Source organism: Pseudothioclava arenosa, from assembly GCF_002358085.1.
Classification (GTDB): domain Bacteria; phylum Pseudomonadota; class Alphaproteobacteria; order Rhodobacterales; family Rhodobacteraceae; genus Pseudothioclava; species Pseudothioclava arenosa.
Genome location: NZ_NTJD01000004.1, coordinates 1 through 223,555 on the forward strand (window position 1 = coordinate 1; position 223,555 = coordinate 223,555).

Annotated in this window: 221 protein-coding genes, 2 tRNA genes, 1 pseudogene and 1 riboswitch (1 of these 225 cut by a window edge); of the genes and pseudogenes, 125 read left to right on the plus strand and 99 right to left on the minus strand. The window is 65.5% G+C overall.

Translation table 11 applies throughout. From position 1 onward, the window contains the following. A partial coding sequence (locus tag CLN94_RS06160; RefSeq protein ID WP_281253527.1) for a peptidoglycan L,D-endopeptidase MepK occupies positions 1-507 on the plus strand: 507 nt, incomplete at its 5' end. Continuing rightward, entirely contained in the window at positions 504-761 is a 258-nt protein-coding gene (locus tag CLN94_RS06165) for a hypothetical protein (RefSeq protein ID WP_096432269.1), read from the plus strand. The genes CLN94_RS06160 and CLN94_RS06165, both read left to right, overlap by 4 nt. 178 nt (positions 762-939) lie before the next feature. Here the strand turns inward: CLN94_RS06165 and CLN94_RS06175 are convergent, their stop codons facing one another. After that, the gene (locus CLN94_RS06175) at positions 940-2,298 is read right to left on the minus strand and encodes an ATP-binding protein (RefSeq protein WP_096432273.1); all 1,359 of its coding nucleotides are present in this window, start codon (positions 2,296-2,298) and stop codon (positions 940-942) included. Continuing rightward, positions 2,295-2,954 carry a response regulator transcription factor gene (locus CLN94_RS06180; RefSeq protein WP_096432275.1) on the minus strand — a complete coding sequence of 220 codons (660 nt, stop codon included), beginning with the start codon at positions 2,952-2,954 and terminating at the stop codon, positions 2,295-2,297. The genes CLN94_RS06175 and CLN94_RS06180 overlap by 4 nt, the downstream gene beginning before the upstream one ends. A gap of 144 nt (positions 2,955-3,098) precedes the next feature. On the opposite strand from CLN94_RS06180, the gene CLN94_RS06185 reads away from it, so the two are divergent. From CLN94_RS06185 to CLN94_RS06240, 12 genes and pseudogenes are all read left to right on the plus strand, one after another. Beyond that, on the plus strand, positions 3,099-3,422 hold the full coding sequence (locus CLN94_RS06185; protein WP_096432277.1) for a PepSY domain-containing protein: 324 nt from the start codon (positions 3,099-3,101) through the stop codon (positions 3,420-3,422). Continuing rightward, positions 3,415-4,086, plus strand: coding sequence for a cytochrome b/b6 domain-containing protein (locus tag CLN94_RS06190; RefSeq protein ID WP_245845128.1), 672 nt, complete (start codon positions 3,415-3,417; stop codon positions 4,084-4,086). Before CLN94_RS06185 ends, CLN94_RS06190 begins: the two co-directional genes overlap by 8 nt. Before the next feature lie 185 nt (positions 4,087-4,271). After that, on the plus strand, positions 4,272-4,652 hold the full coding sequence (locus CLN94_RS06195) for a hypothetical protein (protein ID WP_096432281.1): 381 nt from the start codon (positions 4,272-4,274) through the stop codon (positions 4,650-4,652). Positions 4,653-4,690: 38 nt separating this feature from the next. Beyond that, positions 4,691-5,161 (plus strand): DUF2271 domain-containing protein, encoded by a 471-nt coding sequence (locus CLN94_RS06200; RefSeq protein ID WP_096432283.1) that lies wholly within the window; start codon positions 4,691-4,693, stop codon positions 5,159-5,161. Positions 5,162-5,172: 11 nt separating this feature from the next. After that, positions 5,173-7,380 (plus strand): PepSY domain-containing protein, encoded by a 2,208-nt coding sequence (locus CLN94_RS06205; RefSeq protein WP_096432286.1) that lies wholly within the window; start codon positions 5,173-5,175, stop codon positions 7,378-7,380. Next, positions 7,361-8,341 (plus strand): FAD:protein FMN transferase, encoded by a 981-nt coding sequence (locus CLN94_RS06210; protein ID WP_096432287.1) that lies wholly within the window; start codon positions 7,361-7,363, stop codon positions 8,339-8,341. Before CLN94_RS06205 ends, CLN94_RS06210 begins: the two co-directional genes overlap by 20 nt. A gap of 5 nt (positions 8,342-8,346) precedes the next feature. Further along, positions 8,347-10,254, plus strand: a complete 1,908-nt coding sequence (locus CLN94_RS06215; protein WP_096432289.1) for a heavy metal translocating P-type ATPase — start codon at positions 8,347-8,349, stop codon at positions 10,252-10,254. Beyond that, positions 10,251-10,952 (plus strand): VIT1/CCC1 transporter family protein, encoded by a 702-nt coding sequence (locus CLN94_RS06220; RefSeq protein ID WP_096432291.1) that lies wholly within the window; start codon positions 10,251-10,253, stop codon positions 10,950-10,952. The genes CLN94_RS06215 and CLN94_RS06220 overlap by 4 nt, the downstream gene beginning before the upstream one ends. Positions 10,953-11,229: 277 nt before the next feature. Next, positions 11,230-11,382, plus strand: a pseudogene (locus CLN94_RS06225) (integrase core domain-containing protein); the annotation flags it as partial. 117 nt (positions 11,383-11,499) lie between these two features. Beyond that, entirely contained in the window at positions 11,500-12,081 is a 582-nt protein-coding gene (locus CLN94_RS06230; protein ID WP_096432787.1) for a VOC family protein, read from the plus strand. Between the two features lie 489 nt (positions 12,082-12,570). After that, the gene (gene folE, locus CLN94_RS06235; protein WP_096432293.1) at positions 12,571-13,314 is read left to right on the plus strand and encodes a GTP cyclohydrolase I; all 744 of its coding nucleotides are present in this window, start codon (positions 12,571-12,573) and stop codon (positions 13,312-13,314) included. A gap of 26 nt (positions 13,315-13,340) precedes the next feature. After that, positions 13,341-13,745: a DUF2177 family protein gene (locus CLN94_RS06240; protein WP_096432295.1), complete on the plus strand. Its 405-nt coding sequence runs from the start codon at positions 13,341-13,343 to the stop codon at positions 13,743-13,745. An 8-nt stretch (positions 13,746-13,753) separates the two neighbouring features. On the opposite strand, the gene CLN94_RS06245 is transcribed toward CLN94_RS06240, so the two are convergent. The 3 genes from CLN94_RS06245 to CLN94_RS06255 are packed head-to-tail and all read right to left on the minus strand — an operon-like array spanning position 13,754 to position 15,680. Beyond that, positions 13,754-14,488, minus strand: a complete 735-nt coding sequence (locus tag CLN94_RS06245) for an SDR family NAD(P)-dependent oxidoreductase (RefSeq protein ID WP_245845130.1) — start codon at positions 14,486-14,488, stop codon at positions 13,754-13,756. Then, complete coding sequence (locus CLN94_RS06250; RefSeq protein ID WP_096432299.1) at positions 14,488-15,132, minus strand: ChrR family anti-sigma-E factor; 645 nt, start codon at positions 15,130-15,132, stop codon at positions 14,488-14,490. Before CLN94_RS06250 ends, CLN94_RS06245 begins: the two co-directional genes overlap by 1 nt. Beyond that, positions 15,129-15,680 carry a sigma-70 family RNA polymerase sigma factor gene (locus CLN94_RS06255; RefSeq protein ID WP_245845131.1) on the minus strand — a complete coding sequence of 184 codons (552 nt, stop codon included), beginning with the start codon at positions 15,678-15,680 and terminating at the stop codon, positions 15,129-15,131. The genes CLN94_RS06250 and CLN94_RS06255 overlap by 4 nt, the downstream gene beginning before the upstream one ends. Positions 15,681-15,906: 226 nt before the next feature. Between CLN94_RS06255 and CLN94_RS06260 the strand changes: the two genes are divergently transcribed. From CLN94_RS06260 to CLN94_RS06280, 5 genes are all read left to right on the plus strand, one after another. Beyond that, a complete protein-coding gene (locus CLN94_RS06260; RefSeq protein ID WP_096432303.1) occupies positions 15,907-17,190 on the plus strand; it encodes an NAD(P)/FAD-dependent oxidoreductase in 1,284 nt (427 codons plus the stop codon). Next, positions 17,187-17,966 carry a DUF1365 domain-containing protein gene (locus CLN94_RS06265; protein ID WP_096432305.1) on the plus strand — a complete coding sequence of 260 codons (780 nt, stop codon included), beginning with the start codon at positions 17,187-17,189 and terminating at the stop codon, positions 17,964-17,966. Before CLN94_RS06260 ends, CLN94_RS06265 begins: the two co-directional genes overlap by 4 nt. Beyond that, entirely contained in the window at positions 17,963-19,123 is a 1,161-nt protein-coding gene (locus CLN94_RS06270; protein WP_096432307.1) for an SAM-dependent methyltransferase, read from the plus strand. Before CLN94_RS06265 ends, CLN94_RS06270 begins: the two co-directional genes overlap by 4 nt. A gap of 59 nt (positions 19,124-19,182) precedes the next feature. Then, complete coding sequence (locus CLN94_RS06275; RefSeq protein ID WP_096432309.1) at positions 19,183-19,896, plus strand: hypothetical protein; 714 nt, start codon at positions 19,183-19,185, stop codon at positions 19,894-19,896. A gap of 228 nt (positions 19,897-20,124) precedes the next feature. Then, positions 20,125-20,787, plus strand: a complete 663-nt coding sequence (locus tag CLN94_RS06280; protein ID WP_096432789.1) for an SDR family NAD(P)-dependent oxidoreductase — start codon at positions 20,125-20,127, stop codon at positions 20,785-20,787. Positions 20,788-20,913: 126 nt separating this feature from the next. Here the strand turns inward: CLN94_RS06280 and CLN94_RS06285 are convergent, their stop codons facing one another. The 8 genes from CLN94_RS06285 to CLN94_RS06320 all read right to left on the minus strand — a co-directional run bounded on the left by CLN94_RS06285 (position 20,914) and on the right by CLN94_RS06320 (position 28,731). Then, on the minus strand, positions 20,914-23,064 hold the full coding sequence (locus tag CLN94_RS06285; protein WP_179300249.1) for a cyclic nucleotide-binding domain-containing protein: 2,151 nt from the start codon (positions 23,062-23,064) through the stop codon (positions 20,914-20,916). Positions 23,065-23,415: 351 nt separating this feature from the next. After that, positions 23,416-23,850, minus strand: coding sequence for a c-type cytochrome (locus tag CLN94_RS06290; RefSeq protein WP_096432313.1), 435 nt, complete (start codon positions 23,848-23,850; stop codon positions 23,416-23,418). 89 nt (positions 23,851-23,939) lie between these two features. Continuing rightward, on the minus strand, positions 23,940-24,269 hold the full coding sequence (locus tag CLN94_RS06295) for a hypothetical protein (protein ID WP_096432316.1): 330 nt from the start codon (positions 24,267-24,269) through the stop codon (positions 23,940-23,942). Positions 24,270-24,376: 107 nt separating this feature from the next. After that, positions 24,377-24,970 carry a PqiC family protein gene (locus CLN94_RS06300; RefSeq protein WP_179300250.1) on the minus strand — a complete coding sequence of 198 codons (594 nt, stop codon included), beginning with the start codon at positions 24,968-24,970 and terminating at the stop codon, positions 24,377-24,379. A gap of 12 nt (positions 24,971-24,982) precedes the next feature. Beyond that, on the minus strand, positions 24,983-27,004 hold the full coding sequence (locus CLN94_RS06305; RefSeq protein WP_096432320.1) for a PqiB family protein: 2,022 nt from the start codon (positions 27,002-27,004) through the stop codon (positions 24,983-24,985). Next, positions 27,001-27,648 carry a paraquat-inducible protein A gene (locus CLN94_RS06310; protein WP_096432322.1) on the minus strand — a complete coding sequence of 216 codons (648 nt, stop codon included), beginning with the start codon at positions 27,646-27,648 and terminating at the stop codon, positions 27,001-27,003. The genes CLN94_RS06305 and CLN94_RS06310 overlap by 4 nt, the downstream gene beginning before the upstream one ends. Next, positions 27,615-28,232, minus strand: a complete 618-nt coding sequence (locus tag CLN94_RS06315; RefSeq protein WP_096432324.1) for a paraquat-inducible protein A — start codon at positions 28,230-28,232, stop codon at positions 27,615-27,617. Before CLN94_RS06315 ends, CLN94_RS06310 begins: the two co-directional genes overlap by 34 nt. Before the next feature lie 58 nt (positions 28,233-28,290). Then, complete coding sequence (locus CLN94_RS06320) at positions 28,291-28,731, minus strand: MarR family winged helix-turn-helix transcriptional regulator (protein ID WP_096432326.1); 441 nt, start codon at positions 28,729-28,731, stop codon at positions 28,291-28,293. A gap of 147 nt (positions 28,732-28,878) precedes the next feature. Between CLN94_RS06320 and CLN94_RS06325 the strand changes: the two genes are divergently transcribed. The 8 genes from CLN94_RS06325 to CLN94_RS06360 all read left to right on the plus strand — a co-directional run bounded on the left by CLN94_RS06325 (position 28,879) and on the right by CLN94_RS06360 (position 35,949). Beyond that, on the plus strand, positions 28,879-29,952 hold the full coding sequence (locus CLN94_RS06325; RefSeq protein WP_218837240.1) for a cupin domain-containing protein: 1,074 nt from the start codon (positions 28,879-28,881) through the stop codon (positions 29,950-29,952). Positions 29,953-29,956: 4 nt separating this feature from the next. After that, positions 29,957-30,520: a maleylpyruvate isomerase N-terminal domain-containing protein gene (locus CLN94_RS06330; RefSeq protein WP_096432328.1), complete on the plus strand. Its 564-nt coding sequence runs from the start codon at positions 29,957-29,959 to the stop codon at positions 30,518-30,520. Between the two features lie 12 nt (positions 30,521-30,532). Further along, positions 30,533-31,228, plus strand: coding sequence for a fumarylacetoacetate hydrolase family protein (locus CLN94_RS06335; protein ID WP_096432330.1), 696 nt, complete (start codon positions 30,533-30,535; stop codon positions 31,226-31,228). Then, complete coding sequence (gene maiA, locus CLN94_RS06340) at positions 31,225-31,872, plus strand: maleylacetoacetate isomerase (protein ID WP_218837241.1); 648 nt, start codon at positions 31,225-31,227, stop codon at positions 31,870-31,872. The genes CLN94_RS06335 and maiA overlap by 4 nt, the downstream gene beginning before the upstream one ends. Before the next feature lie 54 nt (positions 31,873-31,926). After that, positions 31,927-32,913, plus strand: a complete 987-nt coding sequence (locus tag CLN94_RS06345) for a TRAP transporter substrate-binding protein (protein WP_218837242.1) — start codon at positions 31,927-31,929, stop codon at positions 32,911-32,913. Beyond that, entirely contained in the window at positions 32,910-33,404 is a 495-nt protein-coding gene (locus CLN94_RS06350; RefSeq protein ID WP_096432332.1) for a TRAP transporter small permease, read from the plus strand. The genes CLN94_RS06345 and CLN94_RS06350 overlap by 4 nt, the downstream gene beginning before the upstream one ends. Continuing rightward, positions 33,401-34,663 carry a TRAP transporter large permease gene (locus CLN94_RS06355; protein WP_096432334.1) on the plus strand — a complete coding sequence of 421 codons (1,263 nt, stop codon included), beginning with the start codon at positions 33,401-33,403 and terminating at the stop codon, positions 34,661-34,663. The genes CLN94_RS06350 and CLN94_RS06355 overlap by 4 nt, the downstream gene beginning before the upstream one ends. Before the next feature lie 74 nt (positions 34,664-34,737). After that, a complete protein-coding gene (locus CLN94_RS06360; protein ID WP_096432336.1) occupies positions 34,738-35,949 on the plus strand; it encodes a 3-hydroxybenzoate 6-monooxygenase in 1,212 nt (403 codons plus the stop codon). Positions 35,950-35,991: 42 nt separating this feature from the next. Here CLN94_RS06360 and glsA read toward each other — a convergent pair whose 3' ends face one another. Beyond that, complete coding sequence (gene glsA, locus CLN94_RS06365) at positions 35,992-37,851, minus strand: glutaminase A (protein WP_096432338.1); 1,860 nt, start codon at positions 37,849-37,851, stop codon at positions 35,992-35,994. Positions 37,852-38,436: 585 nt separating this feature from the next. Between glsA and CLN94_RS06370 the strand changes: the two genes are divergently transcribed. After that, a complete protein-coding gene (locus CLN94_RS06370; protein ID WP_179300251.1) occupies positions 38,437-38,820 on the plus strand; it encodes a DUF3307 domain-containing protein in 384 nt (127 codons plus the stop codon). A 9-nt stretch (positions 38,821-38,829) separates the two neighbouring features. On the opposite strand, the gene CLN94_RS06375 is transcribed toward CLN94_RS06370, so the two are convergent. Together CLN94_RS06375 and CLN94_RS06380 are read right to left on the minus strand one after the other, a co-directional pair. Continuing rightward, positions 38,830-40,995: a CHASE2 domain-containing protein gene (locus tag CLN94_RS06375; protein WP_096432342.1), complete on the minus strand. Its 2,166-nt coding sequence runs from the start codon at positions 40,993-40,995 to the stop codon at positions 38,830-38,832. Between the two features lie 81 nt (positions 40,996-41,076). Then, a complete protein-coding gene (locus CLN94_RS06380; protein ID WP_143598882.1) occupies positions 41,077-41,886 on the minus strand; it encodes a FecR family protein in 810 nt (269 codons plus the stop codon). A gap of 387 nt (positions 41,887-42,273) precedes the next feature. On the opposite strand from CLN94_RS06380, the gene CLN94_RS06385 reads away from it, so the two are divergent. The 8 genes from CLN94_RS06385 (at position 42,274) to phoB (ending at position 53,168) form a co-directional block, all read left to right on the plus strand. Then, positions 42,274-43,623 (plus strand): efflux RND transporter periplasmic adaptor subunit, encoded by a 1,350-nt coding sequence (locus CLN94_RS06385; protein ID WP_096432346.1) that lies wholly within the window; start codon positions 42,274-42,276, stop codon positions 43,621-43,623. Continuing rightward, positions 43,620-46,754 carry an efflux RND transporter permease subunit gene (locus CLN94_RS06390; protein ID WP_096432348.1) on the plus strand — a complete coding sequence of 1,045 codons (3,135 nt, stop codon included), beginning with the start codon at positions 43,620-43,622 and terminating at the stop codon, positions 46,752-46,754. Before CLN94_RS06385 ends, CLN94_RS06390 begins: the two co-directional genes overlap by 4 nt. Positions 46,755-47,029: 275 nt before the next feature. Continuing rightward, positions 47,030-48,064: a substrate-binding domain-containing protein gene (locus CLN94_RS06395; RefSeq protein ID WP_096432350.1), complete on the plus strand. Its 1,035-nt coding sequence runs from the start codon at positions 47,030-47,032 to the stop codon at positions 48,062-48,064. Positions 48,065-48,124: 60 nt separating this feature from the next. After that, the gene (gene pstC, locus CLN94_RS06400; RefSeq protein ID WP_096432352.1) at positions 48,125-49,585 is read left to right on the plus strand and encodes a phosphate ABC transporter permease subunit PstC; all 1,461 of its coding nucleotides are present in this window, start codon (positions 48,125-48,127) and stop codon (positions 49,583-49,585) included. Next, positions 49,582-50,916, plus strand: coding sequence for a phosphate ABC transporter permease PstA (gene pstA / locus CLN94_RS06405; RefSeq protein WP_096432354.1), 1,335 nt, complete (start codon positions 49,582-49,584; stop codon positions 50,914-50,916). The genes pstC and pstA overlap by 4 nt, the downstream gene beginning before the upstream one ends. Before the next feature lie 11 nt (positions 50,917-50,927). After that, the gene (pstB, locus tag CLN94_RS06410) at positions 50,928-51,725 is read left to right on the plus strand and encodes a phosphate ABC transporter ATP-binding protein PstB (protein WP_096432356.1); all 798 of its coding nucleotides are present in this window, start codon (positions 50,928-50,930) and stop codon (positions 51,723-51,725) included. Positions 51,726-51,735: 10 nt separating this feature from the next. After that, the gene (phoU, locus tag CLN94_RS06415) at positions 51,736-52,449 is read left to right on the plus strand and encodes a phosphate signaling complex protein PhoU (protein WP_096432358.1); all 714 of its coding nucleotides are present in this window, start codon (positions 51,736-51,738) and stop codon (positions 52,447-52,449) included. Between the two features lie 26 nt (positions 52,450-52,475). Then, positions 52,476-53,168 carry a phosphate regulon transcriptional regulator PhoB gene (gene phoB / locus CLN94_RS06420; RefSeq protein WP_096432796.1) on the plus strand — a complete coding sequence of 231 codons (693 nt, stop codon included), beginning with the start codon at positions 52,476-52,478 and terminating at the stop codon, positions 53,166-53,168. Here the strand turns inward: phoB and CLN94_RS06425 are convergent. Together CLN94_RS06425 and CLN94_RS06430 are read right to left on the minus strand one after the other, a co-directional pair. Beyond that, the gene (locus CLN94_RS06425; protein WP_096432360.1) at positions 53,165-54,865 is read right to left on the minus strand and encodes a SulP family inorganic anion transporter; all 1,701 of its coding nucleotides are present in this window, start codon (positions 54,863-54,865) and stop codon (positions 53,165-53,167) included. The genes phoB and CLN94_RS06425 overlap by 4 nt on opposite strands. Beyond that, on the minus strand, positions 54,862-55,146 hold the full coding sequence (locus CLN94_RS06430) for a helix-turn-helix domain-containing protein (protein WP_096432798.1): 285 nt from the start codon (positions 55,144-55,146) through the stop codon (positions 54,862-54,864). The genes CLN94_RS06425 and CLN94_RS06430 overlap by 4 nt, the downstream gene beginning before the upstream one ends. A gap of 187 nt (positions 55,147-55,333) precedes the next feature. Here CLN94_RS06430 and CLN94_RS06435 point away from each other — a divergent pair, with 187 nt between their 5' ends. Genes CLN94_RS06435 through CLN94_RS06450 form a run of 4 tightly spaced genes read left to right on the plus strand, consistent with a single transcriptional unit; the run spans position 55,334 to position 58,580 of the window. Then, on the plus strand, positions 55,334-56,137 hold the full coding sequence (locus CLN94_RS06435; RefSeq protein ID WP_096432362.1) for a UDP-2,3-diacylglucosamine diphosphatase: 804 nt from the start codon (positions 55,334-55,336) through the stop codon (positions 56,135-56,137). Further along, entirely contained in the window at positions 56,134-57,321 is a 1,188-nt protein-coding gene (locus CLN94_RS06440; protein ID WP_096432364.1) for a ceramide glucosyltransferase, read from the plus strand. Before CLN94_RS06435 ends, CLN94_RS06440 begins: the two co-directional genes overlap by 4 nt. 6 nt (positions 57,322-57,327) lie before the next feature. Continuing rightward, positions 57,328-57,903 carry a DedA family protein gene (locus tag CLN94_RS06445; RefSeq protein ID WP_096432366.1) on the plus strand — a complete coding sequence of 192 codons (576 nt, stop codon included), beginning with the start codon at positions 57,328-57,330 and terminating at the stop codon, positions 57,901-57,903. Beyond that, on the plus strand, positions 57,900-58,580 hold the full coding sequence (locus tag CLN94_RS06450; protein WP_096432368.1) for a glycosyltransferase family 2 protein: 681 nt from the start codon (positions 57,900-57,902) through the stop codon (positions 58,578-58,580). Before CLN94_RS06445 ends, CLN94_RS06450 begins: the two co-directional genes overlap by 4 nt. Here CLN94_RS06450 and CLN94_RS06455 read toward each other — a convergent pair. Beyond that, on the minus strand, positions 58,577-59,038 hold the full coding sequence (locus CLN94_RS06455) for an Lrp/AsnC family transcriptional regulator (protein ID WP_096432800.1): 462 nt from the start codon (positions 59,036-59,038) through the stop codon (positions 58,577-58,579). The two genes, CLN94_RS06450 and CLN94_RS06455, sit on opposite strands and share 4 nt — an antisense overlap. 118 nt (positions 59,039-59,156) lie before the next feature. Between CLN94_RS06455 and putA the strand changes: the two genes are divergently transcribed. The 3 genes from putA to CLN94_RS06470 all read left to right on the plus strand — a co-directional run bounded on the left by putA (position 59,157) and on the right by CLN94_RS06470 (position 64,887). Further along, positions 59,157-62,582 carry a bifunctional proline dehydrogenase/L-glutamate gamma-semialdehyde dehydrogenase PutA gene (gene putA / locus CLN94_RS06460; RefSeq protein ID WP_096432370.1) on the plus strand — a complete coding sequence of 1,142 codons (3,426 nt, stop codon included), beginning with the start codon at positions 59,157-59,159 and terminating at the stop codon, positions 62,580-62,582. A gap of 65 nt (positions 62,583-62,647) precedes the next feature. Next, positions 62,648-63,622, plus strand: coding sequence for an agmatinase (speB, locus tag CLN94_RS06465; protein WP_096432372.1), 975 nt, complete (start codon positions 62,648-62,650; stop codon positions 63,620-63,622). Continuing rightward, complete coding sequence (locus tag CLN94_RS06470; RefSeq protein ID WP_096432374.1) at positions 63,619-64,887, plus strand: glycerate kinase type-2 family protein; 1,269 nt, start codon at positions 63,619-63,621, stop codon at positions 64,885-64,887. The genes speB and CLN94_RS06470 overlap by 4 nt, the downstream gene beginning before the upstream one ends. 100 nt (positions 64,888-64,987) lie before the next feature. On the opposite strand, the gene CLN94_RS06475 is transcribed toward CLN94_RS06470, so the two are convergent. Further along, a complete protein-coding gene (locus CLN94_RS06475) occupies positions 64,988-65,500 on the minus strand; it encodes a DUF4405 domain-containing protein (protein WP_096432376.1) in 513 nt (170 codons plus the stop codon). A gap of 135 nt (positions 65,501-65,635) precedes the next feature. Here CLN94_RS06475 and CLN94_RS06480 point away from each other — a divergent pair, with 135 nt between their 5' ends. Further along, complete coding sequence (locus CLN94_RS06480) at positions 65,636-66,016, plus strand: hypothetical protein (RefSeq protein WP_096432379.1); 381 nt, start codon at positions 65,636-65,638, stop codon at positions 66,014-66,016. 72 nt (positions 66,017-66,088) lie between these two features. Here CLN94_RS06480 and CLN94_RS06485 read toward each other — a convergent pair whose 3' ends face one another. Further along, complete coding sequence (locus CLN94_RS06485) at positions 66,089-66,583, minus strand: DUF2059 domain-containing protein (RefSeq protein WP_179300252.1); 495 nt, start codon at positions 66,581-66,583, stop codon at positions 66,089-66,091. Positions 66,584-66,664: 81 nt separating this feature from the next. Then, positions 66,665-67,798: a tRNA 2-thiouridine(34) synthase MnmA gene (gene mnmA, locus CLN94_RS06490; RefSeq protein WP_281253529.1), complete on the minus strand. Its 1,134-nt coding sequence runs from the start codon at positions 67,796-67,798 to the stop codon at positions 66,665-66,667. Between the two features lie 133 nt (positions 67,799-67,931). On the opposite strand from mnmA, the gene sciP reads away from it, so the two are divergent. From sciP to CLN94_RS14205, 5 genes are all read left to right on the plus strand, one after another. Continuing rightward, the gene (gene sciP, locus CLN94_RS06495) at positions 67,932-68,216 is read left to right on the plus strand and encodes a CtrA inhibitor SciP (protein WP_096432383.1); all 285 of its coding nucleotides are present in this window, start codon (positions 67,932-67,934) and stop codon (positions 68,214-68,216) included. 90 nt (positions 68,217-68,306) lie between these two features. Then, positions 68,307-69,023: a response regulator transcription factor CtrA gene (ctrA, locus tag CLN94_RS06500; protein ID WP_096432385.1), complete on the plus strand. Its 717-nt coding sequence runs from the start codon at positions 68,307-68,309 to the stop codon at positions 69,021-69,023. A 56-nt stretch (positions 69,024-69,079) separates the two neighbouring features. Continuing rightward, on the plus strand, positions 69,080-71,197 hold the full coding sequence (ligA, locus tag CLN94_RS06505) for an NAD-dependent DNA ligase LigA (RefSeq protein ID WP_096432387.1): 2,118 nt from the start codon (positions 69,080-69,082) through the stop codon (positions 71,195-71,197). Further along, a complete protein-coding gene (recG, locus tag CLN94_RS06510) occupies positions 71,194-73,284 on the plus strand; it encodes an ATP-dependent DNA helicase RecG (RefSeq protein WP_096432389.1) in 2,091 nt (696 codons plus the stop codon). Before ligA ends, recG begins: the two co-directional genes overlap by 4 nt. A gap of 82 nt (positions 73,285-73,366) precedes the next feature. After that, entirely contained in the window at positions 73,367-73,489 is a 123-nt protein-coding gene (locus CLN94_RS14205) for a hypothetical protein (protein WP_281253530.1), read from the plus strand. A gap of 119 nt (positions 73,490-73,608) precedes the next feature. Here the strand turns inward: CLN94_RS14205 and CLN94_RS06515 are convergent, their stop codons facing one another. Together CLN94_RS06515 and CLN94_RS06520 are read right to left on the minus strand one after the other, a co-directional pair. Beyond that, positions 73,609-75,015 (minus strand): methyl-accepting chemotaxis protein, encoded by a 1,407-nt coding sequence (locus CLN94_RS06515; RefSeq protein WP_096432391.1) that lies wholly within the window; start codon positions 75,013-75,015, stop codon positions 73,609-73,611. A gap of 55 nt (positions 75,016-75,070) precedes the next feature. Then, positions 75,071-75,502, minus strand: a complete 432-nt coding sequence (locus CLN94_RS06520) for an iron-sulfur cluster assembly scaffold protein (RefSeq protein ID WP_096432393.1) — start codon at positions 75,500-75,502, stop codon at positions 75,071-75,073. A 60-nt stretch (positions 75,503-75,562) separates the two neighbouring features. Between CLN94_RS06520 and hisI the strand changes: the two genes are divergently transcribed. Next, entirely contained in the window at positions 75,563-75,925 is a 363-nt protein-coding gene (gene hisI, locus CLN94_RS06525; protein WP_096432395.1) for a phosphoribosyl-AMP cyclohydrolase, read from the plus strand. 45 nt (positions 75,926-75,970) lie between these two features. Here hisI and gluQRS read toward each other — a convergent pair whose 3' ends face one another. The 6 genes from gluQRS to CLN94_RS06555 all read right to left on the minus strand — a co-directional run bounded on the left by gluQRS (position 75,971) and on the right by CLN94_RS06555 (position 83,245). Further along, the gene (gene gluQRS / locus CLN94_RS06530) at positions 75,971-76,813 is read right to left on the minus strand and encodes a tRNA glutamyl-Q(34) synthetase GluQRS (protein ID WP_096432397.1); all 843 of its coding nucleotides are present in this window, start codon (positions 76,811-76,813) and stop codon (positions 75,971-75,973) included. Then, entirely contained in the window at positions 76,792-78,135 is a 1,344-nt protein-coding gene (gene trmFO / locus CLN94_RS06535) for a methylenetetrahydrofolate--tRNA-(uracil(54)-C(5))-methyltransferase (FADH(2)-oxidizing) TrmFO (protein ID WP_096432399.1), read from the minus strand. Before trmFO ends, gluQRS begins: the two co-directional genes overlap by 22 nt. 90 nt (positions 78,136-78,225) lie before the next feature. Then, entirely contained in the window at positions 78,226-79,113 is an 888-nt protein-coding gene (locus CLN94_RS06540) for a hypothetical protein (protein ID WP_096432401.1), read from the minus strand. Between the two features lie 164 nt (positions 79,114-79,277). Next, positions 79,278-82,064, minus strand: coding sequence for a DNA gyrase subunit A (gene gyrA / locus CLN94_RS06545; protein ID WP_425439447.1), 2,787 nt, complete (start codon positions 82,062-82,064; stop codon positions 79,278-79,280). An 87-nt stretch (positions 82,065-82,151) separates the two neighbouring features. Next, positions 82,152-82,667 (minus strand): disulfide bond formation protein B, encoded by a 516-nt coding sequence (locus tag CLN94_RS06550; RefSeq protein WP_096432403.1) that lies wholly within the window; start codon positions 82,665-82,667, stop codon positions 82,152-82,154. Continuing rightward, entirely contained in the window at positions 82,667-83,245 is a 579-nt protein-coding gene (locus CLN94_RS06555; protein ID WP_096432405.1) for a YqaA family protein, read from the minus strand. Before CLN94_RS06555 ends, CLN94_RS06550 begins: the two co-directional genes overlap by 1 nt. A 157-nt stretch (positions 83,246-83,402) precedes the next feature. Between CLN94_RS06555 and ypfJ the strand changes: the two genes are divergently transcribed. From ypfJ to CLN94_RS14210, 11 genes are all read left to right on the plus strand, one after another. After that, positions 83,403-84,248: a KPN_02809 family neutral zinc metallopeptidase gene (gene ypfJ / locus CLN94_RS06560; RefSeq protein ID WP_096432407.1), complete on the plus strand. Its 846-nt coding sequence runs from the start codon at positions 83,403-83,405 to the stop codon at positions 84,246-84,248. 338 nt (positions 84,249-84,586) lie between these two features. Then, complete coding sequence (locus tag CLN94_RS06565; RefSeq protein WP_179300253.1) at positions 84,587-85,483, plus strand: hypothetical protein; 897 nt, start codon at positions 84,587-84,589, stop codon at positions 85,481-85,483. Between the two features lie 3 nt (positions 85,484-85,486). Next, on the plus strand, positions 85,487-85,990 hold the full coding sequence (locus CLN94_RS06570) for a hypothetical protein (protein WP_143598883.1): 504 nt from the start codon (positions 85,487-85,489) through the stop codon (positions 85,988-85,990). 80 nt (positions 85,991-86,070) lie between these two features. Continuing rightward, entirely contained in the window at positions 86,071-86,256 is a 186-nt protein-coding gene (locus CLN94_RS06575) for a hypothetical protein (protein WP_096432413.1), read from the plus strand. An 82-nt stretch (positions 86,257-86,338) separates the two neighbouring features. Further along, positions 86,339-86,797, plus strand: coding sequence for a hypothetical protein (locus CLN94_RS06580; protein WP_096432415.1), 459 nt, complete (start codon positions 86,339-86,341; stop codon positions 86,795-86,797). 4 nt (positions 86,798-86,801) lie between these two features. Next, the gene (locus tag CLN94_RS06585; protein WP_096432417.1) at positions 86,802-87,284 is read left to right on the plus strand and encodes a hypothetical protein; all 483 of its coding nucleotides are present in this window, start codon (positions 86,802-86,804) and stop codon (positions 87,282-87,284) included. Positions 87,285-87,696: 412 nt separating this feature from the next. Next, entirely contained in the window at positions 87,697-88,032 is a 336-nt protein-coding gene (locus CLN94_RS06590) for a MarR family winged helix-turn-helix transcriptional regulator (protein WP_143598884.1), read from the plus strand. Between the two features lie 77 nt (positions 88,033-88,109). Further along, complete coding sequence (locus tag CLN94_RS06595; protein ID WP_179300254.1) at positions 88,110-88,499, plus strand: tyrosine-type recombinase/integrase; 390 nt, start codon at positions 88,110-88,112, stop codon at positions 88,497-88,499. Between the two features lie 183 nt (positions 88,500-88,682). Beyond that, positions 88,683-88,766: transfer RNA gene (locus CLN94_RS06600), tRNA-Leu, on the plus strand. Between the two features lie 1,098 nt (positions 88,767-89,864). Then, positions 89,865-91,346, plus strand: coding sequence for a Hint domain-containing protein (locus CLN94_RS06605; RefSeq protein WP_096432423.1), 1,482 nt, complete (start codon positions 89,865-89,867; stop codon positions 91,344-91,346). 307 nt (positions 91,347-91,653) lie between these two features. Then, on the plus strand, positions 91,654-93,807 hold the full coding sequence (locus CLN94_RS14210) for a Hint domain-containing protein (RefSeq protein WP_096432425.1): 2,154 nt from the start codon (positions 91,654-91,656) through the stop codon (positions 93,805-93,807). Between the two features lie 140 nt (positions 93,808-93,947). Here CLN94_RS14210 and CLN94_RS14215 read toward each other — a convergent pair whose 3' ends face one another. Then, entirely contained in the window at positions 93,948-94,151 is a 204-nt protein-coding gene (locus CLN94_RS14215) for a DUF1127 domain-containing protein (protein WP_179300255.1), read from the minus strand. A gap of 90 nt (positions 94,152-94,241) precedes the next feature. Between CLN94_RS14215 and CLN94_RS06620 the strand changes: the two genes are divergently transcribed. The 4 genes from CLN94_RS06620 (at position 94,242) to CLN94_RS06635 (ending at position 98,629) form a co-directional block, all read left to right on the plus strand. Beyond that, complete coding sequence (locus tag CLN94_RS06620; protein ID WP_096432427.1) at positions 94,242-95,657, plus strand: aminotransferase-like domain-containing protein; 1,416 nt, start codon at positions 94,242-94,244, stop codon at positions 95,655-95,657. Between the two features lie 127 nt (positions 95,658-95,784). Next, positions 95,785-96,684 carry an ABC transporter permease gene (locus CLN94_RS06625; protein ID WP_096432808.1) on the plus strand — a complete coding sequence of 300 codons (900 nt, stop codon included), beginning with the start codon at positions 95,785-95,787 and terminating at the stop codon, positions 96,682-96,684. Next, on the plus strand, positions 96,681-97,487 hold the full coding sequence (locus CLN94_RS06630; RefSeq protein ID WP_096432429.1) for an ABC transporter permease: 807 nt from the start codon (positions 96,681-96,683) through the stop codon (positions 97,485-97,487). The genes CLN94_RS06625 and CLN94_RS06630 overlap by 4 nt, the downstream gene beginning before the upstream one ends. A gap of 65 nt (positions 97,488-97,552) precedes the next feature. After that, positions 97,553-98,629, plus strand: a complete 1,077-nt coding sequence (locus CLN94_RS06635; RefSeq protein WP_096432810.1) for an ABC transporter ATP-binding protein — start codon at positions 97,553-97,555, stop codon at positions 98,627-98,629. A gap of 77 nt (positions 98,630-98,706) precedes the next feature. Here CLN94_RS06635 and typA read toward each other — a convergent pair whose 3' ends face one another. From typA to CLN94_RS06680, 9 genes are all read right to left on the minus strand, one after another. After that, positions 98,707-100,527: a translational GTPase TypA gene (gene typA / locus CLN94_RS06640; RefSeq protein WP_096432812.1), complete on the minus strand. Its 1,821-nt coding sequence runs from the start codon at positions 100,525-100,527 to the stop codon at positions 98,707-98,709. A 59-nt stretch (positions 100,528-100,586) separates the two neighbouring features. Beyond that, positions 100,587-100,919 carry a DMT family transporter gene (locus CLN94_RS06645; protein ID WP_096432431.1) on the minus strand — a complete coding sequence of 111 codons (333 nt, stop codon included), beginning with the start codon at positions 100,917-100,919 and terminating at the stop codon, positions 100,587-100,589. A 13-nt stretch (positions 100,920-100,932) separates the two neighbouring features. Continuing rightward, positions 100,933-101,568 (minus strand): YitT family protein, encoded by a 636-nt coding sequence (locus CLN94_RS06650; RefSeq protein ID WP_096432433.1) that lies wholly within the window; start codon positions 101,566-101,568, stop codon positions 100,933-100,935. Between the two features lie 54 nt (positions 101,569-101,622). Continuing rightward, a complete protein-coding gene (locus CLN94_RS06655; protein WP_096432435.1) occupies positions 101,623-102,240 on the minus strand; it encodes a YitT family protein in 618 nt (205 codons plus the stop codon). A gap of 42 nt (positions 102,241-102,282) precedes the next feature. Further along, a complete protein-coding gene (locus tag CLN94_RS06660) occupies positions 102,283-102,987 on the minus strand; it encodes a hypothetical protein (protein WP_096432437.1) in 705 nt (234 codons plus the stop codon). Positions 102,988-103,104: 117 nt separating this feature from the next. Then, positions 103,105-104,313 carry an NADP-dependent isocitrate dehydrogenase gene (locus tag CLN94_RS06665; RefSeq protein ID WP_096432814.1) on the minus strand — a complete coding sequence of 403 codons (1,209 nt, stop codon included), beginning with the start codon at positions 104,311-104,313 and terminating at the stop codon, positions 103,105-103,107. Positions 104,314-104,411: 98 nt separating this feature from the next. Further along, the gene (locus CLN94_RS06670) at positions 104,412-105,011 is read right to left on the minus strand and encodes an HD domain-containing protein (RefSeq protein ID WP_096432439.1); all 600 of its coding nucleotides are present in this window, start codon (positions 105,009-105,011) and stop codon (positions 104,412-104,414) included. Continuing rightward, positions 105,008-105,241 carry a hypothetical protein gene (locus tag CLN94_RS06675; protein ID WP_096432441.1) on the minus strand — a complete coding sequence of 78 codons (234 nt, stop codon included), beginning with the start codon at positions 105,239-105,241 and terminating at the stop codon, positions 105,008-105,010. The genes CLN94_RS06670 and CLN94_RS06675 overlap by 4 nt, the downstream gene beginning before the upstream one ends. Positions 105,242-105,252: 11 nt before the next feature. Continuing rightward, complete coding sequence (locus tag CLN94_RS06680) at positions 105,253-105,930, minus strand: alpha/beta hydrolase (protein WP_096432443.1); 678 nt, start codon at positions 105,928-105,930, stop codon at positions 105,253-105,255. Positions 105,931-106,139: 209 nt separating this feature from the next. On the opposite strand from CLN94_RS06680, the gene iscR reads away from it, so the two are divergent. The 13 genes from iscR (at position 106,140) to CLN94_RS06745 (ending at position 118,083) form a co-directional block, all read left to right on the plus strand. Continuing rightward, positions 106,140-106,598 carry a Fe-S cluster assembly transcriptional regulator IscR gene (gene iscR, locus CLN94_RS06685; protein WP_096432445.1) on the plus strand — a complete coding sequence of 153 codons (459 nt, stop codon included), beginning with the start codon at positions 106,140-106,142 and terminating at the stop codon, positions 106,596-106,598. A 142-nt stretch (positions 106,599-106,740) separates the two neighbouring features. Beyond that, positions 106,741-107,823, plus strand: coding sequence for a cysteine desulfurase family protein (locus tag CLN94_RS06690; RefSeq protein WP_096432816.1), 1,083 nt, complete (start codon positions 106,741-106,743; stop codon positions 107,821-107,823). Positions 107,824-107,862: 39 nt separating this feature from the next. After that, positions 107,863-109,377, plus strand: coding sequence for a Fe-S cluster assembly protein SufB (sufB, locus tag CLN94_RS06695; RefSeq protein ID WP_096432447.1), 1,515 nt, complete (start codon positions 107,863-107,865; stop codon positions 109,375-109,377). 86 nt (positions 109,378-109,463) lie between these two features. After that, positions 109,464-110,234, plus strand: coding sequence for a Fe-S cluster assembly ATPase SufC (gene sufC / locus CLN94_RS06700; protein WP_096432449.1), 771 nt, complete (start codon positions 109,464-109,466; stop codon positions 110,232-110,234). After that, positions 110,234-111,514, plus strand: a complete 1,281-nt coding sequence (locus tag CLN94_RS06705; protein WP_096432451.1) for a SufB/SufD family protein — start codon at positions 110,234-110,236, stop codon at positions 111,512-111,514. Before sufC ends, CLN94_RS06705 begins: the two co-directional genes overlap by 1 nt. A 7-nt stretch (positions 111,515-111,521) precedes the next feature. Beyond that, entirely contained in the window at positions 111,522-112,013 is a 492-nt protein-coding gene (locus CLN94_RS06710) for a YIP1 family protein (RefSeq protein WP_096432453.1), read from the plus strand. Next, complete coding sequence (locus tag CLN94_RS06715) at positions 112,013-112,618, plus strand: YIP1 family protein (protein WP_096432455.1); 606 nt, start codon at positions 112,013-112,015, stop codon at positions 112,616-112,618. The genes CLN94_RS06710 and CLN94_RS06715 overlap by 1 nt, the downstream gene beginning before the upstream one ends. A 9-nt stretch (positions 112,619-112,627) precedes the next feature. Further along, complete coding sequence (locus tag CLN94_RS06720) at positions 112,628-113,848, plus strand: cysteine desulfurase (RefSeq protein WP_096432457.1); 1,221 nt, start codon at positions 112,628-112,630, stop codon at positions 113,846-113,848. 47 nt (positions 113,849-113,895) lie between these two features. Then, positions 113,896-113,972: transfer RNA gene (locus tag CLN94_RS06725), tRNA-Arg, on the plus strand. Positions 113,973-114,199: 227 nt separating this feature from the next. Then, entirely contained in the window at positions 114,200-114,769 is a 570-nt protein-coding gene (locus CLN94_RS06730) for a TetR/AcrR family transcriptional regulator (protein WP_096432459.1), read from the plus strand. Positions 114,770-114,888: 119 nt separating this feature from the next. Next, entirely contained in the window at positions 114,889-115,500 is a 612-nt protein-coding gene (locus tag CLN94_RS06735; protein WP_096432461.1) for a DNA-3-methyladenine glycosylase I, read from the plus strand. Between the two features lie 332 nt (positions 115,501-115,832). Then, the gene (locus tag CLN94_RS06740) at positions 115,833-117,431 is read left to right on the plus strand and encodes a tetrathionate reductase family octaheme c-type cytochrome (protein ID WP_096432463.1); all 1,599 of its coding nucleotides are present in this window, start codon (positions 115,833-115,835) and stop codon (positions 117,429-117,431) included. Continuing rightward, the gene (locus CLN94_RS06745) at positions 117,424-118,083 is read left to right on the plus strand and encodes a cytochrome b/b6 domain-containing protein (RefSeq protein ID WP_096432465.1); all 660 of its coding nucleotides are present in this window, start codon (positions 117,424-117,426) and stop codon (positions 118,081-118,083) included. Before CLN94_RS06740 ends, CLN94_RS06745 begins: the two co-directional genes overlap by 8 nt. A gap of 162 nt (positions 118,084-118,245) precedes the next feature. Here CLN94_RS06745 and mepK read toward each other — a convergent pair whose 3' ends face one another. After that, a complete protein-coding gene (mepK, locus tag CLN94_RS06750) occupies positions 118,246-118,806 on the minus strand; it encodes a peptidoglycan L,D-endopeptidase MepK (protein WP_096432467.1) in 561 nt (186 codons plus the stop codon). 300 nt (positions 118,807-119,106) lie between these two features. Here mepK and CLN94_RS06755 point away from each other — a divergent pair, with 300 nt between their 5' ends. The 4 genes from CLN94_RS06755 to CLN94_RS06770 are packed head-to-tail and all read left to right on the plus strand — an operon-like array spanning position 119,107 to position 123,372. Next, a complete protein-coding gene (locus CLN94_RS06755) occupies positions 119,107-120,723 on the plus strand; it encodes a L,D-transpeptidase family protein (protein ID WP_096432469.1) in 1,617 nt (538 codons plus the stop codon). Between the two features lie 47 nt (positions 120,724-120,770). Further along, positions 120,771-121,868 carry a UDP-3-O-(3-hydroxymyristoyl)glucosamine N-acyltransferase gene (locus CLN94_RS06760; RefSeq protein WP_096432471.1) on the plus strand — a complete coding sequence of 366 codons (1,098 nt, stop codon included), beginning with the start codon at positions 120,771-120,773 and terminating at the stop codon, positions 121,866-121,868. Between the two features lie 10 nt (positions 121,869-121,878). Continuing rightward, entirely contained in the window at positions 121,879-122,157 is a 279-nt protein-coding gene (locus CLN94_RS06765; RefSeq protein WP_096432473.1) for an acyl carrier protein, read from the plus strand. 3 nt (positions 122,158-122,160) lie between these two features. Beyond that, on the plus strand, positions 122,161-123,372 hold the full coding sequence (locus tag CLN94_RS06770) for a beta-ketoacyl-[acyl-carrier-protein] synthase family protein (RefSeq protein WP_096432475.1): 1,212 nt from the start codon (positions 122,161-122,163) through the stop codon (positions 123,370-123,372). 49 nt (positions 123,373-123,421) lie between these two features. Here the strand turns inward: CLN94_RS06770 and CLN94_RS06775 are convergent, their stop codons facing one another. Beyond that, positions 123,422-124,069 carry an invasion associated locus B family protein gene (locus CLN94_RS06775; RefSeq protein WP_096432477.1) on the minus strand — a complete coding sequence of 216 codons (648 nt, stop codon included), beginning with the start codon at positions 124,067-124,069 and terminating at the stop codon, positions 123,422-123,424. A gap of 415 nt (positions 124,070-124,484) precedes the next feature. Here CLN94_RS06775 and CLN94_RS06780 point away from each other — a divergent pair, with 415 nt between their 5' ends. Continuing rightward, positions 124,485-126,059 carry a helicase HerA-like domain-containing protein gene (locus tag CLN94_RS06780; RefSeq protein WP_096432479.1) on the plus strand — a complete coding sequence of 525 codons (1,575 nt, stop codon included), beginning with the start codon at positions 124,485-124,487 and terminating at the stop codon, positions 126,057-126,059. On the opposite strand, the gene CLN94_RS06785 is transcribed toward CLN94_RS06780, so the two are convergent. After that, on the minus strand, positions 126,060-126,353 hold the full coding sequence (locus tag CLN94_RS06785; RefSeq protein ID WP_096432481.1) for a DUF6477 family protein: 294 nt from the start codon (positions 126,351-126,353) through the stop codon (positions 126,060-126,062). A 217-nt stretch (positions 126,354-126,570) separates the two neighbouring features. Between CLN94_RS06785 and CLN94_RS06790 the strand changes: the two genes are divergently transcribed. Continuing rightward, entirely contained in the window at positions 126,571-127,695 is a 1,125-nt protein-coding gene (locus CLN94_RS06790) for a DUF6456 domain-containing protein (protein ID WP_096432483.1), read from the plus strand. A gap of 187 nt (positions 127,696-127,882) precedes the next feature. On the opposite strand, the gene CLN94_RS06795 is transcribed toward CLN94_RS06790, so the two are convergent. Further along, positions 127,883-128,431: a peroxiredoxin gene (locus CLN94_RS06795; protein WP_096432485.1), complete on the minus strand. Its 549-nt coding sequence runs from the start codon at positions 128,429-128,431 to the stop codon at positions 127,883-127,885. Between the two features lie 173 nt (positions 128,432-128,604). Beyond that, positions 128,605-129,294: an aquaporin gene (locus CLN94_RS06800; protein WP_096432487.1), complete on the minus strand. Its 690-nt coding sequence runs from the start codon at positions 129,292-129,294 to the stop codon at positions 128,605-128,607. Between the two features lie 106 nt (positions 129,295-129,400). On the opposite strand from CLN94_RS06800, the gene lipA reads away from it, so the two are divergent. From lipA to CLN94_RS06815, 3 genes are read left to right on the plus strand one after another with little or no spacing between them, the layout of a single operon-like run. Then, a complete protein-coding gene (lipA, locus tag CLN94_RS06805) occupies positions 129,401-130,351 on the plus strand; it encodes a lipoyl synthase (protein WP_096432489.1) in 951 nt (316 codons plus the stop codon). Positions 130,352-130,355: 4 nt separating this feature from the next. Next, positions 130,356-131,351 (plus strand): tRNA dihydrouridine(20/20a) synthase DusA, encoded by a 996-nt coding sequence (gene dusA, locus CLN94_RS06810; protein ID WP_096432491.1) that lies wholly within the window; start codon positions 130,356-130,358, stop codon positions 131,349-131,351. A gap of 3 nt (positions 131,352-131,354) precedes the next feature. Continuing rightward, positions 131,355-132,170, plus strand: coding sequence for a sulfite exporter TauE/SafE family protein (locus CLN94_RS06815; protein WP_096432493.1), 816 nt, complete (start codon positions 131,355-131,357; stop codon positions 132,168-132,170). A gap of 66 nt (positions 132,171-132,236) precedes the next feature. Here CLN94_RS06815 and mazG read toward each other — a convergent pair whose 3' ends face one another. After that, the gene (mazG, locus tag CLN94_RS06820; RefSeq protein ID WP_096432495.1) at positions 132,237-133,079 is read right to left on the minus strand and encodes a nucleoside triphosphate pyrophosphohydrolase; all 843 of its coding nucleotides are present in this window, start codon (positions 133,077-133,079) and stop codon (positions 132,237-132,239) included. Between the two features lie 65 nt (positions 133,080-133,144). On the opposite strand from mazG, the gene CLN94_RS06825 reads away from it, so the two are divergent. The 10 genes from CLN94_RS06825 to CLN94_RS06870 all read left to right on the plus strand — a co-directional run bounded on the left by CLN94_RS06825 (position 133,145) and on the right by CLN94_RS06870 (position 140,738). Next, positions 133,145-134,308 (plus strand): M20 aminoacylase family protein, encoded by a 1,164-nt coding sequence (locus tag CLN94_RS06825; RefSeq protein ID WP_096432497.1) that lies wholly within the window; start codon positions 133,145-133,147, stop codon positions 134,306-134,308. A 136-nt stretch (positions 134,309-134,444) separates the two neighbouring features. Beyond that, positions 134,445-134,783, plus strand: a complete 339-nt coding sequence (gene yajC / locus CLN94_RS06830) for a preprotein translocase subunit YajC (protein ID WP_096432499.1) — start codon at positions 134,445-134,447, stop codon at positions 134,781-134,783. An 18-nt stretch (positions 134,784-134,801) separates the two neighbouring features. Then, on the plus strand, positions 134,802-136,466 hold the full coding sequence (secD, locus tag CLN94_RS06835) for a protein translocase subunit SecD (RefSeq protein ID WP_096432501.1): 1,665 nt from the start codon (positions 134,802-134,804) through the stop codon (positions 136,464-136,466). Between the two features lie 11 nt (positions 136,467-136,477). Further along, positions 136,478-137,461: a protein translocase subunit SecF gene (secF, locus tag CLN94_RS06840; RefSeq protein ID WP_096432503.1), complete on the plus strand. Its 984-nt coding sequence runs from the start codon at positions 136,478-136,480 to the stop codon at positions 137,459-137,461. Next, positions 137,448-137,819: an Mth938-like domain-containing protein gene (locus CLN94_RS06845; protein WP_096432505.1), complete on the plus strand. Its 372-nt coding sequence runs from the start codon at positions 137,448-137,450 to the stop codon at positions 137,817-137,819. Before secF ends, CLN94_RS06845 begins: the two co-directional genes overlap by 14 nt. Positions 137,820-137,823: 4 nt before the next feature. After that, positions 137,824-138,456, plus strand: a complete 633-nt coding sequence (gene ccmA, locus CLN94_RS06850; RefSeq protein ID WP_096432507.1) for a heme ABC exporter ATP-binding protein CcmA — start codon at positions 137,824-137,826, stop codon at positions 138,454-138,456. Between the two features lie 124 nt (positions 138,457-138,580). Beyond that, a complete protein-coding gene (gene ccmB, locus CLN94_RS06855; RefSeq protein ID WP_096432509.1) occupies positions 138,581-139,237 on the plus strand; it encodes a heme exporter protein CcmB in 657 nt (218 codons plus the stop codon). Positions 139,238-139,325: 88 nt separating this feature from the next. Continuing rightward, positions 139,326-140,057 (plus strand): heme ABC transporter permease, encoded by a 732-nt coding sequence (locus CLN94_RS06860; RefSeq protein WP_096432511.1) that lies wholly within the window; start codon positions 139,326-139,328, stop codon positions 140,055-140,057. Continuing rightward, a complete protein-coding gene (ccmD, locus tag CLN94_RS06865) occupies positions 140,054-140,212 on the plus strand; it encodes a heme exporter protein CcmD (protein WP_179300256.1) in 159 nt (52 codons plus the stop codon). The genes CLN94_RS06860 and ccmD overlap by 4 nt, the downstream gene beginning before the upstream one ends. Continuing rightward, positions 140,205-140,738 carry a DsbE family thiol:disulfide interchange protein gene (locus CLN94_RS06870; protein ID WP_096432513.1) on the plus strand — a complete coding sequence of 178 codons (534 nt, stop codon included), beginning with the start codon at positions 140,205-140,207 and terminating at the stop codon, positions 140,736-140,738. The genes ccmD and CLN94_RS06870 overlap by 8 nt, the downstream gene beginning before the upstream one ends. Positions 140,739-140,751: 13 nt before the next feature. On the opposite strand, the gene CLN94_RS06875 is transcribed toward CLN94_RS06870, so the two are convergent. Both CLN94_RS06875 and hpt read right to left on the minus strand, forming a co-directional pair. Then, positions 140,752-140,940, minus strand: a complete 189-nt coding sequence (locus CLN94_RS06875; protein WP_096432515.1) for a hypothetical protein — start codon at positions 140,938-140,940, stop codon at positions 140,752-140,754. Beyond that, positions 140,937-141,488: a hypoxanthine phosphoribosyltransferase gene (hpt, locus tag CLN94_RS06880; protein ID WP_096432517.1), complete on the minus strand. Its 552-nt coding sequence runs from the start codon at positions 141,486-141,488 to the stop codon at positions 140,937-140,939. Before hpt ends, CLN94_RS06875 begins: the two co-directional genes overlap by 4 nt. Positions 141,489-141,560: 72 nt before the next feature. Here hpt and CLN94_RS06885 point away from each other — a divergent pair, with 72 nt between their 5' ends. Further along, positions 141,561-142,019, plus strand: coding sequence for a type II toxin-antitoxin system RatA family toxin (locus CLN94_RS06885; RefSeq protein WP_096432519.1), 459 nt, complete (start codon positions 141,561-141,563; stop codon positions 142,017-142,019). A 65-nt stretch (positions 142,020-142,084) separates the two neighbouring features. Here the strand turns inward: CLN94_RS06885 and CLN94_RS06890 are convergent, their stop codons facing one another. The 4 genes from CLN94_RS06890 to CLN94_RS06905 form a co-directional block, all read right to left on the minus strand. Beyond that, positions 142,085-143,263, minus strand: coding sequence for an ammonium transporter (locus CLN94_RS06890; protein ID WP_096432521.1), 1,179 nt, complete (start codon positions 143,261-143,263; stop codon positions 142,085-142,087). Between the two features lie 167 nt (positions 143,264-143,430). Next, entirely contained in the window at positions 143,431-143,901 is a 471-nt protein-coding gene (locus CLN94_RS06895) for a CinA family protein (protein ID WP_281253532.1), read from the minus strand. Continuing rightward, positions 143,898-144,395, minus strand: coding sequence for a phosphatidylglycerophosphatase A family protein (locus CLN94_RS06900; protein WP_179300257.1), 498 nt, complete (start codon positions 144,393-144,395; stop codon positions 143,898-143,900). The genes CLN94_RS06895 and CLN94_RS06900 overlap by 4 nt, the downstream gene beginning before the upstream one ends. 4 nt (positions 144,396-144,399) lie before the next feature. After that, on the minus strand, positions 144,400-145,527 hold the full coding sequence (locus CLN94_RS06905; protein WP_096432523.1) for a bifunctional 2-C-methyl-D-erythritol 4-phosphate cytidylyltransferase/2-C-methyl-D-erythritol 2,4-cyclodiphosphate synthase: 1,128 nt from the start codon (positions 145,525-145,527) through the stop codon (positions 144,400-144,402). Between the two features lie 275 nt (positions 145,528-145,802). Between CLN94_RS06905 and dusB the strand changes: the two genes are divergently transcribed. The 9 genes from dusB (at position 145,803) to hflX (ending at position 157,523) form a co-directional block, all read left to right on the plus strand. Further along, entirely contained in the window at positions 145,803-146,723 is a 921-nt protein-coding gene (gene dusB / locus CLN94_RS06910; RefSeq protein ID WP_425439449.1) for a tRNA dihydrouridine synthase DusB, read from the plus strand. Further along, positions 146,720-147,790 carry a two-component system sensor histidine kinase NtrB gene (locus CLN94_RS06915; protein ID WP_096432527.1) on the plus strand — a complete coding sequence of 357 codons (1,071 nt, stop codon included), beginning with the start codon at positions 146,720-146,722 and terminating at the stop codon, positions 147,788-147,790. Before dusB ends, CLN94_RS06915 begins: the two co-directional genes overlap by 4 nt. Further along, positions 147,790-149,166 carry a response regulator gene (locus CLN94_RS06920; protein WP_096432529.1) on the plus strand — a complete coding sequence of 459 codons (1,377 nt, stop codon included), beginning with the start codon at positions 147,790-147,792 and terminating at the stop codon, positions 149,164-149,166. Before CLN94_RS06915 ends, CLN94_RS06920 begins: the two co-directional genes overlap by 1 nt. 76 nt (positions 149,167-149,242) lie before the next feature. Further along, on the plus strand, positions 149,243-151,519 hold the full coding sequence (locus tag CLN94_RS06925) for a sensor histidine kinase NtrY-like (protein ID WP_096432824.1): 2,277 nt from the start codon (positions 149,243-149,245) through the stop codon (positions 151,517-151,519). After that, on the plus strand, positions 151,516-152,928 hold the full coding sequence (gene ntrX / locus CLN94_RS06930; protein ID WP_096432531.1) for a nitrogen assimilation response regulator NtrX: 1,413 nt from the start codon (positions 151,516-151,518) through the stop codon (positions 152,926-152,928). Before CLN94_RS06925 ends, ntrX begins: the two co-directional genes overlap by 4 nt. A 55-nt stretch (positions 152,929-152,983) precedes the next feature. Next, entirely contained in the window at positions 152,984-154,360 is a 1,377-nt protein-coding gene (trkA, locus tag CLN94_RS06935; RefSeq protein ID WP_096432533.1) for a Trk system potassium transporter TrkA, read from the plus strand. Between the two features lie 7 nt (positions 154,361-154,367). Continuing rightward, complete coding sequence (locus CLN94_RS06940) at positions 154,368-155,885, plus strand: potassium transporter TrkG (RefSeq protein WP_096432535.1); 1,518 nt, start codon at positions 154,368-154,370, stop codon at positions 155,883-155,885. Positions 155,886-156,009: 124 nt separating this feature from the next. Then, on the plus strand, positions 156,010-156,243 hold the full coding sequence (hfq, locus tag CLN94_RS06945) for an RNA chaperone Hfq (RefSeq protein WP_096432537.1): 234 nt from the start codon (positions 156,010-156,012) through the stop codon (positions 156,241-156,243). Then, positions 156,240-157,523 (plus strand): GTPase HflX, encoded by a 1,284-nt coding sequence (hflX, locus tag CLN94_RS06950; RefSeq protein WP_483880053.1) that lies wholly within the window; start codon positions 156,240-156,242, stop codon positions 157,521-157,523. The genes hfq and hflX overlap by 4 nt, the downstream gene beginning before the upstream one ends. 57 nt (positions 157,524-157,580) lie before the next feature. Here hflX and CLN94_RS06955 read toward each other — a convergent pair whose 3' ends face one another. Next, positions 157,581-160,052, minus strand: coding sequence for a penicillin acylase family protein (locus CLN94_RS06955; RefSeq protein WP_096432541.1), 2,472 nt, complete (start codon positions 160,050-160,052; stop codon positions 157,581-157,583). Positions 160,053-160,170: 118 nt separating this feature from the next. Between CLN94_RS06955 and CLN94_RS06960 the strand changes: the two genes are divergently transcribed. After that, positions 160,171-161,043 carry an NAD(P)-dependent oxidoreductase gene (locus tag CLN94_RS06960; protein WP_096432543.1) on the plus strand — a complete coding sequence of 291 codons (873 nt, stop codon included), beginning with the start codon at positions 160,171-160,173 and terminating at the stop codon, positions 161,041-161,043. Positions 161,044-161,143: 100 nt separating this feature from the next. Here the strand turns inward: CLN94_RS06960 and ssb are convergent, their stop codons facing one another. After that, positions 161,144-161,653, minus strand: coding sequence for a single-stranded DNA-binding protein (gene ssb, locus CLN94_RS06965; RefSeq protein ID WP_096432545.1), 510 nt, complete (start codon positions 161,651-161,653; stop codon positions 161,144-161,146). A 230-nt stretch (positions 161,654-161,883) separates the two neighbouring features. On the opposite strand from ssb, the gene CLN94_RS13970 reads away from it, so the two are divergent. From CLN94_RS13970 to CLN94_RS06985, 4 genes are all read left to right on the plus strand, one after another. Next, positions 161,884-162,135, plus strand: coding sequence for a PepSY domain-containing protein (locus CLN94_RS13970; RefSeq protein ID WP_179300258.1), 252 nt, complete (start codon positions 161,884-161,886; stop codon positions 162,133-162,135). Between the two features lie 65 nt (positions 162,136-162,200). Then, the gene (locus CLN94_RS06975) at positions 162,201-162,776 is read left to right on the plus strand and encodes a cytochrome b/b6 domain-containing protein (RefSeq protein WP_096432549.1); all 576 of its coding nucleotides are present in this window, start codon (positions 162,201-162,203) and stop codon (positions 162,774-162,776) included. Between the two features lie 15 nt (positions 162,777-162,791). Further along, positions 162,792-163,298, plus strand: a complete 507-nt coding sequence (locus tag CLN94_RS06980) for a helix-turn-helix transcriptional regulator (protein ID WP_096432551.1) — start codon at positions 162,792-162,794, stop codon at positions 163,296-163,298. A 113-nt stretch (positions 163,299-163,411) separates the two neighbouring features. Further along, on the plus strand, positions 163,412-164,032 hold the full coding sequence (locus tag CLN94_RS06985) for a lytic transglycosylase domain-containing protein (protein ID WP_096432553.1): 621 nt from the start codon (positions 163,412-163,414) through the stop codon (positions 164,030-164,032). 98 nt (positions 164,033-164,130) lie between these two features. On the opposite strand, the gene CLN94_RS06990 is transcribed toward CLN94_RS06985, so the two are convergent. Next, positions 164,131-164,688, minus strand: coding sequence for a lipid-binding SYLF domain-containing protein (locus tag CLN94_RS06990; protein ID WP_096432555.1), 558 nt, complete (start codon positions 164,686-164,688; stop codon positions 164,131-164,133). A 129-nt stretch (positions 164,689-164,817) separates the two neighbouring features. Next, complete coding sequence (gene hemB / locus CLN94_RS06995) at positions 164,818-165,816, minus strand: porphobilinogen synthase (protein WP_096432557.1); 999 nt, start codon at positions 165,814-165,816, stop codon at positions 164,818-164,820. Between the two features lie 152 nt (positions 165,817-165,968). On the opposite strand from hemB, the gene CLN94_RS07000 reads away from it, so the two are divergent. Together CLN94_RS07000 and mfd are read left to right on the plus strand one after the other, a co-directional pair. Further along, positions 165,969-166,499 carry a component of SufBCD complex gene (locus CLN94_RS07000; RefSeq protein WP_096432826.1) on the plus strand — a complete coding sequence of 177 codons (531 nt, stop codon included), beginning with the start codon at positions 165,969-165,971 and terminating at the stop codon, positions 166,497-166,499. A 37-nt stretch (positions 166,500-166,536) separates the two neighbouring features. After that, positions 166,537-169,974: a transcription-repair coupling factor gene (mfd, locus tag CLN94_RS07005; protein WP_096432559.1), complete on the plus strand. Its 3,438-nt coding sequence runs from the start codon at positions 166,537-166,539 to the stop codon at positions 169,972-169,974. An 18-nt stretch (positions 169,975-169,992) separates the two neighbouring features. Here mfd and CLN94_RS07010 read toward each other — a convergent pair whose 3' ends face one another. The 6 genes from CLN94_RS07010 to CLN94_RS07035 all read right to left on the minus strand — a co-directional run bounded on the left by CLN94_RS07010 (position 169,993) and on the right by CLN94_RS07035 (position 175,907). Then, positions 169,993-171,147, minus strand: coding sequence for a multidrug effflux MFS transporter (locus CLN94_RS07010; protein WP_425439450.1), 1,155 nt, complete (start codon positions 171,145-171,147; stop codon positions 169,993-169,995). Positions 171,148-171,312: 165 nt separating this feature from the next. Next, a complete protein-coding gene (locus CLN94_RS07015; RefSeq protein ID WP_096432561.1) occupies positions 171,313-171,960 on the minus strand; it encodes a DsbA family oxidoreductase in 648 nt (215 codons plus the stop codon). A 3-nt stretch (positions 171,961-171,963) separates the two neighbouring features. Then, positions 171,964-173,478 carry a class I adenylate-forming enzyme family protein gene (locus tag CLN94_RS07020; protein WP_096432563.1) on the minus strand — a complete coding sequence of 505 codons (1,515 nt, stop codon included), beginning with the start codon at positions 173,476-173,478 and terminating at the stop codon, positions 171,964-171,966. Between the two features lie 71 nt (positions 173,479-173,549). Continuing rightward, a complete protein-coding gene (locus CLN94_RS07025) occupies positions 173,550-173,867 on the minus strand; it encodes a hypothetical protein (RefSeq protein WP_096432565.1) in 318 nt (105 codons plus the stop codon). 104 nt (positions 173,868-173,971) lie between these two features. Continuing rightward, positions 173,972-174,088, minus strand: coding sequence for an entericidin EcnA/B family protein (locus CLN94_RS07030; protein WP_096432567.1), 117 nt, complete (start codon positions 174,086-174,088; stop codon positions 173,972-173,974). Position 174,089: 1 nt separating this feature from the next. After that, positions 174,090-175,907 (minus strand): extracellular solute-binding protein, encoded by a 1,818-nt coding sequence (locus CLN94_RS07035; RefSeq protein ID WP_096432830.1) that lies wholly within the window; start codon positions 175,905-175,907, stop codon positions 174,090-174,092. Between the two features lie 280 nt (positions 175,908-176,187). Between CLN94_RS07035 and CLN94_RS07040 the strand changes: the two genes are divergently transcribed. After that, positions 176,188-176,961 (plus strand): 3-hydroxybutyrate dehydrogenase, encoded by a 774-nt coding sequence (locus CLN94_RS07040; protein ID WP_096432832.1) that lies wholly within the window; start codon positions 176,188-176,190, stop codon positions 176,959-176,961. 52 nt (positions 176,962-177,013) lie between these two features. Here CLN94_RS07040 and CLN94_RS07045 read toward each other — a convergent pair whose 3' ends face one another. The 4 genes from CLN94_RS07045 to CLN94_RS07060 form a co-directional block, all read right to left on the minus strand. Then, the gene (locus tag CLN94_RS07045) at positions 177,014-177,889 is read right to left on the minus strand and encodes a hydrogen peroxide-inducible genes activator (RefSeq protein WP_096432569.1); all 876 of its coding nucleotides are present in this window, start codon (positions 177,887-177,889) and stop codon (positions 177,014-177,016) included. Between the two features lie 54 nt (positions 177,890-177,943). Beyond that, positions 177,944-178,636 (minus strand): DUF502 domain-containing protein, encoded by a 693-nt coding sequence (locus tag CLN94_RS07050; protein ID WP_096432571.1) that lies wholly within the window; start codon positions 178,634-178,636, stop codon positions 177,944-177,946. Positions 178,637-178,698: 62 nt separating this feature from the next. Beyond that, positions 178,699-179,625 (minus strand): pseudouridine-5'-phosphate glycosidase, encoded by a 927-nt coding sequence (locus tag CLN94_RS07055; RefSeq protein ID WP_096432573.1) that lies wholly within the window; start codon positions 179,623-179,625, stop codon positions 178,699-178,701. Further along, entirely contained in the window at positions 179,622-180,518 is an 897-nt protein-coding gene (locus tag CLN94_RS07060) for a PfkB family carbohydrate kinase (RefSeq protein ID WP_096432575.1), read from the minus strand. Before CLN94_RS07060 ends, CLN94_RS07055 begins: the two co-directional genes overlap by 4 nt. 331 nt (positions 180,519-180,849) lie before the next feature. On the opposite strand from CLN94_RS07060, the gene rpsB reads away from it, so the two are divergent. Next, entirely contained in the window at positions 180,850-181,611 is a 762-nt protein-coding gene (rpsB, locus tag CLN94_RS07065) for a 30S ribosomal protein S2 (protein ID WP_179300259.1), read from the plus strand. A gap of 87 nt (positions 181,612-181,698) precedes the next feature. Further along, a complete protein-coding gene (tsf, locus tag CLN94_RS07070; RefSeq protein ID WP_096432579.1) occupies positions 181,699-182,580 on the plus strand; it encodes a translation elongation factor Ts in 882 nt (293 codons plus the stop codon). A 46-nt stretch (positions 182,581-182,626) separates the two neighbouring features. Here tsf and CLN94_RS07075 read toward each other — a convergent pair whose 3' ends face one another. From CLN94_RS07075 to CLN94_RS07140, 14 genes are all read right to left on the minus strand, one after another. Continuing rightward, positions 182,627-183,388 (minus strand): helix-turn-helix transcriptional regulator, encoded by a 762-nt coding sequence (locus CLN94_RS07075; protein ID WP_096432581.1) that lies wholly within the window; start codon positions 183,386-183,388, stop codon positions 182,627-182,629. 101 nt (positions 183,389-183,489) lie between these two features. After that, complete coding sequence (locus CLN94_RS07080) at positions 183,490-185,253, minus strand: SulP family inorganic anion transporter (RefSeq protein ID WP_096432583.1); 1,764 nt, start codon at positions 185,251-185,253, stop codon at positions 183,490-183,492. A 7-nt stretch (positions 185,254-185,260) separates the two neighbouring features. After that, the gene (locus CLN94_RS07085; RefSeq protein WP_096432585.1) at positions 185,261-185,686 is read right to left on the minus strand and encodes a TIGR01244 family sulfur transferase; all 426 of its coding nucleotides are present in this window, start codon (positions 185,684-185,686) and stop codon (positions 185,261-185,263) included. Positions 185,687-185,758: 72 nt separating this feature from the next. Further along, entirely contained in the window at positions 185,759-186,622 is an 864-nt protein-coding gene (locus CLN94_RS07090; RefSeq protein ID WP_218837244.1) for an MBL fold metallo-hydrolase, read from the minus strand. Positions 186,623-186,663: 41 nt separating this feature from the next. After that, on the minus strand, positions 186,664-187,338 hold the full coding sequence (locus tag CLN94_RS07095) for an HAD family hydrolase (RefSeq protein WP_096432589.1): 675 nt from the start codon (positions 187,336-187,338) through the stop codon (positions 186,664-186,666). Next, positions 187,338-187,997 (minus strand): phosphoglycolate phosphatase, encoded by a 660-nt coding sequence (gene gph, locus CLN94_RS07100; protein ID WP_342744533.1) that lies wholly within the window; start codon positions 187,995-187,997, stop codon positions 187,338-187,340. Before gph ends, CLN94_RS07095 begins: the two co-directional genes overlap by 1 nt. Further along, positions 187,997-188,551, minus strand: a complete 555-nt coding sequence (locus CLN94_RS07105; RefSeq protein ID WP_096432591.1) for a thioredoxin family protein — start codon at positions 188,549-188,551, stop codon at positions 187,997-187,999. Before CLN94_RS07105 ends, gph begins: the two co-directional genes overlap by 1 nt. An 11-nt stretch (positions 188,552-188,562) precedes the next feature. Further along, positions 188,563-189,525 carry an MBL fold metallo-hydrolase gene (locus tag CLN94_RS07110; protein ID WP_096432593.1) on the minus strand — a complete coding sequence of 321 codons (963 nt, stop codon included), beginning with the start codon at positions 189,523-189,525 and terminating at the stop codon, positions 188,563-188,565. A gap of 4 nt (positions 189,526-189,529) precedes the next feature. Continuing rightward, on the minus strand, positions 189,530-190,450 hold the full coding sequence (locus tag CLN94_RS07115; protein WP_096432595.1) for an MBL fold metallo-hydrolase: 921 nt from the start codon (positions 190,448-190,450) through the stop codon (positions 189,530-189,532). Positions 190,451-190,563: 113 nt separating this feature from the next. Continuing rightward, positions 190,564-191,259, minus strand: coding sequence for a ribulose-phosphate 3-epimerase (rpe, locus tag CLN94_RS07120; protein WP_096432597.1), 696 nt, complete (start codon positions 191,257-191,259; stop codon positions 190,564-190,566). 68 nt (positions 191,260-191,327) lie between these two features. Continuing rightward, complete coding sequence (locus CLN94_RS07125) at positions 191,328-192,713, minus strand: ribulose-bisphosphate carboxylase (protein WP_096432599.1); 1,386 nt, start codon at positions 192,711-192,713, stop codon at positions 191,328-191,330. Positions 192,714-192,730: 17 nt separating this feature from the next. Continuing rightward, positions 192,731-193,795, minus strand: a complete 1,065-nt coding sequence (fba, locus tag CLN94_RS07130; protein ID WP_096432601.1) for a class II fructose-bisphosphate aldolase — start codon at positions 193,793-193,795, stop codon at positions 192,731-192,733. Positions 193,796-193,895: 100 nt separating this feature from the next. Further along, positions 193,896-194,777, minus strand: coding sequence for a phosphoribulokinase (locus CLN94_RS07135; RefSeq protein WP_096432603.1), 882 nt, complete (start codon positions 194,775-194,777; stop codon positions 193,896-193,898). Between the two features lie 3 nt (positions 194,778-194,780). Next, positions 194,781-195,776, minus strand: a complete 996-nt coding sequence (locus CLN94_RS07140; RefSeq protein ID WP_096432605.1) for a class 1 fructose-bisphosphatase — start codon at positions 195,774-195,776, stop codon at positions 194,781-194,783. 102 nt (positions 195,777-195,878) lie between these two features. Between CLN94_RS07140 and cbbR the strand changes: the two genes are divergently transcribed. From cbbR to CLN94_RS07160, 4 genes are all read left to right on the plus strand, one after another. Then, complete coding sequence (cbbR, locus tag CLN94_RS07145) at positions 195,879-196,823, plus strand: LysR family regulator CbbR (RefSeq protein ID WP_096432607.1); 945 nt, start codon at positions 195,879-195,881, stop codon at positions 196,821-196,823. Positions 196,824-196,849: 26 nt separating this feature from the next. Continuing rightward, positions 196,850-197,257: a carboxymuconolactone decarboxylase family protein gene (locus CLN94_RS07150; RefSeq protein ID WP_096432609.1), complete on the plus strand. Its 408-nt coding sequence runs from the start codon at positions 196,850-196,852 to the stop codon at positions 197,255-197,257. A 3-nt stretch (positions 197,258-197,260) separates the two neighbouring features. After that, entirely contained in the window at positions 197,261-198,232 is a 972-nt protein-coding gene (locus CLN94_RS07155) for a quinone oxidoreductase family protein (RefSeq protein WP_096432611.1), read from the plus strand. Positions 198,233-198,746: 514 nt separating this feature from the next. Beyond that, on the plus strand, positions 198,747-201,308 hold the full coding sequence (locus tag CLN94_RS07160) for a GcvT family protein (RefSeq protein ID WP_096432613.1): 2,562 nt from the start codon (positions 198,747-198,749) through the stop codon (positions 201,306-201,308). Positions 201,309-201,423: 115 nt separating this feature from the next. Here the strand turns inward: CLN94_RS07160 and CLN94_RS07165 are convergent, their stop codons facing one another. The 16 genes from CLN94_RS07165 to cobU all read right to left on the minus strand — a co-directional run bounded on the left by CLN94_RS07165 (position 201,424) and on the right by cobU (position 217,389). Further along, a complete protein-coding gene (locus CLN94_RS07165) occupies positions 201,424-203,517 on the minus strand; it encodes a hypothetical protein (RefSeq protein WP_096432615.1) in 2,094 nt (697 codons plus the stop codon). 149 nt (positions 203,518-203,666) lie between these two features. Beyond that, the gene (locus tag CLN94_RS07170) at positions 203,667-204,842 is read right to left on the minus strand and encodes a hypothetical protein (RefSeq protein WP_096432617.1); all 1,176 of its coding nucleotides are present in this window, start codon (positions 204,840-204,842) and stop codon (positions 203,667-203,669) included. Between the two features lie 13 nt (positions 204,843-204,855). Beyond that, the gene (locus CLN94_RS07175) at positions 204,856-205,248 is read right to left on the minus strand and encodes a hypothetical protein (RefSeq protein ID WP_096432619.1); all 393 of its coding nucleotides are present in this window, start codon (positions 205,246-205,248) and stop codon (positions 204,856-204,858) included. 17 nt (positions 205,249-205,265) lie between these two features. Then, positions 205,266-205,850, minus strand: a complete 585-nt coding sequence (locus tag CLN94_RS07180) for a hypothetical protein (protein WP_143598885.1) — start codon at positions 205,848-205,850, stop codon at positions 205,266-205,268. A 41-nt stretch (positions 205,851-205,891) separates the two neighbouring features. Further along, the gene (locus CLN94_RS07185) at positions 205,892-206,398 is read right to left on the minus strand and encodes a hypothetical protein (RefSeq protein WP_143598886.1); all 507 of its coding nucleotides are present in this window, start codon (positions 206,396-206,398) and stop codon (positions 205,892-205,894) included. A 365-nt stretch (positions 206,399-206,763) separates the two neighbouring features. Beyond that, positions 206,764-207,768: a response regulator gene (locus CLN94_RS07190; RefSeq protein ID WP_096432625.1), complete on the minus strand. Its 1,005-nt coding sequence runs from the start codon at positions 207,766-207,768 to the stop codon at positions 206,764-206,766. Beyond that, on the minus strand, positions 207,765-209,105 hold the full coding sequence (locus CLN94_RS07195) for a sensor histidine kinase (RefSeq protein WP_096432627.1): 1,341 nt from the start codon (positions 209,103-209,105) through the stop codon (positions 207,765-207,767). The genes CLN94_RS07190 and CLN94_RS07195 overlap by 4 nt, the downstream gene beginning before the upstream one ends. After that, positions 209,102-209,578, minus strand: coding sequence for a putative pterin-binding protein (locus CLN94_RS07200; protein ID WP_245845137.1), 477 nt, complete (start codon positions 209,576-209,578; stop codon positions 209,102-209,104). The genes CLN94_RS07195 and CLN94_RS07200 overlap by 4 nt, the downstream gene beginning before the upstream one ends. A 98-nt stretch (positions 209,579-209,676) precedes the next feature. Further along, a complete protein-coding gene (locus CLN94_RS07205; RefSeq protein ID WP_096432629.1) occupies positions 209,677-210,333 on the minus strand; it encodes an adenosylcobinamide amidohydrolase in 657 nt (218 codons plus the stop codon). Continuing rightward, complete coding sequence (locus CLN94_RS07210) at positions 210,330-211,085, minus strand: ABC transporter ATP-binding protein (RefSeq protein WP_096432631.1); 756 nt, start codon at positions 211,083-211,085, stop codon at positions 210,330-210,332. Before CLN94_RS07210 ends, CLN94_RS07205 begins: the two co-directional genes overlap by 4 nt. Continuing rightward, a complete protein-coding gene (locus CLN94_RS07215) occupies positions 211,082-212,077 on the minus strand; it encodes a FecCD family ABC transporter permease (protein WP_096432633.1) in 996 nt (331 codons plus the stop codon). The genes CLN94_RS07210 and CLN94_RS07215 overlap by 4 nt, the downstream gene beginning before the upstream one ends. Continuing rightward, positions 212,074-212,919, minus strand: coding sequence for an ABC transporter substrate-binding protein (locus CLN94_RS07220; protein WP_342744534.1), 846 nt, complete (start codon positions 212,917-212,919; stop codon positions 212,074-212,076). The genes CLN94_RS07215 and CLN94_RS07220 overlap by 4 nt, the downstream gene beginning before the upstream one ends. Then, entirely contained in the window at positions 212,906-214,771 is a 1,866-nt protein-coding gene (locus CLN94_RS07225; RefSeq protein ID WP_179300260.1) for a TonB-dependent receptor plug domain-containing protein, read from the minus strand. Before CLN94_RS07225 ends, CLN94_RS07220 begins: the two co-directional genes overlap by 14 nt. Positions 214,772-214,898: 127 nt before the next feature. Next, a riboswitch (cobalamin riboswitch) is annotated at positions 214,899-215,094 on the minus strand. A gap of 36 nt (positions 215,095-215,130) precedes the next feature. Further along, on the minus strand, positions 215,131-215,868 hold the full coding sequence (gene cobS / locus CLN94_RS07230; RefSeq protein WP_096432637.1) for an adenosylcobinamide-GDP ribazoletransferase: 738 nt from the start codon (positions 215,866-215,868) through the stop codon (positions 215,131-215,133). After that, the gene (gene cobT / locus CLN94_RS07235) at positions 215,865-216,881 is read right to left on the minus strand and encodes a nicotinate-nucleotide--dimethylbenzimidazole phosphoribosyltransferase (RefSeq protein ID WP_096432639.1); all 1,017 of its coding nucleotides are present in this window, start codon (positions 216,879-216,881) and stop codon (positions 215,865-215,867) included. Before cobT ends, cobS begins: the two co-directional genes overlap by 4 nt. Next, positions 216,865-217,389 (minus strand): bifunctional adenosylcobinamide kinase/adenosylcobinamide-phosphate guanylyltransferase, encoded by a 525-nt coding sequence (gene cobU, locus CLN94_RS07240; RefSeq protein WP_096432641.1) that lies wholly within the window; start codon positions 217,387-217,389, stop codon positions 216,865-216,867. The genes cobT and cobU overlap by 17 nt, the downstream gene beginning before the upstream one ends. A 45-nt stretch (positions 217,390-217,434) precedes the next feature. Here cobU and CLN94_RS07245 point away from each other — a divergent pair, with 45 nt between their 5' ends. From CLN94_RS07245 to cobD, 4 genes are read left to right on the plus strand one after another with little or no spacing between them, the layout of a single operon-like run. Continuing rightward, complete coding sequence (locus CLN94_RS07245; protein WP_096432643.1) at positions 217,435-218,043, plus strand: histidine phosphatase family protein; 609 nt, start codon at positions 217,435-217,437, stop codon at positions 218,041-218,043. After that, entirely contained in the window at positions 218,040-218,846 is an 807-nt protein-coding gene (locus CLN94_RS07250) for a GHMP family kinase ATP-binding protein (protein ID WP_096432645.1), read from the plus strand. Before CLN94_RS07245 ends, CLN94_RS07250 begins: the two co-directional genes overlap by 4 nt. Continuing rightward, complete coding sequence (cbiB, locus tag CLN94_RS07255) at positions 218,843-219,781, plus strand: adenosylcobinamide-phosphate synthase CbiB (protein WP_096432647.1); 939 nt, start codon at positions 218,843-218,845, stop codon at positions 219,779-219,781. The genes CLN94_RS07250 and cbiB overlap by 4 nt, the downstream gene beginning before the upstream one ends. 6 nt (positions 219,782-219,787) lie before the next feature. Then, positions 219,788-220,783 (plus strand): threonine-phosphate decarboxylase CobD, encoded by a 996-nt coding sequence (cobD, locus tag CLN94_RS07260; RefSeq protein WP_096432649.1) that lies wholly within the window; start codon positions 219,788-219,790, stop codon positions 220,781-220,783. Here cobD and CLN94_RS07265 read toward each other — a convergent pair. The 3 genes in view from CLN94_RS07265 to CLN94_RS07275 are tightly spaced (at most 60 nt apart) and all read right to left on the minus strand, a layout consistent with a single transcriptional unit that may run on beyond the window. Continuing rightward, positions 220,763-222,208, minus strand: coding sequence for a cobyric acid synthase (locus CLN94_RS07265; RefSeq protein ID WP_096432651.1), 1,446 nt, complete (start codon positions 222,206-222,208; stop codon positions 220,763-220,765). The two genes, cobD and CLN94_RS07265, sit on opposite strands and share 21 nt — an antisense overlap. Beyond that, the gene (gene cobO / locus CLN94_RS07270; RefSeq protein ID WP_096432653.1) at positions 222,208-222,825 is read right to left on the minus strand and encodes a cob(I)yrinic acid a,c-diamide adenosyltransferase; all 618 of its coding nucleotides are present in this window, start codon (positions 222,823-222,825) and stop codon (positions 222,208-222,210) included. Before cobO ends, CLN94_RS07265 begins: the two co-directional genes overlap by 1 nt. Before the next feature lie 60 nt (positions 222,826-222,885). Beyond that, positions 222,886-223,555, minus strand: partial view of a PAS-domain containing protein gene (locus tag CLN94_RS07275; protein ID WP_096432655.1) — the 3' end only. The gene runs 1,562 nt beyond the window's last position; the window shows 670 of its 2,232 coding nt (coding positions 1,563-2,232); its start codon lies off the right edge, out of view; the stop codon is at positions 222,886-222,888.

Genomic DNA, 223,555 nt, shown 5'->3' on the forward strand with positions numbered 1-223,555 from the left:
GCGCAGCGTTGTAGTCGGACCAGTTCGTCGTGCGATAGCGGGCGGGCTTGGGCTTGCTCATACCACGCGTCTAACTGCATGGATTCGCGATGTGAATCCTTCGCAGCCAGAGTTCTGCAACAATGCCCCGCGGCACTGGAAGTCGGGTTCCTCGGCTTCGGCTTCTATCCGCGTTCGGGGTTCATCCATGTCGATCTTGGCCCCGCGCGTAAGTGGGGCGAGCGGTTCCCGGGCCGGGCGACGGCATTTGCAGCGGAGACGCCACCCGCGCGCGAGGTGCTGGCTGACAGCCGCACCATGAAGGGTGGAGGCGCGGCCGGAGTGGCGACACTGGGTGCTGCGGGCGTTGAGGTCGCGCAGAGCGTGTTGGCCGAGACCCAGACCGCTATCCTGCCACTCGTGCCGTATCTCGACACTCTGCGCTGGGTGTTCATCGCCGTCGCGCTCGGGGGCATCGCGGTCACGATCTACGCCCGACTCGACGACTGGCGCCGGGGGCGGCGGTGATCGGTGGGCTCCTCGCCGCGCTCGCCGGATCGGCATGGATGCGCACGGGGCTCCGCTACGGCGTCATCGCACTCGCGATCCTGCTGTTCCTGCTTTCCCTGCGTCGCTCCGGCGAGCGCGCCGGCCGACTGACCGAGCAGCTCGAAACCATGGAGAAAACCTATGACGCCCAAAAGCGAATGCTCGAGGCAGCGGCGCGCCGTCCTCGTTCTCGCGACGATCTGGCTGAGCGGCTGCGCGACGGTCGGTTCTGACGGTAGCGGGCCAGGGGCGTGTCCGCCGGTCGTCGAGTACAGTAGGAAGTTCCAGGCGCGAGCGGCAGGGGAGCTGGACCTCCTGCCGGAGGGCTCGGCGATCGCGGAGATGATGAGCGACTACGCGGTGTTGCGGGAACAGGCGCGGGTGTGCTGATCCTCCGGCACTTGTCGCGGATTACGCGTCGCGCCCGGCGCCGAACCCGGGGCTATCGGTCGGCAAAATGAGTGATGCCTCGAAACCGGAAGATGCACCAGGCCGCGGCGATCTCAGAACGAGAGAGCTTCCGATCCGGTTCGCGATGGCCGCGACGATGGCTAGGCCAAGCCCGCTGCCATCGGTGCTTGCGTTCGCCCGTTCAAAGCGTGCCGTCAGGCGGTCGAGCATCTCGCGCGCCACGACGGGACCATCGTTCGCGACAACAAGGCGGCCGTTCGCAGTCAGCGTCACCTCGACAGCCAAATCTCCGGCTCCGTGACGGAGAGCGTTTTCCACGAGGTTCCGGCACAGGATGGCGAAGGCATCGGGGTCAATGTCCGACATGACAGCTGCGTCGGGTAGGTTCAGCGCGATGCGCCCCGGCGCGTCCGCGCGTGCGATGTCGTCCACCACGATTCGCGCGACAGTGCGCAGATCCGCGCTGCGGTCGATCCGCAGGCGCCCGCCTTCCGCCCGCGCCAGCTGTAGGAGGCGTTCCGACAGCCGGGTGAGGCGCTTGAGCGTCGCTTCGATCTCCGCCGCGCGCGCCCCAGTGGCGGGATCGCGGGTCTCGGACCGGAGCCGCTGCGCCTGCGCGATGGCGCCCGCGAGCGGTGTCCTGAGCTCGTGCGCGGCGTTGGCGGCGAAACTGCGCTCGGCCTCGAAGGCCTCTCGCAAGCGGGCCAGAAGGCCGTTGAGCGTCTCGGCCAGCGGACCGATCTCGCTCGGCAGCCCCTCGGCGGGAACCTCCGACAGGTCGCGGGTGCCGCGCGCCTCGAGGCGTGCGCGGAACCGGCGCAGCGGGTCGAGGCTGAAACGGACGGCGAGAATGACCGCCGTCAGCGCGACCGGCAGGACGATCAGCAGCGGCAGGCCGAGGCCCATCTGGATCTCACGCGCGACCGACGCGCGATGGGCCAGCGGCTCGGCCACGGTGATCCGGATCGTGTCCTGAAGCGCTGCGTCGCTGTAGAACCGGTGGGTGGCGGTCTGCCGGAACCCGGGTCCGTCCCAGGGCGGGAATACCGCCGCATCGGCCGCGTGGGATTGCAGCAGGATACGCCCCTCGGCATCCCGCACGAGGTAGGTGAAGAACTCGTCGTGCTCCCGGATGGGCGCGAGCCGCTGCGTCACGCCCTGATCTTCCCGCCCGACGATATCGGTTACCGCAAGCGGCAGGATCCGTTCCGCAGTCTCTCGCAGGGCGCTGTCGAAGACCTCGTCCAGCTCGCCCCTGACGATGACGGCCGTCACCGTCGCCGCGACCAGCCACAACACCGTCAGCGCCAGGCCGAGCGACAGGCCGAGTCGGCCCTGAAGGCTGGCCGGCCATCTCATGGACGGCCCAGCCTGTAGCCCATGCCGCGCTCGGTCTCGATGACCGAAGCCCCGAGCTTCTTGCGCAGGCGGCTCACATGGACCTCGATGGTGTTGCTCTCCACCTCCGCGTCGAAGGCGTAGAGCTTCTCCTCCAGCTGCGCCTTGGACAGAAGCTGACCGGGGCGCGCGAGAAAGGCTTCGAACAGCGCCCATTCCCTTGCGGTCAGTTGCACCGGCTTGCCGTCGCGGTGAACGCTGCGGGTGGCGAGATCGATTTCCAGCGGCCCGTGGGTGACGATGGGGTTCGGGTTGCCGCTGTAGCGTCGAGCGACAGACCCGATCCGCGCGGACAACTCAGCGAGATCGAAGGGCTTCACGAGATAGTCGTCGGCGCCCGCGTTCAGCCCCTCGATCCGATCCGACACCTGGTCGAGCGCGGTCAGGATGATGACCGGGGTCACGTCTCCGCGCGCGCGCAGACCCTTCAGGAAGCCGATCCCGCGACCGTCCGGCAGCATCAGGTCGAGCAGGATCAGGTCGTAGGATGCGGATTTCACAGCGTCGCCGGCCGCATCGAGGCGCATCACCCAATCGACCGATTGCCCATCGGCCGCGATCTGGTCGCGCACCGCCGCCCCTAGCACCGTGTCGTCCTCGATCAGCAGGATGCGCATGCTTGTCCCCGTCCTCTTCCGATGACCCTCCATGATCCGTCTGGCTGACACGAAGCTGAAGCGGGTGGTCGCGTCCCTTCAGGCTGCCGTCAGCTTCGCCGCGCATGAATTTCGTCAAGATGGCCGCAGCGAGGAGTTTGGCCCATGAAGAAGACATTGACAATTCTCGGCTTTCTCGCGGTCTTTCCCGCCGGTGTCGCGCTGGCGGATGACGACTGCTTCGTGCCGATGGCCGACTGGCAGCCGCGCGACGCCGTCGCCCGGCTGGCCGAGGAGAACGGCTGGACGGTGCGCCGGATCAAGATCGACGACGGCTGCTACGAGATCGACGGTCGGGACGCCGAGGGGCGCCGGATCGAGGTGACCGTTCATCCGGCGACGCTGCAGGTGATCGAGTTCGAATACGAGGACGACGACGAGGACGACGATCGCCCCCGCCGTGAGCGCGAAGGAGGCGACGATGACTGATGCAATCTCACACCAGGCGCCAGAGATGAACACGGCGCCGAGCAGTAAGGTCCGCGTCTGGGATCCTCTGGTCCGGGTTTTCCATTGGGGTCTGGTCGCAGCCTTCGCGACCGCATGGCTGACAGCGGACGAGCTGCAACCTGTCCACGAGGTTGCCGGCTACACCGTCGCCGGACTTGTGGCCTTCCGGCTGGTCTGGGGACTCGTCGGCAGTCGCTACGCGCGCTTCGCCCAGTTCCTGAAAGGCCCCGGCGAGACGCTGGCCTATCTCGGGGACATGACCCGCGGACGCGAGCGGCGCTACCTCGGCCACAACCCGGCGGGCGCCGCGATGATCGTGGCGCTGCTGGTCACGCTGTCCGGGACGGCTTTCACCGGCTGGCTCATGGAGGATGAGGCCCGTCTGGCGATGCTTCCGTCCATGCCCGCAATCGTGGCACCCGCATGGGCCGACGACGACGGCGACGAGCGGGAATACGGCGCGCGCGGCGAGATCGAAGGACCGCTGAAGGAGGTCCACGAGACGCTTGCCAACCTGATGCTGCTGCTCGCCGCGCTGCATGTGGGCGGTGTCGTGCTGGCCTCCTTCCGGCACCACGAGAACCTGGCGCGCGCCATGGTGACGGGCGACAAGCGCGGCCCCGGTCCCGCCGACATCGCCTGACAGAACCCATACCCAAGGCCGACCGTCCCTTCGGCCCCGCCTGGCCTCGCCCTCACGGGCGGGGCATTTTTCGTTCGTCGCCGCTCTTTTCCTGACGCCAAGCTGAAGCGGGAATCGCCGACGCGTCAGGAAGCCCTCAGGTCGGATCTCCAGATTGTCTCCAGCAGACAAAAGGAGACCCTGCCATGAAGAAGACCCTGACACTTCTGGTCGCGTCCACGGCGCTGACCGCCGCGATCGGCGTCCCCGCCTCGAGCGCGATGCAAGCCCCGTCCGACTCCCTTCGGCCTGTCGCTGCGCTCTTCGACGACGCCCCGGAAACCATGCCGCTCGTTCTCGCAAGCGACGATGACGACGACGACGATGACGATCGCTGGCGGGGCGGTTCGCGTCGCGGCAACGACGACGATGACGATGACGATGACGACGATGATGACTGCGACGACGATGATGACGACGACGATTGCCGCGGTGGCGCTCGCAATCCCGCGCCCGCCGGCACGGTCGCCCCTCCCCAGAACGGCCTCTTCGGCAACGGTGCGCCGCCGCAGGTTCAGGTGAACTGAACCGCTCCGAAGCCCCTCTCCGAACAAGGATCATCCCGATGAAATCGCTTCTCGCCACGCTCGCGCTCACCACCGCGCTGACGCTTCCCGGCTTGGCCGCGGCACGGCCGGTGACGCTCACGACGACCCTCAACAATTACGGCGGCGACGGGGCCTATCTCGCGCTCTACGTCACCGACTCCTCGGGCGCCTATGTCGGCAGTCTCTGGATGGCTGGCGGCAAGTCCAAGTACTACGAGCATCTCAGCGACTGGTACCGCGCCACCGGCGGCGACACCGCGCAGGTGAACGGCATCACCGGCGCCAGCGTCGGCGCGGGCCGCACGCTCGAGATCACGCTCGACCTGGCCGACGCGCTCTTCGACGCGGGCTACACGCTCCACATCGACGCGGCCGTCGAGGACATGCGCGACAGCCCGAACGAGGTGGCCGTCCCGCTCACGACCGATGGCGCCGGCACGCCGGTGCAGGGCCGCCGCTACATCGCCAGCTTCGCCTACGACATGTGAGGAGCGGGGCCATGATCCGTGCACTCCATCGCTGGCCGGGTCTTCTGGCCCTTGCGCTCGTCACCATCCTGAGTCTGAGCGGCGCGGCGCTGTCGGTCTTCCCAGCGGCCGAACGGCTTGCCGCACCGCAGGCGGAAGCCGGACTGACCGTCGCCGCTCTCGCGGACCGCATCCAGGCCGTCTATCCGGGCGTCGAGCAGATCCGCCGATCACCCTCGGGCCGGATCACCGCCTACTGGTTCGACCAGGGCGCGCCGGGCGCTGCCGTGATTGACCCGGTGACCGGTGAGGGCGTGGCCTCGGCCGACCCGAACCAGGCCGAACGCTGGCTCACCAACCTGCACCGGTCGCTGTTCCTCGGGGACGGCGGGCGCATCGCCATGGCTGCAGGGGCTGCCGCGATGCTGATCCTCTCGCTCTCCGGTGCGGCGCTGGTCGCGCGGCGGGCGGGCGGCTGGCGGCACTGGTTCGCGCGCTTGCGTGGTCCGCTCGCGGGCAGACTGCACGTCGAGATCGCCCGGATCGCCGTCGTCGGCCTCGTTCTGTCCTCCACGACCGCCCTCTGGATGACGGCGTCTACCTTCGATCTCCTGCCGGATGGGGGCGCCATATCGGCCGCCCCGACCGAAGTCAGTGGAGAGACGGGGTCCGCGCTGGACCAGATACCCACGCTGCAGCAGACGCCCGTCGCCGAGTTGCGCGAGCTGAGCTTTCCCTATTCCGGCGACGCGACGGACGTCTTCACGCTCAAGACCGACCGGGGCACTGGATATCTCGATCAGGGCAACGGGGCGCTCCTCGCCTGGGCAGACCTGACGGGATGGGAGCGCGTCTCGGAGACCATCTACATGCTGCACACCGGACAGGGTGCGGCGACGCTCGGCCTCGTGCTCGGGCTCATGGCGCTCGGCGTACCCGCAATGGGCGCGACCGGCGTGCTGGTCTGGCTTGTTGGGCGACGCGGTCGGCCGCGCATCCGGGGCAACCAGTCCGCGGGGCACGCCGAGACGGTCCTGCTTGTCGGGAGCGAGGGCGGCAGCACCTGGGGCTTTGCCGCGACGCTTCACGCCGCGCTGACGCAAGCCGGGCAGAGTGTCCATGTCGGCCCCATGTCGGGCTTCGCTCCGGAGCGCTACGCTGCGGCCCAGCGGATCATCCTGCTCGCCGCGACCTATGGCGACGGCGCGGCGCCCGCCTCGGCGAAGGGCTTTCTCGACCGGCTGAACGCTTCCGACCGGGCGCCGGACATTTCTCTGGCGGTGCTCGGCTTCGGCGACCGCAGCTTTCCGGCCTATTGCGCCTTCGCCAGGGACGTCGCGGCAGCGGCGCACGCGAAGGGTTGGCCCGAGCTTCTGCCGCTCGACACAATCGACCGGCAATCGCCGCAGGATTTCGCGCGCTGGGGCCGGGCGCTCGGAGACGCTCTCGGGATCGAACTCGAACTGTCGCACCGGCCTGTCCAGCCGCAAACGACCACGCTGACCCTCGTCTCGCGCCGCGACTACGGCGCCGAGGTGCAGGCCCCGACAGCGATCCTCCACTTCGCGCTTCCCCGAGTTGCGCTCCGGCAACGGCTACTGGGGAGCGGGTTCGCCCGGTTCCAGGCCGGCGACCTGATCGGTATTGTGCCCGAGGGCGGGACCGTCCCGCGGCTCTACTCGCTTGCCTCCGGACGCCGCGACGGCTTCATCGAGATCGTAGTCAAGAAGCACCCCGGCGGCCTCTGCTCGGGTCAGCTCACGGCGCTGGAGCCGGGGGACACGGTGAGCGCTTTCCTGCGCCCCAACCCCGGTTTCCGTCCGGGGCGGAGCCGTGCGCCGCTGATCCTGATCGGCGCTGGGACCGGCATCGGGCCGCTCGCGGGCTTTGTACGCGGCAACACGCGCGGCAGGCCCGTCCACCTGTTCTTCGGCATGCGCCATCCCGAAAGTGACTTCTTCTACGGCGAGGAGTTCCCCGGATGGCAGGACGAGGGGCGTCTGACACGGCTGGTCACGGCCGTCTCGCGCGGGGCGCGTCCCCATTACGTCCAGGACGCGCTGCGCGGCGAGGCCACTCAGGTCGCGGAGCTCATCCGAAATGGGGCGCGCGTGATGGTTTGCGGCGGGCGGGACATGGCCGCCTGCGTGGCCGAGGCGCTGGCCGAGATCCTCGCACCAGCCGGGCTGACGCCGGCGGTCCTGAAGGTGGAGGGGCGGTATGTCGAAGATGTCTACTGAGCGCGCGCGGATCGCCCTGAACGGACCGACCATGGGCACGCGCTGGTCGGCGCTGTTCTTCGCGGAGCCGGACTTCGACCCGGCCCCGATCCGCGCGGCGCTGCAGGCGGCCGTGGAAGAGGTGGACGGACAGATGTCGACCTGGAACGCGGGCAGCGACCTGATGCGGCTCAACGCGGCGCCGGTGGGAGAATGGGTGGCGGTGCCCGCGCACCTCGCTGCGGTCCTGCGCCGCGGCCTCGAGATCGGGCGCGCCTCGGGCGGTGCGTTCGACATCGGCATGGGCGATGCGGTGACGGCCTGGGGCTTCGGGCCCGGGGACGCCGCGCCGGATGGCATCCGCGCCGCGATGACCGCCTCACGCCGCCCGGCACATGAGGCGCTGGAGATGGACGACGCCCGCGTGCGCAAGGCCGCGCCAATCGCGCTCGACCTCAACGGCATCGCCAAAGGCTATGGCGTCGACCGGCTCGCCGAGACCCTGCGCGATCATGGGATTTCAGATGGACTCGTCGGGATCGATGGCGAGATGCGTGCCATGGGTTTCCGGCCGGATGGCGAGACCTGGACCATCGCGGTCGAGGCGCCGGACGCCGAGCGCCGGACGCCGCATTCGATCCTCGCGCTGCAGGATGCCGCCGTCGCCACCTCGGGCGACTACCGTCACTGGGTCGAGGTACAGGGGCGCCGCCTGTCGCACACGATGGACCCGAGGCGGGGCGCGCCGCTGATCGCGTCGCCGGCCTCCGTCACCGTCGTGGCTCGAACCTGTGCCGAAGCTGATGCGTGGGCGACGGCCCTCATGGTGCTTGGGCCGGACAAAGGCGCGACGCTCGCAAGACGAAGCGGGCTCGACGCCCTGTTCCTCTTGCGCGATGATACTGCCAGCGCACGGGGCGTGGGAGTCGGACGACTATTTTCCGAAGAGCCAGCGGCAATCGCCTCAGCCGAGGGGAGATAGGCCGCATGGAGACGACACGGACTGATCGCTTCAAGACCGCTATCCTGCTCATTGCCGCGACCGGCCTGATTGCGGGACTTGTCTTCTACTTTTCCGGACGCCCCGAAGCAGCGAACCTGATCTGGATCGCCGGCGTCGTTCCAGCGCTCGCCGCGCTTGTGGTCGAAATCCTGCGCAGCCTGCGCTCCGGCGAGGTGGGCCTCGATATCGTCGCAGCGCTGTCGATGTCGGCGGCGCTCGTCTTCGGTGAGACCCTCGCCGCGGCGGTGGTCGCGGTGATGTATTCCGGCGGCACATTCCTCGAAGCCTTCGCCGAAGGCCGCGCCCGGCGCGAGATGCACGACCTCCTCTCCCGCGTGCCGCGGACCGCGACCCGGCACCGCAACGGCGGGCTGGAGGAGATCCCGCTCGACCACATCGCGCCCGGCGACCGCCTCCTGATCCGTCAGGGCGACGTGGTGCCGGTGGACGGCACGGTGGCCTCGGAGACGGCCTTCGTCGACACCTCCGCGCTGACGGGCGAGTCCCTGCCAGTGCGCCTCGCCCACGGCGCCGAAGCCATGAGCGGCTCCACAAACGCAGGCGAGGCGTTCGATCTGACGGCGACGAAAGAAGCCAAGGACAGCACTTATGCCGGGATCGTCCGGCTGGTCGAGGAGGCGCAGGCCTCGAAGGCGCCGATGTCGCGGCTGGCCGACCGTTGGTCGCTGGGGTTTCTGGCGGTCACGGTCAGCATTGCCTTCGCTGCATGGTGGTTCACCGGCGACCCGATCCGGGCCGTCGCCGTGCTCGTCGTCGCCACGCCCTGTCCGCTGATCCTGGCCGTGCCTGTGGCGCTGGTGGCCGGGCTGTCGCGTGCCGCGCATTTCGGGGTGCTGATCAAGGGCGCGGGACCGCTCGAGACGATGGCGCGCATCCGAACGCTGATCCTCGACAAGACCGGCACGCTGACGGACGGCCGGCCGCAGATCGTCTCGATCGATAGCCACGACGGGATGGCGGAGGACGACATACTGCGCCTCGCTGCAGCGCTCGACCAGGCGTCCAAGCACCCCGTGGCGCAGGCCATCGTTGCGGCCGCGAAGGCGCGCGGCTTCACGCTGCCGGTTCCGTCGGACGTGGCTGAGATCCCGGGTGAAGGCGTCGTGGGCCATGTCGAGGGCCGGAAGGTCATCGTCGGCGGCGATGCCTTCGTCGCCTCCCGCGTCGGACGGAGGCCCGGCGATCATTCGGCCATTGCCGCCGGGTCGGTCCTCGTCGCGGTCGCGGTCGACGGGCGCATGGCGGGGCATCTCGTGATGTCCGATCCCCTGCGCGACGGCGCGGGCGCCATGCTCGACGGGCTGCGCCGCGAGGGGATCGCGCGAATCCTGCTCGCCACCGGCGACCGCGCTGACGTGGCCGAGCGCGTGACCGAGGGGCTTGGCCTCGACGGGCTGCGCGCCGGGCTCACGCCCGACCAGAAGGTTCTGCTGGTTCTCTCCGAGCGCAAGCGCGGGCCCGTGATGATGGTTGGCGATGGCGTCAACGACGCGCCGGCGCTCGCGGCGGCCGATGTGGGTGTCGCGATGGGCGCACGCGGGGCCGCTGCATCGGCGGAGGCGGCAGACGTCGTGCTGTTGGTCGACCGTATCGACCGGCTCGGGCCGGGGATCGAGATCGCGCGCGGCGCGCGCCGCATCGCTGTCGAAAGCGTTGTCGCCGGGATCGGGCTGTCGGTCATGGGCATGATCGCGGCGGCTTTCGGCTATCTCACTCCGGTGCAGGGTGCGCTCCTGCAGGAGGTCATCGACGTTGCAGTTATCCTGAACGCCCTCCGTGCGTTGCGCATCGCGCCCCATGAACCCACCACTCCGAAACCAAAGGCTGTCTCCTCCGGGCAGGACGACATCGCGCAAGGAGCCACGCCATGAGCCGCCTCTCGCATTCCGAAATCCACATGGTGCATCGCATCGGCTGGCTGCGGGCCGCCGTTCTCGGCGCCAACGACGGGCTCGTCTCGACCGCGAGCCTCGTGGTCGGCGTCGCCGCGGCAGGATCGGGAAAGCCGGAGGTCCTGATCGCGGGGCTGGCTGGCCTCGTGGCCGGTGCGATGTCCATGGCGGCAGGAGAATACGTCTCGGTCAGTTCCCAGACTGATGCGGAACAAGCCGATCTTGCCCGCGAGACCCGCGAGTTGGCGGAAACGCCTGAGGCGGAGCTCGAGGAGCTCACCCGGATCTACGTAGACCGGGGGCTGGATCGCGACCTAGCGGAAAAGGTGGCCCACCAGCTGACCGAACGCGACGCGCTCGGATCGCATGCCCGCGACGAACTCGGCATCTCCGAGACCGTGACCGCGCATCCGATCCAGGCTGCCCTAGTGTCGGCGGCGACCTTCGCCGTCGGGGCGGTCATCCCTCTTATCATTGCGGGGCTCGTACCTGCGGCTCAGATCACTCTCATCGTCGCGGTCACTACTCTGGTGGCGCTGTCGGTGCTGGGCGGGCTCGGCGCCTCAGCCGGAGGTGCCCGCATCGTCAAGGGAGCCATTCGTGTCACCTTCTGGGGCGCGCTTGCCATGGCCGCGACCGCAGCGGTGGGTATGATCTTTGGTGTTACTGTCGGCTAGGCGAGGTTGTGCGGAGTCTGTAGTGCAGTCGCCCGAAGGAGTGAATAAACTCAATAACTTAAAGTGGAGAAGGTTGGACGTCAGGCCCATCCCCTCCGCCACAATCCGCAAATTTCAAACCGATTAACGTGATGTTTGATCAGCAATTTTATGTTGCTGTCGAGGTGGCTGGTCTGAACCGTCCTCGTTTGCTGTGCATTTCGCTGAAGGCCTCGCGATTCCATCGGCTTAAACGAGTGCCATGACGTTAAGCTGGCGCTCAGGGACTGACGACACAAACCCACGCTGGTTCATGAGCCTTGCGGATGCACGCGAAAAGCTGGAGGATCGGCGCAGACACTACAACGAGGACAGACCCCACAGCGCAATCGGACACACCGTCCCGTTTGCCGTGCATTCTCCCGATGGCGTCACCAGTCCGTCATCCTGAGGCAGTCGGAAAACGGCTTCCGGAGGCCCATGATTGGGGAGCGGTGCAGGACAAGCTGCTCAGCGCAAGGTGGGCACATAGAGCCGGGGGGGCTGTAGAATGTCACAATCAAACGACATCAAGAAAATTCAAACGCAAGGCGTTCATCACATCACCATCATCGGGGCAGACCGTCAGACCTCTATTGATTTCTGGGAGGGCGTTCTGGGAATGCCGCTGATCTTCGATCAGCCGAACCTCGACAATCCGAATGAGGGGCATCTGTATTTCGACCCCGGTGATGGCCGACTGATCACCATCTTCACCAACGAAGAACGCAAGCCTGACAGCGCGCCGGTGCCAGAGGCGACCGGCTCTTTGCACCACCTCGCACTCAATGTCAGTCAGGCCACCTTCTGGCAGGTGGCCGAGCGTCTCGACGCCCGCGGTGTGAAACATTCCGGACCGGTGGACCGCGGTTTCATGGATTCAATCTATTTCCGCGATCCGCTGGGCCTGCGGCTTGAGCTTGCAAGTTACAGGTTCGTCCCGCCCGAAGGCTGCCGCCATGCTGATGTGATGATCGAGGCCCACAAGATCCGCCTGGCGCGTGGCGATCATCATATCGATCGCGAGCATTTGGCAGATGCAATCGAGTTGCTGGTCGCGTGTCGGCAAAACTCTCTGTCGGAAGACCGATCCCCGCGCAGGTCCTATTGAATGCCTGGATGACGTTGTGCCGCATGGTGTCCTTTTAAGGGGCTGAAAATAGGGGGATCTTCTTGTTAGGCTCCCTTTGCCGCCACGGAACGCTGACGGTTTTTCGCGCGAAAGCGTCCGATCTCTTGCATAGGTCGTTTCGGTCTATGGGGCATCGGTGCGGACCGGGCTGCGCCTCCGGTCATTCGCGCATTCCACCCATTTCCATCGCGCGCGCAGCCGCTCTTGCCGGGTGGCCAGAGCATTCTGCGGCGCGAAGCCCGTGCCGACGGGGCAGCGACTGCGTCGAATTCGGCTGCCGGCAGCCCGACGAGTGATCCGATCCGGTGCGCCGTGCGTAACTAACCCAATGGCGCGCGAAAAGGCGCCTTCGACGCAGCCGATGCCGCTTGGGCCATGTTCGAGCGGCGCGCAGACAGACAGGGGCTGCGGCCCGGACAATGCGAGACACTGGCGCGGCCAGACCCGCCCAACGGATGGAGAGACACGATGCTGGACCGTTCCCTGACCGACCCCGCCCCCCGCGACGCCGCCCCCCGCGACGCCGCCGAAGTGGCCTCGGTGTCCGAGCGCATCCGCGCGCGTCTGATCGAAAGCGGGCAGCGCTTTCACGCCAATGACAATATCTCGGCGGTCCTGCGCGAGGGCGAACTGGAGGCGCTGCGCGGCGAGGTGGCGGAGCGGATGCAAGCGGTGCTGAGCGCGCTGGTGATCGATACGGCCGCCGACCACAACACCGCCGAGACCGCCAAGCGTGTCGCGCGGATGTTCGTGGATGAGGTCTTTGGCGGGCGCTATCGGCCTGCGCCCGAACTCACCACTTTTCCCAATGTCTCGCGGCTGAACGAGCTGATGATCATTGGTCCGATTGCCGTGCGCAGCGCCTGTTCGCACCATCTGTGCCCGATCATGGGCCGGGTCTGGATCGGCGTGCTGCCCAATGCCGGTTCCGAGCTGATCGGGCTGTCGAAATATGCCCGCCTGACCGATTGGATCATGTCGCGCCCGCAAATTCAGGAAGAGGCGGTGGTGATGCTGGCCGACGAACTCGAGGCGCGCATCCGCCCCGACGGCCTTGCGGTGGTGATGGAAGCCGAGCATTTCTGCATGCACTGGCGCGGGGTCAAGGACGACCAGTCCGTGATGACCAATTCGGTGATGCGCGGCGCATTTCAGACCAATGCGGATCTGCGGCGTGAATTCCTGAGCCTGCGCCGTACCGCGCGCGACTGATCCGACCTTCGCAACGGAGAGACCCGATGCTGCACTACGCCCCGCTTTACCTGATCACGGCTGCCGCCTTTCTTCTGACCGATATCGTCGGCATCCGCCTGCTGATCCGCCCGGTGTTTGAGCGTCATGTCGGACATCTGCTGGCCGATCCGATGCGGCTGGCACCGGCGGCGGTGTTCTATCTGGCCTATGTCGCGGGGGTTCTCTGGTTCGTCTCTATCCCGGCACTCAAGGCAGGCGCGCCGATGCAGGCGCTTGTGGGCGGCATGGTGCTCGGGCTGTTGTGCTACGGCACCTACGAGATGACGAATTACGCAACCCTTCGCGACTGGTCGGTGCAGCAGGTGGTGATCGACGGTCTGTGGGGCATTGCGCTGACGGGCTTTGCGGCCTGGGCAGGCGTTGCCGCGCTCAGCGGCAAGCTTGCCTGATCCGCGCGTCAGCCCAGCCGTCGTAACAAGGGCAACGACAGGGCGTAGGGCAGAAGCCGCAGCAGCTTGATGGCCAGCGTGAAGCGGCGGGGGAAGTGAATCTCGAAGCCGCGCCGCGCCATCCCCCTTAACACTGCTTCTGCCGCCTCCTCGGCGGTCACGATCGCAGGCATGGCAAAGCGGTTCTTCGCGGTCAGGCGCGTGGCGACAAAGCCCGGGCAGACCAGGCGCACATCGACCCGGGGGGCCAGTTCGACGGCAAGGGTTTCGGCGAGGTTGTTGATCGCGGCTTTGGTCGCGGAATAGGGCTGGCCGCCCGGCAGACCGATATATCCCGCGACCGAGCCAAAGAGCACAAGCTGACCCCCATCGCGGATCAGCGGCGGGCAGAGGCGTGCGACGTCGAGCGTCCCCAAAAGATTGACCCGCACCATCGCCTCGACGCGGGCCGGGTCCAGATCGCCGACCCTGCCGGGATCATAGAGCGCCGCGGTGCAGATGATCGCGTCGAAGGGCGCCGAGGCCCTCAGCCGATCGCAAAGCGCGGCCAGGTCGCCTGTCTGCGCCAGATCGAGCGGGGCGACCTCGGCCCCGCCGCACTCGGCCGCAAGCGCGTTCAGGGCCGCGTCGTCGCGTGCCGAGAGCACGAGCTTCGCCCCGCGCGCCGCAAGCGCACGCGACAAGGCCGCGCCGATCCCTGCGCTCGCCCCGATGATCCAGACCCGCTGTGCCGACCCGGCCATCATATCCGGAAGATCGGCTGCAACAGGCTGGGCAGCATCGCATGGAAACGCAATGGCGCGTCAGTCGCGGCCAGACAGATACAGGGTTCGCCGGGGCCAGCGACCGGCTGGTGGTCGATGTCGTCATGCGCCGTCTCGACATCGCCGCGCCGGAACGCGCCTTCGCTGTCGGCGAAGCTGCCCTGAAGCACCAGCGTCAGTTCGAGCCCGCGATGCCCGTGTTCGGGCACCGCCTTGCCCGGCGGAATGTAGAGAAGCCGCAGGGATCCCTCGCGATCGGCCGACAGGATCTGCTGGCGGATGCCGCCGCCCAGCATGCGCCAGCGTGGCGGGCGCCCACCGAGCTCGGCCATGACCGGGGCGGGAAACACGCCCGAGCCGCGCGGCGCGGGCGGTGGGGGCGGGGCCTCAAGCGCGGCCATGATCCGGTCCCGCGCGCCGCTGCTGATCGCGGCCGTGCCAGCACCGGCCAGCAGCGCCCCCCCGATCATGTCGCGCGCCTCGTGCCGGGCGCGGCACTCGTCGCAGAGCGAAATATGCGCTGCCACCACCACCGAGAAGGCATGTGGCAGCGTCCCGGTGCGATACGCGTCGAGAAGGTCGTCGGAGATGTGATGCTGGATGTCTGTCTGTCTGTTTGTCATGGGGCGATGCTCCTCAGCTCGTGTCTGAGGCGGTCGAGGCCGAGGCGGATGCGGGATTTGATGGTGCCGAGCGGCAGGCCGGTCATCTCGCTGATGCGGCTGTGAGGGATTTCGTCGAAATAGGCCGCGCGCAGGGCCTCGGCCTGTTCGGGGGTAAGACGCGCGAGGGCGGCCGCAAGGTGCTCGGCCTCCTGTTGCAAGGCCAGAACCTGTCCGGCATCGGGTTCGACACTGGGCAGTTCGGGCATCTCTTCGGGCTGCGAAAGCGGCTTGCGGCGCGCGAGGTCGATCCGGCGGTTGCGGGCGATGCCATAGATCCAGCCCGCGGCATCCGCACGGTGCGGATCGAACTGGGCGGCCTTGTGCCAGACGGCGAGCATGACGTCCTGCACCACGTCCTCGGCGCTGCCATCGCGCAAGCCGCTGCGCAGCAGCTGGGCTTTCAGGCGCGGCGCGAAATAGTCGAAAAGCCGCCCGAAGGCCTCGCGATCGCGCAGGTCGCGCACCGCGATCAGGTCACGGCTAAGATCCGAAAGCTCTTTCGTCACCGACGGCTCCACACTGACAGCTGCGCGCTGCGCACACCCGGGCCGGGGCGGGGGCACGGGCTCCGCCACGGTATGAGGCTTGGATCTGACAGGCGCTAAGTCGGTTTGCATAAGAAGACTACGCGCCGCCAGCCTCTGCGGATCATTTCACGACAAATATTTTTTGGCAAAGTGATCTGCGGCCGCATGTCCTGCGTAATGAAGGGAAAGCACTGAGGAAAACTCCATGCCCTTCGACCTGACAAAAGGCGCCCCCCAACGCATCGCCGTCATTGGCGGCGGTATTTCGGGCCTCGCATCGGCCTGGCTACTCGCCCGCGACCATCATGTGACAGTGTTTGAGGCCGAGCCCCGCCTTGGAGGGCACGCCCGCACCGTCGTGGCCGGGCGCCATGGGGATCAGCCTGTCGATACCGGCTTCATCGTCTTCAACTATGCCAATTATCCGCATCTGACCGGGCTCTTCCGCGATCTCGACGTGCCGGTGATCCGCAGCGACATGAGTTTTGGCGTTTCGCTGAACGGCGGGCGGATGGAATACGCGCTGCGATCGGCCAACTCGCTGTTCGGGCAGCGCCGCAACATTGTCGATCCGCGCTTTTACGGAATGATCCGCGATATCCTGCGGTTCAATGCCGGGGCCGAGGCGGCGGTCGCGGCCGCGCCGGACCTGACGATCGGAGAGCTGGTGGCGCAGATGCGCCTTGGGGGGCGGTTCCGCGACGCCTATCTCTTTCCGTTCTGCGGCGCGATCTGGTCGACCCCGGATCGGGGCATATCGGACTTCCCGGCGCTCGCGCTCGTGCGGTTCATGCGCAATCACGGCCTCATGTCGAAGGGCCAGCATCATCAGTGGTGGACCGTCGAGGGCGGCTCGATTTCCTATGTCTCACGGCTGCGTACGGCGCTCAGTCAGGCCGGGGTCACGCTGCGCACCGGCGCGCCGGTGCGGGCCGTCAGTCGCAACGATGCGGGCGTGCTGATCCGTGCAGAGGGTGGCACGCCCGAGCCGTTCGATCATGTGATCCTCGCCACCCATCCCGATCAGGCGCTGCGGATGTTGGGCGATGCCGATACCACCGAACGCTCGGCGCTCTCGGCCATCCGGTTTCAACCCAACCGCACCGTGCTCCATGCCGATCCGCGCGTGATGCCGCGCCGCCGCCAGTGCTGGAGCTCCTGGGTCAGCCGCGGCGATACCGGGTCCGGCGCGGTGGATGTCAGCTACTGGATGAACCGGCTGCAAAGCATCCCCGAGGATGACCCGCTTTTCGTCAGCCTGAACTCGACACAGCCGATCGACGAGCGGCTGATCTATGACGAGGTCGAGTTCCATCATCCGGTCTTCGATAGCGCGGCCCTTGCGGCGCAACAGCGGATAGCGGCGATGCAGGGCACGCGCAACACCTGGTTCGCCGGGGCATGGTTGCGCAACGGGTTCCATGAGGACGGCTTTGCCAGCGCCTGGCGGGTGGCGCGGCGCCTGCGGTTCGACCGGGTGCGGGCATGACGCTGGCGGAGCGACTGGCCAAGGGCGAGGTTCTGGCGCTGAGCGCCGAGATCACCCATGCCCGCCGGGGCACGCTGCGCCACAGCTTTCGCAGCCGGGCCGATCATGTGCTCTTGGCGCCGGAAACCGCGCGCCCGCCGCGGGGCCTGTCGCTCGACCGGTTCAATCTGCTGGCTCTGCACCGGCGCGATCATGGCGGCGCGCGCGGGGCGGGGCAGGGCGCCGACTGGGCCTGGGAGAAATTCGCGCAGGCGGGCCTGCCGCGCGGCCCCGGCCGGGTTCTGGCCTTGCTGACGCAACCGCGCTTTCTGGGCTATTGGTTCAACCCGGTCAGCTTCTGGATGCTGATCGAAGGCGACGCGCTGCGCGCGGTCATCGCCGAGGTCAACAATACCTTCGGCCAGCGCCACAGCTATCTGCTGGTGCGGCCCGACCTGGCCCCGATCACCCCCGACACCCGGCTGAGCGCGCGCAAGGTGTTCCATGTCTCGCCGTTTCAGGACATCTCCGGCGACTATCGTTTCCGATTCGCGCTGCGGCCCGACGGCCTTTCGATCCGGATTTCACAGATCGACGGCGAGGCCGGTGTCGATACCGCGATGACCGGCGCGCTCGCCCCCCTGACCACCCGAGCCATCCTTGGCGGCGCCTTGCGCCGGCCGGGCGGGGCGCTGCGGGTCATTTCCCAGATCTACTGGCATGCGCTGCGCCTGAAACTGAAGGGCGCCGCCTATCGTCCCTGTCCGCCCGCCCCACATGAGGAGATCAGCCGATGACCATCGCGACCCGTGCGCTTCAGACGCGCTTTTTCTCAGCCCTCGAAGGCATCGGAGAGGGGCGGCTGATCGTCACCACACCGGACGGTGCGCGCCTGAACTTCGGCTCGCAGGGGCCCGAAGCCGAGGTGCGCATCCGCGACTGGCGGTTGTTGCGGCGCCTGATGCTGCGCGGCGATGTCGGGCTGGCCGAGGGCTGGATCTCGGGCGACTGGCACAGCGATACGCTGGAGGGCGCGCTGTCGATCGCGATGCGCAATCAGGCGGGCCTCGCGCAGTGGTCCGAGCCCTCGCGGCTGCAAAGCTGGCGGATGCGGCTGATCGACCGGCTCTTGCGCGCCAACAGCCTGCGCGGCGCGTCGCGCAACATCCGCGCGCATTACGATGTGGGCAACGAATTCTACCAGCTCTGGCTCGATCGCGGCATGACCTATTCTTCGGCGATCTTCGCGGGCGATGACGATCTGGAACAGGCGCAGGCGCGCAAGAACGACCGTATCCTGTCGCAGCTTGCCCCCGGCGAAAGCCTGCTGGAGATCGGTTGCGGCTGGGGCGGGTTCGCCGAGGCCGCCTCCGAGCATGGCCACCGCGTCACCGGCATCACGCTTTCGCCCTCGCAGAAGGGTTATGCCGATGCCCGCCTGGACGGGCGCGCCGAGATCCGGCTTCAGGATTATCGCGCGGTGACGGGCCGCTTCGACAACCTCGTGTCGATCGAGATGGTCGAGGCGGTGGGCGAGCGCTACTGGCCGACCTATTTCGCGACCCTCAAGGCGCGGCTGGCCGAGGGCGGCCGCGCCGTGCTTCAGGCGATTACCGTGCCGGATGCCGAATTCTCGGTCTATCGGCAGCGCTCGGATTTCATCCGCCAGCACGTGTTCCCCGGTGGCATGCTGCCCTGTTCGGCCAGCATCTCGCATGCGGCGGCAGAGGCGGGGTTGCGGGTGCAGGACAGCTACGCCTTCGGTCAGGACTATGGCCGTACCTGCCGCATCTGGGCGCAGCGCATGATGGATGAGCGGACGCGGATTCACCGTCTGGGCTATGGCGAGGCGTTCCTGCGCAGCTGGCAATTCTATCTTGAAGGCTGTGCGGCGGCCTTTGCCACGGGACGCTGCGACGTCGTGCAGGTCACGCTTCGTCACGAGGGGGCGTGAGCCGCAGGATTGGGCGCCGGGAACCCAGCGGTTTCGGGCTGGAACAAGGGAAACTGAAGATGAATGACCGCATCGTGCGGCTCGCGATCCTGATCCTGGCGATAGGTTTTGCGGTTTCGCCGATCTTCTCGAACGGGTTTGGCGGCTTCTACCGGGAGAGCTTTCCCGTACAGGTGGCGCGCTGGCCAGCGCAGCCGGTGGGCTGGGCGTTTTCGATCTGGGGTCTGATATATCTGGCTCTGATCGCGACCGCCGCGCAGGCGGTGCTGCGGCCCGCGAGTACGTCCGGCTGGAGCCGCGCCGCGCTTCCGTTGGGGCTGAGCCTGTTCATCGGCCTGTTCTGGATCGAGGCGGCCATGCGCGCGCCGGTGTTGGCAACGGGGATGATCCTGCCGATGGCTGCGGGCGCGGTTGCGGCGATGTGGCGGGTGGGGCCGACGTGGCGTGAACATGCGGCGGTCGGGCTTTACGCGGGCTGGCTGACGGCGGCCTCCGGGGTGGCGGTGTCGGTGGTGCTTACGGGCTATGGCCTGCTTGCGCCCCGGATCGCGGCGATTGCGCTGATCGGCGTGGTTCTGGTTGTTGCGGTGGCGGTCGCGGCCCGGCGTCCGGCGATCTGGAGCTATCGCGCCGGGGTGATCTGGGCGCTGGTTGGGGTGATCGTCGCCAACCTTTCGGTGGGAGACTGGCTGATGGCGGGGATTTGCGCGCTGGGGGTCGTGATGATGAGTGTCGCACATCGCCTTGCCCCCGCCAGTTCGATGCGGGGCTAGGATGAGCGCCGTCGGCCATGTTCCGTCAAAGGGCCCAGACAGGGCCTCGGGCCTCTCGTCCGGATCATTTGACGGGCGAAGCAATGACGGTGGCATTCGTATGGTCTCCGTCATGCGAGGCCTCTGTCTTGGCCGAGGTGATCTCTGCGCCGATGATCCTGACGGCTCTTGCGGGCACCGCGCCGGGGCGCGCGCCGCGGCCTTTTCCCCGAGCATGGAGCGATGGCGATGAAGGCGCTGGTTCTGGGAGCGAGCGGCGGGATCGGCGGCGCATTGACACGAGAGCTGCGCGCGCGCGGGGCGGATGTGATCGGCCTTTCGCGGCGCCACGACGGGCTCGACCTGACCGACGAGGCCAGCGTCGCGCGGGCCGCTGCGGGTCTTCAGGGAGATTTCGATCTGATCGTGAACGCAACCGGAGCCTTGCAGATCGGCGCGGATCGCCCGGAAAAGACGCTCAACGCCGTGACCGCGCAGGCCATGGCGGCGCAATTCGCGCTGAACGCCACCGGGGTCGCGCTGGCACTGCGCTATTTCTCACCGGTGCTGCAGCGGTCTGGGCGGGCGGTGTTTGCCTCGCTCTCGGCGCGGGTCGGCTCGATCGGAGACAACCGGCTGGGCGGCTGGATCAGCTATCGTGCCGCCAAGGCCGCGCAGAACCAGATCATCCGCACCGCCGCGATCGAGATTGCCCGCAAGCGTCCCGAGGCCGTTGTTGTGGCACTGCACCCCGGCACAGTCGCGACGAGCCTGAGCGCCCCCTATGCCGCCAATCACCCGATGATCTCGGCGCAACACGCGGCGCGGGCGCTGCTTTCGGTGATTGATGGCCTGACCCCCGCTGACACCGGCACCTTCTGGGACTGGAAAGGCACGCGGGTGGAGTGGTGACGGCGCGGCGCAAATCGCGCTGGCCGCCAAGATCCGGGCAGGGGCCTGCCAGCGGGCTTTGTCTTGGCGGGGCCGCAAGGTCTCGCGGCTGCCCCGGACGCCGAAACGATCGCCCGTCCGCCCGCGTCACTGGCTGTAAAGCTGGGCGGTGGTTCGACTGAGCCTTGCGGCCATTCGCTTTCCGAGGATCGACAGAAGCTCGGCGGCCATGTCGGGGCGTTCGCGGCGCAGGGTGTCAAGCGCCGCCTGGGGCACGCGCCGCACGACCGCATCCGTCCGGGCGCGCACCGTGGCGCTGCGGCCAGCGCCGGTAAACACCGCCATCTCGCCGACAATCGCGCCCGGCAGGTAGCTGGCGATCTGCACGTCCCGGCCCGCGCGCCCCGCAGTCAGCGCCACGAGGCGACCGGTTTCCACACAGACAAAACCGTCGGGCGCATCGCCCGCCCGGAACACGTCGGTGCCCGCCGCGAGATCCGTGGTCGGAAAGCTCACCCCCGGCACGTCCCGCTCGATCCGGTCGAGCAGCGTCCCGATGGTTTCGTCCGGGCGGTCGCCGGGCTGGACCTCGCCCAGCATCAGATCCTCGACCCAGGTGAGGGCTTCGTTGAGCGTGGCGAAGCTGTGATCCGCGATGTCTTCGCCGCCCAACTCCTGTTCGCGCGTCAAGGCCTCTGGCAGAGCCGTGACGATCAGTTTGGCGCCATTTTCGCGGATCGAGCGGGCGAGGCGCACCACCATCAGCGTGGCGGATACCTCGGTGCCGAGGACGCGCCGGAAATCGAGGATCACATGGCGAATCCCGACCTCGCTTTGCTCAAGGTCCTGGCGCACCTCCTTGTACATCCGCGTGACGGTGCCGAAGAACAGGTAGCCTTGCAGCTCGTAGATCAGCGTCGCCTTGCCGGTCTGGTCGAGGATCTTTTCGGCCTCGGCGGAGCGTTCCGTGGTCGAGCGCTTGATCTCGCCGGTGCTGCGGCTGCGGAAGATCGGCAGGCGCGAATAGCTGATGGTGAAATTCAGCGCCGCCAGAGCGACCCCGACAATCACCGCCAGCAGAAGGCTGTGTAGCAGGGTAATCGCGACAATCACCACGATGGTGATGATATCGCCAGAGGTCAGGCGTGGCAGCTCCGAGACGAACCAGCGCTGGAGCAGGCCGAAGCCGAGGTAGGAAAGCAGGAAAACGATAAGCGCAGCAGGCACATAGGCCAGATAGGGCACGCCGAAGGCGCCGATTGCCACGGCTGTGAGCCCCGCCGTGATCGGCAGGAGGCGCCCGGCATTGGGCGCCAGCTCGCGCGACAGAAACGACAGCGTTGCCGATTGATAGGCGACGATCCCGCCAGTCATCCCGGCCAGAAGGTTCGACAGGCCGGCGCGGCGCACCTCTGCATCGAGGTCGACGGTGCGCCGGCTCGACAGCTCGGCCGCCGACAGGTTCAGCAGCATGCCCAACAGCGACAGCACGGCGACGACGAGAAGGTTGGGAACCTCGCGCAGGAAGACGGCGAGGGGAAAGGCCTCGAACAAATCAAGGCTCGGCAGGCTGATCCGGGTGCCCAGCGGCACCTGGCTTTGCAGGAACATCCCGCTGTGCAGCGCCGCAGGGAGCCCGCCGTCCGAGAAGGCGCCGACCAGATAGGTGACCCCTGCCACCGCCGCCGCCGCCAGCGGCACCGAAATCTCGATGCCGCGATAGGCGCGCAAGACGACGATCGCCCCGGCCAGGAGCGTCGGCAGGCTCCAGCGCGCGAGCGTCTCGGGGGCGAGAAGTTCGGCCCAGCCCGGATGGCGCGGCAGCACGAGCCCGGCCGCATTGATCAGCAGCAAGACGCCCGTCGCGGTCAGAAACCCGCTGACCACCGGAAACGGCACGTTTTTCACGAAGCGCGCGCTTTGCGTCCAGCCGACAATCAGCATTACAAGCCCGGTCGCGGCCGTGGCCAGCATCACCGCCGCCAGGATCAGCGCGGTGATCTGTGCCTCGGAGAGCGCGGGCTCGCTTGCGGCATAGCGCGCGGCGATCCCGGCCAGCGTTACCACGACGATACTCTGTGCCTGCCAGATCATGTTGCTCTTGTGCCAGGCGACGACCGCGATCACCGCCGCAACTGTCTGCCCGGAGAAATTGATCCAGAAGCCGATCGGAATCGCGCCCGGCGCGGCATGCGCGAAAATCAGGAACGAAAACGAGATTGCATAGAATGACACCAGCACCCCGGCAATCAGCCCGGCCAGAATGGTCTTCGGAATATGGGTGGCTCCGTCGCGCAATGGGGTCATCTACTTGGATAGCTTGGTGCAAAAGCGGGGATCGGGTGGGTCCCCCGTTGATTTAGGACAGCAGACCGTTTCTAGGTCAATATGCTGGTAAGGGATCGGGGTCTGGAAGGTGACCTCTGCCGCATGGCGCCCAAGGGCGTGTGGGGCGATCCGGTCTCGTGTGTCTGGCGCACATGCGGCGTCTCCGTTCGTGTCGCTCCATCGCATGGGCCCGTTTTCTGTCGTCTCTCATGCAATGCGAATGTGACCGGTCGGTGACAATCCGGGTCTGCGATGCGGGTTCTGCAAGGCTGCCCCGCCGCGCCAGCGCGGCAGGGGGCGGGGCAGTCGAGGGGCACGCCGTCAGTTGATCCCGTTGGCGCGCTGTAGTTCGCGCACATAGGTCACGAGATTGGCGACATCGCTGCGGGTCAGCCCGTCTTGCGGCGGCATGTCGCCGAAGCGCCAGTGATGGGCGCGTACGCCGTTCTGGACGGCTGCGAAAAAGGCCATGTCGCCGTGGTGCGAGGGCTCATAGATCTTGTGCACGAGCGGCGGGCCAAAGCCTGCGCGCCCGGTGGCGTTTTCGCCGTGACACTCCAAACAGGCCGCATCGAAGGCGCGCTTGCCCATGTCGGCTTGCGCCGAGAGCGTTGCGGGCAGGGTGATCGCCACCAGCGCCGCGCCCTCCGCGGGCGCTGCGGCCTGTGCCTGGGCTTTCGGATCTGGGCGCAGCGACAGCCAGGTGCCGCCGGCGAGGGCCACCGCCACGGCGGCCGAGAGAAGATAGGGTTTCATCAGATATCCAACTTGATCGGGCGCCCGGTTCGGGCGCGAAGAACGGGGTTCATGCCGGGGTGGCAGAACGCAGAACGGGTCGCGATCAGTCAGAGACGGGGAGGCGGCAGGTCGAGCTGTGGCTCATGCGCCAGGGGCTGCGGGCTTTCCAGCGGGCGCAGGTTCATCGCCATATCGGTCTGCGCGGGGGCAACTCCAGGCAGAACGGGCAGCGCGGCCGAGAGCATCTGCGCATGTGGGCAGGACATATCCTGCGCGGGCTGGCCTTTGTGATGGCTCTCGGGGCAGGCTATACAGTCGGCCATGTCATGGGCCTCCATCGCGCGGGCATGGACCATGGCCGCAGCCGGAGCCCCCAGCTGCGACAGGGCGGTCAGCAGGACCAGCCCGATCACGATGATCTGCAGAACGCGGCGCATTCGGCCTCCGGTTGCGGATGGCTGAGTTCTGCGCCTCGCCGCGGCCCCTGTCAAGAAAAGCGCCCCCGCAAGGGGCCCCGTTCACGCGATCGCGAAGGGGTGGTGCCTCAGTCCAGCGTCGCGATGCGGCGGGCAAGCTCGGCCACGGCCTGCGATTGCGCGCGCGCGATCTGTGCAGGCGTCGCCTGTGCGCCCTCGGTCCCCGCGATCGGCACGCGCACGTCAAAGCGGCGCACGATATCGCGCCCGCCCGCCAGCGCGTCGGGCCGGATGTAATAGGTGCCGCTCAACTGCATCTGGCCATCGGCGCGGGCAAGGAACTGCTCGATCCGCACCTCGATACGCCGTTGCGGCGCCTCACCGAGCGGCCAGGGCTCGGCGATCACGATTGCGCCGGACAGTTCCGAGATCTGCCGCGCCAAGGCCAGCGTCACCGCGCGCGGCGGGTCGTCGGCCCAGATATTCTCGGGCGACGAGCGCAGCGCGCCATCGGCGCTTTCATAGGCGATTTCCTGACCGGCGGCATATTGCGGCAAGGAGATTTCGCGCATCTCGGCGCTGCCCAGCCGGTTCGGCAGGCTTTGCGTCGCGGGCAGGGGTTCGATCCGGTAGCGCGCGGTCGCCTCGGGCGCCGAACAGGCCGCCAGCGCGAAGCCACCGATCAGGAGCGGCAGGGCAAGGCTCGGGAAGGGGCGTTTCATCGGCATCTCCTGTCAGCGGCCCAGAATGAAGGCGCGGGGGTTGCGTTCGATCATCCGCGCGAGCGACCCGAAGGCAGAGGTCGCCCGGCGCAATTCGCGCATCGTGTCGAGCACCTCGGCATTGAAGGCCGAACGCTCGCCATACGAGGCCACCAGCCGCTCGGCGGTGGTGACCAGGGTTTCGAGCTTTGCGGTCAGCTCGGGCAGGCGCGCGGTGGCGCCTTCGAGCGCGCTGGCCGCGCCCTCGGCGGCGACCAGCGTGCCGTTCAGCTTTTCGGCCGCGCCGCCTTCGCGCAGCTCGGCCAGCAGGGCGGCCGATTGTTCCAGCGTGTCCGACAGGGCGCGCGGCAGCTGCTCGGCATCTTCCGAGCCGAGCATCGTGCGCAGGTCGGCCAAGAGCCCGTCGATCTGGGCGCCGATCTGTTCCAGCGGCATCGCCGCCACCGCCTGCGCTGCCGCATCGGTCGAGGCCAGCGCCGCGCCCAGCCCTTCGATCTCGGTCTGCACGCTCGTGGCGGCGCTGCTCAGCCCGTCGAGCGCGGTGATGGTTTTCGCCGCCGCCTCGCCCTCGTTGAGCCCGTCGGCCAGCTCGCGCAGTTCCGCCATCAGCCCGGTCAGCTCGCCGGGCAGGGCGCGGGTCTGTTCGCTCTCGGCCAGCGCCGAGACGCTGTCGAGCGTGCGGATCGCAGAGGCCAGAAGCTCTTCGATCGGCAGCGCGCTGATGCGGTTGAAGACGCCCTCGGCGGTGGCGGCCAGATCGTTGGTGGCGGCGGCTGCGGTCGGGATCGTGGGGTAGGGCACGGCCGACAGGTTCATCTCGGCCTCGGGCAGGTCGGGCACATCGGTCAGCTCGATCACCAGCGTCGAGCCCAGAAGCCCCACGCCCGCGATCCGGGCGCGCATCCCGTGCAGCACCTCACCGGCGAGGAATTCGTTCACATATTCCTGCTCGGTTCCGGGCGCGAGGCCGAGCCGTTCGGGCGCGAGCGCGATGGTGATCTGCTGCTTGGCGAAAGGCGTGCCGGTGGTGTCGGTGAACATGCGGATCGAGAGGTCCGTGACCTCGCCCGCCTCGATGCCGCGAAACTGCACCTTGGTGCCGCGCTCGATCCCCTCGACGGCCTCGTCGAAGAGCAGGATATAGCGGGCAGGCTCGGAAATCCCGGCGCCGAAGATCGAATTGCGCGCAGCCTCGGCGCCCGGATAAAGCCGGAAGCCCTGTCCGTTCTCGACCTGGGTTCCGCCGCTCGCGAAGGTGGCGAATTCGACGCCGCCCTGCACCAGTGAGGCGAGCGAGCGGATATCGAGGCTGACGCCGGTCGCATCCAGAGACACCGAGACGCCCGAGGTATCCCAGAACCGCGTGTTGGTGGTCAGCCGGCGGTCATGCGGCGCCTCGATGAAAGCGTCGAGCGTGACGCCGCTGTCGGCCTCGTTCAGGCGCAGGTTCTGCAGCCGCCCGACGGTGACACCGCGAAACAGCACCGGCGCGCCCTCGGCCAGCCCGCCCGCGTCGTCGGCGCGCAGCTCGATCCAGGTGCCCTTGCTTGGATCTAGAGTCACCGGCGGGCGGTCGAGCCCGGTGAATCGGCGGGTGGATGCCCCCGGGGTGGCATCCCAATAGCCCTCGATGAACGTGCCCGACAGCACCGTGTCGAGCCGCGAGATCCCCTGTGCCGAGACCTGCGGGCGTACCAGCCAGAACCGCGCCTCGGCGTCGATGAAGGGGGCGACATCCTTGTTCACGCGCACGCCGATGCGCACCGAAGCCAGATCGGGGGTGAAGCCGATGGTCTCGATGCGGCCGACCTCGACCTCGCGAAAGCGCAGCACGGTTTCGCCCGGGCGCAGGCCGGTGGCATCGGCAAAGTCGATCTCGATCAGCTCGCCGCGGTCGGAATAGCTCTTCCACGCCACGCCCAGCGTTACCGCCAGCGCGAAAAGCGGCACCAGCCAGATCACCGAGAGCCGCGTCCAGATCGGATCGGGCGCGGGCTCGGTCACCAGTTCGGCGGGGGGGCGTTGGTCGGTCATGGTCCCTCGGTCCTGGCAGGGCCGCGCCAGATCAGGCGGGGGTCGAAACTTTGCGCCGACAACATCGTCAGCGCGACGGAAAGCGCGAATGAAACGGCGGCCGGTCCGGGGTGAATGGCCGCGACCGCCCCCAGTTGCACCAGCGCCGACAGGATCGCAACGACGAAGACGTCGATCATCGACCAGCGGCCGATGAATTCCACGATTTCATAGAGCAGCAGGTGGCGATGCCCGCCCGCGCGTTGCTCATTGCCCACGGCAAGCGCGAGATAGGCGATGGCAATGAATTTCGAGACCGGAATCAGCACCGAGGCGATGAAGACGATCGCCGCCACGAGGTAATTGTGATGGGCGAAAAGCTCGATCACCCCGCCGAGGATGGTGTTGGTCTGTTCATGGCCCAGCGTGGCGGTGCGCAGCATCGGATAGAGGTTAGCGGGGATGTAACAGATCAGCCCCGCGGCCCACCACGCCCAGACCGCCTGCAGCGCACTCCGGTCGACCGGGCGCAGCCGCGCGCCGCAGCGCCCGCAATGCTCCGTGCCCATCGGCCAGACCCGCCCGCAACTGGTGCAGCCGGTCAGCCCGGCATCGCGCGCGGTCGGCACGCTCAGCTCTGTCCGATTGCGTCCCATATCGTCCATTGGCTCAGAAAGGCGTTTTTCAATGCGGTCACGATAATCAGCGCGCCAAAGGCCCAGAACGCAGGCCCGAGTGACACGGTGGCGAGGCCTGCGAGCTTGACCAGCGCGACGCCGGTGCCGATCACGAAGATCTCGGCCATCGACCAGGGCTCAAGCTGATCGGCCAGGCGAAAAATGCGCCGCGCATGGGGCCAGGCCGGGCGGCCGTTGGCCAGCGGCCAGAGCGTGTAGATCAGTGCCGAAAACCGCAGCACCGGCAGCCCCACGATCAGCGCCATGACCGCGAATGACAGCGGCGCCAGCCAGCCCTCGGAAAAGGCCATCGCCACCTCGAAGACCGAGCTGGCATGCGACATCCCCTGCGTCGAGATCTTGAGGAACGGAAAGAACACCGCCCCCACCATCAGGATCATCGCGGTGAACGAGAGCGCGACCACATGCAGGAAGGACCGAACGCGCGGCGCGATCAGCAAGGCGCCGCAGCGCGCGCAGGTGGCGCGCTCTTGCGGGGCCAGATGCCGCGCGCGGTGCAGCGCGTCGCATTTCGGGCAGGCCATCAGCTCGTGGATCGGGGTGTCGTTCATGCCCGGCAGAATATAAGGGTGGGGGCGGATCGCAAGCGCGCTGCGCGGACGCTCCCGCTTAGCCTGCGTCCGCCGCGCCGTTGCCGATCGCCTTGCCCAAAAGCGCCAGAAGCGTGTCGCGCTCGGTCGGATCGAGGTTGCTCAGCATCGTGTCCTGCGCGCGGCGCACCGCCGGCCAGACCGTGCGCAACAGCGCCGTGCCCCGCTCGGTGATATGCAGGCTGCGCGCGCGACGATCGGATTTGGAGACACAGCGCTCAAGGAAGCCGCGCGCCTCGAGCCGCGTGATCACACCGCCGATCGTCACCCGGTCATAGGCGATCAGCGCCGCCAGCGTCGCCTGTTCGATGCCCGGGTTCTTTTCCAGCGTCACCAGCGCCGCGAACTGCACCGGCGTCAGATCGAATCCCGCCGCATGCGTCTCGGCGGCGAAGGTCGCCACCGCGAGTTGCTGCATCCTGCGGATCAGATGGCCGGGGAGTGTCTCGATCGTGTCCATGATTTCCCTTTATGCCACAGGGCCTGCGCGCTCAAGCGCGGAAAGGCGCGCAGAAAAGATGATATGCGCACTCATCATTATTGACACGTATACTAATGATACGCATGCTACCTAAATAGCGAATCGTTGCGGTTAGGGAGGCCCACGATGGACAACGTCATGCAGCCGGAGGACACTCCGGAGCTGCGGCAGCTTTATGCCGATTTCAAAACTCAGCACCTCAACCCGCTCTGGACGCAGCTTGGCGACCTGATGCCGCGGCATCCGAAGCCGAAGGCCGTCGCCCATGTCTGGAAATGGGCCGATCTTTACCCGCTGGCGAAAACCTCGGGCGAGCTGGTGCCGGTGGGCCGGGGCGGCGAGCGCCGCGCGATCGGCCTGGCCAATCCGGGGCTGGGCGGTGAGGCCTATATCTCGCCCACGCTCTGGTGCGCGATCCAGTATCTCGGCCCGAAGGAAACCGCGCCCGAACATCGCCACTCGCAAAACGCCTTCCGCTTCGTCGTCGAGGGCGAGGGCGTCTGGACGGTGGTGAACGGCGATCCGGTGCGGATGTCGCGCGGCGATTTCCTGCTGACGCCGGGCTGGAATTTCCACGGACACCACAACGAGACCGACCAGCCGATGGCCTGGATCGACGGGCTCGACATCCCGTTCTCGTTCCAGAACGACGTGGGTTTCTTCGAATTCGGCTCGGACCGGGTGACCGATTACGCGACGCCGAACTATTCGCGCGGCGAGCGGCTTTGGTGCCATCCGGGCCTGCGCCCGCTGTCGCAGCTGGAAAACACTGTCTCCTCGCCGATCGGCGCCTATCGCTGGGAATATACCGACGCGGCACTGACCCAGCAGCTCTTGCTGGAAGAAGAAGGCTACCCGGCCACGGTCGAGCAGGGCCACGCGGCGATCCGCTACGTGAACCCGACCACCGGCGGCGACGTGATGCCGACGATCCGGGCCGAGTTCCACCGCCTGCGCGCGGGCTGCGAGACGCCCACGCGGCGCGAGGTCGGCTCGACCGTGTTCCAGGTCTTTGAGGGGCGCGGCGCGGTGGTGATGAACGGCGTGACCCAGAAGGTCGAGAAGGGCGATATCTTCGTGATCCCGTCCTGGGTGGCCTGGTCGCTGCAAGCGGAAACGCAGTTCGACCTGTTCCGCTTCTCGGATGCGCCGATCATCGAGCGGCTGCAGTTCCAGCGCACCCTGATCGAGACCGCCTGAGACCATGGGCGATCTGGATCTGGCACGGGCGGCGCTGCGGGCGCGGCAAGGGGCGGGTGCGCGCTATGAGGCGGCCACGGCCCCGGCGCAAGAGCTTGCGCTTGCGCGCCTTGGCGCGGCCTATTTCGCGCGCAAACTCAACGAGTTGAGCGATGCCGAACTGGCCATGCCCTCGGCCCGGCCGGGCTGGACACGGGCGCGCGTTGCGGCTTCGGTCGCGCTGCAGGCGCGCGAAATCGCGCAGGCGATCGAAGACGCGCTGGGGCTGGAAAGCGACGAGCGGGCCGAGACCGACAGGGCCGCGCTTGATCTGGCCGAGACCCTGCCGCCGCGCGCGCTGCGCCACCTTTGCGCCCATGCCGATGTGCATCTGGCGGTGGTCTGGCGCGACGTGCCCGAGGCGGGCTGGGCGGGGCAGGTGGCTCTGGCGCGGGGCACGACCGATATTTGCGCCACGCCGCGCCAACGCGCGATTGCGCTTTGGGCCGGGGCGCTGGCTCTTGGAAACGGCGGACGGCTGCGCGACGTGCCGCAAGATTTGCGCGACGAGCTCGCGAAACAGGACTGAAAGGACAGGACAATGACCAATCTCTTCCCCTCGCCGCAATGGCCGACCGTTCCCGTCAAGGGCGAGGCCGCGGCCTATCCGGTGCATCGCATCTTCTGCGTCGGGCGCAACTATGCCGCGCACGCCGCCGAAATGGGTGTCGAGGTCGACCGCGAGGCGCCCTTCTACTTCACCAAATCGGCGCTGATGACCGAGCAGTCGGGCGCGACCGTGCCCTATCCGCCGGGCACCGAGAATTTCCACTATGAAATGGAGCTGGTGATCGCGATCGGCGCGCCGGTGTTCAAGGCCGATACCGAGACCGCCGCCAAGGCGATCTACGGCTATGCCTGCGGCCTCGACATGACGCGCCGCGATCTGCAGTTGAAGGCGCGTGCGACGCAGCGGCCCTGGGATCTGGGCAAGGATGTCGAGCAATCCGCCGTCTTCGCGCCGATCACCAAGGCGGCCGATTATGCCGCCATCGGCCCGCAGCGCATCCACCTCGAGGTCAATGGCGAAATCCGTCAGGATTCGAAGCTCGAAGACCTGATCTGGAAGGTCGAAGAGATCGTCTCGCACCTGTCGCATTACTACCACCTGCAGCCGGGTGACCTGATCATGACCGGCACGCCGGCGGGCGTGGGCGCGGTGGTCGCGGGCGACAAGATCACCGGCGGCATCGACGGGCTCGACCCGATCGCGCTGACCATCGGGGCGGCGGAATGATCCGCTTTCACGGATATTTCCGGTCCTCGAGCGCCTATCGCTGCCGGATCGCCTTCAATCTCAAGGGCATCGAGACGGAGTTCGTCTCGATCCACCTGAGGAAGGACGGTGGCCAGCAGAAGACGCCCGGATACCGCGCGCTGAACCCGCAGGCGCTGGTGCCCGCGCTGGAAGAGGGCGATTTTCGCCTGACCCAGTCGCTCGCGATCATCGAATGGCTCGACGAGGTGAAGCCGGGGCCGAAACTTCTGCCCGAGGAGGCCGGTCTGCGTGCGCAGGTCCGCGCCTTCGCGCAGGTCATCGCCTGCGACGTGCACCCGCTGCAGAACCTGCGCGTGCTCGATTACCTCAAGGCCGAGTTCGGCGCCGATCAGGCCGCGCTCGATGCCTGGTGCGGGCGCTGGATCACCGATGGTCTGGCCTCTTGCGAGGCGCTTCTGTCGGCGCGCGCGCCCTCAGAGTTCTGCTTCGGGGACACGCCCTCGCTCGCCGATATCTGCCTTGTGCCGCAGGTGTTTTCGGCCGCGCGTTTCGGCGTGGATCTGGGCGCCATGCCGGGCGTGCGGGCCATCGCCGCGCGCTGCGAGGCGCTGCCGGCCTTTGCCGTGGCGCATCCAAAGAACCAACCGGACTGGGAGGCCTGAGGAGAGGCCTTTCGGACTTATTTCAGGGAGATCGTCATGCAGGGAGGACACGCTATGACATTCACCAAACTCACCCGCACCGCGCTTGCCGCGATGCTTCTGACTTCGGCCGCGATCAGCGTGGAGGCGCGCGAACTGCGCCTCGGGCTGATCACGCCGCCGAGCCACGTCTGGACCAAGGTCGCCAACCGCATCGCGGAAAAGCTGCCCGAGGCGACCGGCGGCGAGTTGACCGTGGCAGTGTTCCCGGCCGGGCAGCTGGGCTCGGAACAGGAAATGTTCCAGCAGATGTCGGCGGGGCTTCTGGATGCGGGTCTGATGACCGCTGCCATCACCTCGCTGCGCGCGCCCTCGATGCAGGGCTGGTTCACGCCCTATCTCTTTGCCGATGTGAGCGAAGCGCAAAGCGCCGCGGCGCTGCCCTCGGCGGCGAAGATGCTTGATGAGCTTTCGGCCGCGAACCTGCATGGCATGGGCTACACCTTTGCCGGCATGCGCCAGATTCTGATGAAGGACGCGCCCGCCACCGCGATCGACGACCTCAAAGGCAAGAAGATCCGCATCGTGCCGTTCCCGGCGATGAAGGTCTGGTGGGGCGCGATCGACGCGGTGCCGACGCCGGTCAACCTGACCGAGGTCTATCAGGCGCTGCAGACCGGGCTTCTGGACGGCATCGACATCGACCTCGACGCGCTGGTCGGGCTGAAGTTCGGCGAGGTCGCCAAGGGGCTGACCGTGACCAACCACATGGCCTTCCCCTCGGTGATGATGGTCTCGAACCCGACCTGGCAGAGCCTCTCGGAAACCGAGCAGGCGGCGTTCCAGGCGGTGGTCGACGAGGCGCTGGCCTGGGGCTCGGCGCAGCAGATCGAGGCCGAGGCGAACAACCTCGCTTCGCTGCAGGGCACGCTTGATATCGTCACGCTCGAAAACGGTGCCGAGGTGTTCGGGGCGGCCAACGCGGCCGTGGCCGAAAGCTTTGCGCAGTATCCGCTGATCGCGGAATTCCAGCAAGAAGTGCTGGCGGAGCAGGGCAAGTGAAGCTCCTTCCCGCTCTTTCGGGCGGGCTGGTCCGGCTGGAACGCTGGGCCAGCCGGGCCCTTGTCGCGCTGTTCGTGGGGCTGATCGTGGTGAATGTCGCGATGCGCTACCTCGCGGGCAGCCCGCTGGTCTTCGCCGAGGAACTGGCGGCGATCCTGCTGGTCTGGCTGACGCTGGTGGCGGTGTCGATCTCGGTCCGTGACAAGGCGCAGATCGGCGTGACCCTGATGGTCGAGCAACTGCCCCGCCAGGTCCGGCAATGGATCGAGGCGCTGGTCTGGGCGCTGATCGCGGGGATGCTGGCGCTGTTGCTCAAGGCCGGGATCGGCTGGGTGACCTCGCCCTCGGTCGGCTTTGAGCAGGTGATCACCACCGGATGGCAGAAATGGCCGTTCTTCGTGATCTTCCCGATCTTCTGCGCCACGGCGCTTGTGCATGTGCTGGCCCATCTGCGCGAGGCGATCGTCAAACTCTCGGGGAGGCTCGAATGACGGGCGGAGTATTCCTTGCGCTGATGCTGATCGGCATGCCGATCGCCTTCGTGCTGATCGGCGCGACCCTCGCCTTTGTCGCGATCACCGGCAATACCGCGATCCTGAACGCGATCCCGCAGATCGCCTTCGGCTCGGTCGAGAATTTCGACCTGCTCGCGATCCCGCTGTTCGTTCTGCTGGGCGAGATCATGAACGAGAGCGGTCTGACGCGGCGGATCATCCTGGCGGTGCGGGTCTGGCTGACGCGGCTGCCGCATAACCTGGTGATCGTGAACCTGATCTCGAACCTCGCGCTGGCGGCGATCATGGGATCGGCCACGGCGCAGATGGCGGTGATGAGCCGCGTCGTCGTCCCCGAGATGGAGCGCGACGGCTACAAGCGCGGCTATGCCGCCTCGATCACCGCCTCGGCGGGGCTGTTGGGGCCGATCATTCCGCCCTCGATGGTGTTCATCATCTATGGCGTGATCGCGCAGGTCTCGATTGCCGACATGTTCACGGCGGGGATCATGCCGGGGCTGATGCTCTTCGTGCTGATGGTCGCGATCGCGATGTGGCAGGCGGGGCGCAACCACGACCCCAAGGCCGAAGGGGCGGGGCTGCCCGACATTCCGCGCTGGAAGGCGACGCTGCCGGGGCTCGCGACGATGCTCATTCCGCTGACCATCGTGGGCGGGATCTCGGCGGGCGTGTTCACGCCGACCGAGAGCGCCGCCGCCGCGATCGTCGTCGCGCTGGTCTTCGGCGGGCTGGTGTTTCGCGAGCTGCCGTTTGCCTCGATCCTGCGGATCATCGACCGCACGGTCTCGAACTCGGCGATCGTGCTGTTCCTGATCATGGCGGCGAAGGTCTTTGGCTGGGTGCTGACCTATAATCAGGTGCCGCAGGCGGTTGCGGCCTTCATCACCTCGCTTTCCGACGATCCGACGGTGTTCATGCTGCTGATCATGCTGGCGCTGACCGGCGTGGGGATGTTCCTCGACGGGATCGCCGCGCTGATCATCCTGACGCCGATCCTGCTGCCGGTGGCGGTGGGCCAATATGGCATCGACCCGATCCAGTTCGGCGTGATGATGAGCCTGACGCTGGTGCTGGGGCTTCTGACGCCGCCGGTGGGCACTGGGCTTTATATCGCGGCCGCGCTGTCCAACGTGCCGATCCTGCAATTGTCGCGCCTCGTGATGCCTTATGTGGTGGCGACGGTTCTGGTGATCCTGGCCACGATCTTCATTCCCTGGATGGTCCACCCGTTCTGAGGCGGTCCAGCCACCCAACCCTGACTGAAACGAACACGGCCCGGCGCTTTGCGGGCCAACGGAGGAGAATTGCCATGACCCAAGACCTTCCCATCCTCATCGCCGGTGGCGGCATCGGCGGACTCGCGACCGCGATCGGCCTTGCGCAAAAGGGGATCCGCTCGCTGGTGCTGGAAAAGGCGCCGGTGCTGGGTGAGATCGGCGCGGGCATCCAGCTCGGTCCCAACGCCTTCCATGCCTTCGATTATCTCGGCGTGGGCGACGCGGCGCGCGCGCTGGCCGTCTATATCGACAACCTGCGCCTGATGGATGCCATCGACGGCACCGAGATCACCCGCATCCCGCTGGATGACGCCTTCCGCGCGCGCTTCAAGAACCCCTACGCGGTGATCCACCGGGGCGATCTGCACAAGGTCTTCCTCGATGCCTGCCTCGCCCATCCGCTGGTCGAGCTGCGCACCAGCGCCGAGGTCACCGATTACACCGAAGAGGGCAGCGCCATCATCGCGACGCTCGCGGGCGGCGAGATCGTGCGTGGCCGGCTCCTGATCGGGGCGGACGGGCTTTGGTCGAACGTGCGCAAGAAGGTCGTGGGCGACGGCATGCCGCGCGTCTCGGGCCACACCACCTATCGCTCGGTGATCCCGACCGAGGACATGCCCGAGGATCTGCGCTGGAACGCGGCGACGCTTTGGGCCGGGCCGAAATGCCATATCGTGCATTACCCGCTCAAGGGCTGGAAGCTGTTCAACCTTGTCGTCACCTATCACAATGACGCGCCGAGCCCCGAGGCGGGCGTGAGCGTCACCCGTGACGAGGTGAAGAAGGGCTTCGAGCATGTCGCCCCCGTCGCGCGCCAGATCATCGACCGCGGTCAGGACTGGAAACGCTGGGTGCTGTGTGACCGCGATCCGGTGACGAACTGGGTCGACGGGCGCGTGGCGCTCTTGGGCGATGCTGCCCATCCGATGCTGCAATATTTCGCGCAGGGCGCCTGCATGGCGATGGAGGACGCGGTGGCGCTGACGCATTGCCTCGATGTCCATGCCGATCACGCGGCGGCTTTCGCGCAATATCAGGAGCTGCGCCGCCTGCGCACCGCCCGCGTGCAGCTGCAATCGCGCGAGATCGGCCAGCATGTCTATCACCCCGGCGGCGCCCATGCCGAGCTGCGCAACGCCGTGATGCGCGCGAAATCGCCCGAGAACTGGTATGACATCGTCGACTGGCTCTATGGCTCGACGGGGCTCGAGGGCGCGGTTTCGGCCGAGACCCACAAGGCCTGAGCGAACACGCCCTGCGGCCCGACGGTCGCAGGGCGCTCCGCGTTACTGAAGCGCGGCGATCTGGTCGTTCGCGGCGCGCAACCGGCTGGAGAGCGAACGCACCATGTTCGACAGCATCGCCTCCATGATCTGCGGGCGCGTCGCGGCCAGTTCGCGCACCTGCTCGACCGAGAACCCGTAGACCAGCACCGGCGTATCGGCGCGCGCATTGGCAGACCGCGTGCCGCCATCCAGCAGCGCCATCTCGCCAAAGGCCTGCCCTGGCCCGACCGAGGCGATCCGGCGCGCAAGATCGTCCGCCTCGCCGAGGTGAATGCTGACCGAGCCGCGCGCGACGATAAAGATCAGCCGCCCCTCGTCGCCGACCTTCAGGATCGTCTCGCCCGCCTTGAAATCGAACGGATGGATCAGCGGCTCAAGCGCCAGAATGTCTTCGCGGTTGAGCCCCGCGAACAGCTCCAGATCGGCGAGCTTCAGCTTTTCGACCTGATGCGGCAGGCCATGAACCTCAAGCAGGCGGTTCTCGGCCGCCTCCAGCGCATGATCGAGATCGGGCACGAAGCTGAGCTGCCCCGCCTCGACCAGATCCGAGAAAGCCTCGGGCAGGCCGCGCAGGTTTTCATTGGCGCAGGCCTCTGTGATGACCACCGCGCAGCCCTGCGTCGCCAGCTCCGCCACCAGCTGTTTCAGCAACATCCGCGCCGCCCGGTCGACATAGGCCACGCGGCGGAAATCGAGGATCAGCGTCTCGCTGCCCTGCGCATAGCTGCTGGCCTGCCGGATCAGCCGCTCGGCCGTGCCGAAATGCAGCGGGCCCTGTGCCTCGATCACCGAAATCGCCTTGCCCGCCTTCAGCAGGATTTCGATCTCGGGCTGGGTGCGGACCCGGTTCGAGGTCACCTCGTCGGCGTGATAGCTGCGATGCACCACCGCACGGGTATCGGTGCGGTCGACATAGGCATGCAGGCTGAAATCGCGGGTGAAGCGCTTGCAGATCTCGATCCCGCGCACCGAATTGCCGACGCTGTCGAGGCGCGGCGAATAGACCGCGATGCCGAGCTGCCCCGGCAAGACCGCGATGATCCCGCCCGAGACCCCGCTTTTCGCGGGCAGGCCCACGTCGAACATCCACTGGCCCGCGTAGTCATACATCCCGCAGGTCGCCATCACCGAGAGCACGTCGCGCACATTCCCCGGCGAGATCACCCGCTCGCCGGTCAGCACGTTGCGCCCATGCGCCGCCAGCGTCGCCGCCATCACCGCCAGGTCGCGCGCGCTCACCAGGATCGAGCATTGCCGGAAATAGAGGTCGAGCACCTCTTCAGTCGGGCCGTTGATCATGCCCGAGTTCAGCATCATGTAGGCGATCGCGCGGTTGCGATGCCCGGTCTCGCTTTCCGAGCGATAGACGGTTTCGTCCATCGTCAGCTCGCGCCCGGCCAAGCTGCTGAAGAACGTCATCTGCGCCGCCTCGCGCTCGGCGGCATCGGCGCCGCGCAGCAGTTCCGACATCGCGATCGCGCCGGCATTGACCATCGGGTTGAAGGGGCGGTTGTTCACATCGTCCAGCACGATCGAGTTGAAAGGGTCGCCCGTCGGCTCGACCCCAACCTTGCGCAGCACCGCCTCCAGCCCGTATTCCTGCAGCGCATAGCCGAACATGAAGGGCTTCGAGACCGACTGGATGGTAAAGGGCACATCCGCGTCGCCCGCCGCATAGACCTTGCCGTCCACCGTCACCACCACCACGGCAAGATGGTCGGGATTGGCCTTGGCCAGCTCGGGGATGTAATCCGCGATCTTGCCCTCGTCGATCTGCGAAATCTCGGCGATCAGAGTGTTGAGATAGCGTTCGACCGGAGACTGGCTCTGCATCAGCGTGGCACGCGTGGTAATCGTCATTCCCGGAAATCTCCCCTGGGGATAAGCTTCGGCGCGCGCCGGGGGCGGACACTCCGGGCGCTGCCCGGGTCGTGTGGTGAATTCCCTTTCCGGCACACACAGAAAGCGCCCCGGCGCGGCAGGCCGGAATTCATCGGAACTGAACAGCGCAGGCAAGGCCCGCTCGATTAGCGGAATATGAGAAACAAGGCCTGTCAACGCCCGCGCAGGCCACACCAGCGGTTCGGTTCCGTCGGGGAAGTTTTGGCGTGTTTTTTAGGCGAACCGTCCGGTGCTTTCGGGGCATTTGCCCGATGTTGCAGCAGGAGCAGCATGTGAATGCCCGGGATTGTCGCGCAGGGGGCTTTCGGGCGGGCAGGGCGGCGCGAAAGGTCACGAAGTGGCGTCGAAGAGTGCAGTCGTGCAACAATTCGGCGGGAAATAGCCCGAGATTTACGCATCTGTCGTCTCGCCGGGCAGTCTCGGGGTAACATGTTGAAATCGGGGGCGCCTTGCCGGTAGCCTCTGAGTCAATCGGGTCGGAGGGCGCGGAGACGGATTCTGCGCGCGCCGGTCGTGCTGCCGGTTTTCGAGGAGGGCCGCCTGGTGACGGACGCTTTGGATGTTCTTGCGCTCGTGCTCCTGTTGCAGGCCAAGCATCTGGTCGCCGATTTCTATCTGCAGAACGAGTTCATGCTGTCGGGGCGCAACCGCTATTTCCATGCGGGCCGCGCGCTGCATGTGTTGATCCATCTGGCCGGAACGCTGATCGCACTGCTTTTCGTGGGAAGCGGCATCGCGGTGATCGCGCTGGTTCTGGCGCTTGAATTCGTGCTCCATTTCAACATCGACTGGGCAAAAAGCGCGCTGACCGAAAGCCAGAAACTGACGCCGAGCATGCCCGAATATTGGCATGCGCTGGGGCTGGATCAGGCCGCGCATCAGGCAACCTACATCGGCATTGCGGCGCTTTGCTATTTCCTGAACTAACTTGTTCGTTTAGCAAAAATCGCTGCGGCGCCCCGGGATCGCACTGTAGAAATCCTGCAGGCCGGGTTCGATATGTTCTGCTTTTTCAAGGCATTCGCTGATTCGAGCGGAGATGTCGGTGTCGGTGCCCGCACGCAATTCGGTAACGAGCCTTTCATGCGATTTCACCAGATCGGCAAAGGCCTCGGACCCCGCCATCGTCGCATCCCCGACCACGATCCGGAGCTTTTCGCGCTCGGAAATCCCCTTGAGCGAGAGCGCACCGGCCTCCAGCGTCGCCGCCCCGCCAGCGATCATCGCGACGGCATGCTCCGTAGTGACGATGTCATACGCGATGCGGCGGCAACTGGTCTCGATCCGGGCTGCCGCGTTCACCGCCTCGCCGATCGCAGTATAATTGAACCGGTCGCGCGAGCCGATATTGCCGACGCAGACCACGCCCGTGGCAAAGCCGATGGCAAGGGCGATCGGAGGCCGGCCGCGCGCGGCGGCCTGCCGGTTGAAGCCCGCTAGTGCAGCACGCATCCGCAGCGCGGCGCGGGCAGCATGAAGCGCGTGATCTTCGACATCGAGCGGCGCATTCCAGAAGGCCATGATCGCGTCGCCGATGAACTTGTCGAGCGTGCCGCGCTCGCTGAGAATCTCGCGCCCGAGATCGGTGAACAGCGCGTTCAGCATCTCGACCAGCTCGGTCGCGGAAAGGGTCTCGCTCAGCGGGGTGAAACCGCGAATGTCGCTGAACAGCACCGTGACCTCCTTGGTCACGCCGCCGAGTTCCAGCTGATGCCCGCCCGCCTCGATGTCCGACAGAACCTCGGGCGCCACGTATTGCGCGAAAGAGCGGCGGATCATGCGCTTGTCGCGATCGACGGCGATGAACTGATAGGCGAGCAGGAGGAAGAAGTTCAGCGCGCCCCCCAAAAGCGGAAAGGTCGCGTCGAACAGGATGCCCTGGCGCGCGAAGGCCAGATAGCTCAGCCCGAGGATGAACCCGCCCGTCGCCAGCCCCGAGACCACCGTCACCACCGCGCCGCTGGAGGCCATCAACAGCGTCATCACCAGCCCCAGCGCGATATAGGCGATCAACTCCATCCCGGCGGTGAAGTCGGATCGCTGCAGGGTCACGTTGGAGAGGATCTGTTCAAGGATCTGCGCGTGGATCGACACGCCCGGCACGGATTCCCCCAGCGCCGTGGTGCGGATATCGAGAAGCCCCGCCGATGAGGTCCCCACAAGGATGATTGCGCCCTCAATCTCGGGGCGCAGGGCCGCGGCGGTCTGGTTGTCGAGCACATCCGCCGCCGAGATGTAAAGCCGCGGGTCGTCGTGGCGATAGCGCACCCAGAGCTGTCCGTTCGGGCCTGTGGGAATGGTGAAGGGGCCAAGGCTCACGCTGTCGATCGCGCCCGGAATCCCCGGCACGCCGTCGATGAAATAGGTGCTCTCGCCCAAGGCCAGCCGCAGCGCCTCGAGGCCGAGGCCGGGCAGGATGCCGCCGGGGGTGCGCCAGAACAGCGGCACCTCGCGCACGATGCCGGTGCTGGTGCCGGGCACCACATTGACGCCGCCGATCCCGGCCGCCGCCTCGCCCAACGGGGGGGCAAGCCCCGTCGTCGCACGCAGCTCGTAAAGCCCCGCATCCGGCGCTTCGCCCACCAGCACGAGCCCCGATTTCGGCGCGACGGGCTCTGCGGTCGCGGACTCGTGCCCCGAGGCCAGTCCCAGCACCACTGGGCCCGTCGCGATGGTCTGCGCCAGCCGCAGGTCGTTGTCGTGGCCTTCAAGCGCGTCCGGGCTGCGCAGCGCGCCAGCAATCAGCGGGTCTTCGGCCAGCCGGGCGGGGGAATAGCGGTCGGGCTCGGCGAACATCACATCGAAGGCGATCGAAGCCGCGCCCATCCCGATCAGCCGGTCGGTCATCTCGGCCACCAGCGAGCGCGGCCAGGGCCATTGTCCGAACCGCTCCAGCGCGCGATCGTCGATATCGACGACCCGGATCGGCAGCTCGGGGAACTCGCGCGGCATGGCGCGCTGCAAAGTGTCGAAATAGGCAAGCCGCAGGGATTGCACCGGGCCCGGGTCCTCGATCCGGATCGCCAGTCCGATCACGACAAGGCTGAAGCCGAGCACCAGAAAGGGCCAGCGGATGCGGGCGCCTGCGGGTTTCACTGCCATGGCGGGCCCCTTCGTGCGCGGTTCAGGCGGTGGGGCGGGGCGCTGTCGCGCAGCCCGCCCCGTCGTGGAGATCCGCGAGGATCAGTCTTTGCCGCCCTTGCCACTGCCGGTCCCGCTGCCGTCCTGGCCATCGGAGACGTCATTGCCCTTGCCGCCGCTGGGGCCGGTGTCGCCGCTGCTGCCGGGGAAGCCGCCCGAGGTATCATCCGGGGTGGTCGGGTCCTCGGGTTCCGGTTCAGGCTCGGGTTCCGGTTCCGGCTCCACAACCGGCGTCAGCGCGGGGGCCAGACGCGTTTCGCGGCGCGGCAGGGTATGTTTGTCGCAGCCCGCGAGGTCCGCGCGGAACTGATGCTGCAGGGCTTTTTGCGAGGCAAGGAACGGAAAACCGTCTCGCAGCGTGTTGCTCGCCTCAAGCTGTGAGGCGGGCGCGTCGATGGCACCACCCGGCCGGCTCTTGGCGATGGCGCAGCTGCCCGAAACCTCGGCGCAGCGCTGCGAGGTGCCGCACATCCGCACCTTGCCGCTCAGCAGCACCAGCGAGGTCTGCTTGTCGCTGTCCACAGACACGTCGAAAACGGTGCCCCGGATGCCCATGGTCGCGGTCGGGGTGCGGATCTCGTAGGCCGTCTTGTCGCTGTTGCCGGTGATGAAGCGGAAACTGCCCGAAACCGCGCGCACCGCAAAGCGGCTGGCGCTGGACTGGTTGCGCATCACCATCTTGTCGACCTTGAAGCGCGAGTTCGGCCCGACCGCGATGCGGGTCTTGTCGGCGAAGACAAGCTGCACCTGCCCCTTGGCGTCGGTGATGATCTCGTCTCCCTCGGCGATTTCCATCCCGGTCTTGAGTGGCGAAACCTCCCAGCCCGATTTGACGGATGCCCCCGGCTGCACGGCCACGGCCGAGGCAATGCCGCCAAGAGCGGGAAGGGCGCTTGAAATGGAAAGTATGAAGAGCGCCGCGAGGGCGCGTATGAATGAAATAGTCACGTCCAGTTACCCCCCAAGGTAAACCAGTATCTAATGCGTGAAGAAGCGGGCCGGCCAAAGGCAGCTCGGCCGGGATGCCACGCTCCCAAGTTAACGTTCGGTCAAGTGGCGCCTCGAAGCAATGATTATGTCCAAAATGGGGCGCAAAAGCGGCAGAAAACGGGTGCTTGCTGCATATTTTTGCGGGGGCCGCCGAAAAAATCGCCGGGCTGCGCGTAAAATCGGGAGTCGCTTCTTGCCGCGAGTTGTCGCATTCTCGTTTGCGAATATGACTGCGAACAGGAAATTTTCATGACGACGGGCAAGGTGGTGACGCGGGTGCTGGCGGTGGCGGCGCCTGCGGCTTTGGGGGTGATGGCGGTTCTTTTCTCGGGCTCGCTGCGGCAGTTGCCCGCGCCCAATGAGACCACGCGCCAGCCGACGCCGGTGCGGGTGGTGACGCTGGCGCCGATGCCGCTGGTGCCGCGCGTGAGCGGCTATGGCACGGTGGCGCCGGTGCGCGAATGGCGTGCCGTCGCGCGGATCGAGGGCGAGGTGCTCGAGATTGCGCCGGGGCTTGCAGCGGGCGACCTCGTGCCCGAAGGCACGGTGCTGTTCCGCCTCGATGACAGTGATTTGCGGCTCGATCTCGCCGCGATCGACGCGCAGCTTTCGGCCTCGCAGCTCAAGGATCAGACGGTGCAGGCGAGCCTCGATCTCGCGCGTTCGGACCTTGAGCTGGTGCAGCAGGACCTTGCGCGTCAGGAAAAGCTCAACCAGCAGGGCGTGGTGACGCAGGCGGCGCTGGAAACCACGCGCCGCCAGGAGCTGACCGCGCGCACCAAGGTGACCGAGCTGACCAGCCAGATCACCCTGAACGCGGCCGAGCGCGAGGTGCTTTCAACCCAGCGCGCGGCGCTGATGCGCTCGATCGGTTTTGCCGAGATCCGCGCGCCCTATGACCTGCGCGTGACCGATCTGTCCTCGGATCTGGGCCAATATGTCTCGCGCGGGCAGGTGATGATGGCGGGCGAAGGGGTCGATGCCGTTGATATCTCGGCGCAATTCCCCATCGGTCGGATCGGCCCGCTGTTGCGTCAGGCGGGCGAGGGGGCGACGGTTCTGGACCTCATCGCCAAGGTGAAGCTGCCCGCCGCCGATCATTCGGTGGTCTGGCCAGCGCAGGTCATGCGCATCGGCGAGGCGATTGATGAGCGCACGCAGAGCACCTCGATTGTCGTGCGCGTGACCGATCCGCAGGGCCAAAGCGTCGCGGGTCAGCGCCCGCCGCTACGCCGCAACATGTTCGTCGAGGTCGAGCTGTCGGCCCCGAAACAGCAGGCGCTTGTCGTCCCCGCCGAGGCCGTGCGCGATGGCGCTGCGCTGGTCGTAAGCGCCGAGGGCACGCTGGAAAAACGCAAGGTCGAGACCGGCTTCACCGCCGGTGAAATCGCCGTTCTGACCAAGGGAGCGGCCCCGGGCGAGCAGCTTGTCGTCACCGATCCGACGATTGCGGTGCCCGGGATGGCGGTGAAACCTGTCGAGGACGAGGCGCGTCTGCAAGAGGTCGCGGCCGCGGCGCTGGGGCAGGCGCCCGGCGCGCCGGTTCCCGGCTCGGGCGCGGGCGGCGGCCAGGGCAAGAAGAAAGAGGCGGCGCAATGATCCGTCTGTTTTCCGGCCACCCGACGGCGGCCAATATCCTGATGCTGGCGTTTCTGGGGCTCGGGCTGATGGCGCTGCCGCTGCTGCAGCGCGACACGTTTCCGCTGACGCCCCCCTCCGAGGTCTCGGTGCGCATCGCCTATCCGGGCGCCACGCCCGCCGAGGTCGAGCGCGGCATCTGCACCGTCGCCGAAGTGCCTCTGATGAAGGTCGAGAACCTCGCCGAGCTGACCTGTCTTGCGCGTGAAAATGCCGCCCAGATCACCGCCGAGATCGTCGAAGGCGCTGATATGACGCGCTTTTACAATGACATCAAGGATACGGTCGATGGCGTGACGACCTTCCCCGACAAGGCCGAAGACCCGGTTTCGACGATTGTCGAGCGGGTCGCCTCGGTCGCTTCGGTGGCGGTGACGGGGCCGGACGATCCGGCGGTGCTGTTCGCCTATGCCCAGCAGCTCGCCGACCGGCTCCGCGCCGATCCGGGGATCTCTCAGGTCGAGGTTAACGGGTTTTCCGACCGTGAAATCGCGATCGAGTTCGACCAGCGCGCGTTGGAACGCTTTGATCTCAGCATGACCGCGATCGGCACCGCACTGGCGCGCTACAGCCTCGATATTCCGGCCGGCACGCTCGAAGGCCGCGCGGGCGATGCGGCGCTGAGGTTTCTGGGCGAGAGACGCACCCCCGCCGAGCTTGCGCAGATCCCGCTGATCAGCGGCGAGGGCGGCTCGGAGCTGCGCCTTGGCGATGTCGCGACGATCCGCGCGGGGTTTGACGATCCGGCGCAGGCGACGCTGTTCAACGGCCAGCGCGCGGCGATTGTCGCGGTGTCGAAAACCGCCACGCAGGACGCGCTGCGCGTCAAAGCCGCGCTCGATCGCCAGATCGAGGCCGCGCAGGCCGAGGCGCCGGGCAATATCGTGCTGACGATCTCGCAGGATTCGACCTCGAACATCCGCGACCGGCTGCGCATCATCGCGGTGAACGGCGTGCAGGGGTTGATCCTCGTGCTGGTGACGATGTGGCTGTTCTTCGGGCTAAGGCTGTCGTTCTGGGTGGCAATGGGGCTGCCGGTGTCGTTCCTTGGCGCGATCTTCGCGATGCAGCTCATGGGCTACACGATCAACATGATGACGATGGTCGCGCTCTTGGTGGCGACGGGGCTGTTGATGGACGACGCCATCGTGATCTCGGAGAATATCGTGCGCCGGCGACAGGCGGGCGAAACCGCGCGTCAGGCGGCGGTCAATGGCGTGATGCAGGTGGGGCCGGGGGTTCTGGCCTCGTTCCTGACCACGGCGATGATCATCGGCCCGCTCGGGTTTCTGACCGGCTCGATCGGCGAGATCCTGAAATACATCCCGATCGTGCTGTTGATCACCCTCACCGTCAGCCTGGTCGAGGCCTTCCTGATCCTGCCCTCGCACATGCGCCACTCGCTGGTCGGTGACCTCAGCCCCGGCCCAGTCAGTCGCCGCGTGAACGGCGCGTTCGACCGGCTGCGCGACGGGGCGATCGTGCCTTTGGCGGGGCTGGCGCTGCGTCATCGTTACCTGACGATCGGGGTCGCGGCCCTGCTGATCTGCCTCTCGATCGCGCCCTTCACCGGCGGGTTCATCAAGTATCAAAGCTTCCCGACGCTCGAAAGCGATACGGTCGAGGCGCGGCTTTTGCTGGCCGAGGGGGCGCCCCTTGCCCGGACCGAGCAGCGCGTCGCCAAGGTGGTCAAGGCGCTCGAGCAGATGAATGCCGAATGGACGCCCGATCAGCCCGAGGGGCAGGCGCTGGTGCAAAGCTACACGGTCACCTACGGCTTTAACGCCGATGCGGCGAGCGCGGGGCCGAACATGGCGACGATCTCGGCGGCGCTGTTGCCGGCGGGGGTGCGCACGACCGAGGTCACCGACATCGTGGATCGCTGGAAAAAGCTGACCGGGCCGCTGCCCGACATGGCCGCGATCCGCTTCACCGACAAGGAGCGCGGGGCGGGCGGCAAGCCGATCGACCTGCGCCTCGTGGGCGAAGATCTGGACGAGCTGGCGCTGACCGCACGCGAATTGCGCAAGTTCTTCCGTGGCTTCGACGGGGTGCGTGACGTCACCTTCGACCTGCAGCCCGGCAAGCCCGAGATCGTACTGCGGATGCGTCCGGGCTCGGCCAACCTGCTTGGTGTCACGCCGCAGGCGCTTGGCGCCGAGCTGCGCGCGGCCTTCCGGGGCGATACGGCGGTTTCGTTCTCGGATGCCTACGGGCAGGTCGATATCGTCGCGCGGCTCGCCCCCGAGGCCCGGCGCACATTGTCCGACATCCTGTCGCTGCGCGTGCCCGGCGCGAATGGCACGCTGGTGCCGCTCTCGGCGGTGGCCGAGGTGACCGAGACGCGCGGTTTCAACACGATTACCCATGTGAACGGGCAGCGCGCGGTCTCGGTGCAGGGCTCGATCAACCCGGCGGTCGCCAATTCGCGCGAGCTGATGGAGGCGATGCGCGCCGATTACCTGCCGAATCTGGCCGAGACCCGCCCGGGTGTGCGTGTGATCGTGCTGGGCGAGGCCGAGGATACCGCAACCACGGGCGCCTCGCTCTTGCGCTTCATGGTGGCGGGGATCGCGGGCGTTTACCTTCTTCTGGCCTTCTACATGGGCAGTTTCATCCGCCCGGTCGCGGTGCTGGCGGTGGTGCCGCTGAGCCTTGTCGGCGTGATCTGGGGGCATATGGCGCTGGGGCTGCAGATCTCGCTGCCGAGCCTGATGGGGCTGGCGACGCTGGCGGGGGTGGTGGTGAACAACTCGATCCTGCTCGACGCCTTCATCGGCGCGCGCCGGGGCGAGGGGGCCGATATCGTCACCGCCGGGCAAGAGGCCGTGCGCGACCGCTTCCGCGCGATCTTCCTCACGTCGCTGACCACGGTGGCGGGGCTTGGGCCGCTCTTGTTCGAGCAAAGCACGCAGGCGCAATTCTTGCGCCCGATCGTGGCGAGCCTCGCCTTTGGTCTGAGTGCCGCGACCTTGTTGGCGCTGTTCGTGACGCCCGCGATGCTGGCGGTGCTGGATGATCTGGGTCTGCGCCTCGCCGAGCCAGAAGAGCCCCCGGCCGAGCCGGCTCCCACCGCGCCGTCGCAGGCATGAGGGCAGGGGCGTCCAGCCCTTTCCCATGGTTCCGATGAGTCGGCCCGGCAGCCACAGGCGCCGGGCCGTTCGGGTTTTTCCGGGCTTGCGCAGGGCCTCGGTAAAAAAGATTAACGCGCCGAAATCGCCGCATTTACCTGTATTAACGAGGCTTACGCCGCGTCGCAGCGGGCTGTCATGATACCTTCACAAAACTTCAATATCTCTGTCACGCAAGCTGCCTAGGAAGCCCGTGGGTCGCATCAAGCCGGCCAAACGAATATCTGGAGATTGACATGAAATCCGCCAAACTCATGACCTCGGCCCTCGCGCTGGTCACCTTCACCGCCGGTGCCGCTGCGGCCCGCGATCAGATCCAGTCGGCGGGCTCGTCGACGGTTCTGCCCTACGCCACCATCGTTGCCGAAGCCTTCGGCGAAAACTTCGATTTCCCGACCCCGGTCGTGGAAGGCGGCGGCTCGGGCGCTGGCCGCAAGAAGCTGTGCGAAGGCGTGGGCGAGAACACCATCGACATCGCCAACTCGTCGTCGCGCATCAAGCAGTCGGACATCGACACCTGCAAGGCCAATGGCGTCGAAGAGATCATGGAAGTCCGCATCGGCTATGACGGCATCGTCTTTGCCTCGGACGTCGCGGGCCCCGAATTCGCCTTCACCCCGGCCGACTGGTACAACGCTCTGGCCGCCAAGGTCATGAAAGACGGCGCGCTGGTCGACAACCCGAACAAGACCTGGGCCGACGTGAACCCCGCCTTCCCGGCGCAGGACATCCTGGCCTTCATCCCGGGCACCAAGCACGGCACCCGCGAAGTCTTTGACATCAAGGTTCTGGAAGCTGGCTGCAAGGCTACCGGCGCCGAAGAAAAATTCGTTGCTGAACTCGGCGAGAAAGACGGCGAGAAAGCCTGCCTCGGCCTGCGCACCGACGGCGTGTCGGTCGACATCGACGGCGACTACACCGAGACCCTCTCGCGCCTCGACGCCAACAAGAACGCGATCGGCGTGTTCGGCCTGTCGTTCTACGAGAACAACACCGACAAGCTGCGCGTCGCCACCATGGATGGCGTGGTCCCCTCGACCGAAACCGTCGCCAAGGGTGAATACCCGGTGTCGCGCCCGCTGTTCTTCTACGTGAAGAAAGCCCACCTCGGTGTGATCCCCGGCCTGAAAGAGTACATCGAGTTCTTCGTGTCGGACGAAATGGCCGGCCCGGCGGGCCCGCTGGCCGCCTACGGCCTCGTGTCGGACCCGGAACTGGCCGCGACCCAGGAAATGGTCGCCAACGAAGTCCCGATGGGCGAGCTGAAGTAAGCGACAAGATCTGCGGTGGCGCCACAAGGCGCCACCGTTTCCCTGAATTTGGAACGATCCATGAGCATTGGCCTTCTTTCCCTCGTCGTGATCGCCCTTGCCGCCGCTGGCTTTCTGGTCGGGCGGCGTCTTGCATTGTCGAAGACCGGCGGCGATCTGCGCCTGCTGCACTCGCTGCCCGGCTATTACGGGCAGACGGTGTTTCTGTTCACCGCCGTGCCCGCGCTGCTGGTCATGGCGATCTGGCTTTTGGCGCAGCCGCTGCTGATCGAGACGCGCGTGGGGGCGATGATCGGCCCCGACGACATCCCGCAGGGTAGCTCGGCCAGCCTGGTGATGAGCGATGTGCGCCGGATTGCGGGGGGGATCGACCTGATCCTCGCGCAAGCCGGGCTGAATGAGGGCGACCTTGCCGCGATGGGCGCCGATGTCTCTGGCGTGCGGGCGCGTCTGGGCGAGGTCGGCGTGGCTCTGGGTTCGGATGTGCGCCCGACGGTTTTCGAGGCCGCGCGCAGCTACCGCGACCTGATGGCGACGGGCCGCCTCGCGATGAGCGCGGTGGTGCTGGCGCTGGCGCTGGCTGGGTTTGTGTTCGCGCTGTCGCGGATCACGCCTGAGTTTCGCGCGCGCAATGTCTCGGAGACCTTCGTGCGGGTGCTGCTGATCGCGGCCTCGCTGGTCGCGATCCTGACCACGGTCGGCATCGTGCTTTCGCTTGTCTTCGAGACGGTCCATTTCTTCCGCCTCTATCCGGCGAAGGACTTCTTCTTCAGCATGACCTGGAACCCGCAGTTCCGCGGGGGCTCGGATCTCGGGATCTGGCCGCTGATCTGGGGCACGCTCTATATCTCGCTGATCGCGCTTCTGGTCGCGGTGCCGGTGGGGATCTTTGCCGCGATCTATCTTGCGGAATATGCAACGCGGAAGGTGCGCGCGGTGGCAAAGCCGCTGCTGGAGGTGCTCGCTGGCATCCCGACCATCGTCTACGGTCTGTTTGCGCTGATCACCGTGGGGCCGTTCCTGCGTGACTATTTTGCCCAGCCGCTCGGCATCGGCTCGTCTTCGAGCTCGGTGATGACGGCGGGTCTGGTGATGGGGATCATGCTGATCCCGTTCGTCTCCTCGCTCTCGGATGATATCATCAACGCGGTGCCGCAATCGCTGCGCGATGGTTCTTACGGGCTGGGCGCGACGCAATCGGAAACCGTGAAACAGGTGATCTTGCCGGCGGCACTGCCGGGGATCGTGGGCGCGATCCTGCTCGCCGCCTCGCGTGCGATCGGGGAAACCATGATCGTGGTGCTGGGGGCAGGGGCTGCGGCCAAGATGTCGATGAACCCGTTCGAGGCGATGACCACCGTCACCGTGAAGATCGTCAGCCAGCTCACCGGCGATACCGAGTTTGCCTCGCCCGAGACGCTGGTCGCCTTCGCGCTTGGCCTGACGCTGTTTGTCTTCACCCTCGGCCTGAACGTCCTCGCGCTCTACATCGTGCGCAAATACCGGGAGCAATACGAATGACCGCCGAGGCCACGAATATCCGCCCCTCGCTGTTCCAGACCGACGCGCGCACCAAGCGCCGCAACGCGGCCGAAAAGCGCTTTCGCCTCTATGGCGTGGCGGCGGTCAGCTTTGGCGTGCTGGCGCTGGTCGTGCTGCTCAGCTCGATCCTGGGCTCGGGGCTTGGCGCCTTCCGCCAGACCTTCCTGACCATGGACATCACGCTGTCGGCCGAGGCGCTCGACCCCAAGGGCAATCGCGATCCGGCCGAGATGGCCAAGCAGACGACGATCACCTACGGCAAGGTGCTGGGTGCCGCGCTCGAGGCCGACCTGGCGGCCAAGGGGCTCGCGACCGAGGGGCTCTCTGCTAAGGAAATCAACGGGATGATCTCGAAAGAGGCGCCCGCGCAGCTGCGCAACATGGTGCTGGCGGACCCCGATCTGATCGGCCAGACGATCACCTTCAAGGCGCTGGCCAACGGTCGCATCGACGGCTTCTTCAAGGGCCGCGTGACGATGGAAAGCGCGGCGCTCGATAGCAACGTCTCGCCCGCGCAGCTGGAACTGGCGCTGGCGATGCGTGACGCGGGGCTGATGGGGCTGGCCTTCAACCCCGGTTTCATCACCGCGCCCGATGCCTCGGAGCTGCGCCCCGAAGCGGCGGGTCTTGGCGTCGCGATCCTTGGTTCGGCCTATATGATGCTGATCGTGCTGGTGCTGTCGCTGCCGATCGGGGTCGCGGCCTCGATCTATCTTGAGGAATTCGCGCCCAAGAACTGGTTCACCGACCTGATCGAGGTGAATATCTCGAACCTCGCGGCGGTGCCCTCTATCGTCTTCGGTATCCTCGGCCTCGCGGTGTTCATCAACTTTGCGGGCATGCCGCAATCCTCGCCGCTGGTCGGGGGGCTGGTGCTGACGCTGATGACGCTGCCCACGATCATCATCGCCACGCGTGCCGCGCTGAAGGCGGTGCCACCCTCGATCAAGGATGCCGCGCTTGGGATCGGGGCGTCCAAAACGCAGACGATCTTTCACCACGTGCTGCCGCTGGCGATGCCCGGCATCCTGACCGGCACCATCATCGGCCTGGCGCAGGCGCTTGGCGAAACCGCGCCGCTCCTCTTGATCGGCATGGTCGCCTTTGTGCGCGACTATCCGGGCGTTCCTCCCGAGGGGCTGCTGGACCCGGCCGCCGCGCTGCCGGTGCAGGTCTATAACTTCACGCAACGGGCCGACCCGGCCTTTATCGAACGCGCGTCCGGAGCCATCATCGTGCTGCTCGTCTTCCTGCTGATGATGAACATCCTCGCGATCATTCTGCGTCGCCGTTTCGAGCGGCGCTGGTAAGGACGAACCCAATGAACGACATGCGACTGACGGAGAGAAGCGTGGACGCCAACGAGATCAAGATCGCCGCGCGCAAGGTGCAGGTTTTTTACGGCACGACCCATGCCATCAAGGATGTCGACGTCGATATCCTCGACAAGACGGTGACAGCGTTCATCGGCCCCTCGGGCTGCGGGAAATCGACCTTCCTGCGCTGCCTGAACCGGATGAACGACACGATCGACATCTGCCGCGTCGAGGGCGATATCCTGCTTGATGGCGAGGATATCTATGACCGCAAGGTCGATCCGGTGCAGCTGCGCGCCCGCGTCGGCATGGTGTTCCAGAAGCCGAACCCCTTCCCGAAGTCGATCTATGACAACGTGGCTTACGGCCCGAAAATCCACGGGCTTGTCCGCAACAAGGCCGAGCTGGACGAGATCGTCGAAAGCTCGCTGCGCAAGGCGGCGCTGTGGAACGAGGTCAAGGATCGTCTGGACGCGCCGGGCACCGGGCTGTCGGGCGGCCAGCAACAGCGTCTGTGCATCGCGCGCGCGGTGGCGACCTCGCCCGAGGTGCTGCTGATGGACGAACCCTGCTCGGCGCTCGACCCGATCGCGACGGCGCAGGTCGAGGAGCTGATCGACGAGCTGCGCACGCAGTTCTCGGTGGTGATCGTGACCCACTCGATGCAGCAGGCCGCACGTGTCAGCCAGCGCACCGCCTTTTTCCACCTCGGGAACCTCGTCGAATTCGGTGAGACCGCGGAAATCTTCACCACGCCTCGCGATCCGCGCACCGAGGCCTATATTACCGGCCGGATCGGCTGAGGAGGACCTGATGGAGCACGAACATATCCGTTCCGCCTTCGACCGCGATCTGGAAGCGATCCAGGCACATCTGATGCGTCTGGGCGAGCTGTCGGCAACCGCGCTGCATGATGCCACACTTGCGCTGATCAACCGCGACATGGCGCTGGCCGAACGCGTGCGCAAGGGCGATAAGGCGCTCGACGAGATCGACGAGCTGATCAATGACGAGACCGCCAAGCTGATCGCGCTGCGCGCGCCGGCGGCCAGCGACATGCGGCTGGCGCTTGGCGCGATGAAGATCTCGAACAGCCTTGAGCGGATCGGCGATTACGCCAAGAATATCGCCAAGCGCAGCGAGGTCGTCTCGCAGGCCGGGCGCATCGGTGACACCTCGGGCACGCTGCGCCGGATGTCGGACCTGGTGCAGCGCATGCTCCATGACGTGCTCGAGGCCTATATCAAGCGCGACGCCGCGGTGGCCCATGAGTTGCGCGCGCGCGATGAGGATGTGGACCAGATCTACAACGTTCTGTTCCGCACGCTGCTGACCCATATGATGGAAGATCCGAAAACCATCACCTCGGTCATGCACCTGCATTTCATCGCCAAGAACCTCGAACGGATCGGCGACCACATCACCTCGATCGCCGAGCAGATCATCTATCAGGTCGAAGGCCGCAGGCCCGATGAAGAGCGTCCGCGCTCGGATACGACCTCGAGCATCTCGGGGGCCGAGGGATGAAGCATTCGGAAGACGCCGCCTTCAACATGTCGGTGCAGCGCCAGCCGACGATCCTCACGGTTGAGGACGAATCCGCGCTGAGCGAGGTTCTGCGCTATAACCTCGAGGCCGAGGGGTTCCGCGTCGTACAGGCCGCCGATGGCGAAGAGGGGATGCTGATGGCGCTCGAGGAAGAGCCCGATCTGATCCTGCTCGACTGGATGCTGCCCAAGCTCTCGGGGATCGAGGTCTGCCGCCGCCTGCGCGCGCAGGCGCAGACCCGGCTGATCCCGATCGTGATGCTCTCGGCGCGCTCCGAGGATGTCGACAAGGTGCGCGGGCTGGAAACCGGGGCCGATGATTACGTCGTCAAACCCTATTCCATCGTCGAGCTGATGGCGCGCCTGCGCACGCAGCTGCGCCGCACCCGCCCGGCCACCGTGAACGAGCGTCTGGTCTGGGAAGACCTCGTGCTCGACACCGAGGAGCACCGCGTCTATCGCGGCGGCAAGCCGGTCGCGCTTGGCCCGACCGAGTTCCGCCTGCTGACGACCTTCATGGAAAAGCCGAAACGCGTCTGGACGCGTGAACAGCTGCTGGACCGGGTCTGGGGCCGCGATGTCTATGTCGAGACCCGCACCATCGACGTCCATGTCGGGCGCCTGCGCAAGGCGCTGATGAAACATGGCGACGCGGACCCGATCCGCACCGTGCGCGGCACCGGCTACAGCCTCGGTTAACCTTCGCGCGGTGCCGAAAGAGCCCGGATCGCGTCATCGACGGTGCTCGCATAATGCACCGCCGGTTTGCGCAGCCCATGCGTGAGCAGCGCGCGCAGGATGTCCCGGCTCGCGCCGGTCAGCCACAGTTCGACCCCGCGTTTGCGCGCCTTCTGCGCCAGCCCCTCGATCATGTGCGCTCCCGTCGAATCGAGGAAGGGCACGGCCGAGAAATCGACCACCAGCGCCTTGTAATTGTCCTGGATGCGGTCGAGCACCGAGCCGATCGAAGCGGTCGCGCCAAAGAACAGCACCCCCGTGATGCGATAGACCACGACGTCCGGATTGGCGGCGCTGTGCTCGTCATAGACCTGCTCGGGGTTGTCGGCGCGGTCGCGTGGTACCAAGGGCGATTGCGCGTCGATGGCGGTGGCGCGGCTCATGCGCTGGATGAAGAGCACCGAGCCAAGCGCGAGCCCGACCACGATCGCCTCGGTCAGATCGCGGAAGATCGTGAGGAAGAATGTGGCGCCAAGCACCGTCGCCTCGCCCCAGCCCGAACGCAGCAGGATCCCGATCGCGTGGCGCTCGATCATGTTCCAGGCGACGACGGCCAGAACGCCCGCCAGCGCCGCCAGCGGGATATAGACCGCGAGAGGCGCGGCAAGCAGCATGAACAACAGCAGGAACAGCGCATGCAGCATCCCCGCGACCGGCCCATGCGCGCCCGCGCGCACATTGGTCGCGGTGCGCGCAATCGTGCCGGTCACGCAAAACCCACCGAACAGCGATGAGCCGATATTGGCCACGCCCTGCGCCACCAGCTCGCAATTCGAGCGATGCCGCCGCCCGGTCATCCCGTCCGCCACCACCGCCGACAAAAGCGACTCAATCGCGCCCAGAAGCGTGAAAGACACCGCCGCCGGCAGCACCGCGCGGATCTGCGCCCAGCTCAGATCGGGCAGGGAAGGCGGGGGCAAGGCGTTCGGAATGCCGCCGAACTTGGTGCCGATCGTCGCGACCGGAAGCGCCAGAAGGGCGCTTGCCGCCGAGACCGAGGCGACCGCGATCAGCATTCCGGGCCAGTTCGGACGCAGCCAGCGCAGGATCAGGATCAGCGCGACCGTGCCGCCCGAAACCGTCATCGCCGCCACCGAGATACCATCGCGCACCTGCCAGAGGGCGGCGAGCTTTTCAATCAGCTCTCCCGGCTCCTGCGCCACTGGCAGGCCGAACAACTCCTTGATCTGGCTTGCAAAGATGATGACGGCGATGCCCGCGGTAAACCCCACCGTGACCGGGAAGGGGATGAACTTGATGAAGGTGCCGAGCCGCAGGAGCCCCAGCGCCGCCAGCATCAGCCCCGAGAGGAAAGTCGCCAGGATCAGCCCCTCCATCCCGTGCTGCGCCACCGTCGTCGCCACCAGCACGATGAAGGCCCCCGCCGGCCCGCCGATCTGAAAGCGTGAGCCGCCCAGCGCCGAGACTAGGAACCCGCCCACGATCGCCGTATAAAGCCCCTGCGCGGGCGTCGCCCCCGAGGCAATGGCAATCGCCATCGACAGCGGCAGCGCGATGATCGCCACCGTCAGCCCCGCAATCGCATCCGCGCGCAACTGCGCCGCGCCATAGCCTTCGCGCAGCACCGTCACGATCTTGGGCATGAACAATTCGGTGAAATCGGGCTTGGCCGAGGCGGGGAGTGCGCGCTTGCTCATGGCTGGTTTCCCCCTTGGCCTGAAGGCGCAACCTGCGCCGCCTTGAGCCGCACGCCGCGCCCGCTGCCGTAGCTTGGAACGCCCTCGGCGATCAGCTCGACGCCCGCGCGGTCCAGTGCCTCGACCACGCGGATCAGGCTCGCGGCCGAGCCGCGCAGATTGTCCGGGCTCGATTCCATCCGCTGGATCGTCGGCAGTGACAGCTCGGCCATCTCGGCGAGGGTTTTCTGGTCGATCCCCAGAAGCGCGCGCGCGGCACGCAGTTGCGAGGCAGTGAGCATGGCAAGACTCAGTCTGTAAAAGAGATGATTGATGCGGCGATAGTGATGCATAAAACATGACTTGTGAAGGATTATCTTTGTCCCTCAGGCAGTCTGCCAGGTTGTCGCGAAGCTGCAGCAAAAGGGTCATCTGGCTGTTTCAAACATTCGGGATGGTGCGCGCAGCTTCAAGAACGGAGGCCCGCCCGTGACCACGCCATCGCCCGCCCTTCGCGTGACCGCTCCGATCCGCACGCTGTTCCTCTCGGACCTGCATCTGGGGGCGCTTGGCTGCCGGGCCGACCTGATCCTCGGGTTCCTGCTGGCGCATCCGGCCGAGCGCTACGTACTGGTCGGCGACATTCTCGATCTCTGGCATCCGCTCTTGCCGCATTGGAGCGCGCGCGATCAGGCCGTGGTCGAGCATCTGAATGCGCGTCAGGCGGCGGGGGCCGAGCTGGTCTATCTGCGCGGCAATCACGACCCGCATCCCGAGCGCGCGCCCGAAGCCCGCCGCATCGCCGCCGAGCCGATCGCCGAGACGATCCACCATGCCCCCGACGGGCGGCGCTATTTCGTCGTGCATGGCGATCTGATCGACGGGCGGATGTTTCGCTCGCATGTGATGACGCGCCTTGGCAGTCGGATCGACCACCTGCTGCGCCGCCTCGACGGGGTGATCGACCGCTTGCGCCGTTCCGAGGCGGGGCATCGTCCGGGGCTGATCGGATCGGCGATCTGCGGGCTGAACGCGCTGCTTTACGCGCGCCGCAGCCACGAACGCCGTCTGGTCGCGCTGGCGCGGGCGCGCGGCTGCGACGGGGTGATCTGTGGCCATTTCCACATCGCCGATCTGCACGAGGATCACGGGCTGATCTACGCCAATTGCGGCGACTGGATCGACAATTTCACCGCGTTGGCCGAGGCCCATGACGGCTCGCTGCGCCTTTTGGGTGCGGGCGCCGAGGCCGGTGCCGCGCAAAGCTTTGAACTGGGACTGCTGAACCAATGATTTTCTGGATTTTCCTTGCGGGCGCGCTGGCGCTTTTGGGTCTTCACCTCGCCTCGGTGGCGATCACGCTGCGCCGCCTTGCCGGTCCCGCCCGCGCCGAAGGCTCGCTGATCGGGGTGCCGCCGATCACGCTGATCCGGCCGCTTTGTGGGCTGAACGCTTTTGAGGAGGAAACCCTCGAAAGCTCGTTTCACCTCAGCTACCCGGCCTATGATCTGATCTTTTGCGTCGAGGATGCGGCCGATCCGGTGCTGCCGCTGATCCGCGCGCTGATCGCGCGTCACCCGCAGGTGCCTGCACAGGTTCTGGTGGGGTTCGACCGGGTGACCGACAACCCCAAGCTCAACAATCTCTGGAAGGGCTGGCAGGCGGCGCAATCCGATTGGGTCTGTCTGGCCGACAGCAACCTGATGCTGCCCAAGGATTACCTTGAGCAGGTCGCGGCCTGCTGGGGGCCGGACACGGGGGCTGTGTCCTCGCCCCCCGTCGCGATCCGCCCCGAGGGCTGGGGCGGCGCGCTGGAGGCGGCGTTTCTCAATTCCAACCAGGCGCGGCTGCAATTGGTGATCGACAGCCTCGGCAACGGCTTTGCGCAGGGCAAGACACTGTTTTTCAACAAGCCGCTGCTCAATCGCGCGGGCGGGCTGAAGGCGCTGGGGCGCTGGCTGGCCGAGGATGTGGCGACGACCCATGTCGTGCGTGCGCTTGGCGCGCAGGTGCGGCTGACGCCCCATCCCTTCGCGCAGCCGATCGGGGCGCGCCACTTTGACGAGGTCTGGGGTCGGCAGCTGCGCTGGAGCCGCGTGCGCCGCGATGGCTTCCCGGTTCTGTTCCTCGCGGAGCCGCTGAACGGTGCACTGATCCCGGTGACGCTGGCGGGGCTGGCGGCGGCGGGGTTGGGCCTCGGCGCGCTGCCCGTTCTGACCTATCTGGCGTTCTGGTATCTGGCCGAGGTTGTGCTTTTGTGGCGGGCCGATTGGCCGCGCGGGCTGCGCACGCTGGCCTGCCTGCCGCTGCGCGACCTGCTTTTGCCCGCGCTTTGGGGTGCGACCTTCCTGCGGCGCGGGTTCGAGTGGCGCGGCAAGGCGCTGGAGAAGCCTCATGCCGCGCCCGATGCCGCGCAGCATTCTGCGCCGCAGCATGGTCCTTCCGGTGCGCCGCGCGCTGCCGTCGCCGCTGAGTAGACGCAGATGGAGGATGGCTCCGCCCTGATCGCCCTGATCGAGACCTACTCGTTAGCAATCTTGCTGCCGCTTGCGGTGGTCGAGGGGCCGGTGGTTTCGGTGCTGGCAGGATATCTTGCCGCGCAGGGGCTGGTGGGGGCGGGGGCTGCCGGAACGCTTCTGGTGCTGGCCGACCTTGTGGGCGATGCGCTGCTCTATCTTGTCGGGCGGCGCAGTCGCTCGATTGCGCCCGACGGCATCCTGTCGCGGCTTGGTGTGACGCGGCGCAGGCTGGCGCGGGTTGTGCGCCGGTTCCGACGCGACGGGCTGCGCTATCTGCTGGTCGGCAAGCTGACCCATTCGGCGGGGTTTGCGGTACTGATCGCGGCGGGCGCCGCGCGCGTGCCGCCGCTGTCCTTCTTTGCGGTGAACCTTGCCGCGACCATCCCGAAAACCGGCGCTTTGCTGGCGCTTGGCTGGTTTCTCGGTGCGGCCTGGCAAAGCGCCGACAGCCTCCTGCCGAAGCTCAGCATGGCGGGCCTCGCCCTGTTCGCCCTGTTTATCCTGATCCTGTTCTGGAAACGCCACAAGGAGCCCGCATGACCCTCCGCATCGCCTGTCTGATCCCTGCCCACAATGAGGCGCCGCGCATCGCGGGCGTGCTGGGCGCGGTGCTGGGCCATCCGCAGATCGCGCGGGTTCTGGTGGTCGATGATGGCTCGGGCGATGGCACCGCCGAGGCGGCGCGCGCACTTGGCGCTGAGGTGCTCGAACTGCGCCCGAACCGGGGCAAGACCGCAGCGCTGGCGGCGGGGCTGGCCTGCCTTGATGAAGAGCATGTGCTTTTGCTCGACGCCGATCTGGAAGGGCTGAACGCGGGCGCGATCAGTCGCCTTATTGCGCCGGTCGCGGCGGGGCAGGCGGATCTGGCGATTTCGCTGCGGGGGAATGCACCCTTCGCCTGGCGTGCGATCGGGATCGACTACATCTCGGGCGAGCGGGTGCTGCCGCGCGCGCTGGTCACGCCGCATCTGGGGCATCTGAACCGCCTGCCGGGCTTTGGCTTCGAGGTGTTCCTGAATCGGCTGATCCTGCGCCGCGGGTTGCGCCCCGCGATCGTGCGCTGGCCCGAGGTCGCCAGCCCCGCGAAATCGCGCAAACGCGGGGTCTGGCGCGGGATTGCAGCCGATGTCGGGATGCTGGGCGACATGTTCAGGACCATCCCGCTGCCCGAGGCGCTGGCGCAGATCGCGCGGCTGCGCTGGCGCGCGCGGGTCTAGACCGACACGGCGGCCTGCTCGACCACCGCCTCCATCGCGACATAGCTTGAGGTCGCGTGGATGTAGGGCAGGGCCGAGATTTTCTCGCCCATGATCCGCCGGTAATCAGCCATGTCGCGCGAACGCACCTTGAGCAAGTAATCGAAGCCCCCCGCGATCATGTAGCATTCCTCGACCTCGGCGATCTGGCGCACGCCCGCGTTGAACTGCTTGAGCGCGCTTTCGCGGGTGTCGGACAGCCGGATCTCTACATAGGTGACATGGCTCAGCCCCAGCTTGATCGGGCTGAGAATGGCGCGGTAGCCGGTGATCAGTCCGGCCTCTTCCATCGCCTTGATCCGTGCCGCCACGGGCGTTTTCGATAGCCCGACCTTGCGCGCCAGTTCCGTCACCGGCAGGCGCGCGTTCTGTTGCAGCGCGTCGAGGATCTTGCGGTCGGTGGCGTCGAGTTCAATCATTTCCTGCAGAACCTTCAAATTTAGGTCGGATCACCTGTCAGAGTGCCAATCATTGGGCGCTCTGGCTAGAGACTTTGCGCTAGCATCAAGCTCTAGCCCCATTGTTCGCAGGTTTGCCATGTCTGACTTCGCCCCGTTCACCCTTGCCGCGAAATACGCCCCCGAGGCGCCTCTTGTTGCCACGCTGGCGGCGCAGGCCGCGTTGTCGCCCGAGGCGCGGGTGCGGATTTCCGACCGTGCCGCAGGGCTGGTGCGCCAGATCCGCACCGGCGCGCGCCCCGGGTTGATGGAGCAGTTTCTGGCCGAATACGGGCTTTCGACGCGTGAGGGCGTGGCGTTGATGTGTCTGGCCGAGGCGATGCTGCGCGTGCCCGACTCTGACACCATCGACGCACTGATCGAGGACAAGATCGCGCCCTCGGACTGGGGGCGCCACCTCGGCGCGGCCTCTTCCTCGCTGGTCAATGCCTCGACCTGGGCACTGATGCTGACGGGCCGCGTTCTGGAAGACGAGCGCCCGGGCCTTGCGGGCGTCTTGCGCGGCGCGATCCGGCGGCTGGGCGAGCCGGTGATCCGCGCAGCCGTTTCCCGCGCGATGAAGGAAATGGGGCGGCAATTCGTGCTGGGGCAGACCATCGAGGCGGCGCTCGATCGTGCCTCGGGGATGGAGGCGCGCGGCTATAGCTACAGCTACGACATGCTGGGCGAGGCCGCGATGACCGCGCGTGACGCGACGCGCTACGAGACCGCCTATACGCAGGCGATTGCCGCCATTGCCGGGCGCTGCACGCAGGGCTCGGTCGCGGCCAATCCGGGGATCTCGATCAAGCTTTCGGCGCTGCATCCGCGCTACGAGGTCGCGCAAGAGGCCCGCGTTCTGAAAGAACTGGTACCCGTGGTCACGCGTCTCGCCCGTGCCGCGCGCGCGGCCAATATGGGGCTCAATATCGACGCCGAAGAGCAAGACCGGCTGGTCCTGTCGCTCAAGGTGATCAAGGCGGTGCTGTCCGACCCCGAACTGGCTGGCTGGGACGGGTTCGGTGTGGTCGTGCAGGCCTATGGCAAGCGCGCGGGCTTGGTGATCGACTGGCTGCATGCTCTGGCCACGCGGCTTGATCGGCGGATCATGGTGCGGCTGGTCAAGGGCGCCTATTGGGACAGCGAGATGAAGCGCGCGCAGGTCGAAGGCGCGCCCGATTTCCCGCTGTTCACCTCGAAAATCGCGACCGATGTCGCCTATCTGGCGCAGGCGCGCAAGCTCTTGGGCTATGCCGACCGGATCTATCCGCAATTCGCCACGCATAACGCGCATTCGGTGGCGGCGGTGCTTGAGATGGCCGAGGCCGCTGGCAACCCGCCCTATGAGTTTCAGCGCCTCCACGGCATGGGCGAGGCGCTCCATGACATCGTGCTGTCGCAGACGCGCGGGCGTTGCCGGATCTATGCGCCGGTCGGCGCGCATCGCGACCTCCTGGCCTATCTGGTGCGCAGGCTTCTGGAAAACGGCGCGAATTCGTCTTTTGTGAACCAGATCGTCGATGAAGATGTCAGCCCCGAAGAGATCGCGCGCGATCCGATTGCGGCACTCGACGAGGCCGCACCGCCCGCCGGGCTGGTGAAGCCCGCGGCGCTCTTTGGCGAGGGGCGCGAGAATTCCGTGGGGTTTGACCTCAGCGATGAAACCAGCCTCGCGCGGATTGGCGATGCGCGGGCGGTCGATCTGCCCGAGGCGCGGCCCCTGATCGCGGGCGCGACCTCGGGGGAGACGCACCCGGTTCTGAATCCCGCGACGGGCGCGCAGATCGGCGCCGTGACCGAGGCCGATGCCGCCACGATCGAGGCCGCCCTTGCCGCAGCCGCGCCTTGGGCCGCGCCGGTGTCGGAGCGCGCAGCCACCTTGCGCCGCGCCGCCGAGCTCTACGAGGAAAACTTCGGCGTGATCTTTGCCGCGCTTGCCCGCGAGGCGGGCAAATGCCTGCCCGATGCCGTGGGCGAGCTGCGCGAGGCGGTCGATTTCCTGCGCTATTACGCCGCCGAGGCCGAACGGATCGCGCCCGCGCCCTTGGGCGTGGTCAGCGCGATCAGCCCGTGGAACTTCCCGCTCGCGATCTTCACCGGCCAGATCGCGGCGGCGCTGGCGGCGGGCAATGGCGTGCTCGCGAAACCGGCCGAGCAGACCCCGATCATCGCGACCCTCGCCGTCGAACTTCTGCACCGCGCGGGCGTGCCGCGGGCGGTGCTGCAGCTCTTGCCCGGGCAGGGGGCGACGGTGGGCGCGGCACTCACTTCGGACCCACGCGTCGCGGGCGTCGTGTTCACCGGCTCGACCGAGACCGCCCGGCTGATCCGCAGCGCCATGGCCACGCATCTTGCGCCCGGCGCGCCGCTGATCGCGGAAACCGGCGGGCTCAATGCGATGATCGTCGATTCCACCGCGCTGCCCGAGCAGGCCGTGCGCGATATCGTGGCCTCGGCCTTCCGCTCGGCCGGGCAGCGCTGTTCGGCGCTGCGCTGCCTCTATCTGCAGGAGGATATCGCGCCCCATGTGATCGAGATGATCCGCGGCGCGATGGACGAGCTGCGCCTTGGCGACCCCTGGGATCTGGAAACCGATGTGGGCCCGGTGATCGACGAAGAGGCGCGCGGCCCCATTCTGGCTCATATTGAGGCCGCCCGTGCCGAGGGGCGTATCCTGCACGAGCTTGCCGCGCCTGCGTCGGGCACCTTTGTCGCCCCCACGCTGATCCGCGTGCCGGGCATCGCGGCGCTCGGGCGCGAGATTTTCGGCCCGGTGCTGCATCTTGCGACCTTCCGCGCCGAAGAGCTGTACGATGTCATCGGCGCGATCAACGCCACCGGCTACGGGCTGACCTTCGGGCTGCACAGCCGCATCGACACCCGTGTGCAAGAGGTGGCCGATCTGGTCCATGCCGGCAATCTTTACATCAACCGCAACCAGATCGGCGCGGTGGTGGGCAGCCAGCCCTTCGGTGGCGAGGGGCTTTCGGGCACGGGTCCGAAGGCGGGCGGGCCGCTTTACCTGCCGCGCCTGTCCGCGCCGCATCCTGCGGGCGCCGCAACGCAGTGGACGGCCCCGGCTGACACCACGGCACTGGCCGAGCGCCTGCGCGCGGCCGCAGCCCAACCCCGCGCGGTTCTGGAAACCCGCGAGATGCCCGGCCCGACCGGCGAGGCGAACCGGCTGTCGCTCAGCCCGCGCGGCCCGATCCTGTGTCTCGGTCCGGGCCCCGAGGCCGAAGCCGCGCAGATCGGCGCTGTCGAGGCGCAGGGCGGCATTGCCATCGGGGCGGGCGGCGCGCTTGCGCCCGAAGTGCTGGAAACCCTGCCGGGCTTTGAGGGCGTGATCTTCTGGGGGGCGGGGGCGCAGCCCTTCGTGCAGGCTCTGGCGCGGCGTGCGGGGCCGATCGTCTCGCTGATCACCGCCATGCCCGACCGCGCCCATATCTGCCATGAGCGCCATCTGTGCATCGACACCACCGCAGCGGGCGGAAATGCGGCACTTCTGGCCGGGCAGGGCGGCTGAGCCGCCCCCGCTTGCCAAAGCCCGCGCGCCATGCCTTGATCGGGCAAAACCGACAGGGGGACATCATGGCGGGACATGGCTATCAAACCGGGCGGCTCAATCTGCCCTTCGTGGGGATCTGCACCTTCGGCAAATACCCCTATGTCGAGGATTGGGACGCGATCGAGGCCGATGTCGCGGTGCTGGGCGCGCCTTTTGACTTCGGCGCGCAATGGCGCTCGGGGGCGCGGATGGGGCCGCGCGCGATCCGCGAGGCCTCGACGCTTTTCGCCTTTGGCCATGCGGGCGCCTATGACCACGAAGACGACGTGACCTATCTTGAGCCCGACAAGGTTCGCATCATCGACATGGGCGACGCCGACATCGTCCATACCGACACGGTGAAATCGCATGCCAATATCGAGACCGGCGTGCGCGCGGCGCTGGCGGCGGGGGCTTTGCCGGTGGTGCTGGGGGGCGATCACTCGGTGAATATCCCCTGCATCAACGCCTTTTCCGACCAGCAACCCATTCACATCGTGCAGATCGACGCGCATCTGGATTTCGTCGATGAGCGCCACGGCGTGCGCTATGGCCACGGCAACCCGATGCGCCGCGCCGCCGAGAAACCCTGGGTCACCGGGCTCAGCCAGATCGGCATCCGCAATGTGTCCTCGACCGCGCGCGACGGCTACGAGGCCGCGCGCGAGATGGGCTCGGATATCGTCTCGGTCCGCCAGGCCCGCAAGATGGGCACCGAGGCGCTTTTGGCGCGTATCCCCGAGGGTGCGCGCTATTACCTGACCATCGACATCGACGGGTTCGACCCTTCGATCGCGCCCGGCACCGGCACGCCGAGCCATGGCGGGTTCCTCTATTACGAGATCCTCGAGCTGATCGACGGGCTGACGAAACGCGGTGAGGTCGTGGGCATTGATCTGGTCGAGGTCGCCCCCGATTACGATCACACCGGCACCACCGCAATCCTGGCCGCGCAGCTTTTGCTGAACACGATCGGGCGGGTGATGCATCAGCGTGAACTGCGCAAGGGCGCGGCGTGAGCGTGCCCGACCCAACCGATCCGCGCGCCTTCCTGCGCGCGCTTTTCGACCGCGCCGTTGCGGTTGCCGACCCGATGCGGGCGCTGGCCGCGCATCTGCCGCCAAGGCCCGCGGGCCGCGTCGTGGTGGTGGGCGCGGGCAAGGCCTCGGCGCGGATGGCCGAGGCGGTCGAGGCCGTCTGGGGCCCCTGCGAGGGTCTGGTGATTACCCGCTACGGTTACGCGCGGCCATGTCAGGGCATCGAGATCGTCGAGGCGGCGCATCCGGTGCCCGATCAGGCGGGCGCCGAGGCGACGCAGCGGATGCTGCGCCTGCTGGCGGGGCTGGACGAGGGCGATTTCGTGCTGGCGCTGATTTCGGGCGGGGCCTCGGCGCTGCTGGTCGCGCCCACCGAGGGCGTGAGCCTCGCCGAGAAACAGGCGGTCAATGCGGCGCTTCTGGCCTCGGGGGCGCCGATCGGGCAGATGAACATCCTGCGCAAGCACCTGAGCGCGGTGAAAGGCGGCCAGCTTGCCGCCGCGGCCTTCCCGGCGCGGATGCTCGCGCTGATGATTTCCGACGTGCCGGGCGATGACCCGGCCTTCATCGGCTCGGGGCCGACGGTGGGGGATGGCTCAACCCCCGCCGACGCGTGCGCGGTGCTGGAGCGCTGGAACATCGCTGCGCCGGACAGCGTGCGCATGGCGCTCGCGCGTCCGAGCGGGGTGATCGCGCCCGGCGATGCACGGCTGGCGCGCGTTGAAAACCGGGTGATCGCGGCGCCCGCGCAATCGCTGGCGGCGGCGGCCGAGCTGGCGGAGGCGGCGGGCTGCGACGTGCGGATCCTCGGCGATGCGCTCGAAGGCGAGGCCCGGGAAGAGGCCGCGCGGCAGGCGGCGCTGGCGCTGGCGGAACAGGCCGCGCGCGGGGCAGGGGCGCGGCCTTTGCTGCTCTTGTCCGGGGGCGAATTGACGGTGACGCGGCAGGGCGACGGTATCGGCGGGCCCAATGCCGAGTTCTGCCTGGCGCTTGCGCTGGCCTTGCAGGGCGCGCCGGGCCTTTATGCGATCGCTTGCGATACCGATGGCGTCGATGGCGCGGCAGAGGTGGCGGGTGCGATCGTCACGCCCGACTCGCTGGCGAGGGCGCAGGCCAGGGGCGTCGATCCGCAGGCGGCTCTGGCGCGCAATGATGCGCACGGGTTCTTTGGTGCTCTTGGCGATCAGGTCGTGCCCGGTCCGACGCTGACCAATGTCAACGATTTCCGCGCGATCCTGATGGGCTGAAACGGAAACGGGGGACCGATCCGGCCCCCCGTCCTCCTCCTTGCTGCGCCTCCCGTGCCGACCAGCCATGACACGAACCCGGGACGCGCCTCTCCGGGGATTATTGCAGCGACACCAGAACCCCCGCCACATCCATCGCCGAGCGGCCCGAGGCCCCCGCGATTTCGTCAAGCGACTGATCGGGCGAGGTGACCGCATAGCCCTGCGCTTCAAGCGCGCCGCTCAGCGTTTCGGGGCTGACATCAAGGATCGCCGCCATCTCGGCCACCGAGCCCTTCATCACCGAATTCGCCAGCGCGAAAGCTGCCGGACGTCCGCCCGGACCCGCGCCTTCGCCGGTGCCCATCGACGGGTAGACGAAGGCCACCGCCGCCACCGTCGAGACCGCCAGCGCGATCCACATCGGCGCGCGCTTGAGGTAAACGGTGATCGGGCGCCAGTTCTTCCAGATATGCAGGCCGAAGGGCACGATCAGCACCATCGAGAGCCATTCATGCATGCCGTGGAAATAGGCGCTGCCCCAGTGGAAGAACAACGCCACCCCCGAGATCAGTGACACGAGAAACAGCCCGGTGATGAACGGGGTTGCGAAGCGGTCGAAGACGGCACGCATGAGAGGCTCCTTGATCGGAAATTCAGCAGATTCACTGGAAAAACGCGCAGGCCGCGCGCTTCCGTCGCTAACAGTCTGCGCATGCGCAGAAGATGTGCTATGATACCAGTGCATAACGAAGAGAGAGGGTCTGTTATGGTGAAAAAGACGGAGACGAAGACCGGGATGGCAGGCGTTTTCGCCGTTCCCGATGATATCGGTCTGGGTATGGTCAACAAGATGCTGCGCCCGCAGATGGCGATGGCGCAGGCGATCATCGACCAGCATATCGAGACGCTCGAATTCCTGAAAACGCGCTTTGAGCGTGACCGCGAGATGCTGGGCGTGCTGTCGCAGACCGTCGACCCGGTGCAGGCCGCGACGCTCTGGTCGGAGTTCTGGCAGCGCAGCGCCTCGGATTACGCGATGGAAAGCGCCAAGCTCAGCACCTCGCTGCAGCATGTGACCGAGCAGGCGATCAAGTCCGCGACCGAGGAAAGCGAAGCCATCGCTCAGGCGATGACCGGCAAATCCTGATCCGGCCCTGATCTCAAGGCCCTGAACACGAGGGGCGCAGGGTATTAGCCTGCGCCCTTTTCTTTTGGTGGCTTATTGCGCGTTGGCCGGCGGCTGGATCACCGCCATCACCTTCGGCAAGAGCACCGGCATCGTCGACTGGATCAGCTGCATGATCTGCGGCTGTTGCGCCTCCATCACCTTCGGCAGCTTGCTCATCACCGAGCGCCCGGCGTCGGTCGAGTAGAAATCGCGCAGCGCGACCAGCTCTTCCATCGTCATCAGCTCGGCCATCAGCGCGTCCTGCCCCAGCATCAGATCGGTCATCGGGCCGCGGAAGGTTTCGAGATACAGTGCGTTTATCTCGGACTTTTGCGCTTCGCTCAGCGGTGTGCCGCGCGCCGCCGCCTGATTGGTAATCGGCTTCCACATCGTCGCGATCAGCGCATCGAGGTCGATCGCTGCCAGGGACACCTCGGCGACCTCCTTGGCGACGGCCACACGATCGGCATAGTCATCCGCGCGCAGCGGCGTCGACAGGATCAGGGCCGGCAGGATCGCGGCGGCGAGGGTCGGGAAAAGGCGCATGGAAATCTCCGTTCTGGATTTGTGGCGCCAGACCATCGGAAACCTGCCGGGAGGTCAAGGTAAGGAAACCCGTCAAACGCCTCAGCCGCGCCCGCGCCAGATCCAGCCGCCGCCCAGAATGCGGCTGCCTTCCGGCGCGTAGAACACGCAGGCCTGCCCGGGGCTGACGCCCTCTTCGGGATCGAGCAGTTCGACCTCGGCCTCGGTCGCGGAAATCGGCCGGATCACTGCCTCGCGTGGCGGCCGGGTGGAGCGCACCTTGACCCGCACCGGCCATTCGGTGCGCGCGGTAAAGGGCTCATCGCCCAGCCAGTTGATCTCGCGCACCGGGATGATCCGCGTCGACAGCGCCTCTTTCGGGCCGACAATCACGCGCCGCGCATCGGGGTCGAGTTTCACCACGTAAAGCGGATCGCCAAGCCCGCCGATACCAAGCCCGCGCCGCTGGCCGATCGTGTAATGGATCACGCCGCGATGTTGACCCAGCACATTGCCCTCCATGTCGACGATCTCGCCCGGATCGGCCGCGCCGGGGCGCAGCTTTTCGATCACCGAGGCATAATTGCCGTTCGGCACGAAGCAGATGTCCTGACTGTCGGGCTTGTCGGCCACCACCAGCCCGTATTTCGCGGCGAGCTTGCGGGTCTCGTCCTTTGACGGCAGGTGGCCCAGCGGGAAGCGCAGGTAATCGAGCTGCTCGGGCGTGGTCGAGAAGAGGAAATAGCTCTGGTCGCGATTGGCATCGGTCGCGCAATGCAGCTCGGGTCCGGCATCGCCCATCATGCGCTGGATGTAATGGCCCGTCGCCATGCAATCGGCCTCAAGGTCCTTCGCGGTTTCCAGCAGGTCCTTGAACTTCACCCGCTCGTTGCAGCGGATGCAGGGCACCGGCGTCGCGCCCGCCAGATAGGCATCGGCGAACTCGTCGATCACCGCCTCCTGAAAGACGTTCTCGTAATCCAGCACGTAATGCGGGAACCCCATCGCCTCGGCCACGCGGCGCGCGTCGTGAATATCCTGTCCCGCACAGCAGGCGCCCTTTTTCGCCAGCGCCGCGCCGTGATCGTAAAGTTGCAGCGTGACGCCGATCACGTCATAGCCTTCCTCCTTCAGCTGCGCCGCCACCACCGAGCTGTCGACACCGCCCGACATCGCCACGACGACGCGGGTTTCTCTGGGAGGCTTGGCAAAGCCGAGGGAATTGAGCTGGGTCACGGGGGGACTCCGGGCGCTACGTTAAGAAGAACCGAAGAAATAGGGAAAATGCGATCTACTCTCAAGGCCCGGTTTCACCCGTCGTTAAGGCAGTGCCGTCATCGTGACCCCGTTCCGACCAAGGGGAATGCCGATGTATCTGAAGAAAGTTGATGGGCCGCGCGCGGTTACCTTGCCTGACGGCACGATTCTGACCCGCGCCGACCTGCCGCCCAAGGAAACCTACCGCTGGGTCGCCTCGCGCAAGGCGGTGGTGGTGCAGGCGGTGGCCTATGGGCTGGTGCCGCGCTCCGAGGTGCTCGAACGCTACGATCTCTCGGAGGAGGAGCTGGATCTGTGGACGGAGGCGGTGCGCAGACACGGCATTTCCGGCCTTAAAGTGACGGCAATTCAAAAAAACAGAACAACCGAAGGTTGATTCATTTACAATTTATGCGAGAGTAACCGGGTATTAACCAGTCCATGCAAGTCTCGTTTCTGATCGAGGGATTAACGCGGAGAACCCGGTATGAGGATTTTGTTAGTCGAGGATGACCCGACCACGTCGCGCAGCATCGAATTGATGCTGACGCACGCCAATCTCAATGTCTATTGCACGGACCTTGGCGAAGAGGGGATCGACCTCGCGAAATTGTATGATTACGATCTGATCCTGCTCGATCTGAACCTGCCTGACATGAATGGCCATGAGGTTCTGCGCCAGCTCCGGCTCGCGCGCGTCGATACGCCGATCCTGATCCTGACCGGGGCCGACGATACCGAGAACAAGATCAAGGGCTTCGGCTTCGGCGCCGATGATTACATGACCAAACCTTTCCACCGCGAGGAACTGGTCGCGCGCATTCACGCGATCATCCGCCGCTCCAAGGGTCATGCGCAGTCGATCATCCGCACCGGCAAGATTTCGGTCAATCTCGACGCAAAGACCGTCGAGGTCGAGGGCAAGCCTGTGCATCTGACGGGCAAGGAATATCAGATGCTCGAACTGTTGAGCCTGCGCAAGGGCACGACGCTGACCAAGGAAATGTTCCTTAACCACCTCTACGGCGGCATGGACGAGCCCGAGCTCAAGATCATCGACGTGTTCATTTGCAAACTGCGCAAGAAGCTCGCGGATGCCACAGGCGGCGACAATTACATCGAGACGGTCTGGGGCCGCGGCTACGTGCTGCGCGATCCGATGCCCGCCACGCTCGAACAACGTCGCGCCGCCGTTGGTGCCTGATCCACTGGACGCCCTCGCGCGCTGACCCTATTCCTTGGGTCAGCCAGGGGGAGTCCATGAGCGAAACGCCGATCGAAAACCTGACCCGCGCTGAGGCGGCGACCGAGCTGCCCGATCTGATCCGCCAGATCGAGGCGGCGAATACCGCCTATCACACGCTCGATGCGCCCGATATTTCGGATGCGGAATATGACGCGCTCAAACGCCGCCTTGCCGCGATCGAGGCGCGATTCCCCGATCTGAAATCTTCGGACAGTCCGACGGAAAAGGTTGGCGCCGGGCTGGCCGAAGGATTCGGCAAGATCCGCCATGAACAGCGGATGATGAGCCTCGGCAATGCGTTCGACCCCGAGGAAGTTTCCGATTTCGACCAATCGATCCGGAAATTCCTGAAACTTTCCGACGACGCGCCGCTCGCCTATACCGCCGAACCCAAGATCGACGGGCTGTCTATGTCGCTGCGCTACGAAGGCGGCGTGCTGATCTACGCGGCGACGCGCGGCGATGGCGAAGAGGGGGAAAACGTCACCGAAAACGCCCGCACCATCACCGACATTCCGCAGCGCCTTGAAGGCGCGCCCGAGATACTTGAGGTGCGCGGCGAAGTTTACATGAGCCACGCGGATTTCGCCGCGCTCAATGCCGCGCAAGAGGCCGCGGGCGACAAACGCTTTGCGAACCCCCGCAACGCCGCCGCGGGTTCGCTGCGCCAACTCGATCCGCGTGTGACCGCCGCGCGCCCGTTGCGTTTCTTTGCCTATAGCTGGGGCGTGTTGTCCGAACCGCTCGCGGCCACGCAGTTCGATGCGGTCGCGCGGCTCCGGGCGCTCGGCTTTCAGACCAACGACCTGATGGCGCGCTGCGATGGTCCCGAGGACCTCCTGCGCCATTACCGCCAGATCGAGGCGCAACGCGCCACGCTTGGCTATGACATCGACGGTGTCGTCTACAAGGTCGACGATCTGGCGCTGCAAGCGCGGCTCGGGTTTCGCTCGACCACGCCGCGATGGGCGATTGCGCATAAATTCCCAGCCGAGCTGGCCTGGACGCGGCTCGAAAAGATCGAAATTCAAGTCGGGCGCACCGGTGCGCTGTCGCCGGTCGCGCGGCTGACGCCGGTGACGGTTGGCGGCGTCGTGGTCTCGAACGCGACCCTGCATAACGAGGATTACATCGCCGGGCGCGATTCCCGCGGCGCCGAGATTCGTGGCGGCAAGGACATCCGCGAGGGCGACTGGGTGCAGGTCTATCGCGCGGGCGACGTGATCCCGAAAGTTGCCGATGTCGATCTGGGCCGCCGCCCGGATGGCGCGCAACCCTTTGAATTTCCGCATATCTGCCCGGAATGCGGCTCCGAGGCGATCCGCGAAGAGGGCGACTCGGTGCGCCGCTGCACGGGCGGGCTGATTTGCCCCGCGCAGGCCGTCGAGAAGCTCAAGCATTTCGTCTCGCGCGCGGCTTTCGACATCGAGGGGCTGGGCGCCAAGCAGATCGAACAATTCTACAAGGACGGCTGGGTCCGCGAGCCCGCCGACATCTTCACGCTGGAAGCCCGCTTTGGTCCCGGCAACCTGCAACAGCTGAAAAACCGCGAAGGCTGGGGCGAGAAATCCGCCGAGAATCTCTTTGCTGCGATCCGCGAACGCCGCCGTATCCCCTTGGCGCGGCTGATCTTTTCGCTAGGTATCCGTCATGTTGGCGAGGCAGGCGCGGCGCTTCTGGCCAATCATTACCTCAACTGGCCTGCCTTCGAGGCTGCGGTGACCGCCGCGCAAATCGGTGAAGGGCCCGAGTGGGAGGATCTGCTGTCGATCGACGGCGTGGGCACGACCTTTGCCACATCGCTCATTTCCGCCTTCCATCAACCGGCCGAGCGTGCGTCGATCGACCGGCTCGTCGCGTATCTGGACGTCCAAGAAGCCGAGCCGCGCGCGACCGACAGCCCGGTCGCGGGGCTGACGCTCGTTTTCACCGGCACGCTGGAAAAGATGACACGGGCTGAGGCGAAGGCGCGGGCCGAGGCGCTTGGCGCCAAGGTCGCGGGCTCGGTCTCGGCCAAGACCGACCTGCTGATCGCGGGGTCGGGGGCGGGCTCCAAGGCGAAAAAAGCTGCTGACCTGGGCATCAAGGTGATCGACGAAGACGACTGGATCGCACTTCTGGAGGGGGTATGAGCACGCGCCCACCGATCCTGTTTCCGCTGTTCGCGGGGCTGGAAACCCTGCCGGGGATCGGGGCCAAGACGGCGCCCTTGTTCGCGCAGATCGGGGTTGAGCGCCCGCGCGACCTCTTGTTCACCTTGCCGCACGCGGTGATCGACCGCCGCCCGGTCCCGACGGTGCAGGGCGTGGCGCCGGGCACGGTGGTTTCGGTCACGGCGACGGTGCGCGCGCATTACCCCGCGCCGCGCCGGGGTGCGCCCGCGCGCGTGCTGGTGGAGGATGCGCGGGTCGAGATCCAGCTGGTGTTCTTTCACGCCAAGGGCGATTGGCTCGAACGGCAGTTGCCGATCGGCCAGCGCCGGGTGATTTCGGGCAAGCTCGAATATTTCGACGGGCAGGCGCAGATCGTGCATCCCGATCACATCCTGCGCGAGGATAAGGCTGACGAGTTGCCGCGTTACGAGCCGGTCTATCCGCTGACGGCGGGGCTCTCGCAAAAGCTGGTCGGCAAGGCCGCGGCTGCGGCGCTTGATCGCCTGCCGGACCTGCCCGACTGGATCGACCCGAGCCTGAAGGCGCGCGAGGGCTGGCCGGATTGGGCCGATGCCGTGCGCGCGGCCCATGCGCCCGAAGGGCTTGATGACCTTGCCTTGCAGGCCCCGGCGCGCGCGCGCCTCGCCTATGACGAGCTATTCGCCCATCAGCTGACGCTTGCGCTGGCACGGCGCCGGACGCGGCGGGCCAAGGGCCGGGTGAGCCGCAGCGACGGGCGCGCGGCCGCGCGCGTTCTGGCCGCGCTGCCCTATCGCCCGACCGAGGCGCAGACCCGCGCGGTTGAAGAAATCCTTTCCGACATGGGCTCCGAGCGGCGTATGCACCGGCTGCTGCAGGGCGATGTCGGCTCTGGGAAAACGCTGGTTGCGTTCCTGTCGCTGCTGGCGGCGGTCGAGGCGGGCGGGCAGGGGGTGATGATGGCCCCGACCGAGATCCTCGCGCGCCAGCACCTTGAAGGCCTAGCGCCGCTTGCGGCCCTCGCGGGGATCCGGCTTGAGATTTTGACCGGGCGCGACAAGGCGGCGGAGCGGCGCGCGAAACTTGCCGATTTGGCCGAGGGGCGGATCGGTATTCTGGTCGGCACCCATGCGGTGTTCCAGAAAGACGTGGAATTTCAGGATCTTCGCCTTGTCGTGATCGACGAACAACACCGTTTTGGCGTGGCGCAGCGGATGGAGCTGGGCGCCAAGGGGGCGGCGGTGGACATGCTGGTGATGACCGCGACGCCGATCCCGCGCTCGCTCGCGCTGGCGCAATATGGCGACATGGATGTCAGCGTGCTCGACGAAAAACCGCCCGGGCGCAAACCGGTCAAGACCGCGCTGGTCAGCGCCGAGCGGCATGACGAGGTGGTCGAGCATCTGCGCCGCGCCGTGGCCGAGGGGCGGCAGGCCTATTGGGTCTGTCCGCTGGTCGAGGAAAGCGAGCTGGTCGACCTGATCTCGGCCGAGGACCGGTTCCGGTCCTTGCGCGCGGCTTTGGGCGAGGGGGTCGTGGGGCTGGTGCATGGCCAGCTGCCGCCCGCCGACAAGGATGCGGCGATGGCCGATTTCGTCGCCGGGCGCACCCGCGTTCTGGTCGCGACGACGGTGATCGAGGTCGGGGTGAACGTGCCCAATGCCTCTATCATGGTGATCGAGCGTGCCGAGACCTTCGGGCTGGCGCAGCTCCATCAGCTGCGCGGGCGCGTGGGGCGTGGCGCAGCGCAATCGACCTGCCTGATGATCTACAAGCCGCCGCTGTCCGAGGGCGGCGAGCGGCGATTGCAGGTGCTGCGCGATTCCGAGGACGGATTTCGCATCGCGGAAGAAGACCTCGCCATGCGCGGCGCGGGGGACATGATCGGCACCGCGCAATCAGGGCTGCCGCGGTTTCGCGTGGCGGATCTGGAACGTCAGGCCGGGATGATGGCCGTGGCCCAGACCGATGCGCGCAACCTCTTGGAATCCGACCCGGAACTGGCCGGTCCACGCGGGCTGGCAGCGCGGGTGATGCTCTGGCTGATGGAGCAGGATCGGGCGATCCGGCTCATGGATGTGGGCTGAATGTTCTAAAGTGTTCTCAAAAAGTTCTTTACATGGTTAACGCGATGTGAGAACAAAAGAGCAACAGAGAAAGGAGAGCCCCATGCGTAACGATCTCAAGGCCATCATCGCCGCGAAACCCGAGCAAATGCTGCGCGACGCTTTCGGGGCGCTCGCGATCTGCGTCACCTTCCTCGCGGCTCTGCACCTGCCGAGCCTGTTCTGAATTCTGTCACTGCCTCGCGCTTCCGGTTGCCGCCTGTCCCCAATTGCGGCCCTGTCCTGGCCAATCCGGCCCCCCGAGAACGCGCTCCTTGGCCGCCATCGCAAGATGGCGGCCTTTTTTCAAAACCGATAGCCGATCCGGAACCCGCCCCAGTGGCGCCCGTTGACCTCGATCGGGGCGGAGATGTCCTTCATCAGGGCGAATTGCCCGCCGCCCATGTCACGGCGATAGATCTGCAGCACGAAGGGCGCGGTTGAGCGCCCCGCGCGCAGCCCGACGCGGTCGTCAAAGATCCGGCGGTTCCGGCAATTCGCTGCGTTCCAGGCCGGGTCGCGCCCCTGCGGCTGCGAAAACTTGCGGTTATGCGTGGGCAGGTAGCCGTTGCGATCGACCGCCGCGCAAAACACGATCCGCGCGTCGGAGGCGAGGATCGGCTCCTGAATCTCGGGCAGGAGCCGATCCGTTAACTGGGTGAACGGCGCCAGCACCTGCGGCGGGTCGCTCATCGGGATCGGATTATAAATCCGGGTGAAGAGTTCGGCCTCGGTAATGCGCCTTTGCGTGATCGCGCGGGCAAAGGCCGCCCCGATCTCATCGGCGCCGCGCTTGGCCAGCGCGATCATCCGTGCATCCTCGATCGCGCCGCCCAACTGGACCGAATCCTGTACGATGGTTTCGCCCGCCGTGATCAGCGCGGTCGCACGTTGCTGCGCGCTGCGGATCTGCGTGACCGTGTCATCGGTGGCCGAGGCCATGCGCGCAACGGCCGGGGCAAAGCGCGTATTGGCGGCGGCAACCTTTGCCGATTGCGCGGTGATCGCCTCGATCACGCCACGGGTCTGGCTGACGGCGCCGGTCATCCGGCCCATCGCGCGGTCGGTTTCGCCAGCCGTGTCCAGCACCGCATCGGCACGGGTCGAGATGCTCTCCGCCTCGCTGCGCAACTGTTGAATACCTTCGCTCAGCCCCGACACGGCGGTGCCGATCCCCCCGGCGGCGCCGGCGGTCTTGCGGGACAGCTCGTTGATCGCTTCGGCGACCACGGCAAAGCCCCGCCCGGTATCGCCCGCCCGCACCGCCTCGATTTTTGCGTTGATTGCCAATATGTTGATCTGCGTCGCGATCGAGCGGATCGCGGCATTCTCGCTGCGCACAGCCTCAAGCGTGCGCGTAACTTCGGTCATGTGCCCGACCACAGATTGCACCCAGACCGCGATCCGGCGTGCATCTTCGCCGGTTTCGCGCATCCGCGTGACGCTGTCCTGCACCGCCTCCTGCGTGTCATCAAGCGCGCCTCGCACCGCGTCCGCATGGCCCTGCACGGTGGCATTGGCAGCCTCGATCGTCGCGGCGGCGGTGCGCACCTCGGCCAGATGCGCAAGCTGCCCTTCGGAGGCCTGCACCAGCGTATCGAGCACCGCCGCCACCTCGACGATATCGCGGCCAAGGCAAACGGCCTCGCGCGTGACGCGGTTCAGGAGCGTTTCTGACGCGGGCGCCTCGGGCGGGCGCGAAAGGTCGTTCATGGGGCCTCCGGGCGGGTGATCGGAGGCAGCATGGCAGAGCCGGGTTTCGCGCGGGTTAATGCACCTCGGCCAAGGCCTTCAGCGTGGCCGTCGGCGCCAGCAGGATCGAGGCATGGCGGTTCGGGTAGTCGCGCGCCGGGATCAGCACCTCGTAGTCTGCGAACGGGGCCGACGGCACGGGGCCGCCCTTGAGCATGGCCTCCAGTTCGGTGCGCAGCTGCGCCACCTGCGCCTCGGTGCAGCCGATCACATGACGCCCGAAGATCGAGGCCGAGGCCTGCCCAAGCGCACAGGCGCGCACCTGCTGGGAAAATCCGCTGATCGTGTCGCCGTCAAGCGTCAGCGCGACCTTGATCGTCGAGCCGCAAAGCGGCGCGCGCGCCTCGGCCTGCGCATCGGGGGCGGGCAGCGGATCGGCGCCGGGGATGTCGGCCGCGAGCGCAAGGATGCGCTGCGAATAGAGCTTCATCAGATCGGCGTCGCTCATGTCTTTCCTCCGGCGGTCTGAGCCCGTAGATAGGGGCAGACCCCCGGAAAGGAAAGAGCGATGTCCTTCGATCCCGCGAGCCTGAAATACGATGCGAACGGTCTGATCCCGGCGATTGCGCAGGATGCGGCCTCGGGCGAGGTGCTGATGATGGCCTGGATGAATGCCGAGAGCCTCGCGCGCACGCTGGAAACCGGCCATGTCACCTATTGGTCGCGCTCGCGTCAGAGTTTCTGGGCGAAGGGCGAAAGCTCGGGCCATGTGCAGAAGCTGATCGAGCTGCGCGTGGATTGCGACCGCGATTGCCTGTTGCTTCTGGTCGAGCAAGCCGGGCCCGCGTGCCACACCAACCGGCGGAGTTGCTTTTACACGGCGGTTCGGAGCGGCGAAGAGGTCGAGATCCTGAAGCCGATGGAAGGCTAATCCTGCGCCGCCTCCGGTAGGAGTATTTATAGCTCAGTGAAGGACTTAGAGGCCGATCTTTGCGCGAATTTCGGCGGGGGTGGCGCCTTGCGCGCGGTAGGTCGCGATCGCGCGTGCGTCGTCGCGCTTGGCCAGGCGCTTGCCGGCCGCGTCGCGGATCAGGCGGTGATGGTGATAGGCGGGCGTGGGCAGGCCAAGGAGCGCCTGCAGGATCACGTGGATATAGGTAGCCTCGAACAGGTCTTCGCCGCGCGTGACCTCGGTGATGCCCTGGGCTGCATCATCGACCACGACCGCAAGATGATAGGCGGCGCCCATATCTCGACGCGCCAAAACAACGTCCCCACAATGGGTTAAAAGCCAATCTTGATTTGCTTGGTAGTGGCCGGGCTGGGTGCCGCTTTCGTCAAATCCGGGCAGGTTCGGACCGAGCAGGTCAAGCGCGCGCGCCATGTCGAGGCGGATGGTGTCGCCGTCTTGCTTGCCGCGACAGGTGCCGGGGTAAACCAGCCCGTCGGGGCCGAGGATCGGAGCACCTTCCTGTGGGGCGTCAAGCGCCGCGCGGATGTCGGCACGCGAGCAGGAGCAGCGATAGGTGACGCCAAGATCGTATAATTTATCAAGAGCTTGCTGATATAAGCTCATGCGTTCCGACTGACGCAGAACGGGCGTGGGCCAGTCCAGCCCGAGCCAGTGCAGGTCGTCGAAAATCTGCGCCTCCCACTGCGGACGGGCGCGGGATTGGTCGAGGTCTTCGATCCGAAGCAGGAACTCACCCGGATCGGCGCGCTCGGCGGCGATAATCGCGGCCAGCGCATGGCCTAGATGGAGCGGCCCCGTGGGCGATGGTGCGAAGCGCGTGCGTCTTAGCTTTGAGCCGCAAGCCATTGGGCGAAATCCTCTTTCGCGCGGTCGGTATAGCCTTTGTAGCGATCCTTGCGGCCCTTGCGGCCGCCACGTGCCTCCTCCAGCGGCGGAAACAGGCCGAAGTTCACGTTCATCGGCTGGAAGGTTTTCGCCTCCGCGCCGCCGGTGATGTGGTTGATCAGCGCGCCCATCGCGGTGGTGAAGGGCGGCGGCGGCAGGTCGCTGCCCTTGATCTCGGCCGCGGCCATCCGCCCGGCCAAAAGCCCCATCGACGCGCTTTCGACATAGCCTTCGACGCCGGTGATCTGTCCGGCGAAGCGGATATTCGGGCGCGCGCGCATCCGCATCTGCACATCCAGCAGTGTCGGCGAGTTGATGAACGTGTTGCGATGGATCCCACCGAGGCGCGCGAAGCTTGCATTCTCAAGCCCAGGAATCATACGGAAAACAGAGGCTTGCGCGCCGTACTTCATCTTTGTCTGGAAGCCGACGATATTATAGAGCGTCCCCAGCGCGTTGTCGCGGCGCAGCTGCACCACCGCATAGGCCTTTTCCTCGGGCTTATGCGCGTTGGTCAGGCCGACGGGCTTCATCGGCCCGTGGCGCAGCGTCTCGCGACCGCGCTCGGCCATCACCTCGATCGGCAGGCAGCCGTCGAAATATTTCGCGGTCTCGCCGTCGTGGAACTCGGTCTTGTCGGCGGCCAGCAGCGCGTCGATGAAAGCCTCGTATTGCGGCTTGGTCATCGGGCAGTTCAGATAGGCCTTCTGCTCCTCCTCGGTCTCGCCCTTGTCATAGCGCGACTGGCGCCAGGCGACCGACATGTCGATGCTTTCGGTGTAGACGATGGGCGCGATCGCGTCGAAGAAGGCGAGGCTCTCAGCGCCGGTCTCGGCGCGGATCGAATCGGCCAGCGCGCCCGAGGTCAGCGGCCCGGTGGCGACGATCCAATGCCCGTCGCGGGGCAGCTCGGTCACTTCGCCTTCGGCCACGGAAATCAGCGGATGGGCGCGGAGCCGGTCGGTCACGGCCTGCGAGAACGCCTCGCGGTCGACGGCCAGCGCGCCGCCCGCGGGCAGGCGGTGCTGCCGCGCCATCTCCATGATCAGCCCGCCGGCGGCCGCCATCTCCCAATGCAGCAGCCCCACGGCATTGCGCTCGTCATCGTCCGAGCGGAACGAGTTCGAACAGACCATCTCGGCGAAATTGCCGGTCTGATGCGCGAAGGTGCCGACCTGCGGGCGCATTTCATGGAGCACGACCGGCACGCCGGCCTCGGCGGCTTGCCAGGCGGCTTCGGAGCCCGCAAGCCCGCCGCCGATGATATGGAGTTCTTGTGTCATGGCGCTGATCTAGTCGAGGAGGGGCCGGTTGAAAAGGGCGCAAAAGAAAAGGCGCCCGAAGGCGCCCTTTCGCATCCCTTTGGGACGACCTTAGTTGATCAGCAGACCCGTGGGCGAGATCGCGGTATAGGCGTCTTCCATCACGGTGCGGGTCTTCAGCTTGCGATCGCCGGTCTCGAAGGTCAGCTCCAGCGAGAAGCCGTCGACGAACTTGTCACCCTCGACGCGGATCTGCGAATAGCCGATGTCGGCCCAGACGTTCTCGGCCAGCTTGTAGCCGCCGCCGATGCCCAGCTCGACAACGTCGGTGTTCTCGAACTGACCGATCAGCAGGCGGCCGTTCGCGCGGTAGGGCGCGTCGAAGTAGTAGGTCGCGTCAACCGAGGCGACGGTGTAGTCGTAGTCGTTCGAATAGCCGAAGCCCACATCCGCCTCGTAGCGGTCGTTCTCGTGGCTGGCGACCAGCGCGAGTTCCTTGCCGTCGTCATCCAGCGAGAGCAGAAGCGAGGCCGAGTAGGGGCCTTTTTCGACATGGGCGAACGCCAGCGGGATGGTGTGGTCATAGCCATCGTAGCTGTTTTGCGCGCCGGCCAGGCCGAGGGTGTAATCGGCGAATTTGTATTCGACGCCGAGCAGGCGGTCCGAGAAGTCGCCCGGGCCTTCGACCTGGTAGTTGTCGAGGGCGGCGACGACGCTGAGCGAGTCGGTCACGTCATAGCCGAAGGTCACGCCGACCATCGAGACATCGCCCTTTTCGCCCGGAACCCAGATGCGGGTGCCGTCGATCGCGAGACCGAAGGTGAAACGGCCAAAGCTCTCTTCGACTTCGCCGCCGATGTTGAGCATGTCGATGTCGACGTTCTCGATCGAGTAGGTCCCGGCGATGCCATAGACGGTCTGGTAGTTGGCTTCGGCCTGGGCGACGCCGGCGGTCAGCGCGAGCGCGGTGGTGACGGTAAGAAGGCTGCGGATCTGCATCTGTGGTTTCCTGCCAAATAGATGATTTTCACCAGATTATAGCGATTGCTGCGCTGCGGAAAGATTGCCCCGAGAATTTCCGGGTCACTGTGGCTTTCCGGCATGCCTCGGTATGCAAAAGGGCGCCCGGTCGGGCGCCCTTGAGCGATGTGATCTGGGGTTGCTCAGGCTTCGGTGCCGTCCGTAACCGGGGCGGCGATCTCGGCGCCGTCCTCTTCCTCGGTGTCAGCGATGCGCGCGACCGAGACAACCTCTTCGCCCTTGGCGGTGTCGAAGACCTTGACGCCGCCTGCCGACCGCGAGCGGAACGAGATGCCCGCGATGGGGCAGCGGATCGACTGGCCGGTCGAGGTGGCCAGCATCACCTGATCGCCGGTTTCGACCGGGAAGGAGGCCACAAGCGCGCCGCCGCGCATCGATTTCTCGAAGGCGGTGACGCCCTGGCCGCCGCGCCCGCGCACCGGGTAGTCGTGGCTCGACGAGATCTTGCCCAGACCCTTGGCGGTGATCGTCAGGATCAGGTCCTGCGCCTCGCGCATCTCGCGGAAACGATCATCCAGAAGAACGCCGTCGCCAGCTTCGGTCGCGGCCTCGTCATCGGCTTCGATCGCCTCGTCCTCGATGCCTTCGCCTTCGATCTCGGCGCCAAGCTCGGCGCGGAAGCGACGGATGAAGGCAGCGCGTTCCCAGGGCTCGGCCTCGAAATGGCGGATCACCGACATCGAGACGACCTTGTCGCCCGCGCCAAGGCGCACACCGCGCACGCCGGTGGAATCGCGGCCCTTGAAGATGCGCACCTCGGTCACCGGGAAGCGGATCGCGCGGCCCGCCGCCGTCACCAGCATGATGTCATCGGCCTCGGTGCACATGCGCGTGTCGACCAGCGTCACGCCCTCGGGCAGGCGCATCGCGATCTTGCCGTTCTTCATCACGCGGGCGAAGTCGGACAGCGCGTTGCGGCGCACGTCGCCCTCGGAGGTCGAGAAGAAGACCTGATAATTGTCCCATTCTTCCTCGGGGGCATCGACCGGCATCAGCGAGGCGATCGAGACGCCCTGCGGGATCGGCAGGATGTTGACGATCGCCTTGCCCTTGGCAGTGCGCCCGCCGGACGGCAGCCGCCAGCATTTCAGGCTGTAGACCATGCCATCGGTGGTGAAGAACAGAAGCTGCGTATGGGTATTGGCGACGAAGAGCGTGGTGACCACGTCATCCTCTTTCGTGGCCATCGACGAGAGCCCCTTGCCGCCGCGACGCTGCGCGCGGAACTCGTTGAGGGGCGTGCGCTTGATGTAGCCGCCCGAGGTGATGGTGACGACCATGTCCTCGCGCTCGATCAGGTCCTCGTCCTCAAGGTCGCCCGCCCAGTCGATGATCTCGGTGCGGCGCGGCACGGCGAAGGCCTCTTTCACCTCGCGCAGCTCGCCCGAGATGATCGCCATGATCCGTTCGCGCGAGCCGAGGATTTCCAGGTAGTCCTTGATCTTCGCGGCCAGATCTTCGAGCTCGTCGGTGACTTCCTTGACGCCGAGCTGGGTCAGGCGCTGCAGGCGCAGATCGAGGATCGCGCGGGCCTGAGCCTCCGAAAGGTTGTAGGTGCCGTCCTCGTTGATCGGGTGCAGCGGATCGTCGATCAACCGGATGTAGGGGGCGATGTCATGCGCGGGCCAGCGCCGCGTCATCAGCCGCTCGCGCGCCTCGGACGCATCGGCCGACGAGCGGATCGTCGCCACGACCTCGTCCACGTTCGAGACCGCCACCGCGAGCCCGCACAGGATATGCGAGCGCTCGCGCGCCTTGCGCAGCTCAAAGGCGGTGCGGCGCGCGACGACTTCTTCGCGGAAGGTGATGAAGTTGGTCAGGAAGGCGCGCAGCGTCAGGGTCTCGGGGCGGCCGCCGTTCAGCGCCAGCATGTTGCAGCCGAACGAGGTTTGCAGCGGCGTGAAGCGGTAGAGCTGGTTCAGCACCACATCGGGCGTCGCGTCGCGCTTGAGCTCGATCACCACGCGCACGCCGACACGGTCGGATTCGTCGGCGATATGGGCGATGCCCTCGAGCTTCTTTTCGCGCACGAGGTCGGCGATCTTCTCGATCATCGCCGCCTTGTTCACCTGATAGGGGATCTCGTCGATGACGATGGCAAAGCGGTCTTTGCGGATTTCCTCGACGCGGGTTTTCGAGCGGATAATCACCGAGCCGCGGCCTTCGAGATAGGCCTTGCGGATGCCGCCGCGGCCCATGATCTGCGCGCCGGTCGGGAAGTCGGGGCCGGGGACGATCTCCATGATCGCCTCGTCCGACATGTCGGGGGTCTCGATCAGCGCCAGCGTCGCGTCGCAGACCTCGCCGAGGTTATGCGGCGGGATATTGGTCGCCATGCCGACCGCGATGCCGCCCGCGCCATTGACCAGCATGTTCGGGAATCGCGCCGGCAGGACGGTGGGCTCGCGGTCCTTGCCGTCGTAGTTGTCCTGGAAATCGACCGTGTCTTTTTCGATATCGGCCAGCAGCGAGGCCGCGGCCTTCTGCATGCGCACCTCGGTGTAGCGCATCGCCGCCGCCGAGTCGCCGTCCATCGAGCCGAAGTTGCCCTGACCGTCCAGGAGCGGCAGCGACATCGAGAAGGGCTGGGCCATCCGCACGAGGGCGTCATAGATCGCCGCGTCGCCATGCGGGTGGTATTTACCCATAACGTCGCCGACCGGGCGCGCCGACTTGCGATAGGGCTTGTCATGCGTGTTGCCGGTCTCGTGCATGGCGTAAAGGATGCGCCGGTGCACGGGCTTCAGACCGTCGCGCAGATCTGGGATCGCGCGGCTCACGATCACGCTCATCGCATAATCGAGATAGGCCGTTTTCATTTCGGAAGAGATGTCGACCGTGGGCCCGTCGTAATGCGGGCGCTGCGGCGCGTCTTCAGTCATTTCCGGCGGTTCGGGCGTATCGGTCACGCGGGCTCTCGCAAGCTAGATCTAGGTGTTGCCCGGTTATAGTGATCCTAGGCTTGGGGTGCAATCGCCAAGGCCCTTTCCGGGCGATCAGTCTTCGCGATAGGCCGCCGCGGCGCCCTTGTGGGCGTGCAGGAAGGCCAGAATCCAGACCAGCGCGAGGCCGAAGGACAAAAGCACGTTCATATTGGCCATGGTGAGGCCAAAGATCTGCCAGGTGATCTCGTCGCAGCGTACCAGCGGCGCGCCGTTGATCTGCGCCATCAGCTCGTCGACCGACAGATTCGCCACCCCGTTCGAGGTGCAGCTGTCAGGGCCTTCGAAGATGTGCAGCTCGACGCCCGAGTGATAGATTCCGATCGCCCCCGAGGTGGCCGCCGCCGCCGCGCCAAAAAGCGCGAAGATGCGGGGCAGGGGCAGGCTCAGCATCGCGCCGCCGATCAGCACCGCCGCCACATGCGGCCAGCGCTGCAACAGGCACAGATCGCAGGGCGCATAGCCAAGCGCCTGGAACATGAACGCCCCCGCCAGAAGCCCGGCCGAGCCGAGCGTCGCCAGCGAAACCAGCCGAACCGTGTTGAAGCGTTCCCAAAGCGTCTTGGTCATCAGAGATATTTCACTGCCATAAATCCGCCGAGCAGGATCACCACAAACAGGGTAAACATCAAGCCCAGGCGTTTCTCGATGAAATCACGGATTGGTGCACCGAACCGCCACAACAGCGCGGCAACGATGAAGAACCGCAGCGCCCGCGCCAGCACCGAGATCCCCATGAACAGGGTGAAGTCGAGCTGGGTGACCCCCGAGAAGATCGTGATCACCTTGTAGGGGAAGGGCGTCACCCCCGCGATCAGCACCGCCCAGCCGCCCATCTCGTTGAACCGCGCGGCGAGCTGGTCGAAGCTCTCGGTCTTGCCGTAGAACTCAAGGATCGGCGTGCCCACGGCATCCATGAAGAAGAACCCGATCGCATAGCCAAGGCAGCCGCCCGCGACCGAGGCCAGCGTCGCCACCGTCGCGATCCAGAAGGCGCGTTCGCGCGCGGCCAGCACCATCGGGATCATCAGCACATCGGGCGGGATCGGAAAGACCGAGCTTTCGATGAACGATACGGCGACCAGCGCCCACATTGCGTGGCGATGCGAGGCAAGCCCCATCGTCCAGTCATAGAGACCCCGGATCATCTCCGCTCCTTGCCGTTTCACGCGTCCCCGCGGGTTTGCGGCTTTGCTTCCGCGCCGTCAAGGGCGTGAAGGGCGCGGGCCGCGCCCGAGGGGGATTGCCGCAGGCCCGCCGCCGGCGCTAGTTTGCATGCGGAGTGATCGGTGGAGGGCGTTCGGCGTGAAATGGCAGGGACGGCGCGGCAGCGCCAATATCGAGGATCGGCGCAGTCAGCGCGGTGGCGGCAAGGCGCTTGGGGTTTCGGGGTTCGGTGCGATCGCGCTGTTGCTGGCGGGCTGGTATTTCGGCATCGACGTGACGCCGCTCCTGCAGGGCGGCGGGCAGAGCGTGCAGACCACCGGAGAGCTGTCGGAACGCGAGCAGGCCTTGGGTGACTTTGTGTCCGTAACCCTTGCTGATACCGAAGAAATCTGGACCACGATCTTTGCCGACGAGCTGGGCCGGCGCTACAATCCGGTGACGCTGGTGCTGTTCAGCCAGGTCACTGCCTCGCCCTGCGGCAATGCCTCGGGGGCGACGGGGCCGTTCTATTGCCCGGGCGACAAGAAGGTCTATCTCGACACCGCGTTTTTCGACACGCTGTCGCGTCAGCTCGGGGCGGGGGGCGATTTTGCCTATGCCTATGTCGTGGCCCATGAGGTCGCCCATCACGTGCAGGACGAGCTGGGCATCCTTAGCAAGGTCAACGCGATCCGCGCGCGCGCCAGCGCCGCCGAGAGCAACGCGCTCTCGGTGCGGATCGAGCTGCAGGCCGATTGCCTGTCGGGGGTCTGGGCCAGCCATGCCGCCGAGATGTTCGACTCGCTCGAACCGGGCGACGTGGCCGAGGCGATGAATGCCGCCGAGAAGATCGGCGACGATACGCTGCAGCGCAATGCCGGACGCCGCCCGATGCCCGACAGCTTCACCCATGGCACCTCCGAGCAGCGCCAACGCTGGTTCGCGCAGGGTTTTGAGAGCGGCGATATCGGGACCTGCGATACCTTCTCGGCGCGCAGCCTGTAACCGGCGCCGAAGCGGGTGAGGGGGGCGGCGAAACCCTCTTGCCCCCCGCGCGCGGGCCGGATAGATCGAAGCGGCTGGCCCGCATGGCGGAATTGGTAGACGCAGCGGATTCAAAAGCACCTGCAGCATGCATGCCTACCACACTTTGCATCGAATGAACCAATAAAACCTAGCCTTTCGGGGCTGGGTTTTTCTTTTGCCCGAACCGATGCCATCTGGCATCAGATACTTTCCCGCCGCAACAAATGTTGCAGGCGTGTTGCGGGAGAGGGTCGGAGTTAGGTGCCACCATTACTCGCGCCGCAACAAGCGCCGCAACAAACCAAGAGGAAATGCACATGGAACTGAGCCTTCGTCGTGACCGTGAAGAACTGGTCGAAGCCTACGGTGAGGAGCTGCTGAACGCAGAGCTGGAGCTGGAAGCCCGCATGGTCAGCCTCGGTCGTGATCAGATCAGGAAGCAGATCGCCCGCAGCCGTGAGCTGGGCAACGAGAGCGGCACCGCATACGGCAAGACCCTCATCGCCAAGTCGGTGGACACCATCAGCGCTGCCATCGGTCGCTTCATCCAGAAGGCCGAGGGCGCACCCGGTCGCCAGCACATTGCTGTCCGCTACCTCAAGCAGGTTGACAGCGACGTGGCTTCCTACATCGCCCTGCGCATGGTGATCGACGGCCTGACCGGGAAGAAGCAACTGCTCCAGCGTGTGGCTGTCGTGATCGGCAAGCGAATCGAGGACGAGGTCCGCTTCTCCCAGTTCAAGGACACCTACAACCGCGCCTATGTCCGCGCTCTGGAGAAGGCCAAGAAAGGCACCACCTACCACCGCAAGAAGGCAACCATGTCGGGCTACGAGCGCCGCTTCTCGGACGACGAGTGGAATAACTGGCCTGAGCAGGACTGCCTGCACCTCGGCATGAAGCTGATCGAGATGATCACGCAGACCGGGCTGATCGAGATCGGTGACGAGATCAACACCCGCCGCGACACCGTCAAGGTGATCCAGCCGACCGCCAAGCTGATCGAGTGGATCGAGCGGGAGATGGCCAAGTCCGAGCTGCTGCACCCCATGAACATGCCGATGGTGGTCAAGCCTCTGGACTGGACCGATCCCTACAACGGGGGCTACGTCACTCAGGATGCGCAAGGGAAGCCCGATCTGACGCTTGCCAAGCTGGCCAGCATCACTGGCTGGACCGTGAAAGAGCTGAAAACCCTGCTGATGGAGTGCTGAGACATGCCCGCATTTGACGTGACCTATACCACCATGACCGGGCGTGAGCGCAAGCTGACCGTGATCGCTGCCACTGATGCCGACGCCCGCGAGGAAGCTGTGGCGCAGCTGCAGATCGACTTTGGCAGCATCAAGAGCGTTGAGCCTAAGCCGACCGTAGGTCAGTTCCCGCACTGGATGGACAAGACCGAAGCCCGCATCGCTAACAAGCTGCTGACCGCGATCCTCTCGGACAAAGAGCTGTTTGTGAGGGTCTATGACGGCGAGGACTGGGTGACCGAGTGGACCCGAGACCGTGCCGCGATCCAGCGAGAGACCGCCCAGACCGAAGTGACCCGCTACTACATCGCCCGACAGCCTGAGGGCGGTGGAGCGCAGCGTGTGGGGTCTTTCCTGCTGATCCACGGCAACGGCGAGGACGTGCTGAGCGATGGCAGTTGGAACCCGCGCTGTGATGGTGCAGAGGCATTCATCGACGGTATGTGGAAGCGTCTCGGGCTGATCTGACGTGACGCATTGGTGACCGCCTCAGCTGTGGGGCGGCATCCCATGCGCCAACGCATGAGCTTAAAGCGAAAGGAGAGACCATGAACAAACACGACGATAGCGACCTGATCCCGCCGCGCCTGCCACCTAAGACGCCGCTGCAGAAGCTGCTCGACGAGGTCTTTGGCATCATCATTGCTGCTGCAGTTCTGGTCGTCATTGCGCTGATCGCAGCGCTCTTTTCCCTTGGTGGGATGGATGGCGTGATGCCGCACCAGCTGCGCTAAAGCCTGACCCTACAGCCTGACCCTGCAACCAAGCCCCTGCCGACACTGGCGGGGGCTTTTGCTTTTCACTGGAGAGACGATCATGGACTTCAACTGCCTGCCGCATGGCACCACGCTTGCTGACTTCGCCAAGGCCGAGGGCTTCACTTGGCTGGACGTTAGCCCCTGCCGACACGACGAGAGCGAGGGCTGCACTGTCCGCACCACGCCGGGATGGGTCGAGTTCTGGACCATCTACGGGCGCACTGATGCTGGCGAAGCAATGGCTATCCACGACGCATGGGACGAGGAAGCACTCGCCCAGGCACTGGCTGAGGCTGTCAAGATCACCGGGCTGGAGGTCGGATACTCGGACGAGGACCGCGCCTTGCCTGCCGTCGAGCTGCTGGCTCTGGCTGAGGACATGACGTTCCGCATCCACGAAGAGCTGGACGAAGAGATCGAGGACGAGGACCGCCGCGACGACGATTTCGACCACCATGAACTGACCCCGCTGCGTGAAGCGCTCTGCGAGGTCTCTGGCTACTACGGGAGGGAGTGATCCCATGACCATCCAAACCTTCGACCTGACCCCGAGCTGGAAAGCAACGGCTGACCTTCTGTTCACCCTCGCCAAGGATGGGACGCCTGAGGGCCAGCGTCAGGCACGGCAAGAGCTGATCCGCATGGGCGAGCTGCTGGACACCCTGATCGCAGAGCGCCAGAGCGAGCCAGAGAGCAGCTATGACGATTGGCAGGTGTGTGACACCGTGGACGAGGCGTTCCGCCGCTCCTGCCTCAGCACAGGCGTTCCTGAGGGCTACGAGACGGTGATCGGCTACTACGCACGGCACAATCCTTGGGCGCTGGCGATGCAGCTGGACGACCCTGAGGCCACCCTGCGCGATGGCTTCTGGTGCAAGCATCGAGCGAATGAACGTGGCATTGCTGTGGTCAAAGTTCCTGCCCCTGAGATTTTCCGCTCACAGGGTATTGAACAGGTCAATGCCTATCCCCTATCTCTCCTGCGTGAGCGGATGGAGGGCTAAGCCAATGCAAAGCCTGCGTTATTCAGCCGACCCATCCCTCCTTCACCAGTTGGCCAAGCGCATCCGCAGGGAGCGCCTAATGAGGGAGCGAGGTCATGGACGCTGCAAGCTAAGGTCTGTTCGCCGGATGGCGAGGGTAGTGGACTCTCTCGTCTCGGACCTGTGACCACAAGCCAGAACACCGAGGCCGAGAGCCGAGCAAGAAAAAACGACGTTGTTGGACACCAAGAAACCATGAAAACGTATCAACTGGACATTCCCTACATCGGCTCTATCACTGCCGAGTGGCATAACAGAAACTTTGCTACTATGATGCCTGTCGTGGAGTGCTTGAACTGCGAGCTGATGATCGACTGCGGCAGGTTCAAGCTCTACCTGACCCCGTGGTCTACCAAACGGAAGGAGAGAGACCATGAATGTGACGACGAAGACTATGATCCGGGTGACTGCCTACTTGCTCAACGCTGACCCTGACATGACGGTGTCCCGCCTGAACGTCTTCCTGCACATCGCTTCGAGCAAGGACGGTGACGTTCTGGTTCGTGACCTGTGCAAGAAGACAGGGCTTGGGCAGTCCACCGTCGCCCGCACCTTGGCTATCCTCAGCGACAAGCCGATGCGTGGCAAGAAGGACGGGCTTGGGTGGGTTCGCACTGACCCTGACCCCGAAGACCCGCGCCGGGTGTTGGTCAACCTGACCAGCGTAGGCGTCAAAGTTGTGGCTGACCTCGAAGCTCTGGGCGATTGAGGTCACCCACCAACACCAGACCATGGAGAAAGGAGAGAGACATGGCCAAGAAGCAATCGCTACCCCGAGGCATCCGCTTGAGGAGCGGGAAGTATTTCGTGGACGTGACCGTGGACGGCAAGCGCAAGACTGCCACCTGCGACACGCTCGACGAGGCGATCATCCTGCGCAGCCGGGTGCTGAACCAAGACGGGCGCAACCTGTTCCCCTACAGCTACAACGAGCTGCGCCACAAGTGGGACAACGTGCGTGGTCTCATGGGCTTGAGCGAAGACCAGTCGTTCACGATCCACTGCTGCCGTCACACCTGCTGTTCGCGGCTGGTCCGCAAGGGTGTGCCTCTGCCGACCGTCCAGAAGTGGATGGGCCACAAGCGGATCGAGACGACCATGCGTTACGCCCACCTGATGCCGAGTGACCTGTTCTCTGCGGTCGCTGCGCTGGAGGGTTTCACCGATGCAGCGTGACGCCCTTGCTAAGCTCGACAAGCGGATGCCTTGGCTCATCCTTCTGGGGTTTGGGCTTGCAGCGTATGGTCTCTATGGCTTCGGAGCTGCAGCCTTTTTCTTCGGACTGGGCTGGTCGATCCGGGCCAGAGCCTGACGCTTGCTCTTGCCTGCCACGGCGACTCGCCTTAGTGACAGGCTCAGCCCCCTGTGGCGGAATGGTAGACGCGAGCGACTCAAACTCGCTTGTCGCAAGACGTGTCGGTTCGAGTCCGACCGGGGGGACCAAGCCCACGCAGAACACCCGTATCTACCTGCGGGAAATGTTGCGGGAGTTGTTGCAGATGTTGCAGCAACACGTTGCGGATCGAAGCAGCAGCAACAGTTAAAGCCAATGAAATCAAAGGCTTAACCTACTGCTCAATGGATTCAAAATCCGCCACCGCAAGGTATCTCGGTTCGAGTCCGAGTGCGGGCACCAGCCTTTCCCATCCTGTTTTCACGCTTCGCGGGGCAACGATTCGGAGCTGGAGCGTCGCCCAGAGGGAAAATCAGGGTTTCAGCCCGGCATTGTTGCCTTTTCGGCGGCAATCCAGGTCCGTCGGATTATTCCCGAACTGGATACAGTGCGTCTTAAGCGCGCAGATGGCTCGGTTGAAATCGCTCTTCGGGGTGGGCCTGCGCGCGTGCTCTGCATATTCCCGGAATTGCCTTGAAACATTGGGGATGCGTCGTTTCGGCATGACGCTTTCGTAAGCGGAAGAACAACTTTAGCGCGAAATTTAACTATTTAACGTTTTGGCGTCCCGGAAACGCTCACGGAAGAATTAACGATCCCATGGGAAAATAAGGGAAAACTTCCCCGCGAATGTACGGCTGGGACTGATATTTTTCTTGTGCCGCAGTGCAGAATTGTGCTTTTACGTAAGCGTCATGTTCCACATCGAATGTCATCCGGGCCTCGTCCCTCGATGACGGTCGGAGGCGGCGGCGAAAGCCCTGCCAGCCTGCGTCGCGGGGCACGGTTGATTGTGCCGCAAGATCGGGCGGAGCCTCGGCGGGTGCCGGGCCGATGTTGAGGGCTGACGTGGATGGCTGGAGCGCGTGGTGGGGCGCTGAAGGCTGCGTAAAAGGTTGAAGATCAGGCTAACCGCCTGAAAAGTCGTGGAGTTGTAAGCGTGTACGGTCACCTGTTTCCAATCTCGACCCAAGATGATGCTCAGGGGCGCAAGCCGGTCGTGCGGCATGTCGCCCCCGATATTCTCCTGCAGTTGCCCGGTGCGGGTAAGGCCTCGGGTGGATGTGCGCGGGGGCTGATGGCTTCGCATGTCGCGCCCGCCAATTTCGCGCAATCTCCGTTGACCGCCCGTTGCGAAGGAGGCGTCGATGAGTAACGACACGATCATCGGGACCTCTGGCGACGACACGATCACCACGGGCGAAGGCAACGATTCCGTTCGCGGTGAGGCCGGCAACGATTTCATCGACACGTCAAACTACGTCGATCCCGGATACGATGCGCAGTATTGGCCTTATTACCTGGCCGACCCCGACCCGAACGACGACAAGGACACGGTCTTTGGCGGCGATGGCGACGACACGATCTATACCGGCGACGACGCTGACTACATCTCGGGTGGCGAAGGCGCGGATTACATCGACGCGGGCATCGACAACGACAGCGTGTTCGGCGATGGCGGCAATGACTTCATCATCGGCTGGGCGGGGAACGACACCATCGACGGTGGCACCGGCGATGACACGATCTATGGCGACGGCACGCCCGACAACCCGATCCCCTACGAAGGGACGAACAGCCCGGGCCCCGACAGCGAAGCCAACAACAACAAAGACCTGATCCATGGTGGCGACGGCAACGATGTCATCTTCGGCGGGGACGATTCCGACACGATCTATGGCGACGCGGGCAACGACTATCTCGATGGCGGGCTCGACGGCGATTACATCTATGGCGGCGCGGGCGACGACACGATCGTCGGCGACGGCAACAACGACTATCTTTACGGCGAAGACGGGTCGGACCGGTTCATTCTCGACTACTCGGGCTATGTCGCGAACCTGACGGTCGACGGCGGCACGGGCGGCACCGACTTCGACACGCTCGATTATTCGGACTTCCTGAAGAACGGCTGGGTCGTCAGTTCCATGACCCAGAACCCGTCCGGCGACGGGACGGGTTGGTCCGGCCAGATCGTGCTCTACAACGCGAGCACGGGTCAGTATTTCAACTTCAATTACAACGACATCGAGAACTTCGCGCCCTGCTTCACGCCGGGTACGATGATCGCGACGCCGAAGGGCGAGCGCCCGGTTGAGGAACTACGTGCGGGCGACAAGGTGATCACGCGCGACAACGGCATTCAGGAAATCCGCTGGGCCGGGCGTCGCGACCTGAGCAGCGCCGAACTGGCTCGCAAACCCGCGCTGAAGCCGGTTCTGATCCGCGCGGGCAGCCTTGGTGGCGGCCTGCCCGAGACCGACCTGCTGGTCTCGCCCAACCATCGCATGCTCGTCGCGAATGCCCGCACTGCGCTCTATTGCGAAGAGCATGAGGTGCTGGTCGCAGCGAAACACCTGATCAACGGGCGTGACATTGTCGCGACTGATCCCGACGGCGTGAGCTATGTGCATTTCATGTTCGATCAGCACGAGGTTGTCCTTGCCAACGGCGCCTGGAGCGAAAGCTTCCAGCCGGGCGACCAAGCGCTGATGGGTCTTGGCAAAGAGCAGCAGGCCGAGATCTTCCAGCTCTTCCCCGAGCTGCGTGAGGCACGGGGCCGCGTGGCCTACCCGGCCGCGCGCCAGACGCTCAAACGTCACGAGGCGCAGTTGCTGTTGGCGGGGTAAGGCCGGAAGGCCCAGTTTCCTTCGACCGGATTTTTAAGCCGGGCGGCGGATGAGACGATCGGGTTGAGGGTTGCACCAAGGGGAGGTCGCAACGCTAACCCAGCAAGGCGGGCAGCGGGCCGATCGGCCCCTGCCGGGGCAAGCTCGGCGCAGAACGCGTCAGCCCGGCCCAGTATTTTTCAACAAACCTCTTGTTTGGAACTCTTTGCTGTGCGCCCGTCACATGGCGTTGCATCAGGGGGTGAATGCCGTGCCGTAAAGCCGGACCAACGAGGGGAGGAGCAGTTTCCGGGGGGAGACAGGCAATATGGCGATCTACTCGGGAACGAGCGGTGACAATATCTACACCGGCACCACCGGAGCGGATTCGATCAATGGGGGCGCGGGGAACGACTCTCTCCTCGGCGGCGACGGCGACGATACGATCAACGGCGGCGGCACGATCGACACGGTCACGCAGTTCCTGAGCTGGTCGCAGCAGGCGCAGATCAACAGCAACCTCGCCGGCGGGTTCGTCCAGAACACCGGCGGGATCAATGTTGCGGTCAGCTATACCGATCTTGGGCTTGGGACCGGGTTTACGGCAAGCAACACCAATGTTGGCTATGTCGCCCCCGGCGAGAGCTTCTCGTCGAGCTCGGCCTCGACGCTGACCGCGACCGCGGGCACCGGGCTCAGTTCGCGCGTGACGATGAACTTCTCGGCGGCCTCCGGCTCGGGCCTTGAGAACTACGTCTCCGATGTGTCCTTCCGGCTCTGGGATGTCGACAACAGCACCTGGACCGACATCATCACGATCCGCGCCTACGACGAGAACGGGCAAGAGATTCCGGTCACGCTGATCGCGACGCAAGACAGCGTCTCGGGCCAGACCGTGACCGGCGTTGGCGGCAATAACGTCTCGGCCGATCTGGATGGCTCGGTGCTGGTGACCATCGCGGGGACGGTCTCGCGGGTCGAAATCACCTATGCCAACCAGGGCACGGGTGGGCAGGTCGTGCAGATCTCGGACGTGTATTTCACCGCGATCCAGTCCGATGACGACACGCTCGATGGCGGGGCGGGCAATGACCTGCTGGTTGATGACGCGGGCAATGACCTGCTTTTGGGCGGCACCGGGAACGATACGCTGATCAGCGGCGTGGGCAACGACACGCTCGATGGCGGGGCGGATAATGACTCGCTCGACGGCGGGGCGGGCAATGACACGCTCTATGGCAACACCGGCAATGATACGCTGCATGGCGGGGAGGGCGGCGACCTTCTCAGCGGCGCGCAGGGCATGGATTATGCCGATTATTCGGATTCGGATGCCGGGGTCAGCATCAACCTCTCGACCGGCGCGGCCTCGGGCGGCGATGCCACGGGCGACACGCTTTCCGGGATCGACGGGCTCTATGGTTCGAGCTTCGACGACACGCTGATCGGGTTTGATGGCTCCTCCACCTCGCCCACAGATGCCTATACGAACATCTTCTACGGCAATGACGGCGAGGATTACCTCGATGGGCGCGGCGGCGGGGATTCGCTCTATGGCGGCACCGGCGACGACACGATCCTTGGCGGCGCGGGCAATGACTATCTCGAGGGTGGCGAGGGGCTGGACTCGGTCGTTGGCGGCACCGGGTCTGACACGATCTCGGTCACCGAAGGGTTGGATATCGGCGAGCATATCGACGGTTCCGAGGATCTCGATAACAGCGATATCGACACGCTGATCATCAACGGGCGCGCCAAGATCATCTACGATCCGAACGATCCCGAGGCGGGCACGATCCGCTGGGCGGATGGCAGCACGACCACCTTCGATAATATCGAAAATATCGTTCATGTTCCGTGCTTTACGCCCGGAACGCTGATTGAGACGGCAACCGGATCGCGGCCTGTGGAGAAGATCGTGGCGGGCGATCGGGTGCTGACGCGGGACAATGGCTATCGCACCGTCCGCTGGGTCGGTGTGAAGCGCGTTGATGGCGCCTGGCTCGCGTCGATGCCAAAGCTTGCGCCGGTGTTGATCCGTGCGGGTGCGCTGGGGCCCGCGCGGCCTGAGCGCGACATGATGGTCTCGCCGCAGCATCGGATGCTGCTGACGGGCGCGCGCGCCGAGATGCTGTTCGGCGAAAGGGAAGTGCTGGTTCCGGCGATCCATCTGGTCGGCCAGCCCGGGGTTTCACGCGCTGCGCCGCAAGAGGTGACCTACATTCACCTGCTTTTTGACCACCATGAGATTGTTCTGTCGGATGGCTGTTGGAGCGAGAGCTTTCAGCCCGGAGCACGCGCGCTGGCCGGGCTTGGAAGCGCGCAGCAACAGGAATTGTATGCCTTGTTCCCCGAGCTTGAGGCACAAATCTGCGCCGGGCGCTGGCCGGGCGCGCGGCGATCATTGCGGGGGCACGAGGCGCGGGTGCTTCTGGCCGGGAATTCCCCGCGGGTAGAGGGGCACAATTCGGCGCGCTTGTAACATTGTGCGTGTCATGGCGCGGTACAAAATAGTGTGCGCCGCGTCACCGCCACAAGCGCCCGAGGCACGCGCAAAGCATGAAAAAAGGACCGGGCAGAGCCCGGCCCAGGAAGAGGGCCGACAGGGGACTGCGGCGCCCGTTACTGCCAGAAGGGGCGCGCGGATTCGCGCTTGGCCTCGCCTTCGGTCATTCCGATATCTTCAAGCAGGTGTGCGTCCAGCGCCCGCAGCGCGACGCGGGTTCGGCGTGCCATGATCCAGCGCGCAAGAACACCTTTCTGCGCCGGATTCCGGCGTGAGGCGCGGGCAAAGGGGCTTTGGGTGGACAGCGTCGAACCGAACATAGGTCACCTGCATTTTGTTATTGATACAATCACCATTCATCTGGTATTGAATTAATACAAAGCTGCAACAAAACTCGCCAGAGAAACATTGTGTCTGATACAAGCTGGAAGCCTGACCTCTCCGCCCGTTCCGGGCCGAAATATCTTTCGCTGGTGCGTGCGGTGCGCGAGGGCGTTCGCAGCGGGGCGCTTCCGGCGGGATCGCGGCTTCCGACGGTGCGCGATCTGGCCTGGCGGCTGAGCGTGACGCCGGGCACCGTGTCGCGCGCCTATCAGATCGCGACGCAAGAGGGGCTGCTGGAAGCCGTGGTGGGGCGCGGCACCTTTGTCGCCTCGCGCACACAACGGTTTGGCCCGACCGAGCCCCTCTATTCGCAACCCTCATCGCTTTACGGCGAGATGCCCGGCGTGGTCGATCTGCGCTCGCCGCAGCTCCCTGATGTCGGCCAGACCAAGGCGCTGGCCCATGCCATGGCAGAGGCGGCGGCGGATCTGGATGCGCATTACCTCGAATATCCGGGGTTGCGGCGCGATTATTACTGCCGCGAGGCGGTATTGAACTGGTTTCCCGAGGCTTGTTCCCTCGATGGTGTCATCACGCCCGAGGATATTGTGCTGACACATGGCGGTCAGAACGGGATCAATGTGGTGATGCAATGCTGCCTGCGCGGTGATCGCCCGGTGGTTTTCGTCGAAGAGCTGGCCTATCCGGGGTTCCGCCACGCGGCGCGGCTCAACCGGGCCGAGGTCGTGGCGGTGGCGCTCGACGATCAGGGGATGATCCCCGAGGCGCTCGATGCGGCCTGCCGGCGCCATCGCGGCCAGATTGTCTGCATCACGCCCGACGCGCAGAACCCGACCGCGGTGCGCATGAGCACCGAGCGACGCGAGGCGATTGCCGAGGTCGCCCGCCGCCATGACCTGCAGATCATCGAGGACGATTGCTATACCGCGCCGGTCACCGGGCTTCCGAGCCTGCGCGCGATCGCGCCGGAACGCGCCTGGCATGTCACCTCGATCTCCAAGACGATCTCGGCGGGGCTGCGCTTTGGCTTTGTCGTCGCGCCCGAGGGCATGGGCGAAGCGGGGCGGCTGGCGGCGCAGCATGGTTTCTTTGGCCTGTCGCGGCCGGTGACCGATATCGTCACGCGACTGATGAATTCGGGCGAGGCGATGCGGCTGCGTTATTCGGCGCAGGAGGAGATGGGGCGGCGGTTGCAGATGACGCTGCAGGCGCTTGGCGATCAGGACCTGAGCTGGCTGCCGGGCCTGTCCTTCGTCTGGCTCAAGCTGCCGCTGGGCTGGCGCGGCTCGGTTTTCGCGCGCATGGCCGAGGCCGAAGGGGTGCTGGTGCGCTCGGCCGATGAATATGTGCTCCATGACGGGCATGCGCCGAACGCGGTGCGCATCGCGATGGCGGGCGGCGTGCCCGAAGAGCAGTTCAATCAGGCGATCCAGCGCCTCAAACGCCTGCTGGAACGTCAACCCACCGATCTGCCCGTCTGAACAGCGCCTTATTTTCGGGCGGTTGCGTGAAATTCACGCGCCGCCCCTTACGGCCCCTCTTTTCACTTCCCGAACCATGTGCTTTCGTCGGCTCCGCGATCTCGTTTGGGCGCAGAAGGGGGCGGACATGGCGCAATCGGCTTGGAGCCGGATCAAGCATTCCGAAGCGGCGAACGGCCTTGCGCTGGTCAGCCCGACGGCGATCTATGCGATCTTGCTGTTGGCGGCGCCGCTGCTGACGATTTTCGCCTTTTCCTTCTTCAAGGATGGCTATCTGACGGTCATTCGCGAAGTCACGCTGGAAAACTACATCGCGGTCTGGAGCGACCCGATCTTTCGCTCGATCCTGCTGCGTTCGCTGATCGTGGCGGGTCTGGTGACGCTGGCCACCGTGGCGCTGGCCTTTCCGGTTGCTTATTTCCTGTCGTTCAAGCTGCGCCCCGAGCGCAAGTCGCTCTGGCTCTTCCTGATCACCATCCCGTTCTGGACGAGCTACCTGATCCGCGTGTTCCTGTGGAAGGTGATCCTGGGCTACAACGGTGTGATCAATTCGGGGCTGAAATCGCTGGGGCTGATCGGTGACGGGCGGCTGATTGAAGACCCGATCCAGATGCTCAATACCGTGGGCGCGATCACGGTGACGCTGGCCCATGCCTATGCGCCCTTCGCGATCCTGCCGATTTTCGTGGCGCTGGAAAAGATCGACCGCTCGCTGCTGGAAGCCGGGCAGGACCTTGGCGAATCGAAGGCGATGACCTTCCTGCGCGTGACCTTGCCTTTGGCGATGCCGGGCGTGGTGGCGGCGGTGCTGATCGTCTTCATCCCGACGATCGGGGATTATGTGACGCCCGAACTGATCGGCGGCGGCAAGCTTCCGATGGTCGCGAACATGATCCAGGCGCAGCTTTTGCCCCTTGATAACAAGCCGATGGGCTCGGCGATCGCGATCTCGGCGATGGCGGTGGTCGCGCTGATCTCGCTTGGCTTCGTCGCGATGAACCGGCGCTATCTGCGAGGTGCGAAATGAAGCTGCCCTCGCTGCGCATCTACGCGCTCGCCTATCTGCTGTTCCTCTACGCGCCGATCCTCTTGCTGCCGATCTTTGCCTTCAACGATGGCACGATCATCGCCTTCCCGCTGAAGGGCTTCACGCTGGAATGGTTCGGCCAGATGTTCGCCAATGACACCTTGCGCCGCGCGGTGGGCAATTCGCTCATCATCGCGGGCTCGACGGCGGTCTTTGCCACGGTGCTGGGGATTTTCGCGGCGCGCGCGGGCTCACGCTTTCGCTTTCCGGGCAAGGGGCCGATCATGGGGCTGATCATGCTGCCCCTGGTGCTGCCTGAAATCATGGTCGGCGGCTCGCTTTTGCTGGTGCTTCTGTCGGTTGGCATCGAGCTGTCGGTCTTCACCGTGATCCTTGGCCATGTGCTGATCGCCACGCCCTACACGATCGCGATCCTGAACACGGCCTTTAGCTCGCTCGATGTCTCGCTCGAAGAGGCTGCCTATGATCTGGGCGAGGGCAAATGGTCGACCTTCCGGCTGATCACGCTGCCGCTGGTGCTGCCCGGCATCATCTCCTCGATGCTGATCGCCTTCACCATCTCACTCGATGAATTCATCATCGCCTTCTTCCTTGCCGGGAATGAGCCCACGCTGCCGACCTATATCTTCTCGCAGCTGCGCTTCCCGAAACAGATCCCGATGATCATGGCGCTTGGCACCTGCCTCGTGGCGCTGTCGATCATTCTCCTGACCATCGCTGAATATTTCCGCCGCCGCGGCATCGCGAAGACCGGCGGCAAGGATACCGGAGGCTTCCTGTGATCGACGTCAAACCCGCCCCGCGCAACGTGATTGCGGCCAAGGTGCCGCTCGATCAACGCAAGACGATGATCGAGTTTCAGGACGTGCATAAATATTACGGAGATTACCACGCGCTGCGCGGTATCACCGCCACCATCCGCGAGGGCGAGTTTTTCTCGCTCCTCGGTCCCTCGGGCTGCGGCAAGACCACGCTTCTGCGCACCATCGCGGGGTTCGAGGGGATTTCCTCGGGCGCGGTGCTGATCGACGGCAACAGCATGGAAAACGTGCCCGCGAACAAGCGCCCGACCAATATGGTGTTCCAGAGCTACGCGATCTTTCCGCATCTGACGGTCGCCCAGAACGTGGGTTTTGGCCTGCGCCGCGATCCGCGCTCCAAGGCCGAGAAAGACAAGCTCGTCGAGGAATCGCTCGAGATGGTTGGGCTGAAGGGCTATGGCGCGCGCGCCGCGCACGCGCTTTCGGGCGGCCAGCGCCAGCGCGTGGCCCTGGCCCGCGCGCTGATCCTCAAACCCAAGGTGCTGCTGCTCGACGAGCCGCTTTCCGCGCTCGACAAAAAGATCCGCGAACAGATGCAGGTCGAGCTGATCAAGCTGCAGCGCGAGGTCGGCATCACCTTCGTTCTGGTGACGCATGACCAGGAAGAGGCGCTGGTCATGTCCGACCGGATCGCGGTGATGTTCGAAGGCGAGATCGCCCAGCTCGCCGATCCCGAAACCCTCTATCGCCGCCCCAATTCGCGCCGCGTCGCGGATTTCATCGGGGTAATGAATTTCCTGCCTGCGCGCGTCCTGGGCGAGGGCAATGGCCATATCCAGCTGGATGTGCCGGGCTTGGGGCCGCTCGACGTGACCGAAGAACAGGCCTCGGCCGCCCCGAATGGCGGCGAGGCGGCGGTGGGCTTCCGCCCCGAGACGCTGACGCTCCTCTACGATGGCCAGACGCCCCTGGACCGCGAAGCGCCCGGCACGATCGACGAGGTCGTCTATTACGGCGACATGACCTATTACGACGTGAAGCTCGACGGGGTCGAGAAACCGGTGCGGATCTCGATGCGCAACGTCTTTGGCCGTCCGGTTCTCGATGTCGGCACCCGCACCCGCGTCGCCTGGTCGCCGGGCGCACTGGTGCTCTTCCGCTAAACCCCTTCATTTTGCCGGAAATATCCCGGGGGGGTCTTTACGAAGTAAAGAGGGGAGCAGAGCCCCCCTTTTTTGTCTCAGCTTTCCGCGCGCGCCTGACGCTTGCGCTCATGCGGGTCAAGGTAGCGCTTGCGCAGACGCACGATCTTCGGCGTCACCTCGACCAGCTCGTCGTCGTTGATATAGGCGATCGCTTCTTCGAGGCTCATCCGCACCGGCGGCGTGAGGCGCACGGCCTCGTCGGTGCCCGACGCGCGCACGTTGGTCAGTTTCTTGCCCTTGAGCGGGTTCACCTCGAGGTCGTTATCGCGGGAATGCTCGCCGATGATCATGCCCTCATAGACCTGCTCCTGCGCGCCGATGAACAGCTTGCCGCGTTCTTCGAGGTTCCACAGCGCATAGGCGACCGAGACGCCGTTCTCCATCGAGATCAGCACGCCCTGACGGCGACCCTCGATCGCACCCTTGTAGGGTGCCCAGCTGTTAAAGATGCGGTTCAGCACGCCGTTGCCGCGCGTGTCGGTCATGAACTCGCCCTGATAGCCGATCAGCCCGCGCGAGGGCACCAGCGCGACAATGCGCGTCTTGCCGCCTTCGGCCGGGCGCATTTCGGTCAGCTCGCCCTTGCGCACGCCGGTCAGTTTCTCGATCACGGCGCCCGAATATTCGTCATCGACATCGATGATGACCTCTTCGATCGGCTCCATGCGCTGGCCGTCTTCCTCGCGGAAGATCACCTTCGGGCGCGAGATCGACAGCTCGAACCCTTCGCGGCGCATGTTCTCGATCAGCACGCCCATCTGCAATTCGCCGCGCCCCGAGACGACAAAGGCCTCGCCGCCGGGGGTGTCCTCGACGCGGATCGCAACGTTGGTTTCGGCCTCTTTCAGGAGACGCTCGCGGATCACGCGCGATTGCACCTTGGTGCCGTCGCGGCCGGCCAGCGGGCTGTCGTTGATGCCAAAAGTGACCGAGATCGTCGGCGGGTCGATCGGCTGCGCGTCAAGCGCGGTGTCGACCTCGAGCGCGCAGAGCGTATCGGCCACAGTGGCCTTCGACATACCCGCGATCGAGACGATGTCGCCGGCGACGGCTTCGTCGATCGGCTGCTGCGAGAGGCCGCGGAAGGCGAGGATCTTGGTGCAGCGGAACTGCTCGATCTTGTCGCCCTTGCGCGACAGCGCCTTCAGCGGGTCGCCGACCTTGAGCGTGCCCGATTCCACGCGACCCGTCAGGATGCGCCCGATGAACGGGTCGGCGCCCAGCGTGGTCGCCAGCATGCGGAAGGGTTGATCGGCCTGAAACTCCTGCTTCGGCGGCTCGACATGCTCGAGGATCAGGTCGAACAGCGCCGACAGGTCCTTGCGCGGGCCGTCGAGGTCGCGATCCGCCCAACCGCCGATGCCCGAGGCATAGACATGCGGGAAATCGAGCTGCTCGTCATTGGCGCCGAGGTTGGCAAACAGGTCGAACACTTCATCCAGCGCGCGATCGGGCTCGGCGGCGGGCTTGTCGACCTTGTTCAGCACGACGATGGGCTTGAGCCCCAGCGCCAGCGCCTTTTGCGTGACGAACTTGGTCTGCGGCATCGGGCCTTCGGCCGCGTCGACCAGAAGGCAGACGCCGTCGACCATCGACAGGATGCGCTCCACCTCGCCGCCGAAATCGGCGTGGCCGGGGGTGTCGACGATGTTGATCCGCGTGCCTTTCCATTCGACCGAAGTCGCCTTGGCCAGAATGGTGATGCCGCGCTCGCGCTCGATGTCGTTGCTGTCCATGGCCCGCTCGGCCACGGCCTGATTTTCCCGGAACGCGCCCGACTGGCTGAGCAGTTTGTCGACCAGCGTGGTCTTGCCGTGGTCAACGTGCGCAATGATCGCGATATTGCGAAGGTCCATGATATCCGCCTGTTCGTGGTTTGGGGCGGCCATACAGGCAAAAGCGCGCCTTGGCCAGCCTAATGCGTGCCCGATTTCGAGAACAGGTTGATGACAAGGATGCCCGTGATGATCAGGCCAAGCCCCAGAAAGGCCGCCGGATCAAGTTTTTGCCCAAACAGCACCCGCCCCGAGACGGTGATCAGGATGATCCCGATCCCCGACCAGAGCGCATAGGTGATGCCAAGCGGCAGCTCTTTCAGCACCAGCGTAAAGAACCAGAACGCGCCCGCAAACCCCACCACCACGCCGAGCGAGGGCCAGAGCCGGGTGAATTGCTGGCTCGCTTGCAGGCAGGACGAGCCGAAGGTCTCGAACAGCACCGCGATCAGCAGGAACAGATAGGTTTTCATGGCGAGGCTCGCTTTAGCTCACGACATACCAGTCGCGACGGTGGTTGAACGCGATCACCGCATTCAGGATCACCGCCCCGAGAAGAGACCACGCCACGCGGTCGGGGGGCAAGAGCCAGAACGCCACGGCAAAGAGGCAAAGATCGTGGATCAGCTGCGTGTAGCCCGCCTTGAAGCCAAAGCGGTCCTGCAACACCAGCGCCACGATCGAGACGCCGCCAAGGCTGCCCGAATGCCGGAACAGCCCCAGCAGCCCGACGCCCGCGCTGATCCCGAAGAGCGCGGCCGCGATGCCGGGATGGATGTTTTGCAGCACCAGAACCGGCTTCAGCCCCTCGGCCATCAGCGACACTAGCGTGACCGTGGCTAGGCTTTTCAGGCAAAACGCCAGCCCCCGCGCCATATAGGCAAAGGCATTGAAGGGGATGTTGATCGCAAAGAACACCACCGAGAAATTCCAGCCCAGCGCATAGGCGAGGATCAGCGAAAGGCCCGCCGTGCCGCCCGTCACCAGCCCCGCGGCGCGCAGCAGGTGAATGCCCAGCGCCGCTTGGGCGGCAGCGATGATCAGCCCCTGGATATCCTCGAGCAGCGAGTAATGCGGCTCGGGCGGAGGGGATGGGGCAAGGGTATTCGGGTCAGCGGTCATGACCTAAATTTCGCGCGAAATGACGCGCCGGTCAAGACCGATTGCGGGGCCGGATCAGGTCGCGATATAGCGGTCGCGGCGGTGGTTCATGGTGATGACGAGGTTCAGCACGACGGCGCCAAGGAACGACCAGGCCACCGTCTGCCCGTCGCGCAACAGAAGCGCGACGCCAAAGACGCAGGCATCGAACAGGAGCTGCGTCAGCCCCGCGCGAAACCCGGTCTTGTCCTGGAGATACAGCGCCACGATGCCGACGCCGCCAAGGCTCGCCCCGTGGCGAAACAGCGCCAGCAGCGCCGAGCCCGAAATCACCCCGATCAGCACCGCGCCCAGCGCCGGGTGCAGCGTCTCGAAGCTCACATAGCGCGGCAGCACCATCGTCAGCCCCGACAACAGGCTAACCGCAGCGAGCGTCTTGATCACGAAGGCCAGCCCCAGCCGTTTATAGCCGAGCCAGTAGAAGGGCAGGTTGATCACGAAGAACACCGGACCAAACGCCCAGCCCGTCGCATAGGAGATCAGAATCGCAAGCCCCGCCGTCTGCCCCGTCACCAGCCCCAGATGGGTCAGCATCACCACGCCGAAGGCCGCCATCAGCGCGCCATAGGCAATGCCTTGGGCGTCATCGAGGGCGGAGTGGCGGGCAGGGGTCTCGGCAATGATCTCGGTCATGGCGCGAGATCATCCGAAAACACCCGCCGACGCAAGAGGGGGCTATTGCAGTGTGTAGGTGAAGGATTTCACCACCGGGCCCTCGCGCCCGATCTGGATACATTGGTGAATGTCGATCCCGTCCTTCTGCGTCAGGAAATGGATCTGGTCGATCAGCGCGTCGCGCTCGTCGAACCAAAGCCGGACATCACTTTCCCAGTCGCATTCGGGTTTCTCGGAGCGCAGGAGTTGCAGGATCGCCAGATCCGCGATCGGCGGGAACTTGTAGAAAATCTCGTCGGGGGTCAGATCGTCGAACTTGGGCTGGCGGGCATAGCCGATCTCGGTTTCGGTGCGCACGCGTGGGGTGAAATAGATCAGCAGGCGATTGGGTTTTGGACCGCCTATCGTGATGTTGTTCTCTTCAAGGCAGATCATCGCGCCCTTGCAGCGTTCGGCGCGGGCGGCGGCCTTGGCGCGTTCTTCGGCCTGCGTCTTCACCCAGTCCGGGTGGTCATTCACGCTGTTGCGCACCCAGCCTTCTTCGTTGAGCCGCAGCATCAGCCGGTAGGTCGCGTTCAGGTTCGGCAGGGCTGAATTGAGCTTGGGCGTGTCGCCGGTTTCGCTCCAGCGCCGCGCGATGCGAAAGCGCAAGACCTGCCCGACCTGCCCCTTGATCAGCGCTTCGACATCGGTCTGTGCCGAAAAGACCGGGGCGGTGGTGGCGATCAGCGCCAGCAGGGCGGCGGCAAGGAGCTTTCTGACCAAGGTGAACCCTCCAACGAATACAAGTGCAGTCTGCCGGGCAGCCCGCACGGGGGCAAGCGTTAAGGCATAAAAAATGGCCGGGCGCAGGGCCCGGCCAGTCAGGGGAAAACAAGTCGATCACATCGCCTTGTTGAGGTATTCGTCGACCTTCTCGAGGAAGCCCATCGTGGTCAGCCAGCGCTGGTCGGGCCCGACCAGCAGCGCGAGATCCTTGGTCATGAACCCGTCCTCGACGCATTGCACGGTGACGCGCTCGAGCGTCTCGGCAAATTTCATCAGCTCGGCGTTGCCATCGAGCTTGGCGCGGTGCTTGAGGCCACCGGTCCAAGCGTAGATCGAGGCCACCGAGTTGGTCGAGGTCGCCTCGCCCTTCTGGTGCTGGCGATAGTGGCGGGTGACGGTGCCATGCGCGGCCTCGGCCTCAACGATCTTGCCGTCGGGCGTCATCAGCTGCGAGGCCATCAGCCCGAGCGAGCCGAAGCCCTGCGCCACCGTGTCCGACTGCACATCGCCGTCATAGTTCTTGCAGGCCCAGACAAAACCGCCGTTCCATTTCAGCGCGCAGGCCACCATGTCGTCGATCAGGCGGTGCTCGTACCAGATCCCAGCCTTCTTGAACTGCTCCTCGAATTCCTCTTCGTAGACCTTCTGGAACAGGTCCTTGAAGCGGCCGTCATAGGCCTTGAGGATGGTGTTCTTGGTCGACAGATAGACCGGCCATTTCAGCGCGAGGCCGTAGTTCAGCGAGGCGCGGGCAAAGTCGATGATCGAGTCGTCGAGGTTGTACATGCCCTGGAACACGCCCGCCGAGGGTGCGTCGTAAACCAGCTTCTCGATCACGGTGCCGTCCGCGCCCTCGTATTTCATCGTGAGCTTGCCAGCACCCGGGAAGGTGAAGTCGGTCGCCTTGTACTGGTCGCCAAACGCGTGACGGCCAACGACGATCGGCTTGGTCCAGCCCGGCACGAGGCGCGGCACGTTGCGGCAGATGATCGGCTGGCGGAAGACCACGCCGCCAAGGATGTTGCGGATCGTGCCATTCGGCGATTTCCACATCTTCTTCAGGCCGAATTCCTCGACCCGTGCCTCGTCGGGGGTGATCGTCGCGCATTTCACGCCGACGCCGTATTCCTTGATCGCAAGGGCGGCGTCGATGGTGATCTGGTCTTCGGTGCGGTCACGCTCCTCGATGCCGAGGTCGTAATATTTCAAGTCGAGATCGAGATAGGGAAGGATCAGTTTCTGCTTGATGAAATCCCAGATGATCCGGGTCATTTCATCGCCGTCGAGTTCGACGACCGGGTTTGCAACTTTGATCTTGGACATGGGTGCCCCTCCATGGCGCAGATGATTCATCTGAGCTTGCTTTTAGCGGATCGGAAGGCGGAAATCCAGTTCGGTATGCGACTGTATACCAAAAATATTCAGAGCCGCTCCCGCGCCGCGAACCAGGGCAGGATGCGGGCGCGCACGGCCTGCCAGACCTCGGGCAATCCGCGCGCGATTTTCGCGCCCACGCGGGCTTCGAGCTGGGGCAGGGTGACGTTGAATTCCTCCCACGAGCCTCCGCCCGCGCGCAGGTTCAACAGCACCGGCTGCGTGCGATCGAGCGATTTGGCGAAAACGGCGGTCGGGGTCTCATTGGCTTCGAATTCCTGCCAGAGCGCCAGAAGCTCGGCGCCCTGATCCTCGGGCAAGAGGCCAAAGATCCGCTCGGCCGCCGCCGCCTCGGCCGCCAGCAATGCTGGCGCATCATGCGCCGCGCCGCCCTGCGCGTGGATCGGCACATCGCCCACGTCGATCTCCACGAGGTCATGCAGCAACAGCATCCGGATCGCGCGGGAAATATCGACGCCGTGCCCCGCCTGATCGGCCAGCACCAGCGCGTAAAGCGCCAGCGACCAGCTGTGCTCACCCGAATTCTCGGGGCGCGATCCGTCATGGATCGGGGTCGCGCGGGTCACCGATTTCAGCTTCTCGGCTTCGAGCAGGAAGGCGAATTGCTGCTCGAGCCGCGTCGTCATGCCTGACCCTTCGCGGCCCTGGACTTGGCGATCTGTTCCTCAAGGAACTTGCGCCCGCGCCGCTCGGCCAGATGGGTGCGGCAGGCCGTGTTATAGGCCTCCTGCAGCGAAGGCGAGGAGGTGCCGATGTAATTGCCCACATCGACCCAGAGCCGGTCATTGCCGGTCTCGTCCATCGCCTTCATCGTGTCATAGGCGAGCTTTTCAGCCAGTTCTTCGAGCAGCGCCATGCCAGCCTCCGTTAGCGCGTGCCCTCGGTCAGGCGGCGTTTCACGTAATCCTGCACCGTCGAGATCAGCGGCTTCATATGCGCCTCTTCATCCTTGAAGAAGTGATCCGCGCCTTCGATCTCGGTGTGGGTGATGGTGATGCCCTTCTGCTCGTGCAGTTTCGAGACCAGTGACGCGGTCTCGGCCGGCGGCGCGATGCGGTCTGCGGTGCCGTTGATGATCAGCCCCGAAGACGGGCAGGGCGCAAGGAAGCTGTAATCGTAATTGCCCGGCCCCGGCGACGAGGCCCCGGGCGGTGCGACCGACACGAAGCCGGTGATCTCGGGGCGGCGCATCAAAAGCTGCATGCCGATCCAGGCGCCAAAGCTGTGGCCCGCGACCCAGCAATGCTTGGAGTTCGGGTTCATCGCCTGCAGGTAATCCAGCGCCGAAGCGGCGTCCGACAATTCACCCACGCCCGCGTCATACTCGCCCTGGCTGCGGCCCACGCCCCGGAAGTTGAAGCGCAGAACGGTGAAGCCGATCTGGTGGAAGGCGTAATGCAGGTTATAGACGACGCGGTTGTTCATCGTGCCGCCGAATTGCGGATCGGGGTGCAGGATGATCGCGATCGGCGCGTCGGGATTGGCTTGCGGATGATAGCGGCCCTCGAGGCGACCTTCGGGACCGGGGAAAATGACTTCGGGCATCGTTTCTCGCTTGTATCGCTCTCGCGTGGCCTTTGCGGACCTGCGACCTCTTGAAAACTTGACGGTTTCACTCAGGGGTCGTAGGACGAGGCCAGGCCCGGCACCACGCCGGAAAACTGCTGGTTCCGAGTTAAGCGGCCAAGGGCGCGGCGTCAATGCCCGCCCCCCTGTAAATGCGGCCCGGGACGCGCTTTCTCGGGGGAGGGGCGATGAAACTTTCGACCAAAGGGCGCTATGCGATCGTGGCGTTGGTGGATATGGCGACGGTGCGCCCGGGCGAGCGGACCTCGCTGGCGGCGATTTCCGAGCGTCAGAGCATCTCGCTGCCCTATCTCGAACAGCTTTTCGTGCGGTTGCGCCGCGCGGGCCTTGTGAATTCGGTGCGCGGCCCCGGCGGCGGCTATCGGCTGGCGCGCGCGCCGCACGAGATCCGCATCTCCGAGGTTTTCGAGGCGGTCGACGAAACCGTTTCGGCGATGGAAATGGGCGCGGGCGCCTCGGGCGGTGTTTCGGGAACGCGGGCGCAGTCGTTGTCGAACCGGCTCTGGGAAAGCCTGAGCGCGCAGGTCTTCGTGTTCCTGCACCAGACCTCGCTGGAGGATGTGGTGAAGAACGGGCTGAAACCCTGCCCGGCGGTGCCTTCGCTGTTTTCGGTGGTGGACGAATGATGCCAAGGCGCGCCCGTGGTGAGGACTGGACGCCTCCGGCGGGGGCGTATTTGCGCCAAGAAGAAACGGGCGGCCTTGCCTTCTTCTTGGCCGAAATACGCATGACCCGCTCGGGGGCCGCGTGCGCGGGGCGGAGGGCGTGATGGTCGAGCGGCTTTATCTCGACTGGAATGCCACGGCGCCGATGCGCGCCGAGGCGCGCGCGGCGATGGTCGCGGCGATGGATCTGGTCGGCAACCCGTCCTCGGTGCATGCCGAGGGGCGCGCAGCGAAATCGGCGCTGGAGCGCGCGCGGGCGCAGGTGGCCGAGGCGCTCGGGGCCGAGGGGCAGGATGTCGTGTTTACCTCGGGCGCGACCGAGGCGGCGGCGCTCGCGCTCGAAGGGCGGGGCGCGCACTGTGCCGAAATCGAGCATGAGGCCGTCAGCGCCTGGTGTGCGCCCGATCTGCCGGTCGATGGCTTTGGCCGTGTGACGGTGGCCGATCCGGCGCAAAGCGCGCTGCAACTGGCCAATTCCGAGACCGGCGTGGTGCAGGATTTGCCGCCGGGTCTTTGGCTGAGCGATCTGACCCAGGCCTTCGGCAAGATACCCTTTGCCTTCAACTGGCTTGAGGCGACCTGCGGGATCGTGTCCGCGCATAAGCTCGGCGGGCCCAAGGGCGTTGGCGCGCTGGTCCTGCGACGGGGCACGGATATTGCCGCGCGGCTCAAGGGCGGCGGGCAGGAGATGGGGCGCCGCGCGGGCACGGAAAACCTGCTTGGCGCGGTCGGGTTCGGGGCGGCGGCCGAGGCGGCGGCGCGCGATCTGGACGCCGGTGTCTGGGATGAAGTCGCAGAAATTAGAAATATTCTAAAATTGGCTCTGGAAGAGGCCGACCAAACGCTCTATTTTCCGGGTTGGGAAACAACGCGCGACAAGGACGGGGCGGGGGCCGACAGGCCCGCGCTCCTGCCTAACACGCTTTCGGTGATCGCGCCCGGATGGAAGGGCGAGACGCAGGTGATGCGCATGGATCTGGCGGGTTTCGCCATTTCCGCGGGCTCGGCCTGTTCCTCGGGCAAGGTGCGCGCAAGCCGCGTGCTGCGCGCGATGGGCTGGCCGGAGGAACAGGCGGGCAGCGCGATGCGCGTCTCTCTGGGCCCGGGCATTTCCCGCGAGCAGGTCTTGCGGTTTGCCGCCGAGTGGGGCAAGGCCCGAAAGAAGGCGCTGGAGCGCAACGGATGACGAGGGGCGCGCGCGCCCCAAAGACTGAGGAACGAGAACGTGACATCTGATCTGGAAATCCGCGAGGGCGTCGACCGCGAGACGGTCGAGACCGTGCAGAATATGGGCTCCTACAAATACGGCTGGGAGACCGAGATCGAGATGGAGTTCGCCCCGAAAGGGCTGAGCGAAGAGATCGTGCGGTTGATCTCGGCCAAGAATGACGAGCCGGAATGGATGCTGGAATGGCGTCTGGCGGCCTTCCGTCGCTGGCAGGAGATGCCCGAACCCGATTGGGCGATGCTGAACATCCCGGCGATCGACTATCAGGACATCTATTACTACGCGCGCCCGAAAAGCATGGAGACCAAGCCGAAGTCGCTGGACGAGGTCGACCCCAAGCTGCTGGCGACCTATGAAAAGCTGGGCATCCCGTTGAAGGAACAGCTGATCCTCGCCGGCGTCGAAGGCGCCGAGGATTTGGTCGAGGGCGAGCGTCAGGTGGCCGTCGATGCGGTGTTCGACAGCGTCTCGGTCGGCACCACCTTCAAGGACAAGCTGGCCGAGGCGGGCGTGATCTTCTGCTCGATCTCGGAGGCGATCAAGGAACACCCCGAGCTGGTCAAGAAATACCTCGGCACGGTGGTGCCGCAGTCGGACAATTTCTTTGCCACGCTGAACTGCGCGGTGTTCTCGGATGGCTCCTTTGTCTACGTGCCGCCGGGCGTGAAATGCCCGATGGAGCTGTCGACCTATTTCCGCATCAACGCCGAAAACACCGGCCAGTTCGAGCGCACGCTGATCGTCGCCGACAAGGGCGCCTATGTCAGCTATCTCGAAGGCTGCACCGCGCCCAAGCGTGACACCGCGCAGCTGCATGCGGCGGTGGTGGAAATCGTCATCGAGGAAGATGCCGAGGTCAAATATTCGACCGTGCAGAACTGGTTCCCCGGCGACGAGAACGGCAAGGGCGGGATCTATAACTTCGTCACCAAGCGCGCCGATTGCCGCGGCGACCGCGCCAAGGTGATGTGGACCCAGGTTGAGACCGGCTCGGCGATCACCTGGAAATACCCGTCCTGCATCCTGCGCGGCGCGGATACCCAGGGCGAGTTCTACTCGATCGCGATCACCAACAACTGGCAGCAGGCCGATACCGGCACCAAGATGATCCATCTGGGCAAGAATTCGAAGTCGCGGATCGTCTCCAAGGGGATCTCGGCAGGCCATGCGCAAAACACCTATCGCGGTCTGGTCAGCATGCACCCGAAGGCCAAGAACTCGCGCAATTACACGCAATGCGACAGCCTTCTGATCGGCGATAAATGCGGCGCCCACACGGTGCCCTACATCGAGGTCAAGAACAACTCGAGCCGCGTCGAGCACGAGGCCACCACCTCGAAGGTCGATGACGATCAGCTGTTCTACTGCCGCGCCCGTGGCGTCGGCGAGGAAGAGGCTGTGGCGCTGGTGGTGAACGGCTTCTGCCGCGAAGTGCTGCAGGCGCTGCCGATGGAATTCGCAATGGAAGCGCAATCGCTGGTGGCGATCAGCCTCGAAGGCAGCGTTGGTTAATCTGCCCGCAGGGGCATGAACGGAATTGGATTTGGGCCGGAGGGCGCGCAGACGGCGCCGGGGTCCCGCAAGAGACGGTGAAATAAATGCTGGAAATCAAGAACCTGCACGTCAAACTTGAAGAAGAGGACAAGGTCATCCTGAAAGGGGTGAACCTGACGGTCGAGACCGGCAAGGTGCATGCGATCATGGGCCCGAACGGCTCGGGCAAGTCGACGCTGTCCTATGTGCTTTCGGGGCGCGACGGCTATGAGGTGACCGACGGTTCGGCGCTGCTCGAGGGCGAGGAACTGCTGGAGATGGAGCCCGAAGAGCGCGCCGCCGCGGGCCTGTTCCTCGCGTTCCAATATCCGGTCGAGATCCCGGGCGTCGGCAACATGACCTTCCTGCGCACCGCTCTGAACGCGCAGCGCAAGGCGCGCGGGCAAGACGAGCTTTCGGCGGGTGAATTCCTGAAGGTCGTGCGCGAAAAGGCGAAAACCCTGAAAATCGACGCCGACATGCTGAAACGCCCGGTCAACGTCGGCTTCTCTGGCGGCGAGAAAAAGCGCAACGAGATTCTGCAGATGGCGATGCTCGAACCCAAGATGTGCATCCTCGACGAGACCGACTCGGGGCTTGACGTGGACGCGATGCGGCTTGTGGCCGATGGCGTGAACGCGCTGCGTGACGCGGGCCGCAGCTTCCTCGTGATCACCCACTATCAGCGCCTGCTCGATCACATCAAACCGGACGTGGTGCATATCATGGCCGATGGCCGCATCATCCAGACCGGCGGGCCGGAGCTTGCGCTTGAGGTCGAACAGAACGGCTATGCCGATATCCTCAAGGCGCATGGTCTGACGGAGGCGGTGTGATGGGCGCGGCCGTTCAGAAATCCACGCTCGAGGCGCGGCTGGAAGGGCTGAGCACGACGGGCTTTGCCCCGGCGGCGCGCAAGGATGCGCTGGCGCGGCTGGTCGCGATGGGCCTGCCCGGGCGGCGCGACGAGTATTGGCGCTGGACCAACCCCGCCGATTTCATCGCTGCGACGCCGGTGCCTGCGCAGGCCTTCGACGACAGCGACGAAGCGCCCGTTTTCGAGGCGACCGACCGCGTGAAGCTGGTCTTTGTCGATGGCGTTTTCGATGCCGATGCCTCCGATGATCTGGCGCTGGCCGGGGTGGAAATCACCCGCCTCGCCGAAGCGCCCGATCTGAACTGGGCGAGCGGGCTTTACGGCACGCTGGAAGTGGCGGGCCAGACCCCGGTCGCGCGCCCGCTGGCGGCGCTGAACACGGCGGCGGCGACCGACGGGCTCTTGATCCGGGCGACCGCCAAGGCCGAAAAGCCGATCAACCTGATCTATATTCACCGCTCCGAGGTTTCGGACCCGATCCTGCATCACGTGATCCGCCTCGAAGAGGGCGCGGAGCTGACGATCCTGGAAAACGGGCCGGCGGGCGCGCGCTTCAACAAGGTGATGGAAGTTGACGTGGCCAAAGGCGCGCGTTTCCATCATGTCCGCGTGCAGGGCCGCGATCACGAACGCCGCGCCGCCACCGCGATTTTCGCGCGCGTGGCCGAAGAGGCGCTGTTCAAGAGCTTTACGCTCACGGTGAACGGGGTGCTGACGCGCAATGAATGCGTGATCGACATGGTGGGCGACGATGCCGTGGCCCATGTCGCGGGCGCGGCCCTTGGCGATGGCGCCTCGGACGCGTTCCTGCATGACGACACGGTGTTCGTCACCCATGGCGCCGAGCGCGGCGAGAGCCGGCAGGTGTTCAAGAAGGTGCTCAAGCACGGTGCGGTCGGCACTTTCCAGGGCAAGATCCTGGTGAAACCCGGCGCGCAGAAGACCGATGGCTATCAGATCAGCCAGTCGCTGCTCTTGGATGACGACAGTCAGTTCCTCGCCAAGCCCGAGCTCGAGATCTACGCCGATGACGTGAAATGCTCGCATGGCTCGACCACCGGCGCGATCGACGAGACGGCGCTGTTCTATCTGCGCTCGCGTGGGGTGCCGATGGAAGAGGCGCGCGGCCTGCTGGTCCTGTCCTTCCTGGCCGATGCGATCGACGAGATCGAGGACGAGGGCCTGCGCGACGATATCGTCGGGCGGCTTGAGGCCTGGCTGAACCGTCACCGCGACTGAGGGCAAGATGGCTGCGACCGAAGACATCCTGCGCAGCTACCGCGCGCCGCGCGCGGTGGTGCGTTCGCATCTGGCGCGCAAACGCTCGGAAATGCGGGTGTTTTCCTTCCTGATCGCGGGGCTGATCGTGATCTTCATCGCGCAATGGCCGCGGCTGTCGCGCTTTGCCTTTGAACATCCCGACCAGCCGCTGACCGGGCTGATGGTGGGAACGGGGTTGGGGCTCTTGGCCGCGATCCCGCTGTTCTACCTGATGGCGGCGGGGGCGGTGCTGCTCTCGCGCGGCTTTGGCGGCGCGGGCAACTGGTATGGTGGGCGGCTGTCGCTGTTCTGGGCGATGCTGGCGATCTCGCCCCTGATGCTGCTGCAGGGGCTGGTGGCCGGTTTCATCGGCGCAGGGCCGCAGCTTGGCATCGTCTCGCTTCTGGTCTTCGCGGTGTTTTTCGCGATCTGGATCGCGGGGCTGCGGGTCACCCAATTCGAGACGGAGGCGGTGTGATGCTTCCGTTCGACCTGCGCGAGATGGTCCTGCGCACGCTCCTTGCCCCGCGCGAGGTGGCACGCGAGCTGATCGCCTGGAACCCGCCCAATGACGCGCGATGGATCGGTCTGGTGCTGGTCGGCGTGGTCTCGGTGATCCTCGGCACGATCGGCGAGGGCATGATGACGATGCTCTCGCGCGGCAAGATCCCGTTCGAGAACATGGCCTTCCTGCTTGGCCCGCTGCAGATCGCGATTCCGCTGGTGATCGCCTTTCAGATGGCCTTCATGGGCCGGCGCTTCGGCGGGCAGGGGAGCTTTCGCGACGCGCTCTTGCTGACGGTCTGGATGCAGGGCGTCTTGACGATCCTGCAGGCGGTGCAGGTCGTGGTGATGGTGTTCTTCCCGATGACGGCGATGTTCGCGCTGACCGCGATCACCATCGGTCTGCTGATCTATCTGCTGGTCAATTTCACCGCCGCGCTGCACGGGTTCGAGAACCTTGCCGCCACCGCTATGGGCGTGTTGCTGACGGGGTTTTTCACCGTGCTGCTCACCGCGCTGATCGTGACCAATATTCTCGTTTCGCTGGGGCTTGTGCCCCCCGAGATGATGCAGCCCTGAGGACATCCGATGTACGATCTTGCCAAGGTGCGCGCCGATTTCCCGATCCTGAGCCGCGAGGTCAACGGCAAGCCGCTGGTGTACCTCGATAACGGGGCCTCGGCGCAAAAGCCGCGCGTGGTGATCGACGCGATGACGCGGATGTACGAGGAGGAATATTCCAACGTCCATCGCGGGCTGCATTTCCTCTCGAACCTCGCGACCGACAAATATGAAAACGTGCGCGCGATCGTGCGCCGGTTTCTGAATGCACCGAATGACACCGATATCGTTTTTACCACCGGCTCGACCGAGGGGATCAACCTGATCTCCTACGGCTGGGCCGCGCCGCGCTTGCAAGCGGGTGATGAGATCGTGCTGAGCGTGCTGGAGCATCACGCCAATATCGTGCCCTGGCATTTCCTGCGCGAGCGGCAGGGCGTGGTGCTGAAATGGGTCGAGCCCGAGGCCGACGGCAGCCTTGCGGCCGAGAAGGTGGTCGAGGCGATCGGGCCGCGCACCAAGCTGGTCGCGATCACCCAGATGTCGAACGTGACCGGCACGCGGGTCGATGTGAAGGCGATCTGCGCGGCGGCGCGGGCGAAGGGCGTGGTGGTGCTGGTCGATGGCTCGCAGGGCGCGGTGCACGGGCCGGTCGATGTGGCCGATCTCGGCTGCGATTTTTACGCGATCACCGGGCACAAGCTTTACGGGCCTTCGGGCTCGGGGGCGATCTACATCCGCCCCGAACGTCAGGCCGAGATGCGCCCCTTCCTGGGCGGTGGCGACATGATCGACACCGTGACCCGCGAAGGCGTCACCTACAATAGCCCGCCGATGAAGTTCGAAGCGGGCACTCCGGGCATCGTGCAGCAGGTCGGGATGGGCGTTGCGCTCGATTACCTGATGGCGCTGGGGATGGAGAATGTCGCCGCCCACGAGGCCGATATCGCCGCCTATGCGCAGGCGCGTTTTGCCGGGCTGAACTGGTTGCACCAGCAGGGCACGGCCCCGGGCAAGGGGGCGATCTTCTCGCTCACCATCGAGGGGGGCGCCCATGCTCATGACATCTCGACGATCCTCGACAAGCGCGGGATCGCCGTGCGCGCGGGCACGCATTGCGCCATGCCGCTGATGGAGTTCTTCGGGGTTTCGGCCACGGCGCGCGCGTCCTTTGGCCTTTACAACACCCGCGAAGAGGTCGACGCGCTGGTCTCGGCGCTGGAACTTTGCCACGAGTTCTTTGCCTGATTTCGCCCGTTGCCCCGGCGCGACGAGTCGGGTAAGAGCAACGCAACGCACCCATAGCTCAGCTGGATAGAGCGCTGCCCTCCGAAGGCAGAGGTCAGAGGTTCGAATCCTCTTGGGTGCGCCATTTCCAAAGATAGACATCAAAGCAACGCCCTGGGGTGGTGATCGTCCCGCTTTCGCATGGCGTTTGGCCTGCGGTCTGGCGATGACATCGCGGCCGTGTGCGGCATTTGACCAAACCTCCCGCGCGACCCCAAAGACAAAATGCTTGCCGGATTAGGTCATGTGTCCTAATTTTGATTGGATTGCACCTGTGAGCGGTCGCTTGAGCCAGCGAGAAAGAGGGCTGCAATGGCCAGAAATTCGACCCGTGAAAACATCATCACCGCGGCCGACCGGCTGTTTTACGAGCGGGGTTTCGAGAACAGCTCTTTCGCCGATGTTGCGCAGCTCGTCGGTATCTCGCGCGGAAATTTCTATTACCATTTCAAGACCAAGGACGAGATCCTTGATGCGGTCATCCGGCGGCGGATCGAGGAGCGCGCGAGGATGCTCGACGCTTGGGTCGATACCAGCCAATCCCCCAAGGAGAGCATCGCGCAGTTCATTCGTATTCTGCTGATGAACGAAGAGAAGATCCGCCGTTATGGCTGCCCCGTCGGCAGCCTGTTTGCGGAGCTCGCCAAACTGAACCATCCCGCCGAAGGGGGCGCGCGCGAGGTCTTCAACCTGTTTCGGATCTGGTTGCGGCGCCGGTTCGAAGAGATGGGAAAAGGGCAGGCGTCGGACCGTCTGGCGCTGCATCTTCTGGCCCGCAGTCAGGGCGTGGCGATGCTTGCGCGCGCCTATCCGACAGAGCCATTTCTGGAGCGAGAGGCCGAAGAGCTGCTGGCGTGGCTCGAAACCGTTGCCGAGGGCTGACATGGCAAGATGAAAGGGGATTGCATGTTCATTATCTATTTGAGGTTTGGGGCCAGCAGATCGAAGGCCCCCGCGCGCACCGATGCGCGCCTTTCGTTCCTGCTCGACACGGAGGCGACATGACCAATGACGCATATATCGGCCCCGACGGGCGGCCTCGCTGCCGCTGGAGCGGGGCGGCGCCCGAGTTTCTCGACTATCACGATGAGGAGTGGGGCTATCCCGTTGCACAGGATGTTCGCCTGTTCGAAAAGATCTGCCTTGAAAGCTTTCAGTCCGGGCTGAGCTGGCGCACGATCCTCGCAAAGCGCGAGAACTTCCGGGCGGCTTTTTGCGGTTTTGATTTTCATAAGATGGCCGGTTTCGACGAGGGCGATGTGACGCGCCTTTTGGGAGATGCGGGCATCGTGCGCCATCGCGGCAAGATCGAAGCCGTCATCAACAATGCCGCGCGGGCGGTTGAAATGCAGGATCGGGAAGGCTCGCTCGCCGCCTATTTCTGGCGGTTCGAGCCCACGCCCGAGGAACTCGGGACGCCGCAGTCCAACACGACCTGTCCAAACGCGATCGCGCTCTCCAAGGACCTGAAGAAACGTGGCTGGAAATTCGTGGGGCCGACCACGGTTTTCGCCTTCATGCAGGCGATGGGTCTGGTCAACGATCACAGCGAGGCCTGCGTTTTCCGCGAGGTCGCCGAGGCGTCGCGCAGGTCATTCCAACGCCCGGGATAAGCTTGCGGCTCCCGAGATCGGCGGGCAGCACAAGCTGATCCCAATGCCGCGCCCCTGCGCGCGAAGCCCTTTGTTCTTTGGAATTCGTCCAATTGTATACCATGGGGTGCGACGGCCTGTCTCAGGGGGTGGTCGGAATGTCGCAGGGGCCGCAGATCATATTCATGTTACCAAATGTGATCCGATCCAGCCATATCGCCAGATTTTTGGGAGACCTGATGAAACTCAGAACGCTACGGGTGACTGCATTCGTCTCGGCAGTCGTCTTGGGGGCAGGGGGTGCTTTCGCGCAAAGCACGCCTGCCGGGGAGGAGACGCCCGCAGCCGGAGCCATGTCCATCGCGTCCGATCTGGCCGCCAAGGCTGCGCATATGAGCGATCCGGTGGTTGAGTCCACCGCCGATCACAGCAAATTCGACGTGCTGAAAGGCCCGTTCAAATCCGGCCCCGAGGTCACTGCGGCCTGTCTTTCGTGCCACACGGAAGCCTCGAACCAGGTGATGCACTCGGTGCACTGGAAATGGGAATATCAGAACGAATCCACCGGCCAGACGCTGGGCAAGGCGCATGAGCTGAACGCGTTCTGCGGCAACGTCGCCTCGAACGAAGTGCGGTGTACCTCGTGCCACACCGGCTACGACTGGGAGGATGTGCGCGCGCCGATGCCGGACGATCCGACCAAGGTCGACTGCCTCGTCTGCCACGATACCTCGGGTCAATATGCCAAGCAGGACAACCTTGCCGGCAACCCGCCGCTCGAACCCGTCGCCGAAAAGGCCAAGACGATCACCGGCAAGGCCGCCTGGGCGGTTGACCTGATCAAGGCCGCGCAATCGGTCGGCCCCGAGCCGTCGCGCGAAAACTGCGGCAACTGTCACTTCTATGGCGGCGGCGGCGATAACGTGAAGCACGGCGACCTGTCGTCGGCGCTGTTCGATCCCACGCCCCATGTCGATGTGCACATGTCGAAAGACGGCGCGAACATGCAATGCGCCGATTGCCACGTCTCGGACAAACACGTCTTTGCCGGTTCGCGCTATGAAACCGATGTGGTCGATCCGCATGCGGGCGATATGAAGCCGGGCCAGCCGCGCGAAGTCGCGAGCTGCACCTCGTGCCACACTGACGCGCCGCACAAGGGCCCGAACCCGATCCTCGGCATGAAGCTGAATGATCACACCGATCGTGTTGCCTGTCAGACCTGCCACATCCCTGAATTCGCCAAGGGTGGCGTTGCCACCAAGACGGTCTGGGACTGGTCGACGGCCGGCAAGCTGAAAGACGGCAAGCCCTATTCCGAAGAGGAATTCGTGCAGTCGGACGGCAAGCATCTGCACACCTATCTCTCGACCAAGGGCGATTTCGAATGGGGCGAGAATGTCACCCCCTACTATGCCTGGTCGAACGGCGTGATGACCTACACGCTGCCCGAAACCGAGATCGACCCGACGCAGACGCTCGAGATCAACTCGATCGGCGGCGGCGCCGAGGACCCGAACTCGCGGATCTTCCCGTTCAAACGGATGATCGGCAAGCAGGCCTATGACGCCGAACGCAAGGTGCTCGCCTATAACAACGTCTACGGGCCGGGCAACGGCACGGCGCTGTGGTCCTATTTCGATTGGGAGAAATCCCTGAAGGCGGGCATGGACTACGCGGGCGTCGAGTATTCCGGCAAGTTCGACTTCGTCTCGACCTATATGTACTGGCCGATCACCCACATGGTGGGGCCGGAAGACGAAGCGCTGAAATGCGATAGCTGCCACGCGAAGGACGGCCGTCTGGCCAATATCGCCGGCGTCTACATGCCCGGCTCGGGCATCGGCATCGGCGGCAAGCTGGGTCTTGTGATCTTCCTGCTCGCGGCCCTCGGCGTTGCCGGTCACGGCGTGCTGCGTCTCTTTGGCAAGAAAGGAGCCCACCATGGCTGAGCGTTACGTCAAGGTCTACACCCGCTTCAACCGGGTCTGGCACTGGTCGCAGATGGTCTCGATCATGCTCCTGTTCTTCACCGGCGCGCGGCTTCTGGGGCTGCATCAGATCGGCCCGTTCGGGCTGGCGGTGACGGTGCATACGGTGGTGGCGCTCGCGCTTCTGCTGCTCTGGGCCTTCGCCACCTTCTGGCTGTTCACCACCGAGGGCTGGAAACAGTTCATCCCGCGGATCGCCGGGTTCGCGAAGGTCGCGCGCTTCTACGCTTACGGCGTGTTCAAGGGCGAAGAGCACCCCTATCACAAGACCTATGAGCGTCGGCACAACCCGCTGCAGGCGGCCGCCTATTTCGCGCTCAAGATGGCGCTGTTCCCGGCGATCTGGATCTCGGGGCTGCTGTATCTGACCTACGGGGTCTGGGGCGCGAATGATCTCGGCTCGGCGATGCTGACGCTGATCGCGAATATCCACGTGCTGGCGGCCTTCGCGATCGCGAGCTTCGTGGTGGTCCACATCTACCTGCTGACGATCGGCCATGGCTTCCGTGAGCATGTGCGCCCGATGATCACCGGTTACGACAAGATCGACCTCTGCCCCGAGGGCGAGGCCTATTTCGCCAAGCAGGGCAAGTTGAAGCCGCTGGAAGACTAAGCGTCAGGCTCCGGCCCGACCTTGAAAGGCCCCCGGTGTTCCGGGGGCCTTTTGCATTGCCGGGGCAGGGTGCCGCGCCCCGCAGCTTCGGCGCGCAACGGCTCGGGGCAAAAGAAAACGCCGCCCGAAAGGACGGCGCAAAGACAGGAAAGAAAGAAGGGCTCAGGCGCCCCAGGTGCGGATCGGGCCGCAATCCATATGCACGAAGTTCGAGCGCGAGTATTTGCCGACGCCACCCGCATTGCAGGCCGAGGCCGCGCGATAGATCTGGCTGACCGAGCGCGACTTGAGGCGTAGGTCGGCGGCTTGACCGACCATGTGCAGCGAATTCTTGGCAACACCGCGCGATTTCGAGCGCAGCATGGAATTGGTCTGGGGGGAACGATAGCCCGACAGCATCATGTAGGGCTCGTTGACATCCATCAGGTGATGGGCGGCGGTCGCGATGTCGATGGTGCGCGGGTCGATCGTTTTGACCTGGTTCGTGCGCCAGTCGCGCATGAAGTAGCTGATCTCTTTCAGGGCTTCCTTGATATACTCGCCTTCGATCCAATACACGGTGTCGATGCTTTCGCCAGTGCGGCCCGAGTACATGCGAATGCGGCGGATATCACCTGCGCCCCGAAGGATACCGAATGCGTTCGAGGCGGTCGGTGCTGCGGTTACGACGCTCGCAGCAAGAATACCCAGCAAACCACGGCGGGTAAAATCGGAGGTGCTCATTCTTCGTTCGCCTGTCCTGAAGTTCCTGCCATTCTTAGAGTGGCTTAACGGATCTCTTACTTTGGTTGTGCCCAAGTTATGCCACATGGCGAATCTCGTTCCAACCGAAGATTTCCCTCGCCGCACTGGCAAAAGGGGAAATCGGCAGGTTTTTGCTCAGATTTGTCGGATGTGTCGGCTCTGCATCGCTTTGCTGCTCGATCGGGGGATGCGGCAGGCCGTGGGCGGCAGGCTCTGGACATGGGGCGCGAATTGCTAGACCCTCGGAACCTGTTGATTTTTACGGTTTCAGGGGGGCTCATGTCGGCTTCGATCCGGATGCGCGCTGGTCTGTCCTTGGTTTCTGCCGCGGTTCTCGCCGCGTCTCTGGCAGCGGCGCCGCAGGCGCGCGCCGAGGCGCCGGTGCTTGCCGGCTACACGCAGGCGATTGCGTCGGCCGCCTCGGACGATGCGGCGCTTGCACGGTTCTACGCCGAGCGTGACTATGCGCCGATCTGGACCTCGGCTGCAGATGCCGACCGCCGCGCGGCGCTGTTTCGCGCGCTCGACGGGGCGGCGGCCCATGGCCTGCCCGCCCGCGCCTATGATGCCGCGGGGCTGCGCGCCGCCTTTGCCGCAGTAAAATCCGAACGCCAGCGCGGCGAACTAGAGGTCGCCGTTTCCAAGGCGTTCCTCGCCTATGCCCATGACATGTCCTCGGGCGTGGTCGATCCGCAAAGCGTCGACTCCGGTATCGTGCGCGAGGTCGTCCGCAAGGACCCGCTGAGCTTCCTGCAAGGCGTCGCCTCCGAGCCGCCGGGGCTTTATTTCCGCAGCCTCGCACCGCAGGCCCCGCAATATGCGCAGCTTCTCAAGGCCAAGCTCGACCTTGAGGCGCGCATCGCGCAAGGCGGTTGGGGCGCGACTGTGCCGGGCGGCAAGCTGGAGCCGGGCGATATCGGCCCGCGCGTGATCGCGCTGCGCGAACGGCTGCGTGCGATGGGCTATCTCGGGCGCTCGGCCAGCGCGCGCTATGATGGCGCGATCCAGAAAGCCGTGCAGCAATTCCAGTTCGACCTCGGCCTGGCGGCTGACGGCGTCGCGGGTGAGGCGACGCTGACCGAGATCAACCGCGCCCCCGAGGATCGGCTCGAAAGCCTGATCGTCGGGCTTGAACGGCTGCGCTGGATGAACGGGATCGACCTTGGCCAGCGTCATGTCTGGGTCAATATCCCCGATTTCACCGTCCGCATCGTCGAGCATGGCAAGGCGATTTTCGAAAGCGTCACCGTCGTCGGGCAGAACCAGAGCGACCGTCGCACGCCGGAATTCTCGGACGAGATGGACCGCATGGTCATCAACCCGACCTGGCATGTTCCGCGCTCGATCGTCGTCAAGGAATACCTGCCGATGATGCAAAAGAACGCGGGCGCGGCGGGGCATATCAAGCTGATCGACGCACGCGGGCGCACGGTGTCGCGCGACGCGGTGGACTTCAGCCAGTTCAACGCCCGCAATTTCCCCTTCGATATGAAACAGGCCCCGTCCTCGAGCAACGCGCTGGGGCTGGTGAAGTTCCTGTTCCCGAACAAGTACAATATCTACCTGCATGACACGCCGTCGAAATCGCTGTTCCAGCGGGATGTGCGCGCCTTCAGCCATGGCTGCGTGCGGGTGGGGCGGCCGTTCGATCTGGCCTACACACTCTTGGGCATGCAAAGTGCCACGCCCAAGGATGACTTCCACAAGGTTCTGAACACCGGACGCGAAACCACGGTGATGCTTGAGCATCCGCTACCGGTGCATCTGGTCTATTACACCGCCTGGCCGACCGCGCGCGGGCATATCGAGTATCGGCGCGACATTTACGGCCGCGACCGCGCGCTCTTTGCGGCTTTGCAAAAAGCCGGGGTGGATTTGCCGCGTCTGACCCATTAAATCGGAAGGGAGGCGCTATTCCCGCGCCCCCTCCGAGGATAAAGATCATGTCGCAAACCATTGAAGCCATTGCGAAAGCCCTCTCGGCAGAGGCCGAGGGCGATCTTGGCATCAAGGTCACGTCCGCCTCCGAGCCGCCTTCGGCGCGCGCCGATCAGCTCGCGCTGGCGATGGATGCGAAATATCTCGATGGCATCGCGAAGGGCGCCGCGCGCGCGGCGATCGTGCCTGCGGGCACGGATTGGCGCGCGCTTGGGCTTGAGGCCGCGATTTTTGTCACGCGCCCGCGCCTTGCGATGGCGGGGCTGTCGCGCGCCTTCGATCCGGGTCCGGAAATCGCGCCCGGATTTCATCCGACGGCAGTGATCGACCCCTCGGCGACGATCGGCATCGACGCTGCGATCGGGCCTTTCGTGGTGATCGGGCGGGGCGTGGTGATCGGTGCCGGGGCGCGGATCGCCTCGCATGTCTCGATCGCCGAGGGCACGCATATCGGTGCGGATGCGATGATCCTGCAAGGCGCGCGGATCGGCGCACGGGTGCGGATCGGGGATCGCTTCATCTGCCAACCCGGCGCGGTGATCGGCGCGGACGGGTTTTCCTTTGTCACGCCCGAAAAATCCGGAGTTGAAGAAATCCGTGCAACCCTCGGAGTTCGCGGAGAAATTCATGAGCAGAACTGGACGCGCATCCACTCGCTCGGCACTGTCGAGATCGGCGATGATGTCGAGATCGGCGCGAATTCCACGATTGACCGCGGCACGGTGCGCGCAACCTCGATCGGCAGCGGCACCAAGCTCGATAACCTCGTTCATATCGGCCATAACGTGCAAGTCGGGCGCGATTGCCTGCTGTGCGGGCAGGTCGGCATCGCGGGCTCGTCGAAGATCGGCGACCGGGTCGTGCTGGCCGGGCAATGCGGTGTCTCGGACAATATCTTTGTCGGAGACGATGTGATCGCGGGCGGCTCGACCAAGATCTTTTCCAATGCGCCCAACGGCCGCGTGCTTTTGGGCAGCCCCGCGACCAAGATGGAAACCCAGGTCGAGATTCAGAAAAACCTGCGCCGGCTCGGGCGACTTTTCACGCAAGTGGCCGAGCTTCGGGAAACTGTTACACGACTCACGCAAAAGGGTGACGTCTAACAGCAACCAGATGAGGCCCGCCGTGCAAGACCGTATCCTCGATATCATCGCCCGCGAAGCCCTGCGCGATCCGTCCGAACTCACCCCCGAGATGACCTTGGAAGAGCTGGGGCTGGATAGCCTCGGTCTGGTCGAGGTGATTTTCGCGATCGAAGAAAGCTTTGGCATCTCGGTGCCGTTCAACGCCAATGCGCCCGATGCCTCGGGGTTCGACCTCAGCTCGATCGGTGCGGTCGCGCGGGCGGTCGAGCGGCTCGTGATGGGTCAGCCGACGGCACAGGTCGCCTGATCCATGCGAAGAGTTGTCATCACCGGAGCCGGCACGATCAACGCGTTGGCTCTGGATGTGGCGGGAACCTATGCCGCGATGCGCGACGGGCGCTCGGGGATCGGCCCGCTGGAATTTCCCGACGCCGACCGCCTGCTGATCGGCATTGGCGGGCAGGTGCGGGGCTTTGACCCGGCGGCGCATTTCGAAGGTTCGAAACGCGCGCTCTATGATCCATTCACCCAATTCGCTCTGGTCGCCGCGCGCGAGGCGATGGCCTCGGCCGGGCTTGAGGCCTTGCCCGGTGCGGCCGAGCGCTGGGGCTGCATCATGGGCACGGCGGGCGGCGGCAATGCCACCGTCAACGAGGCCTTCCGCGCGGTTTTCGCCGAGGGGCGCAACCGCGTCCACCCGTTCACCGTGCCGCGCCTGATGCCCAATGCCGCCTGCTCGCATATCGCGATGGACTGGGGGATTTTCGGGCCGAGCTTTACCGTCTCGACCGCCTGCGCCAGTTCGAACCATGCGATCGGCCTTGCGTTCCAGATGGTGCGCTCAGGGATGGTCGACGGGATGCTGGCTGGCGGCTCGGAATCGATGCTGAATTTCGGCGGGCTGAAGGCCTGGGAAGGGCTGCGCGTGATGTCGCCCGACGGTTGCCGCCCGTTTTCCAGGACCCGCAACGGCATGGTGCAGGGCGAGGGCGCGGGTGTCTTCGTTCTGGAGACGCTTGAGGCAGCGCAGGCGCGCGGCGCGCCGATCCTGGCCGAGATCCGCGGCTTTGCCATGAGCTCGGACGCGGGCGATATCGTGATGCCCTCGGTCGACGGCGCGGCGCGCGCGATCCGGGGCGCGCTGGACGATGCGGGGCTCGCGCCCGACCAGATCGGCTATATCAACGCCCATGGCACCGGCACGGCGGCCAATGACCGGATTGAATCGCTGGCGATCCGGCAGGTTCTGGGCTCGGCGGCGGATCGGGTGATGGTGTCCGCGACCAAGGCGATGCATGGCCACCTGATTGGCGGCACCGGCGCGGTCGAACTGCTGGCCTGCCTGCTGGCGCTGAACGAAAGCATCATCGCGCCGACGATCAATTTCGATGAACCCGACCCGGATTGCGACCTGGATATCGTGCCGAATGTCGCGCGCCGGGCCGAGGTCGAAGCGGTCCTGTCCAACGCCTTCGCCTTTGGCGGGCTGAATGCGGTTCTGGCGCTAAGCTCCGTGAAATAAAAAACCGCCCCCGTGGGGGCGGTTTCAAACCGTGAAGGCCGGGCGCGGATTACTGCGCGTTCGCCTTGCTCGCCGCGTCATAGGCGGCGGTGAAGCCCTTGAGCGCGATCGTCAGCAGCACCTTCTGATCGGGGGCGACCGCGGGCACCACGACCATTTTCGCTTCGTTGCCGCGCTTGAACGCGTTGATCTCGTTGTCGGTGATCGCGAGGCGTGCGGCACAGCCCGAGGCGGTGCAGAACGTGTAGGGGTAGACCATCGGATCGGCGCCATCGACCGAGATCGCGAGGTTCTGGCTGAGCAGCGTGCCGAGCGGCGTCATCACCGTCGCGGCGGCCTTGACCTTTTCCTGGCCATTCAGCGGCAGCATCGAGATTTGCGCCACGCGGGTGCCGTTGTCATCGGTCAGCAGTTGCAGGATCTGGCAAGGGTCCTTGCCGTCTTCGGTACGGATGCAGACCAGTTCCCAGGACTCGAATCTGTTGGCGATATATTCGGCGCCGATGACGGGCTCGGTGGGCTCGGCCGGGGCGGCTTCAGGCGCAGCTTCGGGGGCGGCCGCCTCGGGCGCTGCTGCTTCGGGTGCTGCGGCTTCCGGGGCCGGTTCGGTGCTCGGGGTCGCCGTGTCCTGCGCCTGCGCCATGCCGGCCATCACCAGCAGGGCCGCGATCAGGAGGGGGGACTTGAACTGTGCCATTCGATACTTCCTTCGAGTTGGGTCGGCGCAGCGATACCACGCCGCCGACGCCCTGTCAGGCCCGTTTTTGGAAGCCGGCAGTCACGCTTTGGTGGCTGGCAACTCCTTGCCGACACGCCAAAATGACGAAAGCGGCCCCGAGTGGAACCGCCTTCGATTATTCTCCCTGTCGGACTGGCCGACTTCGTTATGGCGCGAACGCTAATCCGAAGATTTCGGGTGGTCAACAGGGTTTTTGCGCGCACCCCACGGGTCGCCGAGCGCCCCATGAAAAGAGCCGCACCCGAAAGTGCGGCCAGTTTGCAGGGAGGAAACATCCGAAGGCCCGAAACCCGGGCGTGGACAGATAAACTCTGGCATGGATTGGTTAATTTAGTATTGTCTCGCCAAAGATGTGATCTGCGTGGAGCGTGAAATGACCGGGGTTCTGACCGAAGCGGGCGTGTTCGTGGGCGGGGGCGGCGAAGGTTATGCCGAGCCGCAGGAACTGCTGATGAAATTCGGCAACCGGCACGGGCTGATCGCGGGGGCGACGGGCACGGGCAAGACGGTGACGCTGCAGATCCTCGCAGAGGCGTTTTCCGCCGCCGGTGTTCCGGTGTTCATGTCCGATATCAAGGGCGATCTTTCGGGGCTGGCGAAATCGGGCTCCGAGACCCACAAGCTGCACGAGCCCTTCATGAAGCGATCAGCAACGATCGGGTTTGAGTTGTCCTATACCGCGTTTCCGGTCACCTTCTGGGACATGTTCGGCGAGCAGGGCCACCCGGTGCGCACGACGATTTCCGAGATGGGGCCGCTGTTGCTCGCGCGTCTGATGGGGCTGAGCGAGGCGCAGGAGGGCGTGCTGAACATCGCCTTCCACCTGGCCGATTCCGAGGGGCTGGCGCTTCTGGATCTGGCCGATCTGCGCACCATGCTGACCTATGTCGCCGAGCAGGCAGATGAGCTGACCAAACGCTACGGCAATGTCGATGCACGTTCGGTGGGGGCGATCCAGCGGCAATTGCTGGTGCTCGAAAATCAAGGCGCGACGAGCTTCTTCGGCGAGCCGGCGCTCGATCTGGCCGATATGATGAGCCATGACAGCGACGGGCGCGGGCGGATCAACATCCTTGCCGCCGACAAGCTGATGGGCAGCCCGCGGCTTTACGCGACCTTCCTGCTCTGGCTGCTGTCCGAGCTGTTCGAGGAGCTGCCCGAGGTCGGCAACCCCGACAAGCCGAAATTCGTGTTCTTCTTCGATGAGGCGCACCTGCTGTTCGACGACGCGCCCAAGGCCCTGCTCGACAAGGTCGAGCAGGTCGCGCGGCTTATTCGCTCGAAAGGGGTGGGCGTTTATTTCATCACGCAGAACCCGGCCGATGTGCCCGATGATATCCTTGGACAGCTCGGCAACCGGGTGCAGCATGCGCTGCGCGCCTTCACCGGCAAGGACCAGCGTGAATTGCAGCGCGCCGCCGAGAATTACCGCCCGAACCCGCGCTTCGATACCGCCGATGCGATCAAGGAGGTTGGCACTGGCGAGGCGGTGACCTCGTTCCTCGAGGCCAAGGGCGTGCCGGGCGTGGCCGAGCGCACGCTGATCCGTCCGCCCTGTTCGCAGCTTGGCCCGATCACCCCCGAGGAACGCCGCGCGGTGCTGCAATCCTCGGCGCTCGGGATGAAATACGACACCGCGATCGACCGCGACTCGGCCCATGAAATCCTGACCCGCCGCGCCGAGGCCGCCGCACAGGAGGCCGCCGAGGCCGAGGCCCGCGCGGCCGCCGAGAAGGCCGATGAAAAGCGGCTGCGCGAATTCAACAAGGCGCGCCGCTACGATCAGGGCAAGACCGTGACCAAGACCAGCACGCGCAAGACCAACTCGTCGCGGCGTTCCGACAGTCTGGTCGAGACCTTTGCGAAAAGCGTGGTGCGCCAGCTTGGCACGAAATCCGGGCAGGCGATCGTACGTGGCGTGCTGGGGTCGTTGTTCAAGTCGCGCTGATCAGGCGCGCATCTCGCCGCGCGGCAAAAGCCGGCTTTCGCCCATCAGGGCGATCAGCACCTCGATATGGCGCAGGAAGGAATACTCCGCCGCGCCCGCCTGTCGCGATTCTTCCAGCAGGCGCTCTTCGGCCATCAGCCGGGGCAGCGCGGCCTCGGGAGCAGGCAGATCGTTTGTGCGCATCAGCCGCGTCAGGTCGCGCTTGCGGTTGTAATCGGCCTGCCCGAAACGGGCGGCGCGGATCAGCAGGCGCGGGCGGCGAATGGCGGCAATCAGGTCGGTCAGGTCGCTCATGACAATCCCCTTAAAGTGAGTCTGTCAATCACGATAATGCAACCGAAGCGAGTGTTGCGTCCGGCCCCGTTCTACCGAACGGAGGGGTTGGAAATATTTATCTTTTGTTAGGAAACCTCATTCTCGCCCAATTCATTAACGAACGGGTAATCAAAACAACCCACGGTTGTGTGTATCTGAATTGCCCGGCCTGACCGCCGGAGCTCTGGGGGAGCAAATGAGACCGAGTGCAACGGCTTCGATGGGGCTTCCGTCGTGGCTGCCCGATTACGCCCTTCTTTACCTGCGCCATGTCGAAGAGGGCATTCCGATCCGGCAACTCGCGCGGGCCGAAGGCTGCCATGCCTCGACGATTTTGCGCCGTGTCCGTCGCGTCGAGGCGCGGCGCGACGACCCGCTTGTCGACGAGGCGCTCTCGACCCTTGGCCGCCTCGCCGCGCCTGCGCCCAGACAGACCGCACCAGCCGTCACATCCAAAAAGGATATGTCGATGAGTGCTGCGATCCGCAATGTAAGCCTTGGCCCGGATGACGAGACCATCGAGACCGAGGCGCGCCGCGTCCTGCGCCGCCTGGCCGAACCAGGCGCCGTCCTGATCGTCGCGAGCGAGATGGACAAGGCTGTGGTGCTGCGCGGCACCGTGCGCACTGCCGTGCTGGAGCGTGCGGTGGCGCAGGCCTTCGCCCTCAAGGAATGGATCCAGGTCACCCATTCGAACCGTGTCACCAGCTATGAAATCGCGCCGGGTGGCCGCGCTGCGGTGAAGCGCTTCATTGAGGAGGAGGCCCGCGCACGGGGCGATTACGAAGCCGAGGAGGATGCCGGCCCGGTCCATGCCAGCCAGCACCGCGACTGGGGCCGGCGCGAAACGGTCGAAGACGGCCAGCGCCGCCGCCTGCGCGCGAACCTTGCCGAAAGCCCGCTCGGCGTGCTCGCGCGGCGCCGGGATCGCGACGGAAAGCCGTTTCTCAGTGCCGAACTGGTGGCCGCGGGGGAGCGGCTGCGCGAAGATTTCGAACTGGCGCAGATGGGGCCGCGCGTCGCGCAGAACTGGGAGCGTTTCATGACCGGCGGCGCGCGCGGGCAATATAACGCGCAGGGCACGCTGAACGGCGGCTCGGAAAGCGCGCGCGAACGTGTCGCCGCTGCACTGCGCGACCTTGGTCCGGGGCTGGGCGATATGGTGCTGCGCTGCTGCTGTTTCCTCGAAGGGCTGGAAGCGGCCGAGAAGCGCATGGGCTGGTCGGCGCGCTCGGGCAAGATCGTGCTGCGCATCGCGCTTGAGCGGCTCAAGCGCCATTACGACGAGGTCTATGGCGGGCGCGCGCCGCTGATCGGATAGGCGGGCAGGGGGCGCTGCCCCCTCTGGCCTGCGGCCATTCACCCCCGGGATATTTTTGGCAAAATGAAAGCCCCTTCACCGAGCTGAAAATACTCCGGGGGAGTCCGAAGGACGGGGGCGGAGCCCCCAATGAAAACGGGCCGGAGGTTTCCCTCCGGCCCGGCCGCGCGTTTCCTGGGGGCGTGCCTCAGGCGGCCTGTTCCTTGTTGGCTTCGATCAGCCAGTTCAGCACGGTTTCGGGCGAGGAGACGCCGTAGGGGTCGGCGCCGTGGTTGTCCGCAAGGCCGGGCTCTTCGAACCAGGCTTCAATCACGCCGTTGTTCACGACCGCCGCATAGCGCCACGAGCGCAGGCCGAAGCCGAGGTTATCCTTGCGCACCAGCATGCCGACGCGGCGGGTGAACTCGCCCGAGCCATCGGGGATCACCTGGACGTTTTCGAGGCCCTGCGCCTTGGCCCATTGGTTCATCACGAAGCTGTCGTTGACCGAGAGGCAATAGATCGCGTCGATGCCCTGGGCTGCGAAATCGCCAAAGCCCTTCTCGAAGCCGGGCAGCTGGTAGGTCGAGCAGGTCGGCGTGAAGGCGCCGGGCAGGGCGAAGAGCACCACGCGCTTGCCCGCGAAGTAATCCGAGGTGGTCTTGTCTTCCCAGCGGAAGGGGTTCGGGCCGCCGACGCTTTCGTCGCGCACGCGGGTGTGGAAGGTGACTTCGGGAAGTTTCGAGCCGGGCTGCATGGGGCCTCCTGAGCGGGGATGGAAAGACAATCTGGAATCTTTCTAACCTTTTTTGAGGCGCGTCACAATGACTGACCTAGCAATTGCAGCAAGAAATTGCCGCGCCGCCGCATGCGAAAAAGCAAAGGGCCGCGCGCGTGGCACGGCCCCTCGGGAAGTCGATAAGGGTCGGCTCAGGCCGCGGCATTCGCTCGCGTGAGGCCCGCGCGATGGAGGGCGCCCGCCAGCGCGCCGCCCGCCAGCGGCGCCAGCACAAAGACCCAGAGCTGCGACAGCGCGGGGCCGCCGACCAGAAGCGCCGGGCCGAAGCTGCGTGCGGGGTTCACCGAGACGCCGGTGACATTGATCCCGACGAGGTGGATCGCCGCCAGCGTCATCCCGATCGCGAGCCCGGCAAAGCCCGCAGCCGCGCCGGGGCCGGTCGCGCCAAGGATCACGGTGACGAAGACAAAGGTCGCCACGGCCTCGAAGATCAGCGCCGCGGTGACCGAATATTCGCCCAGATACCCCGGCCCGAAGCCGTTCTGCCCGAGCCCGTTCTCGGCCAGCGAATAGCCCGCGCGGCCCGAAGCGATCAGATAGACCACCACCGCGCCCAGCAGCGCGCCCGCCAGTTGCGCCAGCACGTAGCGCGCGAATTCCGCCCCCGACATCCGCCCGGCCACAAGGCAACCGAGGCTCACCGCCGGGTTCAGATGCGCCCCCGAGATCGCGCCCAGCCCATAGGCCGCGGCCACGATCGACAGCCCGAAGGCCCAGGCGATGCCATGCAACCCGATCGCCTCTCCCATCAGCACGGCCGCGCCGCAGCCGAAGAAGACGAGGATGAAGGTTCCGAGCGTCTCGGCCATCATCTTTTTCATAGTGTTCACTCCTGTACTCTTGTCCTGAACAGATTTCACGCGGGGATTGCCCCGCCGTCGCATTGGGCGTATTGCAGGGCGGATCGAAAGTTAGGGGGAAATTCCCGTGCGCGACCTCAAGATTCCCGGCCAGCGGCATCCCGAAAAGGCGCATCGCGCCGATCAGGCCCAGCCCAAGAAGCCCGACTGGATCCGCGTCAAGGCGCCGGTCTCGCAGGGCTACAAGGACACGCGCGACATCCTCAAGACCAACAAGCTGACCACGGTCTGCGAAGAGGCGGGCTGCCCGAATGTCGGCGAATGCTGGTCGCATGGTCACGCGACGATGATGATCATGGGCGAGATCTGCACGCGCGGCTGTTCGTTTTGCAACGTCGCGACGGGTCGGCCTGATGCGCTCGATACGTTCGAACCCGGCCGCGTCGCGCATGCGGTGCAGACGCTCGGGCTGAAGCATGTGGTGATCACCAGCGTCGACCGCGACGATCTGGACGATGGCGGCGCCGAGCATTTCGCCCAGACCATCCGCGCCGTGCGCCATCGCAGCCCCGAGACCACGATCGAGGTGCTCACCCCCGACTTCCTGAAATGCAGCCCGCGCGCGCTTGAAGTCGTGGTCGAGGCCAAGCCCGACGTGTTCAACCACAACCTCGAAACTGTGCCGGGGCTTTACCCGACGGTGCGCCCGGGCGCGCGCTATTTCCACAGTCTGCGCCTGTTGCAGCGCGTGAAGGAACTCGACCCGACGATGTTCACCAAATCGGGCATCATGGTCGGCCTTGGCGAAGACGCGCAGGGCGTGCGCCAGACGATGGACGACATGCGCTCGGCCGATATCGATTTCCTGACCATCGGCCAGTATCTGCAGCCGACGCCGAAGCATCACCGCGTCGATCGCTTCGTTACCCCCGAAGAGTTCAAGGAGTATGAGAAGGCCGCCTACGGCAAGGGCTTCCTGATGGTTTCGGCCACGCCGCTGACGCGCTCCTCCTATCACGCGGGCGACGATTTCGCGAAGCTGCGCGCCGCGCGTCTGGAAAAGCTCGGACGGCTCTGAGCCGATGACGTCCTGGTCCGACAGCCCCGTGCGCCATGCCACGCGCCTCTCGGTCGCGCCGATGATGGACTGGACGGACCGCCACTGCCGGGTGTTCCACCGCCAGATCTCGCGCAACGCCCTGCTTTACACCGAGATGGTCACCGCGCCCGCCGTGATCCATGGCAAGCGCGCGCTCCTGCTCGATTACAGCCCGGCCGAGCACCCCGTCGCGCTGCAACTGGGCGGATCGGACCCGGCCGAACTGGCCGAGGCCACGCGCATCGCCGCCGATTGGGGCTATGACGAGATCAACCTGAATTGCGGATGCCCGTCCGACCGGGTGCAATCGGGGGCCTTCGGCGCGGTTCTGATGAAATCGCCCGATCTGGTCGCGCGCTGCGTCGAGGCGATGCAGGCGGCCAGCCCCGTCGAGGTCACGGTGAAATGCCGCATCGGCGTTGATGACGACATCCCCGAGCAACGTCTGCCAGGGTTTATCGACACGGTCGCCGCCGCTGGTGTCAGGCGTTTTACCATTCACGCGCGCAAGGCCTGGCTGCAGGGCCTCAGCCCCAAGGACAACCGCGAGATCCCGCCGCTCGACTACGAACTGGTGCATGCGATGAAGGCCGCGCGCCCCGATCTGCATCTGTCGCTGAACGGCGGCGTCACCTCGCTCGACGAGGCCGAGGCGCATCTGGCGCGGGGCCTTGACGGGGTGATGATCGGCCGCGCCGCCTATCACGAGCCGATGAACGCGCTGGGTGCCGCGGATGCGCGGATCTGGGGGCAGGGCGCCGAGGCCGACCCGTTCACCGTCGCCGAGGCGATGAAACCCTATATCGCGGCGCATCTGGCTGCGGGTGGGCGCCTGCATCAGATCACGCGTCACATGCTGGGCCTGTTCCACGGCCGCCCCGGCGCGCGCGGCTGGCGGCGTGTTCTGTCCGAAGGCGCCACCCGAGACGGAGCGGGCCTTGCCCTTTACGACCAAGCCCTTGCCCAAGTGAAAGCCTGACCGATGCCCGACCTCTCGACCCTTCTGCCCCTCGTCGCGATCCTGATGGCGGTGGGCGCCTTCGCAGGCGTTCTGGCCGGGCTTCTGGGCGTGGGCGGCGGGATCGTTCTGGTGCCGGCCTTCTTCTACCTGTTTTCCGGTCTTGGATATGGCTCGGACGACCTGATGCAGATCTGCGTCGCTACCTCGCTGGCGACGATCATCGTTACCTCCGCGCGCTCGGTGATGGCGCATCACCGCAAGGGCGCGGTCGAATGGGGGATCTTGCGCCAATGGGCGCCGCTGATCGCGATCGGCGCGATCTCAGGGGTGCTGGTCGTGGCGCAACTGCGCACTGTCACGCTACAGATCTTCTTCGCGGTGATGGTCTTCGCCATCGCGCTTTACATGATGCTCGGCAAATCCAGCTGGCGGCTGTCCGACCACCTCCCCGGAGGCCTGTTTCGCGCGTGGTTCGGCCCGCTGATGGGGCTCGTGTCGGTGCTGCTCGGGATCGGCGGCGGCTCGATCGGCACCCCGATGCTCACGCTCCATGGCGTGCCGATCCACCGCGCGGTCGCCACCTCGGCGGGGGTTGGCATCACCATCGCGCTGCCCTCGGCCATTGCCTTCCTGCTCACCCCGGTCGAGACCGCACCGCCCTATAGCATCGGCGCCGTCAACATCCCCGCCTTCCTGATCGTGATCGCGATGACCACCTTCACAGCCCCCTTGGGCGCCACGCTCGCGCATCGCCTCGACGCCAAGAAACTCAAGCGCGTCTTTGCCGGCTTCCTGATGCTGGTCGCGCTGAACATGCTGCGCAAGGCGCTGTTCTAACCTTTCATTTTGCCCCAAATATCCCGGGGGGAGGCCGCAAGGCCGCGGGGGCAGGGCCCCCGTCCGTCATTTCACACCCGCAGCCTTCGCCGCGTTCCAAAGCGCGTCCATCTCTTCCAGATCGCTGTCACTGGGCCCCTTGCCGTGCGCCTCAAGCTCGGCCTCGATGAATTCGAAGCGATTGGTGAATTTCCGGTTGGCCGCGCGCAGGGCCGCCTCGGCATCCAGCCCAAGGTGGCGCCCGAGGTTCACCATCACAAACAAGAGGTCGCCATATTCCTCGGCCAGTTCGTCGGGCCCCAGCCGGTCGCGCGCCTCTTCGAGCTCCTGCGCTTCTTCGACGATCTTGTCGATCACCTCCGCCGTCGAGGGCCAGTCAAAGCCCACCCGCGCCGCGCGCGCCTGCAATTTCAGCGCGCGGCTCAGCGCGGGCAGCCCGAGCGCCACCCCGTCCAGCACACCCACGCGCGCCGTGATGCCCGCCGCGGCCCGCTCGGCCGCCTTGATCCGCTCCCAATCCAAAGTCTGCTGCTCGGCCGATTTGTCGCGGCTTTCCGTGCCAAAGACATGGGGGTGCCGCGCGACCATCTTGGCGTTGATCGCCGCCAGCACCGCGCAAGCATCGAACAGCCCGGCCTCCTCGGCCATCTGCGCGTGATAGACCACCTGCAACGCCAGATCGCCCAACTCGCCGCGCAGCTCGTCCCAGGCCTCGCGCGCGATCGCATCCGCGACCTCATGGGCTTCCTCGATCGTGTAGGGCGCGATCGATGCGAAATCCTGCTCGATATCCCAGGGACACCCGGTTTCGGGGTCGCGCAGGCAGGCCATGATCGCGCAAAGACGGCGAAATTGCTGCGCAGCATCGCCGGTTTCGTCAAAGATCAGCGGATCGGTCGGTTTCACCATTGCGCAAGGGCCCTTGTTGCTGTGATGGTGACCGAGTATCGCCACCGGCGCCTCGGAGTAAACCCATGCCTGTGAATAACCGCATTGCCGCCTTCGCTCCCGAGATGAAGGACTGGCGGCGCTGGTTGCACCGGCATCCCGAGCTGGAATTCGACCTGCACGAAACCTCGGCCTTCGTTGCCGAACGCCTGCGCGAGATTGGCGTCGACGAGATCCACGAGGGAATCGCCCGCACCGGTATCGTCGCGCTGATCAACGGTCAGGCGCCCGGGCCGACGATTGCGCTGCGCGCCGATATGGATGCGTTGCCGATCACCGAAGAAACCGGCGCGGATCATGCCTCGGAGGCGGCGGGTAAGATGCATGCCTGCGGCCATGACGGGCACACCACGATGCTGCTGGGCGCGGCGAAATACCTGACCGAGACGCGCAAGTTCTGCGGCCGGGTGCTGTTGATGTTCCAGCCCGCCGAAGAAGAGGGCGGCGGCGGTCAGGTGATGGTGCGCGAAGGCGTTCTGGATCGGTTCGAGGTCGAGGAAGTCTACGGCATCCACAATGCGCCGGGCGTCGGCTTTGGTGTGTTTCGCACCACGCCCGGGCCGCTGATGGCGGCGGTCGATACGGCCTATGTCACGCTGCGCGGTCGCGGTGGCCATGGTGCCACGCCGCAAGATACGATCGATCCGATCCCGGCGATTGCCGCAATGGTGCAGGGCCTGCAGACGATCGTGTCGCGCAATGTCGCCGCGCAAGATGAACTTGTTGTCTCGGTCACCCAGATCCATGCGGGTTCCGCCAATAATATCATCCCGGAAACCGGCTGGTTCTGCGCCACGATCCGTTCGTTCTCGCCCGAGATCCGCGATCTTGCCGAAGAACGCTTTCGCGCGGTGGTCGAGGGCATGGCTGCAAGCTTCGGCGTCGAGGCCGAGATCGACTATGAGCGCGGCTACCCGCCCACCGTCAACGACCCCGATTGCGCGGCCTTCGCCGCCTCGGTCGCCGCCGATATTTCCGGCAAGGACGCGGTCGATGCGCATTGCGCGCGCGAAATGGGCGGCGAGGATTTCTCCTATTTCCTGCAGGCGCGTCCCGGCGCCTTCCTGTTCATGGGCACGGGGCCGGGGGCAGGGCTGCACCATCCGGCCTATGACTTCAACGACGAGGCCGCGCCCGTCGGCGCCTCGTTCTTTGCCCGGCTGATCGAGCGCCGCCTGCCGCTGCGCTGACAGCTTTCGGGCGTCTTGCATGCACAAGCACGTGTGTCTCGGCCTGCGATGCCTTGCCTTCGCGGGGGGGCGCCGCTAGGGTGCGCGCCGATGAGGGGCCATGCCCCAAGAAGGCCCGCAAGAAAGGACCCAAGACATGTTCGTGACCCCCGCATTCGCCCAAGCCGCAGACGGTGCCGCCGGCCCGGGCCAGCTCGGCCAGTTCCTGCCGCTGATCCTGATCTTCGTGATCATGTATTTCCTGCTCATCCGCCCGCAGCAAAAGCGCGCGAAAGAGCATAAAGCCATGGTCGAGGCGGTGCGCCGCGGGGACCAGGTCGTGACCCAGGGCGGCATCGTCGCCAAGGTCACCAAGGTGCGTGAAGACGGCGAAGTCGAGGTCGAGATCGCCCCCGGCGTCAACGTCCGCGTCATCAAGCAGACCATCGTTCAGGTTCTGTCGAAAACCGAACCCGCTGCTCCTGCCGGGAAATAACAAGGACCGTCGCCTGCCATGTTGCAGATTCCGCTCTGGAAGCGCGTGCTGATCATTGCCCTCTGCCTTGCGGGGCTGGCCATGGCGGCGCCGAACCTGTTTTATCCGCGCGTCGAGGCGCATAACGATGCCCTCGCCGCTTTCGAAAAATCCGGGGCGCTGACCGCCGATCAGGCCGCCGCGCGCGACGCCTGGCCGTCGTGGCTGCCCTCGGGTCTGGTGAACCTTGGCCTCGATCTGCGCGGTGGTGCGCATCTTCTGGCCGAGGTCCATGTCGACGAGGTCTATGCCGCGCGTCTCAAGTCGCTCTGGCCCGAGGCGCGCCGCGTGCTCGCCGAGGAGCGCGCGACTTTGGGCGCGGTGCGCCGCGTCGAAAGCCCCGCCGACGAGCTGCGCATCCAGATCGGCGAAGCCGCTGAGATCGCGCGCGCCGTGGAGCTGGTGCGCACGCTGGCCTCGCCGGTTGTCTCGCTGACCGGGGTCGGGCAGAACGATCTCGAAGTCACGGGCGAGGGCGATATCGTCACGATCCGTCTCTCCGAGGCCGAGCGCACCGCCACCGACGACCGCACCATGCAGCAATCGCTGGAAATCGTGCGCCGCCGCGTCGATGCGGCCGGTACGCGCGAGCCGACGATCATGCGTCAGGGCACCGACCGGATCCTGATCCAGGTGCCGGGCATCGGCTCGGCGGCTGAACTTAAGGCGCTGATCGGCACCACCGCGAAGCTGACCTTCCATCAGGTCATCGGACGCGCGGGCGACGCGAATTCGCCGGCCGGTGCCGGCAATATCATCGTGCAGGGCCAGGACGAGCGCGACGGATTTTACATTCTGGACGAGGTCGCCGTGGTCTCGGGCGATGAGCTGACCGATGCGCGCCCCGATACCGACCAGAACGGCTATCCGGCCGTGGCCTTCCGCTTCAACCCGACGGGCGCGCGCGCCTTTGGCGATTTCACCGCGAACCATATCGGCGAGCCCTTCGCCATCGTGCTCGACAACAAGGTGATCTCGGCTCCTGTCATCCAGACCCATATCAGCGGCGGCTCGGGGATCATCACCGGGCGCTTCTCGGTGCAGGAGGCGACCGATCTGGCCGTGCTGCTGCGCGCAGGCGCCTTGCCCGCGGGCATGACCTTCCTCGAAGAGCGCACGATCGGCCCGGAGCTCGGGCAGGACAGCATCGAGGCCGGGCGCATCGCCGCCATTGTCGGCCTGATTGCGGTCGTGGCCTTCATGATGCTCAGCTACGGGCTGTTCGGCGTTTTCGCCTCGGTCGCGCTGCTGGTGAACATCGCGCTGATCTTCGGCATCATGTCCTCGATCCACGCCACGCTGACTCTACCCGGCATCGCCGGGATCGTGCTGACGATCGGTATGGCGGTCGATGCCAACGTGCTGGTGTTCGAGCGTATCCGCGAAGAGCTGCGCAAGGTGAAGGGCCCCGCCCGCGCCATCGAGCTGGGCTATGAAAAGGCGATGTCGGCGATTGTCGACGCGAACGTCACCACCTTCATCACCGCGCTGATCCTCTTCGTTCTGGGTGCGGGCCCGGTGCGCGGCTTTGCCGTGACGCTGATCATCGGCATCGCGACCTCGGTCTTCACCGCAATCTTCGTCACGCGCCTGTTGGTTGCGGTCTGGTACGACCGCCGCCGTCCGAAGCAGCTCGAGCTTTAAGGGGAAAGACCATGGCATTCCGTCTCAAACTCGTCCCCGATCACACGACCTTCGACTTTTTCCGTCACCAGGTCCTGACCTTCGGGTTCTCGGTCTTTCTGGTGCTGGCCTCGATCGGGCTGGTGCTGACGATGGGGCTGAACTTCGGGATCGACTTCAAGGGCGGCACCACGATCCGCACCGAGTCGACCCAGCCGCTGGACGTGGGCGCCTATCGCACCGCACTGGCGCCGCTGAACCTTGGCGATGTCTCGATCACGCAGGTGTTCGATCCGAATTTCGACGCCGATCAGCATGTCTCGATGATCCGCATCGAGGCACAGGCCGGGGATGAGGCGATCACGCCCGAGCAGATGGTCTCGATCGAAGAGGCGCTGAAGGCCGCGGATGGCGCGGTCAAGATCGTCTCGACCGAATCCGTGGGCCCGAAAGTGTCCGGCGAGCTGATCTGGACCGCGATCTGGTCGGTGCTGGCCGCCACCGCCGCGATCCTCGTCTATATCTGGCTGCGGTTTGAATGGCAGTTCTCGGTCGGCGCGGTCGCGGCGCTGGTGCATGACATCACCGTCACCGTGGGTATCTTCTCGCTGTTCCAGATCAAGTTCGACCTGACGATCATCGCGGCGCTGCTGACCATCCTCGGCTATTCGATCAACGATACCGTGGTCGTCTTTGACCGCCTGCGCGAGAACCTCGTCAAATACAAGACGATGCCCCTGCGCGACGTGATGAACATCTCGGTCAACGAGACGCTCTCGCGCACGGTGATGACCTCGGGCACGACGCTGATCGCGCTGATCGCGCTTCTGGTGCTGGGCGGCGATGTGATCCGTGGCTTCGTCTTCGCGATGACCTGGGGCGTGGTCGTGGGGACCTATTCCTCGGTCTTCGTGGCCAAGAATATCGTGCTCTTCCTCGGCGTCGATCGCGACAAGGACAAGAAGGACCCCGCCGACAAGTTCTTTACCGAGAAGGTGGCCGATGCCGATAACTGAGGCGGAATTCGGCGCATCGCTTCCGGTCGATGGCTACGGACCGGGCTTCTTCCGCGTCGGCGGGCAGGTCTATCGCGGCGCCGTGGTGGTCGAAGCGGGCTCGGTGCGCGAATGGGCGGGGCTGGACGATCCCGCACCGCTCCTTGCGCTCGAAGGCAAGATCGACGTGCTGTTTCTGGGTATGGGCGGCGATATCGCGTTCCCGCCCAAGGCGCTGGTGCAGGCGCTTGAGGCCAAGGGGATCATGACCGAACCGATGAGCTCGCCCTCGGCCGCGCGCACCTATAACGTGCTCCTTTCCGAGGGCCGCCGGGTTGCGGCAGCGCTCCTGCCGGTGCCGGAAAAGGCGGAAGGGTAAGCCGATGGAAATGCTCCGCGTGGACAATCTGGCGGTGACGCGCGGTGGTTTGCCCGTGCTCGAAGGCCTGAGCTTCACGCTGGAGGCGGGCCATGCGCTGGTCTTGCGCGGGCCGAACGGTATCGGCAAGACGACGCTTTTGCGCACGCTCGCCGGGTTGCAGCCGCCCTTGGCCGGCACGATCTCGATGCCGCCCGAGACCATGGCCTATGCCGCCCATTCCGACGGGCTGAAATCGACGCTGTCCGTCGCCGAGAACCTGCAATTCTGGGCCAGCGTCTATGGCACCGGCTCGATCGAACCGGCGCTTGAGCGGATGAACCTGCGCCAGCTGTCCGAGCGCGCGGCGATGAGCCTTTCGGCCGGGCAGAAACGCCGCCTCGGCCTCGCGCGGCTTCTGGTTACGGGGCGCCCGGTCTGGGTGCTGGACGAACCGACGGTTTCGCTTGATGCGGCCTCGGTCGTGCTGTTCGGCGAGGCCGTGCGTGCCCATCTCGCCGCAGGCGGCGCCGCGCTGATGGCGACCCATATCGATCTTGGCCTTCACGAGGCCCGCGTGCTCGATCTCGCGCCCTTCAAGGCGCGCCCGCCCGAGGAGGGCGGCATCAAGGGCTCTTTCGACGAGGCCTTCGCATGAGCGCGCGTTGCATCAGCTTTGCCTTCGGGACGCCTCCGGCGGGCGTATTTGCGCCAAGAAGAAACGGCTCTTCTTCTTGGATGAAATACGCAGGCGCGGCCTGTCAGATCGCGGAGGGCCGGGCATGATTGCGCTGTTGTTGCGGGATTTGCGGCTGGCGGTGCGCGCGGGTGGGGGCTTTGGGCTCGGGCTGGCGTTCTTCCTGATCGTGGTCACGCTGGTGCCCTTTGGCGTTGGCCCCGAGGGGCAGATCCTGGGCCGCATCGCGCCCGGCATCCTGTGGCTGGGTGCGCTGCTGGCCTGCCTTCTGTCGCTCGACCGGATCTTTGCGCTCGATTTCGAGGATGGATCTCTCGACCTTCTGGCCACGGCGCCGGTGCCGCTTGAGGGCGTGGTGACGATCAAGGCGCTTGCGCATTGGATCACCACCGGCCTGCCGCTGGTGGTCGCCGCGCCGGTCTTCGGCCTGTTGATGCATCTCGAGAGCACCGCCTATTTCTGGATGATCCTCGCGCTCGCGCTCGGAACGCCGGCGCTGTCGGTTCTGGGCACGTTCGGGGCCGCGTTGACGGTTGGCCTCAAGCGCGGCGGGCTTTTGCTGTCGCTTCTGGTGCTGCCGCTTTACGTGCCGACGCTGATCTTCGGCGCGGAACTCGTGCGTCGCGGCGCGCAGAACATGGATACGAATGTGCCGCTTTTGATGCTTGCGGGCATCACCGCGGCGGTGATCGCAGTCGTGCCTTTTGCCTCGGCCGCCGCGATCCGGGTCAATTTGCGGTGAGCGTTTGACACGCGTCAAGTCGCGCTAGGGACTTTGCTGGCAAACGTGCTAGCAAGAACCGCGCAAGAACAGGAGTGAGCCCCCGCCCATGTCGATCTGGGAATATGCCAACCCCGTCAAATTCATGAAGACCTCGTCCTGGGCGCTGCCCTGGGTGAGCGTCGCCACCGTGATCAGCCTCGCTGTCGGGCTGATCTGGGGCTTTTTCTTCACCACCGAGGCGATGAATTTCGGCTCGACCGTCAAGGTGCTGTTCGTCCACGTGCCCTCGGCGATGATGGCGATCAACATCTGGGTGATGATGCTGGTGACCTCGCTGATCTGGCTCATTCGCCGCCACCACGTGAGTGCCCTGGCCGCCAAGGCCGCGGCGCCGATCGGGGCGGTGATGACGATCATCGCGCTGGTGACGGGCGCGGTCTGGGGCCAGCCGATGTGGGGCACCTGGTGGGAATGGGACCCGCGGCTGACCTCGTTCCTGATCCTGTTCCTGTTCTACCTCGGCTACATGGCGCTTTGGGGCGCGATCGAGAATCCTGATACCGCCGCCGATCTGACCGGCGTTCTGTGCCTCGTGGGGTCGGTGTTCGCGCTTTTGTCGCGCTATGCGGTGAAGTTCTGGAATCAGGGCCTGCACCAGGATTCGACGATCCTGAAGGTTGGCGAGAAAGACCCGCTCGACCCGTCCTATTACATTCCGCTGGTGATCTGCATCGTGGGCTTCGTGCTGCTGTTCGTGACGCTGCTGCTGCTGCGCACCCGCACCGAGATCCGCCTGCGTCGCCTGAAGGCGCTTGAACAGAGGGAGCGCATGGCATGATGCCCGAACTTGGTAAATACGCCCTCACCGTGGTGCTGTCCTATATCGGTACGCTGGGGCCGCTGGCGGTGCTGACGATCTGGACGCTCTGGCGCGGCGCGAAGGTGAAAGCCGCGCTGGCCGCACAAGAAGAACGGATGAAGAAAAATGGCTAAGCCCTTGATGTTTCTGCCGCCGGTGATCTTTGCGGCGCTTGCGGGCATGTTCGTCTGGGGCATGGCGCGGGAAAACCCCAAGCAGTTGCCCACCGCCTTCGCGGGCAAGGAGGCGCCGCCGGTTCAGCTTGAACAGCTGGCCGATTTCACGCCTTTTACCGATGCCGATCTGCGCGCGGGTGAGATCAAGCTGGTGAACTTCTGGGCCTCGTGGTGCGCGCCTTGCCGGGTCGAGCACCCGAACCTTGAGGCGCTGGCGCAGGAGGGCATCCAGATCCTCGGCGTGAATTACAAGGACAAGCCCGATCAGGCGCTTGGGTTCCTGTCCGAGCTTGGCAACCCCTATGCGCGTCTTGGGGCCGACAATGCCGGGCGGATGGCGCTGGATTGGGGCGTCTACGGCGTGCCGGAAACCTTCGTGGTCTCGGGGGACGGCAAGGTGCTGTTCCGCTTTGCCGGCCCGGTGACGCAGCGCGTGATCGAGGAAAGACTACGCCCGCTGCTGGAGGGTGCGCCCGCCGAATAAGCGGGCAGGGTGCCTAGTTCACCGTCTTGATCCGGATCGGATTGCGCTCGGCCTCTGCCCAATCGGGCCAGAGGCCGAGTTTTTCAATGCCGACAATCGCCAGCGCGATCGCGATCACCGCCAGCACCAGCTTGACGCGCCCCGCCGAGGGCGGGTTGCGCGCCCAGCGGGCCATCCGCAGGAACCAATGCGGTGAAATCACGATTGGGCCTCGTCGAGAAACCGCACCTTGCCGATATAGGGCAGGTTGCGGTTGCGCTGCGCAAAGTCGATGCCGTAGCCCACGACGAACTCGTCGGGAATGGTGAAGCCGATCCAGTCCGCCGTCATCTCGACTTCGCGCCGCGAGGGTTTGTCGAGCAGCGCGCAGCTTGCGAGCCGGCGCGGTTTGCGCGCGCCCAAAAGCCCCATCACATGCTGCAGCGTAAAGCCCGTGTCGACGATATCCTCGACCACCAGCACGTCGCGCCCCTCGATGCCTGCGCGCAGATCCTTCAGAATGCGCACCTCGCGCGAGCTTTCGGTGCCGTCGCCGTAGGACGAGGCCTCGAGGAAATCGACCTCGACGGGCAGGTCGATTTCACGCACCAGATCGGCGATGAAGACGAAGCTGCCGCGGAGCAGTCCCACCACCACAAGTTTCTCGGTGTCGGCGAAATGATCGGTGATTTCATGGGCCAGCGCCTCGACACGGGCGGCGATGCGTTTGGCCGAGATCATCTGGTCGATGGCATGGGGGCGGTGCGGCATTTCGGCGGGTCTCCGGGGTTGCACTTTCCCCCAGCTTTAGCGCATCTAGAGCGCGGAGAAAACGGAAGAGCCATGCCTACCCATTCGGAAAGCCGGAACATGCCCTACACGGCGGCGCAGATGTATGCGCTGGTCTCGGACGTGGCGCGCTACCCCGAGTTTCTGCCGTGGAATTCCGCCGCCCGCATCCGCAAGCGCACCGAGCGGCCCGACGGCTCGATCCTGCTTGAGGCGGATCTGGTGATTTCCTTCAAGGTGTTTCGCGAGAAATTCGGATCGCGCGCGACGCTTTGGCCTGCCGAGAACCGGCTTGATGTCGAATATCTGGACGGGCCGTTCAAATACCTGAAAAGCTGGTGGCGCTTTGCCGATCTGCCCGAGGGCGGCTGCAAGGCCGAGTTCTTCGTCGATTTCGAGTTCCGCAACGCGATCTTGCAAAAGGTGATCGGTGTGGTCTTTGACGAGGCGATGCGCCGGATCGTGCGCGCCTTCGAGGAGCGCGCCAAGGTGCTCTACGGCCCCGCCGCCTGACCCCACCACTGCAACGCAAAAGGCCGCCCCGAAGGGCGGCCTTTGTGGTTCCGATCCGCGCGGGATCAGGAGTTCATGTCATAGGCGCGCTCGCCATGGGTCGACAGGTCGAGCCCGTTGGTCTCGCTTTCCTTGTCGACGCGCATCGGGAAGAACAGCCCGATCGCCTTGGCGAGCACATAGGTCAGCACCAGCGTGTAGATGCCCACGATCGCCAGCGCGCCGAACTGCGCGATAAAGGTGCCATCGGCAAAGACCGCGACCATGATCGTGCCAAAGATCCCGCCGACACCGTGCACGGCGAAGACATCGAGCGTGTCGTCGATGCCGATCTTTTCGCGGATCAGCACCACGGCTTCCTGACACAGGATCCCTGCCACGAGGCCGATCACCAGCGCCTCCAGCGGGCCGACAAAGCCCGAGGCCGGGGTGATCGAGGCAAGGCCCGCGATCGTGCCGGTGACGATACCCACCAGCGACGAGCGGCCGAACTTGACGCGCTCCCAGAATGCCCAGCTCAGCGAGGCCGCCGAGGCCGAGATATGCGTGACCGTCAGCGCCATCGCGGCGCCGCCATCGGCCGCAAGCTGCGAGCCGCCGTTGAAGCCGAACCAGCCGACCCAGAGCAGCCCCGCGCCGATCGCGACCATGCCCGGGTTATGCGGCGGCGTGGTACGGTGCTTGCGCGGCCCGATCATGATCGCGAGCAACAGCGCGGCCAGCGCCGCGGTCTCGTGCACGACGATGCCGCCGGCGAAATCCTTGGTGCCCACCGCGCCGAAGATGCCGCCATCCGCCATCATGCCGCCGCCCCAGATCCAATGCGTCACCGGCGCGTAGACCAAGAGCATCCAGGCGCCCGCAAACACCATCACGAAGGCGTAGTTGATGCGCTCGACGAAGGCGCCGATGAACAGCGCGGGGGTGATGATCGCGAAGGTCATCTGGAAGGCGAAGAACAGGATCTCGGGGATCGTGTTCCACAGATCGTCGCCGGTGATGCCGATCAGGCCGAACTTGCCGAGCCCGCCCCAATAGGGGTTCGCATCGCCAAAGGCGATCGAATAGCCCAGCAGCAGCCAGAGCACGCTCATCAGCGCCGCAATCGAGAAACACTGCATGAAAATCGACAGCACGTTGCGCGCGCGCACAAGCCCGCCATAGAACATCGCAAGGCCCGGAAGGGTCATCAGCAGCACCAGCGCGGTGGCGGTGATGATCCAGGCGGTATCGGCACCATTCATCCTCGAATCCTCCTCAGAAGTGGTCGAGAGGGGCAAAACCATTCCCGGGTCGCCCATGAAAGCGCCAATCTCTTTCAGGGCCGCCCTGAAAGCGGGCAGTTTTCAAAAAGTGCACTGAATGGGCGAAATATGGGCAAAATGCCCATGGAATGTGCGGATTGGAAACTTCAGCCCAGCGCGCGCAAGAGCAGGCCCAGCGCATGATCGCGGGCGGCGCTGCGCACCTTGTCGCGGCCAGGGGCGCCGAATTCGACTGTCTCGACGTTGGTTTGTGCGCCCGCCTGCGCAAGACCGAAGCAGACGCGCCCCTCGGGTTTGAACTCAGACCCGCCGGGCCCTGCGATACCGGTGATCGCCACGGCGAGCGTCGCATGGGAATAGACCAGCGCGCCCTCGGCCATCTCGCGCGCGACTTCCTCCGAGACCGCGCCATGCGCCGCGAGTGTTTCGGGGCGCACGCCCAGCATCTCGGTCTTGGCGGCATTGGTGTAGGTGACAAAGCCGCGCTCGACCACCGCCGACGAGCCGGGAATATCGGTGAGCGCGGCGGCGACCATGCCGCCGGTGCAGCTTTCGGCCGTGGCGATCATCACGCCGCGCGCCTTGGCGGCGGCCAGAACCTCGGCAGCGAGGCTCACATCAGCACCGCGTGATAGAGCCCCGCCAGCACCAGCGTGCAAAGCCCGGCAAACAGCCCTGCCCAGAGGTCATCAAGCATCACGCCCGCCGCATCGCCGCGCCGATCCGCGCGCCCGACGAGCCAAGGCTTGCTGATATCGAACAGCCGGAACAGCAGGAAGGCCGCGACAGGGCCGGGCCAGACCATCGACATGTCGCGCATCCAGAACCCCGCCGCCGGGAACAAGAGCGCCAGCCACATGCCGGCCACCTCGTCGATGACGATCTCGGAGGGGTCTTCTTCGCCGGGGCGCAGCGCCAGCTCCGCCTTGATCGTGACGAAGCCGATCGCGGTGACGATCACGGTCGCCACGACCAGCGGCCAAAAGCCCAGATATCGCTCGATCCCCCAGCCGATCACCAGCGCCGCAAGCGAGCCCCAAGTGCCCGGCGCGGGCTTCATCAGCCCGACGTTGAAGAAGGTGTTGATCAGCTGCAGGGTTTCGCGGTTCATCGGTTTACTCCGCAATCAACGTGGCGGTGGCGATCGCGGCGATACCTTCTTCGCGACCGGTGAAGCCCAGCCGTTCCGAGGTGGTCGCCTTGACCGAGACGCGCTCGGGCGCGATGCCCATGATCGTGGCCAAGATCTCGGCCATGCGCAGCGCATGCGGCCCGACCTTGGGGCGCTCGCAGATCAGCGTGACATCGGCGTTGGAAATCCGATAGCCCTTTTGCTCCGCCAGCTCGGCGGCATGGCGCAGGAAAATCTCGGAGGCCGCGCCCTTCCACTGCGGATCGGAGGGCGGGAAATGGCGCCCGATATCGCCCTCGGCCAGCGCGCCATAGATCGCGTCGGTCAGCGCGTGCATGCCGACATCGGCGTCGGAATGGCCCTTGAGCTTGCGCTCATGCGGGATCTCGACGCCACAGAGGATGACGTGATCGCCCGGCTCGAAGGCATGCACGTCATAGCCATTGCCCAGTCTCACATCCATGTTTTGCCCCATCAGCTGCTCTGCCCGCAGGAAATCCTCGGCATATGTGATCTTCAGATTGCGCTCCGAGCCGGGCACGATGCGCACCGCGATGCCGGCCGCGCGGGCGACCTCGACATCATCCGCCGCCTCGCCCGGATGGGCGCGATGCGCGGCGAGGATTGGCGCAAAGCGAAACCCCTGCGGGGTCTGCGCGCGCCAGAGACCCTCGCGCGATTGCGTGCCGCTGACCGCGCCATCTTCGCCGCGCCAAAGCGCATCCGAGACGGGCAGGGCGGGCGCGGCGGCCTCGTCCTCGTCCAGCGCCGCGAGCACCCGCGCGATCAGCCCGGGCTCGACCAGCGGGCGCGCGCCATCATGGATCAGCACCCGCTCGACGCCCGCGCCCTCAAGCGTCTCCAGAGCGTTGCGCACCGACTCCGCGCGGCTTGCGCCACCCGCGATCAGCGTGACCGCACCGCCAAAGAATTCCAGCCCGCGCGCCATGTCGTCGGGATGCAGCACCACGACCACCCGCGCGAAACCTGCAAAAGCCGCCACGGTATGGGCCAGCACGGGCTTGCCGCGCAGCATCTGCCATTGCTTGGGTTCTGCGCCGCCGGCGCGCGTTCCGCGCCCTGCGGCAACGATGATCGCCGCCGTGCTCATGAAACCTCCGGTTTCTCACAGGCTTAGAAGATCGCGCGCGCCTGTGCAATTGCGCCCGGGTTGCCGTCGGGGAAGTTGAGCCGATCTGGAATGGCGCGAAAATCGGGCGTATTGCATAATATTTAATCTAGTGCTGATTTTCGCACCGATTTTACCCGTCGGTGAATTGTGATTCCTGAACCAAACGGTTAATTCGGAGGCAATCGAAGAGGAATTCCCCCGTGACCCTGACCTTGGGAGAGACCAGAATCGCCCCAGCGGTGCTCTTGGCGCCAATGGCGGGGATCACCGATCTGCCGTTTCGGCGGATGGTGGCGCGTTTTGGCGCGGGGTTGGTGGTCTCGGAAATGGTCGCCTCGGGCGAGATGCTGACGGCGAAACCCTCGGTGCGGGCGAAGGCGCGCAGCGAGCTGGGGCTCGATCTGCCAAGCTCGGTGCAGCTGGCGGGGCGTGCGCCCGAGCCGATGGCCGAGGCGGCGAAGATCGTCGCCGACATGGGCGCCAAGATCATCGACATCAACATGGGCTGCCCGGCGAAAAAGGTGACGGGCGGGGCCTCGGGGGCGGCGCTGATGCGCGACCCCGATCATGCGCTCAGCCTGATCGAGGCGGTCGTTGGCGCGGTCGATGTGCCGGTGACGCTGAAGATGCGTCTGGGCTGGGATGACGAGAACCGCAACGCCGCCGAGATCGCGCGCCGGGCCGAAGCCGCGGGCGTGCAGATGATCGTGATCCATGGCCGCACGCGGATGCAGTTTTACAAGGGCCAAGCCGACTGGGCGGCGATCGCGCCGGTGCGGCAGGCGGTGTCGGTGCCGGTCGTGGCCAATGGCGACATCATCGACGCAGCCTCGGCCGCCGAGGCGCAAAGGCTCTCGGGGGCGGCGGGCGTGATGGTTGGGCGGGGTGCGCAGGGTGCGCCCTGGGTTCTGGCCGAGATCGCGCATGCGCTCCATGGCACGCCCGCGCCGCAGGTGCCGCAAGGCGCGGCCCTCGCCGATCTGGTGGCCGAGCATTACGAGGCGATCCTCGGCTTTTACGGCGCCGAGCTGGGCCTGCGCCTCGCGCGCAAACATCTGGGTTGGTACGCCGAGCGCGCCTCGGCGCCGCTGCGGGCGGAAATGATGGTTTCGGACACGCCGCGCGCCACGCTCGCGCTGATCCGCGAAGCCTTTTGCGAAAGGATTGCCGCATGAAATTGCCGACGCTCGGCATTATCTGGACCTCGCTGCCGATCCCCGCGCTGATCATCGACAGCGAGGACAGGATCGAAGAGGTGAACTCGGCGGCGGAGCTGTTCCTCAATATCTCGTCGCGCGCGCTGCGTGGAAAATCGGTGCTGGAACGGCTTTCGATCTCTGCGCCGCTGGAAGAGATTTTCTTCCGCGTCCGGATCAACCGCGCCGATTTGTTCGTGAATGACGTCGATGTCACGACCGGGGAAAAGGCGCCGGTGCAGTGCAACCTACAGGCCGCGCCCTTGGGCGAAGACCCCGATCGGGTGCTGCTCCTGATTTCGCCGCGCGAGATCGCCGACCGGCTCGGGCGCGCCTCGATGGTCAAGACCGCTGCGCGTTCGGCGATCGGCATGGCCGAGATGCTCGCCCATGAAATCAAGAACCCGCTGGCCGGGATCGCGGGGGCGGCGCAGCTTTTGTCGATGAACCTCGCGGGCGATGACCTCGAACTGACCGACCTGATCGTCGATGAAACCCGGCGCGTGGTGAAGCTGCTTGAGCAGGTCGAGCAATTCGGCAACCTGCGCCCGCCCGAGCGGCGCGCGGTCAACGTGCACGACATTCTCGATCGCGCGCGCAAATCGGCCGAGGTGGGGTTTGGCGCGCATATGCTGATCGAGGAGGATTACGACCCCTCGCTGCCGCCGACCTGGGCCGACCCCGATCAGCTGACGCAGGTGTTCCTGAACCTGCTGAAGAACGCCTCCGAGGCGGCAAAGGGGCAGGGGCGGATCAAGCTGCGCACCTTCTATGACTATTCGCTGCGCCTGCGGCGCGAGGATGGCTCGGGGCAGGCCTTGCCCCTGCAGGTCGAGATCATCGACGACGGCCCCGGCCTTCCGCCCGATATTGCCAATTCGATCTTTGAACCTTTCGTTTCCGGGCGCGAGAACGGCACGGGGCTTGGCCTCGCGCTCGTGTCCAAGATCATTTCTGACCACGATGGCTGGATCAGCGTGGATTCGGTGCCGGGCCGCACCGTGTTCCGCGTCTCCCTGCCGCTTGTCCCCAAGGAGAACAGCTGATGGACGGTACCGTACTTGTCGCAGACGACGATCGCACGATCCGCACGGTTCTGACCCAGGCGCTGACGCGCGCGGGATGCAAAGTGCATGCGACGGCTTCGCTGGTAACGCTGATGCGCTGGGTCGAGGAGGGCAAGGGCGACCTGGTGATTTCGGATGTGATGATGCCGGACGGGAACGGGCTCGAAGCCCTGCCCAAGATCGCCGAGCTGCGCCCCGGCCTGCCGGTGATCGTGATTTCGGCGCAGAACACGATCATGACCGCGATCCAGGCCGCCGAGGCCGATGCTTATGATTACCTGCCCAAGCCCTTCGACCTGCCCGACCTGATGAAACGCGCGGCCCGTGCGCTCGACCTCAAGCGCCGCTCGCGCCCGGCTGTGCGCGCCGAGGGCGGCGCGTCGGCGGGGCTGGGCGAGGATCTGCCGCTGGTCGGTCGCACCCCGGCGATGCAGGAGCTTTACCGCCTTGTCGCGCGGGTGATGAACACCGATCTGCCGGTGCTGATCGCGGGCGAATCCGGCACCGGAAAATCGCTGATCGCCCATGCGATCCATGATTTTTCGGACCGTCGCACGCTGCCTTTCGTGGTGGCACAAGCCGCTGATCTGCAAGGGGCGGATGGCGCCTCGACGCTGCTCGCGCGGGTCAAGGGCGGCTCGCTCGTCTTTGACGAGGTGGGCGATTACGACGAGGAAACGCAAGGTCGGCTTGTGCGGATGCTCGATGCGCTGCCCGAAAGCGCGCCGCGGATCATGGCGACGACGCTCGTGGACCTATCGGCGCAGATGGAAGAGGGCAAGTTCCGCCAGGATCTCTACTATCGGCTTTGCGGTGTGACCCTGCAGGTGCCCGCGCTGCGCGAGCGCGTCGAAGACATCCCGCTCTTGGCCGAGCATTTCCTCGCCCGTGCCGAGCGTGAAGGCTTCGGCCATCGCAGGCTTTCGGCGGATGCGCGCAACCTCGTGCGGGCCTATGCCTGGCCGGGCAACGTGCGCCAGTTGGAAAACACCATCCGCCGGCTCGTCGTGACCTCGTCCGAAGAGGAAATCAGCCGTGCCGAGGTGGAATTCGTTCTGGGCAACCAGCCCGCGATGGAGCCCCTGCGCCAGACCGGCGAGGGCGAGAAGCTCTCGGCGGCGATCGCGCGCCACCTGCGGCGCTATTTCGACCTGCATGGCGGCAACCTGCCCGCACCGGGGCTTTATGACCGTATTCTCAAGGAGATGGAGGCCCCGCTGATCGAAATCGCATTGGATGCGACCGGCGGGAACCAGGCCAGATGTGCTGATCTCTTGGGCATCAACCGCAATACCTTGCGTAAAAAGATCACGGATCTCGATATTCAGGTGACACGGCGCCGCAAGCTGATGTAAAAGCGCAACAGGGGGCTGTTGCGAATTTATCGCCCGGAGTCGTGCCGGAAGCGCCCTTGTGTTGTGGGGGATTTTCGTGCTCACGCGGCCGAGAAGGTCAACTTGGGAGCAGCTGGTTCGGCTGCGCCGTCAGCGAAGGGTTCAGAACCTTGTCACGCTGGGGCTGGTCGTGCTCGGGCCGCTCCTGGCGGTGGCGACCTTTGTCGTCATGGGGCCACTCAAGCTGGGCGCGGATTCGACGCTCCTGCGGCTGATCCTGCTGGCCGATTTCATCTATTTCCTGCTGCTCGCGGGCCTGATCCTGATGCGGCTGGCGCAGATCATCGCGGCACGGCGCGCGCGGTCAGCCGGCTCGCGTCTGACCCTGCGTCTGACCGGCGTGTTTGCGGGGATCGCGCTGATCCCGACGATCCTTGTCGCGATCTTTGCCGGCCTCACGGTGAACATCGGCCTTGAGGGCTGGTTCTCGGACCGGGTCCGCGAGGTGGTGGGCTCGTCGCTTGCCGCCGCCGAGGCCTATCAGGAAGAGCATCGCAGCGACCTGTCCGAAGACACCGAGGCGCTTGCGGCTTTTCTCAACCTGCGTCGGCAGGCGGCCAATTTCATGGATGACGGCGAGCTGCGCGAGATGCTGGTGCTGGGCCAGTCGAGCGTGCAGCGGGGTTTGAAAGAGGCCTATGTCATCGACGGTCTGGGGCAGATCGTGGCGCGTGGCGATCGCTCTTATCTCTTTGATTTTGAACAGCCCGAGAGCAGCGAACTGGTGCGCGCGCTGCAAGGCGACATCGTTCTCGTCGAAGATTGGGACAACTCGGAATTCCGCGCGATCAAGCATCTCGACGCCTTCGTCGACCGCTATCTTTACGTGTCGCGCACGGTCGATGGGCAGCTGTTGTCGCTTTTGGATGACACGCGCGAAACGGTGGGGCTTTACCAGCAGCTTGAGGCCACGCGCGGGCGGGTGCTGTTTGAATTCGGCTTGGTCTATATCGGTTTTGCGCTGATCCTGATCCTCGCGGCAGTCTGGCTGGGTCTGTGGTTCGCCGAGCGTCTGTCGCGCCCGATCGGGCGGCTGGCGCAGGCGGCGGAGCGGGTCGGCGCGGGCGATCTTGATGCGCGGGTGATCGAGGCCGAGGGCGACGATGAGATCGCCACGCTCGGCGCCTCGTTCAACCGCATGACGCGCGAGCTGAAGCGTCAGCGCGAAGAGCTGGTCGCCTCGCACGAACTGACCGAAGAGCAGCGGCGGATGTTCGACTCGGTGCTCACCTCGGTGACCTCGGGGGTGATCGGGCTGGATGCCGAGGGCACGATCGAGTTCCTGAACCGCTCGGCGACCCGGCTGCTGGAGCTCGACGAGGGGCGCGATCATGGCTGTGCGCTGGCGGGCACGGTGCCGGAATTCGCCGGGCTTTTCCAGCGGTTGCGTGATGGCATCAGCGAGGTCGTGCAAGAGGAAATCCGGGTCTCGCGCAGCGGGCGGCTGGAAAGCCTGCTGGTGCGGATGGCCCTGCGGCGCAACGAGATGGGCGCACCCGAAGGCTACGTGGTCGCCTTTGACGACGTGACCGAGCTGGTCTCGGCGCAGCGCATGGCGGCCTGGGGCGACGTGGCGCGGCGCATTGCGCATGAAATCAAGAACCCGCTGACGCCGATCCAGCTGTCGGCGGAGCGCATCAAGCGCAAATTCCAGCGTGTCGAGGGCGTCGATCACGAGGCGCTCGATCAATATACCGGCGTCATCATCCGCCAGACCAACGACCTGCGCCGGATCATCGACGAGTTCTCGCGTTTCGCCCGCATGCCCGAGCCCGACCGGCGCGATCACGATCTTGCGCGGCTGATGCGCGACGCGGTTCTGTTGCAAGAAGGCGCGCTGCATGGCGCGAAGCTCGTGGCGGACCTGCCCGAAGACGAGGTGATCGTCGAGCTCGATGCGACGATGATTTCCCAGGCGGTCACGAACCTCATCAAGAACGCGGGCGAAGCGATTGAAAGCCTGGAGGAAAAGGGCGCGCCCGAGGGCTGGGCGCCGGAGGTGCGCGTGGCGATGAGCGTCGCGCCCGAGCAGGTGCTGATCCGGATCGCGGACAATGGCATCGGCCTGCCGCCCGATCGCGCACGCCTGTTCGAGCCCTATGTCACGACGCGCGCAAAGGGCACGGGGCTTGGCCTGCCGATCGTGAAGAAGATCATCGAAGAACATGGCGGGACGCTGGTGCTGACCGACGCGCCCGCCTTTGCCGACGGGGCGCATTCGGGCGCCCTCGCCGAAATCCGGTTGCCGCGCGCCCGCACGGGCACGCGCGCGATCACCGAAAGAGCGAGCGACCTCGCAGCGGGGATGAAATGAGTGACATTCTGATTGTGGACGACGAAAAAGACATCCGCGAACTGATCGCGGATATTCTGGGGGACGAAGGCTATCAGACGCGGATGGCGGGCCATTCCGACGAGTGCATGGATCAGCTCAACACCGCCGAGCCTTCGCTGATGATCCTCGACATCTGGCTGAAGGACAGCCGGATGGACGGGATCGACATCCTCAAGCACGTCAAGCGCAACAACCCCGATGTGCCGGTGATCATCATCTCGGGGCATGGCAATATCGAGATCGCCGTCGCCGCGATCAAGCAGGGCGCCTATGACTTCATCGAGAAGCCCTTCAACATCGACCAGCTTCTGGTGGTGGTCTCGCGGGCGATGGAGACGGCGCGGCTGCGGCGCGAAAACTCGTCGCTGCGTCGGCAGGGCGGCGAGTTGGGCGAGATGATCGGCCAGTCGCTGGGTTTCAAGAAGCTGCGCGACCAGCTCGACAAGGTGACGAAATCGAACGGTCGGGTGATGCTGACCGGCGAGCCGGGCTCGGGCAAGGAGGCGGCGGCGCGCTTCATCCATGCCAATTCGAACCGCGCCAGCGCGCCTTTCGTCACTGTGAATTCTGCCTCGATCGAGCCCGAACGCATGGAAGAGGTGCTGTTTGGCCGCGAAACGGCTGAGCGCGGCGTGGAAAAGGGGCTGCTGGAGCAGGCCCATGGCGGGGTGATCTATTTCGACGAAGTGGCCGACATGCCGCTGGGCACGCAATCCAAGATCCTGCGCGTGCTGACCGAGCAGCAATTCACCCGCGTCGGCGGCGCCGACAAGGTGCGGGTCGACCTGCGGGTGATTTCCTCGACCACGCGCGACCTGCGCACGCAGATCGCCTCGGGCGAATTCCGGCAGGAACTGTACGACCGGCTCAACGTCGTGCCGATCCCGGTGCCCGCGCTGGCCGAGCGGCGCGAGGATGTGCCGCTTCTGGCGCGCCATTTCATCGAAGGGTTCAACCGCGCCCAGGGCCTGCCGCTGCGCGATATCTCGGAAGAGGCGGCGGCGGCGATGCAGACGATGGACTGGCCGGGCAACATCCGCCAGCTGCGCAACGTGATCGAGCGCGTGCTGATCCTCGGCGAGGGCACGGGCCCGATTGAGGCGCGCGAATTGCCGCGCGAGAATGAGGCCGAAAGCGACGAGGGGCGGCTTTCGCTCAGCGGGCAGCTCGCGACTTTGCCGCTGCGCGAGGCGCGCGAACTCTTCGAGCGCGAATACCTGCTGACCCAGATCAACCGCTTTGGCGGCAATATCTCGCGCACCGCGGCCTTCGTCGGGATGGAGCGCTCGGCGCTGCATCGCAAGCTGAAATCGCTGGGCGTGGTAACCAGCCAGAAGGCGGGTGCGCGGGTCGCGCATCTGGAAGACGACGAAGAGGCTGACGATTGACCCTGTCGCCGCCGCGGCATAGAGATCAGGGCAAGCCGAGCGTGGAGGGCATCCGATGAAGGTCATCATCTGCGGGGCAGGGCAGGTCGGTTGGCAGATCGCGCGCCATCTGGCCAGCGAACGCAATGACGTGACGATCGTCGACAGCAATCCAGAACTGGTGCGCCGCGCCGCGGATACGCTTGACGTTCAGGGGATCGTGGGCTTTGCCTCGCATCCAGACGTGCTCGAACGCGCCGGCGCGCGCGATTGCGACCTGATCATCGCCGCGACCTATTCGGATGAGGTGAACATGGTCACCTGTCAGGTCGCGCATTCGGTCTTCGGGATCACCCGCAAGATCGCGCGGGTGCGCTCGCAATCCTATCTGGCGGCGCAATATTCCGACCTTTACCGGCGCGAGCACCTGCCGATCGACGTCATCATCTCGCCCGAGCGCGAGGTGGCCGATGCTGCGCTACAGCGCCTTGCGGCGCCCGCGACGTTCGATACCGAAAGCTTCCTCGGCGGCGAGGCGCAGCTTCTGGGGATCGTTCTGGACGAAGATTGCCCGGTGCTGAACACGCCGCTCAATCAGCTGACCGACCTGTTCTCGACGCTGCGCGCGCGGGTGGTGGGCGTGCGTCGCGAGGGGCGTCTGTTCGCGCCCGAGCCCGCCGACCAGCTTTTCGAAAATGATCAGGTCTATTGCTTTGCCCATGCCGAGGACGTGGACCGGACGCTGGAAATCTTTGGCAAGGCGACCTTCAAGCAGGAGCGCGTCGTCATCATCGGTGGCGGCAATGTCGGGCTGGCGGTGGCGCGCGCGCTCGAGGCGCGCACCAGCCGCGTGCGCGCCAAGGTGATCGAAAAGAACCGCCAGATGGCCGAACGTGCCGCCGATGCGTTGGAACGCACGATCGTTCTGAATGGCGACGGGCTTTCGTCGGAGCTGTTGGAGGAAGCCAATATCGACCGTGCCGACGCGGTGCTGGTTGTGACCGACGACGACAAGACCAACATCCTCGCCGCGGTGCGCGCCAAGCAGGCGGGCTGCAAGCTGGCGATCAGCCTGGTGAACGACCCGACGCTGGTGCCCCTGATGGGGCCGCTGGACATCGACGCCTATATCAACCCGCGCGCGACCACCGTGTCGTCGATCCTGCGCCACATCCGGCATGGCCGGGTGCGCGGCGTCTATTCGATCGGCGATGCCGAGGCCGAGATCATCGAGGCTCAGGTCATGGGCACCTCGCCGATCACCGGCAAGCCGGTGCGCGACGTGCCCTTCCCCGAGGGCGTTCTGGTCGGCGCGCTGAAAAAGGGCGACAAGGTCGTCACGCCGCGCGGCGACACCCGGATCGACGAGGGCGATATCATCGTGCTCTTCGCGCTCTCGGCCGACATCCCCGAGGTGGAGCGCCTGTTGCAGGTCTCCATCGACTTCTTCTGAGGCGCAGATGCTTGCGCTGCTGCATAGGCTGCCGATTTTCGTGATCCTGATGGGGATCGGCGCGCTGGCGATGTATCTGCCGGCGGCCCATGCTCTGGCGGTGCGCGAGCATGACGTCGCGCGACCATTTTTCTACACCGGCACGCTGTTCCTGTTCGTCTCGGCGCTGATCGGGCTGGCGACGGCGGCGAACGCGCCCGGCCATGTCGCGCGCAACCAGTTGCTGACGCTCCTGGGGGCGTTCACGCTTCTGCCGCTGATGCTGGCGATCCCTTTCAACGAGGCGGTGCCCGACACCGGGCTGTTCAACAGCTGGTGGGAGATGGTCTCGGCGCTCACCACCACGGGCGGCACGCTGTATGCGCCCGAGCGGCTGGAGCCCTCGCTGCATCTTTGGCGCGCGACGGTGGGCTGGCTTGGCGGTTTCCTGATGCTGGTGATGGCGATCGCGGTTCTGGCGCCGCTGCGGCTTGGCGGCTTCGAGGTGTTTGCAGGCACCGAGATCGGCTCGAGCTCGTTTTTCTCTGCCGCGCGGCGCGATGGCGTGGCCGATACCTCGGTGCGGCTGGGCCATTACGTGCTGCGGCTTTTGCCCGTCTACACCGGGCTGACGCTGGTGCTCTGGATACTTTTGCTGATTGCGGGCGATCCCTCGCTGGTGGCGCTGTGCCACGCGATGTCGGTGCTGGCGACCTCGGGGATTTCGCCGATCGGGGGCGTTGATGCCGCGCCCTCGGGCTTCGCTGGCGAGGCATTCCTGCTGGTGTTCTTTCTTCCGGCCCTGTCGCGGCGGTTCTGGCCGGGCGGGGGCGAGCTGCGGGCGTCGGACAAGCTTTGGAACGACCCGGAGCTGGTGCTGGCCGCAACCCTCGTGCTCAGCGTGAGCCTGCTTCTGGTGCTGCGCCACTGGATCGCGACGCTCGAGGTCTCGGGCGCGCAGCCCGCCGCCGCCTTCAGCGCGTTCTGGGGCGCGCTGTTCACCGCGCTCTCGTTCCTGACCACAACGGGCTTCGATTCCAGCGCCTGGGGCGAGGCGCGGCAATGGTCGGGGCTTCCGACCTCGGGGTTGGTGCTGGCGGGGCTCGCCATCGTCGGCGGTGGGGTTGCGACCACCACCGGCGGCGTGCGCCTGCTGCGGGTCTACGCGCTTTTGCGTCACGGCGAGCGCGAATTGCAAAAGATGATCTACCCGCGCTCGGTGCTCGGCGGCGGCGCCGTGGAGCGCCACCTGCGCCGTGAGGGAGCCTATATCGCCTGGGTGTTCTTCATGCTCTTCGCGCTGGCGATCGCGGTGGTGATGGGGGCGCTGTCGCTGGCGGGGCTCGATTTCGAACCGGCCACGATCCTGACCATCGCCGCATTGTCGAACACCGGGCCGCTCGCGGACCTCGCCGCCTCGGTGCCGCTCAGCTGGGCCGAACTGGACACCAGCACCAAGTTCATCTTGGCGATGACGATGGTGCTGGGCCGGCTCGAGACGCTGGCCATCGTCGCGCTCTTCAACCCCGAATTCTGGCGCAGCTGAACGCGCGCCGGAGCCAAAGCCCTAACAGGCTGAATTTGGGGCTGGAATCTCGGTATGAAATCTTCATACTGAGTTAAGGGCGGATTTCCGCCCGAAACGCGCGACAAAAATAAAGGCAAGAGCAATGGCTGCCGATAAACAAAACTTGCAGGACGCATTTCTTAATCATGTGCGCAAGGCGAAGGTTCCGGTCACGATCTTTCTGATCAACGGGGTCAAGCTTCAGGGCGTGATTACCTGGTTTGATAATTTCTGTGTGCTGCTGCGCCGCGACGGGCAGAGCCAGCTGGTGTACAAACACGCGATCTCGACGATCATGCCGGGTCAGCCGATCTCTCTGTACGAGGGCGACGACTGAGCGAGCCGGTTTCCTCTCGCGAGCGGCCCACGCGGGCCTGGGTGCTCCACCCCGCCATGAAGGCGGTGGCGTCTCGACGCTTGCCCGAACACGGGCTGGCCGAGGCCGTGTCGCTGGCCGCGGCCCTGCCGGATCTGGACGTGGTCGGTTCCGAGGTCGTTTCGCTCCCCAAACCCCATGCCGGGCATCTTTTCGGCACCGGCAAGCTGGCCGAGTTGAAGGAACGCCTCAAGGCCGCCGAGGTCGACCTTGTGCTGGTCGACGGGCCGGTCAGCCCGGTGCAGCAACGCAACATGGAAAAGGAATGGGGCGTCAAGCTTCTGGACCGGACCGGGCTGATCCTTGAAATCTTCGCCGATCGCGCCCGCACGCGCGAAGGCGTGCTGCAGGTGGAACTCGCGGCGCTCAGCTACCAACGCACCCGCCTCGTGCGCGCCTGGACCCACCTCGAACGCCAGCGCGGCGGGCTTGGCTTCGTCGGCGGCCCCGGCGAGACCCAGATCGAGGCCGACCGCCGCGCCATCGACGAGCAAGTCATCCGCATCCGCCGCCAGCTTGCCAAGGTGGTGAAAACCCGCGAATTGCACCGCGCCGCGCGCCGCAAGGTGCCGTTCCCAATTGTTGCGCTCGTGGGCTATACGAACGCCGGAAAATCTACGCTTTTCAACCGCATGACCGGCGCCGAGGTGATGGCGAAGGACATGCTTTTCGCCACGCTCGACCCGACTATGCGCGGCGTCACGCTGCCCTCGGGGCGCAAGGTGATCCTCTCGGACACGGTGGGCTTCATCTCGGATCTGCCGCATGAGCTGGTCGCCGCCTTCCGCGCCACGCTCGAAGAGGTGCTGGAGGCGGATCTGATCCTGCATGTCCGCGACATCGCCCATCCCGAGACCGAGGAACAGGCCGAAGATGTCGGCGAAATCCTGGAATCGCTCGGCGTCGACGAGGATGTCGCGCTGATCGAGGTCTGGAACAAGATCGACGCGCTCTCACCCGAGCTGCGCGCTGCGCTTCTGGTGCAAGACGCGCGGCGCGGCGACATTCAGGCGGTGTCGGCACTGACCGGCGAGGGGCTCGACCCGCTCCTGGCCGCGATCGAAGAGCGCCTCGCCGAGGAACGGATCACCGAAACCCTGCATCTGCCCTTCGCCGCCGGCCGCCAACACGCCTGGCTCCACGAACAGAATGTCGTGCGCGAAGAAACCCAGGGCGAGACCGGCTGGGAGATTGAACTCAGCTGGACGGAAACCCAGCGCGCCCGCTTCCGCGCGCTTTGACGCCTCCGCCTTCTTCTTGGCAAAAATACGCGAAACCAAGGCCTTGCAAGGCGATGCTTAGTTTGCCTCCGCGGCTTTCGGTTGCAACCAGGTGATGCCCGCCGCCGCCGCGCGCGCCAGATCGGGGTCCAACGACATCGGAATATACTCGCCCCGGCGCCACAGCTCCGACAGATCGTCGTAATGGCGCGACAGCGGGTGGCCCGACTGGCCGGTCGCGGTAATGAAAACCGAGCTGTCTGGGTCGGCGAAATCGTACACCGCCCGGTAGCCCGCCGCATGGACATCGGCATAGGGGTTCGGGCCGTCGCCCGCCATCAGCCCGCGATTGAGCGTGAAATCCCCGCCCGAGGTCGATTGCCGGATATTCACGATCCAGTTCAGCACAGGCGTGCGCCCCAGCACCGCATGATCGTGATGCGCCTCATGCGCGTCGCCCCAGCGCCAGCTTTCGACATTCGGCCCATATTGCGCCTCGAGCCCCAACAGCGCCTCATCCAGCGCCATGCGCGCGATATCGGTGCAGGTCTCGATCGGGGCCGATTGCATCACATCACACCAGCGCGCGGCGCCTTCGGTGTTGCGATAGACGCGCTCGATGAACAAGGGCTCCAGATGGGTGAATTCCGAGGCCAGCGGCCCCAGCTCGTCGCGGATCAGGCGGCTTTGCAGCGCGTTCATCCAGGCAACGAAGATCAGGGGTTCGGGCAGATGCTCGTTCATGTCACCGTCCCAGGCCGCCAGCAGTTCAAGCGCGCGCTGGCGCTGACGCTCGCGCGTGCCCTCGGGGGCGGGCGAGCCGGTGAACCACAGATCCGCGCCGACCAGCGGCAACAGCCCGCGCGCGGCGGGGCTGACGGTATCAAGCTGCGCCGCGATGAAGCTTTCGCGCGTATGCACCTCGCGCTCGCCCATCAGCCGGGTCAGGCGCTGCACGCGCTGGCTGTCGCCCCAGTCATAGCTGAGGTGATAGGGGAAGGGGCGCTCGACCAGCTTGTTGTTGGTATTGATGACGATCCCGCCCTCGGGCTGCACGAAACGCGGCGCCTGAGCGGCGGGCAAAAGCCCCGTCCAGCGGTTTTCCGGCAGCCAGCCCTGCGCGGGCATCCGGCCCTGCGTCACATGGCGCAGATCGCGCGCGGGCATCGCGCCCAGCATCGCCAGCGCCACGCCGTCGCGATCGGCCAGCGTCAGGTTCTGCGCCGGGGCGACAAAGCCGCGCGTGCCTTCCAGTGCGGCCGCGATCGAGGGCGCATGCATCAGCGCCATCGCCGCGCTCATCGACGGGTCGTCCGCGCTCAGCGCGGTCCAGCGGATCGCCGCAACATGGCCGGGCGGGGTGATTGAGGCCAGGTTGAAATGGCTGCCGGGCAGAACCGGGCCGTTTTCGCTCCAGCGCAGGGTCAGCGTGACGGGCTCGGCGTCTTTCACATTGATGATGACGCGGCGGGTGTCGAATTCGGCCCAGCCCTCGGGCGTGCGGTAGCGCGCGGTATTCTCGGGGTCGAGCTCTTCGATCAGCACGTCGAGATCGTCGAGATAGGCGTTGGTCACGCCCCAGCCCAGCGCGTCCGAGCGCCCCGACAGGATCAGCGGCATCCCCGGAATCGTGCCGCCAATGACGCCGCCCGAGGCCAGTTCGAGCCGCGCCAGATACCACAGCGTCGGCGCCGAGAGCGGCAGATGCGGGTCATTGGCCAGAAGCGAACCGCCCGCCGCCGAACGCGCAGGCGCGGCGGCAAAGGCGTTCGAGGCGCCCGCCAGCGCGCGCGGCGGCACCGGGTAAAGCGGCGGGCGCAGCGCGGCCGTGTCTTGCGGCGCGCGCGGCGTCGACGGGAACAGCGCGGCGTAATCGGGCAGGGTGGCGACACCCGTTCCGGGCATCTCGGGCAGGATGTCACGCGCGAAATCCTGGCCCAACATCGAGACGCGGGCGCGCAGCACCTCGGTCTCGGTCTGGGTGGAAAGCTGCAAGGCCATCAGTTTCAGGATCGCCAGCGAATCCGCCGGCGTCCAATAGGAGATCTCGCTGGAGAACATCCAGAACTCCGGGGCGCCACGGCCGCGCGCGCCGTCGTTAACCAGTTCGATCCATTGGTTAACGCCGCGCGCATAGGCCTCGAGCGCGGCCATGGTGCGCGCGTCCTGCGCACTGAGCGAGGCCACCGCCGCACCGTAAAGATCGAGGCGCCGCATCAGTTCGTCGGTCCGCAGCGTCTCGGGTCCGAACATCTCCGAGAGCCGCCCCTGCACCGTGCGCCGCATCAGCATCATCTGCCAGAGCCGGTCCTGCGCATGCACGAGGCCAAGACCATAGAACACGTCCTCGTCGCTCTGGCCAAAGATATGGGGCACATCCTCGGTCGAGCGCACGATCTCGACCGGCGCGGAGATGCCGCTGACTTCGTGGGTTTCATCGTAATCGGGCAGCGACCGGGCGGCGAAATAATAGGCGCCAAGCCCCAATCCGACACTCGCGAAAATCGCCAGAGAGACCAGTCGAACCAGCCATTGGAAGAAGGTGATCATCGCGCCCCTGTCGATCTGTCGCGCCCTGCCATCGGTTGACGGGCCCCTGCCGTTGGTTACTAAGTCAGGGCAGAAGGATTTTCAACGCGCCAGCGCGCGCATGAGCGGAGGAAGACAGATGGCGAAAGTGGCGTTTCTGGGGCTGGGCGTGATGGGCTATCCGATGGCGGGGCATCTGGCGGCGAAAGGCCATGAGCTGCGCGTCTATAACCGCTCGACCGCGAAGGCCGAGGCCTGGGTCGCGCAGCATGGCGGCTCGCTTGGGCGTACGCCCGCCGAGGCCGCCCATGGCGCCGAGTTCGTGATGACCTGCGTCGGCAATGACGGCGATCTGCGCGCGGTCTGCGCGGGGCCGGACGGCGCCTTTGACGGCATGTCCGAGGGGGCAATCCTTGTCGATCACACCACGGTGTCGGCGCAGGTCACGCGCGAGCTTTACGGCATCGCGAAAGAACGCGGCTTTGGTTTTGTTGACGCGCCGATTTCGGGCGGGCAGGCGGGGGCCGAGAACGGGGTCCTGTCGGTGATGTGCGGGGGCGATCAGGCAGATTATGACGCGGCCGAACCGGTGATCGCGGCCTATGCCAAGATCTGCCGTCGTCTGGGCCAGAGCGGCGCCGGGCAGCTGACCAAGATGTGCAACCAGATCGCGATTGCCGGGCTGGTGCAGGGGCTGTCAGAGAGCCTGCATTTCGCGGAAAAAGCGGGGCTCTCGATCTCGGATGTGGTCGAAGTCATCAGCCAGGGCGCGGCGGGCAGCTGGCAGATGGCCAATCGCTACAAGACGATGGAAGAGGACCGTTTCGATTTTGGTTTCGCGGTGGATTGGATGCGCAAGGATCTGGATATCTGCCTGCGCACGGCGAACGAGAATGGCGCGAGCCTGCCGGTCACGGCGCTGGTCGACCAGTTCTACAAGGATGTGCAGAAGATGGGCGGCAACCGCTGGGATACCTCGTCGCTGATCGCGCGGCTGCGCAAGCTGGGCTGAGAAGGCAGGGGGCTCTGCCCCCTGACCCCCGACGTATTGATGCCAGGAAGAAACGAAAAGGGGGCCGCGCGGGCCCCCTTGGTCGTTGTGTCGGGTCGGATCAGAACGGGATTTCGTCGTCGAAATCCGAGCGCCCGCCACCCGAGGGCTGGCCGCCGCCCTGATTGCCGCCGCCATAGCCCGGATCGTCGTAACCGACGCCATAGCCGCCGCCCGAGGATTGGCCGCCACCGTAGCCGCCGCCCTGGCCGCCGCCTTGCGGGCCGTCAAGCATCGTCAGCGTTCCGTCGAAGCCCTGCAGCACAACCTCAGTCGTGTAGCGATCTTGCCCCGACTGGTCCTGCCATTTCCGTGTCTGCAGCTTACCCTCAAGATAGACTTTGGAACCCTTGCGCAGATATTGCTCCGCAACCTTTATCAGCCCCTCCGAAAAGATCGCCACCGAATGCCATTCGGTGCGTTCCTTGCGCTCGCCGGTGTTGCGATCGCGCCAGCTTTCCGAGGTGGCAATGCGCAGGTTGCAGACCTTACCGCCGTTCGAGAAGGAGCGCACCTCGGGGTCGCGCCCGAGATTGCCGACCAGAATGACCTTGTTGACGCTGCCTGCCATGAATTCCTCCGCCCTGCGTGCCAGCCGGGTCGATGCCCGGCGATTCTGAATACCGTGGGCACGGGTATAGACCAAGCGGCCCGGCCCTGAAAGCGCCACGCGGGGGCTCAACCTTAGGTTTGGGATCGTGGTTTTCAGCCTCCGAGACGATAGCGCGGCACGGCTGGCGGCGCGAAATTCACCCCAGAGGCCGCGGCGAGGTGCCGGGCCGAATTTCGGAGAGAGACGAAATGACGATTGTTCGCACGATTGCCGCCACTGCGCTTCTGATGGGCTTCGCCGGCATGGGCATGGCCTCGGAAAAGGTCGATCCGGCGACCAGCGCGGCCGTGACCGAGAAACTCACCGCCGAGGGCTATGATGTGCGCTCGGTGCAGATGGAAGACGGCATGATCGAGGTCTACGCGATCAAGGATGGCGCCAAGCTCGAGATCTACCTGAACGACGCCTACGAGATCGTTAAGGTCAAGAACGAGGATTGATCGGATCGCGGGGCGCGGGGCTGATCGGCCCGCGCCTTGCTCCCTCGCCAGGAAAGGAGCCTGTCATGACGCTACAAGATCACATCGGCGCGCAGCACGCCGCGACGCCCGGGCGTCACTATGTCTGGGACCCGCTGGTCCGGCTGTTCCACTGGTCGCTGGTCGGGGCCTTCGCGTTCGAGGCGGTGCTGTCGGACCCGGAAAGCAAGTTGCATCAGAACGTGGGGTTTGTCGTGCTGGGGCTGGTTCTGGCGCGCGTTCTCTGGGGGCTGATCGGCACGCGCCACGCGCGGTTCAGCGATTTCCCGCCGTCGCCCGCTGCTGCGATCGGCCAGCTTGAGGACATGGCGCGTGGCCGCCGCCGCATCCATCTTGGCCACTCGCCGCTGGGTGCGCTGATGATTTACAACCTGTTGGCCACGCTGATCGCGATCGGTGTGACCGGTTACGCGATGACCACGCTGACGTTCTGGGGCGCGGAATGGCTCGAAGAGCTGCACGAGGGCCTCGTCGGCTGGGCCGAGATTTCGGTTGTCGCGCATATCGCCGCCGTGTTCGTGGAATCGCGCCGGTTGCGGATCAACCTTCCCCGCGCCATGGTCACCGGCTATAAGCAGATCGACCCGCAAGATCGCGTCTGAGAGGAAGATCCCCGCATGCCCATGACCAGCCGACGCCTCGAACTCGGCCTGCTCTTGCTGATCCTGGTGCAGGCCGCCTGCACCGGGTTTTTCATCGTTGACGTGATCGAGGATTTCTCGGCCTCGGGCAGCGAGGCGCTGCATCTGGGGCTGGAAACCATCGCCAACCTCGGGCTGATCGCGGGGATCGTCGTCGAAAGCCGCGTGCTCTGGGTGATGCTGCAACGCGAGGCGCGCAGCGCCGAAGCGCTCTCGGTGGCGCGCGGCGCGCTTTCCGAGGTGATCGAGCAGAAATTCCGCGCCTGGGGCCTGACGCCCGCCGAAGCCGATGTCGCGGGCTTCACCATCAAGGGCTTCTCGATCGCCGAGGTGGCCGAGCTTCGCGGCTCGTCCGAGGCCACGATCAAGACCCATCTGAACGCCGTCTATCGCAAGGCCGGGGTCAGCGGGCGCACGCAGCTTGTCTCGGTTTTTGTCGAAGACCTGCTGACCGCGGGCGACCTGACCGAACAGCGCGCCTGAGCGGCTTTTTGCGCAGGCCTGCGATGCGCTTGGGCTGCGGCATGAAATCGCGCTTTGTCCCGCGCGGGTTTTGCCTATAATGCCGCGCGTATCAACGGTTTGGATGTGTGAGAATGACGAGACGGGCAGGGTTTCTGCAAGGCGCGGCGAGCTTCGTGTTGATCGCGGCGCTGGCGGTGCCGGCTGCGGCCGAAGGGTTGCGGCTGAGCGGGTCGTCCAGCAAATCGAGCGCGGGCGCCGTTCTGGCGGGCAAGATGCGCGTGCTCGATACGCGTGCCGCCGGGCAATATGAGAACTCGACGCGCCTCCAGCCGGGCGGCGCGAAAGCCGCGCTGAGCACGGCCTCCTTGCCGAGCTACAAGGGCAATTATCGGGGCGCCTATCTTGGGGCCGCGAAAGAGGCGGCGGCGCGCCATGGTGTGCCGGCGGACCTGTTCCTGCGGCTTGTGCAGCAGGAAAGCGGCTGGAACCCGAAAGCGCGCTCGCACGCGGGCGCATTGGGGCTTGCGCAGCTGATGCCGGGCACGGCGGCGAAGCTCGGTGTGAACCCGCATGATCCGCATCAGAACCTTGATGGCGGGGCACGCTACCTGCGGATGATGTACAATCGCTTCGGCAGCTGGCGTCTGGCGCTTGCGGCCTATAACGCCGGGCCGGAAGCCGTTGCAAAATATAACGGAATCCCGCCTTACCGCGAAACGCGCAATTATGTGCGTGCGATTCTCGGTAGCTGACCGGACTTTTATCAATAACATCAAATGATTGTGGCGCGAATTTGATTCTTCGCGCCACTTCTGATTCTGCGTTAGGATTGGCTCTTATTATCCTGATATTATGGGATAATCCGCGTGTACTTCGTGCCGGCGAGCGTTGCACCCGCGATCAGCCCCGCCTGGCCATAGACCAGCGCGATCACAGGCGCGCGCGCGGTGGTGGTGTCGGCGCCGATTGCGCCGCCACGATCGGGCAGCGCGTAACGCGCATCCGCGCCCAGTTCCCAGCCATCCGCGCGGCGGAAATCGGCCAGCGCCTCGGGCGTCATGAAGAACAGTGCGTGGGCATATTGCTGCACGCCGATCTGGAAGCCGATCGAGGCCGAGGTTGCAGAGTAGTAATCGACGGTCACATTGTTAATCCGCAGCGCGCCGCGTCCGTAACCGCCGCCAAGGCCAAAGCCCGCTTCGGTCATCAGCGGCATGTAAAGGGCGCCGACCGACTTGCTTTCAAGCTCGCGCGTGCCGGGGTATTTCGTCTGCAGGAAATTGCGCGCCGCATCGACACGCGAGTCAAGCCGCTGTGCGCCATTCGTGCCAATGCCGTTGCCGCAGGCCGCAAGACCGATCCCGGCCCCGCCCAGCACGAGAAGATTGCGTCTGGTAAGATTGCTCATGGAACTGCTCCGCTCAGGTGGTCGGGCCTTATTTTGGCCCGTTCCCACAATCTATAGGGCAGGACAGGCGGTTTGTCACTTGTTCTTGCGGGCATGGCCGCAAAAAGCGCGAATTCCCGCCACCCGGTTTCAGCCCTGAATCAGCCGCGCCGCCGCCGGGGCGAAATAGGTCAGCACCCCGTCGCAGCCCGCCCGGCGGAAGGCCATCAGGCTTTCCAGCATCACCTTCTCATGGTCGAGCCAGCCGTTCTGCACCGCCGCCATCAGCATCGCGTATTCGCCCGAGACCTGATAGGCATAGGTCGGCATGCCGAACTCGGATTTCACGCGCTGGCAGATATCGAGATAGGGCATGCCGGGCTTGACCATCACCATGTCGGCGCCCTCCGCGATGTCGCGCGCGATCAGGCGCAGCGCTTCCTCGGTGTTGGCGGGGTTCATCTGATAGGTCTTCTTGTCGCCCTTGAGCGCGCCCGACGCGCCGACCGCATCGCGGAACGGGCCATAGAAGGCCGAGGCGTATTTCGCCGCATAAGAGAGGATCGTCACCTCCTTGTGCCCCGCCGCCTCGAGCGCGTCGCGCATCATCCCGATCCGCCCGTCCATCATGTCCGAGGGCCCCAGGATATCGGCCCCGGCCTCGGCCTGCGCGATCGCCATTTTCACAAGGCATTCAACGGTTTCGTCGTTGAGGATGATCCCTTCGCGGACCAGCCCGTCATGGCCGTTGGCATTATAGGGATCGAGCGCGATATCGGTCATGATCGCGACCTCGGGGACGCGCTCCTTGATCGCGCGGATCACCCGGTTGACGAAATTGTCGGGGTCCCAGGCCATCTCGCAGGTCTCGGTTTTCACGCCCGGATCGGTGTAGGGAAACAGGCAGATCGCCGGAATGCCAAGCTCGGCGGCCTCTTCGGCGGCGCGGATGGCGGCGTCGAAATCACGCCGCACCACGCCCGGCATCGAGGAAATCTCGACATTGGCGCCGGGCACGTCGGTGATGAAGATCGGCCAGATCAGGTCCTTGACGCTCAGGCGATGCTCTTGCGCGAGGTCGCGCAGCGCGGGCGTGCGGCGCATGCGGCGCAGGCGGGTGCGCGGGAAGGGCGGCAGGATCGGGGTCATCTTCGGTCTCCTTCTGGTCCCGCTTTCGGTGCCACGGATCGCCGCCCGCCGCAAGCATCGCCTATGCCGCAGGGCAGCGCGCCGCCCCAGACGGGCCTTGCAACAGCACGCCATTCCGGACAAAGCTGGTTCTATTGGGCAAAGAGGCGCGCGTGACCGTTTTCCAGACCATTTTCGACCTGATTGCCATTCGGTCCTTTTCGAACCTCTGGTATTGGATTGCGCTGGCGGTGACCTGGTCGACGGCCTCGCATTGGGTGCTGGGCGTGCCCTATGACATGGTGCTGCGCGCGCGGCGGCGCGGCGGCGTGGCCGGCGAGGATCTGCATGACATCACCCGCGTCAACGTGCGCCGCATCATGGGGATTTCGCGCGAGGCGGGGCTTGTGCTGGCGGGGCTGGTGCCCGCGATCCTGAGCTTTCTGGCCGTGACCGGGTTCCTTTACGACTCCGAGCTGGCGCAGGCGGTGTTCCTGCTGGCATGTCCGCTCTGCATTGTCTGGCTGGCCTCGCTGCGGCTGGCCAAGCGGCTGGAGCCGGGGCTGGAAACCGGGATGCCGGTTGAGCTGCTGATCCAGGTGCTGGCGCGTCATCGGCTGACGATCCAGTCGGTCGGGCTGGTGGCGATCGTGGTGACGGCGCTTTGGGGGATGTATCAGAACCTGCGCTATTCGGTGTTCTGACGCTTGACACCGCCGCCGCCTCCGATACCTCGGAGCCATGGAGCATTTTCTTCTTTCGGGCGCCCCCGAGGGCTTCGACGCGCGGCTGGTGGCGAAGGAGCTTGGGCGCGGCAAATCCGTCATTCACATCGCGCGCGACGATCGCCGGCTTGAGGCGATGCGCGCGGCGCTGAGTTTTTTCGCGCCTGACGCGGTAGTGCTGAGCTTCCCGGCCTGGGATTGCCTGCCTTATGACCGCGTCTCTCCGAACCCCGATGTATCCGCCGCGCGGATGGCCTTGCTCGCAGGGCTGCAGGCGGGGCTGCGCGGGCCGGTGGTGTTGCTGACCACGCTTTCGGCGGCGATGCAGCGGGTGCCCGCGCGCGACCTGTTGGCTAGCGCAAGCTTCTCGGTCCGCGTCGGCGAGCGTGTGGACGAATCCGCGCTGCGTGCCTTCCTCGTGCGTATGGGGTTCAGCCCGGCCTCGACCGTCTCGGAGCCCGGCGATTACGCGATCCGCGGCGGCATCATCGACATTTTCCCGCCGGGCGAGGGTGGCCCGGTGCGGCTGGACCTTTTTGGCGATGTGCTCGACGGCGCGCGCCGCTTCGATCCGGTCACGCAGCGCACCACCGAAAAGCTGAAGGCGGTCGATCTGGCACCCGTCTCCGAAGTGATCCTCGACGAGCCCTCGATCACGCGGTTCCGGCAGAATTACCGCATCGAATTCGGCGCGGGCGGCGCGGAAGACCCGCTCTACGAGGCGGTCAGCGCCGGGCGCAAACACGCGGGGATGGAGCATTGGCTGGGCTTCTTTCAGGAACGCCTTGAAACGATCTTCGACTACCTGCCCGAGGCCTCGGTCATGCTCGACGACCAGATCGAGGCGCAGCGCGAGGCCCGCTGGATCTCGATCTCGGACCAATATGACACGCGGCGCGAGGCGATGACGCGGCGCGACCGGCTCGACAGCGTCTATAAACCCGCGCCGCCGGGGCTTCTCTATCTTGACGAAGCGGGTTGGGCAGGCGCGCTTGCGCCGCGCCGCGTCGTGCGGCTGCAGGTGCTGGCTGCGCCGCCCGGACCCAATATCCTGAACGCGGGCGGGCGGATCGGGCGCAATTTCGCGCCCGAGCGTCAGGTCGAGAACCTCAGCCTGTTCAGCGCGCTGAAAACCCATGTCGAGGCGCGGCTGGCGCTGGGCCCGGTGGTGATTGCCTCTTGGTCCGAGGGCGCGCGCGAACGCCTCAAGGGGCTGATGGAGGACGAGGGGCTGTTGGGCGCGCGGCTCATCCGCGACGCGCGCGAGCTGGGCGCGGGGGTGAACCTCGCGGTCTGGGCGCTCGATCAGGGCTTCGAGGTCGAGGGCAGCGCGCCGATCACCGTGATCTCCGAGCAGGACGTGCTGGGCGACCGGCTGGTCTCGCGCCCGAAGCGCCGCCGCAAGGCCGAGAACTTCCTGACCGAGCATCAGACGCTCAGCCCCGGAGATCTGGTGGTGCATGTCGATCATGGCGTCGGACGCTACAAGGGGCTGGAAACGATCACGGCGCTCGGCGCGCCCCATGATTGCGTCTGGCTCGAATATGCGGGCGGCGACCGGCTGTACCTGCCGGTCGAGAACATCGAGTTGCTTAGCCGCTTCGGCCATGAAGACGGGCTTCTGGACAAGCTCGGCGGTGGCGCCTGGCAGGCGAAGAAGGCCAAGCTCAAGGAGCGCATCCGCCAGATCGCCGACAAGCTGATGCGGATCGCGGCCGAGCGCCACCTGCGCAAGGCGGCCGTTCTGGACGTGCCCCATCACGACTGGGAAGCGTTTTCCGCGCGCTTCCCCTATTCGGAAACCGACGACCAGATGGCGGCGATCGAGGATGTGGTGCATGACCTCGGCTCGGGCACGCCGATGGACCGCCTCGTCGTGGGCGATGTCGGTTTTGGCAAGACCGAGGTCGCGATGCGCGCGGCCTTTGTCGCGGCTTCGGCGGGCCAGCAGGTCGCGGTGATCGCGCCGACGACCTTGCTCGCGCGCCAGCATTACAAGACCTTCGCGGACCGCTTCCGGGGCACCGCGATCAACGTGCGCCCGCTCTCGCGTTTTGTCTCCGCCAAGGCCGCCGCCGAGACCCGCGCGGGGCTGGCCGACGGCTCGGTCGATATCGTGATCGGCACCCATGCGGTGCTGGCGAAATCGGTGAAATTCGCGCGCCTCGGGTTGATGATCATCGACGAAGAGCAGCATTTCGGCGTGAACCACAAGGAGCGCCTGAAAGAGATGCGCTCGGAAATCCACGTGCTCACGCTGACCGCGACGCCGATCCCGCGCACGCTGCAGATGAGCCTCACGGGCGTGCGCGACCTCTCGATCATCGGCACGCCGCCGGTCGACCGCCTCGCGATCCGCACCTATGTCAGCGAGTTCGACACGGTGACCATCCGCGAGGCACTGTTGCGCGAACATTATCGCGGCGGCCAGAGTTTCTACGTCGTGCCGCGCATCTCGGACCTGCCCGAGATCGAGGAGTTCCTGCAGACCCACGTGCCCGAGGTGCGCTATCTTGTGGCGCATGGGCAGATGGCGGCGGGCGAGCTTGATGACCGGATGAACGCGTTTTACGACGGCAAATACGACGTTCTTCTGGCCACGACGATCGTGGAATCCGGCCTCGATATTCCGACCGCGAACACGATGGTGGTGCATCGCGCCGACATGTTCGGCCTGTCGCAGCTTTACCAGATCCGTGGCCGGGTGGGGCGCGCCAAGACCCGCGCCTATTGCTATCTGACCACGAAGCCGCGCCTGCCTCTGACGCCGCAAGCGACGAAGCGGCTGCGGCTTCTGGGCTCGCTCGACAGTCTGGGCGCGGGTTTCAGCCTCGCTTCGCAGGACCTTGACCTGCGCGGCGCCGGCAACCTTCTGGGCGAGGAGCAATCGGGCCATATCAAGGAGGTCGGCTACGAGCTTTACCAGGCGATGCTGGAAGAGACGATCGCCAAGCTGAAATCGGGTGCGCTGGGCGAGATCGAGGCCGACGGCCAATGGGCGCCGCAGATCAATCTGGGCGTGCCGGTGATGATCCCGGAAAGCTATGTGACCGATCTGGATGTGCGCCTCGGCCTCTATCGCCGCCTCTCGGGGCTGCAGAAGAAGGTCGAGTTCGAGGGCTTCGCGGCCGAGTTGATCGACCGCTTCGGCCCGCTGCCGCGCGAGGTGAACACGCTCTTGGTGGTGGTGCGGATCAAGGCGATGTGCAAGCGCGCCCATATCGCGCGGCTCGACGCCGGGCCGAAGGGCGCGACGATCCAGTTTCACAACGACAAGTTCCCGAACCCCGCGGGGCTGGTGGAGTTCATCACCGCGCAGGCAGGGCGCGCGAAAATCTCGGGCAACAAGCTGTCGCTGCTGCAGGACTGGACGAACGAGGCCGAGCGGCTCAAGGGCGCCTTTGCGCTGGCGCGCGATCTGGCGGTAAAAGTGGCGGCGCCGGGCAAGGGGTGACCCGCCCGGCGTGCGGCCTTAGCGCTCGGTGCGCTTCATCATCAGCCAGGCAAGCGCCGAACAGATCAGCGTCGCGGTCACGATCGGCCGCGGCGTGCCGTCGAACAACAGCCCCACCGGCGCCGCGATTGCCACCGCGCCCAGCGTCGAGATCGCCGTGATCACCGAGGCCGCCATCCCGGCGATATGGCCGAGCTTCTGCATCGCCAGCGCGTTCAGGTTGCCGAAGGTCACGCCCGCCATGAAGAACACCGTCACCGCCCAGGCAAAGACGAAATAGAACCCGTTCGCGGCCTCGGTCACGCCCGACCAGGCCAGCGCGAACATGATCGAGGAGGAGACGATCTGCATCAGATAGGCGCCCGAGGCGATGCGATGCATGCCCAGCGTCATCACGAACTTGATGTTGAAGATCGTGCCCGTGCCCGCCAGCAGCGCCATCGCCGCGAACCAGAGCGCGAAATTCTCGGTCACGCCATGGGCCGCGAAAAGTTGCTGCGCCGAGGACAGGAGCGCGAACATCTGCCCGAAGCCCAGCGTCAGGATCGCGATGTAGAACCGCACATTCCGGTCGGACAGAACCTCTTTAATCGCCTGCCAGAGCGGGCGCAGATGCAGCGGGCGGCGACGCTCGGGCGGCAGGGTCTCGGGCTGGCGCAGGAACAGCCAGCTGACCCCGATCAACCCGAAGCCGACGAAGGACCAGAACACCCCGTGCCAGCCCGCAAAGGAAATGAACACCGCCCCGATCGAGGGCGCGAGTGCCGGCACGAGGATGAAGATCATCATGATGAACGAGGTCACCCGCGCCATCTCGCGCCCGGCATAAAGGTCGCGCACCAGCGCCATCGACACGATCCGCGCGCCCGAGGCCCCCAGCCCCTGCACGACCCGCGCGATCAGGAGCGCCTCAAGCGTCTGCGCGTAAACGGCGGCCACCGAGCCCGCGATATAGATCGCAGCCCCCAGCAGGATGATCGGCCTGCGTCCGAACGTATCCGACAGCGGCCCAACGATGAACGTGCCGCCCCCCATGCCCAGCATGAAGGCCGTCAGCACCAGCTGCGCGCGGTTCGGATCATCGGGCGAGAAGGTTTTTGCGATCTCGGGGAAGGCGGGCAGCATCGAGTCGATCGAATAGGCCACGGTCGCGACCAGCATCGCGAGCATCATGGTGAATTCGGCAAGCGAGAGCGTGCGCTCGGGCGTCGAGCTGGCAGGAGAAGAAGGGGTCACGTCAGTAAATCTCTTGAACGGGTGCGCGCACCATAGGCGCTGGCCCGCGCAGGGGCCATTGGTAAGAAACGCGCAGCCGGCTGTGCGTCTGTGCGCCGAACCCTATTGGCGCGGCGCGCTTGGCGCAGCCCCGCGCAGCTCGGTGATGACCTCAAGCCAAAGCTGCGTCGGCTGCGCGCCCTCGATCGCGTGGGTGTTCGACAGAATGAACGTCGGCACAGCCTTGATCCCGCGCTCGCGCGCATGGGTGTCGCGCAAGAGCACCTCTTCGCGGTCGGCATCCGAGGCCAGAAGCCGCTCGATCAGCACCGCATCGAGCCCGACCGATTGCGCAATCTCGACCAGTTCGGCACGCTCACCGATATCGCGCCCCTCGACCCAATAGGCCTGCATCAGCGCGCTGACCACGGGCGTCTGCACCTCTTCGAGCCCCGCCCAGTGGATCAGCCGATGCGCATCAAGCGTGTTCGGCTGGCGTCCGACGCCGAGCATGTCGATCGGAATGCCGTCTTCGGCGCAGATTTCCATCACCTGCGCCGTCATGCCGACCGCACCATCCTGGCCGAACTTGGCCTTAAGGTAATCGGCGCGCGCCATGCCGCCCGCGGGCATCGTCGGGTTCAGCTGAAACGGATGCCAGGCCAGCGAAAACCCGTGATCGGGGCGCTCGGCCAAGGCGCGATCCAGGCGGATCTTGCCGATGTAGCAAAACGGGCAGACCGGATCGATGAAGATGTCGAGGGGCGTCATGGCTTACTCCTTCTCGGGCCAGTCGAGGCGCAGCGCGCGGCGGTTGATCTTGCCATTGGCGTTATGGGGCAGGGCGGGCAGATGCGCGTAGATCCGCGGCTGCTTGTAGCGCGCCAGAACCGCCTCGGCATGGGCGCAGAGCGTAGCATCGCTGGCCGTCCCGGTATAGGCCAGCGCGATCACCGAGGCGTCGTCTTTCACGCGCAGCTCGATCGCCGCCACCTCGCCCGCGCCGGGGCAGGTCGCCATCGCCGCCTCGACCTCCAGCGGCGAAACCCGGAACCCGCCCGCGTTCATCATGTCATCGTCGCGCCCGAGATAGGCGATTGCGCCATCCTCGGCCATCGACACCGTATCGCCGGTCACGAACCATTCGCCAAAAAAGCGCGAGGCGGTTTCTTCGGGGGCGTTGAAATAGCCCAGGAACAGCCCCGGGTCCGAGGCATGCACTGCCAGCGTGCCGGGCTGGCCGCGATCGACCACCGCGCCCTCGACATCGAGCACCGCGATCCGGCGCCCGTCCTGCGGATAGCCCGAGGTGCCTTCGGGGGCGGGGCGCGCGGGCGAGCCCGAGATGAAGGTCGAGCATTCGGACATGCCGAGCGCCTCGTAGATCATCGTGCCGCTCGCCGCGTTCCAGCGGCTCCGCGTGGCCTCGGGCAGCTTTTCGCCCGCCGAGAGCCCGTGGCGCAGGCGCGGCAGGGCGAGCCTGTCGTGGTGCTTGAGGATCTGCCGGTAAACGCCCGGTGCGGCAGCAAAAATCGTCGCGTCAAAGCGTTTCAGCAGCAGCGGGATCTGCGCGGGCTCCACGCCCGCGCCCGGGATCAGCGCCGAGGCGCCCACCGCCCAAGGGTCCATCAGCCCGGTGCCCAGCGTATAGGTCCAGTTGAAGGCGCCCGCGTGCAAGAGCCGGTCGGCCTCGGAAATCCCGTACCAGCCCTGATACATCATCTGCCGCGCCCAGATCGCGCGATGGGCATGTGCCACGGCCCGCGCGCGCCCCGAAGTGCCCGAGGTAAAGACCAGATAGGCCAGCCGCTCGGGATCGCCGAGAACATAGTCGCAAGGCGCCAGCGCCTCGAAGCCGCGCAGCTCGGCCTCGGTCACGACCGGGGCGGGGTGGTCGGGCAGCGCGATACCTTCGCCCGCAATCACCAGCGCGGGCTCGACATCGCGCGCCATCTTGGTGATCTCGGCCTGCGTCAGCTGCGACGAGGTCGGCACCGGCACAAACCCCGCCGCGATCGCGCCGAGGAAGGCCACCGGAAATTCGGGCGTATTGCCGAGCCGCAACAGAACCCGGTCGCCCGGCGCAAGGCCCCGCGCCGCCATGCCCGCGCCCGCGCCGCGCACGGCAGCTTCAAGGCGCGCGTAAGACCAACGTTCGGCCCCGGTCGGGCGCACCACCTGCAGCGCCAGCTTGTCGGGCTGCGCGGGCGCATGTCGCAGCACATGGGCCGCCATGTTGAACTGGAGCGGAGGGGGCGGAAGCGGGGTGGATCGGAACTCGGCGCGCATGGGATGTTGCTATGCAAGCGGGCAGGGCGTTGCAAGAGCGGCAGGGCGCCCATCACGCAACGGTGCGTGCCCTAGCCCTCGTCGCCAAAGCGCGCGTCGTCGTCATATTCATCCTCGCCCTCGGGGATGTATTTCACGGAATTGGCGATCGAGTGATTGTCGTGGCTCGGGTCCATCACCACATCGGCGGGCAATTCGCCCATGATCCAGTTGCGGATTTCCTCGCGCGCGTCGGTTTTGCTCTGGCCGGTGATCTCGGCGATATAGGCGACGAAGGCGTGCTGGTCGCCGTCGATCTCGTCGAGCGCGTCTTCCTCCGCCTCGTCCCAGCGATCCTGGATCGCCTCGTAGAACGCGTGCCAGTTTTCCTCGATGTGATGCCATTTCATGGACGTCTCCTCCCGGGACGCGGGCATGCCCCGACCCCTAGAGTTTGCGCCCCAAGGCGCGGAACGGCAATGATTTTTTCGATGCCGCGGGGGGCGATGCCGGCTTAGAGCCAGCTTTGCACGGTGCGCGCACCCGCCGAGACATCGTCACCCACGCCCGCGACCGTGTTGCAACCGGCCAGAGCCGCCGCGATTGCCACCAAAAGAACCAGTTTCTTCATGTCAGTCTGCCTCATACCACCAGACATCGGGCTGAAAGCCCGGCCAATCCCCGTATAGCGGAAGCCGCTCGGGGAAGTGAAGTTCACGAATATGTGCCAGCCGCGAGACCCGCGCATACCAGATCGGGATCACATAACGCCCTGCCGTCAGGATGCGGTCAAGTGCCTGCACCGCGGCCACGAAATCCTCTTGCGAACGCGCGTTCAGCATCGCGTCGATCATCGCCTCGGCGGCGGGCACATCCATGCCCATCAGGTTGCGCGACCCCGGCTCGGTCACGCCGCGCCGGCCCCAGTAAAGATACTGCTCATTCCCCGGGCTGAGCGAGGTCGCCACCCAATGCCAGGTCATGTCGAAATCATAGGCGTTGCGGCGCGCGGTATATTGCGCGTCATCCACCATCGCGACCGAGGGAACAATGCCCAGCCGCCGGAGCGCCTCGACATAGATATCGACGATCGAGGAGGTCTCGGCTGTGCCTTGCTGCAGCAGAATTTCAAAGCGGAACGGCGCACCGGCGGCGTTTTTCAGAACCCCGTCGCTATCGACTTTCCAGCCGGCTTCCTCCAGCAGCGCGATCGCCTTGCGGGTGTTCTTGCGGTTCAGTTCCGAGCCGTCCGAGACCGGCAGCGTGTAGCCCGCGATCACGCCCGGCAACAGGCTGTCGGCATAGGGCGCCAGCAGTTCGGCCACCTTGCCGGTCGCGGGGCCGGGCTGCATCGCCAGCGACGAGTTCGCGAAATAGGAGCTGATGCGGGGCTCGACGCCATCATTCAGCGTCGCGTTGATGAATTCGAAGTTGAACGCCAGCATCATCGCTTCGCGCACGCGCCAATCGGCAAAGATCGGATTGCGCGTGTTCATCACGAAGCCCTGAATACCTGAGGGCCGGGCGTGCGGGATCTCGCTCTTGATGACATCGCCCGAGAGCACCGCCGGGAAGTCGTAATTGCGCGCCCATTTGGCAAGGTTGGTTTCGCGCCAGCTGTCCAGTTCACCGCCTTTGAAGGCCTCGAAGACGACGCTGCCATCGTTGAAATAATCAAAGCGCATCTCGTCGAAATTATGCCGGCCCCGGTTGAAGGCCAGATCCTTGCCCCACCAGTTCGGATCGCGTTCGAGGCTGATGTATTTGCCGGTCTCGACGCGCGCGATCCTGTAGGCGCCCGAGCCGATCGGCGTGGTCATCGTATCCTCGGCGAAGTCGTGCGCGTCCCATTGCGCCTTTTTCAGCACCGGGCGCATCCCCATGATCAGCGCCAGTTCGCGGTTGGGCTCGGAAAAGGTGAAGCGAACCGAGCGCGGGCCGGTCTGCTCCATCTTGGCCACCTTGCGCCAGGCGTTCTGATAGCGCGGATGGCCCTGTGTCCCGAGCGTCTCGTAGGACCACATCACATCCTCGACGGTGACCGGGCTGCCATCCGAGAACCGCGCCTCGGGGCGCAGCGTGAACTCGACCCATTCGCGCGCGTCATCGGTCTCGATGCTTTCGGCAAGCAGCCCATAAAGCGTGAACGGCTCGTCATAGGAGCGGCCCATCAGCGATTCGGCGACGAAATTCGAGATCGCAACCGGCGCGCGGCCTTTCAGGATCCAGGGGTTGAGCGAGTCGAAGCTGCCCGATTCGCCCAGACGAATCCGTCCGCCCTTGGGCGCATCGGGATTGGCATAGGGCAGATGCGCGAATCCCTCCTCAAGCGCGGGCGCGCCATACATCGCGATCGCATGCTGCGGCTCGGCGCTCGCGACCCCGCCAAGGAAAACAGGGCCCAGAGCCAGAATCGCTGGCGCAAGGGCATGCAGGAGCTTCGGTCGCATCATGGAAACAATTCCCAGTTTGGCTGTATTTTCAGTCGCAAAGCTAAACATGCTCACGAGGCTGCGCAAACTTTTCCCTTTCGCCTTGGCGAGGAAGCGCTTATAAAAGACTCACTGCTCGATAGGTTTCTTGCCTGTATGAAACCTGCCTCATGACTTGGCGCCCGCTCTTTAGCGGGCGCTTTTTTTATGCCCGGGGCTTCCGCACCGGCAACTCGTCATGGACCTTTGCGCGCGCATGGCTAATGTCGGGGGCGAAATGACCAAAGGAGAGGTTTTCATGACGCTCAAGGGCAAGACGGCCGTAGTGACGGGATCGAATTCGGGCATCGGCCTGGGCGTGGCGCGCGAACTGGCGCGGGCAGGCGCCGATGTGGTGCTGAACTCCTTCACCGACCGCGACGAAGATCACGCGCTCGCCGCCGAGATCGGCCGCGAATTCGGCGTGACCGCGCGCTACATCAAGGCCGACATGTCGAGCGCCGAGGAATGCCGCGCACTGGTGACCCAGGCGGGCCAGTGCGACATCCTCGTCAACAACGCGGGCATCCAGCACGTGGCCCCGGTCGACGAGTTCCCGATCGACAAATGGAACGCGATCATCGCGATCAACCTCAGCTCGGCCTTCCACACCAGCGCTGCCGCCCTGCCGATGATGCGCAAGGCGGGCTGGGGCCGGATCGTCAATATCGCCTCGGCGCATGGCCTGACCGCCTCGCCCTACAAATCGGCCTATATCGCGGCCAAGCATGGCGTTGTTGGCCTGAGCAAGACGATCGCGCTGGAAACCGCGGAAGAGCCGATCACCTGCAACGCGATCTGCCCGGGCTATGTGCTGACGCCCTTGGTCGAGGCGCAGATCCCCGACCAGATGAAGGTCCATAACATGGACCGCGACACCGTGATCCGCGAGGTCATGCTGACGCGCCAGCCCTCGAAGCAATTCGCCACCGTCGAGCAACTGGGCGGCACCACGGTGTTCCTGTGCTCGGAGGCGGCCGCGCAGATCACCGGCACCACGATCTCGGTCGATGGCGGCTGGACTGCGCTCTGATCGCGACGCGACAGACAGACTGCGGCGGGGTTTCGGCCCCGCCGTTTTCGTTTCAGGGGAAGCGCGCGCGCACCTCGGCCACAAGCCCCGTGCCCGCCGCGCGCAGCGTCCCGGCAAGGCCGGTGAACCAGTCGTCCTGATCGGCGTCGCGCCGCCGCACGAGGCGGATCTGGCGCGAGGGTTCCTTGTCAAAGCGCATCAGCGCAATCTCGGGCGTGGTTTCGCGCAGACAGGCCAGCTCGGGCAAAAGCGTCAGCCCCATGCCTTGCCCGACCAATGCGCAGAGTGTGGCGAGCGAGGCCGCGCCAAGATCGAAAGGCTGCGCGCGGCGCGCCAACCCGCAGAGCGCCAGCGCCTGATCGGCGAGGCAATGGCCTTCATCCAGCAGCAACAGCTCTCCGGGATCGAGCGCCTCGGGCGGCAGCCCGCGATTGAGCGCAAGGAGCGCCGGCGCCCCCGCCAGCAGGAACCGGTCTTCGAACAGGATTTCCTCGGCCACATCCGGCTCAGCCGTGGCGATCAGCGCGGCATCAAGGCGACCCGCTTCCAGTTCGGCCAGCAGCGTCTCGGTGCGCGCCTCGCGCAGCCGCAGCCCGGGGCCAAGCGCGGGCAGGGCGCGCGGCATGAGGTAGGGCGCAATCGTCGGGATCACGCCAAGGTTCACCTGCCCGCCGCCGCGCCGCACCTCGGCCTCAAGCGCGGCCAGTTCCGCTTCGATGCGCTGGGCACGCGCCACCACCAGCCGCCCCATCCGCGTCAGCCGCACCGGGCGCCGCTCGATCAACGGTTGGCCGATCTGGTCCTCCAGCTCGCGGATCTGCATCGAGAGCGCCGGCTGGGTCACGCAGACCTCTTCGGCCGCGCGTGAAAACGAGCCCGTGCGCTGCAGCGCCAGCAGGTAGGACAATTGGCGGAAGGTGATGTTCATCAGGCGAAGTTATCGCATCGCGCCCGTTTGGCAAGCGTCGCTGATTGTCTGGCGTCAGGCGGATTTCTTGCCCTTCGCGGGGTCGGGCTTTTTCTCGCTCGGATACACCAGCCCCGCCGAAATGATCAGCTTGGCGGCATCCTCGACGCTCATGTCCAGATAGGTGATCTGCGAGCGCGGCACGAAGAGCAAGAACCCCGAGGTCGGGTTCGGCGTGGTCGGCAAAAACACCGAGATCAGCGGGTCGCCGTCATCGGCCAGCCGCGCTACCTCGCCCTTGGCGCTGGAGGAGACGAAGGCGATCGCCTTCAGGCCGGGGCGCGGGTATTCGATCACGCAGGCCTTGTCGAATTTCTCTTCGCCCTGGTTGAACACGGTCTCGGCGATCTGCTTGATCCCCGAATAGACCGAGCGCACCACCGGCATCCGGTCGACGATGCTTTCGCCCATCCGGATCAGCGCGCGGCCAAAGATGCCCTTCGCCATCCAGCCCACGATCACCGTGAAGATCAGGAAGATCAGCACGCCGATGCCGCGCAGGTTGACGCCGATATAGCGCTCGGGGTGCAGCTCGGCGGGCACCATCGGCAGCACCCAGCCATCGACCCAGCCCGCCACCGTCCACATCAGCCAGAGCGTCAGCCCGACGGGGGCGACGACCACCAGCCCGGTCAGAAAGGACGACCGAAGCCCGCCCAGCAGGCTGCGTTTGCGTTTGGCGGGATGGGGCTCGGGCGCGGACGACATCGGGGTCCCTCAAGGTCAATGCATCTGACCTTACGAAGCACCGCCCGCCCGCGCAATGGGGATCAGCGCTGGCTCACGATTTCGCGCGCGATTGCCGCGGCGAGGCGCGCATTGTTCAGGACAAGCGCGATATTCGACGCCAATGAGCGCCCCTCGGTCAGCTCGAAAATCCGCTGCAGCAGGAAGGGCGTCACCGCCTTGGCGGCAATACCCTGCGCCGCGGCCTCGGCAAGGGCGGTCTCGATCACCGGCGTGATCTCGGCGCGCGCGATCTCGGCCTCGGGGGGGATCGGGTTGGCGACAAGCTGGCCGCCGGGCAGCCCGAGCCGCTTGCGCATCAGATGCGCCGCCGCGATCGTGCCCGCGTCATCGGCGCGCAGCGGCGCCGCCAGCCCCGAACTGCGCGACCAGAAGGCCGGAAACTCGGCCTGCCCGAAGGCGATAACCGGCACGCCATTGGTTTCCAGCACCTCGAGCGTCTTCGGCAGGTCGAGGATCGCCTTCGCGCCCGCCGCCACCACCGTCACCGGGCTCGCGCCCAGCTCGGCCAGATCGGCGGAAATGTCGAACGTGTCCTCGGCGCCGCGATGCACGCCGCCGATGCCGCCGGTGGCAAACACGTCGATCCCGGCCAGCGCCGCGCAGATCATCGTCGCCGCAACCGTCGTCGCCCCGGTCGCACCGGAGGCGAGGCAAAAGGCCAGATCGGCGCGGCTGAGCTTCATCACACCCCGCGCCTGCGCCAGCGCATCCAGCGCATCCTCCTCAAGCCCGATATGAATGCGACCGCCCATCACCGCGATCGTCGCCGGCACCGCCCCCGCAGCACGCAGCTCGGCCTCGACCGCGCGGGCGGTCTCAAGGTTCTGCGGATAGGGCATGCCATGGGTGATGATCGTCGATTCCAGCGCGACCACGGCGCGCCCCTCGGCAAGGGCCGAGGCGACCTCGGCGGAATGGGAAATCAGATCGCGCAGATCCTGGGTCATGAGGCAAGTTCTCCGGAAACATAGCGCGCGGCGGCCTCGAGCGCGCGGGCCAGCGCCGCCTCGCGTGAAAGCCCCGCGCGTTCGGCCACGATATGCGCGGCCATGAAAGTGTCGCCCGCGCCGGTGACGCGCGTCACCATGACCGCAGGCGGGGTGGCCGCGATCACGCCCGCGCCAGCCAACCCGTCGGCGGCCGATTGCCCACCATCGGTGACCAGAACGCGCCGCGCGCCGCGCGCCAGAAGCCCCTCGGCCGCAGCCTCGGCCGAGGCGAATTCGGCGTGGCACAGCAACCCCGCCTCTTCGAGATTGACGTAGAACGTGACCTGCGGCGCGGCCAGCAGCGGCGTCAGTCGCTCCGCCTTGCCCGGGCTTGCCGGAGCCACCCGCAGATCGGCCCGCGCAAAAAGCGGCGAGCGCACGATCTCGGCGATCAGCGCCTCGGTCAGGTTGCCATCAAGCGCGATCGGCCCGGCCCATGGCGCGCCCGCCGAGCCCAGCCGCCCGTCCTCCAGCGGCCGCAATATCCGCGCGCCCGCCTGTTCCAGCGAATGCGCATCGGCAATCGCCGCGATCAGCCCGTTCGCCCCCTCGATCGCCATGTAACGATCCGTCGGCAGATCCTCGGAACGATAAAGATAACGGCAATCAATGCCCAGCACCTCCGCCGCGCCGATCAGTTCCTGACCCTGCACATCGCGCCCGATCGCGCTGAGCACAGCCGGGCGCAACCCGAAGCGCGCCAGCGTCATCGCGATATTCATCGCAACACCCCCGGGCACTCGCGTGATCCGTCCCGGCACATCCGAGCCCGCCCGCATATGCACGGGCGCGCGGCCGATGATGTCCCAGAGCACCGAGCCGATGCAAAGAATGTCGGGGGTCTTGTCCATACCCCTTGGTGCACCGATCCGCGCCCCCGCGCAAGCGGCTGTTGCGGGACGCCTCCGGCGGGCGTATTTGCACCAAGAAGAAGGGGCTGGCGCCGTCATCCGCGGGAAAAGCCATGCTTTTCACTTCTTCTTGGCAAAAATACGCGAATTCCGCCCGAAAAGCCGGTGCAAACCGCGGGCAGGGGGCTTGCCAGCGCCGCGGGTGCCCGCTATATCGCGCGCACTTCACAGGCGGAGGCGGGCCGTTGAGGGAGACATCCTCATCAGTCCACCGGTTGGGGCACATGCCCTGAAATCCTCCGCTCAGGCGCAAACCGGAAAGGAAATGGACATGGCGCTTCCCGATTTCTCGCTGCGTCAGCTGCTCGAAGCTGGCGTTCACTTTGGTCACCAGACGCAACGCTGGAACCCGCGCATGGCGGAGTTCATCTACGGCGAGCGTAACGGCATCCACATCATGGACCTGACCCAGACCGTTCCGATGCTGGACGCGGCTCTGAAAGTCGTGCGTGACACCGTCGCCAAGGGAGGCCGCGTGCTCTTCGTCGGCACCAAGCGTCAGGCTGCCAAGCCGGTTGCGGAAGCGGCCGAAAAATGCGCGCAGTTCTACATGAACCACCGCTGGCTCGGCGGCACGCTGACCAACTGGAAAACCGTCTCGCAGTCGATCAACCGTCTGAAAGAGATCGACGAGCGTCTGGCTTCGGGCGCCGAAGGCCTGACCAAGAAAGAGCGTCTGGGCCTCGACCGCGAGCAGGCCAAACTGCAGGCCTCGCTGGGCGGGATCCGCGAAATGGGCGGTCTGCCGGACCTGCTGTTCGTGATCGACGTCAACAAGGAAGACCTCGCCATCCTGGAAGCCAAGAAGCTCGGCATCCCGGTCGTCGCCGTGGTCGACTCGAACTGCTCGCCCAAGGGCGTTGACTACATCATCCCGGGCAACGACGACGCCGCCCGCGCGATCAGCCTCTACTGCGACCTCGTTTCGCGCGCTGCTCTCGACGGCATGGCCGCCCAGATGGGCGCCGCCGGCGTGGACATCGGTGCTCTGGAAGAAGCTCCGGCGGAAGAAGCCGCCGAAGTCGAAGCCTGATCCGGGGGCTGCCCCTCGGGGCGTCACTGAATTGACATGGAGGGCGGGGTAAACCCGCCCCCGAAGCATAATTCGAGGAGAATTCCGATGGCGATCACCGCTGCGATGGTGAAAGAGCTGCGCGACATGACCGGCGCAGGCATGATGGATGCGAAAAAAGCGCTGACCGAAGTTGACGGCGACATGGAAGCCGCGGTCGACTGGCTGCGCACCAAGGGTCTGGCGAAAGCCGCCAAGAAATCGGGCCGCGTGGCTGCCGAAGGCCTCGTGGGCGTTGCCGTGACCAACGGCAAGGGCGTCGCGATCGAGCTGAACTCGGAAACCGACTTCGTCGCCAAGAACACCGACTTCCAGAAACTGGTGTCGGACATCGCCGAAGTGGCGCTGGAAGTGGGCGAGTCGGTCGAGGTGGTGAAGGCCGCCGCGCTGAACGGCAAGACCGTCGAAGACGTGCTGACCGACGCGATCGCGCGCATCGGCGAGAACATGACGCTGCGCCGCATGCACCTGCTCGAAGGCGACACGCTGGTGCATTACGTGCACAACGCCGCCGCCGAAGGCATGGGCAAGATCGGCGTGCTGGTCGCGCTGAACGGCGCCGACAACGGCATCGGCAAGCAGATCGCGATGCACATCGCCGCGACCAACCCGGCTTCGCTGAACGAGGGTGACCTCGATCCGGCGATCGTCGAGAAAGAGCGCAACGTGCAGATCGAGATCGCGCGTGAATCGGGCAAGCCCGAAGCCGTGATCGAGAAGATGATCGAAGGCCGCATGAAGAAGTTCCTCGAGGAAGTCACCCTCGTGAACCAGAAATTCGTGATCAACCCCGACATCACCGTGGCTCAGGCCGCGAAAGAGGCGGGCGTCGAGGTCACCGGTTTCGTCCGCATGGAAGTCGGCGAAGGCATCGAGAAGAAAGAAGAAGACTTCGCTGCTGAAGTGGCGAAGACCGTCGCCGGCAACTGATCGGATCGACAGAGCTTCAAGGCGCCGCCCCTCGGGGCGGCGTTTTTCATTTCCGGGCCGGACTGGCCGCACCCGGAGAGACAAAGATTTCCTGCTGCATCGAGGCCTTGAGCACCGCCTGCGCGGTGGTCTCGACGCCAAGCGCTTCGCGGGCGCGGCGCAGGTGCTTTTCGATCGTCGCCGCCGAAAGCCCCATCTCCTGCGCGGTTTCCGCGATCGTGCGCCCCTCGGCCACGCCTTCCAACACCTGCCGCTGGCGCGGCGACAGCACATTGCGCGCGAAGGGCATTGACGAGACCTGTAGGTGGAAAATCGTGTTCAGCAGGTGGATCTCGCGGCCCTTTTCGGCCCAGAGCGCATCGACCTCGTGCTGGCGCATCCCGGCCCGCGCACAAAGCCCGATCCCGCCCTGACTCGGGCGCGTGTTAGGGAATGAAATCGAATAGCCCGCACAGACGCCGTGCCGCAGGTTGAATTCGGTCGCGCGGCGCTCCCCCTCGGTCATCGTGCCGCTTTCCATCAGCTCACCGATCATTCGCCAGGAAAACGCCCCCGACTGCGCCGCCGCGATCCGCACCATCGGCGCCTGCTCGAACAACCGCTCACCGATATAGCCATCAAGATAGTCCTGCGAGAAATTGCTCAGGATCAGCATGTCGTCGAGCTTGCCGAAACCACTGGGGCGGGAAAACCGGGTGAAGCCATAGATCAGCCGGTCGAAACCGTAATCGGCCATACAAGCGCAATGGAGATTCCAGACGGCGTCTATCTCCCGCAAGCTCAGGATCTTTTCGATATGGTCAAACATGCACTCACCTACGCTACTCAGTGTTTTAGATCATTTCTAGACAAAATGATTTTTTCAATGATTCGAGCAGGTTGTATAAGGGATGCGCGGCAATGGGTCGCTTAGCGCGCGGTTTCGCGGCGCAAATCACGCACCGTGGCCCCCGTCAACTCGGGCGCCAGCGCGGAAAGTGCATCAAAATGCGTCAGATAGACATTGCCCGTCATGTGGGTGATCAGGTCCGAGCGCACGAGCCGGTCCATCACCGGGCCTTTCACCTCGGAGAGATGCAGCGCCACGCCCGCATCGCGCAGCCGCTCATTGATCGCCTCCAACGCCTCCAGCGCCGAAAGGTCGATAAAGTTGATCGCCGGGCAATTCAGCACCACATGCGCCAGCGACGGGTTCGCAGCAACGCGGTCATAGATCATGTCTTCCAGAAACCGCGCATTCGGAAACCACAGGCTTTCATCGACGCGGATCTGCAGGATGCCCGGCGCTTCGACGACCTTGTGGCGCAGGATATTGCGGAAATGCTCGGTGCCCGGAACCTGACCCAGCACCGCGTAATGCGGGCGCGAAGAGCGCCACAGATGCAGGAGGATCGACAGGCCAACACCGGCCGAAATCCCGGTCTCGACGCCAAACAGAAGCGTCGCGGCGATCGTCACCACCGTCGCCGAAGCATCGGCCTTGCTATAGGCCCAGGCGTGTTTTATCGCGCCAAGATCGACCAGCGACAGCACCGCGACCACGATCGTCGCCGCCAGCGTCGCCTGCGGCAGGTAATAGAGGGCAGGGGTCAGCACCAGCGTCGCCAGCGCCATGCCGATCGCGGTAAAGGCGCCAGCGGCGGGCGTCGCGGCGCCCGCGTCGAAATTCACCACCGAGCGCGCAAAGCCCCCGGTCACCGGAAACCCGCCAGAGACCGCCGAGCCGAGGTTCGCCGCGCCAAGCGCCACCAGCTCCTGATCGGGGTCGATGCGCTGACGCCGCTTCGCGGCCAAGGTCTGCGCGACCGAGATCGTCTCGACATAGCCGACGATCGAGATCAGTAGCGCGGGCACCGCCAGTTGTGCCCAGAGTGCAAGATCGAGGGGCGGCAGCGTCGGCATCGGCAGGCCGCGCGGCACCTCGCCAACGATGCGCACGCCATGCTGGTCGAGCCCCAACGCCCAGGCCAGCAGGATCGTCACCAGAACAGCCGAGACGGGCGCGGCCCTGAGCGCCAGACCCGAAAGCCGCGGCGGCACGCCGCGCGCTTCAAGAAAGCCCTTCAAGCCTTTGCGTGTCCAGAACAAATAGGCTGTCGCCGCGACCCCGATCACCAGCGTCGGCAGGTTGATCTGGCCAATATTCTCGACCAGCGACGTCACGATGTCGGGCAGGGTCTTGCCATTGGCCGAGACGCCCAGCAGGTGCTTGATCTGGCTCGCCGCGATCAGGATGCCCGAGGCGGAGATAAACCCCGAGATCACCGGATGGCTGAGAAAAGACGAGATGAATCCGAGCCGCAGCACCCCCATTGCCAGAAGCATCAGCCCCGACAGAAACGCCAGCGCGATCGCCGCGCCCAGATATTCAGGCGTGCCGCGCGCGGCAAGCTCTCCGACCGCCGCCGCCGTCATCAACGAGGCCACCGCCACCGGCCCTACCGCAAGCGCGCGCGAAGTGCCGAAGACCGCATACAGAACCAGCGGCAGCATCGAGGCGTAAAGCCCGACCTCGGGCGGCAGGCCGGCCAGGAGCGCATAGGCCAGCGACTGCGGGATCAGCATGATCGTGACGATCACGGCGGCAACAAGATCGGCCTCAAGCGTCGTGCCATCGTAGCGGCGCGCCCAATCCAGGATCGGGAAATAGCGTTTGAAACGGCCGAGTTGCATCCCGTTCTTATCTTTTCCCGTGATGGATCAGCAAAGGCACCAGCGCCGAATGGTCATAGCCCCATTTCGCCGCGCGGCTGACGATTTCCTCGATCGGCATCTGGCCCGCCTGGCTCATCGCCCAGAGATGCGAGCTGCGCGTGCCCGAGCGGCAATAGGCCAGCACCGGCGTCTCGACCTCGGCCATGACGCGCTCGAATTCGGCGACCAGCTCGGGGGTCATTTCGCCGGGATAATAGGGCAGGTGATAGAAGGCCATGCCCGCCGCCTCGGCCACCGCGCGCATGCGATCCGAGTGCAGATCGGGCGTGATTTCTTCGTCGGGGCGGTTGTCGATCAGCGTGCGAAAGCCCATCCGCGCGGCCTCGGCCACGTCTTCGGGGGTGATCTGCGGCGCCACCGCAATCGCGGGCGTAAGCTGGCGAAGGTCCATCAATGTCTCCCTGTGCCCCGTCCCACCGGGTCTCCCGTGCATAGGCGCGCCGCGCGCGAAAGAAAAGCCCGATCAGAGCCCGTTCACGGGCACCTTGAGATAGACATGCCCGTCATCCTCGGCGGGCGGCATTTGGCCTGCGCGCATGTTCACCTGAAGTGAGGGAATGATCAGCCGCGGCATCGCCAGCGTTGCATCGCGCTCGGTGCGCATCTTGACGAACGCCTCTTTCGAGGCGCCGCCGCCGATATGGATATTGCGCGCCTTTTCCTCGGCCACGGTGGTTTCCCAGGCATAATCGTCGCGCCCGGGCGCCTTGTAGTCATGGGCGACGAAAATCCGGGTCTCGTCGGGCAGGGTGAGGATCTTCTGGATCGAGTCGTAAAGCACCTCGGCCGAGCCGCCGGGGAAGTCACAGCGCGCCGTGCCGAAATCGGGCATGAACAGCGTGTCGCCCACGAAGGCCGCGTCGCCGATGACATAGGTCAGGCAGGCGGGGGTGTGGCCGGGCGTGTGCAGCACATGGCCTTCAAGGCCTCCGACGGTGAAAGTGTCACCCTCGACAAAGAGCTTGTCGAATTGCGAGCCGTCGCGCTGGAACTCGGTGCCCTCGTTGAAGATCTTGCCGAAAGTGTCCTGCACCACCTTGATCCGGTCGCCGATGCCGATCTTGCCGCCGACGCGCTCCTGAATATAGGGCGCGGCCGAGAGGTGGTCGGCATGGACATGGGTTTCGAGGATCCATTCGACCTCAAGCCCCTCATCGCGGACATGGGCGATCACTGCATCGGCCGAGCGCGTATCGGTGCGCCCCGAGGCATAGTCGAAATCCAGAACGGAATCGACAATCGCGCAGGCCTGGCTTTCAGGGTCTTTCACCACGAAGGTCACGGTGAAAGTGGCCTCGTCGAAGAAGGCTTTCACATCGGGCTTCAGCATCTGAAATCTCCTTTTCCTTACGCAGGATATGGGGTCGATCATACCCCGATCAAGCGCGACAGGCAGCACAGGTTCGGCATCAGCCAATCCGCGCCGGTAAAATCCTCGCCCGTAGTATAGGCCGAGGGCGTCAGCACTACTTTCAGCCCCGCCGCCTTGGCCGAGGCCAGCCCGGGCAGGCTGTCTTCGAAGGCCAGCGCGGTTTCTGGCGGCAGGCCAAGACGCTCAAGCGCGAGCAGATAGACATCGGGCTCAGGTTTCTTGGCGGCGACCTCATCGCCCGCCGCGATCACGTCGAAAATCTCGGAGGCGGGCACACCCAGCGTCGCCTCCACCAGCCGGTCCACGTTCGGGCGGTTGGTGGTGGTGGCGATCGCCAGCCGGATGCCTGCCGCCCGGGCCTGCCGGATCAGTTCCTCGACGCCCGGACGCAGCGGAACGCCACCCGCGTCGATGATCTGGCCATAACGCGCGGTCTTGCGCTTGTGCAGCTCGGGGATATCGGCATCCGAGGGGCCAAAGCCCACCACGTCGCGATGCGCGCGCATCCGCTCCTTGCCGCCGGTGGTGCGCAGCAATTCGCGATAGGTGTCCGGGCTCCAGTGCCAGTCGATCCCCTCGGCGGCGAAGGTTTCGTTGAAGGCTTGACGATGGGCCTCTTCGGTTTCAGCCAGCGTGCCATCGACATCAAAGATCAGCGCGCGCAGGTCCATTACGCGCCCCAATGCCAGTTGGCGACGATCGCGGGCAGCATCTCGAACTCCGAGAAGGCGACCTGGTGGCGCAGGTCATGAACGTCGGATTTGCGGTAGCCCTCGGTGTAAAGCGCGAAGGGCGCGCCGGCATTGGCGGCGGTTTCCGCGTCGATCTCGCTGTCGCCCACGTAGATCATCGGCCCGCCGCCAAGGCGCTCATGCGCGGCATGGAGCATCGCGGGTTCGGGCTTGCGCGTGGGCAGGCTATCGCCACCGATCACCACGTCGAACAGGTCAAGAATGCCAAGGTGGAACAGCACCGCCTCGGCCGGGCCATAGGGTTTGTTGGTGCAGATCGCGAGCCGATGCCCATGGTCGCGCAGCTGGTCGAGCGCCGCACGCACGCCCGGATAGAAATGGTTGCCCTCAAGCTGGGTTTCATAGCGTTCGATCAGCGTGGCACAAATCTCGCCATGCAGCGGCCCGTCGGCGTTCTCGCCCGAGGTTTCCAACAGGCAGCGCACCAGATGCGGCACGCCGCGCCCGACGAAGCTGCGGACCTGATCGAGCGTCAGCGGCGCAAAACCACGCGCCACCAGTTCGGCGTTCGACACCGCGTGAATGGCTGGCGCCGAGTCGATCAGCGTACCGTCGAGGTCGAAAATCACTGCGGTCATCAGGCATCCTTCCACTTGATCGAGCAGCCCATCGAGGCGACTTGCTCGCGCGGGCCTTGCCCGGTTTCGGCCACTTGCAACATCGCCTCGTAAAGCTCGCGCCGCGCGTCGGTGGGCCCGGCCTGCTTGCCTGAAGCATCGAGCCGCCCGCGATATTGCAACGCGTCCTCTGCGTTGAAGCCAAAGAAATCGGGTGTGCAAACGGCCCCATAGGCGCGCGCGACCTCTTGCGTGTCGTCGCAGAGATAGGGGAAGGGAAAGGCCTTTTCCTTGGCCAGCCGCACCATGTTGATGAACCCGTCCTCGGGATAGGCCTCGGCGTCGTTCGAGGAAATCGCCGCCACCCCGATCCCCGCCGCCTGCAAGGCTTCGCCGTCGCGCAGGATGCGATCAAGGATCGCCATCACATAGGGGCAGTGATTGCAGATGAACATGATCAGCGTGCCCTTCGGCCCGCGAATGTCGTCAAGGGAATAGATCTTGCCATCCGTTCCCCCCAACCGAAACGCCGGGGCTTTCCAGCCAAAGTCACAGATCGGGGGGATGGTGGCCATGCTCTACTCCTTTATTCCCAATCCATTTCCTCGAACACGACACCCGCGTTCTTGGTGGCAAGCTCCTCGAAGGTATCGAGATGCTTGTAGGGGCTTTGATCGACATAATAGGCATCCGCCAGACCGCCGCCATTGTCGATATGGTCGCGGATCTGGCCGCGCAGATAGACGAGGTAATCGCGCGTGTAGCGGGTGACCTGAGCAAGGTTCGTCGGGTGGCCGTGGCCCGGGATCACATAGGTCGGGTTCAGCGGCATGAACTTTTCTTCCCAGGTCTCGATCCAGCAGCTGGTGCAGGTGCCCGAGAAGATCGGCGGCATACGCTCGGAAAAGGCGATGTCGCCCGCGATCATGAAGCCTTGCTGCGGCAGCCAGACCTGCGTGTCGCCCGGACTGTGAGCGGGGCCGAGATGCAGCACATGGATCTCGAAATCGCCCATCGTGATGATTTTCTCATCCTCGAAGGTCTCGGTCGGGCCCATCGGATCGGTGCCCTCGGCGTTTTCCTTGGCATAGCCCTTCAGCGCGGTCCAGGCGCCCGCCATCGAATGCTCGAACTCCTCGGCCGCATCGACATGGGCCAGCACCGGAACGCCCTGCGCGATCCAGTAATTATTGCCCAGCATCGCGTGGCCCTGACCGTTTTCATTGATCACGAGCTTCACCGGCTGATCGGTCACGGCCTTGATCTCGGCATGGAGCGCCTCGGCCAGCTTGTAAGACGCGCCCGAGTTCACCACCACCACGCCATCGCCGGTGACGATGAAGCTCAGGTTGTTGTTATGGCCCGCGTTTTCATAGGTCGGCGGTGCGGTGGCCCCGATCGAGGAATAGACCCCCGGGATCACCTCATAGGGTTTCGAGTAGAGCACTGATTGCGGGTACTGATCGGGGATGTCCTCGGAGGCCAGCGCGGGCTGCGTCAGAGTGGGCAGGGCCATCACGAAGGGCAGGGCAGCAAGAAACTGTTTCATCCGCTTACACCTCCGGCTCGAAGCGATAGGCGCCATTCGCCGCCTCGACCATGCCGATGCCGCCGCCGGGCAGGTGATAGCCGATCATCGCCATCTTGCGTTCGGCCAGCATCGACAGAAGCGACAGCCGCGTCGCAACGCCCATCTCGGCATCCTGATCCGAACCCGACACCCAATCCGGCACGGCAAAGGCCAGATGCCCGTTGCCGATCGCGTCGCCCACGATCATCACCGAATTGCTGCCCTGCGCGACCTCGAAGGCCATGTGGCCCGGCGTGTGGCCAAAGCTCGCATGGGCACGAATGCCGGGCAAAAGCTCAGCCTCGGGCTCGAAGGTCTCGATCTGATCCTTGAGGATTTCCAGCCGGCGCAGCGCACCCGCGGCAAAGCTCTGACGCTCGGTGCCGATCGTGTTCACGGTTTCCGGGTTCAGCCAGTAATCCATCTCGGCCGCGCCCATCATATGGGTCGCATTGGTGAACAGAGGCTCGTCGAAATCGTCCAGCACGCCCCAGAGATGGTCAGGATGGGCATGGGTAAAGATCACATGGGTGACCTCTTCCGCCGAGACGCCAAGCGCATCCAGCGCCTCGCCCAGCTTGCCCGCCGTCGGCATGAAATCGGGGCCCGCGCCCACATCGAACAGCACCGTGTTGGTGCCGTCGCGATAGAGCGTGACGTTGCAGGGCGGCTCGACCTGATCGCCGGTCACGCCCAGCTCGGCCAGCTTCGCCGCCGCGCCGTCATGCGGAGTGACAAAGGACAGCGGCAGCACCAGATTGCCATCTGAAAGCGTGTCGAGCATCGCAGAGCCCAGAGCCAGCGTCGAAGCCGCAAAGCTGCGGCGCGGCAAAAGGCTTGAAGCGCCCAGCGTCAGCGCGCCTCCCATGGCGCCACGCAGAATCGTCCGTCGCGTGAGATTCATCGTCCTGTCCTCCCTACAGGTATATTCACGCATGCGAATATGAATGACGGATTGTCGCAGGGCAAGCGGTTAGGGCAGGCGCCTCCCAACGCCGGGGCCCGAACGCGCGGAAATCAGCCTTGGGCCGCCTCGGCGGCGGCGCGGATCGCGCGGATATTCTCGCCGTAGACGCCGGGGTTGGAGACCGAGCCGCCTTTGAACACGGCCGAACCCGCGACCAGCACATCGGCGCCCGCCGCCGCGACGAGGGGCGCGGTTTCGGTGGTGACCCCGCCGTCGATCTGGATGTGGATCGGACGATCGCCGATCATTTGCCGGATCTTGCGGGTTTTATCGACGCCGGAATGGATGAATTTCTGCCCGCCGAAGCCCGGGTTCACCGTCATCACCAGCACCATGTCGACCAGATCCAGCACATCGGCCACGGCCTCCGCCGGGGTGCCGGGGTTGAGGCTGACGCCCGCCATTTTTCCAGTCGCCTTAATGGCTTGCAGCGTACGGTGAATGTGCGGACCGGCCTCGACATGGGCCGTGATCATGTCGGCGCCCGCCTCGGCATAGGCCTCGATATAGGGGTCCACCGGCGCGATCATCAGGTGGACGTCCATGAAGGTCTTCACATGCTTGCGGAAGGCCGCGACGGCGGGCGGGCCGAAGGTCAGGTTCGGGACGAAATGCCCGTCCATCACATCGACATGCACCCAATCGGCGCCCTCGGCCTCGATGGCCTGAATCTCGCGGCCGAAATCGGCGAAATCGGCGCTCAGAATCGAGGGCGCAATCTTGATCTTGCGGTCGAAAGCGGTCATCGGGCGGTCCTTTCGGTCGGGCCTTTGGGGCAGGGCGGCGGGCGCAAAAACGCCCGCCTGTCATGGGCTTATGCGGCGGAGTTGATGCGAAGGGCCTCGCGCCAGCCGGGATAGAGCTTGTCCGCATCCTGCGGGAAGCTTTCAAACGCGCGGGCGAATTCCTTGTGATCCTTGGCGAACTCCACCGGATCTGCCCCCTGTTTCCAACATTGTTCGGCCTGACGCAAGCTGGTCGCGCCCGCCGCCGGCCCGTCAATATGCCCGAACGAGCCGCCGCCCGCCGTCATCACCAGGTTCGAATGCCCGAGGTTGGCAAAGAAGCCCGGCATCCGCAGCGCATTCATGCCGCCCGAGATGATCGGCGTCGTGGGCTTCATCCCGTGCCATTCCTGGCGGAAATAGGGCCCCTCGGCCACGTCGTCGGTGATCATATAGGCCATCAGCTTGTCGGCGGCCTCGCCCTCCATTTTGCCAAAGCCCATGGTGCCGGTGTGAATGCCTGAGGCGCCCTGCAGCCGTGCCATTTTCGAGAGCACAAAGGCGGTGTAGCCGCGCATCGACTGCGGCGAGGTCACGGCGCCATGGCCCGCGCGGTGGTAGTGCAGGTACTGGCGCGGGAAGCGGCGGCGCGCGGTGGTGATCGCGGCCGGGCCGGTGACGTAGCCATCGACCAGGAAGGCCACGTGATCTGCGTTTTCGCCAAAGGTTTCGAGGATGAACTCGCCCCGCGCGATCATCTCGAACGGATCGTCGGCGGTGATATTGGCCGAGAACAGCTTGGCCTGCCCGGTCTTGTCCTGCGCGCGCTTCATCGCATCCGAGACCAGCCGGATCGTCTCTTTCATCGGGGCAAAGGTCTGGTTGCCCTGCGGCTCGTCATTCTTGATGAAATCGCCGCCCAGCCAGAAATCATAGCAGGCGTCGGCAAAGGGCTGCGGGCGCAACCCGAGCTTGGGCTTGATGATCGTGCCGACGATGAAGCCACCATCCACATGCGGTCGCCCCAGCACGCGCCACATGTCGGCGATCGTGGTCGAGGGCCCATCGAACAGGCGCAGGTAATCCGGCGGCACGTAAAAATCGTGCATCTTGGCATATTCCACATCGCCCATGCCCTGATTGTTGCCGATCGCGAGGGTCAGGAACGAGCAGATCATCGCGCGCCCGTCGGTGATGTTGCGATCAAAGAGATCAACCGGATAGGCGATTTTCATCAGCTCTTTCTCAGGGTCGATCTCATAGACCAGCGCATCGACGCCGCGGGTGAAATCGTCGGTGGTGGAGACCTCGACATTGGTGCCCGTCGAGCTTTCGGCGGCGAAATGCGCGGCCGTTTCCAGATAGCCATAGCCGGCTTTCGGGCGCATGACATAGGCCACCAGCACATGCCGGCCACCGGCGATCAGATCGGCCTCATTCAGGTCGAGGCGCGCGTAGCGATTGGATTGATCCATGATTTTCTCCCTTCAAATCAGGCGGTTTTGGGGTCGAGCGCGCCGCTGGCGTAGCGCCGCGCCATGTCGTCCATCGGGATGACGGAGATCTTGTGGGCCTGGCCGGCGGTGCCGAAGGCCTCGAAGCGGGTTCGGCAGAGGTCGCGCAGCGCGTCCATCGCCGGGATCAGGAATTTGCGCGGATCGAACTCGCGCGGGGATTGGGTGGCGACGCGGCGGAACTGACCGGCCATCGCCATCCGGCAATCGGTGTCGATATTGACCTTGCGCACCCCCATCCGGATGCCGCGCACGATTTCCTCGAGCGGCACGCCGAAGGTCTGGGGCATCTCGCCGCCGAATGCGTTGATGATGTCTTGCAACTCCTGCGGCACCGAAGACGAGCCATGCATCACCAGATGGGTGTCGGGCAGCTTCGCGTGGATCGCCTCGATCACGCCCATGGCGAGGATCTCGCCATCGGGCTTGCGGCTGAACTTATAGGCGCCATGCGAGGTGCCACAGGCGATGGCCAGCGCGTCCACCTTGGTCTTGCGCACGAAATCGGCGGCCTGATCGGGGTCGGTCAAGAGCTGCGAATGATCGAGCTTGCCCTCGGCGCCGCTGCCATCCTCGGCGGCGGCCTCGCCGGTTTCAAGGCTGCCCAGAACGCCCAGCTCGCCCTCGACCGAGGCACCGACCCAATGCGCCATCCGGCTCACGCGCTCGGTGATGGTGACGTTGTAGTCATAGCTCGCTGGGGTCTTCATGTCGGCCTCCAGCGAGCCGTCCATCATCACGCTGGTAAAGCCATGACCGATCGCGCTCATGCAGGTGGCCTCGTTATTGCCGTGGTCCTGATGCATGCAGATCGGGATCGCGGGGAACATCTCGGCCAGCGCGGCGACCATGTGGCGCAGCATGATATCGCCCGCGTAGGAGCGCGCGCCGCGCGAGGCCTGCAAGATCACCGGCGCGTCGCACTCCGCCGCCGCCTGCACGATCGCCAGCCCCTGTTCCATGTTGTTGATGTTGAACGCCGGCACGCCATAGCCTTGGTCGGCAGCGTGATCGAGCATCTGGCGAAGGGTGATCAGGGCCATGTTGTCCTCATTCGTTCAGCCATGCGGGCAGAGCCCGCGGAAAGCGGTGCGCGCGGATCGGGCCGCACGGGGCAGGGGCCGTGGCCCCCGGGTTCTTCGGTCAGCCGAGCCGCCCGCGCCTTGCGTCGCGCACGAGCCGCTCGATCAGGGGCGTCAGGATCAGCTGCATTGCCAGGTCCTGCTTGTTGCCCGGGATCACGATGGAATTGGCGCGGCTCATCCACGAGCCGTTGATCATCTGCGTGAGATAGGGGAAGTCGATGCCGCGCGGGTTCTTGAAGCGGATCACCACGAGGCTTTCGTCGGGCGTCGGGATCCAGCGCGCGATGAACGGGTTCGAGGTATCGACCACAGGCACGCGCTGGAAGTTGATGTCGGTCTGGGTGAATTGCGGGCAGATGCAATTCACATAGGAATGCATGCGGCGCAGGATCGTGTCGGTGACGGCTTCGGTGGTGTAGCCGCGGCTGGCGCGGTCACGGTGGATCTTTTGGATCCATTCGAGGTTGATCACCGGCACGACCCCGATCTTGAGGTCGGCAAGCGCCGCGAGGTTCACCTCGTCATTCACCACGCAGCCATGCAGCCCCTCGTAGAACAGCAGATCCGAGCTTTCGGCAAAGGGCCCCCAATCGGTGAAATTGCCGGGCGCGACACCGTATTTCTCGGCCTCCTTGTCGTCATGGACATAGTGACGCGTGCGGCCCGCGCCGGTTTCTCCATAGTCGCGAAACACCCGCTCCAGCTCGCCCAACTCGTTGGCTTCGTAGGAGAAATGCGAGAACCCCGCATCCCCCGCCGCCGAACGCCGCTCCAGCTCCGCCTTCATGTCGGCGCGGTTGAAACGGTGGAACGCATCCCCCTCGATCGAGACCGCCGAGATGCCCTCGCGGCGAAAGATCTGCTCGAAGGTGGTCTTCACCGTCGAGGTGCCCGCGCCCGAGGACCCGACAACCGAGATGATGGGGAATTTCGTCGACATGGATCAGCTCCGGAACAGGCCGCGGGTGGAAAACAGCGCCGAGGCTTCATCCTCGGGCAGGTCGTGATAGGCGGCGACGCGGGCGACCTTGGCCGCGGTACCAAAGACAAAGCCGGTGCGCGCGTGCAGACCGTCGGGCACGGCGCCGAGGATCGGGTCCGCGCCATCGGTTGCGGCGCCGCCCGCCTGCGTGATCAGCATCGCGATCGGCGCGCATTCATAGAGCAGCCGCAGACGCCCGCGCTCGTAGCCCTTGCGCTTGTCGGCGGGGTAAAGAAACACGCCGCCGCGGGTCAGGATGCGATGCGTCTCCGCCACCAGCGAGGCGATCCAGCGCATGTTGAAATTGCGCCCGCGCGGCCCGTCGGCTCCCGCCACCAGATCGTCGATGAAGGCGCGCACCGGCGCCGGCCAATGGCGATAATTCGACGCGTTGATCGCGAATTCCGAGGTTTCGAGGGGCAGGGGGCGCACGTCGTGAATCCGCACGAACTCGCGCCGCACCGGGTCCAGAACCCATTGCTGCACGCCCTGTCCAAAGCTCGCGACCAACATCACCTGCGGGCCATACAGGATGTAACCCGCCGCGATCTGCTCGTGGCCCGGACGCAGGAAGTTCGCCTCGGGCGTCGCCGCCACCGGGAAGATCGAAAAGATCGTGCCGATCGAGATATTCACGTCGATATTCGACGAGCCATCGAGCGGGTCGATCGCCAGCGCCAGCGTGCCGGTGCCCATCGCGACGATGTCGTCCTGCTCCTCGGAGGCATAGAACGCCACCGCCGAGCCACGCAGCGCCGCCATGAACGCCTCGTCGGCAATCACATCGAGCGCCTTCTGCCCGTCGCCGCCCGCATTCGTCCCGGCACTCGCCGCCAGATCGGCTTCGATCGAGCCGCGGGCGATCCGCAGGGCAAGCTCGGCGCCGGTCGCTGCCAGCCGGGTCATCACATCGGCCAGATCAGGCGCCAGCCCGAGACCGTCAAGATCAAGTGACATCGCTCCTCCTCCTAAAAAACGATGTGAATTTGAACCGAGCATTGCCGGAGATGGAATTTTATGAAATTTAATAATTCAGAATATCCATTCAGGTTTCTCGAAATGCCCCGGATCGACGCCCTGACACTCAAGCAATTGCGCGCCCTCGATGCGGTGGCGCGCGGCGGCACGATGGCCGCGGCGGGCGAATTGCTGGGCCTCTCGACGCCTGCAATTCATGCGCAAATCAAGGGGATGGAGGATTTGCTGCAGGTGAAGCTCCTGCGCCGGGCCGAGGATGGCGCGGGGTCCGAGCTGACCGAGGCGGGGCAGGCGCTGCGCGAGACCGCGCACAAGATCGAGGACGCTTTGTCGCAGGCTGGCGCCAATCTCGCGGCGCTTTCGCGGGGGCAGGCGGGCCGGGTGACGCTTGGCGTGGTCTCGACGGCGAAATATTTCGCGCCGCGCCTGGTCAAGCGGCTGCAGGAACGCCACCCCGACATTGAGATCACCCTGCGTGTGGGCAACCGCGAGGCGACGATCGAGGGGCTTGAGCGCGGCGCCTTTGATCTGGCGATCATGGGCCGCCCGCCGCGCCGCCCCGAGGTCGAGGCCGCACCGCTTGGCGCGCATCCCCACGGGCTTGTCGCCGCGCCCGATCACCCGTTGGCGGGCACCGATATCACGAAGGAGGCGCTCTTTGCCGAAACCTTCCTGTCGCGTGAAGAGGGCTCGGGCACGCGCATTCTGATGAGCCGCTGGCTCGATCGGATCGGCGACGGGGCGACCTATGACACGTTGGAGATGGACTCGAACGAGACGATCAAACAGGCGGTGATGGCGGGGCTCGGCATCGCCTTTCTCAGCTTGCACACGGTAATGGACGAGCTGGCCACCGGACGCCTTGTCGAGCTGTCCGCGCCCGGGTTGCCGATCGAGCGGCACTGGTTCCTCGTGCGTCCGCTGAACGGTTATCGGCGTGCGCTCGCCGAACGTCTCTGGGCCGAGATCATCGCGCTAGGTGGCAGCTATCTTCCGGGGGCGATTGACGCGGGTAGGGCGGGCTGACATCCTGCGCGGCAAAGGAGCGACCCATGGCCACGATCAAACCGCCTTCCGACCCCGAAAAAGACCAGAAAGTCAAAGCCGTATTCGATGATATTCGTGCGACCCGCGGGACCGATTTCATCAACAACGTCTGGCGTTACCTGGCCTTTGACCCGGATCTTCTGGCGGCAACCTGGGCCGAGGTAAAAGCGGTCATGGCGACGCCTTCAGCGCTTGAGCCGAAGGTGAAGGAAATGATCTATGCCGCTGTTTCCATTTCGAATTCCTGCGACTACTGCACGCATTCCCACCTCGCCGCCGCGCGCTCCAAGGGCATGACCGAGGCAGAATTCGCCGATTTCCTGCGCGTGGTCAGCTCCGCCGGAAAAACCAACCATCTGCTCAACGGGCTGCGCATCCCCGTCGATGCCGCCTTCCTGAACGAAGAGGAGTAAGCCATGGGCTACGCGATCGCCATTTCAGCGCCGGGCGGCACCGAGAATTTCCGCCGCATCGAGATCGATCCGCCGCAACCCGGCGCTGGCGAGGTCACTGTAAAACATTCCGCTATCGGATTGAATTTCATTGATGTTTATTTTCGGACAGGACTTTACCCTTGGCCGGTTGAGCGTGATCTGGTTACCGGATGCGAGGCCGCGGGCGTGATCGAGGCCGTGGGCGAGGGCGTTGATCTGCAGGTTGGCCAACGCGTGGCCTATACGCTGCCCAACGGTGCCTATGCGACCCATCGTGCGATCAAGGCCGCGCAGGTCGTGCCGATCCCGGATGAGATTTCCGACGAAACTGCCGCAGCAGCGATGCTCAAGGGCCTGACCGCGCATTATCTTCTGCATCACTCTTATCCCGTAACCAACGAAGAAACCGTACTTTTTCACGCAGCAGCCGGTGGCGTTGGTCTGATCGCCGGCCAGTGGCTTGCGGCGAAGGGCGTGCGGGCCATCGGCACGGCCGGAGGCCCCGAGAAATGCGCATTGGCGGCGGCGCATGGCTATGCCGAGGTCATCGACTATCGCAGCACGGATTTCGCGGAGGCGGTGATGGATATGACCAAGGGGGCTGGCGTCGCCGCCGTCTATGACTCGGTTGGACAAGATACGGTGTCGAAATCACTGAAAGTCTTGCGCAAATTCGGAACGCTCGTGTGCTTTGGGCAAAGCTCCGGGCCGGTCACGGATTTCAAGATCAACGATCTCTCGGTCGGCTCGCTGCGGCTGACGCGTCCGACGCTGTTTCATCACATCGCCGAACCTGGCTGGCTGCAAGCAGCCTCAGCGGATCTGTTTGGTATGATCGCATCGGGCAAGGTCAAGATTGAGATCGCACAGCGCTTCAAGCTGGAAGACGTGGCCCAGGCCCATGCGGCGCTGGAGGGGCGCAAGACGACCGGAAGCACGATATTGCTGCCGTAACAGCCGCTGGATTGGCGTTTATATGACATAACATAGATTATACGACATACGTTGACCTTGTGGCCGAACCGCTTTCACGCACCCTGTAACGGGCTTGCGGAACCTGTTCCTCCGCCCATGCGGAAACGCCCAGACGACACATTACAAACTCGTCGGGTTTCGAGCATGTGGTCTGCGGCGCCCGGCACGGGCGACATCTCTCAGCCGGCCCCGAAGTCGGAGCGCCCGCGCGAGCGACACCGCCAGATCCACGCGTCGCATCCCTGCCCCGCGATCTTCGCGGCGCCGTCGGTCGAGACGACTAAGCCGGCAAACCTGAAACCCCGAAGAAATCGCGTATCCGGTGCTCCGCGGCGCTGAGGGCGATGTCGAATGCGCGTGCCGCACCGCCGATAGCGTTCTCTTCTGGCGCGCGCCGGTCGTTTTTTGTGCTGCAAACGCCGGTTGGACCATAGTAGCGGTCCTGTCCGGGAATACTCTGAAACCCAAACTCCTAGAACGACTGGAATCACACATGTCTTCGTTTCCTGAACGCGCAAATGTCGTCATCGTCGGTCTTGGCGGCATCGTCGGCGCCTCGGTCGCGCACCACCTGATCGAGCGCGGCTGGGACAATATCGTCGGCATCGACAAGTCCGCCATTCCCACCGATATCGGTTCGACCGGCCACGCCTCGGACTTCTGCTATTGCACGAGCCACGACCTGCTGAGCACCTGGACCACCATGTACTCGGTCGATTTCTATGAGAAAATGGGCCATTACTCGCGGATCGGCGGGCTCGAAGTCGCGCGCGTCGGCGATGACATGCGGATGCAGGAACTCAAGCGCCGCTGCGACTCGGGCCGCGCCTTCGGCACCCGCGTGAAGATGATCAGCCCGGCCGAGGCCAAGGAAAAATTCCCGCTGCTGGAAGAAGATCAGATCCAGGGCGCGATGTGGGATCCGGATGCGGGGCTCGTGATCCCGCGCTCGCAGACGGTTGCGGGCAAGCTCGTGGATGCGGGCGAAAAGGCCGGCAAGCTGAAGGCTTTCGCCAACACCCCCGCGCTGTCGCTGATCGTCGAGGATGGCCGCATCAAGGGCGTAAAAACGACCCGCGGCACGATCATGGCCGATTATGTCGTCGTCTGCGCCGGTCTCTGGGGGCGCCTGATCGCCGAGATGGCGGGCGAAGACCTGCCGGTGATGCCGGTCGACCACCCGCTAACCTTCTTCGGGCCCTATGACGAGTTCGCCGGCACCGGCCTCGAAATCGGCCGCCCGCTGCTGCGCGATCAGGGCAACTCGGCCTATATGCGCGACACTGGCGACCCGGCCACGACCGAAGGCGGCCAGATGGAATGGGGTTACTATTACGAGAAAGACGTGCGGATGGTTCACCCGCGCGACATCCTCGAAAAGGAACAATCCCGCCTCTCGCCCTCGATGCGCGATCTCGTGCTGGACGATGTGATCGAGCCGCTGGAACGCGCGATGGAGCTGACGCCGATCCTGGCCGAGCTTGGCTTCAACGAAAGCCACTCGTTCAACGGGCTGCTGCAGACCACCACCGACGGCGGCCCCTCGATGGGCGAAAGCCGCAAGCTGCGCGGGCTGTGGTATGCCGTCGCGATCTGGGTCAAGGACGGCCCCGGCATGGGCAAGCTGATCGCCGACTGGATGACCGACGGGCGCACCCATATCGACCATCACGCCATCGACTATTCGCGCTTCAACGACTTCCAGCTGAAAGAAGATTTCATCTGGGGCCGCTGCGAGGAAACCGCCGCCAAGATCTACAACCCGCCGGTGCACCCGCGCGAGCCTTTCGGCAACGGTCGCGGCATCCGTCGCTCGCCCTTCTATGAGCGCGAGGTTGAGCTGGGCGGCTATTTCATGGAACTCGGCGGCTGGGAGCGCGCGCATGGCTACGCCGCCAACGAGCACCTGCTGGAGAAATATGCCGATCAGGTTCCGGTTCGCGAAAACGAGTGGGACAACCGCCACTTCTGGCGCGTATCGAACGCCGAGCAACTGGAGATGAGCGCGGATTGCGCGATCATCAACCTGTCGCACTTCCATATGACCGACATCGCGGGCCCCGATCACGTGGCGCTGATGGAATATCTTTGCGCGGCAAAAGTCGGCGGCGACAACAACATCGGCAAGGGGATCTACACCCACATGCTCGATGACGAAGGCAACGTGCGCGCCGACTTCACCGTGTTCCGCATGGAAGACCGCTGCCGCCTGGTGAATGGTGCCGATGCCGGCCCGCGTGACCTGATCTACATGCAGCGCATGGCGCAGGACATGGGGCTTGACGTCACCATCACTGACGTGACCGAAGACTTCACCACCATCGGCATCTGGGGCCCGAACGCCCGCGAGAACCTGAAAAAGGTGGTCGCGGACCCGGAGATGCTGGAAAAAGAGAACTTCCCCTTCGCGGCGATCAAGACCATCGAAATCGCGGGCAAGAAGGTCTCGGCCTTCCGCATCTCTTACGTCGGCGAACAAGGCTGGGAGCTGCACATGCGCTACGAGGACGGCCTTGCCGTCTGGGACGCGCTGCGCGGCGTTGGCGTGATGGCCATGGGTGTCGAGACCTATGCGAACTCGCGCCGTCTGGAGAAATCGCTTCGCCTGCAAAACGCCGACCTGCATACGCAGTACAACCTTCTGGAAGCCGATCTTGCGCGCCCGAAGGTCAAGGAGGCCGATTTCCGCGGCAAGGCGAAGCACCTCGAATACCGCGCGCGCGAGCACCAGCCCGCGATGCTCTGCACGCTGGTGATGACCGACAATATCGACAGCAAGGGCGTCGCGCGCTACCCGGTGAACACCATGCCGGTGATGGACCCGGAAACCGGCGAAGTTCTGATCGACGAACTGGGCCGGCGCTCCTACACCACCTCGCAGGCCTTCGGTCCGACGATCGGCAAAAATATCATGCTGGCCTATCTGCCCTGGGATTACTGCCAGGTCGGCCGCAAGCTGAACGTCACCTATTTCGACGAGACCTACCCGGTCGAAGTCGCGGGTGTCGGCTACGCGCCGCTCTACGATCCGGAAAACCTCAAGCCGCGCAGCTAAGCTGGCTTCGGGATATATGGGCTAAATCAACTCCGGCGGGCTTCCGCCGGAGTTTTTCATTGCGCGCGGTGCGCACCTTTTAAGAAACGCATGGTTGCTCCGATCCCGGGCGTCCTCAGAGCAGCCAAGTCTCACCATCCGCGAAGATCAGCTCGTCAATATTGTAGAGATCGATATACCGCCCATCGCCCGCGGTCAGGGAAATGCCCGACCGACCGGATTCATCTGTCACAGCGGCCATGGTAAGATCCGAGGCATTCAGTTCGAGCAGGATCACCCTGTCATACTCGTCTGCGCTATCCACATAGCTCCCATAAACAGACAGACGCGATGTCGAGCCCGGAGCCGGGGCGTTCAGCGCCAGCGACAGGGTGTCGTCGCCTGCTCCAAGCGAAATGACGCCTTCGGTGCCTCCTGGGTAGAATTGAGTCAGATCGTCTCCCGGCCCCTCAAACGGCGGAATATAGAGCGAGGTGATCGTCGAGGTATCAACATGGATCACATCATCACCATCTTCACCAAAGATTTTCAGGCTCACCTTGGTCGCCAGTTCGACCGACGGGTCGCTTTCCAGAACGAAACTCAGACGGTCGTCGCCGCTCCCGAGATAAATGCTCGCGTCCGACCTCAATTCACCCGACAACGCGCCGTTATAGGTGAGATGAAGGTCCACCACGTCATGGCCCGAGTCGGTATCGATCTCGGGACTGAACCATGCACGGGTCATGGCATCAGCCCGGATCACCACCTGATCGCTCTGCGCGCCGGTGTCGATGGAACTGCCGTAGAAAAGCATCTCGTCAGCGCCCAGCATCTGCAGGATCACGACATCCTCGCCCCAGCCGGTGTCGATCTCATTCAGGGCGAAAAACTGTTGGAGCGGATTAGTCAGCTCGAAAACCAGCGTATCGGCACCCAGCCCCAGTCGACTTTCGGCTGTTTCGTCAGTATTGAGCGTATAGCCCCCAATCCCCCCGGCGCTGATATAGCGCGTGTCATCCCCGAGCGTGTATTCCAGCATCGGCGCGACCTGTGCCGGGTCGGTGTAGAGGATGCCAAATAACGTTTTGGTCCCGTAATCGAGAATATCCGCGGGATCGAAACTGATCGAGGATAGGTCGATCTCGCCATCTGGCCCCAGGACAGAGGCGCGCACCGAGCTCGTCGCGGTTCCGTGCATGGTCACATCAACGGTCACAGTGCCTGCGGAAACCGCCCCATGGCTGTCGACGGCACGCAATTCCACCTTGGCCCAACTTTCTTCGTCAGAGGCAAACCCGACAGGCAGCCCCTCAGGAGAAATGACCAACGAACTGCCTTCGGTCGAAATGCCGAAGGGGAACCTGTAATTACCGTAAGTCTGCGTGATCGAAACGACCTCGTAATCGAGCGTCGAACCGTCATCGTCACTGTCGATATCAGACCCGAGCGCGGACAGATCGAACCGCCATTCCCCGGTATCGTCGGCCACGAAGGATGCAGTGCCGCGAATTGTCGGTGCGTCATTCACGCCGGTGACGACCAGATCGAACGTCACCTCGCGGGTCTCCGTGGCCGTGTAGCCAAAGAAATCCTCGGTCGAGGTGGTGGTCACATAAAGCGTCACCGTCTCGATCCAGACCTCACCCTCGGCCAAAGACGCGCCCGCCTCGTTATATTTGAAGGTGAAGTCATAGACTATCTGCTTCGACTGTGGGCCCGATTTGTAATCGCCGTTGGTAAAGCTGTCAGTGTTGTAGTCAACAGTGATCCGGCCGTATTCGGTCGTTCCGGTCGAGGTCCCAATCGGCGAACCCACCTTTACTGCAACTCTATTATCGTCGAGATCGCGGACCATGAACGAAAAGGTTCCACTCTCATCCTCGGTCACCGCGAAGGTTTCGGGCACCCCGGTGATTTCCATCGGCAGGTCTTCGCCCAGAACGATGGTCGCGTCGTTGAATTGCAGGATTTCGATGCCGCTCAGAAGGTCGACCCCGGTGCCGCCCGAAGTATCGGTCAGCTTCCAGTCTATGCCCTTCTCGATCGAGCGCGACCAGTCGTAATCCCAGACCGAGCCATCGAGGACCAGCGTATCCGTTCCCGACGATCCCCTGACGATGTCATCCCCCGCCGTCGAGATCAGCGTATCGTCGCCGCGCGTGCCGCGGAGCGTGGTGCCTCCGGTATCGCTTCCGGTGTCATTCCCACCCTTCGTCGGTTTCGGCATGGCAAAATCCTTTACGCTCAATACACTTTGGACAATTACGTATGGAAACCTTAGGCGATGCAGCCGCCTATCTCAAGGTTTCAGCCCGACTTCCGAGCGCTAAAAGCTTCCGCCCAAATCGACGGCCTTCGGGTCCGGCGCAGTCGGTGCTACGCGCTGATCCCGTGCATCATTTTCGTGATCGCCGCGTCGTAGACCGGGTGATCCAGGGGCGAGCTGGCCTGAACCTCAAGCGTGAACTGGCCATTCGTCAGCCAGGCCTGATGCAGAACGGTCTCCGGAGCCTCCTCGGATCTGGCAGCCTGCGCCCCCGGCCCGAGCCGCCGCAGCGCAAAGCCGCGATAGCCACCGGGCAGAACAAGGTCGGGCTCCTGGTCGAGCAGGCGCAGCCCCGCAAGTCCGCTCCAGCGATCACCGACGATCTCTTGCAATGTCTTCTCGATCCCGCCCGGGCGCAGATAGAGGTTGAACAGCACATCCGGCGCGCCCTGCGCGCGCAGCAGGTTCCAGCCTGCGGGGCCGCTATAAGGCTGCGGCTCGCTTTCATTCATCACGGTCCCGAGCAACGGCACTTTCTTCGCCGTACGCTGGCACACGGTGACCTCCCATCCCTCGGGCACGCGCAGCGACACGCCGGTTTCGCCATGCAGATACCAACCGGGTTCGGTCTCGGTCTCGGGCGCGGCAGCCGGCGTCGCGGCTTCGGCAGGCATCGGTGCGGGCTCTGGCGCTTCCGTCAGAAACGCCTGCGTCTGTGCGACCTTCGACGCCGTCAGCCCCGTGCGCCACGCCCTGATCCGCTGGCGCAACGCGTTCGGGTCGTCCTGGCCATGAAAGCCGATCAGCGGATGATCCGGGCCGCGCCGAAACCCGTCCGGCACGCCATGATCGTCGGATTTGCGCGGCGAGCGCGCCCAGTAAACCGTATCGCCCTCGATCTCCAGCCGCGTCTGGTCGAGTTCTGCGGGCGTGAGGCTGCGCACCACCCTGCCCCCAAGGATCGACAGCAGCCGCCGGTCGGTGATCGCATAGCTCCAGAGCGGGCCGCGCCGCATCCAGTCGCGCTGCGCGATCAGCGCGGCGGCCACAATTGCGGCCAAGGCGGGCAGGTAACGCATTGCGTCGCTCGACCCGGCAAGCGCGGGAAAGGCGCCATCCAGAAGCCCTGCCGCCAGCGCAACCCCAACCGCCACGAGCCCGCCCAAGACCGCGAATTGCGGCGGGCCAAAGAAGGTGCCCTTGCGCGGCGCACCCTGCCAGAGCACCTGCTCTCCGGGCAAAAGATGCGCGGCGATGCGCGGGTCGATTTCGGAGGTCGGGATCATCGGGGTACCTCGTTCATTGCGCGAAGTAGCGTGGCGGCAGCGCGGCGCCCGGACATCCCGCGGCCAGGCCTTCGGCCAGAACCGGCCCCTCGCGCCGCAGCGTTTGCGCGGCAAAGACCGCATCGAACGGGCCGCCTTCGGGCCCTTTCGCGGCCGCCGACACCGCGCGAGCCGAGGGCTTGCTGCGCGGGTCGGGCCAGCTGTCGCGCGCATCCGAAATGCCAAGCCCCGCCTTCGTCGCCGCCAGCTTGATGCGCAGCATATCGACCTGCGCGACGGGCGTGCCCACCTCGTCGCGGCTCAGCGCCTCGTCGATCTGTTGCAGCAGATCCTGCAGCGTCGCGCAGGGATCGACGGGCGCGGCGCTCAGGGGCAGGCCGAGGCCAAGCGCCAGCACAAGGGGCATGAGTTTCAGCGCGCCCCTCATGGGTTCGCCCGGTTCAGCAGCACCGCCCGGCGCGCGACGACCGGAACGCCATTGGCCACCACATCGGCCTGAAACGCCCCGTAAAGCGTATTCGGGTCCAGCAGCATCAGCCGCATGGTGAAGGTCATCTGCGCGCCATCCACGGTGGCGGTCGAGTTGCCGATCACGCGCGGCAATTCGAGCTGGTCGCAGCCCGCGACCGCCAGCGCCGCATCGTCGGGCTTGAGCAGCGGGTCCTTGGCACCGGGCGCCGGGCGCGCCTTGTCCGACCCCGTCCAACGCGGCTCCTCGGCGCGGCGCATCACCATCGGCTGCTGCGCCTCGGGGTGATCCAGAACCATCTCGGCCCCTTCGACCGAAATGAACACCTCATCCGCCGCAGGGTCGGAAGGGAACGGCATCACCATGCCCCCCATCTCGACCCAGCCCGCCATGTGCCGGATCGTCCAGGCCCCGACCATCGCCTGCGCCTGCGCGGGCCAGACATCCGACCCGGTCTCACCGCAGAACGGTGAGGTCTCGGCCAGGGCCGGGCCACCAAGCGCCCCACAGAAAACCAATGCCGCCGTAAACCGTCGCATCACATTCCCCCGCCCTGACAGGAAAGCCTTATCAACCGTGCTCATTCGATCCGCGGCACCACCGCCTCGACGCGCAGCGACATCGGCATCGTCACCGAAGCATCGCGCTCACGGCTGTACAGGGGGCCGCGCGTCAGCGTGCCTTCGAGCGTCCCGGAAACAGCCATCATCTCGCCGTCGAAGCGCATTTCCTCGGGCGTCCAGACCAGGCCGCTTTCCAGTTCCGCGTAATAGGCGGTGCCCTGCTCGGTCTTGCTCAGGACGATCACCGTCACGTTGTAATAGGGACCATTGGCGAAGTTGGACGCCTCGATCCCGATCGCGGTGGTGCCAAACCCCGCCGCAGGCAACAGATCCGCGGCCATCAGAGAAATGCTCCCGCCGGTGCCGCCGGTGCCATAATCGTCGTAATCCGACTGGCCCGCCCAAAGCGCCGCCTCGACGGGCTGGCCATCGACCGCGCCCGAGATCGTCCCGCCCGGTTCAAGCGCCACGACGGGGCCGGCAAAAGCCGCAAGAAATACCAGAGAAATCAATGCAGCCTTCATGCTGCGGGTCTCCTTACACACAGCTCGACCGAGTCCACGCAAGCGACCCAGAGTTGTTCCGTGACGCCCGCACAGGAAATGCACCGATGCTCCAACCGACCCTGTTCCCTGCTCCTGTCGCCGCGACCCAAGCCGACACAAGGCCGACGCGCGCCGCAAATTACAACAACAGGAAAGGGACCGACTGGAGCATCAGCCCGATATCATCTGAAATCGAGATATCCCACATGTGAACATCCCGTGCCGAAGCACTTCTGAAAAGTCTCGCAACGCGGCACTCGTTACCTGAATTCACGGGTGCTCATTGCCGCGCTGCCTCAATACGACTCAGGATGGCATGAACCGGGGCGGTGCGCCCCCCCTGTTCAGAGGGGAAGCACCGGCGGAAGCGACAGGATCAGGGCGATCAGGTCGCTTTGCCGGTTGGTTTCCGTCTTGGAAAACAGGTTCTTGAGGTGAAACGTGACGGTCGTCCCGGAAATGCCCAGCCCGCGCGCGATCTCGTCGGGGCGTTGGCCGTGGGCCAGAAGGCTGGCGATCCGCGCCTCGGTCGGGGTCAGCCGAAAGGCCCGTGCGAGCAGGTCGCTATCGGGCACGTTGCGCTGTGCCGGATCGACGATCAGAACCAGCACCGCCGCCTGCCCTTCGGCCTTTCCGGCAAGCGGTCCGACCAGCAAGATCAGATCGCGCGCACCATCGCTGCGCGGCACGCTGACCGGCTCGACGCCGCGGATATCGCCACGCAGGCAGCCGTCGACCACCTCGCGCAGCTGAGAGTTCTCGGCGCAAAGCAGACGTGTGCCGATGCGCAGGCCGCTCTCGTCATTACACAGCGCGCGCGCCGCGGCATTGGCCTGCAACACCATCCCGTCACCGTCCAGAAGAACGATCCCCGGCGCCAGCCGATCGATCGCGGTGCCCCCGGACGCAACCGCCGCGCGCAACGCCGAGCGCGCCTCGTCAAGGCGCGCTCCGACCGCCGCCCGCACCCGTTCCACTTGCCGCAGATGCGCCGCGATCGTGGCGAGCATTACCTCGTAATCCACTGGTTTTACGAGATAATCATCCGCACCCGCGCGCTTGCCGGCAAGGATATCCGTGCGCGCGCCAAGCGCGGTCAGGAACAGGAATGGCACATCCGCCAGATCGGGCCGATGGGTCCGCACATGCGCCATCAGCCCCGGCCCATCGAGCCCGGGCATGCAGATATCACAGAGGATCAGGTCGGGCCGCGTATCGTCCAGCAGGGCCTTCGCCTGCACCCCGTCGACCGCGCGGACCACCTCATAACCGGCCTCGTGCAGCTCGGCCGCGATGTCTTCGCGCAGCGAGGCCTCGTCCTCGCAGACCAGAATGCAGGGCGTCGTCATGCCGCCTCCTCAACCGGGGCGCGCGCGCGCAACCAGAGCGTGAACACCGACCCGACCCCGGGCCAGCTTGCGACCTCGATCGTGCCGCCTTGCAACTGCGCCAGCCGCCGCGCCGTCCAGAGCCCGATCCCGCTGCCATCGCCCCCGGCATGCGGCCCACGCCGGAACCGGTCGAAGATCCGTTCAAGATCCTCCGCCGCGATCCCCGGCCCCTTGTCGACCACCGCGCAGGCGACCCGCCCCTCGGCCTCGAATATCCGCAGCACCACTGCCTCCGAGGAATGGCGCAGCGCGTTCTCCAGCAGGTTCATCACCGCATGCAGCGTCAGCCCCGGATCGAACCAGGCCTCAAGCGGTTCCCGCTCAGCCTCAAGGCGCAGCGCACGCCCCGGATGACGCGCGCCCAGATCCTGCAACAGCAGCCGCAACGGCGCGACAAGATCATGACGCGCGCAATCGGCGACCTTCTGGTCATTGTCGATCTGCCCGCTCAGGAGCGCCGCATCCACCAGCCGCGTCAGGTCCGAGACGGTGTTTCGGATCGTCTCAAGTCGCGTGCTTTGCTCAGTGGGCGTGATCGTGCCCTGCCGGCGCATGATCCGCTGCGCCGCGCTGTCGATCACCGCCAGCGGCGTGCGGAACTGATGCGAAACCACCGCCGCGAAATCGCGCCAATAGGCGCCTTGCGCGCGTTCCTCGCGCAGATCCTGCTCCAGTCGCACCGCATTCAGGCGCAGCTCTTCGGCGCGCAGCAACTCGCGCTGGTCACGTACCAGCCGCCAGCCCAGATAGCTTGCCATTGCAAGCCCCAAAGCGAGCGACAAGATCACCTGCGTCACCGCCCCGCGATAGGTCTCGAGCCGCTCCGAAACGCCTTCCCATTCGAACATCATCGCGCGTGTCGCCGAGCGGTGCAGCGGCTCGCGCAGGGTTTCGAGCGCCTGCGCCAGCTCGGTCGCACGTGCCTCGGTCAGGGGCGCGCGGTTCGGGTCGAACGCAAGCACCGCAGCAGAGGGCGCCGCCACCGCCTGCGCCTGACCGATATCCTCAAGATAGCGCTGCTGCGGCCCGTCTTCGAGCAGGTGCAGACGGCTCGCCAGAAGGTCGAAACGCTCAGCGATGGCCGGGTCCGAGGGCGGCAGCCGCGCGAGCAGCGCATCAAGGCGCAGCAGTTCAATCTCGGCCTGCCCGACGACCCAGAGCATGTTCACCTCAAGGCTCAGCCGCATCGACTTTTCAATCGTCGTCAGCCGCACCAATCCGAAAATCAGCAGCCCCAGGCTGAGCAGCACGATCCCGAAGGGAAGGCCCGTATGGAGACGCCGTTTCGGCGTCATTGCGCCTCGACGCGGGTCAGTTGCCAGACCCAGCGGAAGTCATAACGGATATCTTCGAGCTCGGGGAAATCGTCGCGCGGGTAGACGATCCAGACCGGCCCCTTGTCGCGCGGGGTCAGCGCCTCGCCATTCATTGCCGTGGCCGCGAGAACGTCGAAGCGGGTGAAATCCGTGGTCGGGATCTCGATTTCGTAATCGTTGAGCGCGATCGCCAGAACGGATTTCGCCTCGACCCCGGCAGCCTTAAGCACGTCACGCATCAAGGGGCCGGTGAACCGCTGCGGCCCGTCGGTGACGCTGGTATGTGTGACGATCTCGTGCTGGGGCAAGGCCTCGAACGCGGCCACGTCAAGCTCCGCGACGCTGCCATCGGCCCGCAGGAAAGTCAGCAGATGTTCGGCCCGCGCCGCCGCGCCGCTCGCCATCAGGCCCAGCACGACAACCCCCGAAAAGACGCTCCTGATACCTGCCACAAACACACTCCGGATCGCTGAGATGATCTCTGCGACGAAGATGAAAGCAATTTGCCGCAACGGCAATGCAAATCTTAACACTTTTTCCCGAGGTCGCCTTAGCGCGCCGCCTGCGCGAGGCTGATCTGCTCGGTGCGCGCGCCTTCCGAGACCGCTTCAAGCACCGCCCGCCCGATCGCCTCGCCAAGCGCGGTATGCAGCCCGGCAAAGGCCAGTTCGGGGCCGGTTTGCGCCGAGGCGAGCGCGATGCAATCCGTGCCCGTCCCCGAGGCGATGCCACCGGGCAGCTGGTGCCCCTCGGCCAGGATCGCGGCGGTGCGCGCCTCGGTGATGATCGAGAGCGCCTCGAGCTGCGCCGACTGGCTCAGCGCGGCATGGACCTGCACGGCGATATTGATCGTGCCGTAGCTTGCGGGCGGCGCGGCGCGGCGCGACCCGACCGCCTCGATATTGCCCAGCCCGACCGTGGCCAGCGCCTCGACCGTCACCCCCTCGACCGTGACCTTGCGATAGTGATGATGGCGAATGTCGCGCGAGGTCAGGAAACAGACCGCCGGCGCCGCGCCCTGCCCCGCGACCTCTTCGGCGAGCCAGGTTTCGGCGTCGAATTCTTCGGTGAGGTCGGCATTGCGCACCTCGCGCCAAAGGATGCGCTCGGCCAGAACCAGCCCCGGCCGATAGGGGCACCAGGACAGAACCTGATGCGGCGCACCCAGATCCGCCGCAAGCCAAGGCTGCGCGCAAGAGACCTTCATCGGCCGATCACCGAGAGCGGCTGAAAGATCGGGCCCTCGTCGCGCCAGTCGACATGGGCGCGCAGGTGGAACACCTCGGCAAGGTTTTCCGGGCTCAGCACATCGCGCGGCGCGCCATCGGCCACGATCCGCCCGCGCGCCATCAACACGAGCCGCGTGCAATGGCGCGCGGCCAGCCCGAGGTCGTGAAGCGAGGCGATCACCGTGCCCCCCGCGCGCGCATGGGCGGCAAACACCTCCATCACGCTGATCTGCGCCGCAGGATCGAGCCCCGCAGTCGGCTCGTCCGCCAGCAGAACCGGCGCCTCTTGCGCCAGCGCCCGCGCGATCAGCACGCGCGCCTTTTCGCCGCCCGACAGCTCGGTCGCGGGGCGGTGGCGCAGGCCTTCGAGCCCCATTTCCGCGATCGCGCGTTCGATCGCCGCGCGGTTCTGCGCGGGCGTCGCCGCCGGATGCGGCATCCGGCCAAGCGCCACCACATCCTCGGCGGGCATCGGCCAGGCGATCTCGCGCTCTTGCGGCAGGAAGGCCGCGTGGCGGGCGCGTGCCTCGGGGCGAAGCGCGCGTAGCGAGTTTTCACCGCTCGACGGCAAGAGCCCGAGGATCGCGCGCATCAGCGTGGTCTTGCCCGCGCCGTTCGGGCCCAGAAGCCCGACGAACTCACCCGCCGCGACCGAGAGATCCGCTCGATCGACGACCGGGCATTCGCCGCGCCGCACGCTCAGGCTGGAAAGCTGGAGGACCGGGCTCATGCGATGTCCTTCCGGCGGCGCAGGATCAGGTGCAGGAAGAAGGGCGAGCCAACCAGCGCCGTCAGCACGCCAAGCTTGAGGTCGCGGTCGGGCGCGATCACGCGCACCACGATATCGGCGGCCAGAACCACCGCCGCCCCGCCAAGCGCCGAAGCGGGCAAGAGCCGGGCGGGGCTTGCGCCCACCGCGCGGCGCAACAGATGCGGCACGACAAGACCCACGAAGCCGATCGCGCCCGCGACCGCCGTCGCCGCCCCCACCATCGCCGCCGTCGCGAACACCACCCAGAGCCGCAGCCGCATCAGGTCGACCCCCATCGAGGCCGCCGCATCCTCGCCCAGCGTCAGCGCATCCAGCCCGCGCCAGGCCCGCGTCATCATCAGCATCCCGCCCAGAATGAAGGGCGCCGCCAGCCCCACATGCAGCATCGAGCGATCGGCCAGCGAACCCATCATCCAGAACATGATCTCGGAGGCGGCAAAGGGGTTGGGCGAAAGGTTCAGAACCAGCGAGGTCAGCGCCGAGGCGAGCGCGGAAATCCCGATCCCGGCCAGGATCAGCGTCTGGATCGCGCCGCGCGGCCCCGCGAGCGCGAGGATCAGGAGAACCGAGATCAGCGCGCCCAAAAGCGCCGCCAGCGGCAGCGCCAGCGCGAAGGCCGCGGCAAGGCCGGTCTGCAAGGCCAGAACCGCGCCAAGCGCCGCCGAGGCCGAGGTGCCGATCAGGCCGGGCTCGGCCAGCGGGTTGCGCAACAGCCCCTGCATTGCCGCCCCCGAAAGCCCCAGTGCCACGCCCACCAGCACGCCCAGAATGGCGCGCGGCAGGCGCACCTCGCGCATCACCAGCGTGACCATCTCGCCCTCGCCGCGAAACAAGGCGGCCAGCGAGTCGCCCAGCCCGATCGCCGCCGGGCCGACCAGCAAAGACCCCGCGAACAGCACCAGCACCGCCGCAAACAAGGCCATCAGGATCAGGGAATAGCACCGCGTCATGAGCCCGCCTTTTCCAGTGCTTTCCGCGTGTCTACAAGACCGCGCAGCGCGTGGATCACCTGCGGCGTGCCACAGATCCAGTCGTTATCGCTCAGGTCCGGGGCGGCGACGCCCTGCCCCAGCGCATCAAGCGCCGGATGGGTCAGGATATCCTCGGAGCGCGAGCGCCCCGGATAGGGCGTGCCGCGCACCACCAGATCGGGCATCGCCATGATCAGAACCTCAAGCGGCAGGTTGCCGCCCCCCGCCAGCCCCGCCTCGGCGGCGGCATTGCGATAGCCCGCAGCCTCCAGCACCTGCCCGGCCAGCGAATTGCTGCCAAGGCTGTAGCCATTGGCGTAGTAAAGCGCGGCCAGCGGCAGCACCTGATCTTCGGGCACCGAGAGGGCTGCCAGATCGGCCTCGAACCGCGCAACCAGCGCCTCGGCCTCAGCCTCACGGCCGATCGCCCCTCCGACGATGCGGATATGATCGGGAATTTCGCTCAGACTGCGCGCAGGCTCCAGCGTCACCACCGGCACGCCCAGACGCTCGAGCAGGTCAACCGTGGCCTTGGCGGTATAGCGCCCCGCCAGCACCAGATCGGGCCGCATCAGGAACACCTCTTCGGCCAGCCCGTGATTGACGGGATAGGCCTCGGCCTCCTTGGCCATGGCCGAGGAATAGGGATCGGCGGCAAGGTTCGACACCGAGACCAGCTGCCCTGGCGCGGCCATCATCATCGCCAGCTGATCGGTGCAAAGGTTGATCGAAACCACCCGCCGCGGCGCATCCGCCGCGACAGGCTGGGCGAGGCCAGCGACAAGCGCCAGCCCCGCGAGCATATGTTCAGAACGACGCACGGACCCCAACATAGAGCGCGCGGTCCGAGGTGCCATAGCCGGAGGTCAGCTGATATTCCTCGTCAAAGAGGTTCTCGACGCGGAGATAGGCCTCTTTGCCCTCGGCGAATTCATAGCCAAGCGCGAGGTTCGCGACGGTGTAATCCGCGAGCCCGTTCGGACGGTCGGCGACATGCTGCAGCGAGAGCGTCGAGGACAGCGCATCGTTGATCGCGTAATCGGCGAAAAGGCTCAGGTCGTGGCGGGCCACCGCGCCCCAGCCCGTCGAGATCGAGCTGTCGGTGTAGGTGTAGCTGCCACCCAGACGCAGCTTCGGCGCAACCAGATAATCGCCCGAAATCTCGACGCCCGAACGCTCCGAGTCGCCGTCGACCTGATTGTAGCAGCCATAGTCCTGGCCGCAGACCGTCGCCGCGCTGTCAAACCCGATCAGGTTCTCGGCCTTGAGGTGGAACGCCGTGAGGCGCAGCGCGGCCTTGTCGCCAAAGCGCTTCTCGATCCCGATCTCGGCCGAGCGCGATTCTTCGCGTTCGAGCAACGGGTCGCCATAGGGCCCGTAAAGCTCGTAAAGCGAGGGCGCGCGGAACCCGTTGCCGAGCGAGGCGCGCAGCAGCAGGTCGTCGCTGAAGCGGTAAACCGCCGCCAGCCGCCCCGAGGTGAAGCCACCGAAATCGGAATGGTCATCGTGGCGCAGCGAGGCGGTGACATCGAGATTATCCCCGAAGGCATAGCTCAGCTCGGCAAAGACGCCATTGGTGCGGGTGCTCTCGCCATGCGCCTCTTCCTCTTCGGTATCGGCACCGAACACGAGCCGCCCGTTCAGGCCCAGATCGGTCGCGCCCTGCCAGGCGAGCTTCTTGCGGGTGCCGAAGAAATCGTCGCACCAGCCGTTCGAGCACGAGGTCCGGTCGATGTCATAGAAGGTGAAGTCGAGCTTCTGATCGACCGCGCCGGTCGCGAATTCGGCAAAGAGGCGCGCGCCCTTGGTGTCACGGATCGTGTAGTCGTCGCCCGGCGTGCCGGCCACGAACATCGGCTCCCAGACGCCCGGCGAGGTTTCTACCCACGAGGTCGCGCCGACATCGCCGACGAAATCGTCGAACTCGCCATGGGTATCCTCGACAAAGCCGTTCACCCCGATCTTGAGGTCCGGCGTGACCTGATAATCGGTGTAGAAGCTCAGCCGGTTGGCGCGGTAGCCATCGGCCTCGAAATTGCCGTCGTTCTCATCGCGCGCCGAGAACCCGTCGGTCGACAAATGCGAGGCGGTCAGCGCGATCTCGCCCTTTTCGGTTTTCGTCGCGTAGCTGTAGCTGAGCTTGCGGGTGTTGTAGCTGCCGACCTCGGCGGTGGCCGATTGCTCGGTGCCGATCTCGGTCGCGCGCTTGGTGGTGATCGAGATCGCCCCGGCCACGGCCTGCGAGCCGTAAAGCGCCGAGTTCGAGCCCTTGAGCACTTCGATGCGGCTGATGTCCGAGGTGGTCAGCGTGCCGAAATCAAAGGCGCCCTGCCCGGCCGCCGGGTCGCCCACCTCGATGCCGTCGACGATCACCGGCACGTATTGCGCGGGCGCGCCGCGCAGGTAGAGCGAAGCGGTGGTGCCGATCGGGCCGCTCATGCGGATCGAGATACCCGGCAGGGTTTCGAGGTAATCCGCGACGCGGGTCTCACCCGATTTCTCCAGCGCTTCGGCGGTGATCACCTCGACCGTCGCGCCCGAGCGCTTGATCTCGGTTTCCTCGCGCCCGGCCGAGAGGGTGATCTCGTCCAGCTCGTAGATTTCCTCGGCCAGAACCGGCGCGGCGGCGATCAGCGCGGTTCCCATCAGCAATGCGGCGTGCATGGCTTTCATTGTCTTCGTCCTTCCAAAACCCCGGTGAACGGGGCCAAACAGTGAATGATCTGGAAGGGGGACTCCCTCCGCAGACGGTGACATCACCTCTGCGGATGCTCCGCCGCCCGTGCGCGCCCCGCGCCGGACAAGGGTGATCGCTGCGGCAGGTCTCCTGGCTTGCGGGTCGTCGATCAGGCGGCCTTCCCGGGTTTCCCCAGTGGCATGTCGCCGTCACTCACCGCTTACAGTTGCGGGGGCAGCCTCGGACTTGCCCAAAGATGGGCGCACCGATGTTCCCTTGAACCGGCACGAATGCCGGAGCCGTAGCGCCCCCGCTCTAGCCAGAGCGGGGCAGAGTCGTCAAGGAAAATGCCCGCTCAGGCCGCTTGCGCCGCCAGAACCAGCCAGATTGCGGTCTCGGAGAGGATCTGCGCGGCGCCCAGCACATCGCCGGTCTGCCCGCCAAGGCGGCGTTTGGCGCTAAGGCCGACAAAGCCGGCCGCAAGCCCGCCCGCGACCAGCGCAGGCAGCCCCGCACCGCCCACGATCAGCATCAGCGCAACGCCCAGCACCGCGCCCGGCACAAGCACCGCCCCCGCGCGCCCCGCCGCCAGCCGCCCCATGCCATCGGCCCGCGCGGGCGGCAGCCAAACCAGCAGCACGAGCATCGCGAACCGGCTCAGCCCGCCCGCCAGCAGGAAGGCAGCGAAATCGGCTCCCGCCTGCGCCATCGCCAGAACCTGCGCCGCGCTCACCACGATCAGCGCCACGACGCCGTAACTGCCGATCCGCGAGTCGCGCATGATCTCAAGGCGCCGCGCCCGGTCGCGCCCGCCGAACCCGTCGGTGAAATCGGCCAGCCCGTCCAGATGCAGCCCGCCCGTCACCAGCGCCAGCGCGCCAAAGGCCAGCACCGCCGCGAGCTCCGCGCCAAGCCCGACCTGCCGCGCCAGCGCAAATGCCGCCCAGCCAAGCACCCCGGTCAGCACCCCCACCAGCGGAAAGGCCCATCGCGCCGCCTCAAGCCCCGGCACGGGCTCGGCCAGCTGCCCCGCGGGAACCCGCGTCAGCAGCATCAGCGCAAGCCGCGCCTCGGACAGGCGGCGCGCGATCATGCGTCGGAGACCCCCGCCTCGGCAAAGGTCGCCATGCCGTTGTGGCATTCGAGCGCCGCGCGCAGGATGCCAAGCGCCAGCGCGGCGCCCGAGCCTTCGCCAAGCGCCATGCCCAGGGACAGGATCGGCGCCTTGCCGATCGCATCGAGCAGCTTGGCATGGCCCGGCTCGGCGCTGACATGGCCGATGAGGCAATGGTCCAGCAGCGCCGGGTCGAGGGTGAACAGGGGCGCGACGGCGGCGGTGCAGATGAAGCCGTCCAGCAGCACCGGAATGCGCCGCGCGCGCGCCTCAAGCACCGCGCCGCAGAGCGCCGCCTGCTCGCGCCCACCAAGCGCCGCCAGCAACTCGAAGCCCAGAGCGCCTGCGTGTTTCGCGACGCCGCGCGCCACGACCTCGGCCTTGCGCGCGCGGCCCGCCGCATCCGAGCCGGTGCCGCGCCCGACCCAATCGGCCGCCGCGCCACCAAAGGCCGCATGCGCCAGCGCCGCCGCCACCGTCGAATTGCCGATGCCCATCTCGCCCAGCACCAGAACCTGGGCGTTGGCATCGACCACCGCCGCCCCACGGCGCAGCGCGTCGAGCGTCTCGGCGGCGCTCATCGCGGGGCCTTGGGTGAAATCTTCCGTGGGCCGGTCAAGGTCGAGCGCCACGACCGAGAGATCCGCGCCCGAGGCCCGGCACAGCTGGTTGATCGCCGCGCCACCGGCCTCGAAATTCGCCACCATCTGCACGGTAACTTCTTGCGGATAAGGGTTAACGCCCTGCGCGCAAACCCCATGATTTCCTGCAAAAACAACGGCCTGCGCATGGTTAATGCGCGGGCGGGCGTCGCCCTGCCAGGCCGCCATGAAACAGGCCAGGTCCTCCAGTCGTCCCAGCGAGCCCGGCGGCTTGGTCAGGCTCATCTGACGGTCCCGCGCCGCCGCTTCGGCGCCCGCATCGGCCTTGGGCAAGCCGGCAAGCGCCTCGGTCAGCGCGGCAAGATCGGTCACGTCAGAAAGAATGCTCATTCGGTTTCACCTTGATTGGATAGCCCGCGACGCAAAGAAAAACCGCCTCGCAGGCGCCCGCGACGGATTGATTGAGCCACCCCGCCGCGTCGCGGAACTCGCGGGCCAGCCTGTTCTCCGGCACGATGCCCGCGCCGACTTCATTGGTCACAAAAAGAACCGGCGCTTGCTGGCGCGAAAGCGCCACGACCAGCCGGTCGGCCTCGACGCGCCAGTCATGCCCGCCAAGCATCAGATTCGTCAGCCAGAGCGTCAGGCAATCCACCAGCCGCGGATCGCCACCGTCGCTGGCCTCAAGCGCGCCAACCAGATCGAGCGGCGCGGCGAGGTTGTGCCATTCCGGGCCGCGGCGCGCGCGATGCTCGGCGATGCGCGCCTCCATCTCGGCGTCATAGGCCTCCGCCGTCGCGATATAGACCGCCCGGCCCGTCGGCCGCAGCGCCAGACGCTCGGCCAGCGTGCTCTTGCCCGAACGCGCGCCCCCGGTGATCAGTATCGACTTTTCCATGGTCTCGTGAGAAAGCAAAATCGGAGTGGGAAGGGAAGAACGAATTTGGCACCCCCGACGACAGAGCGGCCGCAGCGCGCCGAACTGGTGCTGATCCGTCATGCACCGATCGCAGAGCCCGGGCGGCTTTGCGGGCGAACCGACCTGCCCGCGCGGATCGAGCCCGAGGCGATCGCGACCCTCGCCCCCGAGCTGCGCCAAATCTGCGCCCGCGTCGTCAGCCCCGCGTTGCGTTGCCGTCAGACCGCCAGCGCGATCTGGCCGAACGGCGCCCCGCCCGCCCAGGACGAACGGCTGTGGGAGCAGGCTTTCGGGATGCACGACGGGCTGCACTATGGCGAGCTGCCCGATCTGGGCGTGCTGAGCGATGCCGAACTAGCCGCGCATCGTGCGCCCGGCGGCGAGAGTTTTGACGATCTTTGTGCCCGCGTGACCCCGGCGCTGACGGCCTATGCGCTACTCGCGCTGACGCAGAATGCGCCGGTCGCGCTGGTCGTGCATGCCGGGGTGATCCGCGCGGCTCTGGCGACGGCGCTTGGCATCGGCCCCGCCGCCCTACGCTTCGAGATCGACCCGCTCTCGGTCACACGGCTGCGCGTGCTCGACCGCACCAACTGGTCGGTTTCCTGCGTCAACCGGACCCCCGCGCCATGACGGTTCTGGCACGTGCGGCGGGCCATTTCGGAGAATGGCTGCAAGGCCGGCTTGGCCCCGACGGGCCTGTGGCGCTAGTGACGCTTGCCTGTCCGGTGCTGGAGGCGCGCGTCCTCGACGAAGCCCCGGACAACCTTAACATCGCCGCGCAACACAATGTTAAGAAGGTAATTTCGGAATTTCTTGATAATCTTGGACTGACAGCCCCCGCGGCTTTCTCATTCGACCTCGACATGCCACTTGGCGCCGGAGCCGGCGCCTCGACCGCCGCTTTGGTGGCGCTGGCCCGAGCCGCCGGGTTTTCAGGCCCACCTGAAACCCTTGCCAAGGCCTGCCTGAGGGCCGAAGGCGCGACTGACCCGCTGATGTTTCCGCGCCCCGATGCGCTGCTTTGGGCCTCGCGCGAGGCACGCGTGCTTGAAACCCTGCCGCCACCGCCTGCCTGCGAGATCGTCGGAGGATATTGGGGCGATCACATTAAGACAGACCCGCAGGATGCTGTCTTCAGTGATATTTCAGACATTTTGAATGACTGGCGGGATGCCTGTTTCGCGCAAGATCTGGCGACCGTGGCCCAGCTCGCCAGTACCTCAGCTGAACGCTGCACCAGATTGCGCGGACCCGAAGACCCGATGGCCGAGCTTGCGCGCACCCTCGGAGCGCTGGGCCATGTCCGCGCCCACACCGGCTCCGCGCGCGGGTTGATCTTTTCGCCCGGAAACATCCCACCCAATGCAGTTTCTGTGTTAAACAACAGTGGCTTGCGAGTCGTTTTTAGCTTCCGAACAGGCATCACCACATGAGCTTCTCGGCACTCATGCTGATCGGGGCCGCGATCGACCTTGGCCTTGGCTGGCCCGCCGCGCTTTTTGCGCAGATCGGCCATCCGGTGACCTGGCTCGGTCGGCTGATTTCTGCCCTCGAAACGCGGTTGAATCGGGGCACGCGCGCCCGGCGTCTGTTCACCGGAGGCCTGACGGTGGGCCTCGTGTTGCTCTGCGCGACGCTTCCTGCGATGGCGATTCAGGCGGCCCTTCCCTCAGGGTGGCCCGGGCTGCTGCTGGGCGGTGTGCTGGCCTGGCCGCTGATCGCACTGCGCTCGATGCACGACCACGTCGCCGCCGTCGCCCGCCCTCTTGCGGTCGGCGACCTGGAGGCCGCGCGTCAGGCCGTTTCGATGATCGTCGGGCGCGACCCGAAGCGCCTTGATGCCGCCGGGATCGCCCGCGCCGCCAGTGAAAGCCTTGCCGAGAACAGCTCGGACGGGATTGTCGCGCCGCTGTTCTGGGGCGCCGTCGCGGGGCTGCCCGGGATCGCCGCCTATAAGGCGATCAACACGATGGACTCGATGATCGGGCATCGCAATGCGCGCTATGAGGCCTTTGGTAAAGTTGCCGCGCGGCTGGATGACCTTGTGAACCTGATCCCGGCGCGGTTGACGGGCGTGCTGTTCGCGCTGGCCTCGGGGCGGCAGGCGCCGCGCGCGCTGCGGGTGATGTTGCGTGACGCGGGCGCGCATCGTTCGCCCAACGCGGGCTGGCCCGAGGCGGCGCTCGCGGGCGGGCTGGGCGTGCGGCTTTCCGGCCCGCGCATCTATGACAGCGGCGCTACCGACGAGCCCTGGCTCAACCCCGGCGCGCCCGACCCCACGCCTGCCGATCTTACCCGTGCGCTCGCAACCTATCGCCGGGCCATGGCGCTGATGTTGCTTGCGCTTCTGGCGATTGCGCTGCACTAACCGGGCATGAGCCCGCAGACGCCCCCTCGCGATCACGGCGGCAATCTGGATGCCGCGATTGCCCGCCTTGGCGGCACACGCGCCGATTGGATCGACCTCTCGACGGGCATCAACCCGATCCCTTACCCGCTGCCGCCGATCCCGGCCGATGCCTGGGCCGCGCTGCCGCGCAAATCCGAGATGGCGGCCTTGGCGCTGGCCGCCGCGCGGGCCTATGGCACAGCGCTTGCGGTTGTGCCACTCGCCGGCGCTCAAAGCGCGATCCAGCTGGTGCCGCATTTACGAGTGCCGGGCTGCGCGCGCGTGCTGGCGCCGACCTATAACGAACATGCCGGCGCCCTGCGCGCGATGGGCTGGCAGGTCGAAGAGGTCGCGCAGCCCGAAGGCCTGGTAGGGGCCGATCTGGCCGTGGTGGTGAACCCGAACAACCCCGATGGGCGCACGCATGCGCCCGCCGATCTGCGGACGCTAGCGGGTCAGGTCGGGTTTCTGGTCGTCGATGAAAGCTTTGCCGATCCGGAGCCTCACCTGTCGCTTGCAAATACATCATATATACCAAGCAACGTCTTGATATTGAAGTCTTTTGGAAAGTTTTATGGCCTTGCCGGCCTGCGTCTTGGCTTTGCGCTGGCGGGCCCCGAGATCGCCGCGCGACTGCGCGATCTGGCGGGGCCGTGGCCGATCGCGGGCCCTGCAATCAGCGTGGCGATACAGGCACTGGCGGATGACGCCTGGAAGGCCGACACCATCGCACGGCTGGCGCGGGATGCGGCGCGGCTCGATGCGCTGGCGCTGGCGGAGGGCTGGGACGTCGTCGGCGGCACGACGCTGTTTCGTACCTACGCCACCCCCGACGCGCAATCCGCGCAAGAGCGCCTTGCGCGCGCCCGGATCTGGACGCGCATTTTTCCCTATTCAGCGCACTGGATCAGGCTTGGCCTGCCCGGCCCAGAGGTCGATTGGCTACGTCTTTCCAAGGCCTTAGCGGGCGAGCGCGAGTAGACCCGGAACGTCGAAATGCACCTCGAGATGATCGGCCAGCGCGTCAAGCGTGGCCTCGACCGCGGCCTCATAGGCAAGATCCGAAGCCTCCGCCCCCATCGTCGCTAGCCAGGCGCGGCGAAACCCGTCGTCTGAAAACATCCCGTGCAGGTAACTGCCCGCAACGCGCCCATCGGCCGACATCGCGCCCTCGGGCTGGCCGTCAATCTCCGCGAAGAGGCGCGCGCGATCGGCGCCCTCGGTGCGACCAATGTGGATTTCATAGCCGGAAAACGCCTGCCGCGAAGCCGCATGGATCGCGCGCACCTCGGTCAGGCGTTTGTCGCCCGTCATCACCGTATCAACCCGCAAAAGGCCAAGCCCCGGCGAGGTTCCGGGCGCGCCCTCAATCCCATCCGGGTCTGAGATAGTGGCGCCAAGCATCTGATATCCTCCGCAAATCCCAAGCACACGCCCGCCGCGCCGGTGATGCGCGATCAGGTCCACATCCCAACCCTGCGCGCGCAGAAACTCCAGGTCACCGCGTGTCGATTTCGTGCCGGGCAGGATCACCAGATCGGCATCCGCCGGGATCGGACGCCCCGGCCCCAGCATCGTCAGCCGCACGCCCGGCTCTTGTGCCAAAGGGTCGAGATCGTCGAAATTCGCGATCCGCGACAGGCACAGGCAGACGATGTGAAACGCGCCACCCCGTAGCGGACCTACAAGATCAACTGCATCCTCGGCGGGCAGTTTCCACGCATCGCGAAACCAGGGCGCGATTCCGAAACCGGGCCAGCCGGTCTGTTCCGCAATCAGTGCATAGCCGTCGTGGAACAGATTAACATCGCCACGGAACTTGTTGATCAAAAACCCTTTGATCATCGCATTGTCGGCAGGGTCCAGCACCGCCTGCGTGCCGACGATCTGCGCGATGACGCCGCCCCGGTCGATATCGCCCACCAGAACCACCGGGCAATCAGCGGCACGCGCAAAGCCCATGTTGGCGATGTCATTGGCCCGCAGGTTGACCTCGGCGGGCGAGCCCGCGCCTTCAACGATCACCAGGTCATGCGCGGCCTGAAGGTGGTGGAAACTCTCGAGTACCGCGCCCATCAGCCGCGGCTTCAGCGCGGCGTAATCGGCCGCCGCAGTCGAGGTCAGCCGCCGCCCCTGCACCACCACCTGCGCGCCGACATCGGTCTCGGGCTTGAGCAACACTGGGTTCATGTGAACGCTCGGACGCAGCCCGCAGGCGCGCGCCTGCAAGGCCTGCGCGCGGCCGATCTCGCCGCCATCCTCGGTCACGGCGGCATTGTTCGACATGTTCTGCGGCTTGAAGGGTGCGACGCTGAGGCCGCGCCGCCGTGCTGCCCGGCACAGACCCGCAACCAGCATCGATTTGCCGACATTCGAGCCCGTGCCCTGCAGCATCAGCGCGGGCATCAGAATTCCACGCCTTTCTGCGCCTTCACCCCGTCCTTGAACGGGTGCTTAACCAGCGTCATCTCGGTCACAAGATCCGCCGCCTCGATCAGATCGGGCGCGGCGTGGCGGCCGGTCAGGCAGACATGGGTCATCGCGGGTTTCTCGGCGAGCAGGAAATCCACCACCTCGTCGAGATCGAGATAACCGTATTTCAACGCGATGTTGATCTCGTCGAGCAGCACGAATTTATAGCGCGGATCGCGGATGATCTCCTTGGCCTGTTCCCAGCCGGCGCGGGCGGCGGCGATGTCACGCTCGCGGTCCTGGGTTTCCCAGGTAAAGCCTTCGCCGGAAATGACAAAACGGCATTCTTCGGGGAAGCGTTCCTTGAGCAGAAGCGCCTCGCCGGTCAGCCAGGTGCCCTTGATGAACTGCACCACGGCGCAGGGCATCCCATGCCCGATCGCGCGCATGATCATGCCGAATCCCGACGAGCTCTTGCCCTTGCCGTTGCCGGTATGGACGATGATCAGGCCCTTTTCCTCGGTCTTCGTGGCCATCAGCTTGTCGCGGGCGGCCTTGATCTTTTTCATCCGCTCGCGGTGGCGGGTGTTGATATCGGTTTCGTCGCTCATGGTCTCTCCTCTTCGCGCGTGTCCGGTTTGGCACAGCGCGCGGGGCGGCGCAATCGGCGCTCAGCTGACGGGGCCGAAGAGGAAGGTCGAAAGCGCGGCGGGCAGGATTGGCTTGGCAAGGATTTCGGCGCCAAGCACATCGGCGCGCGCGCGCATTTCCGGCGAGCGATCGGCGGTGACAAGCCGCGCGGGCAGGTCCGGACCGAAACGCGCGCGCAGGGCTTCGAGGCAGTCGAGCCCGTCCATCCCCTCGCCCAATTGATAGTCGATCAGGCAGCGGTCGGGGGCGATGCCCGTGGCCTCGACCAGCTCCAGCGCTTCTTCGCCCGAGGCGACATCGAGCACCGTCACCCCCCATTTTTCCAGAAGCTGCGCCATCGCGCGCGACAGCCCCTCGTCATTCTCGACCAGAAGCACCAGAAGCCCGCCCGGATAGGCACAGATCCCCGCCCCCATCGCCGTGCCCTGCTCGACCATCGGCGGGGCTTCGCGCGCGGGGCGCAGGCCCAGCGAAAAGGTCGAGCCGCAGCCCGGCGCGGAGCGCAGCGACAGCGGATGCCCCAGCAGCGAGGCCGCGCGTTCGACAATCGCCAACCCCAGCCCCATGCCTTCCGAGGCCGAGGCCTTGCCGTTCACGCGGTGAAATTCCTGAAAGATCAGATCCTGATCCGGCTCGGCGATACCCGGACCGGAGTCGCGCACCTCGGCCACCCAGAGCGGCCCGCGCCGG

What these genes read in the sequence shown, in the direction of transcription:
- CLN94_RS06175 (WP_096432273.1), bottom strand. Translation starts at nt 2,298, where the DNA reads ATGAGATGGCCGGCCAGCCTTCAGGGCCGACTCGGCCTGTCGCTCGGC.
- CLN94_RS06180 (WP_096432275.1), bottom strand. Translation starts at nt 2,954, where the DNA reads ATGCGCATCCTGCTGATCGAGGACGACACGGTGCTAGGGGCGGCGGTG.
- CLN94_RS06185 (WP_096432277.1), top strand. Translation starts at nt 3,099, where the DNA reads ATGAAGAAGACATTGACAATTCTCGGCTTTCTCGCGGTCTTTCCCGCC.
- CLN94_RS06190 (WP_245845128.1), top strand. Translation starts at nt 3,415, where the DNA reads ATGACTGATGCAATCTCACACCAGGCGCCAGAGATGAACACGGCGCCG.
- CLN94_RS06195 (WP_096432281.1), top strand. Translation starts at nt 4,272, where the DNA reads ATGAAGAAGACCCTGACACTTCTGGTCGCGTCCACGGCGCTGACCGCC.
- CLN94_RS06200 (WP_096432283.1), top strand. Translation starts at nt 4,691, where the DNA reads ATGAAATCGCTTCTCGCCACGCTCGCGCTCACCACCGCGCTGACGCTT.
- CLN94_RS06205 (WP_096432286.1), top strand. Translation starts at nt 5,173, where the DNA reads ATGATCCGTGCACTCCATCGCTGGCCGGGTCTTCTGGCCCTTGCGCTC.
- CLN94_RS06210 (WP_096432287.1), top strand. Translation starts at nt 7,361, where the DNA reads ATGTCGAAGATGTCTACTGAGCGCGCGCGGATCGCCCTGAACGGACCG.
- CLN94_RS06215 (WP_096432289.1), top strand. Translation starts at nt 8,347, where the DNA reads ATGGAGACGACACGGACTGATCGCTTCAAGACCGCTATCCTGCTCATT.
- CLN94_RS06220 (WP_096432291.1), top strand. Translation starts at nt 10,251, where the DNA reads ATGAGCCGCCTCTCGCATTCCGAAATCCACATGGTGCATCGCATCGGC.
- folE (WP_096432293.1), top strand. Translation starts at nt 12,571, where the DNA reads ATGCTGGACCGTTCCCTGACCGACCCCGCCCCCCGCGACGCCGCCCCC.
- CLN94_RS06240 (WP_096432295.1), top strand. Translation starts at nt 13,341, where the DNA reads ATGCTGCACTACGCCCCGCTTTACCTGATCACGGCTGCCGCCTTTCTT.
- CLN94_RS06245 (WP_245845130.1), bottom strand. Translation starts at nt 14,488, where the DNA reads ATGGCCGGGTCGGCACAGCGGGTCTGGATCATCGGGGCGAGCGCAGGG.
- CLN94_RS06250 (WP_096432299.1), bottom strand. Translation starts at nt 15,132, where the DNA reads ATGACAAACAGACAGACAGACATCCAGCATCACATCTCCGACGACCTT.
- CLN94_RS06260 (WP_096432303.1), top strand. Translation starts at nt 15,907, where the DNA reads ATGCCCTTCGACCTGACAAAAGGCGCCCCCCAACGCATCGCCGTCATT.
- CLN94_RS06265 (WP_096432305.1), top strand. Translation starts at nt 17,187, where the DNA reads ATGACGCTGGCGGAGCGACTGGCCAAGGGCGAGGTTCTGGCGCTGAGC.
- CLN94_RS06270 (WP_096432307.1), top strand. Translation starts at nt 17,963, where the DNA reads ATGACCATCGCGACCCGTGCGCTTCAGACGCGCTTTTTCTCAGCCCTC.
- CLN94_RS06275 (WP_096432309.1), top strand. Translation starts at nt 19,183, where the DNA reads ATGAATGACCGCATCGTGCGGCTCGCGATCCTGATCCTGGCGATAGGT.
- CLN94_RS06280 (WP_096432789.1), top strand. Translation starts at nt 20,125, where the DNA reads ATGAAGGCGCTGGTTCTGGGAGCGAGCGGCGGGATCGGCGGCGCATTG.
- CLN94_RS06290 (WP_096432313.1), bottom strand. Translation starts at nt 23,850, where the DNA reads ATGAAACCCTATCTTCTCTCGGCCGCCGTGGCGGTGGCCCTCGCCGGC.
- CLN94_RS06295 (WP_096432316.1), bottom strand. Translation starts at nt 24,269, where the DNA reads ATGCGCCGCGTTCTGCAGATCATCGTGATCGGGCTGGTCCTGCTGACC.
- CLN94_RS06300 (WP_179300250.1), bottom strand. Translation starts at nt 24,970, where the DNA reads ATGAAACGCCCCTTCCCGAGCCTTGCCCTGCCGCTCCTGATCGGTGGC.
- CLN94_RS06305 (WP_096432320.1), bottom strand. Translation starts at nt 27,004, where the DNA reads ATGACCGACCAACGCCCCCCCGCCGAACTGGTGACCGAGCCCGCGCCC.
- CLN94_RS06310 (WP_096432322.1), bottom strand. Translation starts at nt 27,648, where the DNA reads ATGGACGATATGGGACGCAATCGGACAGAGCTGAGCGTGCCGACCGCG.
- CLN94_RS06315 (WP_096432324.1), bottom strand. Translation starts at nt 28,232, where the DNA reads ATGAACGACACCCCGATCCACGAGCTGATGGCCTGCCCGAAATGCGAC.
- CLN94_RS06320 (WP_096432326.1), bottom strand. Translation starts at nt 28,731, where the DNA reads ATGGACACGATCGAGACACTCCCCGGCCATCTGATCCGCAGGATGCAG.
- CLN94_RS06325 (WP_218837240.1), top strand. Translation starts at nt 28,879, where the DNA reads ATGGACAACGTCATGCAGCCGGAGGACACTCCGGAGCTGCGGCAGCTT.
- CLN94_RS06330 (WP_096432328.1), top strand. Translation starts at nt 29,957, where the DNA reads ATGGGCGATCTGGATCTGGCACGGGCGGCGCTGCGGGCGCGGCAAGGG.
- CLN94_RS06335 (WP_096432330.1), top strand. Translation starts at nt 30,533, where the DNA reads ATGACCAATCTCTTCCCCTCGCCGCAATGGCCGACCGTTCCCGTCAAG.
- maiA (WP_218837241.1), top strand. Translation starts at nt 31,225, where the DNA reads ATGATCCGCTTTCACGGATATTTCCGGTCCTCGAGCGCCTATCGCTGC.
- CLN94_RS06345 (WP_218837242.1), top strand. Translation starts at nt 31,927, where the DNA reads ATGACATTCACCAAACTCACCCGCACCGCGCTTGCCGCGATGCTTCTG.
- CLN94_RS06355 (WP_096432334.1), top strand. Translation starts at nt 33,401, where the DNA reads ATGACGGGCGGAGTATTCCTTGCGCTGATGCTGATCGGCATGCCGATC.
- CLN94_RS06360 (WP_096432336.1), top strand. Translation starts at nt 34,738, where the DNA reads ATGACCCAAGACCTTCCCATCCTCATCGCCGGTGGCGGCATCGGCGGA.
- glsA (WP_096432338.1), bottom strand. Translation starts at nt 37,851, where the DNA reads ATGACGATTACCACGCGTGCCACGCTGATGCAGAGCCAGTCTCCGGTC.
- CLN94_RS06375 (WP_096432342.1), bottom strand. Translation starts at nt 40,995, where the DNA reads ATGGCAGTGAAACCCGCAGGCGCCCGCATCCGCTGGCCCTTTCTGGTG.
- CLN94_RS06385 (WP_096432346.1), top strand. Translation starts at nt 42,274, where the DNA reads ATGACGACGGGCAAGGTGGTGACGCGGGTGCTGGCGGTGGCGGCGCCT.
- CLN94_RS06390 (WP_096432348.1), top strand. Translation starts at nt 43,620, where the DNA reads ATGATCCGTCTGTTTTCCGGCCACCCGACGGCGGCCAATATCCTGATG.
- CLN94_RS06395 (WP_096432350.1), top strand. Translation starts at nt 47,030, where the DNA reads ATGAAATCCGCCAAACTCATGACCTCGGCCCTCGCGCTGGTCACCTTC.
- pstC (WP_096432352.1), top strand. Translation starts at nt 48,125, where the DNA reads ATGAGCATTGGCCTTCTTTCCCTCGTCGTGATCGCCCTTGCCGCCGCT.
- pstA (WP_096432354.1), top strand. Translation starts at nt 49,582, where the DNA reads ATGACCGCCGAGGCCACGAATATCCGCCCCTCGCTGTTCCAGACCGAC.
- pstB (WP_096432356.1), top strand. Translation starts at nt 50,928, where the DNA reads ATGAACGACATGCGACTGACGGAGAGAAGCGTGGACGCCAACGAGATC.
- phoU (WP_096432358.1), top strand. Translation starts at nt 51,736, where the DNA reads ATGGAGCACGAACATATCCGTTCCGCCTTCGACCGCGATCTGGAAGCG.
- phoB (WP_096432796.1), top strand. Translation starts at nt 52,476, where the DNA reads ATGTCGGTGCAGCGCCAGCCGACGATCCTCACGGTTGAGGACGAATCC.
- CLN94_RS06425 (WP_096432360.1), bottom strand. Translation starts at nt 54,865, where the DNA reads ATGAGCAAGCGCGCACTCCCCGCCTCGGCCAAGCCCGATTTCACCGAA.
- CLN94_RS06430 (WP_096432798.1), bottom strand. Translation starts at nt 55,146, where the DNA reads ATGCTCACTGCCTCGCAACTGCGTGCCGCGCGCGCGCTTCTGGGGATC.
- CLN94_RS06440 (WP_096432364.1), top strand. Translation starts at nt 56,134, where the DNA reads ATGATTTTCTGGATTTTCCTTGCGGGCGCGCTGGCGCTTTTGGGTCTT.
- CLN94_RS06445 (WP_096432366.1), top strand. Translation starts at nt 57,328, where the DNA reads ATGGAGGATGGCTCCGCCCTGATCGCCCTGATCGAGACCTACTCGTTA.
- CLN94_RS06450 (WP_096432368.1), top strand. Translation starts at nt 57,900, where the DNA reads ATGACCCTCCGCATCGCCTGTCTGATCCCTGCCCACAATGAGGCGCCG.
- CLN94_RS06455 (WP_096432800.1), bottom strand. Translation starts at nt 59,038, where the DNA reads ATGATTGAACTCGACGCCACCGACCGCAAGATCCTCGACGCGCTGCAA.
- putA (WP_096432370.1), top strand. Translation starts at nt 59,157, where the DNA reads ATGTCTGACTTCGCCCCGTTCACCCTTGCCGCGAAATACGCCCCCGAG.
- speB (WP_096432372.1), top strand. Translation starts at nt 62,648, where the DNA reads ATGGCGGGACATGGCTATCAAACCGGGCGGCTCAATCTGCCCTTCGTG.
- CLN94_RS06475 (WP_096432376.1), bottom strand. Translation starts at nt 65,500, where the DNA reads ATGCGTGCCGTCTTCGACCGCTTCGCAACCCCGTTCATCACCGGGCTG.
- CLN94_RS06480 (WP_096432379.1), top strand. Translation starts at nt 65,636, where the DNA reads ATGGTGAAAAAGACGGAGACGAAGACCGGGATGGCAGGCGTTTTCGCC.
- CLN94_RS06485 (WP_179300252.1), bottom strand. Translation starts at nt 66,583, where the DNA reads ATGCGCCTTTTCCCGACCCTCGCCGCCGCGATCCTGCCGGCCCTGATC.
- sciP (WP_096432383.1), top strand. Translation starts at nt 67,932, where the DNA reads ATGTATCTGAAGAAAGTTGATGGGCCGCGCGCGGTTACCTTGCCTGAC.
- ctrA (WP_096432385.1), top strand. Translation starts at nt 68,307, where the DNA reads ATGAGGATTTTGTTAGTCGAGGATGACCCGACCACGTCGCGCAGCATC.
- ligA (WP_096432387.1), top strand. Translation starts at nt 69,080, where the DNA reads ATGAGCGAAACGCCGATCGAAAACCTGACCCGCGCTGAGGCGGCGACC.
- recG (WP_096432389.1), top strand. Translation starts at nt 71,194, where the DNA reads ATGAGCACGCGCCCACCGATCCTGTTTCCGCTGTTCGCGGGGCTGGAA.
- CLN94_RS14205 (WP_281253530.1), top strand. Translation starts at nt 73,367, where the DNA reads ATGCGTAACGATCTCAAGGCCATCATCGCCGCGAAACCCGAGCAAATG.
- CLN94_RS06515 (WP_096432391.1), bottom strand. Translation starts at nt 75,015, where the DNA reads ATGAACGACCTTTCGCGCCCGCCCGAGGCGCCCGCGTCAGAAACGCTC.
- CLN94_RS06520 (WP_096432393.1), bottom strand. Translation starts at nt 75,502, where the DNA reads ATGAGCGACGCCGATCTGATGAAGCTCTATTCGCAGCGCATCCTTGCG.
- hisI (WP_096432395.1), top strand. Translation starts at nt 75,563, where the DNA reads ATGTCCTTCGATCCCGCGAGCCTGAAATACGATGCGAACGGTCTGATC.
- gluQRS (WP_096432397.1), bottom strand. Translation starts at nt 76,813, where the DNA reads ATGGCTTGCGGCTCAAAGCTAAGACGCACGCGCTTCGCACCATCGCCC.
- trmFO (WP_096432399.1), bottom strand. Translation starts at nt 78,135, where the DNA reads ATGACACAAGAACTCCATATCATCGGCGGCGGGCTTGCGGGCTCCGAA.
- CLN94_RS06540 (WP_096432401.1), bottom strand. Translation starts at nt 79,113, where the DNA reads ATGCAGATCCGCAGCCTTCTTACCGTCACCACCGCGCTCGCGCTGACC.
- CLN94_RS06550 (WP_096432403.1), bottom strand. Translation starts at nt 82,667, where the DNA reads ATGACCAAGACGCTTTGGGAACGCTTCAACACGGTTCGGCTGGTTTCG.
- CLN94_RS06555 (WP_096432405.1), bottom strand. Translation starts at nt 83,245, where the DNA reads ATGATCCGGGGTCTCTATGACTGGACGATGGGGCTTGCCTCGCATCGC.
- CLN94_RS06565 (WP_179300253.1), top strand. Translation starts at nt 84,587, where the DNA reads ATGGAACTGAGCCTTCGTCGTGACCGTGAAGAACTGGTCGAAGCCTAC.
- CLN94_RS06570 (WP_143598883.1), top strand. Translation starts at nt 85,487, where the DNA reads ATGCCCGCATTTGACGTGACCTATACCACCATGACCGGGCGTGAGCGC.
- CLN94_RS06575 (WP_096432413.1), top strand. Translation starts at nt 86,071, where the DNA reads ATGAACAAACACGACGATAGCGACCTGATCCCGCCGCGCCTGCCACCT.
- CLN94_RS06580 (WP_096432415.1), top strand. Translation starts at nt 86,339, where the DNA reads ATGGACTTCAACTGCCTGCCGCATGGCACCACGCTTGCTGACTTCGCC.
- CLN94_RS06585 (WP_096432417.1), top strand. Translation starts at nt 86,802, where the DNA reads ATGACCATCCAAACCTTCGACCTGACCCCGAGCTGGAAAGCAACGGCT.
- CLN94_RS06590 (WP_143598884.1), top strand. Translation starts at nt 87,697, where the DNA reads ATGAATGTGACGACGAAGACTATGATCCGGGTGACTGCCTACTTGCTC.
- CLN94_RS06605 (WP_096432423.1), top strand. Translation starts at nt 89,865, where the DNA reads ATGAGTAACGACACGATCATCGGGACCTCTGGCGACGACACGATCACC.
- CLN94_RS14210 (WP_096432425.1), top strand. Translation starts at nt 91,654, where the DNA reads ATGGCGATCTACTCGGGAACGAGCGGTGACAATATCTACACCGGCACC.
- CLN94_RS14215 (WP_179300255.1), bottom strand. Translation starts at nt 94,151, where the DNA reads ATGTTCGGTTCGACGCTGTCCACCCAAAGCCCCTTTGCCCGCGCCTCA.
- CLN94_RS06625 (WP_096432808.1), top strand. Translation starts at nt 95,785, where the DNA reads ATGGCGCAATCGGCTTGGAGCCGGATCAAGCATTCCGAAGCGGCGAAC.
- CLN94_RS06630 (WP_096432429.1), top strand. Translation starts at nt 96,681, where the DNA reads ATGAAGCTGCCCTCGCTGCGCATCTACGCGCTCGCCTATCTGCTGTTC.
- CLN94_RS06635 (WP_096432810.1), top strand. Translation starts at nt 97,553, where the DNA reads ATGATCGAGTTTCAGGACGTGCATAAATATTACGGAGATTACCACGCG.
- typA (WP_096432812.1), bottom strand. Translation starts at nt 100,527, where the DNA reads ATGGACCTTCGCAATATCGCGATCATTGCGCACGTTGACCACGGCAAG.
- CLN94_RS06645 (WP_096432431.1), bottom strand. Translation starts at nt 100,919, where the DNA reads ATGAAAACCTATCTGTTCCTGCTGATCGCGGTGCTGTTCGAGACCTTC.
- CLN94_RS06650 (WP_096432433.1), bottom strand. Translation starts at nt 101,568, where the DNA reads ATGACCGCTGACCCGAATACCCTTGCCCCATCCCCTCCGCCCGAGCCG.
- CLN94_RS06655 (WP_096432435.1), bottom strand. Translation starts at nt 102,240, where the DNA reads ATGACCGAGATCATTGCCGAGACCCCTGCCCGCCACTCCGCCCTCGAT.
- CLN94_RS06665 (WP_096432814.1), bottom strand. Translation starts at nt 104,313, where the DNA reads ATGTCCAAGATCAAAGTTGCAAACCCGGTCGTCGAACTCGACGGCGAT.
- CLN94_RS06670 (WP_096432439.1), bottom strand. Translation starts at nt 105,011, where the DNA reads ATGACGACGCGGCTCGAGCAGCAATTCGCCTTCCTGCTCGAAGCCGAG.
- CLN94_RS06675 (WP_096432441.1), bottom strand. Translation starts at nt 105,241, where the DNA reads ATGGCGCTGCTCGAAGAACTGGCTGAAAAGCTCGCCTATGACACGATG.
- CLN94_RS06680 (WP_096432443.1), bottom strand. Translation starts at nt 105,930, where the DNA reads ATGCCCGAAGTCATTTTCCCCGGTCCCGAAGGTCGCCTCGAGGGCCGC.
- iscR (WP_096432445.1), top strand. Translation starts at nt 106,140, where the DNA reads ATGAAACTTTCGACCAAAGGGCGCTATGCGATCGTGGCGTTGGTGGAT.
- CLN94_RS06690 (WP_096432816.1), top strand. Translation starts at nt 106,741, where the DNA reads ATGGTCGAGCGGCTTTATCTCGACTGGAATGCCACGGCGCCGATGCGC.
- sufC (WP_096432449.1), top strand. Translation starts at nt 109,464, where the DNA reads ATGCTGGAAATCAAGAACCTGCACGTCAAACTTGAAGAAGAGGACAAG.
- CLN94_RS06705 (WP_096432451.1), top strand. Translation starts at nt 110,234, where the DNA reads ATGGGCGCGGCCGTTCAGAAATCCACGCTCGAGGCGCGGCTGGAAGGG.
- CLN94_RS06710 (WP_096432453.1), top strand. Translation starts at nt 111,522, where the DNA reads ATGGCTGCGACCGAAGACATCCTGCGCAGCTACCGCGCGCCGCGCGCG.
- CLN94_RS06715 (WP_096432455.1), top strand. Translation starts at nt 112,013, where the DNA reads ATGCTTCCGTTCGACCTGCGCGAGATGGTCCTGCGCACGCTCCTTGCC.
- CLN94_RS06720 (WP_096432457.1), top strand. Translation starts at nt 112,628, where the DNA reads ATGTACGATCTTGCCAAGGTGCGCGCCGATTTCCCGATCCTGAGCCGC.
- CLN94_RS06730 (WP_096432459.1), top strand. Translation starts at nt 114,200, where the DNA reads ATGGCCAGAAATTCGACCCGTGAAAACATCATCACCGCGGCCGACCGG.
- CLN94_RS06735 (WP_096432461.1), top strand. Translation starts at nt 114,889, where the DNA reads ATGACCAATGACGCATATATCGGCCCCGACGGGCGGCCTCGCTGCCGC.
- CLN94_RS06740 (WP_096432463.1), top strand. Translation starts at nt 115,833, where the DNA reads ATGTCCATCGCGTCCGATCTGGCCGCCAAGGCTGCGCATATGAGCGAT.
- CLN94_RS06745 (WP_096432465.1), top strand. Translation starts at nt 117,424, where the DNA reads ATGGCTGAGCGTTACGTCAAGGTCTACACCCGCTTCAACCGGGTCTGG.
- mepK (WP_096432467.1), bottom strand. Translation starts at nt 118,806, where the DNA reads ATGAGCACCTCCGATTTTACCCGCCGTGGTTTGCTGGGTATTCTTGCT.
- CLN94_RS06755 (WP_096432469.1), top strand. Translation starts at nt 119,107, where the DNA reads ATGTCGGCTTCGATCCGGATGCGCGCTGGTCTGTCCTTGGTTTCTGCC.
- CLN94_RS06760 (WP_096432471.1), top strand. Translation starts at nt 120,771, where the DNA reads ATGTCGCAAACCATTGAAGCCATTGCGAAAGCCCTCTCGGCAGAGGCC.
- CLN94_RS06765 (WP_096432473.1), top strand. Translation starts at nt 121,879, where the DNA reads ATGAGGCCCGCCGTGCAAGACCGTATCCTCGATATCATCGCCCGCGAA.
- CLN94_RS06770 (WP_096432475.1), top strand. Translation starts at nt 122,161, where the DNA reads ATGCGAAGAGTTGTCATCACCGGAGCCGGCACGATCAACGCGTTGGCT.
- CLN94_RS06775 (WP_096432477.1), bottom strand. Translation starts at nt 124,069, where the DNA reads ATGGCACAGTTCAAGTCCCCCCTCCTGATCGCGGCCCTGCTGGTGATG.
- CLN94_RS06780 (WP_096432479.1), top strand. Translation starts at nt 124,485, where the DNA reads ATGACCGGGGTTCTGACCGAAGCGGGCGTGTTCGTGGGCGGGGGCGGC.
- CLN94_RS06785 (WP_096432481.1), bottom strand. Translation starts at nt 126,353, where the DNA reads ATGAGCGACCTGACCGACCTGATTGCCGCCATTCGCCGCCCGCGCCTG.
- CLN94_RS06790 (WP_096432483.1), top strand. Translation starts at nt 126,571, where the DNA reads ATGAGACCGAGTGCAACGGCTTCGATGGGGCTTCCGTCGTGGCTGCCC.
- CLN94_RS06795 (WP_096432485.1), bottom strand. Translation starts at nt 128,431, where the DNA reads ATGCAGCCCGGCTCGAAACTTCCCGAAGTCACCTTCCACACCCGCGTG.
- CLN94_RS06800 (WP_096432487.1), bottom strand. Translation starts at nt 129,294, where the DNA reads ATGAAAAAGATGATGGCCGAGACGCTCGGAACCTTCATCCTCGTCTTC.
- dusA (WP_096432491.1), top strand. Translation starts at nt 130,356, where the DNA reads ATGACGTCCTGGTCCGACAGCCCCGTGCGCCATGCCACGCGCCTCTCG.
- CLN94_RS06815 (WP_096432493.1), top strand. Translation starts at nt 131,355, where the DNA reads ATGCCCGACCTCTCGACCCTTCTGCCCCTCGTCGCGATCCTGATGGCG.
- mazG (WP_096432495.1), bottom strand. Translation starts at nt 133,079, where the DNA reads ATGGTGAAACCGACCGATCCGCTGATCTTTGACGAAACCGGCGATGCT.
- CLN94_RS06825 (WP_096432497.1), top strand. Translation starts at nt 133,145, where the DNA reads ATGCCTGTGAATAACCGCATTGCCGCCTTCGCTCCCGAGATGAAGGAC.
- yajC (WP_096432499.1), top strand. Translation starts at nt 134,445, where the DNA reads ATGTTCGTGACCCCCGCATTCGCCCAAGCCGCAGACGGTGCCGCCGGC.
- secD (WP_096432501.1), top strand. Translation starts at nt 134,802, where the DNA reads ATGTTGCAGATTCCGCTCTGGAAGCGCGTGCTGATCATTGCCCTCTGC.
- secF (WP_096432503.1), top strand. Translation starts at nt 136,478, where the DNA reads ATGGCATTCCGTCTCAAACTCGTCCCCGATCACACGACCTTCGACTTT.
- CLN94_RS06845 (WP_096432505.1), top strand. Translation starts at nt 137,448, where the DNA reads ATGCCGATAACTGAGGCGGAATTCGGCGCATCGCTTCCGGTCGATGGC.
- ccmA (WP_096432507.1), top strand. Translation starts at nt 137,824, where the DNA reads ATGGAAATGCTCCGCGTGGACAATCTGGCGGTGACGCGCGGTGGTTTG.
- ccmB (WP_096432509.1), top strand. Translation starts at nt 138,581, where the DNA reads ATGATTGCGCTGTTGTTGCGGGATTTGCGGCTGGCGGTGCGCGCGGGT.
- CLN94_RS06860 (WP_096432511.1), top strand. Translation starts at nt 139,326, where the DNA reads ATGTCGATCTGGGAATATGCCAACCCCGTCAAATTCATGAAGACCTCG.
- ccmD (WP_179300256.1), top strand. Translation starts at nt 140,054, where the DNA reads ATGATGCCCGAACTTGGTAAATACGCCCTCACCGTGGTGCTGTCCTAT.
- CLN94_RS06870 (WP_096432513.1), top strand. Translation starts at nt 140,205, where the DNA reads ATGGCTAAGCCCTTGATGTTTCTGCCGCCGGTGATCTTTGCGGCGCTT.
- hpt (WP_096432517.1), bottom strand. Translation starts at nt 141,488, where the DNA reads ATGCCGCACCGCCCCCATGCCATCGACCAGATGATCTCGGCCAAACGC.
- CLN94_RS06885 (WP_096432519.1), top strand. Translation starts at nt 141,561, where the DNA reads ATGCCTACCCATTCGGAAAGCCGGAACATGCCCTACACGGCGGCGCAG.
- CLN94_RS06890 (WP_096432521.1), bottom strand. Translation starts at nt 143,263, where the DNA reads ATGAATGGTGCCGATACCGCCTGGATCATCACCGCCACCGCGCTGGTG.
- CLN94_RS06900 (WP_179300257.1), bottom strand. Translation starts at nt 144,395, where the DNA reads ATGAACCGCGAAACCCTGCAGCTGATCAACACCTTCTTCAACGTCGGG.
- CLN94_RS06905 (WP_096432523.1), bottom strand. Translation starts at nt 145,527, where the DNA reads ATGAGCACGGCGGCGATCATCGTTGCCGCAGGGCGCGGAACGCGCGCC.
- dusB (WP_425439449.1), top strand. Translation starts at nt 145,803, where the DNA reads ATGGCGGGGATCACCGATCTGCCGTTTCGGCGGATGGTGGCGCGTTTT.
- CLN94_RS06915 (WP_096432527.1), top strand. Translation starts at nt 146,720, where the DNA reads ATGAAATTGCCGACGCTCGGCATTATCTGGACCTCGCTGCCGATCCCC.
- CLN94_RS06920 (WP_096432529.1), top strand. Translation starts at nt 147,790, where the DNA reads ATGGACGGTACCGTACTTGTCGCAGACGACGATCGCACGATCCGCACG.
- ntrX (WP_096432531.1), top strand. Translation starts at nt 151,516, where the DNA reads ATGAGTGACATTCTGATTGTGGACGACGAAAAAGACATCCGCGAACTG.
- trkA (WP_096432533.1), top strand. Translation starts at nt 152,984, where the DNA reads ATGAAGGTCATCATCTGCGGGGCAGGGCAGGTCGGTTGGCAGATCGCG.
- CLN94_RS06940 (WP_096432535.1), top strand. Translation starts at nt 154,368, where the DNA reads ATGCTTGCGCTGCTGCATAGGCTGCCGATTTTCGTGATCCTGATGGGG.
- hfq (WP_096432537.1), top strand. Translation starts at nt 156,010, where the DNA reads ATGGCTGCCGATAAACAAAACTTGCAGGACGCATTTCTTAATCATGTG.
- CLN94_RS06955 (WP_096432541.1), bottom strand. Translation starts at nt 160,052, where the DNA reads ATGATCACCTTCTTCCAATGGCTGGTTCGACTGGTCTCTCTGGCGATT.
- CLN94_RS06960 (WP_096432543.1), top strand. Translation starts at nt 160,171, where the DNA reads ATGGCGAAAGTGGCGTTTCTGGGGCTGGGCGTGATGGGCTATCCGATG.
- ssb (WP_096432545.1), bottom strand. Translation starts at nt 161,653, where the DNA reads ATGGCAGGCAGCGTCAACAAGGTCATTCTGGTCGGCAATCTCGGGCGC.
- CLN94_RS13970 (WP_179300258.1), top strand. Translation starts at nt 161,884, where the DNA reads ATGACGATTGTTCGCACGATTGCCGCCACTGCGCTTCTGATGGGCTTC.
- CLN94_RS06975 (WP_096432549.1), top strand. Translation starts at nt 162,201, where the DNA reads ATGACGCTACAAGATCACATCGGCGCGCAGCACGCCGCGACGCCCGGG.
- CLN94_RS06980 (WP_096432551.1), top strand. Translation starts at nt 162,792, where the DNA reads ATGCCCATGACCAGCCGACGCCTCGAACTCGGCCTGCTCTTGCTGATC.
- CLN94_RS06985 (WP_096432553.1), top strand. Translation starts at nt 163,412, where the DNA reads ATGACGAGACGGGCAGGGTTTCTGCAAGGCGCGGCGAGCTTCGTGTTG.
- CLN94_RS06990 (WP_096432555.1), bottom strand. Translation starts at nt 164,688, where the DNA reads ATGAGCAATCTTACCAGACGCAATCTTCTCGTGCTGGGCGGGGCCGGG.
- hemB (WP_096432557.1), bottom strand. Translation starts at nt 165,816, where the DNA reads ATGACCCCGATCCTGCCGCCCTTCCCGCGCACCCGCCTGCGCCGCATG.
- mfd (WP_096432559.1), top strand. Translation starts at nt 166,537, where the DNA reads ATGGAGCATTTTCTTCTTTCGGGCGCCCCCGAGGGCTTCGACGCGCGG.
- CLN94_RS07010 (WP_425439450.1), bottom strand. Translation starts at nt 171,147, where the DNA reads ATGATGCTCGCGATGCTGGTCGCGACCGTGGCCTATTCGATCGACTCG.
- CLN94_RS07015 (WP_096432561.1), bottom strand. Translation starts at nt 171,960, where the DNA reads ATGACGCCCCTCGACATCTTCATCGATCCGGTCTGCCCGTTTTGCTAC.
- CLN94_RS07020 (WP_096432563.1), bottom strand. Translation starts at nt 173,478, where the DNA reads ATGCGCGCCGAGTTCCGATCCACCCCGCTTCCGCCCCCTCCGCTCCAG.
- CLN94_RS07025 (WP_096432565.1), bottom strand. Translation starts at nt 173,867, where the DNA reads ATGAAATGGCATCACATCGAGGAAAACTGGCACGCGTTCTACGAGGCG.
- CLN94_RS07030 (WP_096432567.1), bottom strand. Translation starts at nt 174,088, where the DNA reads ATGAAGAAACTGGTTCTTTTGGTGGCAATCGCGGCGGCTCTGGCCGGT.
- CLN94_RS07035 (WP_096432830.1), bottom strand. Translation starts at nt 175,907, where the DNA reads ATGCGACCGAAGCTCCTGCATGCCCTTGCGCCAGCGATTCTGGCTCTG.
- CLN94_RS07040 (WP_096432832.1), top strand. Translation starts at nt 176,188, where the DNA reads ATGACGCTCAAGGGCAAGACGGCCGTAGTGACGGGATCGAATTCGGGC.
- CLN94_RS07045 (WP_096432569.1), bottom strand. Translation starts at nt 177,889, where the DNA reads ATGAACATCACCTTCCGCCAATTGTCCTACCTGCTGGCGCTGCAGCGC.
- CLN94_RS07050 (WP_096432571.1), bottom strand. Translation starts at nt 178,636, where the DNA reads ATGTCGTCCGCGCCCGAGCCCCATCCCGCCAAACGCAAACGCAGCCTG.
- CLN94_RS07055 (WP_096432573.1), bottom strand. Translation starts at nt 179,625, where the DNA reads ATGACCCAGGATCTGCGCGATCTGATTTCCCATTCCGCCGAGGTCGCC.
- CLN94_RS07060 (WP_096432575.1), bottom strand. Translation starts at nt 180,518, where the DNA reads ATGGACAAGACCCCCGACATTCTTTGCATCGGCTCGGTGCTCTGGGAC.
- rpsB (WP_179300259.1), top strand. Translation starts at nt 180,850, where the DNA reads ATGGCGCTTCCCGATTTCTCGCTGCGTCAGCTGCTCGAAGCTGGCGTT.
- tsf (WP_096432579.1), top strand. Translation starts at nt 181,699, where the DNA reads ATGGCGATCACCGCTGCGATGGTGAAAGAGCTGCGCGACATGACCGGC.
- CLN94_RS07075 (WP_096432581.1), bottom strand. Translation starts at nt 183,388, where the DNA reads ATGTTTGACCATATCGAAAAGATCCTGAGCTTGCGGGAGATAGACGCC.
- CLN94_RS07080 (WP_096432583.1), bottom strand. Translation starts at nt 185,253, where the DNA reads ATGCAACTCGGCCGTTTCAAACGCTATTTCCCGATCCTGGATTGGGCG.
- CLN94_RS07085 (WP_096432585.1), bottom strand. Translation starts at nt 185,686, where the DNA reads ATGGACCTTCGCCAGCTTACGCCCGCGATTGCGGTGGCGCCGCAGATC.
- CLN94_RS07095 (WP_096432589.1), bottom strand. Translation starts at nt 187,338, where the DNA reads ATGGACCTGCGCGCGCTGATCTTTGATGTCGATGGCACGCTGGCTGAA.
- gph (WP_342744533.1), bottom strand. Translation starts at nt 187,997, where the DNA reads ATGACCGCAGTGATTTTCGACCTCGACGGTACGCTGATCGACTCGGCG.
- CLN94_RS07105 (WP_096432591.1), bottom strand. Translation starts at nt 188,551, where the DNA reads ATGGCCACCATCCCCCCGATCTGTGACTTTGGCTGGAAAGCCCCGGCG.
- CLN94_RS07110 (WP_096432593.1), bottom strand. Translation starts at nt 189,525, where the DNA reads ATGAAACAGTTTCTTGCTGCCCTGCCCTTCGTGATGGCCCTGCCCACT.
- CLN94_RS07115 (WP_096432595.1), bottom strand. Translation starts at nt 190,450, where the DNA reads ATGAATCTCACGCGACGGACGATTCTGCGTGGCGCCATGGGAGGCGCG.
- rpe (WP_096432597.1), bottom strand. Translation starts at nt 191,259, where the DNA reads ATGACCGCTTTCGACCGCAAGATCAAGATTGCGCCCTCGATTCTGAGC.
- CLN94_RS07125 (WP_096432599.1), bottom strand. Translation starts at nt 192,713, where the DNA reads ATGGATCAATCCAATCGCTACGCGCGCCTCGACCTGAATGAGGCCGAT.
- fba (WP_096432601.1), bottom strand. Translation starts at nt 193,795, where the DNA reads ATGGCCCTGATCACCCTTCGCCAGATGCTCGATCACGCTGCCGACCAA.
- CLN94_RS07135 (WP_096432603.1), bottom strand. Translation starts at nt 194,777, where the DNA reads ATGTCGACGAAATTCCCCATCATCTCGGTTGTCGGGTCCTCGGGCGCG.
- CLN94_RS07140 (WP_096432605.1), bottom strand. Translation starts at nt 195,776, where the DNA reads ATGTCACTTGATCTTGACGGTCTCGGGCTGGCGCCTGATCTGGCCGAT.
- cbbR (WP_096432607.1), top strand. Translation starts at nt 195,879, where the DNA reads ATGCCCCGGATCGACGCCCTGACACTCAAGCAATTGCGCGCCCTCGAT.
- CLN94_RS07150 (WP_096432609.1), top strand. Translation starts at nt 196,850, where the DNA reads ATGGCCACGATCAAACCGCCTTCCGACCCCGAAAAAGACCAGAAAGTC.
- CLN94_RS07155 (WP_096432611.1), top strand. Translation starts at nt 197,261, where the DNA reads ATGGGCTACGCGATCGCCATTTCAGCGCCGGGCGGCACCGAGAATTTC.
- CLN94_RS07160 (WP_096432613.1), top strand. Translation starts at nt 198,747, where the DNA reads ATGTCTTCGTTTCCTGAACGCGCAAATGTCGTCATCGTCGGTCTTGGC.
- CLN94_RS07165 (WP_096432615.1), bottom strand. Translation starts at nt 203,517, where the DNA reads ATGCCGAAACCGACGAAGGGTGGGAATGACACCGGAAGCGATACCGGA.
- CLN94_RS07170 (WP_096432617.1), bottom strand. Translation starts at nt 204,842, where the DNA reads ATGATCCCGACCTCCGAAATCGACCCGCGCATCGCCGCGCATCTTTTG.
- CLN94_RS07175 (WP_096432619.1), bottom strand. Translation starts at nt 205,248, where the DNA reads ATGCCCCTTGTGCTGGCGCTTGGCCTCGGCCTGCCCCTGAGCGCCGCG.
- CLN94_RS07180 (WP_143598885.1), bottom strand. Translation starts at nt 205,850, where the DNA reads ATGCGACGGTTTACGGCGGCATTGGTTTTCTGTGGGGCGCTTGGTGGC.
- CLN94_RS07185 (WP_143598886.1), bottom strand. Translation starts at nt 206,398, where the DNA reads ATGAAGGCTGCATTGATTTCTCTGGTATTTCTTGCGGCTTTTGCCGGC.
- CLN94_RS07190 (WP_096432625.1), bottom strand. Translation starts at nt 207,768, where the DNA reads ATGACGACGCCCTGCATTCTGGTCTGCGAGGACGAGGCCTCGCTGCGC.
- CLN94_RS07195 (WP_096432627.1), bottom strand. Translation starts at nt 209,105, where the DNA reads ATGACGCCGAAACGGCGTCTCCATACGGGCCTTCCCTTCGGGATCGTG.
- CLN94_RS07205 (WP_096432629.1), bottom strand. Translation starts at nt 210,333, where the DNA reads ATGAAGGTCTCTTGCGCGCAGCCTTGGCTTGCGGCGGATCTGGGTGCG.
- CLN94_RS07210 (WP_096432631.1), bottom strand. Translation starts at nt 211,085, where the DNA reads ATGAGCCCGGTCCTCCAGCTTTCCAGCCTGAGCGTGCGGCGCGGCGAA.
- CLN94_RS07215 (WP_096432633.1), bottom strand. Translation starts at nt 212,077, where the DNA reads ATGACGCGGTGCTATTCCCTGATCCTGATGGCCTTGTTTGCGGCGGTG.
- CLN94_RS07225 (WP_179300260.1), bottom strand. Translation starts at nt 214,771, where the DNA reads ATGAAAGCCATGCACGCCGCATTGCTGATGGGAACCGCGCTGATCGCC.
- cobS (WP_096432637.1), bottom strand. Translation starts at nt 215,868, where the DNA reads ATGATCGCGCGCCGCCTGTCCGAGGCGCGGCTTGCGCTGATGCTGCTG.
- cobT (WP_096432639.1), bottom strand. Translation starts at nt 216,881, where the DNA reads ATGAGCATTCTTTCTGACGTGACCGATCTTGCCGCGCTGACCGAGGCG.
- cobU (WP_096432641.1), bottom strand. Translation starts at nt 217,389, where the DNA reads ATGGAAAAGTCGATACTGATCACCGGGGGCGCGCGTTCGGGCAAGAGC.
- CLN94_RS07250 (WP_096432645.1), top strand. Translation starts at nt 218,040, where the DNA reads ATGACGGTTCTGGCACGTGCGGCGGGCCATTTCGGAGAATGGCTGCAA.
- cbiB (WP_096432647.1), top strand. Translation starts at nt 218,843, where the DNA reads ATGAGCTTCTCGGCACTCATGCTGATCGGGGCCGCGATCGACCTTGGC.
- cobD (WP_096432649.1), top strand. Translation starts at nt 219,788, where the DNA reads ATGAGCCCGCAGACGCCCCCTCGCGATCACGGCGGCAATCTGGATGCC.
- CLN94_RS07265 (WP_096432651.1), bottom strand. Translation starts at nt 222,208, where the DNA reads ATGCCCGCGCTGATGCTGCAGGGCACGGGCTCGAATGTCGGCAAATCG.
- cobO (WP_096432653.1), bottom strand. Translation starts at nt 222,825, where the DNA reads ATGAGCGACGAAACCGATATCAACACCCGCCACCGCGAGCGGATGAAA.